194 protein-coding genes, 2 tRNA genes, 1 pseudogene and 2 riboswitches are annotated in these 213608 nt (G+C 57.4%); of the genes and pseudogenes, 77 read left to right on the forward strand and 120 right to left on the reverse strand.

Annotation, left to right across the window (positions count from 1 at the left end):
* Positions 1-249 precede the first annotated feature (249 nt).
* The 8 genes from QMG40_RS09825 to QMG40_RS09860 all read right to left on the reverse strand — a co-directional run bounded on the left by QMG40_RS09825 (position 250) and on the right by QMG40_RS09860 (position 7602).
* Positions 250-326 (reverse strand) — tRNA-Met (locus QMG40_RS09825).
* Positions 327-412: 86 nt separating this feature from the next.
* Positions 413-1189: an enoyl-CoA hydratase gene (locus QMG40_RS09830; RefSeq protein WP_283530879.1), complete on the reverse strand. Its 777-nt coding sequence runs from the start codon at positions 1187-1189 to the stop codon at positions 413-415.
* A 90-nt stretch (positions 1190-1279) separates the two neighbouring features.
* Positions 1280-2239: a 3-hydroxyisobutyrate dehydrogenase gene (mmsB, locus tag QMG40_RS09835; protein WP_283530880.1), complete on the reverse strand. Its 960-nt coding sequence runs from the start codon at positions 2237-2239 to the stop codon at positions 1280-1282.
* A gap of 168 nt (positions 2240-2407) precedes the next feature.
* Positions 2408-3487 carry an enoyl-CoA hydratase/isomerase family protein gene (locus QMG40_RS09840; RefSeq protein ID WP_283530881.1) on the reverse strand — a complete coding sequence of 360 codons (1080 nt, stop codon included), beginning with the start codon at positions 3485-3487 and terminating at the stop codon, positions 2408-2410.
* 18 nt (positions 3488-3505) lie between these two features.
* The gene (locus QMG40_RS09845) at positions 3506-4642 is read right to left on the reverse strand and encodes an acyl-CoA dehydrogenase family protein (RefSeq protein ID WP_283530882.1); all 1137 of its coding nucleotides are present in this window, start codon (positions 4640-4642) and stop codon (positions 3506-3508) included.
* 112 nt (positions 4643-4754) lie between these two features.
* A complete protein-coding gene (locus QMG40_RS09850; RefSeq protein ID WP_283531186.1) occupies positions 4755-5654 on the reverse strand; it encodes a cytochrome b/b6 domain-containing protein in 900 nt (299 codons plus the stop codon).
* Between the two features lie 187 nt (positions 5655-5841).
* Entirely contained in the window at positions 5842-6822 is a 981-nt protein-coding gene (locus QMG40_RS09855; RefSeq protein ID WP_283530883.1) for an electron transfer flavoprotein subunit alpha/FixB family protein, read from the reverse strand.
* Positions 6823-6834: 12 nt separating this feature from the next.
* On the reverse strand, positions 6835-7602 hold the full coding sequence (locus tag QMG40_RS09860; RefSeq protein ID WP_283530884.1) for an electron transfer flavoprotein subunit beta/FixA family protein: 768 nt from the start codon (positions 7600-7602) through the stop codon (positions 6835-6837).
* A gap of 169 nt (positions 7603-7771) precedes the next feature.
* On the opposite strand from QMG40_RS09860, the gene QMG40_RS09865 reads away from it, so the two are divergent.
* A complete protein-coding gene (locus QMG40_RS09865) occupies positions 7772-8308 on the forward strand; it encodes a MarR family winged helix-turn-helix transcriptional regulator (protein WP_283530885.1) in 537 nt (178 codons plus the stop codon).
* A 68-nt stretch (positions 8309-8376) separates the two neighbouring features.
* On the opposite strand, the gene QMG40_RS09870 is transcribed toward QMG40_RS09865, so the two are convergent.
* From QMG40_RS09870 to QMG40_RS09890, 5 genes are all read right to left on the reverse strand, one after another.
* On the reverse strand, positions 8377-9429 hold the full coding sequence (locus QMG40_RS09870) for an MBL fold metallo-hydrolase (protein ID WP_283530886.1): 1053 nt from the start codon (positions 9427-9429) through the stop codon (positions 8377-8379).
* Between the two features lie 91 nt (positions 9430-9520).
* Complete coding sequence (locus QMG40_RS09875) at positions 9521-11053, reverse strand: acyl-CoA synthetase (protein WP_283530887.1); 1533 nt, start codon at positions 11051-11053, stop codon at positions 9521-9523.
* 77 nt (positions 11054-11130) lie between these two features.
* Positions 11131-12027 carry a crotonase/enoyl-CoA hydratase family protein gene (locus tag QMG40_RS09880; RefSeq protein ID WP_283530888.1) on the reverse strand — a complete coding sequence of 299 codons (897 nt, stop codon included), beginning with the start codon at positions 12025-12027 and terminating at the stop codon, positions 11131-11133.
* On the reverse strand, positions 12027-14219 hold the full coding sequence (locus QMG40_RS09885) for a 3-hydroxyacyl-CoA dehydrogenase NAD-binding domain-containing protein (protein ID WP_283530889.1): 2193 nt from the start codon (positions 14217-14219) through the stop codon (positions 12027-12029). The genes QMG40_RS09880 and QMG40_RS09885 overlap by 1 nt, the downstream gene beginning before the upstream one ends.
* Before the next feature lie 22 nt (positions 14220-14241).
* Positions 14242-15465 carry an acetyl-CoA C-acetyltransferase gene (locus QMG40_RS09890; RefSeq protein WP_283530890.1) on the reverse strand — a complete coding sequence of 408 codons (1224 nt, stop codon included), beginning with the start codon at positions 15463-15465 and terminating at the stop codon, positions 14242-14244.
* A gap of 285 nt (positions 15466-15750) precedes the next feature.
* On the opposite strand from QMG40_RS09890, the gene QMG40_RS09895 reads away from it, so the two are divergent.
* Both QMG40_RS09895 and QMG40_RS09900 read left to right on the forward strand, forming a co-directional pair.
* Positions 15751-16605 carry an enoyl-CoA hydratase-related protein gene (locus QMG40_RS09895; RefSeq protein ID WP_283530891.1) on the forward strand — a complete coding sequence of 285 codons (855 nt, stop codon included), beginning with the start codon at positions 15751-15753 and terminating at the stop codon, positions 16603-16605.
* Between the two features lie 4 nt (positions 16606-16609).
* Positions 16610-17230: a TetR/AcrR family transcriptional regulator gene (locus QMG40_RS09900; RefSeq protein ID WP_283530892.1), complete on the forward strand. Its 621-nt coding sequence runs from the start codon at positions 16610-16612 to the stop codon at positions 17228-17230.
* Between the two features lie 21 nt (positions 17231-17251).
* On the opposite strand, the gene QMG40_RS09905 is transcribed toward QMG40_RS09900, so the two are convergent.
* From QMG40_RS09905 to QMG40_RS09940, 8 genes are all read right to left on the reverse strand, one after another.
* On the reverse strand, positions 17252-18100 hold the full coding sequence (locus QMG40_RS09905) for an SDR family oxidoreductase (RefSeq protein ID WP_283530893.1): 849 nt from the start codon (positions 18098-18100) through the stop codon (positions 17252-17254).
* Positions 18084-19661 (reverse strand): AMP-binding protein, encoded by a 1578-nt coding sequence (locus QMG40_RS09910; RefSeq protein ID WP_283530894.1) that lies wholly within the window; start codon positions 19659-19661, stop codon positions 18084-18086. The genes QMG40_RS09905 and QMG40_RS09910 overlap by 17 nt, the downstream gene beginning before the upstream one ends.
* Before the next feature lie 142 nt (positions 19662-19803).
* Positions 19804-20616 (reverse strand): enoyl-CoA hydratase family protein, encoded by an 813-nt coding sequence (locus tag QMG40_RS09915; RefSeq protein WP_283530895.1) that lies wholly within the window; start codon positions 20614-20616, stop codon positions 19804-19806.
* Between the two features lie 3 nt (positions 20617-20619).
* Entirely contained in the window at positions 20620-21777 is a 1158-nt protein-coding gene (locus tag QMG40_RS09920; protein WP_283530896.1) for an acyl-CoA dehydrogenase family protein, read from the reverse strand.
* 53 nt (positions 21778-21830) lie between these two features.
* Complete coding sequence (locus QMG40_RS09925) at positions 21831-23840, reverse strand: acetyl/propionyl/methylcrotonyl-CoA carboxylase subunit alpha (protein WP_283530897.1); 2010 nt, start codon at positions 23838-23840, stop codon at positions 21831-21833.
* Between the two features lie 16 nt (positions 23841-23856).
* Positions 23857-25452 (reverse strand): acyl-CoA carboxylase subunit beta, encoded by a 1596-nt coding sequence (locus QMG40_RS09930; protein WP_283530898.1) that lies wholly within the window; start codon positions 25450-25452, stop codon positions 23857-23859.
* Positions 25449-27155 (reverse strand): acyclic terpene utilization AtuA family protein, encoded by a 1707-nt coding sequence (locus QMG40_RS09935; RefSeq protein ID WP_283530899.1) that lies wholly within the window; start codon positions 27153-27155, stop codon positions 25449-25451. Before QMG40_RS09935 ends, QMG40_RS09930 begins: the two co-directional genes overlap by 4 nt.
* Complete coding sequence (locus QMG40_RS09940; RefSeq protein ID WP_283530900.1) at positions 27152-27973, reverse strand: TIGR03084 family metal-binding protein; 822 nt, start codon at positions 27971-27973, stop codon at positions 27152-27154. The genes QMG40_RS09935 and QMG40_RS09940 overlap by 4 nt, the downstream gene beginning before the upstream one ends.
* A 211-nt stretch (positions 27974-28184) precedes the next feature.
* Between QMG40_RS09940 and QMG40_RS09945 the strand changes: the two genes are divergently transcribed.
* From QMG40_RS09945 to QMG40_RS09970, 6 genes are all read left to right on the forward strand, one after another.
* Entirely contained in the window at positions 28185-28796 is a 612-nt protein-coding gene (locus QMG40_RS09945; protein WP_283530901.1) for a TetR/AcrR family transcriptional regulator, read from the forward strand.
* A 232-nt stretch (positions 28797-29028) separates the two neighbouring features.
* A complete protein-coding gene (locus QMG40_RS09950) occupies positions 29029-30009 on the forward strand; it encodes a LacI family DNA-binding transcriptional regulator (RefSeq protein ID WP_283530902.1) in 981 nt (326 codons plus the stop codon).
* 151 nt (positions 30010-30160) lie between these two features.
* Positions 30161-31480, forward strand: coding sequence for an ABC transporter substrate-binding protein (locus QMG40_RS09955; RefSeq protein WP_283530903.1), 1320 nt, complete (start codon positions 30161-30163; stop codon positions 31478-31480).
* Positions 31481-31591: 111 nt separating this feature from the next.
* Complete coding sequence (locus QMG40_RS09960) at positions 31592-32638, forward strand: carbohydrate ABC transporter permease (protein ID WP_283530904.1); 1047 nt, start codon at positions 31592-31594, stop codon at positions 32636-32638.
* Positions 32635-33555, forward strand: a complete 921-nt coding sequence (locus QMG40_RS09965; RefSeq protein WP_283530905.1) for a carbohydrate ABC transporter permease — start codon at positions 32635-32637, stop codon at positions 33553-33555. Before QMG40_RS09960 ends, QMG40_RS09965 begins: the two co-directional genes overlap by 4 nt.
* On the forward strand, positions 33552-35213 hold the full coding sequence (locus tag QMG40_RS09970; RefSeq protein ID WP_283530906.1) for an alpha-amylase family glycosyl hydrolase: 1662 nt from the start codon (positions 33552-33554) through the stop codon (positions 35211-35213). Before QMG40_RS09965 ends, QMG40_RS09970 begins: the two co-directional genes overlap by 4 nt.
* A 148-nt stretch (positions 35214-35361) precedes the next feature.
* Here QMG40_RS09970 and cls read toward each other — a convergent pair whose 3' ends face one another.
* The 4 genes from cls to QMG40_RS09990 all read right to left on the reverse strand — a co-directional run bounded on the left by cls (position 35362) and on the right by QMG40_RS09990 (position 41501).
* On the reverse strand, positions 35362-36813 hold the full coding sequence (gene cls / locus QMG40_RS09975; protein WP_459252995.1) for a cardiolipin synthase: 1452 nt from the start codon (positions 36811-36813) through the stop codon (positions 35362-35364).
* A gap of 169 nt (positions 36814-36982) precedes the next feature.
* Positions 36983-37059: transfer RNA gene (locus tag QMG40_RS09980), tRNA-Met, on the reverse strand.
* Between the two features lie 204 nt (positions 37060-37263).
* Positions 37264-40206 (reverse strand): UPF0182 family membrane protein, encoded by a 2943-nt coding sequence (locus QMG40_RS09985; protein ID WP_283531187.1) that lies wholly within the window; start codon positions 40204-40206, stop codon positions 37264-37266.
* Positions 40207-40406: 200 nt separating this feature from the next.
* The gene (locus QMG40_RS09990) at positions 40407-41501 is read right to left on the reverse strand and encodes a YlbL family protein (protein WP_283530908.1); all 1095 of its coding nucleotides are present in this window, start codon (positions 41499-41501) and stop codon (positions 40407-40409) included.
* A 278-nt stretch (positions 41502-41779) separates the two neighbouring features.
* Here QMG40_RS09990 and QMG40_RS09995 point away from each other — a divergent pair, with 278 nt between their 5' ends.
* Positions 41780-43186, forward strand: a complete 1407-nt coding sequence (locus tag QMG40_RS09995) for a zinc-dependent metalloprotease (RefSeq protein WP_283530909.1) — start codon at positions 41780-41782, stop codon at positions 43184-43186.
* Positions 43187-43228: 42 nt separating this feature from the next.
* Here QMG40_RS09995 and QMG40_RS10000 read toward each other — a convergent pair whose 3' ends face one another.
* Positions 43229-43846 carry a M48 metallopeptidase family protein gene (locus QMG40_RS10000; protein WP_283530910.1) on the reverse strand — a complete coding sequence of 206 codons (618 nt, stop codon included), beginning with the start codon at positions 43844-43846 and terminating at the stop codon, positions 43229-43231.
* Between the two features lie 162 nt (positions 43847-44008).
* Here QMG40_RS10000 and QMG40_RS10005 point away from each other — a divergent pair, with 162 nt between their 5' ends.
* Positions 44009-45199, forward strand: a complete 1191-nt coding sequence (locus tag QMG40_RS10005) for a TOMM precursor leader peptide-binding protein (RefSeq protein ID WP_283530911.1) — start codon at positions 44009-44011, stop codon at positions 45197-45199.
* Here QMG40_RS10005 and QMG40_RS10010 read toward each other — a convergent pair.
* Positions 45160-47271 carry an ATP-dependent DNA helicase UvrD2 gene (locus QMG40_RS10010; RefSeq protein WP_283531188.1) on the reverse strand — a complete coding sequence of 704 codons (2112 nt, stop codon included), beginning with the start codon at positions 47269-47271 and terminating at the stop codon, positions 45160-45162. The genes QMG40_RS10005 and QMG40_RS10010 overlap by 40 nt on opposite strands.
* Positions 47272-47303: 32 nt before the next feature.
* Positions 47304-48251, reverse strand: a complete 948-nt coding sequence (gene nudC, locus QMG40_RS10015; protein WP_283530912.1) for an NAD(+) diphosphatase — start codon at positions 48249-48251, stop codon at positions 47304-47306.
* A 186-nt stretch (positions 48252-48437) separates the two neighbouring features.
* On the opposite strand from nudC, the gene QMG40_RS10020 reads away from it, so the two are divergent.
* A complete protein-coding gene (locus QMG40_RS10020; RefSeq protein WP_283530913.1) occupies positions 48438-49790 on the forward strand; it encodes a macrolide 2'-phosphotransferase in 1353 nt (450 codons plus the stop codon).
* A 15-nt stretch (positions 49791-49805) separates the two neighbouring features.
* Here the strand turns inward: QMG40_RS10020 and QMG40_RS10025 are convergent, their stop codons facing one another.
* Genes QMG40_RS10025 through QMG40_RS10035 form a run of 3 tightly spaced genes read right to left on the reverse strand, consistent with a single transcriptional unit; the run spans position 49806 to position 57489 of the window.
* Entirely contained in the window at positions 49806-53324 is a 3519-nt protein-coding gene (locus QMG40_RS10025; protein WP_283530914.1) for an ATP-dependent helicase, read from the reverse strand.
* Positions 53321-56938 (reverse strand): ATP-dependent helicase, encoded by a 3618-nt coding sequence (locus QMG40_RS10030; RefSeq protein ID WP_283530915.1) that lies wholly within the window; start codon positions 56936-56938, stop codon positions 53321-53323. Before QMG40_RS10030 ends, QMG40_RS10025 begins: the two co-directional genes overlap by 4 nt.
* The gene (locus QMG40_RS10035; protein ID WP_349361617.1) at positions 56935-57489 is read right to left on the reverse strand and encodes an MGMT family protein; all 555 of its coding nucleotides are present in this window, start codon (positions 57487-57489) and stop codon (positions 56935-56937) included. The genes QMG40_RS10030 and QMG40_RS10035 overlap by 4 nt, the downstream gene beginning before the upstream one ends.
* A gap of 68 nt (positions 57490-57557) precedes the next feature.
* Here QMG40_RS10035 and QMG40_RS10040 point away from each other — a divergent pair, with 68 nt between their 5' ends.
* The 4 genes from QMG40_RS10040 to QMG40_RS10055 all read left to right on the forward strand — a co-directional run bounded on the left by QMG40_RS10040 (position 57558) and on the right by QMG40_RS10055 (position 61037).
* Entirely contained in the window at positions 57558-58244 is a 687-nt protein-coding gene (locus QMG40_RS10040; RefSeq protein ID WP_283530916.1) for a 3'-5' exonuclease, read from the forward strand.
* Positions 58245-58598: 354 nt separating this feature from the next.
* Entirely contained in the window at positions 58599-59534 is a 936-nt protein-coding gene (locus QMG40_RS10045; protein ID WP_283530917.1) for an ABC transporter substrate-binding protein, read from the forward strand.
* 3 nt (positions 59535-59537) lie between these two features.
* Positions 59538-60296 carry an amino acid ABC transporter permease gene (locus QMG40_RS10050; protein ID WP_283530918.1) on the forward strand — a complete coding sequence of 253 codons (759 nt, stop codon included), beginning with the start codon at positions 59538-59540 and terminating at the stop codon, positions 60294-60296.
* Positions 60297-60299: 3 nt separating this feature from the next.
* Entirely contained in the window at positions 60300-61037 is a 738-nt protein-coding gene (locus tag QMG40_RS10055; RefSeq protein ID WP_283530919.1) for an amino acid ABC transporter ATP-binding protein, read from the forward strand.
* A gap of 57 nt (positions 61038-61094) precedes the next feature.
* Here the strand turns inward: QMG40_RS10055 and hemL are convergent, their stop codons facing one another.
* The 8 genes from hemL to hemE form a co-directional block, all read right to left on the reverse strand.
* Positions 61095-62402 carry a glutamate-1-semialdehyde 2,1-aminomutase gene (hemL, locus tag QMG40_RS10060; protein WP_283530920.1) on the reverse strand — a complete coding sequence of 436 codons (1308 nt, stop codon included), beginning with the start codon at positions 62400-62402 and terminating at the stop codon, positions 61095-61097.
* A gap of 43 nt (positions 62403-62445) precedes the next feature.
* A complete protein-coding gene (gene hemB / locus QMG40_RS10065; protein ID WP_283530921.1) occupies positions 62446-63426 on the reverse strand; it encodes a porphobilinogen synthase in 981 nt (326 codons plus the stop codon).
* 14 nt (positions 63427-63440) lie between these two features.
* Positions 63441-64328: a uroporphyrinogen-III synthase gene (locus QMG40_RS10070; protein ID WP_283530922.1), complete on the reverse strand. Its 888-nt coding sequence runs from the start codon at positions 64326-64328 to the stop codon at positions 63441-63443.
* Positions 64325-65320, reverse strand: a complete 996-nt coding sequence (gene hemC / locus QMG40_RS10075; protein ID WP_459252987.1) for a hydroxymethylbilane synthase — start codon at positions 65318-65320, stop codon at positions 64325-64327. Before hemC ends, QMG40_RS10070 begins: the two co-directional genes overlap by 4 nt.
* Before the next feature lie 5 nt (positions 65321-65325).
* Positions 65326-66501, reverse strand: coding sequence for a ferrochelatase (locus tag QMG40_RS10080; RefSeq protein WP_283530923.1), 1176 nt, complete (start codon positions 66499-66501; stop codon positions 65326-65328).
* Entirely contained in the window at positions 66498-67193 is a 696-nt protein-coding gene (gene hemQ / locus QMG40_RS10085; protein ID WP_283530924.1) for a hydrogen peroxide-dependent heme synthase, read from the reverse strand. The genes QMG40_RS10080 and hemQ overlap by 4 nt, the downstream gene beginning before the upstream one ends.
* 73 nt (positions 67194-67266) lie before the next feature.
* Complete coding sequence (locus QMG40_RS10090) at positions 67267-68844, reverse strand: protoporphyrinogen/coproporphyrinogen oxidase (protein ID WP_283530925.1); 1578 nt, start codon at positions 68842-68844, stop codon at positions 67267-67269.
* A 45-nt stretch (positions 68845-68889) separates the two neighbouring features.
* Positions 68890-69945, reverse strand: a complete 1056-nt coding sequence (hemE, locus tag QMG40_RS10095; RefSeq protein ID WP_283530926.1) for a uroporphyrinogen decarboxylase — start codon at positions 69943-69945, stop codon at positions 68890-68892.
* A gap of 162 nt (positions 69946-70107) precedes the next feature.
* Here hemE and QMG40_RS10100 point away from each other — a divergent pair, with 162 nt between their 5' ends.
* Positions 70108-71469: a glutamyl-tRNA reductase gene (locus QMG40_RS10100; protein ID WP_283530927.1), complete on the forward strand. Its 1362-nt coding sequence runs from the start codon at positions 70108-70110 to the stop codon at positions 71467-71469.
* A gap of 206 nt (positions 71470-71675) precedes the next feature.
* Here QMG40_RS10100 and moeB read toward each other — a convergent pair whose 3' ends face one another.
* Complete coding sequence (moeB, locus tag QMG40_RS10105) at positions 71676-72860, reverse strand: molybdopterin-synthase adenylyltransferase MoeB (RefSeq protein ID WP_283530928.1); 1185 nt, start codon at positions 72858-72860, stop codon at positions 71676-71678.
* Positions 72861-72969: 109 nt separating this feature from the next.
* Here moeB and QMG40_RS10110 point away from each other — a divergent pair, with 109 nt between their 5' ends.
* From QMG40_RS10110 to QMG40_RS10120, 3 genes are all read left to right on the forward strand, one after another.
* Positions 72970-73608, forward strand: a complete 639-nt coding sequence (locus QMG40_RS10110; RefSeq protein ID WP_283530929.1) for a TetR/AcrR family transcriptional regulator — start codon at positions 72970-72972, stop codon at positions 73606-73608.
* A 62-nt stretch (positions 73609-73670) separates the two neighbouring features.
* Positions 73671-73895 carry a DUF3107 domain-containing protein gene (locus tag QMG40_RS10115; RefSeq protein ID WP_283530930.1) on the forward strand — a complete coding sequence of 75 codons (225 nt, stop codon included), beginning with the start codon at positions 73671-73673 and terminating at the stop codon, positions 73893-73895.
* Between the two features lie 45 nt (positions 73896-73940).
* Complete coding sequence (locus QMG40_RS10120) at positions 73941-74246, forward strand: hypothetical protein (protein WP_283530931.1); 306 nt, start codon at positions 73941-73943, stop codon at positions 74244-74246.
* Positions 74247-74317: 71 nt separating this feature from the next.
* On the opposite strand, the gene QMG40_RS10125 is transcribed toward QMG40_RS10120, so the two are convergent.
* The 4 genes from QMG40_RS10125 to thiO are packed head-to-tail and all read right to left on the reverse strand — an operon-like array spanning position 74318 to position 77341.
* The gene (locus tag QMG40_RS10125; protein WP_283530932.1) at positions 74318-74974 is read right to left on the reverse strand and encodes a 4a-hydroxytetrahydrobiopterin dehydratase; all 657 of its coding nucleotides are present in this window, start codon (positions 74972-74974) and stop codon (positions 74318-74320) included.
* Between the two features lie 23 nt (positions 74975-74997).
* Positions 74998-75798 carry a thiazole synthase gene (locus QMG40_RS10130; RefSeq protein WP_283530933.1) on the reverse strand — a complete coding sequence of 267 codons (801 nt, stop codon included), beginning with the start codon at positions 75796-75798 and terminating at the stop codon, positions 74998-75000.
* Between the two features lie 56 nt (positions 75799-75854).
* A complete protein-coding gene (gene thiS / locus QMG40_RS10135; protein ID WP_283530934.1) occupies positions 75855-76094 on the reverse strand; it encodes a sulfur carrier protein ThiS in 240 nt (79 codons plus the stop codon).
* Positions 76091-77341, reverse strand: a complete 1251-nt coding sequence (gene thiO, locus QMG40_RS10140; RefSeq protein WP_283530935.1) for a glycine oxidase ThiO — start codon at positions 77339-77341, stop codon at positions 76091-76093. Before thiO ends, thiS begins: the two co-directional genes overlap by 4 nt.
* Positions 77342-77476: 135 nt before the next feature.
* Here thiO and thiE point away from each other — a divergent pair, with 135 nt between their 5' ends.
* Positions 77477-78157, forward strand: coding sequence for a thiamine phosphate synthase (gene thiE / locus QMG40_RS10145; protein WP_283530936.1), 681 nt, complete (start codon positions 77477-77479; stop codon positions 78155-78157).
* Positions 78158-78262: 105 nt separating this feature from the next.
* Here the strand turns inward: thiE and QMG40_RS10150 are convergent, their stop codons facing one another.
* Together QMG40_RS10150 and QMG40_RS10155 are read right to left on the reverse strand one after the other, a co-directional pair.
* Complete coding sequence (locus tag QMG40_RS10150; RefSeq protein WP_283530937.1) at positions 78263-78844, reverse strand: DinB family protein; 582 nt, start codon at positions 78842-78844, stop codon at positions 78263-78265.
* A 98-nt stretch (positions 78845-78942) separates the two neighbouring features.
* Positions 78943-79635: a TetR/AcrR family transcriptional regulator gene (locus QMG40_RS10155; protein ID WP_283530938.1), complete on the reverse strand. Its 693-nt coding sequence runs from the start codon at positions 79633-79635 to the stop codon at positions 78943-78945.
* A gap of 141 nt (positions 79636-79776) precedes the next feature.
* On the opposite strand from QMG40_RS10155, the gene QMG40_RS10160 reads away from it, so the two are divergent.
* Positions 79777-80706 carry an NAD-dependent epimerase/dehydratase family protein gene (locus QMG40_RS10160; RefSeq protein WP_283530939.1) on the forward strand — a complete coding sequence of 310 codons (930 nt, stop codon included), beginning with the start codon at positions 79777-79779 and terminating at the stop codon, positions 80704-80706.
* Here the strand turns inward: QMG40_RS10160 and QMG40_RS10165 are convergent.
* The gene (locus tag QMG40_RS10165; RefSeq protein WP_283530940.1) at positions 80703-81209 is read right to left on the reverse strand and encodes a MarR family winged helix-turn-helix transcriptional regulator; all 507 of its coding nucleotides are present in this window, start codon (positions 81207-81209) and stop codon (positions 80703-80705) included. The two genes, QMG40_RS10160 and QMG40_RS10165, sit on opposite strands and share 4 nt — an antisense overlap.
* Positions 81210-81282: 73 nt before the next feature.
* On the opposite strand from QMG40_RS10165, the gene QMG40_RS10170 reads away from it, so the two are divergent.
* Positions 81283-82791, forward strand: coding sequence for an FUSC family protein (locus tag QMG40_RS10170; RefSeq protein WP_283530941.1), 1509 nt, complete (start codon positions 81283-81285; stop codon positions 82789-82791).
* Between the two features lie 36 nt (positions 82792-82827).
* On the opposite strand, the gene QMG40_RS10175 is transcribed toward QMG40_RS10170, so the two are convergent.
* The 13 genes from QMG40_RS10175 to gcvP form a co-directional block, all read right to left on the reverse strand.
* Positions 82828-83817, reverse strand: coding sequence for an LLM class flavin-dependent oxidoreductase (locus tag QMG40_RS10175; RefSeq protein ID WP_283530942.1), 990 nt, complete (start codon positions 83815-83817; stop codon positions 82828-82830).
* Positions 83818-84005: 188 nt separating this feature from the next.
* Positions 84006-85145 (reverse strand): FAD-dependent oxidoreductase, encoded by a 1140-nt coding sequence (locus QMG40_RS10180; RefSeq protein ID WP_283530943.1) that lies wholly within the window; start codon positions 85143-85145, stop codon positions 84006-84008.
* A 40-nt stretch (positions 85146-85185) separates the two neighbouring features.
* Positions 85186-85602 (reverse strand): ribosomal maturation YjgA family protein, encoded by a 417-nt coding sequence (locus QMG40_RS10185; protein WP_283530944.1) that lies wholly within the window; start codon positions 85600-85602, stop codon positions 85186-85188.
* A 32-nt stretch (positions 85603-85634) separates the two neighbouring features.
* Positions 85635-86912 (reverse strand): Y-family DNA polymerase, encoded by a 1278-nt coding sequence (locus QMG40_RS10190; RefSeq protein WP_283530945.1) that lies wholly within the window; start codon positions 86910-86912, stop codon positions 85635-85637.
* Positions 86909-87379 (reverse strand): NUDIX domain-containing protein, encoded by a 471-nt coding sequence (locus QMG40_RS10195; protein WP_283530946.1) that lies wholly within the window; start codon positions 87377-87379, stop codon positions 86909-86911. The genes QMG40_RS10190 and QMG40_RS10195 overlap by 4 nt, the downstream gene beginning before the upstream one ends.
* Before the next feature lie 156 nt (positions 87380-87535).
* On the reverse strand, positions 87536-87937 hold the full coding sequence (locus QMG40_RS10200; protein ID WP_283531190.1) for a LexA family protein: 402 nt from the start codon (positions 87935-87937) through the stop codon (positions 87536-87538).
* An 82-nt stretch (positions 87938-88019) separates the two neighbouring features.
* Complete coding sequence (locus QMG40_RS10205; protein ID WP_283530947.1) at positions 88020-88808, reverse strand: methylenetetrahydrofolate reductase; 789 nt, start codon at positions 88806-88808, stop codon at positions 88020-88022.
* A gap of 2 nt (positions 88809-88810) precedes the next feature.
* Positions 88811-89827 carry a lipoyl synthase gene (lipA, locus tag QMG40_RS10210; protein ID WP_283530948.1) on the reverse strand — a complete coding sequence of 339 codons (1017 nt, stop codon included), beginning with the start codon at positions 89825-89827 and terminating at the stop codon, positions 88811-88813.
* A 55-nt stretch (positions 89828-89882) separates the two neighbouring features.
* Positions 89883-91280 (reverse strand): L-serine ammonia-lyase, encoded by a 1398-nt coding sequence (locus tag QMG40_RS10215; RefSeq protein WP_283530949.1) that lies wholly within the window; start codon positions 91278-91280, stop codon positions 89883-89885.
* Between the two features lie 141 nt (positions 91281-91421).
* Positions 91422-92744 carry a serine hydroxymethyltransferase gene (gene glyA / locus QMG40_RS10220; protein ID WP_283530950.1) on the reverse strand — a complete coding sequence of 441 codons (1323 nt, stop codon included), beginning with the start codon at positions 92742-92744 and terminating at the stop codon, positions 91422-91424.
* Positions 92741-93124, reverse strand: a complete 384-nt coding sequence (gene gcvH, locus QMG40_RS10225) for a glycine cleavage system protein GcvH (protein WP_283530951.1) — start codon at positions 93122-93124, stop codon at positions 92741-92743. Before gcvH ends, glyA begins: the two co-directional genes overlap by 4 nt.
* A 39-nt stretch (positions 93125-93163) precedes the next feature.
* The gene (gene gcvT, locus QMG40_RS10230) at positions 93164-94285 is read right to left on the reverse strand and encodes a glycine cleavage system aminomethyltransferase GcvT (RefSeq protein WP_283530952.1); all 1122 of its coding nucleotides are present in this window, start codon (positions 94283-94285) and stop codon (positions 93164-93166) included.
* A gap of 53 nt (positions 94286-94338) precedes the next feature.
* On the reverse strand, positions 94339-97248 hold the full coding sequence (gcvP, locus tag QMG40_RS10235) for an aminomethyl-transferring glycine dehydrogenase (RefSeq protein WP_459252988.1): 2910 nt from the start codon (positions 97246-97248) through the stop codon (positions 94339-94341).
* A 10-nt stretch (positions 97249-97258) separates the two neighbouring features.
* Positions 97259-97354, reverse strand: a riboswitch (glycine riboswitch).
* A riboswitch (glycine riboswitch) is annotated at positions 97355-97450 on the reverse strand.
* 206 nt (positions 97451-97656) lie between these two features.
* Here gcvP and QMG40_RS10240 point away from each other — a divergent pair.
* The gene (locus QMG40_RS10240; RefSeq protein WP_283531192.1) at positions 97657-98871 is read left to right on the forward strand and encodes an MFS transporter; all 1215 of its coding nucleotides are present in this window, start codon (positions 97657-97659) and stop codon (positions 98869-98871) included.
* Between the two features lie 174 nt (positions 98872-99045).
* Here the strand turns inward: QMG40_RS10240 and QMG40_RS10245 are convergent, their stop codons facing one another.
* From QMG40_RS10245 to QMG40_RS10260, 4 genes are all read right to left on the reverse strand, one after another.
* Positions 99046-99525, reverse strand: a complete 480-nt coding sequence (locus QMG40_RS10245) for a hypothetical protein (RefSeq protein ID WP_283530953.1) — start codon at positions 99523-99525, stop codon at positions 99046-99048.
* 44 nt (positions 99526-99569) lie between these two features.
* Positions 99570-99815: an MFS transporter gene (locus tag QMG40_RS10250; RefSeq protein WP_283530954.1), complete on the reverse strand. Its 246-nt coding sequence runs from the start codon at positions 99813-99815 to the stop codon at positions 99570-99572.
* A 167-nt stretch (positions 99816-99982) separates the two neighbouring features.
* Complete coding sequence (locus QMG40_RS10255; RefSeq protein WP_283530955.1) at positions 99983-100138, reverse strand: hypothetical protein; 156 nt, start codon at positions 100136-100138, stop codon at positions 99983-99985.
* A 30-nt stretch (positions 100139-100168) separates the two neighbouring features.
* Complete coding sequence (locus QMG40_RS10260; protein ID WP_283530956.1) at positions 100169-100873, reverse strand: ferritin-like fold-containing protein; 705 nt, start codon at positions 100871-100873, stop codon at positions 100169-100171.
* Positions 100874-100938: 65 nt separating this feature from the next.
* Between QMG40_RS10260 and QMG40_RS10265 the strand changes: the two genes are divergently transcribed.
* Both QMG40_RS10265 and QMG40_RS10270 read left to right on the forward strand, forming a co-directional pair.
* Positions 100939-102411 (forward strand): RNB domain-containing ribonuclease, encoded by a 1473-nt coding sequence (locus tag QMG40_RS10265; protein WP_283530957.1) that lies wholly within the window; start codon positions 100939-100941, stop codon positions 102409-102411.
* Positions 102412-102673: 262 nt separating this feature from the next.
* Positions 102674-104431: a DEAD/DEAH box helicase gene (locus QMG40_RS10270; protein ID WP_283530958.1), complete on the forward strand. Its 1758-nt coding sequence runs from the start codon at positions 102674-102676 to the stop codon at positions 104429-104431.
* A gap of 161 nt (positions 104432-104592) precedes the next feature.
* Here QMG40_RS10270 and QMG40_RS10275 read toward each other — a convergent pair whose 3' ends face one another.
* The 3 genes from QMG40_RS10275 to QMG40_RS10285 form a co-directional block, all read right to left on the reverse strand.
* Entirely contained in the window at positions 104593-104724 is a 132-nt protein-coding gene (locus tag QMG40_RS10275) for a putative transporter small subunit (RefSeq protein WP_283530959.1), read from the reverse strand.
* A 9-nt stretch (positions 104725-104733) separates the two neighbouring features.
* Complete coding sequence (locus QMG40_RS10280) at positions 104734-106425, reverse strand: sodium:solute symporter family protein (protein WP_283531193.1); 1692 nt, start codon at positions 106423-106425, stop codon at positions 104734-104736.
* A 534-nt stretch (positions 106426-106959) separates the two neighbouring features.
* Complete coding sequence (locus QMG40_RS10285) at positions 106960-107808, reverse strand: PHP domain-containing protein (RefSeq protein WP_283530960.1); 849 nt, start codon at positions 107806-107808, stop codon at positions 106960-106962.
* Between the two features lie 139 nt (positions 107809-107947).
* Between QMG40_RS10285 and QMG40_RS10290 the strand changes: the two genes are divergently transcribed.
* The 4 genes from QMG40_RS10290 (at position 107948) to QMG40_RS10305 (ending at position 111754) form a co-directional block, all read left to right on the forward strand.
* Positions 107948-109522: an aminopeptidase P family protein gene (locus QMG40_RS10290; RefSeq protein WP_283530961.1), complete on the forward strand. Its 1575-nt coding sequence runs from the start codon at positions 107948-107950 to the stop codon at positions 109520-109522.
* A 1075-nt stretch (positions 109523-110597) separates the two neighbouring features.
* Positions 110598-110783: a hypothetical protein gene (locus QMG40_RS10295; protein ID WP_283530962.1), complete on the forward strand. Its 186-nt coding sequence runs from the start codon at positions 110598-110600 to the stop codon at positions 110781-110783.
* A gap of 8 nt (positions 110784-110791) precedes the next feature.
* Complete coding sequence (locus QMG40_RS10300) at positions 110792-111136, forward strand: N-acetyltransferase (protein WP_283531194.1); 345 nt, start codon at positions 110792-110794, stop codon at positions 111134-111136.
* Positions 111137-111241: 105 nt separating this feature from the next.
* Positions 111242-111754 (forward strand): GNAT family N-acetyltransferase, encoded by a 513-nt coding sequence (locus QMG40_RS10305; RefSeq protein WP_283530963.1) that lies wholly within the window; start codon positions 111242-111244, stop codon positions 111752-111754.
* A gap of 366 nt (positions 111755-112120) precedes the next feature.
* Here the strand turns inward: QMG40_RS10305 and QMG40_RS10310 are convergent, their stop codons facing one another.
* On the reverse strand, positions 112121-112639 hold the full coding sequence (locus QMG40_RS10310) for a GNAT family N-acetyltransferase (protein WP_283530964.1): 519 nt from the start codon (positions 112637-112639) through the stop codon (positions 112121-112123).
* Between the two features lie 253 nt (positions 112640-112892).
* On the opposite strand from QMG40_RS10310, the gene QMG40_RS10315 reads away from it, so the two are divergent.
* Positions 112893-113384, forward strand: coding sequence for a GNAT family N-acetyltransferase (locus QMG40_RS10315; protein ID WP_283530965.1), 492 nt, complete (start codon positions 112893-112895; stop codon positions 113382-113384).
* A 711-nt stretch (positions 113385-114095) separates the two neighbouring features.
* Here QMG40_RS10315 and QMG40_RS10320 read toward each other — a convergent pair.
* Complete coding sequence (locus tag QMG40_RS10320) at positions 114096-114989, reverse strand: general stress protein (protein ID WP_283530966.1); 894 nt, start codon at positions 114987-114989, stop codon at positions 114096-114098.
* Between the two features lie 134 nt (positions 114990-115123).
* On the opposite strand from QMG40_RS10320, the gene QMG40_RS10325 reads away from it, so the two are divergent.
* Genes QMG40_RS10325 through QMG40_RS10335 form a run of 3 tightly spaced genes read left to right on the forward strand, consistent with a single transcriptional unit; the run spans position 115124 to position 118208 of the window.
* Complete coding sequence (locus QMG40_RS10325) at positions 115124-116407, forward strand: magnesium transporter MgtE N-terminal domain-containing protein (protein ID WP_283530967.1); 1284 nt, start codon at positions 115124-115126, stop codon at positions 116405-116407.
* Positions 116408-116444: 37 nt separating this feature from the next.
* The gene (locus tag QMG40_RS10330) at positions 116445-117068 is read left to right on the forward strand and encodes a DUF1003 domain-containing protein (protein ID WP_459252996.1); all 624 of its coding nucleotides are present in this window, start codon (positions 116445-116447) and stop codon (positions 117066-117068) included.
* A gap of 12 nt (positions 117069-117080) precedes the next feature.
* Positions 117081-118208: an Mrp/NBP35 family ATP-binding protein gene (locus tag QMG40_RS10335; RefSeq protein ID WP_283530969.1), complete on the forward strand. Its 1128-nt coding sequence runs from the start codon at positions 117081-117083 to the stop codon at positions 118206-118208.
* Between the two features lie 29 nt (positions 118209-118237).
* On the opposite strand, the gene QMG40_RS10340 is transcribed toward QMG40_RS10335, so the two are convergent.
* Complete coding sequence (locus tag QMG40_RS10340; RefSeq protein ID WP_283530970.1) at positions 118238-118669, reverse strand: twin-arginine translocase TatA/TatE family subunit; 432 nt, start codon at positions 118667-118669, stop codon at positions 118238-118240.
* Positions 118670-118777: 108 nt separating this feature from the next.
* On the reverse strand, positions 118778-119425 hold the full coding sequence (sigE, locus tag QMG40_RS10345) for an RNA polymerase sigma factor SigE (protein WP_283530971.1): 648 nt from the start codon (positions 119423-119425) through the stop codon (positions 118778-118780).
* 189 nt (positions 119426-119614) lie between these two features.
* Between sigE and QMG40_RS10350 the strand changes: the two genes are divergently transcribed.
* A complete protein-coding gene (locus tag QMG40_RS10350) occupies positions 119615-120247 on the forward strand; it encodes an O-methyltransferase (RefSeq protein ID WP_283530972.1) in 633 nt (210 codons plus the stop codon).
* Positions 120248-120389: 142 nt separating this feature from the next.
* Here the strand turns inward: QMG40_RS10350 and QMG40_RS10355 are convergent, their stop codons facing one another.
* The 5 genes from QMG40_RS10355 to QMG40_RS10375 all read right to left on the reverse strand — a co-directional run bounded on the left by QMG40_RS10355 (position 120390) and on the right by QMG40_RS10375 (position 123758).
* Positions 120390-120557: a DUF3117 domain-containing protein gene (locus QMG40_RS10355; RefSeq protein ID WP_283531195.1), complete on the reverse strand. Its 168-nt coding sequence runs from the start codon at positions 120555-120557 to the stop codon at positions 120390-120392.
* A 151-nt stretch (positions 120558-120708) separates the two neighbouring features.
* Complete coding sequence (locus QMG40_RS10360; protein WP_283530973.1) at positions 120709-121980, reverse strand: hypothetical protein; 1272 nt, start codon at positions 121978-121980, stop codon at positions 120709-120711.
* 7 nt (positions 121981-121987) lie between these two features.
* Complete coding sequence (locus tag QMG40_RS10365) at positions 121988-122569, reverse strand: DNA-3-methyladenine glycosylase I (RefSeq protein WP_283530974.1); 582 nt, start codon at positions 122567-122569, stop codon at positions 121988-121990.
* On the reverse strand, positions 122559-122921 hold the full coding sequence (locus QMG40_RS10370) for a DivIVA domain-containing protein (protein ID WP_283530975.1): 363 nt from the start codon (positions 122919-122921) through the stop codon (positions 122559-122561). The genes QMG40_RS10365 and QMG40_RS10370 overlap by 11 nt, the downstream gene beginning before the upstream one ends.
* Positions 122922-122981: 60 nt before the next feature.
* A complete protein-coding gene (locus QMG40_RS10375; protein ID WP_283530976.1) occupies positions 122982-123758 on the reverse strand; it encodes an LOG family protein in 777 nt (258 codons plus the stop codon).
* Positions 123759-123879: 121 nt separating this feature from the next.
* Here QMG40_RS10375 and QMG40_RS10380 point away from each other — a divergent pair, with 121 nt between their 5' ends.
* The 4 genes from QMG40_RS10380 (at position 123880) to QMG40_RS10395 (ending at position 127210) form a co-directional block, all read left to right on the forward strand.
* Complete coding sequence (locus tag QMG40_RS10380) at positions 123880-124638, forward strand: amino acid ABC transporter ATP-binding protein (protein ID WP_283530977.1); 759 nt, start codon at positions 123880-123882, stop codon at positions 124636-124638.
* Positions 124639-124785: 147 nt separating this feature from the next.
* Positions 124786-125634 carry a glutamate ABC transporter substrate-binding protein gene (locus QMG40_RS10385; protein ID WP_283531196.1) on the forward strand — a complete coding sequence of 283 codons (849 nt, stop codon included), beginning with the start codon at positions 124786-124788 and terminating at the stop codon, positions 125632-125634.
* A gap of 86 nt (positions 125635-125720) precedes the next feature.
* Positions 125721-126371, forward strand: a complete 651-nt coding sequence (locus tag QMG40_RS10390; RefSeq protein WP_283530978.1) for an amino acid ABC transporter permease — start codon at positions 125721-125723, stop codon at positions 126369-126371.
* On the forward strand, positions 126368-127210 hold the full coding sequence (locus QMG40_RS10395) for an amino acid ABC transporter permease (protein ID WP_283530979.1): 843 nt from the start codon (positions 126368-126370) through the stop codon (positions 127208-127210). Before QMG40_RS10390 ends, QMG40_RS10395 begins: the two co-directional genes overlap by 4 nt.
* Before the next feature lie 86 nt (positions 127211-127296).
* Here the strand turns inward: QMG40_RS10395 and dapE are convergent, their stop codons facing one another.
* Positions 127297-128442 carry a succinyl-diaminopimelate desuccinylase gene (dapE, locus tag QMG40_RS10400; protein ID WP_283530980.1) on the reverse strand — a complete coding sequence of 382 codons (1146 nt, stop codon included), beginning with the start codon at positions 128440-128442 and terminating at the stop codon, positions 127297-127299.
* A gap of 171 nt (positions 128443-128613) precedes the next feature.
* Here dapE and QMG40_RS10405 point away from each other — a divergent pair, with 171 nt between their 5' ends.
* From QMG40_RS10405 to QMG40_RS10430, 6 genes are all read left to right on the forward strand, one after another.
* Positions 128614-129294, forward strand: coding sequence for a fasciclin domain-containing protein (locus QMG40_RS10405; RefSeq protein WP_283530981.1), 681 nt, complete (start codon positions 128614-128616; stop codon positions 129292-129294).
* 74 nt (positions 129295-129368) lie between these two features.
* Entirely contained in the window at positions 129369-129950 is a 582-nt protein-coding gene (gene sigK, locus QMG40_RS10410) for an ECF RNA polymerase sigma factor SigK (RefSeq protein WP_283531197.1), read from the forward strand.
* Positions 129950-130786 carry an anti-sigma factor gene (locus tag QMG40_RS10415; protein ID WP_283530982.1) on the forward strand — a complete coding sequence of 279 codons (837 nt, stop codon included), beginning with the start codon at positions 129950-129952 and terminating at the stop codon, positions 130784-130786. The genes sigK and QMG40_RS10415 overlap by 1 nt, the downstream gene beginning before the upstream one ends.
* Positions 130787-130928: 142 nt before the next feature.
* Positions 130929-132500, forward strand: a complete 1572-nt coding sequence (locus QMG40_RS10420; protein WP_283530983.1) for a molybdopterin-dependent oxidoreductase — start codon at positions 130929-130931, stop codon at positions 132498-132500.
* Between the two features lie 30 nt (positions 132501-132530).
* Entirely contained in the window at positions 132531-133517 is a 987-nt protein-coding gene (dapD, locus tag QMG40_RS10425) for a 2,3,4,5-tetrahydropyridine-2,6-dicarboxylate N-succinyltransferase (RefSeq protein ID WP_283530984.1), read from the forward strand.
* Between the two features lie 66 nt (positions 133518-133583).
* Positions 133584-134501, forward strand: a complete 918-nt coding sequence (locus QMG40_RS10430) for a hypothetical protein (RefSeq protein WP_283530985.1) — start codon at positions 133584-133586, stop codon at positions 134499-134501.
* 22 nt (positions 134502-134523) lie between these two features.
* On the opposite strand, the gene QMG40_RS10435 is transcribed toward QMG40_RS10430, so the two are convergent.
* The 6 genes from QMG40_RS10435 to fdxA form a co-directional block, all read right to left on the reverse strand.
* Positions 134524-135081 (reverse strand): hypothetical protein, encoded by a 558-nt coding sequence (locus QMG40_RS10435; RefSeq protein WP_343318206.1) that lies wholly within the window; start codon positions 135079-135081, stop codon positions 134524-134526.
* Positions 135082-135329: 248 nt separating this feature from the next.
* Positions 135330-135950, reverse strand: a complete 621-nt coding sequence (locus QMG40_RS10440; RefSeq protein WP_283530987.1) for a TetR/AcrR family transcriptional regulator — start codon at positions 135948-135950, stop codon at positions 135330-135332.
* A gap of 55 nt (positions 135951-136005) precedes the next feature.
* Positions 136006-136191, reverse strand: coding sequence for a hypothetical protein (locus QMG40_RS10445; protein WP_283530988.1), 186 nt, complete (start codon positions 136189-136191; stop codon positions 136006-136008).
* A 108-nt stretch (positions 136192-136299) separates the two neighbouring features.
* Complete coding sequence (locus QMG40_RS10450; RefSeq protein WP_283530989.1) at positions 136300-137583, reverse strand: citrate synthase; 1284 nt, start codon at positions 137581-137583, stop codon at positions 136300-136302.
* Positions 137584-137804: 221 nt separating this feature from the next.
* On the reverse strand, positions 137805-139004 hold the full coding sequence (gene dapC / locus QMG40_RS10455; RefSeq protein WP_283530990.1) for a succinyldiaminopimelate transaminase: 1200 nt from the start codon (positions 139002-139004) through the stop codon (positions 137805-137807).
* 10 nt (positions 139005-139014) lie between these two features.
* Positions 139015-139338 carry a ferredoxin gene (gene fdxA, locus QMG40_RS10460; RefSeq protein WP_283530991.1) on the reverse strand — a complete coding sequence of 108 codons (324 nt, stop codon included), beginning with the start codon at positions 139336-139338 and terminating at the stop codon, positions 139015-139017.
* Positions 139339-139445: 107 nt separating this feature from the next.
* On the opposite strand from fdxA, the gene QMG40_RS10465 reads away from it, so the two are divergent.
* On the forward strand, positions 139446-139673 hold the full coding sequence (locus QMG40_RS10465) for a hypothetical protein (protein WP_283530992.1): 228 nt from the start codon (positions 139446-139448) through the stop codon (positions 139671-139673).
* A gap of 115 nt (positions 139674-139788) precedes the next feature.
* On the opposite strand, the gene QMG40_RS10470 is transcribed toward QMG40_RS10465, so the two are convergent.
* The 10 genes from QMG40_RS10470 to QMG40_RS10515 all read right to left on the reverse strand — a co-directional run bounded on the left by QMG40_RS10470 (position 139789) and on the right by QMG40_RS10515 (position 152953).
* The gene (locus QMG40_RS10470; RefSeq protein WP_283530993.1) at positions 139789-140265 is read right to left on the reverse strand and encodes a hypothetical protein; all 477 of its coding nucleotides are present in this window, start codon (positions 140263-140265) and stop codon (positions 139789-139791) included.
* Positions 140262-141203, reverse strand: coding sequence for a PIG-L family deacetylase (locus QMG40_RS10475; RefSeq protein WP_283530994.1), 942 nt, complete (start codon positions 141201-141203; stop codon positions 140262-140264). Before QMG40_RS10475 ends, QMG40_RS10470 begins: the two co-directional genes overlap by 4 nt.
* Before the next feature lie 182 nt (positions 141204-141385).
* Entirely contained in the window at positions 141386-143146 is a 1761-nt protein-coding gene (locus tag QMG40_RS10480; protein ID WP_283530995.1) for a dipeptide ABC transporter ATP-binding protein, read from the reverse strand.
* Between the two features lie 4 nt (positions 143147-143150).
* Positions 143151-144164: an ABC transporter permease gene (locus tag QMG40_RS10485; RefSeq protein WP_283530996.1), complete on the reverse strand. Its 1014-nt coding sequence runs from the start codon at positions 144162-144164 to the stop codon at positions 143151-143153.
* Positions 144157-145083 (reverse strand): ABC transporter permease, encoded by a 927-nt coding sequence (locus QMG40_RS10490; protein ID WP_283530997.1) that lies wholly within the window; start codon positions 145081-145083, stop codon positions 144157-144159. Before QMG40_RS10490 ends, QMG40_RS10485 begins: the two co-directional genes overlap by 8 nt.
* 206 nt (positions 145084-145289) lie before the next feature.
* Positions 145290-146927, reverse strand: coding sequence for a peptide ABC transporter substrate-binding protein (locus QMG40_RS10495; protein WP_283530998.1), 1638 nt, complete (start codon positions 146925-146927; stop codon positions 145290-145292).
* Between the two features lie 253 nt (positions 146928-147180).
* Complete coding sequence (gene typA, locus QMG40_RS10500) at positions 147181-149097, reverse strand: translational GTPase TypA (protein WP_283530999.1); 1917 nt, start codon at positions 149095-149097, stop codon at positions 147181-147183.
* A 318-nt stretch (positions 149098-149415) separates the two neighbouring features.
* Positions 149416-150066, reverse strand: a complete 651-nt coding sequence (locus QMG40_RS10505) for a hypothetical protein (RefSeq protein ID WP_283531000.1) — start codon at positions 150064-150066, stop codon at positions 149416-149418.
* A gap of 65 nt (positions 150067-150131) precedes the next feature.
* On the reverse strand, positions 150132-151001 hold the full coding sequence (locus QMG40_RS10510) for a WXG100 family type VII secretion target (protein ID WP_283531001.1): 870 nt from the start codon (positions 150999-151001) through the stop codon (positions 150132-150134).
* Positions 151002-151132: 131 nt separating this feature from the next.
* Entirely contained in the window at positions 151133-152953 is a 1821-nt protein-coding gene (locus tag QMG40_RS10515; protein WP_283531002.1) for an ABC transporter substrate-binding protein, read from the reverse strand.
* A 223-nt stretch (positions 152954-153176) separates the two neighbouring features.
* Between QMG40_RS10515 and QMG40_RS10520 the strand changes: the two genes are divergently transcribed.
* A complete protein-coding gene (locus tag QMG40_RS10520) occupies positions 153177-153572 on the forward strand; it encodes a VOC family protein (RefSeq protein ID WP_283531003.1) in 396 nt (131 codons plus the stop codon).
* Here QMG40_RS10520 and QMG40_RS10525 read toward each other — a convergent pair.
* Genes QMG40_RS10525 through QMG40_RS10535 form a run of 3 tightly spaced genes read right to left on the reverse strand, consistent with a single transcriptional unit; the run spans position 153569 to position 155857 of the window.
* On the reverse strand, positions 153569-154177 hold the full coding sequence (locus QMG40_RS10525) for a hypothetical protein (RefSeq protein WP_283531004.1): 609 nt from the start codon (positions 154175-154177) through the stop codon (positions 153569-153571). The genes QMG40_RS10520 and QMG40_RS10525 overlap by 4 nt on opposite strands.
* On the reverse strand, positions 154174-155058 hold the full coding sequence (locus QMG40_RS10530; RefSeq protein WP_283531005.1) for an endonuclease/exonuclease/phosphatase family protein: 885 nt from the start codon (positions 155056-155058) through the stop codon (positions 154174-154176). The genes QMG40_RS10525 and QMG40_RS10530 overlap by 4 nt, the downstream gene beginning before the upstream one ends.
* Positions 155048-155857, reverse strand: coding sequence for a glycosyltransferase family 2 protein (locus QMG40_RS10535; RefSeq protein WP_283531006.1), 810 nt, complete (start codon positions 155855-155857; stop codon positions 155048-155050). The genes QMG40_RS10530 and QMG40_RS10535 overlap by 11 nt, the downstream gene beginning before the upstream one ends.
* A 314-nt stretch (positions 155858-156171) precedes the next feature.
* Between QMG40_RS10535 and QMG40_RS10540 the strand changes: the two genes are divergently transcribed.
* Positions 156172-156873, forward strand: a complete 702-nt coding sequence (locus QMG40_RS10540; RefSeq protein ID WP_283531007.1) for a YqjF family protein — start codon at positions 156172-156174, stop codon at positions 156871-156873.
* 17 nt (positions 156874-156890) lie between these two features.
* On the opposite strand, the gene QMG40_RS10545 is transcribed toward QMG40_RS10540, so the two are convergent.
* Positions 156891-158147, reverse strand: coding sequence for a flavin monoamine oxidase family protein (locus tag QMG40_RS10545; RefSeq protein WP_283531008.1), 1257 nt, complete (start codon positions 158145-158147; stop codon positions 156891-156893).
* 407 nt (positions 158148-158554) lie between these two features.
* Between QMG40_RS10545 and QMG40_RS10550 the strand changes: the two genes are divergently transcribed.
* Positions 158555-159178, forward strand: a complete 624-nt coding sequence (locus QMG40_RS10550; protein WP_283531009.1) for a hypothetical protein — start codon at positions 158555-158557, stop codon at positions 159176-159178.
* A 77-nt stretch (positions 159179-159255) separates the two neighbouring features.
* Here the strand turns inward: QMG40_RS10550 and QMG40_RS10555 are convergent, their stop codons facing one another.
* Positions 159256-159645, reverse strand: coding sequence for a RidA family protein (locus QMG40_RS10555; RefSeq protein WP_283531010.1), 390 nt, complete (start codon positions 159643-159645; stop codon positions 159256-159258).
* Between the two features lie 169 nt (positions 159646-159814).
* Here QMG40_RS10555 and QMG40_RS10560 point away from each other — a divergent pair, with 169 nt between their 5' ends.
* The 5 genes from QMG40_RS10560 to QMG40_RS10580 all read left to right on the forward strand — a co-directional run bounded on the left by QMG40_RS10560 (position 159815) and on the right by QMG40_RS10580 (position 162979).
* Entirely contained in the window at positions 159815-160507 is a 693-nt protein-coding gene (locus QMG40_RS10560) for a histidine phosphatase family protein (protein WP_283531011.1), read from the forward strand.
* Positions 160508-160531: 24 nt separating this feature from the next.
* Positions 160532-161086: a DUF3090 domain-containing protein gene (locus QMG40_RS10565; RefSeq protein ID WP_283531012.1), complete on the forward strand. Its 555-nt coding sequence runs from the start codon at positions 160532-160534 to the stop codon at positions 161084-161086.
* Positions 161086-161853, forward strand: coding sequence for an SCO1664 family protein (locus tag QMG40_RS10570; RefSeq protein WP_283531013.1), 768 nt, complete (start codon positions 161086-161088; stop codon positions 161851-161853). The genes QMG40_RS10565 and QMG40_RS10570 overlap by 1 nt, the downstream gene beginning before the upstream one ends.
* Before the next feature lie 556 nt (positions 161854-162409).
* Positions 162410-162664: a hypothetical protein gene (locus QMG40_RS10575; protein ID WP_283531014.1), complete on the forward strand. Its 255-nt coding sequence runs from the start codon at positions 162410-162412 to the stop codon at positions 162662-162664.
* Positions 162665-162742: 78 nt separating this feature from the next.
* Complete coding sequence (locus tag QMG40_RS10580; RefSeq protein ID WP_283531015.1) at positions 162743-162979, forward strand: hypothetical protein; 237 nt, start codon at positions 162743-162745, stop codon at positions 162977-162979.
* 387 nt (positions 162980-163366) lie between these two features.
* Here QMG40_RS10580 and QMG40_RS10585 read toward each other — a convergent pair whose 3' ends face one another.
* Positions 163367-164029, reverse strand: a complete 663-nt coding sequence (locus QMG40_RS10585; RefSeq protein ID WP_283531016.1) for a DUF3841 domain-containing protein — start codon at positions 164027-164029, stop codon at positions 163367-163369.
* Between the two features lie 67 nt (positions 164030-164096).
* On the opposite strand from QMG40_RS10585, the gene QMG40_RS10590 reads away from it, so the two are divergent.
* The gene (locus QMG40_RS10590) at positions 164097-164315 is read left to right on the forward strand and encodes a hypothetical protein (RefSeq protein ID WP_283531017.1); all 219 of its coding nucleotides are present in this window, start codon (positions 164097-164099) and stop codon (positions 164313-164315) included.
* 191 nt (positions 164316-164506) lie between these two features.
* Here the strand turns inward: QMG40_RS10590 and QMG40_RS10595 are convergent, their stop codons facing one another.
* From QMG40_RS10595 to QMG40_RS10605, 3 genes are all read right to left on the reverse strand, one after another.
* Entirely contained in the window at positions 164507-164749 is a 243-nt protein-coding gene (locus QMG40_RS10595; protein ID WP_283531018.1) for a hypothetical protein, read from the reverse strand.
* Between the two features lie 162 nt (positions 164750-164911).
* The gene (locus QMG40_RS10600; RefSeq protein WP_283531019.1) at positions 164912-165091 is read right to left on the reverse strand and encodes a hypothetical protein; all 180 of its coding nucleotides are present in this window, start codon (positions 165089-165091) and stop codon (positions 164912-164914) included.
* Positions 165092-165111: 20 nt separating this feature from the next.
* Positions 165112-165630 (reverse strand): type IV toxin-antitoxin system AbiEi family antitoxin domain-containing protein, encoded by a 519-nt coding sequence (locus QMG40_RS10605; RefSeq protein ID WP_283531020.1) that lies wholly within the window; start codon positions 165628-165630, stop codon positions 165112-165114.
* A 49-nt stretch (positions 165631-165679) separates the two neighbouring features.
* Between QMG40_RS10605 and QMG40_RS10610 the strand changes: the two genes are divergently transcribed.
* Together QMG40_RS10610 and QMG40_RS10615 are read left to right on the forward strand one after the other, a co-directional pair.
* Positions 165680-165811 carry a hypothetical protein gene (locus tag QMG40_RS10610; protein ID WP_283531021.1) on the forward strand — a complete coding sequence of 44 codons (132 nt, stop codon included), beginning with the start codon at positions 165680-165682 and terminating at the stop codon, positions 165809-165811.
* Between the two features lie 680 nt (positions 165812-166491).
* A complete protein-coding gene (locus tag QMG40_RS10615; RefSeq protein WP_283531022.1) occupies positions 166492-167124 on the forward strand; it encodes a hypothetical protein in 633 nt (210 codons plus the stop codon).
* A 192-nt stretch (positions 167125-167316) separates the two neighbouring features.
* On the opposite strand, the gene QMG40_RS10620 is transcribed toward QMG40_RS10615, so the two are convergent.
* On the reverse strand, positions 167317-168987 hold the full coding sequence (locus QMG40_RS10620) for a DUF5677 domain-containing protein (RefSeq protein ID WP_283531023.1): 1671 nt from the start codon (positions 168985-168987) through the stop codon (positions 167317-167319).
* A gap of 495 nt (positions 168988-169482) precedes the next feature.
* Here QMG40_RS10620 and QMG40_RS10625 point away from each other — a divergent pair, with 495 nt between their 5' ends.
* From QMG40_RS10625 to QMG40_RS10635, 3 genes are all read left to right on the forward strand, one after another.
* Positions 169483-171447 (forward strand): hypothetical protein, encoded by a 1965-nt coding sequence (locus QMG40_RS10625; protein WP_283531024.1) that lies wholly within the window; start codon positions 169483-169485, stop codon positions 171445-171447.
* 556 nt (positions 171448-172003) lie between these two features.
* Complete coding sequence (locus QMG40_RS10630; protein WP_283531025.1) at positions 172004-173137, forward strand: helix-turn-helix domain-containing protein; 1134 nt, start codon at positions 172004-172006, stop codon at positions 173135-173137.
* Positions 173134-173595 carry a DUF4411 family protein gene (locus QMG40_RS10635; protein WP_283531026.1) on the forward strand — a complete coding sequence of 154 codons (462 nt, stop codon included), beginning with the start codon at positions 173134-173136 and terminating at the stop codon, positions 173593-173595. Before QMG40_RS10630 ends, QMG40_RS10635 begins: the two co-directional genes overlap by 4 nt.
* A gap of 217 nt (positions 173596-173812) precedes the next feature.
* Here the strand turns inward: QMG40_RS10635 and QMG40_RS10640 are convergent, their stop codons facing one another.
* Both QMG40_RS10640 and ychF read right to left on the reverse strand, forming a co-directional pair.
* Positions 173813-174361 (reverse strand): mismatch-specific DNA-glycosylase, encoded by a 549-nt coding sequence (locus QMG40_RS10640; protein ID WP_283531027.1) that lies wholly within the window; start codon positions 174359-174361, stop codon positions 173813-173815.
* Between the two features lie 191 nt (positions 174362-174552).
* Positions 174553-175638 carry a redox-regulated ATPase YchF gene (gene ychF / locus QMG40_RS10645; protein WP_283531028.1) on the reverse strand — a complete coding sequence of 362 codons (1086 nt, stop codon included), beginning with the start codon at positions 175636-175638 and terminating at the stop codon, positions 174553-174555.
* A 203-nt stretch (positions 175639-175841) separates the two neighbouring features.
* Here ychF and QMG40_RS10650 point away from each other — a divergent pair, with 203 nt between their 5' ends.
* Positions 175842-177038 (forward strand): DNA recombination protein RmuC, encoded by a 1197-nt coding sequence (locus tag QMG40_RS10650; RefSeq protein WP_283531029.1) that lies wholly within the window; start codon positions 175842-175844, stop codon positions 177036-177038.
* Positions 177039-177058: 20 nt separating this feature from the next.
* Here the strand turns inward: QMG40_RS10650 and QMG40_RS10655 are convergent, their stop codons facing one another.
* Both QMG40_RS10655 and QMG40_RS10660 read right to left on the reverse strand, forming a co-directional pair.
* A complete protein-coding gene (locus QMG40_RS10655) occupies positions 177059-178138 on the reverse strand; it encodes a 4-hydroxy-3-methylbut-2-enyl diphosphate reductase (protein ID WP_283531030.1) in 1080 nt (359 codons plus the stop codon).
* A gap of 22 nt (positions 178139-178160) precedes the next feature.
* Positions 178161-179027 (reverse strand): hypothetical protein, encoded by an 867-nt coding sequence (locus QMG40_RS10660; RefSeq protein ID WP_283531031.1) that lies wholly within the window; start codon positions 179025-179027, stop codon positions 178161-178163.
* Between the two features lie 168 nt (positions 179028-179195).
* Here QMG40_RS10660 and xseA point away from each other — a divergent pair, with 168 nt between their 5' ends.
* From xseA to QMG40_RS10675, 3 genes are read left to right on the forward strand one after another with little or no spacing between them, the layout of a single operon-like run.
* Positions 179196-180512, forward strand: a complete 1317-nt coding sequence (gene xseA, locus QMG40_RS10665) for an exodeoxyribonuclease VII large subunit (protein ID WP_283531032.1) — start codon at positions 179196-179198, stop codon at positions 180510-180512.
* Complete coding sequence (locus tag QMG40_RS10670; protein ID WP_283531033.1) at positions 180509-180754, forward strand: exodeoxyribonuclease VII small subunit; 246 nt, start codon at positions 180509-180511, stop codon at positions 180752-180754. The genes xseA and QMG40_RS10670 overlap by 4 nt, the downstream gene beginning before the upstream one ends.
* A 22-nt stretch (positions 180755-180776) precedes the next feature.
* A complete protein-coding gene (locus QMG40_RS10675) occupies positions 180777-181619 on the forward strand; it encodes a CE1 family esterase (RefSeq protein ID WP_283531034.1) in 843 nt (280 codons plus the stop codon).
* An 87-nt stretch (positions 181620-181706) separates the two neighbouring features.
* Here QMG40_RS10675 and QMG40_RS10680 read toward each other — a convergent pair whose 3' ends face one another.
* From QMG40_RS10680 to QMG40_RS10695, 4 genes are all read right to left on the reverse strand, one after another.
* Positions 181707-182561, reverse strand: a complete 855-nt coding sequence (locus QMG40_RS10680; RefSeq protein ID WP_283531035.1) for a PPK2 family polyphosphate kinase — start codon at positions 182559-182561, stop codon at positions 181707-181709.
* 13 nt (positions 182562-182574) lie between these two features.
* Positions 182575-183792 carry a pyridoxal phosphate-dependent aminotransferase gene (locus tag QMG40_RS10685; RefSeq protein ID WP_283531036.1) on the reverse strand — a complete coding sequence of 406 codons (1218 nt, stop codon included), beginning with the start codon at positions 183790-183792 and terminating at the stop codon, positions 182575-182577.
* 66 nt (positions 183793-183858) lie between these two features.
* Entirely contained in the window at positions 183859-184821 is a 963-nt protein-coding gene (locus tag QMG40_RS10690; RefSeq protein WP_283531037.1) for an ABC transporter substrate-binding protein, read from the reverse strand.
* A 25-nt stretch (positions 184822-184846) separates the two neighbouring features.
* Positions 184847-186793 carry a glycoside hydrolase family 35 protein gene (locus tag QMG40_RS10695; protein WP_283531038.1) on the reverse strand — a complete coding sequence of 649 codons (1947 nt, stop codon included), beginning with the start codon at positions 186791-186793 and terminating at the stop codon, positions 184847-184849.
* 204 nt (positions 186794-186997) lie between these two features.
* Here QMG40_RS10695 and QMG40_RS10700 point away from each other — a divergent pair, with 204 nt between their 5' ends.
* Positions 186998-188020: a LacI family DNA-binding transcriptional regulator gene (locus QMG40_RS10700; RefSeq protein ID WP_283531039.1), complete on the forward strand. Its 1023-nt coding sequence runs from the start codon at positions 186998-187000 to the stop codon at positions 188018-188020.
* Between the two features lie 4 nt (positions 188021-188024).
* Here QMG40_RS10700 and QMG40_RS10705 read toward each other — a convergent pair whose 3' ends face one another.
* On the reverse strand, positions 188025-188996 hold the full coding sequence (locus QMG40_RS10705) for an N-acetylglucosamine kinase (RefSeq protein ID WP_283531040.1): 972 nt from the start codon (positions 188994-188996) through the stop codon (positions 188025-188027).
* A gap of 17 nt (positions 188997-189013) precedes the next feature.
* Between QMG40_RS10705 and QMG40_RS10710 the strand changes: the two genes are divergently transcribed.
* The 3 genes from QMG40_RS10710 to corA all read left to right on the forward strand — a co-directional run bounded on the left by QMG40_RS10710 (position 189014) and on the right by corA (position 191808).
* Positions 189014-190105: a nitronate monooxygenase gene (locus tag QMG40_RS10710; RefSeq protein WP_283531041.1), complete on the forward strand. Its 1092-nt coding sequence runs from the start codon at positions 189014-189016 to the stop codon at positions 190103-190105.
* A gap of 148 nt (positions 190106-190253) precedes the next feature.
* Positions 190254-190769 carry an Lrp/AsnC family transcriptional regulator gene (locus tag QMG40_RS10715; protein WP_283531042.1) on the forward strand — a complete coding sequence of 172 codons (516 nt, stop codon included), beginning with the start codon at positions 190254-190256 and terminating at the stop codon, positions 190767-190769.
* A 43-nt stretch (positions 190770-190812) separates the two neighbouring features.
* Entirely contained in the window at positions 190813-191808 is a 996-nt protein-coding gene (corA, locus tag QMG40_RS10720; protein WP_283531043.1) for a magnesium/cobalt transporter CorA, read from the forward strand.
* A 152-nt stretch (positions 191809-191960) separates the two neighbouring features.
* Here corA and QMG40_RS10725 read toward each other — a convergent pair whose 3' ends face one another.
* Complete coding sequence (locus QMG40_RS10725; protein WP_283531044.1) at positions 191961-193247, reverse strand: ATP-binding protein; 1287 nt, start codon at positions 193245-193247, stop codon at positions 191961-191963.
* A 223-nt stretch (positions 193248-193470) separates the two neighbouring features.
* Here QMG40_RS10725 and QMG40_RS10730 point away from each other — a divergent pair, with 223 nt between their 5' ends.
* From QMG40_RS10730 to QMG40_RS10750, 5 genes are all read left to right on the forward strand, one after another.
* Complete coding sequence (locus QMG40_RS10730) at positions 193471-194100, forward strand: malonic semialdehyde reductase (protein WP_283531045.1); 630 nt, start codon at positions 193471-193473, stop codon at positions 194098-194100.
* 310 nt (positions 194101-194410) lie between these two features.
* Positions 194411-194941 carry a hypothetical protein gene (locus QMG40_RS10735; RefSeq protein ID WP_283531046.1) on the forward strand — a complete coding sequence of 177 codons (531 nt, stop codon included), beginning with the start codon at positions 194411-194413 and terminating at the stop codon, positions 194939-194941.
* A gap of 165 nt (positions 194942-195106) precedes the next feature.
* Positions 195107-196102, forward strand: coding sequence for a malate dehydrogenase (locus QMG40_RS10740; RefSeq protein WP_283531047.1), 996 nt, complete (start codon positions 195107-195109; stop codon positions 196100-196102).
* A gap of 20 nt (positions 196103-196122) precedes the next feature.
* Complete coding sequence (locus tag QMG40_RS10745) at positions 196123-196923, forward strand: LamB/YcsF family protein (RefSeq protein WP_283531048.1); 801 nt, start codon at positions 196123-196125, stop codon at positions 196921-196923.
* Positions 196924-198648: a 5-oxoprolinase subunit B/C family protein gene (locus QMG40_RS10750; protein ID WP_283531049.1), complete on the forward strand. Its 1725-nt coding sequence runs from the start codon at positions 196924-196926 to the stop codon at positions 198646-198648.
* A gap of 46 nt (positions 198649-198694) precedes the next feature.
* Here QMG40_RS10750 and QMG40_RS10755 read toward each other — a convergent pair whose 3' ends face one another.
* Positions 198695-199435, reverse strand: a complete 741-nt coding sequence (locus tag QMG40_RS10755; protein ID WP_283531050.1) for an NUDIX hydrolase — start codon at positions 199433-199435, stop codon at positions 198695-198697.
* A gap of 109 nt (positions 199436-199544) precedes the next feature.
* Between QMG40_RS10755 and QMG40_RS10760 the strand changes: the two genes are divergently transcribed.
* A complete protein-coding gene (locus QMG40_RS10760; protein WP_283531051.1) occupies positions 199545-200042 on the forward strand; it encodes a hemerythrin domain-containing protein in 498 nt (165 codons plus the stop codon).
* 24 nt (positions 200043-200066) lie between these two features.
* Here the strand turns inward: QMG40_RS10760 and QMG40_RS10765 are convergent, their stop codons facing one another.
* Together QMG40_RS10765 and QMG40_RS10770 are read right to left on the reverse strand one after the other, a co-directional pair.
* The gene (locus tag QMG40_RS10765) at positions 200067-202058 is read right to left on the reverse strand and encodes a penicillin-binding transpeptidase domain-containing protein (protein ID WP_283531052.1); all 1992 of its coding nucleotides are present in this window, start codon (positions 202056-202058) and stop codon (positions 200067-200069) included.
* A 138-nt stretch (positions 202059-202196) separates the two neighbouring features.
* Positions 202197-202742 (reverse strand): MarR family winged helix-turn-helix transcriptional regulator, encoded by a 546-nt coding sequence (locus QMG40_RS10770; RefSeq protein WP_283531053.1) that lies wholly within the window; start codon positions 202740-202742, stop codon positions 202197-202199.
* Between the two features lie 87 nt (positions 202743-202829).
* Here QMG40_RS10770 and QMG40_RS10775 point away from each other — a divergent pair, with 87 nt between their 5' ends.
* Complete coding sequence (locus QMG40_RS10775) at positions 202830-205085, forward strand: MMPL family transporter (protein ID WP_283531054.1); 2256 nt, start codon at positions 202830-202832, stop codon at positions 205083-205085.
* A 245-nt stretch (positions 205086-205330) separates the two neighbouring features.
* On the opposite strand, the pseudogene QMG40_RS10780 reads toward QMG40_RS10775, so the two are convergent.
* From QMG40_RS10780 to rfbA, 3 genes and pseudogenes are all read right to left on the reverse strand, one after another.
* Positions 205331-206439, reverse strand: a pseudogene (locus QMG40_RS10780) (IS256 family transposase); the annotation flags it as partial.
* Positions 206440-206579: 140 nt separating this feature from the next.
* Positions 206580-208841, reverse strand: a complete 2262-nt coding sequence (locus tag QMG40_RS10785; RefSeq protein WP_283531055.1) for an HNH endonuclease signature motif containing protein — start codon at positions 208839-208841, stop codon at positions 206580-206582.
* 485 nt (positions 208842-209326) lie between these two features.
* Positions 209327-210196, reverse strand: coding sequence for a glucose-1-phosphate thymidylyltransferase RfbA (rfbA, locus tag QMG40_RS10790; protein WP_283531056.1), 870 nt, complete (start codon positions 210194-210196; stop codon positions 209327-209329).
* A 53-nt stretch (positions 210197-210249) separates the two neighbouring features.
* Here rfbA and rfbB point away from each other — a divergent pair, with 53 nt between their 5' ends.
* Entirely contained in the window at positions 210250-211248 is a 999-nt protein-coding gene (rfbB, locus tag QMG40_RS10795) for a dTDP-glucose 4,6-dehydratase (RefSeq protein ID WP_283531057.1), read from the forward strand.
* 2 nt (positions 211249-211250) lie between these two features.
* Positions 211251-212660 carry a bifunctional dTDP-4-dehydrorhamnose 3,5-epimerase family protein/NAD(P)-dependent oxidoreductase gene (locus QMG40_RS10800; protein WP_283531058.1) on the forward strand — a complete coding sequence of 470 codons (1410 nt, stop codon included), beginning with the start codon at positions 211251-211253 and terminating at the stop codon, positions 212658-212660.
* Positions 212661-212820: 160 nt separating this feature from the next.
* On the opposite strand, the gene QMG40_RS10805 is transcribed toward QMG40_RS10800, so the two are convergent.
* The gene (locus tag QMG40_RS10805; protein WP_283531059.1) at positions 212821-213555 is read right to left on the reverse strand and encodes a maleylpyruvate isomerase family mycothiol-dependent enzyme; all 735 of its coding nucleotides are present in this window, start codon (positions 213553-213555) and stop codon (positions 212821-212823) included.
* Positions 213556-213608 lie beyond the last annotated feature (53 nt).

Consider the following 213608-nt stretch of genomic DNA (forward strand, 5'->3'; position numbering starts at 1 on the left):
GAGCCCATCGGCCCTGCCCTCTACGACACAGCCTTCAGCCCAGAAGACGGCAACGGAATTCAACAAGGATGGGGCGGAAGAAGCCACTGACACGCCCGGGCTGTACACACATTTTGGCCGCTAACCCGCATTTCTGTGCTCCTGGCCAGTTTTTCCGGCGTATTTTCCGCGAGGTTCATCTCGGCGCAAGTATAAATGGGCCGGGATACGAAAAATCCCCGGCCTACATGGCCGAGGATTTTCCTCATCTGGTTGCGGGGACAGGATTTGAACCTGTGACCTCCGGGTTATGAGCCCGGCGAGCTACCGAACTGCTCCACCCCGCGTTGCGTCCTCAACAGTACATGCGATTTCTCCAATCACCAACTCGAGGAGGTACCCGCACCAGAAACGGGACACTTTCTCCCTGACGCTAGCGGTGCTTGAACTCCGCCGGACGCTTTTCAGTGAAAGCTTTCATGCCTTCACTTTGATCTTCCGTAGCAAAGCAGGCGAAAATTGAACGGCGTTCCATGCGAACGCCTTCAGCCAAGGTGGTCTCAAACGCAGCATTAACCGCCTCCTTGGCGATCATGGCCACAGGCTTTGACATCCCCGCAATCGTCGCGGCGGTGGCCAGCGCATCCTCCATCAGTGAATCCACGGGAACAACGCGGGCAACAAGGCCCGCCTGTTCGGCTTCGTGTGCTCCCATGACCCGTCCGGTCAAGACCATTTCCATGGCTTTGGCCTTACCGATAGCACGAGTCAACCGTTGCGAACCGCCCATACCGGGGATAACGCCAAGCTTAATTTCGGGCTGACCGAATTTGGCGTTATCAGCGGCGATGATGAAGTCCGCGATCATTGCCAGTTCGCAGCCACCACCTAGTGCATGGCCTGCCACTGCAGCGATGATCGGCGTGCGAACCCGTGCCAACTCATCCCACGCTGAGAACCAGTTGGCTTGGTACATCTCCACCGCGGACTTGTTCACCATCTCCTTGATGTCAGCCCCCGCGGCAAAAGCCTTGGAGGACCCGGTGATAATAATGGCCCCGATACCAATATCGGTATCATACTGCTGCGCTGCCGTAAGGATCTCACGGCCCATGGCATCGCTGAGTGCGTTCAATGCCTCGGGACGGTTCAGCGTAATAATGCCTACACGGCCACGTTGTTCGGTCAGGATCAGGGAGTTTTCAGTCATGGAGAAGTTCCGTTCGTTTGATCGTGCGCAGGTTAATCGCGAAGAAAATAATTGGTTGAAGCTCTATCGGCTCTGATTCAAACGCGGGGCTCAGTCCGCCTCGGTTTTGCTAGAGGCCGCTCTGATGCTGTTGATGATGGAGGAAAAGTCAGTGCTGGCTCCGCCGTCCAAGGAGAATTCGCGGTAGATTTCTTCAGCAGTACGGCCCATGACGGCATCCACCCCGGTGGCATTGAGCGCCTCAACGGCCAGTCCCAGGTCCTTGGCCATCAGTGAGCCGGCAAATCCAGGCTGGTAATCGCGGTTTGCGGGGCTTGTTGGCACTGGTCCGGGAACGGGACAATTGGTTGTCAGGGACCAGCATTGCCCTGAGGCATTGGCGGCAACATCAAAGAGTGCCTGGTGCGTGAGCCCAAGCTTTTCGCCCAGCACAAACGCCTCACTGACGGCGATCATGGACACGCCAAGAATCATGTTGTTACACACTTTGGCGGCTTGTCCCGCGCCGGGCCCGCCGCACAACACAATGCGTTTGCCCATCACCTCAAATAGGTTCTTCGCCGCCGCAAAGTCCTCTTCGGATCCACCCACCATGAACGTCAGCGTTCCGGCCTGGGCACCCATGACACCGCCAGACACTGGCGCATCAAGTGCCCTGTGGCCACGCCCACTGACCAATTTATGGGTAGCGCGGGCATCTTCCACAGAAATGGTTGAGCATTCAAGGAACAGCGCCTCTGGTTTGGCCGCGGCCAGAAGCCCACCGCCTGGCCCTTCGCCTTCCAAGGCAGCAAAGACGTGCTTTCCCGCCGGCAGCATGGTGATGATGACATCGGCGTCCATGGCCGCTTGCGCTGATGAGTCACAAACCACCACCCCGGCCTCCGCGGCAGCAGCCAGCGCAGCGGGCACTACATCGAAGCCGTGCACCTGATACCCGGCAGCCACCAGGTTCGCCGCCATAGGTCCGCCCATATGGCCGAGCCCAATGAAAGCAACTTTCTTACTGGCGCCTTCAGTGTCATGTGCTGTGATTGATTCTTCGCTCATGGTCCCGCTCCTTCACCGTTCGCTGACCTACCGTTTACGCAACTGCTCCCTGCCACATTTCCGTGGGCCACATTTCCGTGGACCACATTTTCTTGGCCCGCACTTCTTTGGCCCGCACTCCCGTGCGCCGCATGCCCCTGCTTCAAACTCGCTCCCCTGAAGAGGGGATTACTGCATGTCAGTGTCCTGATCAGGTGCAGTTAAATTCAGCTCGCGGTCACCCAAATCAGCAAATGCCCCCTCCACTACGTCGTGGGGAACTTCTGCAGCAGAGGCAGGGGACCACTGCGGATTTCTGTCCTTGTCCACAAGCTGCGCACGGATTCCTTCGGCAAAGTCGGGCCAGCGCAGGGCACGCAGCGACACGCGCAGTTCTTGGTTCAATGCCGCCTCCAAAGAAGGCTGTAGCCGTGCCCGCCGCAGTGCGGCCAACGTGACAGCTACCGCAGTTGGTGACTTCGCCGCTATCTTTTCCGCTGCCGCGGTGGCGGCAGGGTCGCCAACACGGGCCAGGCGCTCAAGGATGGTTTCAACGCAGTCCGGAGCGTACGCCTCATCAATCCACCACCGCTGCTTGCCAAGGGCAGACTCGGGTGGGAGCTGGCCATACCGTGCAACTACGGTGCTTGCGTTGCGTTCGGCCAGCTCAGCAACCAGCGTGGGCAGCAGCCCGGAATCCACATAGTGGCTGGCCATCCCCATGGCGATGGCATCGGCCCCGCTGACCATGGATCCGGTAAGGCCCGCGTGCGTCCCCATCTCACCTGGGGCTCGAGAAAGCAGGTAGGTGCCGCCCACATCCGGGACAAAGCCGATCCCGGTTTCCGGCATGCCAATTCGGGAGCGCTCGGTGACAATGCGGTGGGAGGCGTGCGCTGAAATTCCCACCCCACCACCTAAGACAACCCCATCCATCAGTGTCACAATGGGTTTGGGATAGCGTTCGATACGTGCGTTCAGGTGGTATTCATCGCGCCAGAACTGCTCGCTGGAGTTCCCTCCGGTGCGTGCGTCGTGGTAGATCGAGACAATGTCTCCGCCAGCACACAAGCCGCGCTCACCGGCGCCGGAGATGAGCACTGTTGCAACGCCGTCGTCCGTTTCCCACTCATCCAACGCCTGTGCCACAGCCTTGACCATGGCGTGGTTAAGTGCATTCATGGCCTGAGGCCGGTTGAGCACCAAGTGCCCCAGCTGGCCGCTGCGCTCTATAAGTACGTCGTTGTGCTCCACGTTTCCATCCTCCACGTTTCCATCCTCCACGGTTCAGCGCTCCACGGCCAGACGGCCCACGATTAAACGCATAATTTCATTGCTGCCTTCAAGAATTTGATGCACCCGCAGGTCCCTGACAAGCTTTTCCAGCCCATACTCGCTGAGGTACCCATAGCCGCCGTGCAGTTGCAGTGCCTGGTTGGCCACCTGAAACCCTGCATCCGTGGCAACAAGTTTGGCCATGGCGCATAGTTTCACGGCGTCACCGGCACCAGTATCCAGGGCGTTGGCGGCACGCATCAGCATGGTCCTGGAGACCTCAAGATCGGTGTCCATCTGGGCAATCTCGAAGAGCAGGTGTTGCTTTTCAATGAGCGGGCCACCAAACGCCTGCCGTTCTTTGAGGTAAGCGATGGACTTTTCCAGCGCAGCCCTGCCCCCGCCCAACGAACAAGCGCCAATGTTCACACGCCCACCGTTCAGGCCCTTCATGGCAATACCGAACCCATCGCCTTCTTCACCCAGCCTGTTGGTTACGGGGATGCGAACATTGTCAAAGACCACCTGGCGGGTGGGCTGAGCTCGCCAACCCATCTTCTTTTCATTGGCACCAAAGCTCAGCCCGGGGGCGTCATGGGGAACTACGACGGCGGTGATTCCGCGCCCGCCCAGATCGGCTGTCCTGACCATCACCAAATACCAGGCGGAGGAACCCGCGCCGGAAATAAATTGTTTGGTTCCGTTAATCAGGTAATCATCGCCATCAAGCACCGCTTTGGTGGTGATAGCGGCGGCGTCAGAGCCAACACCGGGTTCGGAGAGACAGTAGCTTGTCAGCTCGCTCATGGCGGTAATGCCAGGGAGCCATTGCTGGCGCTGAGTATCATTGCCGAAGGCGTCGATCATCCACGCAACCATGTTGTGGATGGAAATATAGGCGGCGATGGTGGGGTCAACGGCAGCGAGCTCTTCAAAGATCAGAACAGCGTCGGTGCGGCTTAGTCCGGAGCCGCCATGCTCCTCACCCACATAAATACCACCCATGCCAAGGGCCCCGGCCTGGGCCAGCACATCCACCGGGAAGTGCTTATCCTCATCCCATTGCGCCGTGTGCGGGGCTAGTTCGGTGGCGGCAAAGTCGCGCACCATTTCTACCATTGCTTCTTGGTCGGGTGTGAGCTCGTTCATGGCGCCTCCTAGTACCGCATCGTTGCGGCGTCAGTTGTTGGGCTCCCTGTTGGTCACCCGGATTGTGGGCGGACTATTTTGGCCGCCCAGATCATGGGCGGCCAAAAAATATTTACTTGGTGACCTTGCCCATCAGGGATGCAACGGGTCGAAGGAACAATGGTTGGGCCAGGAACCAGGCAGCAGCAATAACAACCAGGGATGCCGCAAAGATGCCAAAGCCCCACCAGTTCACAGCGTCACTTGAGGCATACATGTGGTTGAGGTTGCGCAGGGCGCCGGTGGCCAGGACCAGGGTCACGTGCACCACGATGAATCCTACGAAGTACAGCATCACCGGAAAGTGCAGGGCCCGGGCGGCTTGGATGGGGTAGATCTTATTCAACGTGGTGGCGTTCTTTGGCCAGGCACCTGACATCCGCAGGCCTGTGGCGATGGCTAGCGGAGCGGCAATGAAGACGGTGATGAAGTAGGTCAGCAGCTGTAAGCCGTTGTAATTCACCCAGCCGTTATCAGTTGGCCAGTCAAGGGAGAGATACTGCAGTCCAGCCGAAAGGGCGTTCGGGAAAACGTCCCAGCTCGTGGGCACAATACGCATCCACTGGCCTGTGAAGAACAGCGCCACAATGAAGATGGCGCCATTGAGCACCCACAGGGCATCCAGGGTGAGGTGAAACCACAAATCGAGGCTGATCTTGGTTGGCGAATTCTTTGTTTTGATCAGCCCTTTGTTGTTGCGCACCCAGTGGGCGGACGGGCGCTTGGTGGTGCGCACCTGCCAGCCCGAGCGGATGATCAAAAGGATCAAGAACGTGTTCACGAAGTGCTGCCAGCCAAGCCAGGCGGGCAACCCAACCGGAGCTCCGGGCGGTAACTCAGAGGCTCCCGGATAGGTCTGCATGAAAGAGGCAACCGGCGCCAAACCGGTAAGCCAGCGAGCCACAAGAACGGCTATTAGCAACATAAGCACCAAAATTGCAGCAGAGACAGTAATTTTGGTCCACAGGCCCATGGCCTGCCACCTAGCCTGGATGCCGGCGGCCTGCTTATTTGTGGGGGTCGACATGGTCTAAAAAACCTCTTTCAAGAACTTCTAAGGAAGTCACAGCCTCCAGGGCCGTTGCATAATTTCGCTGCGCGATCAGTCTCTATTTGTTAGAGCCTGTAAATGAGGAACAAGTGATGATCTGCACTACATACTAGGACGGGCGGGCTGCCAGTGCCTCAAGGAATTGCGGCACCACAGTGAACACATCCCCCACAATACCCAGATCTGCCACATCAAAGATGGGCGAGTCTGCGTCCTTGTTGATAGCCACAATTGTTTTTGCCGTCTGCATACCAGCCCGGTGCTGGATGGCCCCGGAAATTCCCAAGGCGATGTACAGCTGAGGGGAGACGCTCACACCGGTCTGTCCAACCTGCGCATGCTCATCAACAAAACCAGCGTCAACAGCGGCCCGGGAAGCTCCAACGGCTGCCCCCAACGCATCCGCAAGCTGTTCCACCAAAACAAAGTTCTCTTTGGAGCCCAGTCCACGGCCACCTGAGACAACCGTCTTGGCAACTCGCAGTTCTGGCCTGCTGCTGGTGGCAGGGGCGTCTTTGCGCGAATCGATCTGTGCACCTATACCGGCACCGGTCAGTGCCACTGTTGTTGTTTCAACAGCGCCGGCGGTGTTGGCGTTCTCCGTCAGACCGTCGATGGCGCCTTGGCGCACTGTGATGATGGGCAAACCACCCTCCACGCCAGACTCAACGTCGTATGCCCCACCAAAGATGGAGTGTCCGGCAACAATGCGATCTCCGTCAAGGCGCAATGAAACGGCGTCCACCAACAGTGCCCCGCCAACGCGGACAGCTAGACGGGCAGCAATTTCTCGGCCGTCTACTGAGTTTGCTGTGAGGATCGCGGAGGGCGAAAAAGCGGCAACGGCGCCTTCCAAGGCTTCTACGCCAGGGGCTGTCAGCACGGATCCGGCCAGGGGACCCACTGCTTGATAGATGGCAGCCGCGCCGGATTGGCCCAGCTGCTCCACCACGTCGGCAGCTAGCTCGTTTTCTACGGCAAGCACGGCAACGGGTGTGCCCAGCGAGCTTGCAGCTCCAAGGAGTCCACGGGCGGATGAAGCAATACCGCCCTGATCGGTGAGTTCAATAAGTGTTAGTACATGAGTCATGGGATGCCCTTCCTAAACCAAGCGATTTTCAATGAGGTATGCAGCGAGCTGTGAACCGGCCGTGCCATCGTCAACAATTTTGCGTCCTGCCTCACGTGGTGGCCGCTCGCTGTGTGAAAGTACAACAGCATGTGCCGGCGTTGCCGTTACATCCAGATCCGCCAACGAAAGTGTTGTCACAGGCTTGCGTTTGGCTGTCAGGATGCCCTTAAAGTTGGGGAACCGTGCCTCGGCGGACCACTCAGTGACAGTGACAACGGCAGGCAGAGGTGCGCTGATGATGAGCGAACCGGTTTCACCCTGTCGCTCCCCGGATACTGTGCCAGAGCTCAAGTCAACTGTGGAGAGCCCACCAACCAGGGGCAGGCCCAAGTGTTCGGCAACCATCGCGGGAACAACCCCGCCACGACCATCGGTTGATTCTTTGCCTGCAAGGATCACATCTGCGGAAACGGCGCGCAAGGCCGCGGCCAAAACGGCTGCGGTGCGTGCGGCATCCGCGCCGGCCAACGTATCATCCAGTACGTGAACTCCGGAGTCAGCACCCATTGACAGGGCTTTACGAATCGCCTTGGTGGCTTCATCCGGGCCCATAGCCAAGGCAATAATCTCGGTGGATTTATCCGCGTCCTTGACGCGTAGAGCCACTTCCAGCGCACGCTCATTGACCTCGTCAACGAGGTTATCCGCCGCGTCACGATCCAGCCAACCGGTTTCCGGGACGAGCGTACGCTCATCCGCAGTGTCGGGAACTTGTTTGATAAGTACAACGATCTTCATTGACAGCTCCTTATGAAGTATTTGCATGATGCCTAGCTCTCATTTAGAGAATACTAGGTACCACTAGTATTTACTAGGGATTCCAAGTAAATTGTTGTGACGAAGTAATTTTTGTTTCTTTCACAGCTGCGCCGGCCAGGTGCTCACCCACGTAGGAAAGGTGCTTGCAATGGTTCCCGCGTCTCCACTGCCCATAGACCCCATTGCCGAGGCCAAACGCCAGTGGATTGCTCACGGCTGGACCGACGCCGCCGACGCCATGGCCGCGTATTCCTCCGTCATGCGCGCCCATCAGTTGATGTACAGCAGGGTTGACGCTGCACTTAAACCATTGGGTCTGTCCTACGCTCGCCTTGAACTGCTGCGACTTTTGTCCTTCACCCGCGACGGCGCCCTGCCGATGACAAGCGCCAGCGCCCGCCTTCAGGTCCATCCCACCTCGGTGACAAGCGTTGTGCACCGACTGGAAAAGGATGCCTTGGTGCGCCGGGAGGCCCACCCCACGGATGGCCGTGCCACCTTGGTGATTGTGACCGGTGCCGGGCGGCTCCTTGCCGAAGAGGCGACGGCGGCGCTGAACTCCGGCGTCTTTGCCGACCCTGGCATTCCGGCGGCAGATCTGCAGGTCCTGACGCAGATCCTTGCCCGCTTCCGCCGCGCTTCCGGTGACTTCATAGACCCCGTTCAGTACCCGGATCCGCTCTAAACCCCTTGGGGCACCGTATTTTAAGGTGTCGTATTTTGGACTATTAGAGGTACATGGGCGCAGCACCATCAGCGTGGGACCGGGGTGCCGCGTGAAAGATCAATCTCGACAGCCACGCCCTGTCCCTTTACATAGACAAGGTGGCTAGCAGTTTCCGCCAGCGCCAGGCGCAGTGTGAACCCTCGCAAGGACGGGAATCCGCGCGACCACGTCAGCTCCCGGGCAACATCCCACACGGTTTTTGCAGAGCCCGCATCCAGCACTGTCATGACTTCGCGGGACCGTTCTAGAGTATGCTCCTTCAGTTCTCCCACACGGTCAATCAGGCCGCGGAAACGGTATTCATGTGCCGGCAGCACCTCCATCTGCGCACCTGCACCCATAATCTCCAAGGAACGCAAATAATCGGCCAGTGGGTCCAAGTGGTTTTGTGCTTCGAGGGAGACATGCGGTGTGATCCGGGGCAGCACGTGGTCACCGGTAAGAATGAGTTCATTCGCCTCATCAACGAGGCAGATATGCCCGGGAGTGTGCCCGGGAGTGGCCATAACACGAACTTTCAACCCTGCGATGGGCACCAGCTCGCCATCAGCCAAACGATGTTCCGGCTCTTCAACGTTTGTCATTTGCATCCACATGTGAGCGTCAAAAGTCACCTCATCCAAATATTCGGCGGGCACACCCCACTGGGTAAATTGAATTTTGTCTTCAGCCACAAACCGATCCGAGTCACTACGCCACTGCGAAGGTAGCGGCTCGTTCTCCCCCAATGCCACCCATGCCCCGGAGGCGGCCCGCAACCGAGCCGCCATGCCGAGATGGTCGGGGTGGAAATGGGTAACAATGATCCCTGTGATGTCAGCTGGCTCCAACCCCGCAACTCTTAGTCCGGACTTGAGAACGTCCCAACCCTCCTCAGAGTCCCAGCCCGGATCCACCAACGCCACCTCCCGCACGCCGTTAGATTCCTGGCCCACAAGCACGTAACACAGCGTGTAACGCATGGGGTTGTTAATAAAAGGAACAGGGATCGACCAGACACCGGCACGCACCTCTTCCACGGCAGGGATCACCTTGTCCTGCCACGCTTGGAATTGTTCGGTGCCGGTGATGGTGATCATGATGCCCTCCAGGAGCTAAAAATGCTGACAAAAATTTGGTACTGGTGTGAGCCCTTGCCGCTCAGCTACTGCCAACTCGGGCCCACACTCGTTACGCCTGCGATGCGGTGTAGTTATCCCGCAGCTCGCGTTTGAGAATTTTGCCGGCACCGGACATGGGCAGGGCTTCTGGAAATTCAAAACTCCGCGGCACCTTATATCCTGCGATGTGCTCCCGGCAATGCAGTTGAAGATCCTCGGCTGTGACACCCTGTCCCTGCGCCAGAACCACAACAGCATGCACGCGCTCCCCGTATTTTTCATCAGGGACACCAATGATCGCTGAAGACGCCACAGCCGGGTGCTTGCTCAGCGCATTTTCCACCTCTGCCGAATACACATTTTCACCGCCGGTGACGATCATGTCTTTGAGGCGGTCCACAACGTAAACAAAACCTTCATCATCTAAGTAGCCAAGGTCTCCTGTGTGCAGCCAGCCGCCGCGCAAGGCTTGTGCAGTTTGTTCCGGGTTATTCCAGTAGCCCCGCATGACGTGGGCACCTTTGGCACAGATCTCGCCAACCTCGCCAACGGTGACTTCTTTTCCATCCAGGTCAAGAATGGCGACCTGGCAGTGCGGCGCCGCCCGGCCACCCGAGCGCATCGGCACCCCCTCGTGATCATCTGGCAACAGCAAAGTGATAACAGGGGCGGCTTCTGTCTGGCCGTAGGCCTGAGTCAGACGGATACCTGGGAAACGCTGTTTGGTACGCTCCAGCACTCCCTCGGATATAGAAGATCCACCGTAGAGCATTCTTTGCATGGAGGACAGATCATAGTTTCCACTATCAGGGTGGTCCACCAGGATTTGGATCATGGTGGGCACCAGCAGTACATCGGTAGGTTTGTGCTCTTCCATCGCTTTAAACACGCTGGTTGGCTCAAAGTAAGGCACCATGACGTGGGTTCCGCCAAGAATTGTTAGTCCGCACCAAGCAGCAAGATCGGCAAGGTGGAACATGGGTGCTGCATGCAGTAGCACCGAACCCGCGCGCAATAACTCGCCCGAGGCTGTTGTGCCCAGCCCGGACGTGACAAAGTTGGTGTGGCTGAGCATCACGCCCTTGGGGAATCCGGTGGTGCCACCGGTGTAATAAACACCGGCCAAATCATCACCGCTGCGGTAGGCATCCTCTACCGGCTCACTACCGACCACCAGTTCTTCGTATGAGAGCATGCCTTCCGGTGTGGGCCCGTCACCACAGTGGATGAGCGTTGTCAGCACGGGCGCCTTCTCACGCAGCAGCGCAGCCATGGGCACAAATGCGTCGTCAATTAATAAGATCCGCGTGTCCGAGTCATTCAAAGAGTACGAAATTTCCGCCGGGCTCCACCTGATGTTGACAGGGTTCACCGCCGCGCCTGCCCACGGTACGGCCAGCAGGTACTCAGCATATCTGTCACTATTCATGGATAGGATCGCCACCCTGTCCCCTGCTTGCACACCCAAGTTCTGGAGTGCTCCAGCAAAGCGAGCTATCCGATCAGCGTGTTGGGCATAAGTGCGAACCCGGTCCTTGAAGATGGTGGCCACGCCCTGCGGGTCGCACTGCAGGGAACGGTGTAAACCTTGGGTGAGATACATGAAAAGCTCCTCGTGATAGAAATCGACATTGACTTGTAATAAGGAAATTTCAAACTGATCCTGCGTACTTCCGAGCACTATTTACCGTGAAAAACTCCCTGTCTTCGCTCACCCATGGCGGCCACTGCCTCAAGCAGATCCTCACTATGTAAAAAGGATGAGTTCCATAGGGCCACGTGGCGCAGCCCCCGGGCAATGGTTTCTTCGCGGCCCTCATTCAGCACGGCCTTGGTCCCGGCCACCGCCAACGGGGAGTTGGCGGCAATCTCCGCAGCCATCGCCAATGCGGCACTCATGAGTGATTCCGGGTCGGCATAGCTCTGGTTGACCAAACCGATACGCTCGGCCCGCTCGGCGGCAATGTCCTTGGCGGTGAAAGCCAGCTCGCGCAAATGGCCCTCACCAACAATTCCGCGGAGCCTTTGCAGACTGCCCACATCGGCAACGATGGCAAGCCGCGCTTCTCTGATGCTGAACTTTGCTTCCGCGGAGGCGAGCCGAATATCTGCGGCGCTGATCAGATCCACGCCCCCACCGATGCACCAGCCGGAGATTGCTGCAATGACCGGTTTACGGCAACTGGCAACGGCCGTAACACCGTCCTGAAGCGTCCGAATCATCCCGAGCAGCTCGGTGCGCTGCGTTGCCTGGGCGGTGGCACCGGCACTGAGCCTTCCCAGCCAACCGCCTAACACCTCTTGCACGTCCAGGCCGGTGCTGAAGTGCGCTCCGGAGCCCGTCATGATCACTGCTCGCACGCTTTCATCAGCGTCCAAGGCCGCGAAAACCTGAGGTAGCTCCACCCAGAAGGCCAACCCCATCATGTTTCCGCGGCCCGGTCCAAGCAGACGGACGACGGCGACTGCCGGGGCGGGTGCCGTCGTCACTTCAAAGGCGGTCCAGGCACGGGTAAAAACGGACCCAGCGGTGCCAAAGTCCGCAGCGGCACCCACCGCTGGAGCACCTGTTTCCATCAGTACTGCTCGCCCTTTTCAGCCTTGGCAACAAGTGATGCTGGCGGCAGGAAGTGCTCGCCATACTTGGCCGCGAGCTCACGGGACCTAGCCACAAAACCAGCTAGGCCGCCGTCGTACCCGTTCATGTACTGCAGCACCCCGCCGGTCCAGGCCGGGAACCCAATGCCAAGGATGGAGCCAATATTGGCATCAGCTGCACTGCGCAGGACTCCCTCGTCAAGGCACCTGACGGTCTCCAATGACTCGGCAAAGAGCATGCGCTCTTTCATGTCCTCGAACGGAATCTCCGATGTACCGCCAAAGTTCTCCTTCAGGCCTCCCCAGAGGCCGTCACGGTGGCCATCAGCGTAATTGTAGAAGCCCGAACCACCCAGTTTGCCCTTACGGCCAAACTCTTCGATCATCCGATCAAGAATCCCATAAGCTGCGTGGTCCTGATACTTCTGCACACCGGATTCGGCCTCCAGACCGGCCTTGGTCTCCTTCTGGATTTTGGACATGAGCGTCAGATTCAACTCATCAGCCAGCTGCAAGGGCGCGGCAGGATATCCCGCCTGCAAACCGGCCTGCTCGATGGACGGGGCAGCAATACCTTCACCCAACATGGCGATGGCCTCATTCATGAACGTGCCAATCACCCGGCTGGTGAAGAAACCACGGGAATCATTGACCACAATGGGGGTCTTGCGGATTTGCATGGCGATGTCGAAGGCCTTAGCCAGCGTGGCATCGGAGGTGTTTTTACCGGCAATGATCTCCAATAGAGGCATCTTATCCACGGGGGAGAAGAAGTGCAGGCCAATGAAATTTTCTGCCTTGTTTACACCTTCTGCAAGCGTAGTGATCGGCAGGGTTGAGGTGTTGGAGCCCAAAACCGCATCGGGACCAACAATGTTCTGGATGTCCGCGAAGGCTTTTTGCTTGACTTCCACATTTTCAAAAACGGCCTCAATGACAAGATCACATCCAGCCAAGTCTGCAGCCTCGGTGGTGGGCGTGATCTTTGCCAGCAGGGCATCAGCCTGCTCCTGCGTTGACTGGCCCCTTTTGACTGCCTTGTCGGTGAGCACCTTGGAGTAGTTCTTGCCCCGCTGCGCTGACTCGAGGGAGACGTCCTTGAGCACCACGTCCATGCCGCCACGGGCACACACATAGGCGATACCTGCGCCCATCATGCCGGCACCAAGCACCGCCACTTTTTTGGCCGTGTACTTCTCGAAACCCGCCGGGCGGCTGCCACCGGAGGTGATATGAGCCATGTCAAAGAAGAACGCCTTGATCATGTTCGTTGAGACCTGTCCCGTCACCAGCTCAACGAAGTAGCGTGATTCAATCTCCAGCGCCGTATCAAAGTCCACTTGGGTACTTTCAACCGCGGCGGCCAGAATGGCGCGCGGCGCCGGGTAGTTTGCACCTTTGAGTTGCTTGCGCAGATTGGCTGGGAACGCCGGCAGGTTAGCGGCAAATGCTGGAGTGCTCGGTGTGCCTCCGGGGATCTTGTACTTGGGCACGTCCCAGGGCTGTACCGCCTCTGGATTGGCCTGGATCCAGGCCTTTGCGGCGGGGATGAGTTCTTCCACCGTGTCTACTACGTCATGGACCAGACCAATCTCTTGGGCCTTGCGTGGCTTGTACTTTTGACCTTGAAGCAACACCTTCATGGTGGCATCAGCAATGCCCATCAAGCGCACAGTGCGGACAATGCCACCGCCGCCGGGAAGCAGACCCAGTGAAACCTCGGGCAGTCCAATGACCGAGCCCCGGGTGTCCGCTGCAATGCGGTGGTGAGCGGCCAAGGCAATTTCAAGCCCACCGCCCAGTGCCGCACCGTTGATGGCTGCCACAACAGGCTTACCCAGGGTCTCCAAAGTGCGTAGCTGCGTCTTGATGCTCTTGCCGAGCGAGTAGATTCTCTCTGCATCGGCAGCAGTAGCACCCACCAAGTCCTTCAAGTCGCCACCGGCAAAGAATGTCTTCTTAGCTGAGGTTAAAATGATGCCTGTAATGCTGGCCTGGTCGGCTGCAATTTCCGCACTGAGCCGATCTATGACTTTCTGCATGGACGCAATGTAATTCGCGTTCATGGTGTTAGCTGACTGAGCCGGATCATCCATGGTCAGGATGATGACGCCATCAGCGTCCTTCTCCCAGCGAATGGTGTTTGCCTTCTGCACTGTTGCCTGATTCATCTGCCCTGTCTCACTCATCGCCCTAGACCCTCTCAATCAATGTAGCCACGCCCATGCCGCCGCCAATGCACAAGGTGATAACCGCCCTGCGCTTTTCCGTGCGTTCAAGTTCATCCAGCACGGTGCCCAGAATCATGGCCCCGGTGGCACCGAGCGGGTGCCCCATGGCGATGGCCCCGCCGTTGACGTTGAGCTTCTCATCCGGGATGCCCAGGTCCTTCTGGTACTTCAACACCACGGAGGCGAAGGCCTCGTTAATTTCAAACAGGTCAATATCTGCAACACCCAGGCCGGCCGTTTTCAGCAGCTTCCTGGTGGCAGGGGTGGGGCCTGTGAGCATGATGGTTGGGTCAGCACCAGAGGTTGCTGTAGCCACAATCCGTGCCCGTGGTTTTAGCCCAAGTTGCTCTCCCACCTCAGCGCTGCCCACAAGGACCAAGGCGGCGCCATCGACAATCCCTGATGAGTTCGCAGCAGTGTGCACGTGATCAATTTTCTCTACAGCATGGAACTTCTGCAGTGCCACGGCGTCAAAGCCGCCTGCTTCACCCATGGCAGCAAAAGCGGGGCGCAGCCCGGCCTGGGATTCGGCAGTGGACTCGGGGCGCATGTGTTCATCATGGTCGAGAATGACAAGGCCATTTTGATCCTTGACGGGGATGACGGAGTTGGCGAAGCGCCCCTCTTTCCATGCCTTAGCTGCCAGCTCCTGCGAGCGCACAGCATAAGCATCCACGTCTACCCGGCTGAAGCCTTCCGTGGTGGCGATGAGGTCCGCACCAACACCCTGGGGCACAAAGTAGCTGTCATAGTTAGTGGCCGGGTCCATGGCCCAGGCACCACCATCGGAACCGATCGGCACCCGTGACATGGACTCCACGCCTCCGGCAATGATGAGCTGATCCCAACCGGAGCGCACCTTTGCAGCTGCCATATTCACCGCTTCCAGCCCTGAGGCACAGAAGCGGTTGACTTGAACGCCACCCACGGTGTCCGGCAACCCTGCAGCGAGGACCGAGGTGCGGGCAATGACAGCGCCTTGATCACCAACAGGTGAGACCACCCCGAGGATGAGATCGTCAATCAGGGACTCATCGAGTTCAGGATGACGTTCACGCAGTGCCTGGATCAAGCCCACCACTAGGTCGATGGGCTTGGTGCCATGCAAGGCACCCTTTTTTCCTTTGCCGCGAGGAGTGCGAATGGCGTCGTAGACAAATGCTTCCGGTACAGCGTGTTGGCTCACGTGAGCTTTCCTTCCATTGTCATCCCAGCCGCACGGGTGCAGGGCGGGACGGTGGGTAGAACTGTTGGTGGTTACGGTTTTGACGTATGTTGCCGTGACAAATGAGGGCAGACTTACAGCCAGCCGGTGAAGAATTCTCCGTGCAACAAGGATTCATCGGGTAGATCCGCATCGATCCCGACGAAGGAAAACCAACTTGTTGACATAACGCCAATAGTGCAGGACTATTGACACCGTGTCAATAGTTGATGCAAGTGATTACTTTCCGCACTGAAAGCGATGACCATGCCAGCGCAGCCTTACACCCCCTACTCGGCCATCACCTATGTCGTCACCGACCGTATTGCGACGGTTGCGCTGAACCGTCCGGAGGCTCGCAATGGGTACACACTTACCATGGCGGATGAGCTGGAGCACGCCTTCACGGGCGCAGATGCTGACCCGGATGTACAGGTTGTGGTCTTCACAAGCGTGGGCAAGAACTTCTCCGTTGGTGCCGAGCTCAGTGGCGGGCGCTTTGTCATGTCAGACTTCTCCGATGCAGAGCAATGGCAGGAGCCTGCCGGACGCTGTTCAAAAACCATCTATGCCATGAACAAGCCTGTCATTGCGGCCATGCGCGGAGTAGCGGTGGGTGGCGGGCTAACCATCACGCTCTCCTGTGACTTCCGGCTGGCCGCACACGACTCCCGTTTCTCCTTCCCTTTCAGCCGTCGCGGAATCTTCCCCGAGGGCGGCTCGGTCTGGTATCTACCTCGTCTTGTGGGCGTTTCAAAAGCAACAGACTGGATGCTCACGGGCAGGCTCTTTGGGGCCGCTGAAGCGCTCGACGCCGGACTACTCACCTCATTGCACGAACCCGAGGACGTCCTTGAAGCCGCATACACCCTGGCCCGGGACCTCATAGAGAACACCTCCGAGGTCTCTACTGCCGTCATCAAACAAATGCTCAATAGACTCAGCGGCCTTGACTCCCCTCTTCCCGCCCATGCTATTGATTCGCAACTGATCTCCGGGGTGGGAGAGCATAAAGACGCTGCTGAGGGCGTGGAATCGTTCCTTGAAAAGCGTCCTCCTCACTTTCCGTTGAGCGTGCCAAACGACCTGCCACAATGGTTGCCGTGGATAAAGACAGATTGACACCATGAAACCTTTTGAGAGTGAAATAGTTGAACCGCGCCGGCAACGCCTCAACCCTGACGAGCGACGACAGCAGATCTTTTTATGCGCCCAAAAACTCTTCAACGCTCGCCCGTATGAGGAAGTTTCGGTCACAGACATTGCCGCGGCTGCCGGTGTTGCCCGCGGATTGATCAACCACTACTTTTCCAACAAGCGCGGGCTGTATCTAGAAGTCATCAAGGTCAGCTCAACTGTCTCCGAGGTGGCCGTGACACTGCTGCCCGAAGGATCCATCCACGAGCGCATAAATCTTGCTGTGGTGTGGTTCTTGGATTCATTGGAGCAATCCGGAGCTACCTGGCTGGCTTTAGGCTCGAGCGGTATGGGCCGCGATCCAGATCTTGAGAGAATCCTCATCGAGGCCGAGAACGATTCCATCGAGTTACTGATCGAGGCGTGCGGGCTGGGCGGGCGCACACAGGACCAAGAGCAAATCAAGGCCATGTTCAGGGTTTACACCCAACTTGCTCGCAGTGGCGCCCGTGAATGGTTACTGCGCAAGTCACTGACCCGCCCGCAGGTGCACGCCCTGTTGGCAAGCACGCTGCGGGCGATCGTCAAGGAAGCAATCCCGGCCATCTGATTCCACATCACCTCTGGGCGGTTAGGGGTCCACATAGAGATCGATCATCAGCTCCGCTGACGGGTCAACGGCGTAGCTCGCGAAATCGCTCACGCCGCGAGCACGCAAGAATTCCTCGTCAATGAGGCTTTGGCCAGTCAGCTCCTTGCTGGGCGTAGTGAGGATTGCATGCGCGGCGTCCGCCATGATGGCAGGGTGCCGTGAACGCTGGATCATCCCCTGCCCGCCCAGCAGGTTTGCCACAGCTGCTGTGGCGATGGTGGTGCGCGGCCACAGGGCATTGGATGCCACACCCTGGCCGACAAATTCTGCTGCGAACCCCAGAGCCGCCAGCGTCATGCCGTACTTGGCCAGCGTGTAGGCCGGGTGCCCGCCCAGCCACTTCGGGTCTAAATTCAGCGGCGGGCTCAGCGTGAGGATGTGCGGATTAGCTGCCTGCAACAGGTGGGGCAGGGCTGCTTTGCTGAGCATGAACGTGCCGCGCACGTTGACATCCTGCATGAGGTCATAGCGTTTGGCCGCCACTTTCAACGTTCCATCCAGGGAAATCACGCTGGCATTGTTAACCACGATGTCGATCCCGCCAAAAGTATCCACAGCGTTCTGCACGGCCGAGGCGATGGTCTCGTCGTCGCGGACGTCGCCCACCACCGCGAGCACCTTCCCACCTGCCGCTTCAATCTCAGCCGCCGCAGTGTGGATGGTTCCTTCCAATCGCGGATCCGGGCTGTCCGTTTTCGCAATTAGCACCACATTCGCGCCGTCGCGGGCGGCCCGGATGGCAATGGCCAAGCCGATGCCGCGCGAACCTCCTGACATGAGGATTGTCTTTCCCTTCAGTGTTGAAATTTCACTAGATGTTTCGCTCATGACCACTCCAATACGGTGCACGCAGATCGCGCTTCAGAATTTTTCCTGTCGCATTACGCGGCAGTTCGTCAATAAAATCAACTGAGGTGGGGCACTGGTAATGCGCCAAACGTTCACGGCAAAACGCGATGATGTCAGCTTCGCTCACTGTACTGCCCGGAGCGCGGACAACAACAGCTTTGACAGTCTCTACCCATTTGGGATCTGGGACACCCATGACGATTCCCTCCGCGACTTCGGGGTGGGACATGAGCGCATTCTCCACTTCGGGACAGTAGATGTTTTCGCCACCGGAGATGATCATGTCCTTGAGCCTGTCAACCATGTACAGGTAGCCGTCTTGGTCCATGTGCCCGATGTCCCCGGAACAAAGGAAGCCATCCGCGGTGATGGAGTTGGCTGTTGCCTCCGGCTTATTTAGGTACCCCTTCATATTTTGCCCGCCGCGGATCTGGATCTCGCCATTGACGCCGGTCGGGAGTACCTCGTGTGTAATGGGGTCCGCGATTCTCATCTCCACACCTGGCAGGACCCTGCCTACTGACTGCAAAACTTCCGGACGTGGAGGGTTTCGGTGATCCGAATCTTGGAGCATTGTGCCGATTCCGGACATTTCAGTCATCCCAAAGACATGCGCCAGCTCAGTATTGGGCCACGCTGCGAGTGTTCTGGTCAGCAGTGGTAACGGCATGGGTGAGGCACCGTAGGCAATCTTTTTCATCGGAGCAAAAGCCGCCGCTGCCTGAGGACCGCCGGCCAGAACAGCATGGATAACAGCCGGGACTATGAAGGAGTGAGTGGCACCGTCGGCAATAGCTTTCATCATGGCCGGACCTGAGGCATCTCGAAGAAAAATGGTCTTGGCACCGGCATAAACACCCACCTGGAAATAGCATGAGCCACCCACATGGAACATGGGCATCCCCACCATACTGACATGCTCCGGTGCCATCCCCAATCCGTAGTTGGAGACAACACTGTGCATGTTCACGCTCTTGTGAGTCAGCTCCACACCCTTGGGGGTTCCCGTTGTTCCGGAGGTGTAAACGACAAGAACTGTGTCATCGGGGTTAACGTCCTGGTCTACTTCTGCCTCAGCTGCGGTCGCTGCACCGCTAGAGAGGAATGCCTCAAACTCGTCATTGTCTCCACCAATGACAACTGTGCGCGGTAGGGGCGTTTCGGCGTTTGCTGCCTCCACAACGCTATGTAACTCCGCTCCATAAAAAACAATCTTCGGCGCGGAGTCCCTCAGAACGTACGCCAGTTGGCTTGGTGCCAGACGGTAGTTGCCCACCACAGTGCCTGCACCTAGTGCCGAAGCCGCGTACGTTAGCTCAATAATGGCGAGGTGGTTTAAATCGAAGGTGAGAATGCGCTCGCCACGCTTGATCCCTGCGGCACGCAAGGCTTCGGTGAGCTGCAGGATCCTTGGACGCCATTGCGCCCATGTGTAGCTGACGTCACCAAAGGTGATTGCTGGAGCATCGGGGCGGTGCTGCGCCCAATGATCAAGTCGGTCCTGGAGGAATACTGGGGGCGCAAGGGCGTCAAGGGTCATGGCAAGCCTTTCTTTGGCGCCGGCATCATTGCCGGCTTCTGGTCTGCGAGGTTCTATCTTGTGTGGATCGAGTGTTGCGCCAAACCACGGCGTGTTGTGAAGGAGCGTTGGTGCAAAGTGAACGTTGCCTGAAGGAGCGTCACTAGGAAGTGGGGAGTTGCCAGGACGGTTGACGGCGTTCCAAGAATGCCGCCATGCCTTCCTTAACCTGATCAGTGGTGAAGAGTCTGGTAGAGAGTGCCGTCATTTCTGCAACCCCCGCATCCAACTGGGCCAGCATGGGTGCCGCCGCCACCTTCTTGCTTTCGGCCAGCCCCTGCGGGGCACCCAGGCGGAGATTTTCCAAAATAGGTTCAAGGACGCCATCCACATCCTCCGCAGCGCAGGTGATGAGTCCGCACTCCTGCGCAGCAACAGCATCAAAGCTCTCCCCCGTGAGGTAATAGCGTGACACCGAACGGCTGCTCATGCGCCCCATGGTGGTCAGGGAGATGATGGCCGGGCCCAGCCCAATCCGCACTTCAGAGAAGGCAAAGGTGGCAGCCGTATGGGCCACAACTATGTCTGCGGCACCCAAGATGCCCAGCCCCCCTGCCCGGGCCACGCCGTCGACCCGGGCAACCACCGGCACCGGGGCGCTCAGGATGCTGCGCATAATCTTCGCCAGATTCTGCGCGCCCTCCGCAACTCCTTGCGCACCAGCTTCTTTCAGGTCCGCTCCAGCGCAAAAGACCTTGCCTGTATGGGCCAGCACAATAACGCGCACACTGCCATCGGCCGCCTCGGCACAGGCCTGTTCCAACCTGGCCAGTAACTGCGCCACTAGCTGTTGTGAGAGCGCATTGCGGTTGGCCGGTGAGTCCAGGGTGATAGTGGCAATTCCGGCTGCAAGGCCATAATGCACCAGCTCAGCGTCAGCTGACCCACTGCGCCCCGGCTGGGATTCAGTAGCCATGGATCAGTAGCTCTTGGGCAGACCGAGGGAATGCTGGGCCACAAAGTTCAGCACCATTTCCCTGCTCACCGGGGCCACCCTGCCGATCCTGGCCAGTCCCAGCATCTGTGCCAGCCCATATTCCTTGCTCAGACCATTCCCGCCCATGGCCTGGATAGCCGTATCCAAGGCATTAATGCTGGCTTCGGCTGCAGAATATTTGGCCATATTCGCGGCTTCCCCGGCAGCCATATCTTCACCCGCATCGTACAAAGCTGCGGCGCGCAGCATCATGAGCCGGCTCAGTTCAAGCTCAATATGACTCTTGGCAAGGGGGTGGGCAACACCTTGGTGCGCTCCAATGGGCTGACCCCATACCTCCCGTTCCTTGGCGTACGCAACCGCCTTGTTGATGGCGTAGCGGCCCGTGCCGACAGCTATGGCCGAAGCCATAATGCGCTCCGGGTTCAGACCGGCAAATAATGCTTCTAAGGGTGCATCCGTCCCTCCCACCAGAGCCTCGGCTGGCAGGCGAACATCGTCCAGGAAAAGCAGGTACTGTTTCTCGGACTCAATGATGTCCATCTCCACTTCCCTGTATTCAAAACCCGGTGTTTCCCGAGGCAGCACAAACATGGCTGGACGGAGGCGCCCACTGCGCTCATCCACCGTGCGGGCAACTATCAGAACGTAGTCGGCACTATTGACGCCTGTCACGTAGACCTTGCGGCCGTTCAGGACCCAATCGTCACCATCGCGGTGGGCCACGGTGGAAATATTGTGCGAGTTAGATCCAGCCTCGGGTTCGGTAATGCCGAAGGACATGACGATGGAACCGTCGGCAAACCCTGGCAGCCAGCGCTGCTTCTGTTCATCGGTGCCGTATTTGGCGATGATGGTTCCGCAGATAGCGGGGGAAACCACCATCATCAGCATGGACGCACCCAGTATGGAGGTTTCCTCCAATACGGCCGTCAACTCATAGATTCCTTGCCCACCTCCACCATATTCTTCCGGAATTGAGACGCCCAGGAAACCGGACTCACCAAGTTCCTGCCATAGCTCAGTCATGGTTTCGCCTGCACGCGCGTGCTTGTTGGCGTAGTCAGGACCGTATTTATTGACGATCTCACGCACCGCTGCGCGCAAGGCCTGCTGTTCGTCTGTTTCAACAATGCTCATTTATTGCTCCTCATTGAGTTGGAAAATTTTTTTGGGAAGTGTTCCGGCGGGGCTCATTCAGGCTGCACTTCCACGACGGCCAGGACCATGCCCACGTCCACATTTTGTCCCACAGTGACATGCAGTTCGGAAACGATCCCGTCCGCTGGCGCCCCGATGGTGTGCAGCATCTTCATGGCTTCCAACACCAGAAGCGGCTGCCCCGCCGTCACCTGATCCCCCGCGGCAACATGCACGTTCACCACAGCGCCCGGCATGGGTGCTGTCAATGAACCTTCTGCCACAGCAAGGCTGGGGTCCGGGAAACGCTCCACCTCCGTAAAGGTGATGGAGCCGCCGTCACCATCAACCTCAAGAACAGTCCCAGCAGCGGTGGTGTAGTGTGCTACCGACCAGGAGCGCACCAGTCCCTCCAGCTCAAGGCTCACGTTCTCGGCACTGAGATGGACAATGGCGGCACCGCCGAACCCCTCTGCCATTAGCCCGTCTCGTGTCATCTCATATGAGACGTTGTGTTCCCCGGCCGGGCCCACCAGCGTGGATTGCTGTGGCATGGAGCGCAAGTTCCGCCAACCGCTGGGTAGTAGCCCCAACGTGGGGGCTTGTGTGCGGCGTAGCGCCGCTGCCGCAAGGGCTGCTGCGAGCGCCGCAACTTTTTCCTCGTCCGCTCCGGCCACCGGGGCCGCTAATACCTCGAGCCCATGGGTGGGAAGGAATGCTGTATCTGTTTCACCGGCCAGAAAGGCCTCGTGCCGCAGGATGTTCACCAGCAAGTCCCGGTTGGTGCGGACACCGTGGATCCGCGCACGGGACAATGCCCGGGCCAGTGAGCGGGCCGCCTCCACCCGGGTGGGCGCCCAGGCAATAAGCTTGGCCAGCATGGGATCGTAATGGATGGAGACAGTGGAACCAGCTTCAACAGCCGAGTCCAAACGCACCCCCCGCTCACGGGTGGGCAGCGCGAAGTTCGCCGCCAGCCCATCAAAGTCAAAGCGCTGCACCGTACCGGTCTGCGGGGCCCAGCCAGCGGCTGGATCCTCAGCATAGAGGCGCACCTCAATGGATGAGCCGTGTGGTGCCGGCGGTTGTTCGGCCAAGGCAGCACCTGCTGCCACATCAAGTTGCAGCGCCACCAGGTCCAACCCTGTGGTGCACTCGGTGACAGGGTGTTCCACCTGCAGGCGTGTGTTGGTCTCCAAGAAGTAAAAGCGTCCAGAGGCATCGGCTAAGAATTCCACCGTTCCGGCGCCCACGTAGTTGACGGCCTTGGCCGCTGCAACGGCCGCCGCAAACAACTTCGCACGCATGCCGGGTGTTCGCTCCACTAAGGGTGAAGGAGCCTCTTCCACAACTTTTTGGTGCCGCCGCTGGATGGAGCATTCACGCTCCCCTACCGCCCAGACGGTGCCGTGGGTGTCAGCCATGACTTGCACTTCAACGTGGTGGCCCGTTTCCAGATACGGCTCACAAAAAACAGTTCCGTCACCGAAAGCGCTCGCCGCTTCTGTTCGGGCAGTCTCAAGCTCGGCCGGCAAATCTGCCAATGCGCGCACTATGCGCATTCCGCGGCCGCCACCACCGGCGGATGCTTTGATGAGCACGGGCAGCTGCGCCTCGGTGATAGCGGCCGGGTCCAACTCGCTCAGGACCGGCACTCCGCCTGCTTCCACCAGGAGCTTGGCTGAAATCTTGTCCCCCATGGCATCAATGGCTTCCGGGGAGGGTCCAATCCAGATCAGCCCGGCAGCCTGAACACTCCTGGCAAAGTCGCCGTTCTCAGACAAGAACCCGTAACCCGGATGGATGGCGTTAGCACCGGCGCGCAGAGCGGCGGCAATGATGAGCTCACCGCGCAGGTAGGTTTCGGCGGCGCTTGTCCCAGGCAGGTGCACCGCGGTGTCGGCCTCGGCTACGAAGGGGGCTCCGGCGTCGGCCGTGGAATAAACCGCAACAGTGCCGATGCCGCGTTCGCGGCAGCTGTGGAACACGCGGCGGGCAATTTCGCCACGGTTGGCCACGAGCACACGGGTGATGGGTTCAGCGTTGGTGGAGGGTTGGCTCATGAGTGTCATCCTTGACTCACATCCGGAAGACGCCAAAGCCCTCGGCGCCCTTGATGTCGGTGGTGGCGATGGCAGAAAGTGCCAGACCTATTACGTTGCGGGTGTCGCGGGGGTCGATGATGCCATCGTCGTACAGCTTCCCGGAGAGGAAAGTGGGCAGCGATTCCGCCTCGATCTGAGCTTCAACGGCTGAGCGCATGGCGGCGTCGGCGTCCTCATCAAAGTCACGTCCGCTGGATGCCGCCGCGGCTCTGCCCACAATGGACATGACTCCCGCCAGTTGCGCGGCCCCCATGACGGAGGACCGGGCGCTGGGCCAGGAGAACAGGAATCGCGGATCAAAGGCTCGCCCGCACATGCCGTAATGTCCTGCCCCGAAGGATGCACCCATCAGAACTGACAGGTGCGGGACGGTGGAGTTGGAGACGGCGTTGATCATCATGGAACCGTGCTTGATGATCCCGGCCTGCTCGTACTCTTTGCCCACCATGTAGCCGGTGGTGTTGTGCAGGAACAGCAGCGGGGTGTTGGCGGAGTTGGCAAGCTGGATGAATTGGGCGGCTTTTTGCGCCTCGGCTGAGAACAGCACGCCGCGGGCGTTGGCCAAAATACCCACCGGGTGTCCGTGGATTCTTGCCCAGCCCGTCACCAAGGACGTGCCGTACAGGGCCTTGAACTCATCAAAGTCACTGCCATCCACAACCCGGGCAATGACTTCACGGGGATCGAAGGGAACTTTGAGATCTGCGGGGATGATCCCCAACAGCTCTTCCTCAGCTAGGCGGGGTTCCTTGGAGGCGGCAGGAGTTGCACCCTTTTTAACCCAGTTGAGCCGTGCCACAATCCGACGGCCAATCCGCAGCGCATCCATCTCATCCAGTGCGTAGTAATCGGCAAGCCCGGAGATCCGGGCGTGCATGTCAGCACCACCAAGGGATTCATCATCTGATTCCTCCCCCGTGGCCATCTTCACCAGAGGTGGGCCAGCCAAAAAAACCTTGGACCGTTCCTTGATCATGACAATGTGATCACTCATGCCCGGAACGTATGCTCCTCCGGCTGTGGAGTTGCCAAACACCAGTGCAATGGTGGGGATTCCTGCGGCCGAAAGCCGGGTGAGGTCCCGGAATAGTTTGCCGCCAGGGATGAAGATTTCGCTCTGGGTGGGCAGATCCGCTCCACCGGATTCAACCAGTGAGATCACCGGCAGCCGATTCTCCCTGGCGATGTCCAAGGCCCGGAAGATCTTCTTGGTGGTGTACGGGTTGGAGGTGCCGCCCTTGACGGTGGGCTCGTGCGCCACGATTAAGCACTCCACACCTTCCACCACGCCAATGCCCGTCACAACGCTGGCACCCACATGGAACTTAGTGCCCCACGCTGCCAAAGGAGAGAGCTCAAGGAACGGAGAATCCCTGTCAATGAGCATCTCAGCCCGCTCCCGGGCCAGCAGCTTCCCGCGTTTGCGGTGCCTTGTGACAGCTTTTTCACCACCACTTTGGCGAACCTTGGCATATTCACCGTCGAGCTCAGTTAACTTCTGAACCATAGCCGCCCTATTGGAGGTGAAGTCAGCACTGAGTGGGTCTATAGTTGTGCGCAAAACGCTCACAGTAGTTCCTCCGGAATCGATAGGTGGCGGGCTCGAAGCCATTCGCCCAAAGCCTTGGCCTGCGCGTCAAAGCGAGCATTGGAGGCCACGCCTTCACCGAGCAGTCCACGAATAACAAAGTTCACGGCGTGCAGATTTGGCAGCACATGGCGTTGAATTTCCAACGACTGAGTCTCCGGTAACAGCTCCTGGAGCTTTTCCACGCTTAGAGTGTTGACCAGCCAGGGCCACGCCTGTTCGTTCTCCACCCATACACCCACGTTGGCGTCCCCGCCCTTATCACCGCTGCGGGCCGCTGCCACGCGTCCTAGTGGGGCACGCGTTGATGTACTTGATTGCTCCAATGGCGGTAGTTCCGGTTCGGGTACTGGTGCCAGTGCGACGGCGGAAGTGACGGTTTCGCTGGCGGGTGGGAGCAGGATTTCGGTGCCGTCGGGCAGCGCAACCTTGTGTGGGACCTCGCTCGCGGCAACCCAGCCGGGCCGGTAGATACCGTAGGGTGCGGCATTGCCGGGGGGTGAGGTGAGGTGGAAACCTGGGTAGCTGGCCAGGCCAATCTGCACGGCGGCGTTGGAGAACGCCCGGCCCACAATCGCAGGGTCGGTTCCGCGAGCTACACAATGGAGCATGGCGCTGGCTTCTTCACAATTGTCCGCGTCCGGGTGGTCGGTGCGGGCAAGGCTCCAGCGTGTTCCTTCGGGCACTGCATCTGCGAGCTGGCTTTTGATCAGTGCCGCTTTTTTGTCGATATCCAGGCCAGTCAGCACGAACGTGACCTCGTTGCGGTAGCCACCTAATTCGTTGATGGAGACCTTCAGCGTGTCCGGCGGGGCCTCCCCCCGCACGCCAGCCAGACGCACCCGGTCCGGGCCGTCGTCGTCAATGGCAATGGAGTCAAGACGCAGCACCGCGTCAGGTCCGGCATATCGGGCACCGGTGATCTCGTAGACAAGCTGGGCGGTGACGGTTCCTTTTGTAACTGCCCCAGAGGTACCTGGATGCTTGGTGATCACGGAAGATCCATCCGCGGAGATCTCGGCAATGGGGAAACCGGGGCGGTGCATATCCTTGATGGTGTCAAAGAAGGAGTAGTTCCCACCAGTTGCCTGGGTGCCGCACTCAATCACATGCCCGGCGGCCATGGCCCCGGCAATTTTGTCATAGTCGGTGGGTTGCCAACCGAAATGGTGTGCGGCGGCGCCCACCACCAGCGAGGCATCGGTGACGCGGCCGGTGACCACAATCTCAGCCCCTGCCCCCAAGGCTGCGGCGATCCCCCAACCACCCAGGTAGGCATTGGCGGAGAGTGGTTTTCCAGCTGCCGTGCTGAACCCCAACTCTGTGGCACGGTCAATGAGATCATCGCCGTACACGTGGGCAATTTTGGCGTCCACACCCAGCGTGACTGTCAGTTCTTGGAGCTTGGCAGCCAATCCTGCGGGGTTGAGGCCGCCGGCATTGACAACAATCTTCACGCCCTTTTCCATCGCCAGTGCCAGGCTGTCGCGCATCTGTGCCAAGAAAGTCTTCGCGTAACCGGTACTTGGGTCCTTGGCCCGGTCCCTGGCTAGGATGAGCATTGTCAGCTCGGCAAGGTAGTCCCCGGTAATTACATCTACCGGGCCACCCTCCAGCATCTCTGTGAAGGCCCCAGCCCTGTCCCCGTAGAATCCGGATGCGTTGGCAACGCGCAGTGCACTCATGCTTTTTCCTCCTGAGTTTCTGCAGTCGCGGCTGGTTCTCGCCCTCTACCGGGAGGGCCGGCGAATGCCTGCGCTATGTCAAGCCATTTATCGGCATCTGCGCCCTGGGCTACCAAAGCCAGATCGTCACGGTGCCGGCGCTTAGCGGCCAGCAAACAAAAGTCAAGAGCTGGGCCACTGACTCGCTGCGCAGCATCTATCGGTCCCCACGTCCACAGTTCTCCTGTGGGACTGTCGAGTTCAACCCGGAACTCGTGCTCTGGAGGCGTCAATTCATGCACCGTGAAGGCGAAGTTGCGTGTCCGGACTGCCAGGTGGGCAATGTGTTGGAGCCGATCCGTAGGCTCGCGTATGAGCGCCAACGCATCGGCAACGTCCTGGCCGTGGGCCCACGTTTCCATGATGCGTGCTGTTGCCATGGACAGGGCGCTCATGGATGGACCAAACCAAGGCAGCTTAACACCCGGTGCCACGTTCTCCAGCGCCTGGGCCATCTGCTTCCGGCCCTCACGCCATCTCTGCAATAACTGAGCCGGTGGCATGGCAGCCCATTCTGCGGCGGCGCTGTCAATCGAGATCTGCCCCGCGCGCAAAGCGGCACCCATGGCAGTAAATGCTGCTGGCTGACCGTTGGCCGCCGCTGCAGCATCAGTTGCCACTTCATCTGTCCAGGCCAAGTGTCCTATTTGGTGCGCCACACTCCACTCAGGGGCCGGCGTTGCCATGGTCCAACCCGCAGCAGGCATGGCCGTGAGCATCTCGTCCAAGACCATCGATTCAGCTTCCAAATCGTTCAGTACGCCTGCCAAATCCACCATGTTCCAACTCCGTTCGTTGAGGTTCGCAGAACTACTTACCCGCTGCCATCTATAGAGGTAAGTCACGCATGTTCCGCAGTGTCAGGACTACTGCCATCATCAAGGTGCGCGGTGCTGATCCGGTCATCGCACTTGTTATGCAAGTATGTGACGTAGATCAATAAAAAGCAAGCAAGCTTGCTTGTTTTCTTTTCATGCTAACGTCCCTTGTATGAGCAGAATGGCCATCGAACCCCGGCAGGACCGTAGTCGCATTACGCGTGAGCGTCTTCTGGAAAGCGCCGTGGCTTTGCTTTCTGAGACGGGATGGACCAATACCACCGTCACTACCGTTGCCACTCACGCAGGGGTTTCCCGTGGCGCAACACAGCACCACTTCCCCACTAGAGACGATCTCTTCACAGCAGCAATCGAACACATGACGGTAGCGCGAGTCCTTGAAGTCCGAGCCGCCCTGGCAGTCCATTCAGAGGGCTCAGCCCCCGTGCGAGAAGTTCTCGATTCCCTCGTGGGCCTGTACACAGGTCCACTCTTCAAAGCCGCGCTGCAGGTTTGGACGGCAGCCGCCGTGGATCCAGTGGTGCGCGCGCACATCATCCCCTTGGAACAAACTGTGGCTCGAGAAGCATTCAGGCTGGCGGCAACGCTACTGAACATCGACAGGGAAAACCCTCGACTTCGTGCCATCGTCGCAGCCACTCTTGACCTGGGGCGCGGACTTGGTCTTGCCAATATCCTCACCGACGACGCCAATCGGCGGACCTGGGTGCTTGACGCCTGGTGCGCCGAACTAGAGCAGATCATCGCCCAAGAGGCCCACTAAAAAGGCTGAGCGCTCTCGCAGGGCCGCACTTGCCTGCCCTCCTAGCTAAAAAATGAGTGCAAGTATCCCTCTCGACGCACGTATTAGCGTCGTTTACGAAACATATTGCGATAGTTCAAGCAGGCGCTACTGTTGGTTTTATCGCTTACGAAACCGTTTACGTAAACCGTTTGCGTGATCTCTCCCACAGACGTGAGGGTGATCAGGACGAAGAAACTATGGAGGAGGAACTGTGGTCACTATCCGCGATGTTGCCAAACATGCGGGCGTTTCTCCTGCCACTGTTTCCAGGGTTGTCAATGGGCTGGTGGGTTACTCAGATGAGACCCGATGCCGTGTAGAAAACGCAGTGAAAACGCTGAACTATGAAACGGACTCTCTCGCCCGAGGCCTCAAGACGCGGCAAACCTCCGTGATCGGACTACTGGCCCCCATGGTTTCGGATGCTTTAGCCTCGCAGGTCATGTTGGGAGTTGAAGATGAAGCAAGGGAACGAGGCTACGCTGTGATGCTTGGCCGCACAGGTGCCAAGTCAACATATATAGCAAGTTATCTAAGGACGCTGCGCACTTACCGAGCGGCGGGTGTCATCCTCATTTCCGCTGTGATCACCTCTGAGACGCGGCAGTTGTTGGGGACTAAGGTACCCTTAATCTCAGTCGCCATCAGCGACAAATCCGGCTCCCCCAGCGTGGCAATTGACGATGAACTGGCAGCCTATGAGTCCACCCGTCATTTACTCCGACTCGGCCACCGCCAAATCGGTCTACTAGAGGGGGATCCGGCATCAATATACGTCGCATTGCCTCGCAAACGCGGTTACCTCCGCGCCATGGCCGAAGCCGGCTGTAGTCCTATTACCGCTGCTGGCAACTTCTTCTACGAAAGTGGTGCAGCAGGGGTTGAAAAACTACTGCAGCAAGATCCTTCTCTGACCGCCATCTTCGCGTTGAGCGATGAAATGGGCGCAGCAGCCGTCAATGAACTTCAACGCCGTGGGCTGCGGGTTCCAGAAGATATCTCGGTTCTGGGCTTCGACAATACCGCAACAGCCCTGCATGTGAACCCCCCATTGAGCACCATGTCACAGCCGCTTGAAGAAATGGGACGAATGGCAGTGAAAAAACTGCTTCGCTCCCGTGACCTCGGACCAAAGATCATGCCACACAGGTTGATTGAGAGAGGCTCCACGGCAGTCCTTAGCACCATATGACGCCATCGAAGCCCGCTGCTGAAGATACCAATTCGTTTACCCCACAGTCCCCACTCCGGTGGTAGCTGCCGTGCTCTGTGCCGCCAGCACTCCAGAAATATTTCCCAACACAACAAACAATCTGCTTTACAAAGAAAATAAGGAGCATCACATGAGGCAACGCCGCCGCACTTGGCAGACTCTTCTGGCCACCAGCGCATCCCTAACCGTCGTCGCCGTCGCCCTTACCGGTTGCGGTGGCACGGCCTCAGAAACACAAGACACTTCCAAAGACACTGCCGTGTCTTTCGAAGGTAAGGGCCCTATCAACTACGTCTCAAATCGCGACGCTTCCGGTGCTGCAAACAGGAGCATCGACGAGTGGAATACAGCCCACCCGGATGAGAAGGTTACTTTCATTGAACTACCAGACTCTGCGGACCAGCAACGTCAGCAGCTGATCCAGAACGCCCAGATCAAATCAGATACTTTCAGCGTATTGAATCTTGATGTTGTCTGGACCTCAGAGTTCGCCGCTAACAAGTGGATTATGCCGCTGCCCCAGGACGCCGTTCCCACGGCGGATATGATTCCAGCCACCGTCAATGCGGCGAGCTACCGCGACACTTTGGTTGGTGCTCCCTACTACACCGACGGCGCCCTTTTCTACTTCCGCTCAGATCTCCTCAAAGCCGCTGGAATTGCCAACCCACCCAAAACTTGGGATGAGATGAAGAGCGCCTGCGCGTCGATCTTGGCGCTGCCCGAAGCTGCGGGTATGTCCTGTTACACCGGCCAATTCGATAAAAACGAGGCCCTCACGGTCAACTTCTCCGAGGCCGTAGCCTCCGCAGGTGGCACCGTGGTGGACGCCGACGGCAAACCTACTGTTAATACTGCTGAGGCAAAAGCCGGACTGAACCTGCTAGTGGATGGTTTCAAGGAGGGAATGTTCCCTTCTGACGCCATCACCTACCTTGAAGAGCAGGGACGGCGCGCCTTCCAAGATGGAGAACTCGTCTTTATGCGTAACTGGCCCTTCCTGCATGCCTCGCTAAGCGCCACAGACGGCTCAAGTAAGGTGGCCGGAAAGTTTGATATCTCCGCCATTCCAGGTACGGACGGTCCGGGCGTCTCCACCCTTGGAGGCCGCAGCCTCGCCATCTCTCCTTTCACCGAAAATAAGGCAACAGCCCTGGAATTCTTGAAGTTCTTCACTAGTGAGGAGCAGTCCAAAAAGCGTCTTGCGCTGTCCTCGCGAGCCCCGGTCTACGCTTCACTGTTCGCCGATCCCGACGTCATTGCCAAGCGACCGTTCTTCCCGATCCTTCTGACCTCACTAAATAATGCGCAGCCCCGCCCCAAGGTGGTCCAGTACGGCGCCACCACCAAGGCCATTCAAGAAGAGGCTTATGCGGCTATCACTGGCAAGAAGGACACTGACACGGCTCTGAAAGACATGCAAAGCAAACTCGCCGAGTTGGTCAAGTAATTCAGGCATAGCTTTTTATCCCCGAGAAGCCCAGAGACTACCGATTGGCTGGCCGGACACATCCGGCCAGCCAATTCGCTAGGCTATTGCAACTCCAGTGAGGTACCAACCATGACCACGACTGCCCACCCCGCCGGTGCACACAACGGCAACTCCCGCCCTGCCAGATTCCGCAAACGCAACAAACGTTCACAGGGTGAAGGACGCATGGCCGCGATGCTGCTCTCCCCCACCATTTTGGTACTAGCACTTGTGATTGTGTACCCGCTGCTCTCAGCAATACACCAGTCCATGTTCCGTGCAGAGTCCGGGCTGGATGCAGATGGTTTCGTCTCCGACACCGAATCCTTCGTGGGTCTTGCCAACTATGTAGATGTATTCGTTGGTGAATCCGGCCGGAGATTTCTCAACGCGTTCGCCAACACCACGTTCTTCACGCTCACCACGGTGATCTTAGAAACCGTTCTGGGTCTGACCTTGGCTCTTGCCATGAACCGCGCCTTCCGCGGCCGTTCATTCCTGCGTGCCAGCATCCTCGTGCCATGGGCAGTTCCCACCGCTGTCTCAGGTTTGCTGTGGCGCTGGATTTTCCAGTCTGACGGCATTGCCAACAACCTGCTGGGTAGCGAAATTCTATGGACGGCTGAAGGAAATTCTTCGAAAATTGCCATCATAGTCGCCGAAGTCTGGAAGACCGCCCCCTTCATTGGTCTCCTTGTTCTTGCTGGAATGCAGGTTATCCCCGGCGAAATATATGAGGCCGCCAAGATAGACGGGGCCGGCTGGTGGAGGCAGCTTGGAGCCATCACGTTGCCATTGGTGAAGCCCACACTGTTGGTCGCAGTACTCTTCCGCATGCTGGACGCTCTGCGCATGTTTGACCTACCCTTTGTGTTGATCGGCCCGGGTAAAGAGTCGGTAGAAACTCTCTCCATGCTGGCTTGGGATGAATCGAATCAGCTACGTTACGGATCTGCCTCCGCGTTCGCCGTCATCCTCTTCCTCTATGTGGCTGTCGTCGCGATCGTCTTTGTAAAGGTGCTCGGCGCGGATGTTACCGGGGCAAAGGAACTGAAATTACTCTCCAAAAAGAGCCGCAAAAATGCGATTGCAGCACAGCGGAACTCCGATCCGACGAAGACTGAGGCCACTCTATGACCATCTCCGAGCTCCGCAGCGCAGCCGCGTCCTCCGGCACCGGCACCACTGCCTCAAAGCGTAAAAGTAACAGCGGGCTTGAGGCGAAGCCTCCCCGCACATGGCGGTCCTATGGCATCTATATCGGTTTGGCGCTGATCTTTGCCTACTGCCTTGCCCCGTTTTATTGGATGTTGGTCTCTAGTCTGCGCCGTACCTCAGACATTTTCGATAACACACTGCTGCCAGCACCCTTTTCGCTTGAGAACTATTTTAAGGTTTTTGATGGTTCCACTCTTTTTGGCCAAGCCCTGCTGAACTCCTTGATCGTGGCCACAACCACAACAGTATTGGCACTGATCCTAGGTATTTTTGCCGCCTACGCCATTTCTCGACTGAATTTTCCGTTCAAATCTCTGATCCTTGGCGTGATTATTGCTACCTCAATGTTTCCGGGCATCTCTGTCGTTGTACCGCTTTTGCGTCTGTTCACGGACATCGGCTGGATCAATACTTACCAAGCAATGATTGTCCCGAACCTTTCCTTTGCAATCCCCCTTGCGGTATGGAACCTCACCACTTTCATGAAATCCCTGCCTTTCGACCTCGAAGAGGCCGCCATGATCGATGGCTGCACAAAATGGCAAGCATTTCGTCGGGTTTTGCTCCCCTTGGCTGCTCCTGGAGTCTTCACCACAGCGATCCTGACATTCATTCACAGTTGGAATGAATTCATCATTGCACTATCTATGATCAACGATCCAAAAGTTCAGACCGCTACGGTCGCAATTTCCAAGTTCACCGGCGCCACTGAATTCCAGGCACCCTTCGGCGAGCAAATGGCCGCCGGCGTAATCGTGACAATACCGTTGGTGATTATGGTGCTGATATTCCAACGCCGCATCGTTGAAGGACTCACCGCAGGTGCCAACAAGTGAGCTCACATCCGCTGGCTGTGGGTCAAGAAACCCGCAGCATTCCCACCACTGAGTGGTGGGAATCTGCAGTTATTTACCAGGTCTACCCGCGTTCGTTCGCGGATGGCGACGGTGACGGTGTGGGAGATCTTTCAGGGCTCATGGCCAAGCTGCCCTACATTGCGGAACTGGGCGTGGAGGGTATCTGGATCACCCCATTCCAGCCCTCCCCACAAATAGACCAGGGTTACGACGTCAGCGACTACTGCGGGGTGGACCCCCTGTTTGGCACCATGGAAGAATTCGATGAACTCCTGGACCTAGCCCATTCGTTGAAACTTCACATTCTGCTAGATGTTGTACCCAACCATTGCTCATCCGAACACCCACTGTTCCAGCAGGCGCTCAGGGCTGCGCCGGGGTCTCCAGAGCGGGACATGTTTCACTTTGTCACCCCGTCGGAAGACGCTGACAACCAGGATTCAGAGACCAGCGCACCACCAAACAACTGGCAGAGCGTCTTTGGCGGTCCGGCATGGAGCCGGGCCAACCCAGAATCTACAACAGATAGAGACTGGTATCTGCATCTTTTTTCGGCCGAGCAGCCGGACTGGAACTGGCGCAACCTAGCTGTGGGTGACTACTTCGAAGCTGTCCTTCGTTTCTGGTTTGACAAAGGCGTCGATGGTCTACGTATCGACGTCGCGCATGCACTCTTCAAAGCCAAAGGGTTACCTGACTCGGTCTCCGGAAGTGGGGTTGTGGACGGTTTGCGATCTAACGCACAGGTTTCGGATCAAGAAGAGGTCCATGAGGTCTACAGGCGCTGGCGCCTGCTTGCGGAGCAATATCAGCCTCATCGTTTACTGGTCGGAGAGGTCAACTTAGAACCAGAACGTGCAGCTCGTTATACCAGAGCGGATGAGATGCAGCAGGCTTTCGCCTTTGCGTTCGTTAAACTTGGCTGGGATCCAAACACCTGGGCAGCAGTGGGAAATGAGCTAGAGGCAGCCCGCCAACTTCATGGTGCCACGCCAACATGGGCACTTGAGAATCACGATATTGTCCGCACCGTCACCCGCTTTGGTGGCGGAGAGCTGGGTAGTCTCAGGTCCCGTGCAGCCATAGTGGCGCTGCTTGGTTTACCCGGGCCCGCATACCTATATCAGGGCCAAGAACTTGGCTTGTCTGAGGTGGATGTCCCGATTCGGGCCCGCGTCGATCCGATGTGGGCTCGCGGCGGTGTTTGTCGTGATGGTGCACGAATCCCACTGCCATGGACCCAAAGTCCGGCCCAAAACCACGGTTTCACTTTGAAAGAACAAACAACGGCACAGCCCGCAGAGCCATGGCTGCCAGTCCCGCCGCACTGGGGTGTGCATGCGGTTGAGCTGCAGCAACAAGATCCCGGATCCACGCTTAACCTCACAAAGAGATGCCTCTCAATACGTCGAAAGCTTTGGGCTCATGGAGTTTTTACCACAAACGACGGCGGTCATTGGCGGGTAGACCCGGGAAATCTGCTGATCTGCGAACGCAACGATCAGTTCTTGGTGGCTATTGCGATGGGCACCGAAGCTGCAAGCCTCCCACCCGGCACTGTCTTATTCAGTGCCGTGCCACTGCTGGATGCCGGTTGGCTGCAACCAAACAATGCAGCGTGGATACTGCGGGAATAAGAAGTTTCCAGGGATAGTGATCCAGACGTTCGTCGACTGCACCACCGCCCAGCGCTCGCTCACTTTACGCTGCCTTTTTCGGAACGCTCGCCCACCTTGGTGCGCGAGCGTTCCGAAAAAGTGGACGTAAAGTGAGCGAGCGTTGGGGTTACTGGAGGTTGGAGGTTAACCTTGCCGCGCTGTCCCAAAATTTCTCCATGCCAGGCCGCTTGATCCAATCCTGAAGTTCTAACTCCCGGCTGTTGGCGCGGTACCCGTCCTCAATGACACGCAACCCCTGGACAAAGGATTCACTGTGGATCAACACGGAGATTTCCATGTTCAAGGAGAACGACCGCACATCCATATTGGAGGAGCCAATGACGGCAACGTCGGAGTCAATGCTGAAGTGCTTGGAGTGCAGAACTTCCGGCGCCCTGTACAGATAAATTTTAACCCCTGCTCGCAGCAGTGCCTCGTAATAGGAGCGCTGTGCGTGGTAGACCATGGCTTGATCTCCAATCTCAGACACAAACAATTCAACCGAGAGCCCGCGCCCGGCGGCTGTAATGATCGCCAGCAGAACTGAATCCTCCGGCACAAAATAGGGACTGGTAATGCTTACCCGCTCGGTGGCCTGTTGGATCATGGCAACAAAGAGTTTCAGACTATTATCATTTTCAAAGCTGGGACCGCTGGGCACAACCTGCATATCCACCCTGTGAACGGCAGGATCCAGCACCACAGGTGAGGTGTCAAGGACCAATAAATCATCTGTCTCGCTAAACCAATCGGTGACGAAAACGGCGTCGAGCTCCCTAACCGCGGGACCGTGAACCCGCATCATCAACTCATGCCATCGCAGCCCGCGGGCAATGTTCTTCTTCTTGTTATAGCTCTGGTGCACAAGGTTTTGAGAACCGGCGAAACCAACTATGCCGTCAACTACGAGCAGTTTGCGGTGATTACGCAGGTCAATGCGCTGCCAATGACCCTTCCACGGGCGCAGGGGCAGCATGGCCTGATATTGCGCCCCCATAGCGGACAACCGTGCAAGAGTTTCCCTGCGTCGAGGATTCATCAGCGAGGCCAGATGATCCGAGAGCACCCGCACCGTAACCCCACGGCCAATAGCCCGCTCCAACGCTTCAAAGAACGATTCTGTGGCCGAATCAAAAACCAAAATATAGAACTCCACATGAACATAGCTCTCGGCCTGATCAATCGCCTGCGCCATGGCAGCAATGGAGCCGTGATAATCGGGCAGCAGTTCCACGTCGTTGCCACCAACCATAGGCAACGCGCCAAGGGTGCTGTTGAGGGTAACGAGCCCCGCCAAACCTTGGGGCCAGTCCTCCCTGTGGCTGAGCTGGTCTAGACCCTCGGTGCGCTCCAAAATGAGCTCGTTGACAAACTTTTGTTTGTCCCGACGAGACTTGGGCAGGCGCGAAAAGCCCACCAGCATGAACGCCACGATCCCTAGATACGGCACAAAAATGATCATGAGCATCCAGGCGATGGCTGTGGCCGGGCGGCGTCGAGCGGAAATATACGCCACAGCGATCGCACCAAGGATGACGTGCCCTGCCAGCAGCAGCCAGGGAAGGGCCTCCGGATTTATTGACACTGTCCTGGTACCGCTTTCTATCCAAGCGCGACGGGCGAAGAGGATGGCGCAGGCAACATGTTATCCGTCGCCGTTCCCGCCGAGTTTACCGCCCAGACTCAGAAGTGGCAGCTATCAGGGAAACGAAAAACCCCCGACCGTATGGTCGGGGGTTATTCTCATCTGGTTGCGGGGACAGGATTTGAACCTGTGACCTCCGGGTTATGAGCCCGGCGAGCTACCGAACTGCTCCACCCCGCGTTGTATTTACTACTTTACTCGGGTCCATCCTGCACACCAAACTCGCAGTACGTGACCTTCGTCTCGACGGCGAATTTCCCTCTGCTCACCAGTTCCGCCCCCGTGAGATTGGAGATAATGACGCCACAATTGTTTCGTGGACGTCATTATCTCCAACCTCAACTGGAGCGGTAAGGCCTCAACGCGAGAGGTACGACGGCGGAACTAAGGTGTTGCTTTCGTTGTCGCCTCAGGCGTTGCCTTGGGGGCAGCAGGCGTGGCTGCTGCGCCTTCGGCAGCGACGGCAGCAGCGATGGCAGCCTCGAGCTCCTTCTGCGCCGCGCCGTAAGCGGCAAAGTCACCCTTTGCCAGAGCCGCCTGGCCAGTCTTCAACGCCGTATTGGCGTCGGTGAGGGCCTTGGCCAAAGCAGCATTATTACTTGCCGACGGAGGCAGATTCGGATCTGCGGAGCCACCTGTGGTACCCGGGCTCTTATCTACGCCGGCGTCCCCGGCAGCTGCACCAGAGTCACCGCCAAAGAGCTGGTCAAGAGCTTCATCAAGTGTGGCCGCGTAGCCAATCTTGTTACCGAACGCCACAAGCACACGCTGCAAGGTGGGGTAAGAGGTAGAACCGGTTGACTGCAGGTAAACAGGCTGCACGTAGAGCAGACCGCCACCAACAGGCAAGGTCAGAAGGTTACCGTTCTTGACCTCAGATTGTCCCAAGGTCAGGATGTTCAACTGTTCAGAGACAGTGGGATCCGTCTGGAACGTGTTTTGCACCTGGCCCGGTCCTGGTACCTGCGTATCTACCGGAAGCTCCAATAGTTGCAGCTTGCCGTAGTCGGGGCTCTTGACACCCTTGACATTGCCAGCGTCACCGTTGGCAGCCATGAAGCCGTAGAGCACGTTACGTGAGTCGGTGCCAGCAACCTCTTGGGGAATGAACGAGGTTGTTAGTGAAAAGGCCGTCTTTTCCTCCCCTGGCATTTTCAAGGACAGGTAATACGGAGGCTGCTTATCCGTACCCGCAGTTGTGGGGTCATCAGGGATGCTCCACGCTTCGGTGTTTTTGAAGAATTTATCGGGATCTGTCACGTGGTACTGACCGAGCAGTTCTCGCTGGACCTTGAAGATGTCTTCCGGGTAGCGCACGTGAGACATGACGTCTGCGGTCATCTCTGTCAGTGGTTTGACGCTGGTGGGGAAGACTTTCTGCCACGCCTGCAGGATCGGGTCCTGTGTGTCCCACGCAAACAAATCAACCGAACCGTCATAGGCATCCACTGTGGCTTTGACCGAGTTGCGGATGTAATTTATTGACGCGTTGGGCAGTGCTGCCGGCCCGTTGTTGGCCGTCAGCGAATCCGTGGTGGCTTCCTGTAATTGCTGTTGCTGCGAGTACGGGTAGTAAGAGCTGGTGGTGTATCCATCAACAATCCACTTGACTTTGCCATCCACGATGGCCGGGTACGGGTTGCTGTCTATTGTCAGGTACGGAGCAACCTTGGCAACGCGCTCCTCCGGGGTGCGATCGTAAAGGATCTGTGACTTATTGTTGACACCGTTTGTCAGCAATAGATCGGTTGACTGGAACTTCAAGGCATACATGATGCGGTTGAATAGGTTCCCCACACTGGGGCCACCGTCTCCGGTAAACGTTGTCAGTGATTCGGCGCCAACACTGTCATCTTTTTTCGACTCTGTGGTGCCTTGGGGGCGATCCAGCTCAATAGGGTCCGCGCCTTCAGGAGCGCCCACAAGGGAATAATCGGTGGTGGACTGGCCAAAGTAAACACGGGGTTGGTAGCTGGTGTCGGTGCCCAACTTACCTTCCGAAGGCACGCCTGACTGCATAAATACAGGCTTTCCATCGGCTGTTACCGTGTTGCCATACGCGGCAACCATTCCGTACCCGTGCGTGTATACCAGGTGCTGGTTGTACCAGTTCTGCTGTGCGGGGTTAAGACCCTTGGGGTTCAACTCGCGCAAAGCGATCACCGCATCTTGGACTTTCCCATCAATCGTGTACCTGTCAACGTTCAGTGTCTTGGGGAACTCGTAGTACGGGCGGTACTGCTGCAACTCCCGGAACGTTGCCGAGAGCAGGTTCGGGTCAAGCAGTCGAATGTTGGCGGCTGTGTCGGCATCCTGACGCAGGGCGCCAGCTTCCGCCGTCGTCGTTGCGTTATAGGGGGTAACCTGTATATCCGCCAGACCATAGGCCTGACGCGTCATCTCAATGTTGCGATCAATAAATTGGGCCTCAAGGTTTCCCTGTGACGGCTTCACCTGCCATTCCTGAACAGCCCATGGGTAAAGACCACCAGCAACAATGGCCGTGACCACCAACATGCCTGTGCCGATCAACGGCAGTTTCCACTTGCCCATGAATGCGGCAATGATGAACAAAATCGCCACAATCACGGCCGCAGCCGCGAGGATGGCCTTCGTTGGAATCACTGCATTGACGTCCGTGAACAATGCCCCGGAACGGTACCCGCTGTTGTCCTGCAGGGTTCCGTAGCGCCCCAGCCAGAAGTTCGCAGCAAGCAGGAGAAGGAACACGCCGGCCAAAATAGCGATGTGAATCTGGGCCGCACGTGAGGTGAAGATCCCACGTTCGGTCAGCCGGATAGCGCCGTACAGGTAGTGAGTGAGCAACCCGGCAATAAAAGAAATCACCGTGACACTGATCAGCATGCCTGCAAGGAAGCCAAGGAACGGCAGAGTGTTGGTGTAGAAACTGATGTCCAAACCAAATTCCGGGTCTTGTGAACCAAAGGGAACCCGGTATACGAACAGCATCACCTTTTCCCACTGGGCCATGGCTGCAGTACCGGCAAACAAACCAAAGACAATCGGCACACCCACCATGACAACGCGGCGGATGGGCTCAAGCTGTGCCTGGTACCGCCCCAGGTTGTCCTCACGTGCATTATCCGGGGCGTAAACAGGTCGCGCCTTGTAGGCGGCACGGATGGAGAAGAAAACTCCAACGGCCATGATCAGGAACCCTGCAATGAAAATCAGCAGTTTTGCGATGCGCTCTGTCCAGAACACTTCGGAAAAGCCGATCTGATTAAACCACAGCAGGTCTGTATATATCCCGGAGAAAATCAGCACGGCAACGATCAATACGGCCACCACAATAATGGTGGGCATCAATGCGCTGCGACGTTTGGGCCTGACGGGCCTACTCGACGACGGGGATGGTCGGGATGTCACTCTCTACCTCTTACTCAACTGGTGTAAATGAATTAATGCCGTTTGTTTCTATGCTTCTGCCACGAATGGTCCGTGACCATAGTTCCGTGTGATGCTCAATCGTTACGTGCAGAAGTCTCTGAATATCAGTACTTGAATTATTTGCACGTTGGCAGAGCGGATCCATCCTGACCGGAGCCAATCACAGAAACAGCATCATAAGCTTCTTTGAGTGTACTGACTTTGATGACCTGAAGCCCTTTTGGGATGTGCCCTACTACGTCTTCACAGTTTGCGCTGGGCGCCAAGAAGTAATCAGCACCGCTAGTGCGTGCCCCAACCATCTTTTGGGCGATCCCACCAATGGCACCGACGTCACCCTTTGAGTCGATGGTCCCGGTGCCAGCAAATTGTTTACCGCCCGTGAGTTCACCTGGCGTCAAGTTGTCCATAATGCCAAGAGCAAAAATCATGCCAGCGCTAGGGCCACCAATGTTCTCAAGTGAGATCTTTACATCGAAAGGGAACGTGAACTTATTTTGCAGGGCAATCCCCAGAAGATACTTGCCTGCATCTCCTAGTTTTGGCGTCACTGAAAGCGGCGTCTCAGTCTCACCACGACGGATCACAACCTCCACCGGTGCACCTTTGCCCTGCGCCAGAACATCTTGGATGACCTTTAGATCCGTCACTTTTTTATCGTTGATCGTCAGGAGAACGTCGTCGGGCTTCAAAATCCCTGCCGCGGCACCGTCGCCGGGAACGGAGTTAACTGCCAAGCTCGACTCGAAGCCGATGTCCAACGCGTTCAGCGCTGCGGCGGTGGCGTTTTCTTGAGAGCCTGCCATGGCTGCGGAGTTCTCGTTATTTACTGCTTCTTGACTGATGCCGGGTGCATAAAGCAGTTCAGCTGGATAGAGGGTGTGCGCCGGGGTCAGCCACGCCTGCATAGCATCAAAGAAGTTGATTTGGCTGTCAGGTAGTCCACCGCTCACGCGCACAGTGGTGAGATCCAGGCTGCCGCTGCTTGCCGGGAAGCTCTCATGACCTGTGACAGTAATAATCGGCTTCCCGTTCATCTCACCAATGGTGTTGATGGCTGGTCCGGGAGACTCAATCACATAAGGGACAGGAATCGTCATGGCCGCTACACCAAGGACTACCGAGAGGACACCTGAAACTACCATCACAGAGAATCGGCGGTCGCGGACAGGGTTTGGCGGCGTCGCCGTTTTTGAATTTTCCTGGCTCAAAGCTATGACCTTTCCAAGCTTTCCTGGGTCGCACCGGTAGACCCACAAAACGAGCACCGACCACCCACCCTACTGTGTTCAGTTGTGCTGTGCTTGTGAGCACCCTGAAAATTGACACCCAATGACAGCGCTTCTTCCGAACATGATGTGCAAGAAGCCCCAACCCTTTACCTAGAGCCCCTTTGCCTAGAGCGAACAGTGGGCTGTTATGGGGCGACAACGCAGGACGACGGCGGTAACGTGAAGTATTCAGCGTCCACGCCAACGAACGGGCCATCATGTCTTCCACACCAGCCAATAACGACGACGAAACCCCGAAGGATCCCCTTCAGGAAATGCTCGCCAAGCTTTTAGGCGGCGAAGGCATGGAGGGTTTTGATCCTGCAGAGCTGGCCAAGGCTGCGGGTTTACCCTCAGATCCGAACATGCTGGCCCAAATGTTCTCTCAAGTTCAGAACATGATGAGCGGGTCCTCGGATGCTGCCGTGAACTGGGATCTTGCCCACGATGCGGCCAGGAAGGCAGCCGCGGGCGACGATCCTTCTGTGACAGAAGCCCAGCAACGCGAAGTGGATTCTGCGCTACGCCTTGCCGAGATGTGGCTTGATCCGTTCACCGAGCTTGCCGCCACTGGCATTATTGGGCGTGCATGGTCACGTGCAGAATGGGTTGAAGAAACGCTGGGCACCTGGCAACGGTTGACCGAACCGGTGGCGAACAGCATCGCTTTTGCCATCTCTAAAGCCATGAATGAGCAGCTTCCCGAAGAAATGAAGTCGATGATGGGCGATGCTTCCTCCATGATGCAAAACATGGGCGGTGCGCTGTTTGGTTTGCAGCTTGGTCAGGCCGTTGGCGCCCTGGCTAAGGAAGTGGTGGGCTCCACCGACATCGGTATCCCGCTGGCAGACTTGCAGATGGCGCTGCTGCCTGCCAACGTCAAGGCTTTTGGTGAAGGACTTGAAGTACCCGAAGAGGAAATTCGTCTATTCCTTGCCCTACGGGAGGCAGCACATGCTCGATTGTTCGTTCAGGTTCCGTGGCTGCGGGGACACTTATTAGGCGCTATTGAATCGTATGCCCGCGGTATCCATATTGATATGTCACGGATCGAAGATCTAGCTCAGAATCTCGATCCCGCCAACCCGGAAGCCATGCAGGCTGCCCTCTCCGAAGGGGTATTTATGCCTGCGCGCACACCGGAGCAGGATACGGCGTTGGCAAAATTGGAAACAGCACTTGCCCTTGTTGAAGGGTGGGTTGACGAGCTGACATTTGATGCGGCGGCCAATTTGCCTTCCGCTGCCGCAATCCGTGAAACCATCCGCCGCCGCAGGGCAACCGGCGGGCCGGCCGAACACGCCTTTGGCTCACTTGTTGGCTTGGAACTTCGCCCACGGCGACTCCGGGAAGCAGCTGCCCTGTGGTCCTCGCTGAAGGAACAGCGTGGCATCGCCGGCCGTGACGCCATCTGGGCCCACCCCGATTTGCTCCCGACTTCCGCTGATCTGGATGACGCAGCGGGTTTTAGTGCCAGACGCGAAGCCGCAGACGCCTCCGAATCTGACGTGGATGCCGCTTTGGCCAAGCTTCTGGACGGCGGATTTGAGAGCATCGGAACCGACTCCGACGCTCCTGATCCCAAGGACGGCACGGACCCAGAGGATACAGAAACGGACCAGTAGCCTGTGGTTCGTGGCACAACACAAGCACTACTGCTCCAGCCCTCAACCCGCGTCTGCCTCACGCTGGTCCTCGGGGCTGGGGTCCTCGGGGCTGGGGTCCATGCTTCTGATGTTTCTTGCCGCTGAAAAGGACGCACCATCGAGGAATGCTCTGGCCCTCTCAAGTTGGGGGTAGCTGGCCAACTCAGCCCAGAATTCTGCACTGTGATTGGCATGAATCAAATGGGCCAGTTCGTGCAGCAGCACGTAATCCAGCACCCATTCAGGCATGCCCTGCACATGGTGGGAAATTCTAATTGATTTGCGGGCAGGCGTTGCCGAACCCCACCGGTCATTTTGATTGAGCACCCACCGCACGGATTCCGGAACTGCAGCCGAACCCAGATATTTCCCTGACAACATCAGGCTGCGTTCCATGAGGGCATCATCGTTTGCGGGTGCTCTGCGCTGTCCTGCCTGCAACTGTGCACCACGTTCAAGTTTCGCAACCATATGCGGCACCCAATAATGCTCATCTTCCAGAGTTAATCTCGCAGGTACGGCAATCACCGCCTGGCCAGCCTCCCAGAAAGCAGCCAAGCCGTTCTTGCGTCTCGCTGTTCGTCTCACAAGAACAGGCTCCCCGTTACTGAGCTTGTAAAGCGAAAATGAGTCACCCATTGGGCCCGGTGTTCCTTTGCCGAGGGACTGGGGTCGATTCGCGCCGCCAGACTTCCTGCTAGCAAGTGGACGTGGTGTTGATGGTGCTGCCATGCCTCGAGAGTACAGCCAAATTGTTGTGGATTTGAAAATGACGTCGTGGATTGTGGATAACTTTCAGCTGTGGAAAACCCCTCCCAGCAGCTGTCTAAAAATGCGATGATCGTAGCCCAAGACCACACCCTAGTGCTCTCCAGAAAAATGTTACGTGAGGCAGCCATGACACAGCTTAACCCGGGCCTGCGTATGGTCCGTCGCGGACACCACAGCGTTCAGATAGGCCTTAGTGCCGGTGGGTTGATACTTGAAGGGCTGCAGGACTCTGAACTGGACTTTATTCAGGAACTGCGTCAAGGAATCCCCGATGGCAAAGTCTGGGAGCGGGCACTCTCCTTGGGCGTAGATACTCTGCGAGCGCAGGAAATTTGCTTGAAACTCGCTGACCTGCTTTTCACCGATGCGCAACTGCACACGCAGGGTTACCGGGCCGAGCGGTTGTCACCTGAGCATTCGGCGCTGCTGGGCCTATACCAGTCCCCGTGCCGCGACTTCATGGCAAGGCGCGAACACGGAGTCGTCCATCTTATTGGTTTGGGGCGCACCGGGGCCTCATTAGCCGCCATTCTGGTCAGCGCCGGCGTGGGCACACTCCTTCTTGAGGACGACAGCCCCGTAGCTGCAACTGACGTCAGTCCAGGCTCATTCAGACTCAGCGATATTGGCCTGTCACGATCCCTTGCCGTGCGTCGACACCTGCTAAGCATCGACCCAAGTTGCCATGCTCACATAGTGCACGACGGCGGTGCCGGAGGTCCCAGCCTGCGATGCCTTGATCTTGCCGTTGTGGTGGGCCACGATGCCGTTCCAGCGCAAACAGCTGCGCGCTTTCTTGCCGCTGACCGGCCACACCTCTTTGTCCTCTTGCGCGAGCAGGACGGTACGGTGGGTCCTTTTGTTCTGCCCGGAGAAACGGCATGCGCTGAATGCGTTGAAAGGCACCGAAACCTCCATGATCCGCAATGGCTGGATGTTTGCAACCAACTTGCCACAGTTTCGGCACAGTCGGCGGATCGGCGGCCCCGGGCAGAACTGTTAGAGAGTACAGCCCTTGCTGCAACATTGGCTGGCACTGCAGCCACGCACGTTTTACTGTTTCTCGACGCAGTTAACCGCCCAAGCTCGTGGTCAGCAGTCTTGACGTTTCACCCGGATAACGGCAGATGGACGCACCAGGAGTTCTCTACCCATCCTGACTGCGGCTGCCAATGGCAAAGTCAGTCCTTGGCCACAATCTCCAACACTGCTTCTCCGTAACGCTCCAGTTTTGCAGGTCCCACCCCGGGCAACCCCGCAAGCGTGTCAAGGTTTTGCGGGGCCGCTTCGGCAATCGCCATCAACGTTGCATCCGTAAAGACCACGAACGCCGGCACCGCATTGGTGGTGGACTCAGCTAGCCGCCATTGACGCAGCTGATCAAAAATAGCCTCATCGTAATTTGGCGGACAGTCCGGGCAGCGTTGCACTTTTCGTTCGGCACCTGTGTTGAGGATCTTCCCACACACCCTGCACACAGAAGGGCCAACAGCAGTCCGTGACTTTCGTACCGTGGGCTGGCGCGGTCCCGTGGGGGCTCCACCCACTGAGTTGGGCCGCAGCCCGTCAAGGAATCTGGAGGGTTTGCGGTTGGCACGGCCCCCTGGAGTGCGCGCCGTGGACCAGGAGAAGTTCAGGAACTCGCGGGCACGGGTGATTCCCACATATAACAACCTGCGCTCTTCATCCACGGTTTCCGGTGTGTCAGCAAAGGAAATTGGCATCAACCCTTCGCTCAGGCCAACAAGGAAGACCGCATCCCATTCAAGACCTTTAGCTGAGTGCAACGAGGCCAGTGTGACACCCTGGACAGTGGGTGCGTGCTGAGCCGAGGCCCTATCTTGAAGTTCCGCCACAAAATCAATCAGCGTAAAGGTGTGCTCGGGGGTGCTTCGGGAGACTGCCAGTTCGTCAGCGAGGGCAACTATTGCTGACAGCGACTCCCAGCGTTCACGCACTGCCCCTCCAGTTTTAGGCGCTTCGGGCTGGTAACCAAGGTTGTTGAGCACATCACGGACTAGCTGCCCCAATTGCTCATCCTCGGCCGCACGTGAGGCTGCTCGCAATTGCAGCATGGCATCACGAACCTCTTTGCGGGCAAAGAAACGTTCACCTCCGCGCAGCTGGTAGCCAACACCGGCAGATGTGAGCGCTTGCTCATAAGCCTCGGACTGCCCATTGGTCCTGAACAGGACGGCGATCTCGCTTGCTTGAGTGCCGTTGGCGATCAGCGTCTTGATTTTGGCCGCAACGGCAGCCGCTTCAGCCTCGTCGTCGCTGCACTCAAGGAATTCAGGTGCTGGCCCGCCTGGGCGTTGGGCCACCAGTTCCAACGGTTTGGACCATAGGGCGTCGGCGCTGAGCCCACCGCTGCGTCGGCTACTTAGTAGAGTGTTGGCCAACCCCACTACTTGGGGTGTGGACCTGTAATCGCGCACGAGTTTTACCATGCTGGCTGCTGGAAAACGCTTAGGGAAATCCAAGAGGTGCCGCGGAGTGGCACCCGTGAACGAGTAGATTGTCTGGCTCGCATCACCAACAACGCATAGCTCGTCACGACCGCCGAGCCACAGATCAAGCATTCTCTGCTGGAGCGGGGACACATCCTGGTATTCGTCAACAACAAAATGCCTGTACTGGTCGCGTACGGTGGCAGCCACACGCGGGTCCTCTTGTAAAATGCCTACAGTGATCAGCAGAACATCCTCAAAGTCAATGAGGTTCCTGTCAGCTTTCACATCCTCGTATGCCTGAAAAAGACGCCCCACAGCAACTTTGTCCAAGCCGCCAGGCTCCCCACGGTCTTCTGCTTTGATCAGGTAGGTTTCCGGCGTCAGCATCGACACCTTTGCCCACTCAATTTCGGCAGCCAAATCCCTGATGGCTGCCCTGTCTGTGGGCAGGCGCAAACGCCGTGCCGCCTCAGCGATGATCTGGGCTTTGTGGTCAAGTAAACCAGGCAGCTGGCCTCCAACGGCGTGCGGCCAGAAGTACTGTAGCTGCCGCAACGCGGCAGCGTGAAAGGTCCGGGCCTGGACCGTGCCAACACCCAAATCACGAAGCCTGGTACGCATTTCCGCTGCTGCTCTGGCGGTGAAAGTCACTGCTAGTAGCCTGTTCGGGTTGTACACACCCGTGTGCACACCGTAGGCAATGCGGTGTGTGATGGCCCGTGTTTTCCCTGTTCCGGCACCTGCCAAAACACACAAGGGCCCGCTTAGAGTGGTGGCTACTGTGCGTTGCTCATCATCCAAACCTGCCAAAATTCGTTCTTCAGCCGTGCTTTCATCCATCACCGGCAGCCCCGATTGCTGCGGGTCAAAACTCACTCGCTTTCACCCGGCTCCAAAATACGGCCGCCGTACCAGTGCTCAATCAAGGACCGGGCAATGGAGAGCCTGTGTGAGACCACAGCTTCACCATTGGATACGGCGCTCTGCAGTTCTTCCCTGGAGAACCACCTCGCTTCCCTGACCTCAACATTGTCAGGTGTTGCAACAGTGTCATCGGTATAACCAATAAATCCAAGCATCAGTGACCGCGGAAACGGCCATGCTTGTGAAGAAATGTAGTCCAAGGAGTGCAAGTGCACGCCCACTTCTTCAGCAATCTCACGTACTGCTGCCTGTTCGGCGCTCTCGCCAGCCTCAACGAAACCAGCCACGGTCGAGTACCTGTGTTTTGCCCACTGGAAGTTACTTGCCAATAAAATCCTGTCATCGCTCCCCACAATGGCCACTATGGCAGCCGGGTCAGTACGCGGAAAGTGTACGGATCCATCCTGGGTGCACAAACGCATCCACCCTGCAGACTTGATCTCGGTGGGGCTGCCACAGCGCGGGCACCGTGTATGGCTTCCATGCCAATTGGCAACCGCTTGAGCCTGCACAAAGACTTCCGCATCAAAGGTGTTTAAACCGTAGGCCACATCCCGGTATCCCGCGAAGCTGGTTCCCTGCGGCACCCAACTGAAGTCTCCGTCGTCGTTCGCAAGAGCGTGGAGAACAATGTCGGTGCCAACCGGCAGCTGGTGACTTTGGCCAGCCAGCATTTTGCCCAAGTAAACGGTGTTGGTTCCTGCTGGCGGCGTTGCGGGAAGTTTGGCAGGATCAAAATATCCTAGTCCGGACCCATCCATCAGAGCCTTACCTTGGTGGAAAAATACCACCCGATAGGTGCCCTCACCAAGCACCGCCGCTAGGTAGCCTGGTTCGCTGCGCTGCTCGCATTGCCGATCAAGGCCAGTTTCAGGAAACGAATTGGATGTCATCATGTTTCTACCGTACGCATCCGGTGCCCAAATTTGTATTTGGCCTCTCCTGAATGTGGATAACCAGGGACCGCGATCCAACGCATAAAAACAAGCAAGAACATGGCTACAGCAAGGAGTTCTCGCGACTCGCCGCCGCAACGGCGCTGCTATAGTGCCTTCGCGTTCTACGGTAGAGAGGTGAGAAGAATGACTGCAATCGAATTGGCCGCCATAGCCAGCGCCGCCGTGCCCGGACTCAACGTCACTGCCTTCGGCCAGGAGCCTGACGATACCGCCGATTTTTGTTCGGCACTACTGGTTGATTCGGAAGAAAGACGCTGGCGAGTTCGCTCCCCCCGCCATGCCGACGCCAGCACGCGGCTGGAGACCGAGCGCCAGGTTTTGCGCGCCTTCTCCCCAGGCATCCGCGCGGAATTGCCCTTCCTGCTTCCCACCGTAGCCGGTACCGTACGCCAAGGTGAGCTCATCACCTTCGTGTACTCGCACATCCCTGGCAAGGCCGAATCTGTTGAGCATCTTGCTTCCGCGAGCGCCGCACTGGCACTGGAAATCGGTACCGCAATGGCCGCTATCCACGATCTGCCCCAAGAACTTGTCACCACCTATGACTTGCCCAGCTACACAGCGAACGAGTTTCGTCAGCGCAAATTAAACGAACTTGATCAATCAGCCACCACAGGAAAAATTCCTCCCTCGCTCCTGCGTCGCTGGGAGCACGCCATGGAAGACGTGGCGTTGTGGCGTTTCAATGCGTGTGTTGTCCACGGCGACCTGCACGAGGACAATATTCTTCTTGCCGGCAACCAAGTCACGGCAGTGATCGGCTGGACCGATTTGAGGATCGGTGACCCTGCTGATGATTTCGCGTGGCTGGTGGCCGTGAATGACCCCGAATTCGTTGACACTGTCATGCAGGCGTACTCGGCTGCCCGGAACGAAACACCGGACCCGCACCTGCTGCGCCGTGCAGCCCTGAGCGCTGAATTTGCGCTGGCCCAATGGCTTGTCAAGGGCTATGCCGCTGACAGTGCGCGCATGGTTGAGGACGCCGAGCAGATGCTCAAGACCCTGGAAACTGACATTGCCACACACGGTGGACAGCCCATCAGTGTGGAGCCGCCTGCCATCATCGCTGCGGCGCCGGTCAAGGCCCCAGCTGTCCCTGTTAGCCCGGAACACGTTTCCACTCCGGAACCCGCGTCAAAAACTGTTGTAGATACACCGCTGCCGCAGAAACTGCCGGCAACAAGCACTGCTTCAGAAAAGAACGACGACGATTCCGACGCCGCTATTGCCCGAGTAGGGGTCACCCCAATTACCCATCCGGATGAACTCCCAAAGCTGGGATCGGACTCCACAAAGGCGAGCGAACCCTCCGAATCCGACCTTTCTGCTGATGCTGCTGATTCTGCTGATGCTGTTGATTCTGTTACCCAACCCGCACAGAAGCCAGAGGCTAGTTCTGCCGCGGATTCCGTGCAGCCACTAGCGGAAGACGTGGACACCACAGCCATGAAAGTTATCCCACTAAAAAAGTAGCGCCCTTCCTCCGTCTCAGGCTGAGTAGGCGTTGCGAACGATCGCTTCCAGTTCTTCCTGCCCGGCGAGATCCACGGGACGAATGAGCTTGTCCTGACCCACGTAATAAAAGGCTGCTCTGACCTGTTCAAGCGGAACGTCCTGCAGTCGCGACCATGCCAGCCTGTACACAGCCAGCTGTACACCACGCACCGCCAGCTGCGGAGCCGAAGGTACTTTCCCTGTTTTCCAGTCGATCAGGTCCCATCCTCCATCTGCATCGCGGAAGACAGCGTCGATGCGGCCACGGACAACCACGTCTGCCACCCGGGTTTCGATGGGTACCTCAAGCTCCGCGGGGGTTCTGGCAGCCCATTGGGAACTCTTGAACGTTTCCTGCATGTCAGCCAAGCCGTAGGCTTCATCCACATAGGCGTCCGCCCCGATCTCTTCACCCAAGTCGAGTTGGCCGGTCGTTGCAAAAAATTCTTCAATCCAGGTGTGGAACGCCGTTCCTTTGCGGGCAGCCATGCCGGGCTTGGAGGGCACTGGGCGGCGCATGGCACGGGTAACTTTTTCGGGGTCCTCCCCCAGCGCCACCAGGCGGGAAGCAGAAATATGTGGGGGTAGTTCCACTCTCAGCTGGTCTGTTTCCACTTGTTCTTGGGCCAGCAAAACACTCATTTCCTTGCCCCAGCGAGGATTGGCGGCTAAGAATTCTTCACTTCCGTACTTAACAGAGGCGTCATTATCTCCAACCTCGGCGAAGGCGGCGGCGGCGAGGGCGGCGGAGACTGCGGCGGCGGATCGTTCCACACCAGTTCGGCGGCCTACCCGCACAGCCACCCCTGCCCTGCCGACGATCTCGGGCCCGTTGAGCGGATCATAGGGCCATTGGGCGCTTTCCGCGCCCGCACTGACAGGGTTGAGCGCACCTTCTTCAGGGTCTGGCGCCCACGCTCCGAGACCAGCACTCTGTGTTGCCCCTTCAGTCAGTGGCAACAACTCCATCAGAAAGGGTGAGGGTGCCAGCGGCTTCTTTCCACTGCCCCACACCGTGGCGGAACACATCAAAAAATCCCGGGCGCGGGTAAAGGCCACGTACGCTAAACGACGTTCCTCTTCCTTTGCGTGGAGGAGAACATCGTCGGCAAAAAGTTTCTCATTCTCCATCAAGGTCTTCAGGTCCGGCACATTGGTGTCCCATTCGGGCAGATCACCAACGTCCCCACGCAAAGGCCACGGCAACGATTTAGCTCCGGTGCTCCAGCGATCAGCGCGTGCGCTGGGGAAGGCGCCTGCATTCATGCCCGGCACAAACACCACGTCCCATTCCAGTCCTTTGGAGGCGTGGACAGTCAGTAGCGCCACGGCGTCAGGGTTGCTTTCAACCGGCGTCATTTCCAGCCCGCCCTCTTCCGATTCTGCCGTTTCAAGCCAAGCGAGGAAGGCATCCAAGTCAACACGTTGTGCGGCCTGCATGAACTGTGCCGCCGCCTCAGCAAAAGCGTCCAGGTGGCGCCGTGCGTGGTGGATGCTGGAGCCGGGTTTAGCAGCCAGTTCTATGTCCAGCAGCATGGTTTTCTCCACGACACCGAGCAGATCGCCCAGGTCCTCACCCACAAAAGTGCGCAGCATCCGCAGCTCATCCCGCAGCACTAAAAGTCGGGCTCTTGCTGCTTCGCTCAGCGGCCGTGCCCCCTTGGGCCAGTAATCCTGGCTCAAATAATCCAGCGCTTCCACCAGCGAGGAAGCATCCACCAAATCAGCACTAACCACTGTTGCATCGGCAGGTTTAGATGATTCAACTGCTACCGGCTGTGCACCTCCGGCCCGCAAGGTTGACGCGTCAAAATCCACCCTGTTGTGGGCCGCCCATTCCCGTTGTCGTGCCAGATACCGGGCCCAATCAGAGAAAGCCATCAGGTCCGCAGGACCAATCCGCCACCGCGCCCCCGTCAACAATCGCATGAGTGCATCCGAGCGCCCGGGATCGGCAATCACCCTCAAGGTGGCAACAAGGTCCACTATTTCTGGCATGCCCAGCAGCCCGCTCAACCCCACAATTTCGTACGGGATGCCACGTGCTTCGAACACAGATTGGAGCTTTGAAAATTGCGCACGACGCCGGCATAACACGGCCACTGTCATGGCACCCTGGCTGCCACCACGGTGGGTGAAATCACCTTTGCTCTCCAAAATCTGCGCAGCAACTGCTTGGGCCTCATCTAGTTCTGTTTCGTAGCGTGCAAGAAGCACCTCCCCCATGGGTGCATTGGGTTTTTCACGTAAGGGCGAGACTACTACTCGCGGCCCGGCCGCTGCCCTTTGCGCCTCGCTCAGTCCGGCAGCCAGTTTGGTGTTGGCCTTCCGGGTTTGTGCAAGTGTCAGTTCAGCCGACATCACATTTGCGCTCGCCAAAATGTGCGCTGAGTTACGCCAAGCGATGGTGAGCTCAGCCGTTGCAGCGTAGCTGCCATCGCTTTTGAGAAATATTTCCGGGAAGCGGAAGAGCTGCCCGGCCGAGGCGCCCCGAAACCCGTAAATTGATTGATGTGGATCCCCCACAGCCGTGACAGGGTGAGCGTCACCGTACAGCTCAGCGAAGAGCTGCAGCTGTGCATGGGAAGTATCTTGAAATTCATCCAGCAGCACTACTTTGTGGCGTTGGCGTTCCATGTCTCCTGCATGCGGAACTTCCTGGGCAATCCGGGCGGCCAGAGCTACCAGATCACCGTAGTCAAGGACGTTGCGACGGCGCTTGGCCTGAGCATATTTTTGCACCAGCGCGGCCACAGAAGCCCGGGTCCGCAGAACATCCAACTGCTTGTTCACTATTGCAGTACGGGGTTTGTTGGTTTCGGCAATATAGGGCAAAGAATCGAAGGCTACCAGGTAGTCGTTGATAGTTGCCAGAACTTGCTCGGGATCCTGGAGATGCTCGGCGCATTCACCGGCAAGGTCCATCACTGATTGGATCAATGTGGATTTTGCCGCTGTGAAGTGTTCGTGGGCTCCGTCGTGCGCTTCAACTACTTCACTGGCCAGCTGCCACGCTTCAGCCGCGCCCAGCACCACGGCATCGCGCTCAATGCCTAATCGCAGACCATAGTCGGTGACAATACCGCTGGCATAAGAGTGGTAGGTGGAGACGTTAGGCTCCAGTGCATCTCTGGCAGAAGCGGCAGGAGCGAGTTCAATCTCACCCGAGCGAGCCAGCGTGCCCAATCTATCCAGCTGCCCGCGAATCCGCGATGCCAGTTCCCCGGCAGCCTTGCGGGTAAAAGTGACTCCGAGGATTTCCTCTGGCAGGACCAACCCGTTGGCAACCAACCACACCACCCTGTCCGCCATTGTTGTTGTCTTCCCGGAGCCTGCCCCGGCAATCACAAGCAGCGGTTCAAGAGGTGATGAGATAATGGCGGCCTGCTCCGCCGTAGGAGGACGCTGCTCCAACAACTCCGCCAATTCATAGGGACTCAACAGGGGACGCGCAGGTTGGGACGCCGGGCCCGCCAGCGTCCGGGCTACCAAATTATTCGTTCCGTGGCTCATTCGGTGATCTGTTTCCCTTCAGGACACAGCGGACAAATGGTGGGCAGGGGGCAGCCGTTGCGTTCGGACCAGTCTGCGCCATGGCGGGCGGGGAAGACAGCCTGTGCCATGAGCAGGGCCGCCTCCATAACCTTCCGGGTTGGATCGTTTTCACTGCCTGCCACCATGGCGGGCTGATCCTGCGTTTTCACGTTCTTTGTGCCATCACCTAGTGGTAGCAACGCTGCCCCGCCCGAGCTGGCGCCAAAGAGCCCGGCAGCCTCGGCTTGTGCGGAGAACGCACCAGCCGAGGCTGCCACTTGATAGGCGCCGAGTTGAGGATGTTCAAGAACCTGGTCCTTGGTGGGTTTAGTGCGGCCGGTCTTGATATCAACAATTATCAAGTTCCCGTTTGCGTCCGCTTCAAGCCTGTCTACCTGCCCACGCAAGCGCACCACGCGGGCGGGTGGCGGCTCCGCAAGACCACTTGTGTCAGTGTCTTCTGCTTCAGGTGCGCCACCATCAGCGGAACTCAGTGAGGCGTCCTTTGTATCAGGCACTGCTGTATCAGGCACTGCGCTGCTTGGAACCCCGGTGCTGGACGAGAAAGTGCCGGGCAAGAAAGTGCTGGGCAAGATGCCGTCAGGTAGTTCGCCTACGTCAACGCTGAAATTTTCTTCAACACCCAAGAGCGTTCGCCCCTGTTGCCTGGCCTCAATGACATATTGGGCCAGTTTGCCCAGCATTTCTTGGGCGCGTTTGTAATCAAGATCGCTTTCCCACGACTCGGGAAGCCCCAGAGACGGCCAACGTTTATCCAACTCCGCCAGATATTCGTGGCCGGCACCATTGGGGATGTCCTGCGCAATGCTGTGGATGAGCGTCCCAAGGCTGCGAGCGAAGTCTGTTGTGGCGTCTCCGCCGGCGGCGCGGATGAACCAATTTAGCGGGGATTTAAGCACCTCCTCGACTTTTGATGGCGAGACGTTCACCGGTTCTCCGGGTGCCACAATGGGCCCATCGGAGCTCAAGGGCAACAAACCCCACCACTGATGAGGATCCGCCCCGGGCACGTCTTCGCCTGCCAACACCGCCAGCATCCTGGCAGCCTCAGGGTTGGTGCGCATTTCCGATTCTTGCCGCAGCTCCGCCACCAGCGAGCGCAAGGTCATGGGACGCGGCACTTGTTCTACTGGACGCACGGGGTATTGGGACTCACCACCAGAATCAGTGACAGGAACGTAGGGCGCTGCAAGGTCGATGAACTGGGAAGGCTGAAGATCATGACCTGCCGCGGCTGTGAGGATAAGGATATGGCTGGCTCGTGAAATGGCCGCCGCAAAGCTGCGCAACTCGTCGTAACGGATATCCCTGAGTCTGGCGGCAGGTTCAATTTGGTGGGCTGCCTGCGCCCCTTTTTCAAGCACGTCCACAAGTAATTGACTGCCGAGCAGTTCCCCGCGCAAGCGGGTATTGGGCCAAACTCCCTCCTGCAGCCCGGCGACAATGACGATGGGCCATTCCCGCCCAGCAGCACTTGCCGGGGTCACAATCTCAACGGCATCGGTACGTTGGGCCCGCGCTGCCAACGTGTCCATCGGCAGTTCTTGACTCATCAGGTAATCCAGGAACTGTTGCGGACTGGATCCTGGCAGCTGGTCAACGTAACGTTCAGCCGTTTGGAATAATGCCATCACCGCATCCAAGTCCCTGTCGGCCCGGATGCCTGTGGGACCGCCGCGTAGAGCCTGCGCTTCCCATGTTCCGGAGCTGTCACAGGCCTCCCACAGCGCCCATAGGACTGTTTCAGCGTTGGCTCCCGGCTGAGCCACTGCTTCGCGCCCAGCCGCGATCATGGCGGCGATTCTGGCAGCATTGGCAGCCTCCCAACCAAGCGGAGCCAGCTTTTGCGAGTTCAGCAGCGCTTCAACCAACAGCTCATCGCTAGCTCGGCCACCTCCGGCATGGCGCTCTTGCTGCCGCAGCGCCTGCCGAAGTCTCCTCAAATGCAATGCCGTTGAACGCCCTAACCGCGAGGTGAGCAGCGCAACGCAAGCCTCGGCGTCTAGGGTTTCCGGCGCCAAGGCAATGCCAAACGCCTCAAGCAAAGGACGAACTGCAGGCTCGTCACGCACAGGATTTTCCGCCACAGGCACCTTGACGGCGATACCTTGGGCACTTAGATAACGCTGTAAGGCAGCCAGTGCCGACCCGGTACGGACAATAACCGCGATCTCGCTCAGGCTGTGACCACCTAAGTGCTGTAAGTGCAGAATCCGTTCGGCAACCAGGCGGAGTTCGTGAACTTCCGAAGCAACAAAATGCGCACTGACATACGAGACTTTGTCCGGGTCTTTACGCAGCTCTTGGCGCGGCACCGGTCCGGGTTCCCCGCCGGCCGGTTCAGTCGCGTTGATCGCCTCAGCATGGGGTGCCGCTGCGTGGCCACCATGCCGGCCAGCCAACGCCTCAGGCCAAGCCAGTTCGCGTGCCTTGTGGCCGCCACGGATCTGAAAAATACGGTCAGCGACCCCGGACCAGGCAGCTGCCAGGGGTTTGCTCATGCGATGCGATGTGGACAACGCAAACTGCTGCAAAGGATGCTCTGGTGTTGACAGGGAATGGGTCAGCGATGCAACAAGATCCGGCCGGGCGCCGCGGAACCCCTGAACAACAGTGTCTGGCGAGGCTGCCACAAGCACGTCTTTTCCCTGGCCAACCAAGTGCAGAAGTTCGTGCACGGCTTTGTTGGCTTCCTGAATGTCATCAACAACAATCAACGCCAACCGCTTGCGCTCCTGGTCCAGGAAATCTGAGTCAAGGCGCAGAAGAGTTGTCGCGGCAGTGATGATCCCCGCAGGGTCAAAGGAACCTGACTTGCCCCAATCCACAACGTCACGGTATTCCTTATACAACGACGCCGCCGCAACCCAGTCAGGGCGCCGATTGGCTGCACCCAATTCGGCAAGCTCCTCAGGGACCAACCCGTATTCAATAACCCTGTCAAAAAGCTGGCGGATCTCTTGCCGGAATCCGCGGGTTTCAAGAGCCTGAGTAAGTTCCTTTGGCCACGCCGGCACCGTACCCAGACCCATGGCGTGCCCCGCCAATAGGTCCCGAATGATCAGATCCTGCTCGGGTCCGCTCATGAGCCGTGGCGCACTCTCAAGGTGTGGCATACGCCCTTCAACTTTAGCCCTGCGCAACAGATCAAAGGCATAAGATGACCAGGTCCTGGCCGGAGAAGTACTTAAACTCTTGGTGAGCCGGGCACTAAAACCATCACGAAGCCTCGCTGCAGCCAGCCGAGACGGTGCCAGCAGAAGAGCACCTGCCGGATCAACGCCGTCGTGCTCCATCCGCTTGAGAGCAGCTTCAATAAGCACAGTGGATTTACCAGTTCCGGGAGCACCCCACAACAAAACAGGACCCGACCCAGGACCCAGATCAATAACAGCCTGCTGATCCAAACTGAACTGTGGAACACTCTTGGCACTGTTGACAGGAGCAACAAGGGTCAACTCGGGCAGTTCAAACCGGCCAGGGCGCTCCGGCTGTGCCTTTGTAGACCTACCCTCTTTGGGCGCGTTGGACGCCGTGTGCCTCTCCTGCGAATGCTGTGCCTCTGTGCTCATACTTCTAGTCCATCACGGGGCACTGACATTTTGTCCCCGGCTGAATCCGCCTCGCGCAAGCGCACTGAATCCGCCTCGCGCAAGCGCACTGAATCCGCCTCGCGCAAGCGCACTGAATCCGCCTCGCGCAAGCGCACTGAATCCGCCTCGCGCAAGCGCACTGAATCCGCCTCGCGCAAGCGCTCCGCAATGACGTCGATGAAGTCCATTTCGGACGCGGACGGGTTCCATCTGGCAGCCGCCATATCAACCCGCCACGACGGGGTTCGGCTTGCAGCCGCCAGCGCTTCATCGGAAGTATCCCCGCGAAGAGCAGTGTCTTCGGCACGGTAGTGCACTAACGCCCGGCCACCGTGACACACCGGGGCACAACCGCTGGCCCGGATCACCCGCCACCAGGACACCGCGCTGCCGTGAGCGGACATAACAGCCCCCACCTGGCGCGGCCCACCGCTCTCCAAAAGTGCCGCAATATCCCCATAGGAGAGGACTTGGGCAGGTGGAATCAGCTCCGCCACGGCTAAGACCGCTTCAACATACTCGCCACGCATGACTCAAGACTAGTTCCTCCCGTGCTCCCCAATGCTTCAATGTCCATGCCAACAGGTAGCGTTGTGCCATGACTAGCTGGAGCATGCACCCCCGTGCCGCATTTGACCTGGAAACCACGGGCAAGGATCCCCGTACTGCCCGGATCGTGACGGCATCCATTGTGATAGTCGATGAATCCGGCGCTGTGGCGGAAACCCATGAGTGGCTGTGCAATCCCGGCGTGGAAATTCCCGAAGAGGCGGCCGCCATCCATGGCATCAGTACAGCCCACGCGCAAGCGCACGGGCGCCCCTCGGACGTTGTCACAGCTGAGGTGGGAGCGGTACTTGCCACACTTTTTGCCAACAACATTCCTGTTATCGCCTTCAACGCCAGCTACGATTTCACTGTCCTGGCTAGCGAGGCCCGCCGGCACAGTCTAGGGCAGATTACTGCCGCGCCGGTGATTGATCCCTTTATTTGTAATAAGAATGTGGACAAGTTCCGCAAAGGCAGCCGCACGCTTGTGGCCCTGTGCGAGGAATACGGCATTAAGCTCGACGACGCACACACCTCGGCCGCCGACGCTGAGGCCACGCTGCGGTTGGCTGATGCGTTGGCTGCCAAGTACAGCGCCCTGCGAGTCGATGTCATGGAATTACATAACGCACAAATCGGGTGGGCCCGTGAGCAGGCTGCTGACTTTCAGGGCTATTTGCGCCGCGTCAAGGATCCCGCCGCAGTCGTTGAGGGTGACTGGCCCGCCCTGCCATAAACCCCGTCAGGGCAGGAAGTCCCTGCTACAGAACAGTCATCAGTGACACAACTCACAGCCGGGGCGTTCACCAAGAAGGGTGCAGGGCCCCGTCAGTCGTGCGGGACTTTACGCTGCGTGTCCGCTGAAGCATGTCCGACTTAAAGAATATTCGAATATTATTTCATTTCTCGTGCCTAATATTCGCAGAAGTTCATATCAGCCACATTTTTGCTCCGGGTGACATAATTTAGTTTCGTTGGTTGAGTTCAGCTAGGAAAATCCTGTCATTTTCTGCCTACTCCCCACGTCACACTTACGCCCCTTCCCGAGCAGCATTCCGGTCTGGGTCCCTGCAATGAAAGTGAATGTCTGATGAAGAAATCTGCCCTGAAGTGGCTCACGACTGTTCCAGTCGCTGTGGCCCTGGCCTTCTCCCTCGCAGCTTGTGGCGGCAGTACCGGGGCCACAAGCTCCGATAAACCCACAGATGCCCTTGCCGGCAGCGACCAGGCCTCGCTGGATAAATACACCACAGAGGACGTCACTGCCCTGGATTCCATTGATAAGGCTGCTCTTGGCCTCGCTACCCCGGGTCTCATCAGTGTGGGTACGCTCTCGGATGCCCCGCCGAACATTTTCTTGAAAGATGGAGTGTTCACCGGTTACGACAACGAGCTGCTCCGCGCCATGGGCGAAAAGCTGGGCCTAAAGGTCGAGTTCAAGTCAACCGATTTCTCTGCCCTCTTGGCTCAGGTTGAGAACAAACAGTTCGACGTCGGTTCCTCCTCAATCTCCACCACGGATGCCCGCCGCAAAAACGTTGGATTCACCAACGGCTACGACTTCGGCTACATGGCAGTAGTGGCAAAAACAGATTCACCCATCAAGGGTTTCGCTGATCTCAAGGCAGACACTCGCATTGCTGTTGTCACCGGCACGGTTCAGGATGACTATGTCTCCAACACGTTGAAGGTTGAGCCAGTGCGCTTCGCCGATTACAACACGGCCTACGCGAACTTGAAAAACGGTCAGGTTGATGCTTGGGTTGCCCCCTCTCAGCAGGCCAGTGGCCAGGTCAAGGACGGCGACGGAACAGTGATCGCCGAAGAAGTAGTCAATACGCAGAACTTCACCGCATACGCCGTGAACTCATCAAATAAGGCCCTCACTGACGCTTTGAACTCCGCGTTGGATGCAGTTATCGCTGACGGGACCTGGTCCAAGCTGACCAAGGAATGGTACCCAACCCGCCCCATGCCCGAAGACTGGACACCGGGCTCCAAGGCAGTAACGGTTCCGAAGGCTTAATTTATGGATGTTCTCGAGCAGCTGGCAAAAACTTTCCTCGACTGGGATGCTATGGCGGAAGTCATTCCGAACATGCTGAGCGTTGGTTTGCCTAATACTTTGATTTTGTCCGTTTCCTCGGCCATCATCGGGTGCGTCCTGGGTATGATCCTGGCTGTGATGGGTATTTCAAGAAATCCCATCCCCCGCTGGATTGCCAGAATTTATACAGACATTTTCCGTGGTCTTCCAGCAATTTTGACCATTTTGTTGATTGGTCTGGGGCTCGGTCCTGTAATCCGCATCCTTACTGGCAGCACCAATCCTTATCCGTTGGGAATTTTGGCGCTTTCTTTGATGGCTGCGGCGTACATCGGTGAAATCTTCCGCTCAGGTATCCAAAGCGTTGAAAGCGGCCAGCTCGAGGCATCACGCGCCCTGGGGTTCAGCTACGGCTCGGCCATGATTCTTGTGGTTATTCCCCAGGGCATCCGCAGGGTCCTGCCAGCACTGGTTAACCAGCTGATCTCCTTGATTAAGGACTCATCCTTGATCTATATGCTTGGTTTACTTGCCAGCCAACGGGAGATCTTTCGTGTTGGAAACGACCAAGCCGCAACCACGGGAAACCTCTCTCCACTCGTTGCGGCAGGTCTGCTCTACCTTTGCCTAACCATCCCGCTCACCCACTTGGTGAACTTCATGGATAAGCGCATGCGTGAGGGAAAAGCCCAAAAGATTGAACCCGATGAAGCCGCGGCACATGTTGGAAAGGGAGCGTAAAGCATGAGTGATTTTAGTTCAGGATCATTGACCGCCAAAAATATTCATCTCTCCTTCGGCAGCAATCATGTATTGCGGGGCATTGACCTGCATGTTCCCAAAGGCACCACGGCCTCGGTGATTGGCCCCTCTGGTTCAGGCAAGTCAACGTTGTTGCGGGCTATGAACCGGTTGATTGAACCGGATCAAGGCGACATTCTTCTCGACGGAAAGTCGGTGCTCAAGGACAACCCGGATGAGCTCCGCCGCCGCATTGGGATGGTCTTCCAACAATTTAATTTATTCCCGCACAAAACGGTGCTGGAAAATGTGTCGCTGGCCTTGATTAAGATTCGCAAAATGCCCAAGGATCAGGCACGCGCCAAAGCCCTTGAGCAGCTCGAACTTGTGGGATTGAAACATAAAGCTGACGCTCGGCCAGGAAACCTCTCCGGTGGTCAGCAGCAGCGCGTCGCTATTGCCCGCGCATTGGCCATGGAACCGGAAGTGATGTTCTTTGACGAGGCAACCTCCGCCCTGGACCCGGAGCTTGTCAAGGGTGTTCTGGCCTTGATGACCGACCTGTCCAAGGGCGGAATGACCATGGTGGTGGTCACCCACGAGATGGGTTTCTCGCGCAACGTTTCAGACACTGTGACATTCATGGACGCCGGCGTGGTGGTGGAGACAGGTTCTCCTGAAGAACTCTTCACAGCACCAAGGACAGACCGTTTGAGAGGTTTCCTCTCCGACGTGCTGTAACCGTGCAGCCACGAAGGCCGCGGGAAAGGGGCAGCTTTTTATCCCGAGGTGAGGACCTTACACCGTCGCAGCTGCCGCCGCTTTGGCAGCTGCCGGCAGTGCCGCAAAGATACGGTTCATGGCTGAGTCGTCGTGTGCAGCTGAAAGGAACCACGCTTCAAACACGCTCGGCGGCAGGTACACACCGGAATCCAGCATGGAGTGGAAGAACGGTGCGTAGCGGAACACTTCCTGAGCCTGTGCGTCGGCGTAGTTGTGCACCCCCGAAGCGGAGGTGCCAAAGGCTACAGAGAACAAGTTACCTGCGCGCTGAATCGAGTGGTCTACGCCTTGGGCAGCTAACTCCCCGGTCAAGGCCGCCTGCAGTTCAAGAGAGCGGGCATCAACACTCTTGTACACCGAAGCCGTGGCTGCGGTCAGTGTCGCCACACCGGCGGCCATTGCCACCGGGTTTCCGGATAATGTTCCTGCCTGATATACCGGGCCCAGCGGTGCCAGGTAGTCCATGACCTCGCCGCGGCCGCCCAGGGCTGCTGTTGGAAGTCCCCCACCAATGACCTTGCCAAAGGTGAATAAATCCGGTGTCCAGCCCTCCAGCGCACCAGTGAGCCCCCAGTATCCGGCCGGGCCCGTGCGGAATCCTGTCAGGACTTCATCCAGGATTAGTAGGGCTCCGTGGGCTGAGGTGATCCGGGAAAGGCCTGCGTTGAAACCAGCACCTGGGGTAACAACACCCATGTTGGCGGGCGCCGCTTCTGTGATCACTGCAGCGATCCTGTCCCCGTGGGTAGCAAAGGCGGCTTCTACGGCGGCAAGGTCGTTATATGGCAACACGAGCGTTTCCGCGGCGGTTGCTGCTGTGACCCCGGCAGATCCCGGCATGGCCAGGGTCGCCAGACCGGAGCCAGCCTCGGCCAGCAAAGAATCGAGGTGCCCGTGGTAACAGCCGGCGAACTTGATGATCAACTCACGTCCGGTAAATCCTCGGGCTAGACGCACGGCTGTCATGGTTGCTTCGGTACCTGTGGAGACCATCCGCATCCGTTCAACCCCGGAAACCCTGCCCGTGACCAGAGCGGCGAGTTCGCTTTCGGCAGGGGTGGAGGCGCCAAAGCTCAAACCGTGATCAACTGCCGTGTGCACGGCAGCGAGAACCTCTGGGTGGGCGTGACCCAATAGCGCCGGCCCCCAAGAGCAAACAAGGTCAACGTAATCGCGCCCATCTGCGTCAGTGAGGTAGGCGCCCTTGGCGTTGACCATGAAGCGTGGCGTCCCTCCCACGGAGCCAAAGGCGCGTACAGGCGAGTTCACCCCGCCAGGCATGAGGGTCTTGGCGCGGTCAAAAAGTTCCTGCGAGCTTGTCATGTAAAATCCTTGCCTCAGTAGGTGAACAACAGAAAAAGAAGTGTTAGTTCTCGCGCAGCCAGCCGGCCAGTTCGGCAGCCCAGTAAGTGAGAATCATGTTTGCCCCGGCACGTTTGATACTCAGCACGGATTCCTCTATGGCTCCGCGACGGTTGATCCAGCCATTGGCTGCGGCGGCCTCAATCATGGCGTATTCCCCCGAGATTTGGTAGGCAGCAACGGGCACCGGGGATATGGCCGCCACATCGGCCAGGATGTCCAAATAGCTCATGGCCGGCTTGACCATGATGATGTCCGCGCCTTCGGCCAGGTCAAGCTCCACCTCGTGAAGGGCCTCCCGGCGGTTACCTGAATCCATTTGGTAGGTGCGTCGATCCCCCTGCAACTGCGAGTCAACAGCTTCGCGGAACGGTCCGTAAAAGGCCGAAGCGTATTTGGCGGCGTAGGCCAAAACGGAAACGTCTTCATACCCTGAGGCGTCCAGCGCCTCGCGAATCACCGCTACCTGCCCGTCCATCATGCCCGAAGGTGCCACAATATGGGCTCCGGCAGCTGCCTGGGCCACAGCCATCTGAGCGTAAATCTTCAAGGTGGCGTCATTGGCAACGTCGCCGTCCTCATCCAAAACCCCGCAGTGCCCATGGTCTGTGAACTCATCCAGGCAAAGATCACTCATAATGACAAGGTCATCTCCCACGGCCGCCCGTACATCCGCAATGGCCTTGTTCAGCACACCTAAGGGGTCCACCCCGGCTGAGCCATTCGCGTCGCGAACGGCAGGGATGCCAAAAATCATGATGCCGCCAAGCCCCAGCGCGACTGCCTGGTGCGCGGCCGCCACCAGCGACGCCGTCGTGTGCTGGAAAACTCCTGGCATGGACGTGATCGCTTTAGGCTCGATCAGGTCTTCGCGGATGAACACCGGCAGAATCAGGTCCGACGGCGTGAGCGAGTATTCGCTGACAAGACGACGCATGGCTGGGGTTGTGCGCAGGCGGCGCGGACGGTGCTGGGGAAAGCTCATGGTGACTCCGTAAATTACTGGGTGTGAAAATTAGTGTGGGCTTGGGCCAGTGCGGCCACGATGCCTTCGGGGGTGGGGTGTTTGGCGGTGGCGGCCACGCGCAGCCCTAACCGATGGGCTTCGAGCTGCGTTGGCTGCCCAATGGCAATAACCAGGCAGTTGTCTGTCAGGGGTGCCATGGTTTCGGCTACCCTGCGGGCGGCACTTCCGGAGGCAAGTACGACGGCGCCAATGGCTCCCGCCGCAATCTCACCTGCCGCTTGAGCTGGGGTGAGCACCGGGTAGCCCGCATTGGTGTGCCCCTGTGAGTTATTTAGTGTTGCCTGCAGGCGCAGTTCCGCCTTGGCCGGGAAGTGCACCGTTTGGTAGGCCGTGACTATTTCGCTGTCCCAGCCCTTCGCGTTCATGCCTGTCACAAGCGTGGCTTCAGCGAGATTCGATTGCGGCAACAGTATCTTGTTGTTGCTGCTTAGTGAGAGTGTGTTTGGCTCAAATTCAGGCCACAAATCTACCAGTCCGGCGGCCGACTGGATATCCACAGGGGCTAGTTCCGCATGGATTCCTTCGGCCGCCAAAACCGCAGCTGACGTTGGCCCAATCGTGGCCACGGATGTCCCGGCCGGAATCAGCTCACTCAAGGAAGTCCCGGCCCCTTCACACCATTGCTTCAATGCCCGCACGGTGGTGATGGAGCTGATCACCAACCACCTGTAATCCCCCGCGGAGAGGCGCCTCAGAGCCGCCCCCAAGGCGTCATTATCTGCAACCTCAAAGTCAATCACGGGAACCAAAACCGGCTCGGCACCGGCCGCGGCCAGGGCATCAGCCAAGGCGCCGGCCCGGTCCGGGCTGCGAGTGATGGCCACGCGCAATCCGTCCAGTGGCCCGCGGAGGATCGTCACTTGGTAGGGCCTGCCAGGTCTGCAAAGTCGCCAGCGCCACCAGCGAGAAGCTCCTCAGCAAGTTCGATCCCCAAAAGCGTGGCCCCAACGGTGGTGAGACCATCGGTGGCCTTTTTCAAGCGCAACGAACGCACACCGTCAAGGGAGACAACCACAGTTTCGAGATAGAGCATAGAACCTTTACGGTGTGCCAACGCACCAACAGGTGCGCTGCAACCAGCTTCCAGACGCGCCAGAAGCGCACGCTCGGCCGTCACAGCTAGGCGGGAGTCGTTATCATCCACAGCTGCCAGCGACTGTCCCAAAACCTCAGAAAGGTCGGTATCGGCAGAACGACATTCAAGGGCCAGTGCCCCTTGACCGGGCGCCGGAAGCATCACCTCCGTGTCCAGGAATTCAGTGACGGTATCCAGACGGTCAATCCGGCTCAACCCTGCCGCCGCTAGTACCACCGCGTCTAGGTCGCCAATTTTGCCGGGGACGGCTGCTACTGCGGGGTTCCCGGGCAGGCCAGGTACTCGGGCCAGGCGAGTGTCAACATTGCCGCGGATATCCACGATCTTTAAGTCTTTCCGGTACGCCAACAATTGCGCTGCACGGCGCGGGGAACCCGTACCTACAGTTGCTCCCTGCGGCAGTTGTCCCAGGCTCAAGCCGTCGCGGGAGCACAGGGCATCGCGGAAGTCGGCACGGAGGGGCACCGCGGCCAGAGTTAAACCAGGCACAGCCGCTGTTGGCAGGTCTTTCAAGGAGTGCACTGCAACGTCAACACGACCGTCCAAAACGGCGGATCGCAGTTCGGCCGCGAACACGCCGGTGCCACCCATTTGGGACAACGGCCCGGTCAGGATGTCACCGTCGGTTTTGATAGGCACCAGTTCGGCAGCAAAACCACCAACCGCGCTGAGCTGATCGGTGATTTGTCCGCTTTGGCTCAGGGCCAGACGGCTACCGCGGGTCCCAATTTTTACATGAGTCATTACTTCAGCCATGGAAGTTAGGAATCTCCCTGAGCGCCGGCACCAACAAGGCCTACACCCACAGTGCTACCCACTTCGGAAATAGCGGGTTTTTCGCCACGGAAGTTGGCACAGCAGCCCGGGTTGCAGATGTCATACCAGGGTCCAAGATCGGTCATGGCGGGCCGGTCGGTGATGTGATTTTCAATGGTTCGTTCGCAGATCAGGTCTACCAGACCCTCAACGAACTTTTGGTGCGTGCTTGGTGTGGGCGCCCGGTCAAAGGCCAGGCCCAGTTCGGCGCACGTCTCCTTGGCTTCTGTATCTAGATCCCAGAGGACTTCCATATGGTCGCTAATAAAGCCCAGCGGAACCACCACTACACCGGCAATCCCGGCAGCCGCTTTTTCAGCCAGGGCGTCATTGATATCTGGTTCCAACCACGGCACATGCGGTGCACCGGAGCGGGACTGGTATACCAGTGACCACTCCTGTTCAGGGTCAACTCTTGCCATGATGGCCTCAGCGTTGGCGAGGTGCTGCGCCACATAGGCGGAGTCCTGCTCAAAGCTGCGTGGCTGAAGTTCCGAGCGGCCAGCCGCTTCAGCATCCCGGGTGGGAATGGAGTGCGTGGCAAACATGACGTGCACGGGTGCCTCAGGTGTGCCGGCGGCGGCCAGTTCCTGGCGAACTTTCGCAAGCGATGCAGCCGTTCCCTCAATGAATGGCTCCACAAATCCGGGGTGGTCAAAATATTGGCGAATTTTATCCACTGCCAGTTTGCCATCCAGCCCTGTTTCGGTCAGCGCAATGCCAATATCTTCGCGGTATTGGCGGCAGCTGGAGTAACAGGAGTAAACACTCGTGGTGAGCATCAGAAGTCGGCGGTGACCGGCGTCGTACGCATCCTTCAGCACTGCGGGGATGTAGGGATCCCAGTTACGGTTGCCCCACAGAACCGGCAAGTCAATATTGCGGGCAGCCAGTTCAGCTTCCAGGGCAGCCTTGAGCGCGCGGTTTTGCGCATTGATGGGGCTGATCCCGCCATTGGCGCGGTAGTGATGGCTCACCGCTTCAAGGCGCTCATCCGGGATGCCTCGGCCGCGGGTGACATTGCGCAGGAAGGGCAGAACGTCATCCTGGCCCTCGGGACCGCCAAAGGAGGCCAGGAGGATCGCGTCGTATTGTTTGGGGGCTACTACTCGGTTACTCACTTCAGGACCTCGGCAATCTCGGAAGCGTCAATGCGACGGCCCGTGTAGAAAGGAATTTCATCACGCACATGCAGGCGGGCATCGGTGCCACGCAGGGTGCGCATCATGTCAACAAGATCGGTTAGCTCATCGGCTTCCAGGCCGAGCAGCCATTCCCAGTCGCCCAAGGCGAAGGCCGACACTGTGTTTGCCAAAACCTGCGGGTAATCGCGCCCCAGCATGCCGTGGTCTCGCAACATGCGGCTGCGGTCTTCGGAAGGCAAGATGTACCAGTCGTAAGAGCGCACAAACGGGTAAACGCAGACCCAGTTCTTTGGTTCTTTGGCGCTCATGTAGGACGGGGCGTGGCTCTTGGCGAACTCGGCCTCGCGGTGAACGCCCATGGCTGACCAGGCAATTTCCGTGCTGGCGAACAAACCCAACCGCCGGATGCTGCGCACAGCTCGCTGCAAGCCCTGCGCATCGGCACCGACAAGCCAAACCATCACGTCCGCGTCGTTGCGCATAGCGGATACATCGTAGCTGCCGCGCAAGGTGATGCTCTCGGCGGCCAGGGATGCTTCAAGTGCCTCAAATTCGGCAACCTCAGCGGCCCCTCCAGCGAAGGATCCCGTGCGCTTGAAAACGGTCCAGAGGGTGAACGGAGTCTCGGCGGGAGTTTTGGTGACAGATTCTACGTTTGTGTGGCTCATGGTTTCTAGCATGCCCCTATTCGGTCTCAAAGTTAAAATTACCTTCTCTACATTGCGTAGAAAGTGAGGAACGTTACATTCTGCTTGAGCTGTCAATGACAGCCCGAATTTGCCGCCGCGTGCCGCTGACCACGGCCGCCAGCCCGTTGCCACTCAACCATCCGCCGGTCAGTGCCAGGCCGGGGACCTCATTGGCCAGCATATGGATCTGGGCCATCTTTGCCTGATGCCCGACGGCGGCAAACGGCAAGGCGCCCTGCCACCGGATAATATCCGCACCCAGAACATCCGACTCGGTCACCGGCACACCCAGAAGGGCGGAGGCGTCCGCCAACGCTGTGGGGATCAAGTCTTCCTCCCTGAGAGTCTTGGGTGTCAGACGCACGGCATCCGAGGCCTTGACTCCGGCCCGGCCGTAAGAAAGCCGAATGACGTGGGTTCCCGGGCCGGTGGAATTGCCCAGCCACTCCCATTTCGCTGTTGCATGAGTCAACGCCTTGGCTTTGATCCCTGCAACACCGGGGGCTACAAGCACGCCCGTGCCTCGGGGAGCAGAATCAAGTTCTGGCACATCAACCACCAGCGTGACAAGGCGAATATCGGGCCCAGCGGCTGGCGCCAGGGGCAGCAGGTGCGGCAACTCCGCACTCAAAAGCTGCACAGCTGTGGGCCCATCCGTAGAGACCACCAGCAACTCCGCCGCCTCAAAACCTTGCTCGGTGCCATGCTCCCACTCCACGATCCAACGGGAGTCTCCACCGCCGTCGTACACCGGGTCCGAGGCTTTCGCGGCAGCCGTAGCGAGCGCAGAACTTTCCCCGCCCGTGGCTTCGGAGGGTCCGGTGTCACCACGGTATACCGCCCTGATCCGGTGACCTGCATGCATGGCTACGCCCGCCTCACGCAGCTGCGCCACCAGCGTGGTAACCAGAGTGTGCATGCCGCCGTCGAGCCCGCCAACAGCGGAACCGGGCTTGCTGCCACCTGCCCGCTGCGCAGCCACGGCTGCGGCCAAAGAACCGTGTTCCCGGATGCCGGCACGCAGGCCCGGCGCCACCATGTCCACATCCAACAGTTCAGGATCGGCCGAGTGCACCCCTGCCACCACGGGGGCCACCAACCGCTCAAGCACCCGCTTGCCCATGCGCGCCCGGACAAGCTCGGCAATGCTTGACACGGCCTCGGTGGTGCCAATGTTCACAGGCATTTTGGCGTCCAACGCCGCCCGAAGTACCCCAGAGGCACCCAGCGCCGTGCGGACTTCGGGCGCGCTGAGGTCAGAAGGGATGCCCAGCACTCCGGTTCGAGGAAGCGGCACGGGACCATCCGGGAGCCACACCCACGCCCCAGCCGGGTTCGGCGTGACTATTTTATCGGCCAACCCAAGCTCTGCAGCCAGCTCAGCCACTGCCGTGTTCCGGGTCGCGAATGAGTCCGCACCCGCATCCAACACCACCCCGGCCACCTCATGTTGGGCCACGCACCCACCCCAGGTGGCAGCGGCGTCGTAAATACTCACTTGGAAACCGGCACCCTGCAGATCCTTCGCGGCAAGCAAACCTGAGATGCCGCCGCCCACAACTACTGCTTGATTCGGCGCCGGGTGGCTCTGCGGCTTATGGGCTTTGGCAGCAATTTTGCGGTTTTCCATGGTGTCCCTTACAGCTGGTTCGGGTATGGCGGGTACAGGTTGGTGCTAGATGGAGTGAACAAGCTCCACCAGGCGGGTCAGCACCGTCGGGTCTGTGTCCGGCGGCACTCCATGACCTAAGTTCAGCACATGTGAGGGCGCTGTGGAGCCCGCAGCAATAACTTCACGAGCGTGCGCCTCAAGCACCTCCCACGGCGCGCTGAGCAGCGCCGGATCGATATTGCCCTGTAGGGGAACGTTGCCACCCAGACGACGGTTGGCCTCATCAAGGGGCAGGCGGTAGTCCACGCCCATAACGTCCACACCAACATTGTGCATAGCGCCCAAGAGTTCGCCGGTCCCTGTACCGAAGTGGATCAGGGGAACACCCAGGTCACGGACATGATCCAAGGCCCTGGCCGACGCCGGGGCAACATGTTCGGTGTAGTCGGCAAGCCCCAGCGACCCGGCCCAGGAATCGAAAAGTTGGCCAGCGCTAGCACCGGCTTCGATCTGCGCGCGCAAGAACTTCCCGGACGCGTCAGCTGCCCAGTTCATCAGTTCAGCCCATAGTTCGGGGCGGGCATGCATCATGGTCCGCGGCCCAAGGTGGTCGCGGGAGGGGCGGCCTTCAACCATGTAGGCGGCCACCGTGAACGGGGCTCCGGCAAAGCCAATCAGTGGGGTACTACCCAGCTCCGCCACTGTTAGGGCCACTGCCTCGCGGATGGGATCCAACGAGGAATCGCTCATCTCAGGCAGGTTCGCAATGTCTTCTGCGGTGCGGATGGGTTTGTCCAAAACCGGGCCCACGCCGGGAACAATGTCCACACCGACGCCAGCAAGCTTAAGCGGAATGACAATGTCGGAAAAGAAAATGGCGGCGTCAACATCGTGGCGGCGTACGGGCTGGAGCGTAATTTCGGCTGCCATGGCCGGCTTCAGGCAGGATTCCAGCATGGTGGTGCCCACGCGCAGTTCACGGTATTCAGGCAGCGATCGTCCGGCTTGGCGCATGAACCAAATAGGGCGGCGGCTAGGTGTGCCACCCCGGTAGGCCGTGATCAGGGGGGAATTGGCGGTGCGGCCATCCATCATGGGGTGGCTTGGGCTCAGTGTCATGGCACCACCATACAGAGCGAATCTGGGGCTATCTTGTGCACAAACTGTCACCGTGGCGCTCATTCGAAAGTTCACCATGTCAGCGGAATCACAGTTTCTTAGTGACATATTAGGGTTGCCTGTCCATAAACCATCAGGTTAAGGGTCTACCATATTGAAATTGTGGTTCTCTTTTCTCTTGTTGCCTCGCACACCGCCATTGACTTGGAAACCGTTGCCCGCCTAAGCGTCGGCGCCGCGGCAGTCAGTGCTGAAATTGTGGAAAAAAACAACCCAGTCGCCGGCATGGTGACATTAGCCACGTGCAACCGCTACGAGCTCTATGTCCACGCCCGCAGCGCTGAGGAAGTCGAGTCTGCTCGCAGTTCACTCATTGAATCCGTTAGCCGGCACTCGGGTTTGGCGGAGGCCCAAGTATCCCTGGCCCTTTCCACACTGCACTCCGACGCAGTCCCCCGGCATCTTTTTGCCGTGAGCACTGGGCTGGAGTCAGCGGTTGTAGGAGAACGCGAGATTGCCGGCCAGGTTAGGCGGGCCCTGAGCATGGCGCAGGATCTGGGCGTCACCACGGCCCCGCTGGTCAGACTTTTTCAAGCCGCAGCCAAGACCGCCAAGGATGTAGGTGCCCAAACGGCACTCGGGCGCAGGGGCATGTCGATTGTCTCCGTTGCCTTGGATCTTGCCGCTGAACTCCAAGACTTAACTCCGAAACTTTCTCCGGCTAGCATCATTGTGGCCGACGTGCTTTCTGAGGCCGGTTCCCTGACAGGGAAATCAGCTGTGCTGTTCGGCACCGGCGCCTATGCGGGTGCCGCGATGGCGCAGCTGAGGCAGCGCGGATGTTCAGATATTTCCGTCTACTCAGCTTCTGGCCGCGCTGAGACGTTCGTGGCTTCACGCGGCGGCACTGCTCTGGATAATGACTCCTTAGGCGAGGCCGTTGCACAGGCTTCGCTCCTGGTTGGCTGCAGCGGATCAGATCACCAGCTCTCGCGAGCTGATCTGGCGGCCATGCGCCGTGACAGCTCCCACCAACTCACAGCCATCGATCTTGCGCTGACGCACGACTTTGCCCCTGACATTGCAGACCTTTCCGGCGTTGACTTGCTGACACTTGAAACTGTGCGTCAAGCAGCTCCCGCCGAACAAGCGGCAACATTGGCGGACGCCTCCGCCATGGTTGCCGATGCCACCTTGAACTTTGAGCAGTCTCAAAACGCCCGTTCACTGGACCACGCCATCGTGGCACTGCGCCGTCACACCATGTCAGTTCTTGACGATGAACTTGCCAAAGTTCGCAAACAGCACGGTTGTTCGGCCGCAACCCAAGAAGTTGAATTTGCTATGCGCCGGATGGTCAAGCAGCTCCTGCATGTGCCAACTGTTCGCGCCAAGGAACTGGCAGCCACCGGAGACTCCGAGAGCTACCTAGCGGCTCTGGATGCCCTGTATGGATTGAAGATCTCTCCTGAGGTCATTGGCCTAGCCGTGACCGATCGAATCGGCGACGAAGCCGCAGGCTAACCTCTCCCACCCTGTTGAGGTTGGAGATAACCACACCCCCACCCCGCCGAGGTTGGAGATCATGACGTCTGCGCCCCGCCGAGATTGGAGATCACCACACCCCCACCCCGCCGAGATTGGAGATCATGACGTCTGATTTCATACACCCTCCCACCGCTGACCAGCAGTTCGCGCCGAGGTGTCATTATCTCCAATGTCAACGTCGGTTACTTTGCCCAGGCGTCAATCCCACCGTCCAAATGGACGACGTCGGCATAACCTGCCGCTTGCAGGCTCGCTAACGCTTGGGCCGAGCGGGTGCCGGCCTTGCAATGCAGAATGAGCGGTACCCCGTGCGGAACCTGATCCAGCGCAGAGCCATCCCTAATACCCGCCAGTGGAATCAGCACCGATCCCGGGATGCGAGCTATCTGAAATTCCACCGGTTCGCGAACGTCAATGAGCACAAAGTCATCCTCACCTTGGTCCCGGCGAGATAACCGCTCGGTAAGATCATCGGCGGAGATCAGTTCGTTGCCGTTCTTCATGGCAGGAACCAGCCCGCAGAAAATCTCATAGTCAACAAGTTCCGTGATGGGCTCAGCCGCCGGATCCTTGGCGATCCGGATTTCCCGCCACCGTGATGTCAATGCATCAAAAATGAGCAGGCGGCCAAGCAAAGTCTGGCCGATCCCTGTGATGAGTTTCACCGCCTCTGTAACCATCATGGCGCCGATCGAGGCGCACAACATGCCAAAAACACCACCCTCGGCACAGGATGGCACGGTGCCTGGAGCTGGCGGCTCGGGGTACAAATCCCGGTAGTTGGGTCCGAATTTTTCCCAAAAAACACTAACTTGACCGTCGAAGCGCAGAATCGATCCCCACACATAAGGTTTGCCCAACAGTGCGGCGGCGTCGTTGACAAGGTATCGGGTGGCGAAGTTATCTGCACCATCAAGGATCAGATCGTAATCAGCAAAAATCTCCAGCGCGTTAGTGGAATCGAGCCGCACGGGATGCAGAATCACGTTGACGCCAGGGTTCAGGTTCAGAATAGATTCTCTGGCGGAATCTATTTTGGTGCGGCCAATGTCGCTGACACCATGGATCACTTGGCGTTGCAGGTTGCTCAGTTCAACGCTGTCATCGTCAATGATGCCTAAAGTGCCTACACCGGCGGCCGCCAAGTAAAGCAGTGCCGGTGATCCCAAGCCACCCGCCCCAATGACCAAGACGCGCGCATTGCGCAAGCGCTGCTGACCTTCCAAACCAATCTCCGGAATTAAAGCGTGACGTGAGTACCGTTCCAACTCCTCCGGCCCCAAGGGCGGCCCCGGTTCAACCAACGGCGGAAGTGCCACCTCAGAGTGCGGCTTGGTGGCGGTCAAAGGCTGAATCAAGGAAACCATACTCAATAATCTAGTCCCACCTGCACGGCTTGGAGCATTACCGATGGGTAGAATGACATAAACCAACCATGTGCCTTCTATTGGGTCAACGGAGAGAAAGGCTGTCGCAATGAGTTTAGATTCCTCAGCCAAGGGACGCCCCGCCGCACGCACACAACCGACCCGCCTCCCACGCGATGAACGCCGGGCGCAACTGCTCGCCTCCGCACTGGAAGTTTTTGTAAACCACGGATATCACGGTGCCGCGATGGATGAGATCGCAGAAACCGCGAAGGTTAGCAAACCTGTGCTTTACCAGCACTTCCCCAGCAAGCGTGAACTGTACTTGGCGCTTTTGGACAGTCATTTGGAAGCGTTAACCACAATGCTTGTGGCGGCTCTTAATTCCACTAGCGACAACAATTTGCGTGTTCAAGCCACCATGAAGGCTTACTTTCATTTCATGGCCAATGATGACCAGGCCCACAGACTCGTGTTTGAATCGGATTTGGTAAACGACGCCGAAGTTGCGGCACGCTTGGAAACGTTCAATGCGAACTACGCAGACGCCATCGGCAAAGTCATTGCGGAGGACACCAAGCTTCCTCCCGTAGAGGCAACTCTTCTAGGCAGGGCGTTAGCCGGGATGGCACAGGTCAGCGCCCGCTACTGGCTTGAAGAAAAAGGCGATCTTGACATCGAGGTCGCCAGCGATCTTGTCTATCGTTTAGCTTGGCGCGGAATTAGCCGCTTCCCCAAGGAATCCTGACCACCTAGCCCTAGAGTGGTTTGTACATACATTTATTGGCAGTCTGCACCGAGGAGACATCTGTGGAAATCAAGATCGGCATCCAAAACATTGGCCGAGAAATCGTCCTTGAATCCGAGCAAACCGCCGACGACGTCGCCGCCTTGGTTTCTGCGGCGCTGGCCGAAGGTTCTGAGCTGCGTCTCAAGGATGAAAAGGGACGGATCGTCATTGTTCCGGGGAGTGCATTGGGATACGTTGAACTCGGTGGCGAAAAAGCCCGCGGTGTTGGCTTTGGTGCTCTCTAACACCCCAAAGTTACTGCTTTAGTAAAAAGATACGGATCAGATTCCATGGTTGCATTGGTCATTATTGCCCTGACTTCCGGCGCACTCGGTGCTATTGCTTGGGCGGTTGACAAGTACCGGCACACCTTCGGTGCCGTTTTGCCTGCAGGGGCAGCCGTGTCCGCTTCACTGCTGATGTGGGTTATCACCATGGCTGCTGGTCTTGGCAACGACACGGCCACGGCATGGATCCCATGGATCCTTTCGATGGTGGTTGGCGGCGGCGTTGCTTGGGCTGTAGCGGGCTTTGTGGGCCGTACCCGGCATAATCGCCAAGTGGAAAAGACCAACACAATTTTATCGATGCACTGACTCTAGTGTTTAGTACAAATATGCGCAGGACTCACTTTGAGTCTTGCGCATATTTTTTGCGCCAACGGTGGCTACAAATCACGGCCTTCCTCGGTACAAATGCACAGCCGGTTCCCTTGGACATCGGTGGCGATCACAAACGCCGGAGCGTTTGAGCGGTCCAAGGTGGCACCAACCTTCTCCAGGGCAGTCAGTACTTGCGCCGCCTCACTGGCTGGGACTTGGATATCAAAGTGAAAACGGTTCGCGTTGGGGCTCTGAGTTTGCTGAAACCACAGCGTGGGCAGCCGCCCCGAAGGATCCCTCAAATCATCGTTCCCGCCGGCATCAAAACCAAGGGCGGCAGACCACAGTGCAGCAACTGCCGATGGATCCTCTGTGTCCATGGCAATTTCAACACTGCGCAGACGTTCGGGCTGCGCTACGGCTCCGCAAGTTTGTGCGGCTGCGGAAATCCTGGCAGCTAGGGCCACATCGCGCGCGGTGACCTTGGAGCCGGCGTCGTGCGAGGTGAGAACCACAAACAATGTATCATAGCGCCAGTCCACGTCCGGGTGGTGACTCGCGGCTTGGGCCTCCTGGCCAATGATCGCAAAAAGTTCCAAAGCAATGGCCGACGTCGGAGACTTCAGTACCGTTGCCAGCCCACCTAGGCGATACCGCCACTGCGGAAGCTCCCTCAGTTCAGCATCGATTTGAGCACGGGTCAGTGAATCGTTCGCGGCCATGGGGGCCTCCCTTGCAGAGGTGGTTACAGGTCAGGGCGGCCATCCATCGCTGACGACGCCAAGGCGTGGGCACGCTTGGGAATGCGGCCGCCCTGTGCTGCCAGTCTGCCACCGATCACGGCGTGTTTAAAGGCCTGGGCCATAATGACAGGATTTTGTGCCCGGGTGACCGCGGTGGCCAACAAGACGGCATCGCAACCCAACTCCATAGCCAACGCGGCATCCGAAGCTGTGCCAATTCCGGCGTCGAGCACCACAGGCACGTTAGCGCGGGAGACTATCAATTCAATATTGTGCGGGTTCAAGATGCCAAGTCCCGTGCCTATCGGTGCACCCAGGGGCATGACAGCGGCGGCGCCAAGCTGCTCCAGCCGGAGCGCTAGGACAGGATCGTCATTGGTATAAGCAAAGACTTTAAACCCGCGGTTGACCAGCTGCTCAGTAGCCTCCACCAATTCCAGGGCATCGGGCAGAAGCGTGTGTTCATCAGCAATGACCTCCAGCTTCACCCAGTCCGTTTCCAAGGCCTCCCGCGCCAGTTCTGCCGTCATAACAGCCTCCCGCGCGGTGAAGCAACCGGCGGTGTTGGGCAACACACGGATACTGTTCTCCACCAGTAGCTGGAACAGGTTTGTCCCTGATTCGCCATGGGGATCCACCGAATACCTGCGCATGGCCACAGTTGTCAGCTGCGTGCCGGAAGCAATCAGTGCAGCGCCAAGTCCTGCCAGACTTGGCGCCCCGCCAGTGCCCATAATGAGCCGGGAGCCAAGTGCCACACCATCAATTATCAGAGCGTCTTGGTGGGTAAGGGGTTCAGTCATGAGCTTTCACTTTCAAAAATGGGGTTGATTGACATGATATTTATTCCAACCTGTGGTTAGCCGCCCTGCACAGCTGCAACAATTTCAAACTCGTCGTTGACTTCAACTGCTGTGGCAGCCCACTGACTGCGTGGCACAATTCCGGCGTTCCGGGCTACAGCAACACCCAGCCGTCCGCCGTCGGCCGCTTGCCCAGAGGGCAGCAATACTTTCCCTGTTATAACTGACACAAGATCCGCCACAGTGGTTCCAACCGTGTAAGGCTGCGCAGTGCCGTTGATATTAATGGTGGTCATGGTGACTCCTTAGAAGGTGTGCCCGCAGGACGGGAGTGCTGCAGTGCAGGTGAATAACGGTCTGGGCGGAACTGTTCCCACGCCAGATCTGTGATGTTGCCCAGCAATTGTCGGGTGATGTGGGCCGCTATGGGCGTCAGCAGGACTCCGTGCCGGAAGAAGCCTGTGGCGATGATGAGCCCGGGAATGTCCCTGCCATTGCCGTCACCAACTCGTCCCAACAGCGGCGCATTGTCCGGGGTGCCGGGGCGGGCGCGGGCACTCATTTCAAGTAATTCCAGTTCGGCCACGGCAGGTAAGAGCACTTGGGCGTCACGGAGGAGCTGGTGAACTCCGCCCGCACTGACACCGGCGGATCCGTCTTCACGGCTACTGGCGCCAATGACAACGCTCCCATCGGCCCGCGGCACTATATAGACGGGCAGCCCACGAACCAGTCCGCGGATAGTTGCGGTGGTCAGCGGATGAAGATGTTTGGGAACCCGAAGGCGCAGGATGTCTCCGTATACGGGACGGACAGGCAGCTTGAGGCCCTCCGGCAGCTCGTGAAGTTCCGGAGCGCCCAACCCATTGGCCACAATGACCTCGTTGGCATGAACAACACGGCCGTCCGCCAGTTTTACCCCTGTCACGGGCGAGTGCGAGTTACTGGGATCTTTGTGTAGCAAAGCCGTAGCGGACTGGTCAATGAATGTCTGCTCTGCACTGTTCCGGCCGGCCGCGACGGCGGCTTTTACCAGTTGCACTCGTAGTGTTGCAGCCAAGGCTCGCGGATCCACCTGATGATCGGCTTCTACTTTGTAGGCGCAAGAAATATGTGGCCCCACCATTGGTTCAAGAACGCGAGCTTCACGGATGCTCAGCTGAGATACCTCCAAACCATGACGGGTTTGGACCTCGCGGAGGTCGGCCAGCGCCTTGCGGTCAGCTGGGTCTGCGCCCAGTACCAGTGTTGGAGACGTGTTGAAGCCTGTATGGCCAGATTCGGGAATGGCGGCCATAAATGCTGGCCAGCGTGCAGCCGAGGCTAGTGTGAGTTCCAGCAGGTCATCTTCTTGATAGTGCAGTTCGCTCACGGGAGCCAACATTCCGGCGGCCGCAAAAGTGGCTCCGGTGGCGGGTGCCGGGTCAATAATGCTCACAGAATGCCCGGCTTTCTGGGCTTCCCACGCAATGCCCAGTCCAATAATGCCGCCACCAATGACAGCCACGTCGGTGCTCAGAATCTGGGCTTCAAAAGTTGCCACTACGCTCTCCTTCCCTACGCCGGCATGATCCGGATCAGGTTCCACGCCCGCACGGGACGTATTTCGGTCGGCACATTTCGGCGCCCTCTCAACCAGCTTCACTGGCTCCCGCGGTACTGCACTAGTCTATGAGACATGAGCAGATTATCGGTCATCCATGACAGCACAGCGAAAACCCCCGCCACTTCCTTCAAGGACGCCAGACTCTATTTGTGCACCGATGCACGGGAAAAACAGGGCGACTTTGCCGATTTCCTGAAGGCTGCCTTCGCCGGCGGAGTGGACATCATTCAGTTGCGCGATAAGTCCATCGAGGCCGCTCAGGAACTGGAGTTGCTAACAGTTTTGCGTTCTGTGGCGCAGGAGTGCGGCAAACTGTGGGCCGTGAACGATCGTGCCGATATTGCCATGCTCAGCGGTGCCCCCGTTTTCCATGTGGGCCAGCAGGATCTGCCGTTGCCAGCCGCGCGTTCACTCGTGGGATCAGGTGTTTCCCTGGGGCTTTCCAGCCATGACACCAAGCAAGTGTCCGCAGCTGCTGCCGACCCGAACGCCGATTACTTTTGCGTGGGACCGCTATGGGCCACCCCCACCAAACCGGGCCGTGCCGCCGTGGGACTTTCCTTGCTTGAGCACGCCGCATCCCTGCACACCACCAAGCCTTGGTTTGCCATAGGCGGGGTGGATCTAAGCAACGTTGATCAGGTGGTGGACGCTGGCGCGTCTCGCATTGTTGTGGTCCGGGCCATTACTGACGCCCAAGATCCGACGGCGGCTGCCGCAGAACTGCTCTCCCGGCTACCCGCACTGGGGTAACTTTCACAACGCCGCGCAGCCACGCTCGTTGCTGATGGACCTCCTGCGAAGAGACCTCATGCCAAGAGTGATCCTGCCAAGAGTGATCCTGCCAAGGGGCCCGGTCTAGTTGAGCCGGTGGCGGCTGGCAACAGCCTCCAATTCCGCTCGATAAGCAGACCATTCTTCCGCCGTACGAGTTGAGGTGTTTCGATCCAGCGGCCCATTACCCGTTGCCCCGTCAATGAGCTCGCGCAGGATATCCGCGTGGCCGGCGTGCCGGGCGGTTTCAACGCACACGTGGACCATGATCCGGCTCAGTGTCACCTGCCGACTCGCAGGATCCCACCAGGGCACCTCACCCACGGTGTCCAGCGTCAGCAATTCGATGGTCCTGTCGCTGTGCAACGCGGAGAATTCATGCAGTTCAAGAATGTCCGCGCGGCTCTCGTCGGGTCCGGCCCACAGATCGCTGTCCTGGGGTGCACCGGCTGCTAGCCATGGCATTTCTCTGTTGCTGGGACGGTCAAAAACCACGCCTAAATATCCCAACTGGACACTGGCCACGTGTTTGAGAAGGCCTAAGAGATTTGTTCCTGTGGGCGTCATCGGCCGGCGGACGTCATAGTCGCTGAGTCCCTCAAGCTTTGCCAGCAGGTTTGCCCGCTGACTTCGCAGGTACTTCAGGAGATCATCTTTTTCATTCATGGTGCCCACTTTTTGCTCATCATCGCTCCGGAGTATCGCTGCATGGTGGCATGACCGCAGCGCTGGCCAGCCAGGTGGCACTGTCGGTGGCTAGGACGCTACCGCAAGCCAACCAATTCTTCCAGCAACTTCATATGCGACTCGAAAAGAGCTATTGGATCGCTAAACGTCGATGTTCCATACTGGCCAAACACTTCAAAGTTCACAGCTCCAAAAACGGATACCCACACCAATGCACCCGAAGCAAAAACATGGTCTGGGACGCTCATTTCCATGTCCGCCCTGATTAGCTCGAAATCAGCAGCCAGCGGTGGACTTCCTTCCTTGACAGGAGCCGTCAGAGCCTTGGATTCGTAGGCACGTTGCAGAATCTGTATGAGCAAAACCACAACCCGCGTGCCTGGTTGGGTCGTTTGTTCCGCCGGGGCGTCGTAACCTGGCACAGGTGAACCAAAAAGTAGTCCATAGCGCGCCGGCTCAGCCAAAGCCCATTGCCGAATAGCTCCACCCCACGCTCGGAATTGCTCTGAGAAATCATTTTGGGGTACCGCGCCAACTGCTGCATCCACGGCGTCACCCAGTGCGTTGTAGCCATCCACCACCAAGAGAGTCAGCAGCTCATCCCGGCTCTTTACATACCGGTAAACAGCAGAAGAAACTACACCTAGGTCACGCGCCACGGCCCGGAGTGAGAGCCCAGCGGCGCCGTGCAATTCAAGATGATGGCGCCCAATGGTGAGGATTTCCGCCATGGTTTGCGTTCGCGCCCGTTCCCGCGGTGTTTGGCTCATAGCTCTATTCTCAGACTATTCGAGACCACCGTCAACTTAAGTGAGCACTGCTCTTGACAATTTCAACCCGTAGGCTTGATAGTTAAAGCGAGAGCACCGCTCTTTACTGAAAAGATGAAAGATTACCTGAATTGAGACCTCATGGAAAACGTTAAAATTGTCACTGGGGCAGGACCCGTTGGCGCCACCGTGGCCCTGCAACTTGCCAGTGCCGGCCATAGCGTGCGGTTACTGACCCGTTCAGGCTCGGGCCCGGAACACCCCTTGATAGAGCGTCGCCGGGTTGACGTTAGCGAACCCGCACAATTGCACACCGCGATGGGGGATGCTGACACCGTCTTCCATTGCATTCATGGCTCAAAGTACAGGGCAGATACCTGGCGCAAGGAGTTGCCGGGCGCGGAACGCACGGTCCTTGCCGTGGCGGGAGAGTCGGGTGCGCTCGTGGTTTTCCCGGAAAGCCTCTACGCCTATGACACCCCGGAAAAAGTTATGACCGAGACCAGCTCGCGCACGGCAAGCGGAGGCAAGCGCGGGGTCCGCACAGAGCTGCTGGCCGCTCGAGCCGCCTCGAAAACTCCCACAGTGAGCGTGGTGGCCTCCGATTTTTTTGGTCCGCTGGTACGCGGGGCCCATGCTGGCGAGCGTATGGTTCATCGCATCCTGACAGGCAAGCCCCTACAGCTCCTAGGCAGCAGCACCATCCCGCACTCATTCACGTATGTCCCGGATCTGGCCGCAGCAATGGTTCGCGCGGCTTCACTGCCGGCAACGTGGAACACAGTGCTGCATGCACCTAGCAACAAGGCCATCTCTCAGCGTGAGCTTGCCTCGGCTTTTGCCGCTGCCGCCGGAGTCGAGCTCCCTAAAGTGAGATCCCTCCCGGGGTGGGCGGTTTCCATGGCAGGCATTTTCTCCTTGGACACAAGGGAGCTCACTGAGATGATGTATCAGTTTCAGGCCCCGTTTATAATGGACTCCCTGGCCACTGAGAAGCTCTTGAACCTCTCCCCCACGCCTCTCCATGCGGCTGCCGCGCAGACTGTGCAGTGGTGGCAAAGACGCCGCTAGGTTATCGCCTCAACGCTCAGGGCAACCTTGCGAAGCAGGACGGCCAGGAGTTCGCGCTCCTTGCCGGTGAGCCCTGCGAGCATTTCTTGATCACTGCGCAGCAGGCGTGGCAGCTCGCTATCTACCAGTTCCCGTCCTTGTGGAGTTAAGCGCATGAGTACAACACGGCCGTCGCGTTCCCAAGGGAGCCGCTCAATGAGTCCCCGCTTAACCAAACGGTCGGTATTTTTGGATGTTGAGGCACCACTAAGCATGGTCGAAGCAGTAATTTCACTTGCCCGCAGGGGTGATTCGGCGCGGGCTAAGGTACAGAGAACGTCAAATTCGGCCCGCGTCACTTCCGCTGGCAACAATCCATGACCCGCCCTTTGGGAGGACAGTGCGCCAATTCTGCCGATGCGCCCCATAATTTCAATGCTGCCAACATCCAGATCCGGCCGGGACCGCTCCCAACCTTCCCTGGCACGGTCTACAAAGTCCTTGGGCGCTGCCTGCTCGTTCATGATTCCAGTCTAGAGACAACTCTCACAGCTCATACTTTTTAATTTACTAGTAAATTACTTGTAGAATAAAAAGATGCCCCTTTCCTCCCGCTTTCACCACATTGGCAACGCCTTGGCTCATTCAGTGGCGCCCACAACCTGGCGCAAATCCTTCGTGTTGCGGCCCACCGATGCCGTTTTTGTTCCGGCCATCAAGGTTGGCATTGCGGGAAGTCTTGTTTTAGTAGCTGGTGGACTGCTAGGCCACGAACAGCTGGCAGGGATCGCCGCCCTGGGCGCACTGACAAGCGCTTTTGGCCGCTATCAGCCTTATCGGCGACTTTCGCTGATGCTTATCATTGTGGCGTCAGCACTGCTGATCTCGACAGGGATCGGTGCACTACTAGGCGCTTTGGGCGCGCCTTTTAGTGTGCAGATCCTGGTACTTTCAGCTATCGCGGCGCTGGCTTCCCACACCTTCTCGGCTTTTCACATCACGGGTCCGGGGGCTGTCATTATGGTCTTCGCGGCTGCCGCAGGTTCGGGTTATGCGGATAGTTTTTCTGCGGTTCCGCGCGCAGTTGCGGCTTTGGGAATTGGCGCTGCGGTTGGTTGGCTTGTTGCCATGGCCCCGGTTTTGGCCTTTCCCATGGGTCCTGCCCGGCTGGCCGTGGCCCGCGCTATTGCCGCCGTGGTGAGCCTGGGTAATGCAAGTCATTCTGGGATGAACAGCGGCGGTACCTCCCGAGCCGTGGCCCGCACCGCTGCCCTCGCAGCCTTACATACTGCCCGGGAGTCAGTAGCGGTCAGCTCCGAACATCTGCACAGCCGCACGGTCCGTTCGATGAGTTTTTCCCACCACGGGGAGCAGCTGAATCTCTTGCTGGATGAGGCCTACGCCGCACTGGACCTAGTGGAAGCACCTGCCACTACCGCCGCTCTTACCCTTTTATCCCATCATGAAGCTGAACTGCGAAAGATACGTGGCACATTCGGCACTACTGCCCTCCACAGCTCATTGCCTTCCCTGAGCCTATTGCCTTCTCTGAGCCCACCAGCCGATGGCAGAACAACAGCACCAAGTTTGCTGGTGGTTGCCCGGGCAGGGCTCGGTTCCCGGGCAAGCGTCCACCAAGCATTACGCATCGCTGCCGCCTCGGCTCTCTCGGGATGGGCCGCGGCCGGACTGGGTCTTGAACATCCGTTGTGGGCCTCCATGGGAGCTGTGGCAGCTTTGCAGGGACTGAACTACAGCTTCACACTCCAGCGAGGCATCCAGCGCATGGTAGGCAATGTGGTTGGAGCTGCTTTAGCCGTTGCCCTCCTTGGACTTTCCTTGGGCTTTTGGCCCTCAGTTGCCATGGTGGTACTTTTTCAGGTCCTCGCCGAACTATTGGTCATGAAAAATTACACACTGACCACCATTGCCGTCACACCCATGGCGCTGATCATGACGAGTATGGGATCTCAGCTAGGGCCCGAAGCTGCTTTAAGCCGGGTGGCAGACACCCTGGTGGGTGTAGTTATTGGCGTCCTCGTGGCGGCGATCAGTATTTCACTGGCCGATCAACACCACATAGCGACTCGGCAGCCGCCACACTGACTCGGCAGCCGCCACACTGACTCGGCAGCCTACACACTAGGCCAGCGGCGCCAGGCCCATCGCACCCGCCAGTAGTTCATAGCTCCGGATCCATGCTTCACGCTCAGTGACCTGTGTGGCCACAATGAGCTCATCGGCGTCGGCCTTGAGGGCAAATTCATCCAAGTACGCGCGAGCCACCGATGGTGTTCCCACAGCGGCGTAGCGGAACATGTTGGCTACCTGCTGGCCTGCTGGGGAATCGAGTAGCAAGTCCATTTCGGCTGCGGTAAATTCTTGTCCACGGCCCACTAGGGAAACCACCCTACGCCGCCTAGCCTCCAGTGCCAGGCGGTCCGCCTCTTCCTGGGTGTCGGCCACAATGGCGTTGACGCCAGCAATCACATACGGCTTAGCCAGTGCGGCGGACGGTTTGAACTCACGGCGGTAGATGCGCACAGCGTCTTCAAGTGCCTGTGGCGCAAAGTGAGAGGCGAAGGAATAAGGCAGGCCCAGCGCTGCGGCCAACCGTGCACCAAACAGCGAGGATCCCAGAATGTACAGCGGTACGTTCATGTTCTTCCCCGGGTAGGCATTAACGCCTGAAATGCGCGTCTGGCCCTCAAAGTATGCCTGCAGTTCCTGCACATCGGAGGGGAAAGTATCAGCAGCGGAAGGATCCCGGCGCAGCGCACGCATGGTGTTTTGATCGCTACCCGGGGCACGGCCTAGTCCAAGGTCGATCCGGCCCGGGTGCAGTGTCTCCAAGGTTCCGAACTGTTCGGCGATCTGCAGGGGTGAATGGTTGGGCAGCATGATGCCGCCAGCACCAAGGCGGATCGACTTCGTTTGGGCGGCCACGTGGGCAATCAAAACACTCGTCGCTGAAGAGGCGATAGAGGGCATATTGTGGTGTTCAGCAAACCAAATCCGTGTGTAACCCCACCCTTCCGCCTTTTGCGCCAGTTCCACGGATGAGGTGAAACTCTCAGCAATGCCGCCCTCGCCCACGTGGGCGAGGTCAAGGATGGAAACAGGAAGTGACATGGTTGCTACCTTTCGAATGGGGTTTCCTTAGCGCCAACCTCCGGCCACGTCAGGATATTTCCATTCGTGGCGCCCCTCACTCCCCCACCCCGACGCTCGCTCACTCCGCGTCGTGTTATTGCCCACCCTCGCTCACTCCACGTTCATTTTTGGCCGACCCTCGCTCACATCAGAATCCTTTAGTTGTATCAGCTGGAATGATCGCTCCTCTCTGGGGCGGCCGCATCGAGACTGAGCCACTCAAGTGCTGCCAGCGCTGCGGCCCTCCCTGCCCGGTTAGCGCCCAGCGTGGAGGCCGATGCCCCATCGCCCACCAGCAATAGCCGCGGTTCTCTGCTCACTTTTACCCCGTCCATCACTATGCCTCCGCCTGGTTCACGCAGTTTCAGGGGCGCCAAATGGTCCATAGCGGCACGGAATCCGGTGGCCCACAAAATGGCATCAGGGGCAAACGTGCTCCCGTCAGAAAATATTGCACCCTCATCGGAGACCCGCTGCAAGGGACCCCGTGACACCAGAATTCCGGCAACAATTCCGTTATGGTACTGCTGTGTTAAAGGCAGGCCGGTGACGCTCACAACACTCGATGGCGGCAGCCCAGCAGAGGTACGTGCGTTAACGCGGGCTTCAACATCACGGCCCCACGCAGGATCGAACGGGCGTGCCGTGAATTCAGGCGTGCGCCGCGTTGACCACGCCGTTTGAACTCCTGCCTGGGCTAATTGCAACAAAAACTGCACTGCAGAGGTTCCGCCGCCAACCACCAACACCCGCTGCCCGGCAAAATCTTCAACGGATCTAAAGTCATGGGTATGGCGCTGCGGCCCAGTAAATTCATCCACGCCCGGATAATAAGGCCAATGCGGCTTGTCCCAGGTGCCGGTGGCATTGACCACCAAGGACGTAATAAAGTCTCCGGAGTCAGTTTCCACCACCAACGGCTCGCTGACAGTGTGGGCAGGTAAGTCGCCGTCGTTCTCGGAAAGGCCGGTGCCAAGTCCAGGAGCAAGCGAGCGCACGGACGTTACCTTAATGGGCCTGTGCACGGGCAGGCCAAAGGTTCGTTCATAGTTGGCGTAGTAGCGTGCCACCACCTCTGAGGCAGGCTCGGTGGCCTTGGCTGGCGGAAGTCTCATGCCGGGCAGGTCGTGAACGGCGTGCGCTGCCCCTAACGTGAGGGAATCCCAGCGGTGCAGCCATGCCCCACCTGGCGCGGGGTTTGCATCGAGCACAACGAAGTCGGTCTCGGGCCGAAGCCCGTGTCGGGCCAGATAATATGCCGCCGACAGTCCGGCTTGACCGGCCCCAATAATCACCACGTCCAACATGTTTTCCTCCTACCGTGAGGGAACCTGCCGCGACGGTGCGCTATTCCGGCTGTGCTGCGCGCCACTGGACTGCGCGCTGTGAGAGTAGTTTATCCGCGTAGTAGACAGCCACGGCGCCCACGGCGTACGCGATGAGGTCCAGTACGGAGAATGTGGTGCCAAAAATTAGGCGCGACGGCGGGAAGCTCACCGCAAGTTGTTCGGGCACACCGCTTAGCTGGGCACACTCGATGAGGGTGCTGATGGCAAAAGCCGCCAGTGCCAGCCAATGCCGGGCCACCTTGGGCAAGATTAGCGCCAGCACCAAGTACAGAAGCACCGTGTAAAGACCGTCGGTGATCAGGCTTGCCATCTCGCCTGGGACAAAGAAGTGGATCGCCAATCCCAGAACGGCAATATCCGTCGCCGCGATGAACAGTGCAATGCGCCGGGTCTTTAGGGTTTTGGAAAAAGCCATGGGGCTGAGTCTAATAGGATACCGGGGTATTCTTACGCCCGGACCACGGGCAGCTCTTTCCATTCCGTGGTGTACCGAGGAGACGAGAGTTCGCGCTTCATGGACCAACTCGGTGCATCTGAAAGACCCCCCACGCCGATGCCGATGGCGGTGCTGCCAAATTTATTCCGCACCTCACCCAATAAGTCCCCCACGTTGGGTTGTTCCGGCCCCACCCCAAATACGTCAAGGACTTCGGGGCCCATCACCGGCTCAAGGCCGTGGAACATGACCCCGGCACGCAGGTAGGACGCTCCCGGAATGGCACTTTCTCGCATGGCAGCTACGGCGGCGCGGATCAGCACAATGGGGTCTTGGGTGGGTGTGGCAAAGCGAATTGTTACGGCCGGAAAGCTTCCCTCGCCACCGGCGAAGCGACTGGTTCCGGCCGTAACTGTCATGCTTGCAGCCCGCATACCCTCCTCGTTCAGCTTCACCGCTCCTCGTTGTGCGTAAACAGCCATGACCTCTTCCATCTCCTGAATGGTGGTCACGGGAGTGGAAAAACTGCGAGAAAACATGATCTGCTGTTTGTCTGCCCGTTCCTGCGTATGGGCAATGCACTCGGTGCCATTGAGCTCCATGACGGTACGCTGGAGCACCACAGAGAATTTCTTGCGGATGAGTGACGGGTCCGCGGCCTTGAGATCTGCGATGCTCTCGATGCCCATCAGCTTCAACCGCGCCGAGATTTTCCCGCCAACACCCCACAGCCCGGACGCGGGCACACGTGCCTGGATGGCGGCCACCTGCGCCTGCGGCATTGTGTCAAGAGCACAGACACCTCCGAACCCAGGATTTTGCTTGGCAATCCGATTGGCAAATTTAGCAAGTGTCTTCGTGGTGGCCACGCCGACACAAACGGGCACTCCCACATTGCGCATGACGGCAGCGCGGATGTCATCCCCGGCAGATTGCAGCTGCGCGCCATCCCCAACTAACCCAACGAACGATTCATCAATCGAGTACACCTCCTGCCAGGTTCCGTAACGGCCCACCACCTCCATCACCCGCGCACTCAAATCCCCGTACAACTCGTAGTTGCTCGAACGCGCCACCAGCCCCCATGCTCTGGCTTGAGATTGGATCTGAAACCATGGCGTTCCCGTTGCGATCCCAAGGGCCTTGGCTTCGCCAGACCGCGCCACCACACAGCCATCATTATTGGAAAGCACGACGACGGGGCGGTCTTCCAGCTTTGGGTCAAAGACCCGCTCGCAAGAGACATAGAAGTTGTTGACATCTACCAGCGCAATCCGTGCGTTACTCACGGGTTTCCGTTCGTTCCAAAGCCAAAGCTGATAATCGGCGGAACTCCGGCGGTCAGATGTTCAAGCACGTAGCGTTCGTGCGGGATCATCTCTGCTGGCAGATCGGAGAGATGGAACCATTGTAGATCCGCTGCTTTGGCGGGTTCCATGATGCGAGGCTCGCCACTCCACGCCTCACAGCTGAAGAAGAAATCTACTCGTTGGGCAAGGGTAGGACCATGGGGATGGGAGCGGTGCATGGTTGTCAATGGCAGCAAGTGTTCGGCACTCACGCTCACGCCGAGTTCTTCATGCGCTTCGCGCACTGCGGCAGCCTCAGCGGATTCGCCGGCCTCAACATGCCCGGCCGCAGCCGTAGCCCAACGCCCGTCCTGGTAGCCGGTTCCTTGGCGTAGCTGCAGCAGCACCGAAGCAGCATGGCGAAAAATCACATAACTGACCGGAATCAGGGCCAATGGTTCAGCCATGTGGCTACTCCTTCACAGACTAGGCGCGCGGACAACATTTTACTGAGGAACTCACCCAGCCTTGGACAAGTTCCCAGTCTTCACTGACGTGGAGCAACCGCTCTCAGTTCTTCCACAACGGCATAAAGACGGTTGCCCCTATCCCACCGGTACCACCTACACGTGATGTAGACACCGGGTGACAACACCCCAAATATTTATCTCGTCAGTGGAGTCGGCAGCGATCGGGGGCAGAGGAGGGGCAGGTTCAGTGGCCAAGGAGGTGGCGCCGTCGTGCATGAGAAGACGACGGATCAGGAGCTCACCAGCAACGATCGCAACCACCACAGACGCATCACGCGGAGTCAGGGCCCTGTCCACAATAATTTCATCGCCATCTGCGATCCCTGCTCCTGCCATGGAGTCTCCAGCCACGCGCATAATGAAGGTGCTGGTGCGGTCTCTGATCAGGTGACGGTTGAGATCGATCCCGCCCTCAAAATAATCTTGTGCAGGGGAAGGAAAACCGGTCGGTTCATGGCTGCGGGGCTTCCGTGCGGCAGGATCCACACCAAACACATCACCACCGCCTAGAACAAAGATTCGAAAGAATTCTATCTTATCACCGTACTCCAGTGGCGTCTGCCGCCAGTTCACCGGTTCAGAGTGGACCCTCAGCGATGCCGGCGAAGTTATTGAAGCTGTACAGGTGGATGCCTGCCAGCGGCGTTTCCACTGCCGCCAACTGCTCCATGAGTGGCTCGGGGCTGTACTTGCTGCCCCCCAGCAGCCTGCGCCCAAGCGATCCTTGGCCGCTAAGAAAGCGCAGCGAACTGCCCACACCGATCTTCGTCGCGAGCCCTACCAGCTTGGTTCGTGGAATCGCGCCGGCAACGCCAGCCCAGACAGGAAGCTCAATTCCCACTTGCCGAAGTCCTGCGATGTAGCTTTCTATGGTTCCAGCCGAGAAACACATTTGAGTGACAAGGTAATCAGCCAGCTGATGCTTGGCCATCAGCGAGTCCGCCAACTGTTGGGTGCCCATGGCGGGATGGCCTTCCGGATATCCGCCCACACCCATCCGCAGGCTGTGTCCACTAATATCTTCTATCTCCTGCATCAGCGCACCACTTGAGGCGTAGGGACCGTCGGGGCGGCCTTTATCCCCGCCAATGGTGAAAACCTCGGTGATTCCGGCTGCGCTGCACTGCTTAAGAATTCCAACGAGTTGCTGGCGGGAAGAAATGGAGCGGGCTGCAAGATGCGGGACCGCGTTGTAGCCGCGATCCGCCAGTGCTGACGCTGTTTCCATGGTGCGCTCAACCCCGTGGTGGGGAAGGCACGTCACGGTGAGCGTTGTCCCGGACCGAAGCTGACTCGCCACTGCCTCTACAATTCCGTGCGTGGGGATGATTTCCACGCGTAGTGCCGGTGGTGAATTCCCCGTCATGGCTAGTGGGCGGCGATCAGCGAGGCGGCTTCTTGGCGGGTGTGTCCGGAGTCTTCGATGCCATCAGCGATGTGGGCTAAATGCTCGGGGATATCACGGCCCTTTTTACGCATCGCAGTAGCCCAGAGCCGTCCGGCACGGTAGGAAGAACGCACCAATGGCCCACTCATCACACCAAGGAAACCGATTTCTTCTGCTTCCTGATTTAGATCCATGAACTCCTGTGGCTTGACCCAACGATCCACCGGCAAATGCCGCTCGGAGGGGCGTAGATACTGGGTGATAGTGATCAAGTCAGTGCCGGCATCGTGCAGATCCTGAAGCGCCTGGCTAATCTCCGCCCGCGTTTCACCCATGCCCAGAATCAGGTTGGATTTAGTGACCATGCCCTGATCCCGGCCCTGAGTAATAACATCCAAGGAACGCTCATACCGGAACGCCGGACGGATACGCTTGAATATCCGTGGCACCGTTTCCACATTGTGGGCAAACACCTCAGGGGCAGAGTCACAGATCGCGCTAATGTGCTCAGGCTTGCCGGAGAAATCAGGAATCAATAATTCAACCCCGGTGTTCGGGTTCATTTCATGGATCTTACGAACCGTTTCGGCATAAAGCCACACACCCTCATCGGCCAGGTCATCACGAGCCACCCCTGTAACAGTGGCGTAGCGCAGGTTCATTTTCACCACTGAACGAGCCACCTTCGTGGGTTCAAACATATCAATCGGGGAAGGCTTACCCGTATCAATCTGGCAGAAATCACACCGCCTTGTGCACTCGGAGCCACCAATCAAGAACGTGGCCTCACGGTCTTCCCAGCACTCAAAAATATTTGGGCAGCCAGCCTCTTCACACACCGTGTGCAGACCCTCGCTCTTGACAAGGTTCTTCATCGCGATGAACTCCGGGCCCATCTCAACCTTGGCCTTCATCCACTCAGGCTTACGCTCAACCGGAACAGCAGCGTTGCGCTGCTCAATACGCAATAATTTGCGTCCTTCAGGTGCCAACGTCACGAAAATGCTCCTTCTGACCGGCCCGCTTCCACGGAGCCGGCGGATGATATTTGATCTAGCATTCCACCACGTTGACGGCCAGGCCGCCCATGGCTGTTTCCTTGTATTTGGAGGACATGTCGCGTCCGGTTTCACGCATAGTGACGATGACTTCGTCAAGAGAAACCCGGTGCTGTCCATCACCCCACAACGCCATTTTAGCCGCGTTGATGGCTTTGGCTGCGGCGATCGCGTTGCGTTCAATACAAGGAATCTGGACCAGCCCTCCTATGGGATCGCAGGTCAATCCAAGGTTGTGTTCCATGGCGATCTCGGCAGCATTTTCCACCTGTTCAGGTGTTCCTCCCATGACTTCAGCCAACCCGGCCGCTGCCATGGACGACGCCGAGCCCACCTCTCCCTGGCAGCCCACCTCAGCACCGGAGATCGAGGCTTGTTCCTTGTAGAGGACCCCCACCGCGCCGGCAGCCAGCAGGAATTTGAGAACAACGTCATCGATCTTTTCCTGCGGAGCGTTGTGCATCCCGTCAATGTAATGGGTTGCGTAAAACATGACGGCGGGAATAATACCTGCGGCTCCGTTGGTAGGTGCAGTGACCACGCGCCCACCAGAAGCGTTTTCCTCGTTGACGGCCAGCGCTACCAGGTTAACCCATTCCTGCCAGAATTTTGGGTCTCTGTCCGGGTCTTCGGCACGAAGTCGCTGGTGCCAGGCAGGAGCTCTGCGCCGAACTTTCAATCCACCAGGAAGCAATCCCTCGCGGTTGAGGGAAGCGTTCTTGCATTCCTCCATGACGTCCCGGATGTGCAGTAATCCACTGCGGACTTGATCTTCACTGCGCTCCACCAACTCATTGGCGAGCATGACGTCGCTAAAGTTTCCACCCTCCGTGGCACAGTGTGCCAGCAGTTCCACTGCCGTGCGGAAAGGATACGGCAGCAGGGCCTTAGAAGATTCCAATTCTGCTTCGGCTTCATCAACAGCGCCCTCCCGGATGATGAATCCGCCACCCACAGAAAAGTAGGTGGCCTCAAGCAACACATTGCCTGCGGCGTCTTTAACACAGAATTTCATCCCGTTGGTGTGCCTGGGCAGGATGGTCAGCGGATGCAAGATGATGTCCTCGGCTCCGTAGACCAACGGAACACTCCCGCCCACAAGGAGCGGCTCACCAGCAGCAAAAGCGGCCAGCCTGGATTCCACTTCGGCGGGGAGGATCAAATCCGGTTCCCGGCCTTCTAATCCAAGGAGAACCGCTGTCATGGTTCCGTGGCCACGGCCAGTGGCGGCCAGTGAACCGTAGAGATCTACCCGGACCGAAGCAACCTGTTCCAAGGCATGCTGCTGGGCCAGTTCCTTGGCAAAGGCCGCGGCGGCCCGCATGGGACCTACCGTGTGGGAACTGGATGGGCCAATTCCCACTGAAAACAAGTCAAAGACGCCAACAGACATGTGAGTACCTCACTCAAGAGCAAATACTACTCCGGTGCGAATTTCACCGAAGGGCCGGGCGCACCGTGACGGTGCATGCCCGGCCGGACATCCTGCGGGCGCCACCGTCCAAGGCTTCTCCCACAGGATCTAACGCTACCTTTAGGACAAATTGGCCACTGATGGGTAGAGGGGGTGTGCCACTGCTAGCTCACTCACGCGCGTGCGCAGCCCAGTAAGGTCAGCCCCGGCGTCGGCGATGAGAGCCTCGGCGATGATGTCCGCCACCTCGGCAAACGCTTTCTCACCGAACCCACGGGTTGCCAAGGCCGGTGTACCAATCCGAAGGCCCGAGGTCACCATTGGCGGACGCGGGTCAAACGGAACTGCGTTGCGGTTGACAGTGATGTCAATACTTGCCAGACGATCTTCCGCTTCCTGACCGTTGAGCTCACAGCTACGCAAATCCACCAGTACCAGGTGCACATCCGTGCCGCCGGAAATTACTGAGATCCCCTTGGCGCTAACATCGGCTTCCATGAGGCGCTCGGCCAAGATGCGCGCACCGGTGAGCACCCGCTCTTGCCGCTCCCTGAACTCCGGTGTTGCTGCGATTTTGAAAGCCACGGCTTTGCCGGCAATGACGTGCTCCAGCGGACCACCCTGTTGACCGGGGAAGACAGCCGAGTTGATCTTCTTGGCAATCTGAGGTTCGTTGCTCAAAATGATGCCCCCGCGCGGACCGGCCAGGGTTTTGTGCGTGGTGGATGTGGTGACATGGGCGTGAGGTACTGGCGAAGGGTGCAATCCGGCGGCGACAAGACCGGCGAAGTGGGCCATATCCACCATCAGGAATGCCCCTACCAGGTCTGCGATTCGCCGGAATTCGGCGAAGTCCAGTTGGCGGGCGTAGGCGGACCAGCCGGCAACTATGAGCGCAGGCTTGTGCTCAAGCGCCAAACGTTCCACCTCTGCCATGTCCACTTGGTGTGTATCTTCGCGAACTTGGTACGGGACCACGTTGTACAGGCGCCCGGAAAAGTTAATCTTCATCCCATGTGTCAGGTGCCCGCCGTGAGCTAAGTTCAGCCCCATAATGGTGTCTCCGGGCTTGATCAACGCATGCATCACTGAAGCGTTGGCCTGTGCCCCGGAGTGCGGCTGAACGTTGGCAAAGCCTGCGCCAAAAAGATCCTTGACCCGATCGATTGCCAATTGCTCAATAACATCCACATGCTCGCAACCACCGTAGTAGCGCCGTCCCGGGTAACCTTCGGCGTACTTGTTTGTCAGTACTGAGCCCTGTGCTGCCATAACGGCAGCAGCTGTGTGGTTTTCGGAGGCGATCATTTCCAGACCATCACGTTGGCGAGCCAGCTCGGCATCAATCTGAGCGGCAATTTCCGGATCAAGTGAGGCCAGGCTGGCATCCAGGCTTGGTGAGGTGACCTGGACGTAGTCCGCAGTGGTCTCGGCGCGGCTCACAGCTCGCCACCATTGGCAGCTGCGTACTCGGCTGCTGTCAGCAGCGGTCCTTCTGACTCAACATTTACCTTAAACAGCCAGCCCTCTCCGTAGGGATCCGTGTTGATCACGGCCGGATCGTCAACGGCGGCTGTGTTCACTTCGCTGACCACACCGCTCACCGGGGAGAACAGGTCAGAGACGGACTTGGTCGACTCAATCTCTCCGCATTCTTTACCTGCTGTAACCTGCTCCCCTACTTCGGGAAGGTCTACATACACAATGTCACCGAGCGAGTCGGTGGCCACAGCCGAGACACCTATGGTGGCCGTACCCGCAGCGTCGCGGGCAATCCACTCATGCTCAGCGGAATACATTAGTTCAACTTTTATCTTGCTCACGGTGATCCTTCTCCTTGGGAGATTATCTAAAGGGGGAGATTATTTTTGACGCTTATAAAACGGCAATGCCACAACTTCGAACGGCTCGGACTTCCCGCGCAGGTCAACCTCCAACTGGGTTCCCGCTTCGGCGTGGGCAACATCAACATAGGCCAACGCCACGGGATACCCCAACGTGGGGCTGGGCTGACCGGAAGTCACCTCACCAATGACTGCACCGTCGCTTAGAACCGGGTAGTGTCCGCGAGCCGCACGGCGTCCCAAACCCTTCAGGCCCACTAATTTGCGTCCGCTTGTGACGCCGTCGCCGGCTTCCTTGATGGCCGCCAAAGCTTGTTTGCCGATGAAGTCACTCTCTTTGGCCAGTGAAACCACAGGTCCAAGACCAGCGGAGTAGGCGTGGCCGTCGGTGGAGAGTTCATTGCCGTACAGCGGCATCCCAGCTTCCAAGCGCAGTGAGTCGCGAGAGGCCAACCCGGCCGGGATGAGTCCCTGATCCTTACCGTTTTCCAGCAGCGCTTCCCACAGGCCAGCGGCTTCGGCGTTGGGCACGTAGATCTCAAACCCGTCTTCACCCGTATAGCCGGTACGTGCAAGCAGCAGTTCCTGGCCGTTGATGGCCACCTCCGCCGCAGCGTAGTACTTCATGCCTGTCACAAGGGCATGCTGTTCTGGCGGCACTAGTGTGAGCAAAATAGTTTCAGCATGCGGACCCTGCACGGCAATCAGGGAGATTTCATGGGTCACATCCTCAACTGTGACCTCAAAACCTGCTGCACGTTCAGCCAGCAGCGCTGCCACGGTGGCCGCATTGCCTGCGTTGGGGACCACCAAGTATTTCTCATCCCCCAAGCGGTAGGAAATCAAATCATCGATGATTCCGCCGTCTGCGTTGCAGATCAGCGAGTACTTGGCCTTGCCCACAACCACGCTGGAGAGTTTGCCAGCCAGGGCGTAGTCCAAGAATGCGGCAGCCTCGGGGCCGCTCACCCAAATCTCACCCATGTGGGAGAGATCAAACAAGCCCGCTGCTTTACGGACAGCGTGGTGTTCGGCCAGTTCCGAGGAGTATTTCAGGGGCATCTGCCAGCCGCCAAAGTCGGTAAAGGATGCGCCGGCTTTCACGTGCTCTTCATAAAGAGATGTGTGGTTCTGTGTCATGATAATTCCTTTGCCGTGGTGGTTTGCTAAAACAACAGTCCGGGTAAGTGAACTTAGTTATCTTCGAAGTCTTCGATGGGAGGACAGGAGCAAACCAGGTTGCGATCTCCTGCCGCACCGTCAATGCGGCCCACAGGCGGGAAGTACTTGTCTTGGCGAAGGCTCTCCACGGGGAACACGGCTTGTTCGCGCGGGTAGCCGCGGTTCCATCCGGAGTCCACTACGGCGGCAGCCGTGTGGGGTGCGTTGCGCAGCGGGCTATCAAGCAAAGTGAACGCTCCTTGGGCTACCTGGTCGATTTCAGCACGGATGCTGACCATGGCGGAGATGAAGCGGTTGATCTCGCCCAGGTCCTCTGATTCTGTGGGTTCCACCATGAGGGTGCCGGCCACGGGGAAGGACAATGTTGGTGCATGGAAGCCGTAGTCAATTAGGCGCTTGGCTACATCTTCAGCAGTGACACCAGTTTCTGCTGTCAGTGCCCGTAGGTCAAGGATGCACTCATGGGCTACCAGGTCTCCTGCCCCTGTGTAGAGAACAGGGTAGTGCTCGTTGAGTTGGGCGGCAATGTAGTTTGCCGCCAGCAGAGCTGATTTGGTTGCCTGCGTGAGACCCTTGCCGCCCATGAGCTTTACATAGGCCCAGGAAATAGGCAGGACTCCGGCGGAACCAAAGCGTGATGCGGAGATCGGGACACCGGTTGATCCGGTGGAATCTGTGTTGGCATCCCCGGGCATGAAGGGAGCCAGGTGGGCTTTCGCTGCGACAGGGCCAACCCCGGGGCCACCGCCGCCGTGGGGGATGCAGAATGTTTTATGCAGGTTCAGGTGGCTGACGTCTCCACCAAACTGCCCCGGTTTTGCCAATCCTACAAGTGCATTCAGGTTTGCCCCGTCAACGTAAACCTGACCGCCGGCTGCATGGACGGCGTCGCACACCTCGCGAACATCGGCGTCGAAAACTCCATGGGTGGAGGGGTAGGTGATCATGATGGCTGAGAGCTGGTTCTTGTGAGTTTCGATCTTGGCGTTGAGGTCAGCGTGATCGATTGTGCCATCTGCTGCGGTGGCAACAACCACAACTTTCATCCCGGCCAGCACTGCTGAGGCAGCATTGGTGCCATGGGCGGACTGCGGAATGATGCAGATGGTGCGTTGGTCATCGCCACGGGAGAGGTGGTAGCCGCGGATAGCCAAGAGCCCCGCAAGCTCACCCTGAGAGCCGGCATTGGGCTGAATTGAAACCTGGTCGTAGCCGGTGATCTCGCACAGGTCAGCTTCCAGAGACTCGATCAACTCACGCCAACCCTGCGTCTGCGAATCCGGGGCAAACGGGTGGATCGAGGCGAAACCGGGCCATGACATGGCTTCCATCTCGGCTGTGGCGTTGAGCTTCATGGTGCAGGAGCCCAGCGGGATCATGGTGCGGTCTAGGGCCAGGTCACGGTCGCTCAGGCGGCGGATGTAACGCAGCATCTGTGTTTCGGAACGGTGGGTGTTAAAGACCGGGTGCGTGAGGAAGTCTGAGCTACGCAGGGTTTCAGCGGGCAGCGTAAAGTCTGAGCTGCGAGCCTGATCGGTGCCGTCTCCTGCTGGTGCGGCCCCAAACACGGCGGCAACACGAGCTACTATGTCCGGCGTCGTTGTTTCATCAACGGAGATACCTACGTGATCGGCATCAACGGGGCGTAGGTTGATCCCGGCACGCTCCGCCGCTTGAACAAGCACCCCAGCGCGTCCTGGTACGTGAACGGTGAGGGTGTCAAAGAAAGCGTTGTGCACCAGCTCAACCCCGGAGCCCTGTAATGCCGCAGCCAATGTGCGGGCGTGGCCGTGGATTGTTTCAGCAATCGCTTTCAGTCCGGTGGGTCCGTGATAAACGGCGTACATCGAGGCCACAATGGCCAATAGGGCCTGGGCGGTACAGATGTTGGAGGTGGCCTTCTCGCGGCGAATGTGCTGCTCACGGGTTTGCAGGGCCAGCCGGTAAGCTGGCAGCCCGGTGTTGTCCTTGGAGACACCCACAATGCGCCCCGGCAGCGAGCGTTCCATGCCTTCGCGAACGGCCATGTAGGCAGCGTGCGGTCCACCGAAGAACAGGGGCACACCAAAACGTTGGGCCGTTCCCACGGCAATATCCGCACCCTGTTCTCCGGGAGGGGTAATCAGCGTCAGAGCCAGTAGGTCCGCTGCGACTGTGACGAGCGCGCCTCGCTCCTTGGCCGCGGTGATGATGGGTGCGTGGTTAAAGACACGCCCCGAAACCCCTGGCTGTTGGAGTACGACGCCGTTGATCTCACCTTCTGGCAGGCCCAGCGAAAGATCCGCCACTTGAACATCAAAGCCCAAAGCTTCGGCCCGGCCTCTGACGATGGCGATGGTTTGTGGCAGCAGATCCGCGTCAAGAACAGTTTTGGCGTCTGCGGCCGCTTTTGCCTTATTCGCCCGGCGCATGAGCAACACGGCTTCCGCCACCGCGGTTGCTTCATCCAGCAGCGATGCGTTGGCCACAGGAAGTGCGGTGAGGTCGCTAACCATGGTTTGAAAGTTCAGCAGGGCTTCCAAGCGGCCCTGGGAAATCTCCGGCTGGTAAGGGGTGTAAGCGGTGTACCAAGCGGGAGCTTCAAGAATGTTGCGCTGAATCACCGGCGGTGTCACTGTGCCGTAATAACCCTGACCGATCATTTGCACGGCCATGGTGTTTTTGGCTGCGAGTGCGCGCAGTTCACTGAGAACTTCAACTTCGCTGAGTGCAGCCTGGAGCGCCAGGGGCTTTTCTTGGCGAATGGAATCCGGCACTGCCGTGTCTACCAACGAATCCACGCTGTCATAGCCAATGGCCTTCAGCATGCTCTCAACATGGGAGAGCTGGCGGGCGCCAATGTGGCGGTCTGCGAACACGCTCGGGCTTGATTCAATCGTCAAGAGGAACTCCAAAGTACGGCCGTCCCGAAGGTACGGCATGGGTGGGGTTCCTCCCCGCTCTGTCTTGGACCTGAGAGATTCCGCGAAGGAGATTCGCTTTGCACCGTCGGTGAGTCCGGTTACCCGGACTGCTTTCCAGAGTTGCCTCGCCGAAGCGGTACGTGGGCCTGAGAGATTCCTGGGGAGGATTTGCTCCTACGGCGCCGCCACATTGCTGGGAGGACTCTCCCGCTACGGTTCAAAAGGCATATTAAAGTATAGGTGATTCACAACACAGGCTACACCAGAGATCTGAATGAACAAAACCAATCCTTGATACAACACATTGAGAAATTCGTAAAAAGGAGTCATAAGCTAGTTCATGTGACTGAGTTGAACAGCGATCCGGGGGTTGAACAGCGATCGGGGCACGAAGTGAAGGCGGAGAACCGGCCAGGTAACTCTCACCTGCCAGCAAACCTGCCAGCTGGAGGGTCCTGGGATGGACATCGACAGGGCAGCTGCGGGTATCGGCGAGTTCTAGCGGCCCTGGCGTGTGCCGGCGTGGCAACCTTCGCCCAGTTATATTCCTTGCAGGGCTTGCTTCCGTTGGTGTCTCGGGAACTCAATGTCACTGCGGCGCAGGCATCCTTAACTGTTTCAGCCGCCACGGTAGGGCTGGCTGTTGCTGTTTTACCGTGGTCATTTGTTGCTGACCGGTGGGGACGGGTCCCCACCATGGGTCTGGCTGTAATTCTGGCAACCATCTTTGGTTTGCTGGTCCCCTTGTCCCCAAACTTTGGTTTCTTAGTAGTTCTTCGCGTTTTGGAAGGTGCCGCTCTGGGCGGTATTCCAGCATTGGCCATCGCCTACCTCACCGAAGAAGTCAGCGCACGCAGTGCCGGTGCGGCAGCAGGTGCTTATGTAGCTGGTACCACCCTGGGTGGATTGTTTGGCAGGTTACTAGCAGGCCCGGTGGCCGACGTGGCGGGATGGCGCATCGGCACCTTGGCTGTGTCACTGTGCGCGGCTGTGGCCGCCGTTGCGTTCCTGCTGCTGGCGCCGCGACCACAAGGTTTCTTACCGGCGCGTACGGGAGGTTTTGGGGCAGTGCTGGCCAAGCTACTGCCCCAGCTGCAGCATTCCTCACTGGTGGCCCTATACGCACAAGCTTTTTTGCTGATGGGTGCTTTTGTCAGCGTTTACAACTACTTGGGCTTTCGATTAGAAGCTCCGCCCTATCTGTTTCCGGCTTCAGCGGTGGCTCTGCTTTTTCTGGCGTACCTGGCCGGCACGGTATCCTCGCGAGTCGTGGCCATTTTGGCGAACCGTTGGGGCAGACGCTCGGTACTGCTGGGCTCCACCACCGTAATGGCTATTGGGTTGGGCATCACTGTGGCCAGTGAAGTTCCCATCATTCTCATAGGGCTGGTGCTGTTCACTGCCGGCTTCTTTGGTGCTCACAGCATTGCTTCGGGCTGGACAGGCGCCCTAGCCAGCACCGGCCGGGCCCAAGCTTCTTCGCTTTACAACCTCAGCTATTACGCCGGTTCCAGCGTGGTTGGGTGGAGTTCGGGCCTAATTTTTCAACATTTTGGCTGGACAACCATGGCGGGGGCACTGGCACTTCTGGCCGCGTTGGCCGCCATCCTCGCAGTGCTTCTGCTCCCACGGCATCAATAAGGCAAGAAGGCCACCCTTTGAACTGTGACCTGCCCAAACCTGAACCTTTCTCAGTAACAAATCAGTAGCAAGGCCCTTAAAGAGCACCTACCGTTGCGCACTCCTAGCGGGTGCGCAGGCAGTCCCCGGCCGTATGGTGCATGCGCAGCGCTTCAACTACCGGAAACAGCATGATCACGCCCAGTACGGCAAACGTCCACTGGTAGCCCGCCTCGGGCGACGCGGCGGGTGTTCACGCCACAAGGGTTTGCGCGGCATGCAGCACCAACGCACAAACGGCCACACCCAGCCCGGTAGCAATCTGGGCGATTGTGGAAGAAAGAGTGTTGGCACCTGCCATGCCGGCCTTGGGAACGTCAACAAATTGCCGGCAAACACAACCATTGTCATCAGCCCGGCTTCAAAGGCACTCCAACCAAATCCAAGAATGAACATCAGTGGCAGCAAAAACGGCACAGCACTGATCACCAACCGGTATAGCGCCCCGCCACTATTGGCCACCTGGAACGTGTGGATTCGAAGCGCTCGCAGGTCCAGCAGTGGATGCCGGGTGCGTTTGAACCACCACAATGCCGCTGTTATTGCGAGAATTGCCAACCCAAGCAGGGGTGCCACGCCGAACCACGGTGTGGGTGCCGTCCCCACCAGTTCCATGCCAATGACTAAAACCGCCAAGGCACCCCCGCAGAGTATGAACCCTACCCAGTCAGGCGGGGCACCCTTCTGGTGCGAATATCCGGAACCACTCTGGCGGTTGTGATGATCGCGACAATGCCCTGCGGGACGTTCAGTATGAAGATCCAGTGCCAGCTGGCGTAGGTGACAAGCAGTCCACCCAATACCGGGGCCAGCACGGGGGCAATTAGCGCCGGCCAGGTCAGGTAGGCGATTGCTTCCAGGAACTCTTTTTCGTCCGCATCCCGCAGCACAACCAACCGACCCACAGGCCCACAGACCCACAGACCCACAGACCAACCAACCCACAGGCCCACAGGCCCACAGGGACCCTCATGGCCCCACCCAGGCCTTGGAGCATCTTGGCTCCGCGAAGAAAAATGAGATATGGGCTGAGCGCACACAGCAGTGAAGCGATGGTAAAAATGGCAATGGCTTACGCAAATACGCGTCGGGCGCCAAACCGTTCTGCCAGCCAGCCGCTGATGGGGATCCCCACGGCCAAGGTGATGAGGTAGGTGCCGGCAACCAAAAGCGCCAGAGGACGGCTCAAGGAACTGCTGCTGGCCGTCGTCGCACTTTTCAATCCCACCGCCCAAGCACAGCCAAAATCAAGCACAGGTTAGGCGGTCAGCCCCAGCTGGCTCATGCGTTTTGAATGGTTGCGGGTGAGCATGCTCAGAATAGCTGAGACCTCGCCGGCGGCCTGTTCCTGCGTGGCGTCCGGGCGAAGCCCAACCAAGAAGCTGTGCCTGGCCCCGATCCGTTGCACCTGGGTCAGCGCCTCCCCGACCATCCGCCGGCCCCACAACGCGAGCCTGGACGAAAGCCTGGGATCCTCGGAGAGCATCTTCTTTAGTAGAGATGTTAGGACGGAAATCTGTTCCTCGCTGGTGCGTACTTGCGCTATTGCCTCGCGAGTGGGCGCGTCCAAACGTTCGGCAATGGCCGCATAAAATTCTTCAGTAATGGTCTCAACCACATAAGCCTTCATCAATGACTCATGCCAGTCAGCCGGGCGGGTGCGTTCGTGGAAGGCGTCAACCATGCGCTGGTAGGGCGCCATGGCCAACTCCGGGTCCATGCCCATGGCATTGAGCCGGGCACACATCATCTCATAATGGCCAAACTCGCTCACAGCCATCTTACCCAGCACGGCCCTGTCACTAAGCGATGGCGAGTGCCGCGCATCGGTGGCCAGACGTTCAAAAGCGGAGAGCTCCCCGTACGCGATACTGCCCAGTAGATCCACAATAAAGGTGTCATAGCGGGCGCTGAGTTCTCCTGCGGAAACGGAATCATCGGCGTCGGAAGCTGAAATACTCATACCTAACAGCGTAGTGTGTGCCGCGCCGCTATTGCTCCTCGGCTGGAATCGTTTACGCTGAAACAGTGCCGTACTCTCACATTGGCGTCAAAAGTAGCGCCGCGCAAGCGTCCCTTACCCAAGCCTTGGCTGCCTTAAACGTTGAGTTTAAACTGCCGGAGAATTTTGATCCGGAGGTGCTGGCGGAGGTTGAGGCTGTCATCGCCGCCCATCAGTTGCCCAGCACGGACCTCACCGCGCTTCCCTTGATCACCATTGATCCTTTCGACTCCCAGGATTTGGATCAGGCCATGTATCTTCAGCGCAGCGGGGAGGGTTACACGGTCCATTACGCCATAGCTGATGTGCCATCCTTTGTGCCAGTTGGTGGCCCCCTCGATGCCGAAACACGCCTCCGGGGCCAAACGATTTACACCCCGGGTCAGCGCATTCCTTTGCATCCTGCGCGGCTCAGTGAGGGTGCCGCCAGTCTCCTTGCCAACGATCCGCGCTCGGCATACGTTTGGGAAATCAGTTTAGCCGCCGATGGTTCTCAGACCGCCTGCCAGGTGCGCCGTGCCACGGTGCAAAGTATTGCCAAGCTCGGTTATGAGCAAGCTCAGCAGATGTACGACGACGGGAGCGCCCCGGACGCTTATGCCGGCACTTTGGCGTTGCTTGCCGAGATTGGGACAAAACGTATTGAGCTGGAGCGTGCTCGGGGAGGCGCGAGTTTGAATGTGCCGGCCCAGGAAGTGGACTTCGTGGACGGCCGTTATGTTCTGGAGTTCCGGCCAGGTCTGCCCATTGAGGACTGGAATGCCCAAATTTCGTTGCTGACGGGGATGGCCGCCGCCGGGATCATGATCGAAGGAAAAGTGGGTATTCTGCGCACCATGCCTGCCCCTGAAGAGGATGCTGTGACTGCGTACAGGATGCAAACCATTGCCCTCGGCAAGCCATGGAGCACGGCCCTGTCTTATGGGGAGTATCTTCGCACCCTTGACACAACTGACCCCAAACAATTGGCGTTGATGCATGCGGCCGCCACATTGTTCAGGGGCGCCGGTTACACCCCCTTCAATGGCACTGTGCCCGAGCAAGTGATTCAGGCCGCAGTGGCCGCACCCTATGCACACACCACGGCCCCCTTGCGCAGACTAGTTGACAGGTTTGTACTGGCGATTTGTGCGGCTCTGTGTGCCAAGACGGAAGTACCGGACTGGGTTATTGAGGCGCTGGATCAGCTCCCTGAGATTATGTCCGCCTCCAATCAGCTGGCTAATAGGGTGGACAGGGCAGCCATTGACACCGTTGAGGCAGCCCTCCTCAGCCACCGGGTGGGCGAGGAATTTGACGCCATTGTGATTGCTGGGCCTAAAGGAAACGGGCACACCTCCAAACCCTCCGCAGCCCGCAGCTCGATTCAAATAAGCGTCCCGGCAATCACCGCTTATTGTGAAGGTGACCTTGAAGTTGGCACTGTGGTGCGGGTGACGCTGACGGCTGCAGACATCCTCAAGCGTAAGGTGACTTTCGTGCCGTCAGCGAAAAGTTAGGGTGTACGGCTAGACTAATAGGGTAGACATGGATGCCCGGTCGTTGATTGATAGTTTTGAATTCAACAAACCGCCCCTGCGCGCGTCTTATCAGTTCCTTCCGCACACGTCATTGCAACGGCGGAAGGGCACGTTTTTGTTAGCCCGCGATCGGCTTCCCTAAAATTGTGCCGCCGTCCTGCGGTTCCGTGAGCCTTCTTAACAGTGCCCACGTTGAGCCCGGCAGACGGCACCTTGTATAGACGAATTGAACGGTAAGCATTTGAGCATTGAAACAGAGAACCTGCTGCAGGCAGAAGACAGCAACGAAAAAGTTGAAATTGACGGGTCATTGAGCAGCGTTGAGCCGCCCCGTCAAGAAGAGAAGGAAACGTTCGCCAGCTTTGGCGTGCACCACGAGATTGTTTCCTCCCTGTCAGAAGCCGGCATTTTGCATCCTTTCCCCATCCAAGCCATGACCCTGCCCATCGCGTTGACAGGTCACGACATCATTGGCCAGGCTAAGACGGGAACGGGTAAGACCCTCGGCTTCGGCATTCCGGCACTGAACCGCATTGTGGCCCCCAAGGATGAGGGCTTTGACAAGCTTGCGGCCCCGGGTGCACCACAAGCCATGATCATTGTCCCTACACGCGAACTTGCCGTGCAGGTGGCCGGTGACCTTGTCACGGCCTCCAAACACCGCGGCATCCGCATCGCCACTATTTACGGCGGCCGTGCTTACGAGCCTCAGATTGAAGCCCTGCAGAAGGGCGTTGAACTCATTGTCGGTACCCCAGGGCGTCTGATCGATCTGCTTAAGCAGCGTCACCTGAACGTCAAGCACGTGCGCATCGTGATCTTGGACGAGGCTGATGAGATGCTGGATCTGGGCTTCCTGCCCGACGTTGAGACGCTTATTTCCGGCACTCCGGCAGTACGTCAGACCATGTTGTTCTCAGCCACCATGCCCGGCCCTGTTGTTGCAATGGCTCGGCGCTACATGACTCAGCCTACGCATATCCGCGCCGCTGACCCCGATGACGAGGGTTTGACCAAGCGTGATATCCGCCAGCTCATCTACCGTGCCCACAACTTGGACAAGATTGAAGTTGTGGCAAGGATTCTCCAAGCCAACGGTCGTGGCCGCTCCATCATTTTCACCAAGACCAAGCGCACGGCAGCCAAGGTTGCTGAGGAGCTGGTGGACCGTGGTTTCGCCGCCGCCGCAATCCACGGGGATCTGGGCCAGGGTGCACGCGAACAAGCCTTGCGTGCCTTCCGCAACAATAAAGTTGATGTTCTTGTTGCCACCGATGTTGCCGCTCGAGGCATTGACGTTGATGACGTCACACACGTTGTGAACTACCAGTGTGTGGAAGATGAAAAAATCTATCTTCACCGTGTTGGCCGCACCGGTCGCGCAGGTAACAAGGGCACGGCAGTCACGTTCGTTGATTGGGACGATATGCCACGCTGGGGCTTGATCAACAAGGCACTGGGGCTCAGCGTTCCCGAGCCGGTTGAGACGTACTCTTCCTCCCCGCACCTGTACACAGATCTGGACATTCCTGCAGGTACCAAGGGCCGCCTGCCGCGCAACAAGCGCACTCACGAGGGTATTAATGCCGAGACGCTGGAAGACCTGGGCGAGACCGGTAAGCGCAACTCCCCAAAGACCGGTGGGCGCGACTCTTCCCGCGAGGGAGAGCGTAGCGGAAACCAGGGCGGCAACCGCTCAGGTGCCAGCAGGGGTGGCAACCGCGGCGGCAACCGCTCAGGTGCCCATCACGGCGAAAAACGCCGTGATGATACCCAGAGTGCAAGCCGCACTGAGAACCAGACCGGTGAGAACACCACAGGTGAGCAGGCCCAAGGTAAGCCAGCCCAGGGTGGACGGAGCCGTCGTCGGCCATCTGGCGACAGCACAGCAAGCACAACACAGGTTGATGGCGGGGCGGCTGAGACAAAGGCTCCACGGCGCAGCCGCACACGTCGGCGCAACGGTGAAGTCATAGCCAAGGCCGCAAACGGCGAGTAGCCAACTGGTCCTCCCGCATAGTCGCCCGCCTCCCCGCAGGGCGGCTATGCTCCCGCCTCCCGGGGCGAACTGCAATTAGGAATGACCCGTAGTTGACGAGGAAGTACACGGAAATTCCGTGTACTTCCTCGTCAACTACGGGTCATTCTGGTTGTAACCGGCTAGACCAGCGGTCTGCCTTCACGCCTGGCTGCCAGAAGTTCTTGGATGAAAGCCTTGCCAAGCACATACAGCACTCCGGCTACAACCACAGGCCAAGCCAACACATAAATAGTCAACATCACTACAGTCATGGGATTTCCCTACGCTTTCTTATCTAGGACTGGTTCATAGGTACTGTGGTGCGCTTCCTCGCGGTTGTCAAAGTCACCAATACGTTCCTTGATGGTGTTGAAGTCAAAGGTTGCGTTGTTGCGGAAGCACATGAAGTAGCACACAAGCGTGCTGACGGCGTAGGCAACCAGCGAGCCGGAGAGCACGTCATAGTTGTGCAGGAAACCGATACAGAACGGGGCAGCCGCCACCATGGCAACGCCCGCAACGATCTTTGCTGTCTTCAAACCAAAGAAACCAAAAGCCATGAGGCCAAGGACCACGCCTATGCCCACCACGGAGATCACATCTACAACGATTCCTGTGACTCCATCCATCGGTAGCCAACCAAACCGTACAGGGATGAAGACGGCCAACGCTGCGAGAACAGACACTGTGAACGCCTTGTTGGTGACTTTTTGCCAATAGAAGCTTGCGATCACCGGGAAAACCAAGGCACCCCACAACGCGCCAACAAAGACCAGCAGGTCAAGAATGTTCAGCTGCCCACTGGCAAAGTACAAGCCCGCGCCCGTAGCCACGATCATGGTGATGCGGCCAACGAAGAGCATGGTTTTGGGGTTCGCTTCACCCCTCTTGGCAATGTTCTGGCCATAGATATCCGCCATCATGATCGAGGACATGGCTGACAAATCAGAATCTGCGGTTGAGGACAAAGCCCCAACAATCATGATTAAGAAAATTCCGAGAAGCACGGGGCTCAAGTAGCTTGCCGCCATCTGGGGAATCAGGTTATTAGTGTCCATATCCAGTGGAACAACCCCGGCGTACAGGGCAATGACGCCCAACATGCCAATACCAATGATGGTGGCGCCATAACCCACCGTTGCTGTAATAAAGGTTTTCTTGATCAGATCTTCACGCACAGCAAACAGGCGCTGTGCAATGGTCTGGTTACCGATGGCGTAGGCGAGCACGGCTGCAATGTAGGGTGCTCCCTGATTCAGGAACGCCTCAGAAGAGAAGAAATTGGACTGCTGCGGGGTCAGGTTCGCAGCGCCCGAGACGAACATATCCGAACCACCGGCGGCAAAGAATACGACGGGAATGATGATCACCACAGCTCCCAGCATGGCGAACACCTGGACAGCATCAGTGAGAACTGATGCCCGGAACCCGGACCACAGTGAGTACAGCAGGATTCCGCCGCCAATGAACAAGATCCCCTGCGTGAAGCTGAAGGGGGAAAGGAGGGATATCAATGCACCACCAGCAATAAAGTTGGAGGTAATACTAACCATGGAGCCAACAATGTTGGAGCCCGCCAGCATCAGCTGACTGGACTTTCCATGCCGGGCATACATGACTTCTGCCAAGGTATGCGCTTTAGGCGCAACAGCGCGGATCCTCTTGCCGAAGGGGTAGATGAACAAAATCATCAAAGCACCCCACAGTCCATAGTGGATGGGTCCGGAAATGCCGTAGGTATAGCCAGACGTCGCTGAAGCGTACATTGACGATGCCCAAATCCATGTGGCGGTCATGCTTCCCGCGGAAATGCCAAATCCCACTTTGTTGCCTGCGGTCATGTAGCCGTCGGCATTTTCCTTCTTACGGCCAATAAAGAACGTCATGAGCAGTGTGCTGCCATAAAACAGCACTAGGAGGCCAATTACTGTCCAACCTCCCAGTTGGTGAAGTCCTGCGCCATCTGGCACCATGCGTGTCCTCTCACTTGGACGGAATTCACCTACATTCCGCCACATTAGGCGTGCGCCTTCTACGAAGCTGCCTCAGCGAAGAGGTGCTTGGAACAATCCGGTGAGGGACGTTGCAGGCGCACTTTCCCGCCCGGGGCCGCACCCATATCAAGCAGAACTTTCTGCGCAGGGGGCCAAAGTGGATCGCAAACAAGGCGATCAGTCACTGCCGGAAATTCAACGGCTGACGTTCAGCCGGCAACGGGAATACTGCGGTTCGGGGGCACTTTTAGTTGCCGTCTCGAACCAATCATCTACCCCACAGTAACAGCCGTCACGTGCGCTTTAGTGGATGTTACGGGCCAGTAAGGGTAACGATGACGCATCACTGACGTTCTTAGGGGCACGCCTCACCGCGCTAAAGCCGTGCCCTCGTCACCACTGGACTACCAGTGAAGCACCACTGTGCCATCAGTGAAGCACCACTGTGCCACTCCCCAACCGGCCTGGAAACCCTGCGCGGAGGAGCCTGCCCAGAGACTCCCAGCCCTGAGGCTAAGGAAGGTATGCGAGCGCCCCGGTGGCCCGTTCTAAAATCATCTCCAGCGCTGAGGGTTCCGTGAGATTTTCACCCAGGAGGTTGGGTTTTCCTGTGCCGTGGTAGTCGGAGGACCCTGTGACGAACAGTCCTTGTTCCTGCGCCAGCTTCCGCAACCAGCGGCGTCCTTCAGGAGGATTATCGCGGTGCTCCACCTCCAGACCCAGCAGCCCGGCGTCGATCATGTCATGGAAAATTTCGGGAGCAACTACCCGCCCTCGCGCGGAAGCTAACGGATGTGCAAAAACCGGGACGCCACCGGCTGCGCGCACCAATTCCACCGCACGCACAGGATCCGGCGCGTAGTGGGATAAAAAATAAGGAGACTGGGAGGTAAGAATTTTAGCGAACGCCTCATTGCGGTCTCTGACAATACCGGCCGCAACCAAAGCATCGGCTATGTGTGGGCGGCCAACAGTGGCCCCTGGGGCAACATGAGCACTGACGTCTTCCCAGTTCACTGGATAGTCCTGGGATAGGCGTTCAACCATGCGTTCTGCACGGGTCAGCCGGGAGTCTTTGGCTTTGGTGATCTCCGTCAACAGGCCTTCATGGTTCCGATCGTGGAGGTAGCAAAGAAGGTGGACACTGATGCCTTGGGAAGTTTTGCAGGAAACTTCCATGCCGGGAACCAAACCGATCCCATAGTCGCTGGCGGCAGTCAACGCCTGCGCCCAACCGTCCGTGGAATCGTGATCAGTTAGCGCCATCACATCCAGTTGTGCCTGCGCCGCGGCGGCAACAAGCACCGCAGGGCTCTGTGTGCCGTCGGAAACATTGGAATGCGCGTGCATATCGATCCTCACATACCAAGCCTACGTCGGTTCCCGGCCAACAGACGCTGCGCCGCACACAGCTCAACGGCACTGTTCGATCACACTGCTCAATAACCCACAAAGATTCTTTCCCTTTGTCCCTTTGCGCAAGCGGTGGGAGACTTGAAGGGTGAACCAGACTGAGCAAAACACCGTGCACACCGACCCATCAAGCGAGCAGCCCCTCGAGGAGCGCGTGAACAACCGTTCTCAACGCCCTGATTCTTCTGCTTTCCGGACATTCATGGCCGCCAGTTGGGCGCCGTCATCCGCCGAACTTCCGGCCCGGGCCGAGGTGGCAGACCATGCCGCCCGCCGCCGTCGCGCAGTTTCCGAACAGTTCAAGACTGAACGCCTTGTCATCCCGGCAGGACCGTTGAAGGTCCGCTCCAACGACTGCGACTACCGCTTCCGCCCGCATTCCGCTTTCGCGCACCTAACCGGCCTGGGCGTTGACCATGAGCCCGACGCGGTTCTAGTGCTCGATCCGGTTGCCGAAGGTGAGGGCGACGATGGCGGTCACCACAACGCCACTTTGTACTTCCGCCCCATGGCTGGCCGGGACACCAAAGCTTTCTACGCCGATTCCCGCAGCGGCGAATTCTGGATTGGCCGACGCCCCACACTGCCGGAGTTCCAAGCCCAGCTTGGTTTGCCCACAGCAGATGTCACAGAGTTGGAAGTCGCCATCACCAAGAACGCTGGTGAGACAAGCGTGGGCGGGGTTTCCATCCGCCTGGTACGCAAGGTTGACGAGAACATCGACGCCCTTGTAGACACTGCCCGTTATAACACCTCCAAGAATCCCGACACCATGGATTTTGCCATCCTGGATGAACTTGATGGCAAATTGGCTGAAGCGCTTTCTGAGCTGCGCCTGATCAAGGACAGCTGGGAAATCGAGCAGATGAAGATTTCCGTTGCTGCAACCATCAACGGTTTTGAAGACATTGTGCGGGCACTGCCACGGGCCGTGACTCACAAACGCGGAGAACGCGTGGTTGAGGGTGCGTTCTTTGCTCGCGCCCGTGAAGAAGGCAATGAGCTTGGCTATGACACCATTGCCGCCTGTGGTAACAACGCCACAGTGCTGCACTGGAACCGCAATAGCGGAACCGTCAATGAAGGAGAACTGCTGTTGGTGGATGCCGGCGTTGAAGCAGATACCCTTTACACGGCGGACATCACCCGGACCTTGCCCATCAACGGTAAGTACTCCGATGTTCAGCGCAAGATCTACCAGGCCGTTCTGGATGCAGCTGATGCCGCCTTCGCCGTGTCCGTACCTGGACGCAAATTCCGCGACGTACACACGGCAGCCATGGAAGTGCTGGTAGATCGCCTGAATAGCTGGGGTCTGCTGCCGGTAACAGCTGAGGTTGCCCTCTCCCCCGAGGGTCAGCAGCACCGCCGGTGGATGCCACACGGCACAAGCCACCATTTGGGTTTGGACGTCCATGATTGCGCGCAGGCTCGCGCCGAGTTGTACTTGGACGGGATCATCACCGAAGGCATGGTTTTCACCATTGAGCCCGGCCTGTACTTCAAGGACGAGGACCTGGCCATCCCGGCCGAATACCGAGGCAATGGCGTCCGCATTGAAGATGACATCCTCATCACGGCTAACGGTCCCGTGAACCTTAGCGCGGCATTGCCTCGCGAAGCTGACGAGGTAGAAAAGTGGATGGCTAAGCTGAGCAGCTAACTTCGCCCTCCCGGACGACGGCGGGTGCCCACCTTTGAGCGAAAGGTGGGCACCCGCCGTCGTCCGCCCTCCCTCGTTGAAGTTGGAGATAATGACACCTCCACCTCCACGCCCCATCGTTGAAGTTGGAGATAATGACACCTCCACTCGATCCTTGATGCTCGATGCTTGATGCTTGATGCTTGATGCCTACTATGTGTCCAAGCAGAATGGGCTCCTAAAAGTGACTCTTCCATGCCCGTCAAGCCGCGTTCCCAGTAGTTTGTGCTTGAATCTGAACCAGGCATAGCCCGGAACATCCGGCGGGCCAAATATCGATTGAGGCAGCGGTGGATCTTCGTGGGGATCGCCATTATGCGGAAGGCGCTGTTCGGGGCTTTGCCGCCGCACCTGTTCAGTCGATGGGGCGCCGTGTTCGTTGCTGCGCACCAGTGCGTTCAGTGCCGGATAGGTCCTTGGCCCCACAAACGGTGACTAGTGTCCTCAGCCCCAGCCTGATTCCTGCCTAGGAGGCAGGGAAGTAATTAACACGTGGGACCCTAATCTCGCCGTGTGACCGCTGATCGATGTGGAAAACCGCACCCTTTCCAACCGTATTCTCCCTTGAAAATCAGGCCAGGAGTCCATCATCGTGTTCCCTGTGCCCGGCACTTGACCCAACGTGTCACCCGCCAGCCCCTGGCTGTATCAGCCTGTTCCAGAAGCGATCCCGAGAGCTAGGTTATGCCAACACTCACACCTGGCCAGGATGGACTAGGGAGAGCATGAAATGGCTCCGCGGTTACCGCTGCTCCAACGGGGATGGGCTCAACAGGGGCATTGGCGAATGGAAATGGGCCGTTGTTGCATCCGGCGTTGCCTGTGGTTCCGCACGGCTGAAAGAAACTTATAAAAGGGCATTCTCGAGGCTGGTATCTGACCAACTGAAAACGCGCGCCGGCGCGTATGAATCCGTGGATGGGTCTACGGCCCTTGAAAACGAGAAGGTGACGACGTGCCCAGTGCCCTTTTGGTTGACCGCACTGAGCATTCGGCAATACTGGGAGTCAAGCTGAACAGCAGGAAGAGGTGACAGATGACAGGCAGCGAATTTGCTGAGTACAAACCCCAACGCCCAAAGGGCACAGTGGTGGCTGGTCCCGTAGACCTCAGAATATGCATGTTTGGTGACATCGATGCGATACGCGGTATTGATATCAAAGCTGGTCGTACGCCGATGGACAGGCACCCGACGGGCACTACTTGGGCAGTGTTAGCGTAATCCCGGAGTTGAGGCGCCACGGGATAGCTCGGGCGTTGACTCAAGCGCGACTGGACTGGAGCTGGGAACGTGCAAATTCTGCCTGGTACATCGTCAACCTATCCAACCGAGCATCGATCGAACTTCATCGTCAGTGGGGCTTCGCCGAAGTTGCCAGGGCTGAGAAATTTCACACGACCAGCTTCACCGGTGGCGTTGGTTGCTGTTGCAAGCGAAACAGCCAACGGAAGATTGATGAACGGGTTCCCACCGGCTTCACAATATTTTTGTACCGGAGAGCGTTAGCAATCGTAGCCTCCGGTACAGCTCAGCAATATTTAGTCCTAGTAGACGTTCGGTTTACGGGCCCTTAGATGCCGACTAGAGGTAGCGTCCTGTCGGAACTCCCCCCGGCAAGAAACGAATTTCATTGGGTGTCTTGCGATTACTCTGCCCCGCGCTGTTGCGATACTTGCTACATGATTGTTCGATATCAAGATGAAACCATTACATCGGAGCTTTTGCGCTTGGAGCCGCTTTCGGTGGAGCATGCATCCGCAATGGTTGAGGTCTTGGCGGACGCTTCACTCTATGTATACACCGGAGGCGAGGCTCCCTCTCTTGAGCAGCTTCAGCGTCGATATGAGATTCAAGCCGTTGGCCACTCTGGCGACAGTTTGCAGGAGTGGTTCAACTGGATCGTGAAGTTGCAGGATAGCGATGCGCCCATTGGCTTTGTTCAGGCAACGGTAGAGTCAAGCGGCTCTGAACTCGTGGCCTGCATCGCCTGGGTGATTTCCCCAAACTTCCAAGGCCAAGGAATGGCGTCTGAAGCCACGAACGCGATGTGCGATTGGTTGCGATCACGTGGAGTGGACAACTTCGTGGCGTATATCCATCCGGAGCATCTCGCCTCTATGGGTGTTGCCCTCAAACAGGGTCTGCATCCCACAGCTGTAGAGGAAGATGGAGAAGTTCGCTGGGAATCATAGATAACTTATCCACTCGATAGCCCTTCGGCTACGGCCAGTGATCTACTCTGACTTCCGGGAATGCTCGCAGTGGAGGATGCCCTGGAAGGTTATCTAGGCGGTACTAAACGCGGCTTCGAGAGGGTGAACTAGTACAGAGTGAACTAGCGGCAAAATTCTCGGAGATACAGAAGATCCCCGCCTTCGGTCGGAGAGCATCTTTGACGGAGCATCTGATCTTCCCAGGCCATCACCGGCTGCACGTGCGTGGGCAAGGAATGTCCTCCACGAAGCGGGCATAAATACAGCAGATTCTCAAACGTCGGCAGTGCAGTGCCTTCGTGCGGCCACCTTCTGAAAGTTTCGACGGGCCAAGACCGCATGAATCTAGTGCGTGTTGATCCAGTAGCGGCGTTTACCATTGCGGCTGTCTTCGTAGATGCCGCCATTCTTTTCAATAGTGGCCCGGGAACCGGTATTGTCCTCATCGCAGGTGAGTAGAACCCGGGAAATACCCAGCTCGCGGGCGATCGGCAAGGCGTCATTCAACGCCTTGGAGGCGTGACCGCGTTGGCGCGCGGATGGCCGCACACTGTATCCAATGTGCCCGCCAACATTCAGCCCAAAATTATTGAGCTCGTGTCTGATGGCCAAGGAACCAAGGACCACATCCCCTTCAACGATCCACAGATAGGTGCACGTCACATAACCGGGCTTCCGTGGGCTTTCCGGTAGGGCGGCAGCAACAAGTTCTTCTACAAATTGGCCAAATTCCAGCGGACCCCGGAGGTCTGCCAAGGACCAATCCTCACCTCCGCCACCATCCCGGTGGGCTCCACCAAATTCAACAGCAGATTCTAGCCAAGAGGATTGGAAAATTACATTGGGAGTCATGAGGGTAGCCATCAAAAGATCCTAGCCTGCTGCCTTGCGCTTTTGGACACCGCTCAGAAGCTTCCCATTCGATAGATCGAAGGCCTACGCGTTCCAGATGCAGTACCTATCGCTCGCCCAGCGGTGAACCCGCCCGTAAGATCAGCCCATGGATGATTCTTTGGTGCATCACGTATCGCGCGGAATGCTTATCCGCGCGGGGCGGGTGCTGCTGACCCGCCGGTCCTGATCAATAGCCAGAATGACGTAAAGCTATTGTTTGAGGATGATGACATCAACGCGTGTAAGGGTACCGCAGGTGCAGGAGGCCAACGCTTTGGCCTTCGTCCACAATGAGGCATGGCGCGAAACATACGCAAGCCTGTTTCCCGAAGGCAGGTTCGGAAGTGTTGCACTGGCGCAGCGAGAACGTATGTGGTCTCAGATTCTCTCTAGCAACCGCCCGAACCGCGTTATTCGAGTGGCCGAGACAGAGGGTGACATTGTTGGTTTCGCGTTAGCGGGACCCGCTAAAGGCTCTGACGCTCCACGCGAGTTGGAGCTTTACATGATCTACTTACGGATCCACGCTCAAGGAACTGGCGCGGGACAAATGCTCATTGATGAAGTCCTCGGCGATTCCAAGGCCATTCTATGGGTCGCCGAAAAGAACCCGCGGGATCATGCCTTCTATAGACGCAATAACTTCCGCCCGGACGGCTCCACGAAGACTGACCCAGACTCGCCTGAGGTCGTCGAAGTACGGTTTGTCCGATAAGGCTGGCAGCGGAACCGCACCTTAAGAATGAACGGCTCCACGATTCCAGGCACCCCTCAGGAGATTCCCGCTGCGACACCTCCAGGACCACCCGCAAGACCGATGCGGGGGCCTCCTGCCATTCCCCAGAGACGGTTATTCAAAGCACACTGTTGATTTATCCTGCTGGCAAAGATCAGCATTCATCTTTGCGCCACTCGCTGTGCCGTCAGGCTGCATCGCTGGATAAAATGAGCTGGACAACAGCACGCCCACCCTTCTTCCCTGTCTTAACCGCGTAGGTAGTGGGGTTTTACTGGATGACCGGGATACTCGCTGCCTCTCCAGAAGGAGTTACCGCACTTGCCGGAGCCATTCCGGCGACAAGCATGGCACCGGTTGTCAATGCGACATCGCCAACACCGGTCGTGTCCCTAAGTGAACCACGGTCGCCAAGCCAAATAGGCCACCGAGAATTGTTTCCTTGATCGACATGCTGATGCGCTTTTCTTCCTAGGAATCGACGGCTCGGTGCACACCCAATAGGCATACGGTGACCTTTGACCGCCCTTACCGACAGAGCGGGCGCACGTCACTGACTAGTAGGGCCCGGACTAAGGCAAAAGCAAACGCACGAGGGCCATTCTGCGCTCTGGAGACGTCGGGTGAGGCTTCTAAGCCTCGCCGCAGTATCTGACCAAGTGCTTCCATGACAGCCAGTGAGTGAACCTCTTAGTCTGATTTGTCCTGGTCAGTATGGTGTTGCGTAGACGTCTCTGAATCAGAGGGCCCAGAAGTCACGGGAGGTGTATCTGGGACGGAACGCTCCGGGGCTTGGACTCGGATGCCGTACTGTGGACGGCCGTCCGGCAAGTCGGGGAACTCGCCACGACGAGGTCCGTTCAGCGGTGCTTGGCCTGGACGGTCATGGTTTTCTCCACGTTCACCGGATGTCTGTGCATCGTTAACAGGCTCAGCCGGAGCATAGGGATCGTGCCAACCTTCGGGGCGCGAAGGCGTCGGAGCTGCACCACTTGGCGGCTGGGCCGGCGGATGATATCCCTGACCCTGCCCCTGGTATCCGGAGCCCTGAGCGTGCTGCTGGAGCGGCCGAGGCGCGTTCGCGTTCATTGGCAGCTGTGCCAGCAGGCGCCGCGCCTCTCCGGCCACATCTGCTGTAACAATAACGTCGTAACTGGTGGCCAGAACCTGGTTGGTTGAGGTGAAGTCGCGCTTACCACGCTGCGCTGCGTAGCCAATAATCGCAAACAGCATCCACAACGCAGCGCCCAGAAGCACTGCCGTGAAAACATTTAGATATGGCGCACCGGCGTTGCTGGCGGAGTCAAAGAAGGAGAGCATTACGCCAATGAACAAGCCGAACCAGGCGCCCGTCATGGCACCCGTTAGGGCTACGCGCGGGTAACTGAGTTTACCTGTCACACGTTCCACGATCTTTAGATCGTTGCCCACAATAGAAACGTGCCTGACGGGAAATTTTTCATCCGCCAGATAATCTACCGCCTTCTGCGCATCCAAATAGGAAGTGTATGAACCGATTGTTTCCCCCGTAGGGACAATACGAGCCTCGTCCACGGGTCTGGTGCGTCCAAAGAGGTTTGCCATAGCTCTATTGTTCACCATGTTCCTGCACGTTTGCTGGAGTATCGCTGGTGGTGAAACGAAAAGTTCATGAAAGTCCTGCCACCAAGTACCAGAATGTTCCGTTCATTGTCCGGGCAGGGAAGTAACCTGTATCTGTGAGTACACAACCAACCCGTATTTTTGTCGCCCGACTCCTGGGTCTTGACGTTTTTGATCCCATCGGGGACAGACTCGGAAAATTGCGGGATGTAGTGGTTCTGGGACGCGGCCAGGGTAGCGCACCACACGCCGTTGGCATCGTCGTGGAGGTGCCGGGCAAGAAGCGCGTCTTTGTTCCCATGACCCGGCTGACCTCCATGGACCAGTCACAGATCATCTGCACAGGCCTAGTGAATTTGCGACGTTTTGAACAGCGTGGCGCGGAGCAGCTGGTGGTCGGCGGCATTTTTGACCGCAAAGTGACGCTCGTTGATGGCAGCGGATTCGCAGTTATTGAAGACATAGCTATGGATCAGCAACGCAACGGTGACTGGCTTGTGACTAAGTTCTTTGTACGCAGGGGCTCTTCGACATCGCGCCTGCGGGGCCTACGCCGTGGGCACACAATGCTCATCGATTGGGCAGAAGCCCGCCCCGATGACGCTGCGGCACCTCAAAGTGCCACCTATTTTGTGGCCACCCATGAGGATCTCAAGCCCGCTGACTTTGCTGACGCCCTTCAAGAGATGAGTGACAAACGCCGCGTTGAAGTTGCCGGCGAGTTGCAGGATGAACGGCTGGCAGACATCATGTCCGAGCTGCCAGAAGATGACCAGGTCACGCTACTCTCGGCCTTGGACAATGAACGCGCCGCCGATGTTCTTGAGGAGATGGACCCCGACGACGCCGCTGACCTTCTGGCGGATCTTCCCAAGGCCAAGGCAGAAGAGCTGCTGTTGCTCATGGAACCCGATGAAGCCAAGGATGTGCGGCGTCTTCTCCAGTACGAAGAAGGCACAGCAGGTGCCCTGATGACACCCGTGCCAGTGATTTTGCCCCCTGAAGCCACGGTGGCTGAGGCGCTGGCCCACGTCCGCAGTGAAGACATCTCCCCCGCCCTGGCCTCAGCAATATTTATTTGCCGCCCCCCGCTGGAGACGCCCACAGGTCGATTCCTTGGCCTGGTCCACATCCAGCAGTTGCTGCGCAGCGCGCCCCCGGAACAGCTGGGCACCCTAGTGGATAAAAACCTGGAGCCCGTTTCAGACCAAGATGACATCAGCACTGTCAGCCACATCATGGCCTCGTACAACCTCAATTCCCTCCCGGTGGTCAGTAAAGAAGGCCGCTTGGTGGGTGCTGTCACGGTGGATGACTTGTTGGATCATCTGTTGCCTGAGGACTGGCGCAATCACGAAGACGGCGCACCGTTTAGAAAACTAGGAGGACGCATTGGCTGAGCGGCACCACACAAAGGGCGGCGGTCTTGATACGCCCATGGAGCTTAAGTCCCGGCTGTTGCCTAGCCTGACGAGCGATCCTGACTTTTTTGGTCGCTTTGCCGAACGGTTCGCCCGGTACATGGGTACGGCTAACTTCCTGCTCTACATGACCGTTTTTGTCATCGTCTGGATCGCTATCAACGTCATTGGTTTGTTCAGTCTGCGCTGGGATCCTTATCCGTTCATCTTGCTGAACCTCTTCTTTTCCACTCAGGCTTCCTACGCGGCACCCCTGATCCTCTTAGCTCAGAACCGCCAGGATGACCGGGACAGGGTACAAATTGAGCAGGACCGTTCCCGCAATGAACGGAACTTGGCCGACACCGAATACCTCACCCGGGAGGTGGCGGCACTGCGGATTTCCATCCGTGAGGTGGCAACGCGCGACTTCGTACGCTCTGAGCTGCGTAACCTTCTGGAGGAGCTCACAGCACTCCAAGACGCCGCCGCAAGAATGGGGCACCCCGGTGCTGAATCCTCCGATGGCGAGCTCCCAGACGCGGGAGATACGCTGAAGGAACGCCGCACCCGCAACCCAGCCACCAACAGCATCAAGGTCACTGCCCCAAAAACAAGCTCGTCCAAGTCGGCCAACCCCAACCGCTCACCCAAAACTTAAGGCCTGCACCCCATGAACGCCCCGTCTGAACCTGTCCTGCTCGCCGCGCTAGCCACTGTTATAGATCCCGAGCTGCGCCGCCCCATCACGGAAATGGGAATGGTTGAATCGGTTGAGGCTTTCGACGACGGGAGAGTTCATGCAGTCATCAGGCTGACAATCTCCGGTTGCCCTCTACGCGAGACCATCACACGGGACGTCACCAACGCCTTGATGAGGGTTGACGGCGTCACAGAGGTGAACGTGGAGCTGACAGTGATGACCCCTGAACAGCGCGCAGAGCTCAAAAGCCAGCTCAAGGGCGACTCCGTTGAGCGCGGAATTGTGTTCAACGATGAGGATTCACTCACCCGTGTTTATGCCGTAGCCAGCGGTAAGGGCGGGGTGGGCAAATCAAGCGTCACGGTCAACCTTGCCTGCGCCCTGGCTGCGAAAGGGTTGCGTGTTGGGATTGTGGACGCTGATATTTACGGTTTTTCAATTCCGGGACTAATGGGGATTACGCAGGCCCCAACCAAAGTTGATGAGATGATCCTGCCGCCCGTTGCCCATGACGTTAAGGTCATTTCCATTGGCATGTTTGTGGCCGGGAATCAGCCTGTTGCCTGGCGCGGCCCCATGCTGCATAGGGCGTTGGAGCAGTTTCTTAGCGATGTGTATTTTGGCGACTTGGATATTTTGCTTCTGGACTTGCCCCCGGGGACAGGAGACGTGGCAATTTCGGTTGCGCAATTGCTGCCCAAGGCAGAAATTATTGTCATCACAACCCCTCAGGCAGCCGCTGCGGACGTAGCAGAGCGGGCAGGTGCCATTGCCGTGCAGACAGGGCAGAAGGTGGCAGGGGTCATTGAAAACATGTCGTTTCTGACCCTGCCGGATGGTAGCACCATGGAGTTGTTTGGATCAGGCGGCGGGGAGATTCTCTCCAAGCGACTGAGCCAAACTGTTAACGCTCCTGTGGAGCTGTTGGGCCAGATACCGATCGACGTTGCGTTGCGTGAAGGCGGCGACATCGGGCTGCCTATTGTTCTTTCACACCCTGACTCCCCAGCTGCGGCGGGCCTCTTGGCCATTGCAGAAAAACTTGCTGTTCGCCCACGCGGGCTGGCCGGGCTAAAACTCGGCGTCACACCCCGCTAAGCAACGCTGGGAGTGGGCAGCTGGAAAACTTAGGTGGCTTCGACGTCGTACGGAGCCAGTTGACCTTCGGACAAGCGCTCAATCTGGGTGTCAGCGGGGCCCCCGCCGGAGACCGGCTTATCCTGCGCATTTTTACTATCCTGACCCATCATGGAGGCGATGGCCGCGCCGGGCGCCAGCTTCAGGGAGTTAATTTTGTCCATGTCCTCGTCATCGAGCAAAGCCTCACGAATGATGCGACGAGGATCGTACTGGCGAGGATCAAGTTTCTTCCAGTCAATATCATCGATATCAACCCCGGCTTCTTCCTTGATGGTTTCACGCGCGCCGGAGGCCATCTTGCGCACCTCGCGAATGAGGTTCTTCAGCTTTTCCACATATCCGGGAAGCCGCGAAGGGCCAATCACCAGGACTGCCACTATGACAATCAGGATCAGCTCAGGAGTATTGATACCAAACACGTTAGGAAGATTACCCTCTCAATACTCAAAGCAACGATTCCGGGCGGTAACGCGGCGAATATATTCAGTGTGTCAGATACACCCCGCCCACCATGTCAGGCACAGAGTCTAGCGCACCCCGGCAATACGCGGCAGCGACAGCAGGGATTTGCGCGAAGGGCGCGCATCCCGGCGGCGGTCCGGTGCCCTGTCCACCAACGATTCCCGCAGCATGGCCCGGCCCCTGTGAATGCGTGAGCGAACAGTGCCCAGTTTGACGTTCAAGGCATGAGCCACCTCGTCATAGGAGAGGCCTTCCATATCGCAAAGTACGACGGCGGCACGAAAGTCAGGCGGTAGCGCCGCCAACGCGGCAGCCACGTCAGTGTCCAGGTTGTTGAATTCAAAGGTGCGCTCCGGGCCCGGGTCATTTCCGGGCAAGCGTGCTGCTGCGTCTTCGGAAAGCACATCAAATCTAATCCGTTGCTTGCGCCGTGCCTGATCCAGAAACAAGTTGGTGGTGATGCGGTGCAGCCAGCCGTCAAGCGTGCCGGGCTTGAAATTTGCCAAAGATTTGAATACGCGTACAAAGACCTCCTGAGTGAGGTCCTCGGCGTCGAACTTGTTCCCGGTCAGGCGGTACGCCAGCCGAAAGACTTTCGCTGAATGGTTTGTGACCACTTCTTCCCACGATGGCCTCACCCACTCAGGAGAAACTGTGGCTGGTTCTTGGACTGCTTCGCCACGACGAATCACGGGGGTACCGGCTGAGCTCATCGCTGCACCTCGCTTCAGTGACTTCTACTTCTGATCCGAACATGGAATTTCCGGAACGGGACGTTTCCCTTTAGTGAACTTAGTGTGTCAAACGAAGCTGACATTTTGCTGAACGGCAGCGGCCAATGCGTCGGGTGTGCAGGCAGTAGGCTAGAGCTAGTCACCGCAACAGTTTAGGAAAAACGATCCATGAGCGCCGATAAATCCACCAGCTGGTCCTACACAGAGGGCCTCCCCGTGGAAGACGTTGTCCTGCGACGGGCCCGCGAGCGCTCACACGAGCTGGGTTTGTTCGCCGTGAGCCCCGGCGTAGCAGCGGCATTGACCGTATTAGCTGCGACCTCGAAGGCGCAAACCGCAGTAGAAGTCGGCACCGGTGCGGGTGTCTCTGGTGTGGCATTGCTGCGAGGCTTGGGCCCACGTGCGGTCCTGACAACCATTGACCCGGACGTGGACCATTTGAAGGCAGCGCGCGAAGCCTTCACCGAGTCCGGCTCCGCGGCAAACCGAACACGCACCATTTCCGGTCGCGGTCAGGACGTTCTGCCGCGCCTGACTGATGCAGCTTACGATCTGGTGTTCATTGACGCCGATAAACCAAGTTTTCCGGATTACGTTGACCAGGCCATCAGGCTGTTGAAAACTGGTGGGCTCCTGATCATCAACGATGCACTGGATAAGGACCGGGTCTCAGATCCTGCCATCCGCGAGAGCAGCACCGTGGTGTTGCGCAGAGTTGGCAAGCTCATCCGAGAACACGATTCCCTCATCAGCGCCATGCTACCTACCGGTGACGGGCTGTTACTGGCTGTCAAGCGCTAACTAGTAGATACTAAAAAAGAATCGGTATTGATAAAAGAATCGGCGGGCAGCTTAAGCTGCACCGCCGATTCTTTTATTAAATTTTTTTGATATGAAGCCTCTGCTTTGAGGCTTCGATGACGCACGAGCCTGAAGCTTAGAGTTATTCGGTTGCCCCTACCAGGCACTCCTTGAGGCTGAGCGCTTCATCGGCGTTCATCTCAACTACAAGCCGTCCGCCGCCTTCCAAGGGTAACCGCAGAATCAAGCTTCGACCTTCTTTAGTCACTTCCATTGGACCGTCACCGGTTCTAGGTTTCATGGCCGCCATCAGGAGTTCCCCTTTTCGTAGTGCATACCCGCCCCACCCGGGTTTTACCCAGTAAGGCGTTTCTGTTGTATTGCTCACAAGCCATTATTCCGTACTTCCACTCCCGGGTGCTAATCGTGGCCTTCGCAAGGCAAAACTTGGTGGTGATGTGTCAGGGCGGCCATCCTACTCCGGTGCTGATAGCGGAGAACTGCCACAACCAAATGACCCACACGATCTGCAACACTGTGAACATCACTAAGACGCTCCAGCGGTATGCCCTAGAAGTTGAAATGAATCCGGCAGCCAGAGCCAACGGGAACAATGGGAGCAGCAACCTGAAGGTGCTTGACTGCGGATGCAGCACTCCTAGCAAGTACAGCAGGTACATCACGGACCAGGTCCGCAGTTCAAAGCCGATCCTCCGCACAGCCTTGGAGTTGAGGTAGAGGGCAGCCAGAGCCACAAAAAGGATCGGCAAAATAGGTCCCCAAAATCCGCCAACCAGCTCCACACCCGTGTTGAACCACGGCTTGAACAAAACAAGTTTTGTGCCGCGCCACGCAGTTTCGGTATCGGTATAGGCACTGCGTTCCCCCGTCACCCACCACGCAATCAGCATCCAAGCGAACGCCGACACCAAGCTGACAACCAACAGGACAGCACCCGCGGCCATCTCACGCGCAGGAAAGGGTTCCCTTTTTCTGTGCCACCAGCGCCATAGAAGGTGAAAAAGAACGACGGCGGCAAATGGCGCCCCTGCCGGTCGTGAAAGGCACAGCAGCAGCACCGTGGGCGCGGCCGCCCAATAGTTGTTCTTGATGAGCAAGTGCATCGCTAAAGCCAGGAAGAAGAGCCCCAACGATTCCGCATACGGGACTTGAAGGATGGGCGAGACGGGAAAAGAGGCAACAAAGGCCACACCCCACAGCGCCGTCCCGGGAGCCGCGAAGTTCCGGAAAAGTTTGTAGATCATCAAGGCTGCTCCGAGACCGGCGACGGTGGCCACAGTGGCACCTGCTAGCGGCCAGCTAAGTCCTGAAACGGCATTGAGACCACGAGCCAGCAGAGGAAACAGCGGATAAAAGGCCCATTGGTTGGGGCTTGCTGTGCCATCGGCACTGCGCGGAATACTGGTTGGGTAACCGCCGTTGAAAATCCTCTCGTACCAACCCGCATCCCACCTGTTGATAAACGTCAAGTAATCCGGCTGCCGCCCACCCCACGGCGACTGCTCTGCATGCCATGCCGCGCCAACAAGGATCGCGTAGCTCACAATCCGGGCAGCAATATAGATCAGCGAGACTTTCACCCACCACGGAGCGCTCCGTAACGGTGAAAATATTATGTACAACCAGCCGTAGATAGCATCATTGACAGAAGGCAACGCTGGCTGGTGCTGCGTTGCCGCGGCCTTCTCGTTCTCGCTAGGTGCCGCAGTCATAGCTGGCTTATCCAAGCCCCAACGTCTGAGTTTTTCCAGCCAGCCAGCAACCGGCCTGGTGGTCGTTGACCACACCAATCGCCTGCATGGTGGCGTATGCGGTGGTGGGACCCACAAAGGAAAAACCATATCCTTTCAATGCCTTCGCCAGCTGTTTGGACTCAGCTGTTTGCCCAGGAACAGCTTCCTCGGGCCCACGGGCCACCACCGGTGCATGCTCGGCAATAATTGTTGCCAACGTGATTCCGGCAGGTAGTCTAAGCAGCGCCCTTGCATTGCCTATGGTGGCGTTGATCTTCAGGCGGTTACGCACAATGGCAGCGTCTAGCATCAGCCGTTCAACGTCCTCATGACCAAACTGCGCCACAATAATCGGGTCAAAGTTGCAGAACGCTCGTCTGAAAGCCTCACGTTTCCGCAGAATAGTGATCCAACTCAGCCCGGACTGGAAAGCCTCGAGACTCAGCCGCTCGTACAGCTCGTTTTCTCCTTCAACGGCTCTGCCCCACTCGGCATCATGATATCGCTGATATTGCTCATCATTTTCGATCCCCGTCCAGGCGCAGCGCCTTGTCCCGTCACCGCTCACGGCTGGCCGCGCCCGTATCAGGAGCCTCCGTATCAGGAGCCTCCGCTTCAGGAGCGCCCGCTTCAAGTTCGGCAATGCGCAGGTCCTTGGCCGCCAGCTCGTCGCGCAGGTGATCCAGGACCTCGTCTACTTGGTCCATACGGTACCCGCGCAACCCCAAGGAGAATCGCAGTCTGTCTACATCAGCCGACACAGGGGCTTTGGGCAGCAGCACGGGTGGCAGATTCGCTACAGGTTGTGCCATGGCGTCCTGATAGATGTCCGCCGTGGCGCCAGGTTTGTTTAGCCCCACCACATAAAAGGCGGCTGCAGCTATCACTACTACAGCAAGAAAGATCAGGAAATAGCTCACGAGACCATCGTGCCAGATTGGTAGAAGAAAAAAACCGTATTGCATCCAGCCACAGGTGCATTAGCCTTCACGGGCGGCAACTCTTGCCCCGGCTTTTCCTGCCATCACCAATTCCACGGCTTCCTCGGCGGTATCCACAAGAGAGATGATGTCCAGATCTTTGGCCGAGACAAGGCCCTGCTCCACCATGACGTTCTTGATCCAATCCAGCAGCGGCCCCCAGAAGACGCTATCAACTAAAATAATGGGGAACTGGCTGACTTTACTTGTCTGCACAAGAACCATGGCTTCAAACAGCTCATCCAGTGTGCCAAGACCGCCAGGGAGAACCACAAAGCCTTGGGCGTATTTCACAAACATGGTTTTGCGGGCAAAGAAGTAGCGGAAATCCACTCCCAGGCCCACCCATTCGTTCATGCCTTCTTCAAAGGGGAGTTCAATGCCTAACCCGATCGAGAGTCCACCAGCTTCGCAGGCACCACGGTTGGCAGCTTCCATGGAGCCGGGTCCGCCACCTGTAATGACGGCTACGCCGGCTTCCACCAACAGCCGGCCAACCTCAACCCCCGCCGCGTAATAGGGGGAATCGCGCTTGGTCCGCGCTGAACCAAACACACTGATCGCGGGACCTATGTCAGCCAGCGCGTCAAAACCCTGCACAAATTCGCTTTGAATGCGCATTACCCGCCACGGGTCCGTGTGGGTGAAATCGCTGCTGGGAGGGGTTTCCAGGAGTCGGGCGTCAGCGGTTTCATGGCTGGCGCCGTTTTTGCGCCAGAAACCGAACCGCCGAAGTTCGGGACGGATGGGCCTGTTGGGTCCTGTAGCTGCGCTCATGCCACCAAGGGTACGTGAAAAGCTGCGGTGTCCTGACTCACATTGTCTCGTTACCGTTACGATCCGTAACAACATGGGCAAATCGTTTACCGGAGCTCAAGAAACTCGGTAGATTCAGTGCATGACAAATTCCGCACATGCTCCTGCGCTCGTGGAGCTTAAAGCTGTCAATAAGCATTACAGCGCCCTCCATGTGCTCAAAGATATTAATTTGCACGTTGCCAAGGGTGAAGTCCTGGTTGTCATTGGTCCATCCGGATCCGGCAAATCAACATTGTGCCGTGCCATCAATCGGCTGGAAACCATTGACTCCGGTTCCATCACCATTGAAGGCAAGGAACTCCCCAAGGAAGGCAAACAGCTTGCCAACCTGCGTGCCGACGTTGGCATGGTGTTCCAGTCCTTTAATTTATTTGCGCACAAAACAATTTTGGAAAACGTCACCCTTGGTCCGATCAAGGTCAAGGGCATGTCCAAGGCCGACGCCGAAAAGCTCGCCTTGTCACTGTTGGAGCGGGTAGGCGTGGGTCACCAGGCCGCAAAGTTGCCCGCTCAACTTTCAGGTGGGCAGCAACAGCGCGTGGCAATTGCCCGTGCGTTGGCGATGAAGCCAAAGGTCATGCTTTTTGATGAGCCCACCAGCGCCCTCGACCCCGAAATGATCAATGAGGTCCTGGATGTCATGGTCGAGTTGGCCAAGGAAGGGATGACAATGGTGGTTGTCACCCACGAGATGGGTTTTGCACGCAAAGCCGCTGACCGTGTCATCTTCATGGCTGATGGACAGATCGTTGAAGAAGCCACACCGAATGAATTCTTCACCAACCCGCAAACGGCAAGGGCCAAGGACTTCCTGTCCAAAATCCTCACCAACGGATAACTTGCAGCTTTTTGAAATTTTCCGGCTGTTTCAGCCGTTCACTACACCGGCCAATGGTGGCCGATTATGAAAGGAACCCCCTTGAAGAACTTTTTTAGTAGCAAAAGCCTCGGTTTCGCGGCTGTGCTGACAGCCGCAGCTCTGGCCATGACTGGCTGTGGCGGCGCGGACACCGCAGGCGGCGGAGACTCTGCCGGAGGAGGCGCCGGCGACGCGCCCGCCTTCGAAGTAGCCAAAGATGTGGCGCTGACTGGCAGCCCCACCTTCGACAAAATCAAGGCAGATGGAACCATTCGTATCGGCGTTAAGCCCGATCAGCCAGGATTGGGCTTCCTCGACGCAGCCACGGGCAAGTACAGCGGCTTTGACATCGAAATCGCCACATGGATGGCTGCCTCGCTAGGTGTCGCGGCGGATAAAATTGAGTTTAAGTCAATCCCTTCCGCAACCCGTGAAACAGCGTTGGCCAAAGGTGACGTAGACCTTTATGTTGGCACCTACTCCATCACTGACAAGCGCAAGAAGCTCGTTGACTTTGCGGGACCGTATTTCATCACGGGTCAGGGCCTGCTGGTCGCCAAGAAGAACGAAGACATCAAGAGTGAGAAGGACTTGGCCGGGAAGAAGGTTTGCTCCGCTACCGGTTCAACCCCCATTCAGAACATCCGGGAGAACTTCCCGGAGGCCACCCCGGTGGAATTTGATTTGTACTCCAAGTGTGTTGAGGCGCTGAAGAACGGCGACGTGGACGCAGTCACCACCGACCAGGCCATCTTGCTCGGCTTTGCATCGCAGGAGCCTGAACTCCTGAAGGTTGTTGGCGAACCGTTCACCACGGAGAACTACGGCGTTGGTTTGCCTTTGGGTGACACAACTTTGCGCACACACTTAAACACCACCCTCACTGACGGCAACGCGACGTGGACAAAGATCTTTGATTCCACGCTTGGCAAGTCCGGCACCAAGGTTCAGCAGCCCAAGGTTGACCAGTACTAAATAGTCCCCTAATCGGTGGTGCTGTGGCCATGGCCACGGCACCACCGATTTTCCGCTAGCCAATTCACTGAAAGCGACGCTGCACTGTGAATGTACTCATTGATAACAGTGACTTGTTTCTCACTGGTTTCAAGAACACGGGGATTCTGTTTGTCATCTCTGCGTTCTTTGCCTTGATTTTGGGCACCATTGTGGCCGGTATGCGAGTCTCCCCGGCACCGGCTATGCGTGCCGCCGGGACGCTTTACGTCAACGCTGTCCGCAACACGCCACTTACACTGATCCTGGCGTTCTTCGCCCTCGGCTACCCTAAATTAGGACTGCCCTCCATCGATTTCATGACGGCCGCCATCGTTGGGCTCTCGCTCTACACCGCAACCTATGTTTGCGAAGCGATCCGGTCCGGCATCAACACCGTATCCGTAGGTCAGTCCGAGGCCGCTCGCGCCATTGGCCTACCGTTCATGCAAACGTTGACGTTGATAGTGCTCCCGCAGGCTTTCCGCTCAGTGGTTCCGCCGCTCTTTAGTGTTTTTATCGCCCTGTTGAAAAACACAACGGTTGCGGCCGGTTTCTCCGTCTTCGAGTCCGGCGCTATTCGCGCGTACCTTAGTGAACGTGGAGAGCCCCTGCTGCCTGGTCTGCTATGGGTTGCTTTGATCTTTGTGGTGATGGTCCTTGGCGTCTTGACTCCGCTGCAAAGCTACCTCGAAAAGAAGTGGAGGGTTGCGCGATGAGTTCAGTTCTTTTTGACGTTCCCGGCCCCAAAGCCCGCACACGTTACGCCTTCATGAACGTCTTCACATTAATCGTGGTGGTGGGCATTGTCGCGTTCATACTCTTCCGCTTTTATGAAAGCGGGCAGTTCACGGCCAAGAAGTGGGAAATCTTTACGTTCCCGCTCGTTCAGGAGAATTTCCTTAAGGCCATCGGCGCAACGCTGAGTGCTTTCGGTGTTGCCGCCGTCGGCAGCCTCATCTTGGGAATCGTGCTCGCCTTTGGCCGACTGGCTGACTCTAAATGGGTCAGTCGGCCCTGCTACTGGTTCACGGAGCTTTTCCGTGCTGTTCCGCTACTGATTCTCATGATGATCATGTACTACGGCCTGTCCTCTGCCGGAATCAAGGGCATTACACCGTTCATGGGTGTTGTGGTCGGTTTGATCCTGTACAACGGTTCTGTCTTGGCCGAAGTGTTCCGTGCAGGCATTGAATCGCTGCCCAAGGGCCAGCAAGAGGCCGGTTATGCCATTGGTTTGTCCAAGGGCCAGGTGATGCGCACTATCTTGCTGCCGCAGGCCGTCCGGGCCATGCTGCCTGTGATCATTTCCCAGCTGGTGGTCATCATGAAGGACACCGCCTTGGGATTCCTCATCCTGTACGAGGAGATCTTGTTCTACGCGAATTCCCTAGGATCCCAGATTCAGTATGGATCCCCCGTGGTTCCAGGTCTCATGGTCGCCGCTGTCACGTACGTGGGTATCTGTCTGATCCTCTCAGGTGTGGCCAAGCTGGTGGAATCCAAGATGTCTTCACGCGTGAAGGTTATCAAGGCCAAGGTTGGCGTAGCAGGCTAAAGCTGCCCAACTAAAGTGCCGGCGTCGTTCTTCAAAGAACGACGCCGGCACTTTACTTTCTGCTCTTACCTCACCCTTCGCTGGGGCTAAGCCAGCCAGCGCATCAGCGCGGCAAGGCACTCCCGGATGTCCGCGGCGTGCACGTGCTCATCATCGCTGTGGGCCAGCAAGGGATCCCCCGGGCCAAAGTTCACGGCTGGAATCCCCATCTCACTGAGCCGGGCAACGTCTGTCCAACCATATTTAGGCTTGGGAGTTTTACCCACGGCCGACACAAAGGTGGCGGCAGCTGGGGCATTCAGCCCTGGTCTGGCCCCTGCTGAAGAGTCTGTGCAGAGCAGGTCGAAGCCCTCCATCAGCTGGCGAATGTGCGCCTCGGCTTGCGCCGGGGTCTTATCAGGGGCAAAACGGTAGTTTATTTCCACAACGCATTCATCCGGGATCACATTGCCGGCCGTTCCTCCGCGGATCTTCACGGCGTTGAGGGACTCCCGGTAATCAAGAGAATCCACCGTGACCGTGGCAGGACTGTAGCTCGCCAGCCGTTCCAGAATGGGTGCTGCACCATGAATGGCGTTCTCCCCCATCCAAGCCCGGGCCGAGTGTGCCGCCAGCCCCCGGGTAACGGCCTCGAACCGGATAGTGCCGTTACAGCCACCTTCAACGGTGCCGTTTGTCGGTTCAAGTAGGATGCCAAAATCGGCATCGAGCAGCTCACGGTTTTCACGTACCAAGCGGCCCAAGCCACTTTTGCTGGCAGCAACTTCTTCGTGATCGTAAAAGATAAACGTCAGGTCCTTGCTCGGCTCAAGCAGTGCTGCTGCCAGAGCCAGCTGCACCGCCACACCACCTTTCATATCGGTTGCTCCCCGGCCGTACAGCACCTCACCTTCCCAGGAACTGGGAACTGTGCCACGCGCTCCGGCTACGCTCGGCAACGGCACAGTATCTAGGTGGCCGGCCAGAATGACTCTCTCACTACGGCCCAGTGAGGTCCTAGCCACCACCGCATCTCCATTGCGAGTTACTGACAGATGCCCCAATGGCACCAATGCCGCCTCGACTGCGTCCGCGAGCGTGCGCTCATTGCCGGACACACTCTGGATATCCATCAAAGCGGCTGCCAGGGCGGCGACGTCCCCGCCTAAATCCAGTCCGGCGTCGCGCTCCACAGCGCCGTGTTCATCAGCCACAGCATTACTATTTCCTGCTCGGTTTCCAGAGTTGCTCATGGGTTGAGTTTAGCGGGGTGGACCCGGCCAAAAAAGTTTTTTACTTTCATTCCAATCCGTTCCAACCTTTGCTCCGAAGTACCTTTTGTAAGCCCACCGAAGCAGAGCATCGCGGCAACGGAATTGGGAAACAAACCGGAATCCTTCCGCTTCACACTATGGAGAATCATCATGAACACCACCTTTAAGCTTGGAAATCGTAAGAGCATGAGCCTTGGCCTTGGCCTCCTGGCCATCACCGCACTGGGCATCACCTCTTGCAGCGGCGGAACAACAACTGCCAGCCCCAGCGAATCAATGGATGCTCCGGCAGCAACCAGCGAAGCACCCATGTCAACCATGGATGCAATGGACACCGAACTGGTTGGCGCAGGTTGCGCAGCATACGCTGCGGCAGTTCCCGAGGGTGCAGGTTCAGTTGCCGGCATGGCCGCCGATCCTGTAACAACAGCAGCTTCCAACAACCCCTTGCTGAAGACGCTGACAGCAGCTGTTTCAGGAGAACTCAATAAGGACGTCAACTTGGTTGACACCCTGAACTCCGGCGAATTCACAGTCTTCGCCCCCGTTGATGACGCCTTCGCAAAGATCCCGGCAGAGACCATCGACGGCTTGAAGACAGATTCAGCCGCGCTGACCTCCATCCTTACTTACCACGTAGTCCCCGGCCAGATCGCCCCGAGTGATATTGACGGAGAGCACGAAACAGCTGAGGGCAGCACTCTGAAGGTCACCGGCAGTGGCGACAACATCATGGTCAACGACTCCAAGGTCATCTGCGGTGGCGTAAAGACAGCCAACGCCACGGTTTACCTGATCGACACCGTCCTGATGCCGCCGGCCAAGAAGTAGCAGTATCGGAACAAATCGCAACACGCTTTGAAGGAACCGGGTTCGTGGACACAGACCGTGACAAAGTAGACACCATGCGTTTACCTTGGTTACGGTCTGTGGATACCTTGGCACCGCCAAGCCACGAAGACCTGATCCGCCTCGTCGCCCTTGGCGACGAGGCGGCTTTCGAAACACTCTACGATGCTGTTTCACCCCGTGTTTTTGGTCTTGTTCGTAAAGTCCTACGAGACCAGGCACAGAGTCAGGAAGTTACCCAAGAAGTTTTTTTGGATATTTGGACTCAGGCAGCAAGGTTTGATGCCGACAAAGGCAAAGCGATGTCATGGATTCTCGTCATCGCTCACCGAAAGGCCGTTGACAAAGTCAGGGCTAGTCAAGCCAGTAGCGATAGGGACCTTCGCGAAGGCATCAAGGAATACCAGGAAAGTTACGACGATGTCGCTGACACAGTCGAAACGAAAATGGAAGCCGCCCGTGTGCAGAAAGCACTAGCAACCCTGACAAAAGCGCAGCAGGAATCTATCAGCTTGGCGTACTACGGTGGGTATACCCACCAAGAAGTGGCTAAGCTGCTGGATGTGCCAGTTGGCACAGTTAAAACCAGAATTCGTGACGGAATGATAAAACTCAGGGACACGTTAGGAGTGCCGTGATGGAAAATCAATTACATTTGCTCACCAGCTCCTACGCCCTTAATGCCTTGGAACCGGAAGAGCGCAAAGAGTTTGAACGCTACGCCCTCAGCAACCCAGAAACATCTGCAGAGGTTAGGAGTCTGAGCGAGACTGCGGCTTTGCTTGCTTTCAACACAGCCGAAGAAGCACCGCCTGCTGCTTTGAAGATAAACCTGATGGCCGCTATTCGAAACACCCCTCAAGTACCCGCCACATCCGTTGTTCGTGATATTTCCTCGGCCACTGGCGTTGGCTCACGTAACAGAGCCGCGGGCCATCGCCCTACTGGCGAGCAAAACAGGGCACAAAACAAGCGGTGGGTTCCAGCACTCAGCGCGGCAGCAGCGCTTGCCGTATTTGCCGGTGTTGGTGTTGGCGGATGGGCTGTAGGCCAAAATTCCAACCAACAAGAATTAGCCCAGGAACTCCTTACTCTCCAGCAACAGCAAGCGGCTTCCGCTGCTCAACAAGAAGCCATGCTGAGTATTGTTAGCTCCCCGGATGCGAAAATCGCCAGGACTGCCCTCGGAGATAGCGGGTCCGTGACAGTGGCCTCGTCCAGTAAAGCTGACAAAGCAGCCGTGATGGTTCAGGGGGTACCTGCATTGCCAGCAGATAAAACCTATGAACTATGGTTCATTTCAGCTGCTGGTGCAGTACCTGCAGGACTGATGACTAGCGATGATCCGGCGGTGCCTGGCATGCAGGTCTTGAACGGATCTCTGGCCGGAGCCACCCACGTGGGCATCACTGTAGAACCTGCTGGTGGATCTCCGGCTCCCACTACCACCCCAATTTTGGTCCAAGCCATCTAGGCCGGGTAGCTGCGTTCACCACTGTTTTAGGAAAAGAAAAGCCCATTGGAGCAATCCAATGGGCTTTTCGTTCCGAAGTACCCATAAGTACTTCTACCGGCTAAACCGGCGGTAGACAATCAAGCGTTCTAAGGAGCCCGACATGGGCAAAAGAAGCATGTCGTTGAATCAATCTTCCGCACAGTCACTTCTCCACGGAGGACTTGCGGGTGTTATTTCCGCAGGTATTTTGTTCGGTGTGGCTCAGCTGTTGGCGGCGTTTTTCTCGCCAGTCTCGGCACCCCTGACATCTTTGGGTTCCACCTTTATTGATTTCACCCCAGGTTGGCTGAAAGATTTTGCTATTGCCACTTTTGGCACTAATGATAAATTGGTGTTGCTAATCTCAATGGGCATTGTTGCAGCGCTGCTAGCTGCCGCTGCCGGTGTGGTGGCCCGGAAGAACCTGCGGGTTGGCTACATCATGGTTCTGGTGTTCGCCGTTGTTTTGGGCCTGAGCGTCATCACGCGTTCCGGCGCCGGCGTCCTTGACCTCTTCCCCCTCTTGGTCGGAACCACGGCCGGTATACTTTCGCTCCGTTTTCTAACACCCACAGCTACCACCACAGCCCAGGTCGAAGTGGATAAACCGACGGTCCACACCCCAAGTCGCCGATCATTTTTTCTAAAGTCTGGTGCGCTTGCGGCAGTAGCCCTCGTGGCGGGCTTTGGCGGCACAGTTCTTGGTAATGCCCGTAATAAGGCCAGAACGATCCGGGAAGCGCTTAAACTCCCGGCTCCCAAGACCAAAGCGGCAGCATTGCCTGACGGTGTTCAGGCCCCCGTGGAGGGTATCAGCTCGTTTGTGACGCCAAACGCTGATTTCTACCGGATCGATACAGCCTTGGTGGTGCCAGAACTTGACCCCTCAACGTGGGCACTTCGAGTCCATGGGATGGTCGAGGAGGAATTCACCATTGGGTTTGATGAACTGTTGGCCTCTGAGCTTGTTGAAAGCTGGACCACGTTGACGTGCGTTTCCAATGTGGTGGGTGGCAATCTTGTCGGAAATGCTAAATGGCTGGGCTACCCGTTGCGTGAAGTTCTGGCACGGGCCAAGCCAAAGGCTGGTGCTGACATGGTGCTCTCTACCAGCAGTGACGGCTTCAGCGCCTCTACTCCCCTGCCAGTGCTGCAGGACGACCGTAACGCCATACTTGCTGTGGGCATGAATGATGAACCGCTTCCCTTGGAGCATGGTTTCCCCGTTCGTATGGTTGTCCCTGGCCTTTACGGCTATGTTTCAGCCACGAAATGGGTGGTTGACCTTGAAGTGACAACGTTCGCGGAAAAGGAAGGTTACTGGACCTCACGCGGCTGGACCTCGCACGGACCCATCAAAACTTCATCGCGTGTAGAAGTGCCACGCGCACTAAGCAGGGTCGAGGCTGGCAAGGTTGTCATTGGTGGTAGCGCTTGGGCCCAAACCAAGGGCATCTCCAAAGTTGAGGTCCAACTCGACGGTGGAGATTGGCAGCTAGCGGAATTGGCTAGCGAAGCATCTGTAGATACCTGGCGCCAATGGTCATTTATTTGGGATGGGGCACAATCAGGTACCCACAAGGTCACCGTGCGCGCCTACGACACCGACAATGTCCTCCAAATTGAAGACAAGGCTCCGCCTGCACCGAACGGTTCCAGTGGCTGGCATTCAATGACTTTCACGGTTATCTAGCCCTGGGTCTACTGGCTGTAAACTACAACCATGACTGACACAACTGCGAATAACCGCACCGCTAATGGCTTTGGGATCGCCACCATTGCCAACTCAGGCGATGTTTTGGATGTTTGGTTTCCCGCGCCCAAACTAGGTGTCGGCGCAGACTCCTTGGGCAACGTCCCCGAAGCTAGCCCGGAGCTGACTGCATTGGCTGCGTCAGGGACGGACACCGACCGCGACGTGCACCAAAATGTTCTCTTTGCCCAAATTAATCTCGACGCCGAACCGGCAGATGCAGTTGACGCCTATCTTCGACTGCATCTGCTCTCCCACAGACTGGTGGCGCCGAACAGCATTAACCTTGAAGGAATCTTCGGCAAACTCAGCAATGTTGTCTGGACCAATTTTGGTCCAGCCCCGGTGCCCAACTTTGAGCTCACCCGCGCCAAGCTTCGCCTGCGGGGAGCGGTGACGGTTTATTCCGTGGACAAGTTCCCTCGAATGCTTGATTACGTGATCCCCACGGGTGTCCGGGTTGGCGATGCAGATAGGGTCCGCCTTGGAGCTCATCTGGCGGAGGGCACAACAGTTATGCATGAAGGTTTTGTAAACTTCAATGCCGGCACACTAGGTATCTCTATGGTTGAAGGCCGCATTTCTGCCGGGGTGGTTGTTGGCAACGGTACCGATGTTGGCGGCGGCGCCTCAATCATGGGCACCCTGTCCGGCGGCGGCAGGCAGCGAATTGTCCTTGGTGAGCGGGTCCTGCTTGGCGCCAACTCCGGTGTAGGCATCAGCATTGGCGATGATTGCGTGGTGGAGGCTGGCCTCTACGTCACAGCCGGCACCCGGGTTCGTCTCGCCGGAGCCAAGAACGCAGATGGCGAAGACACAACTGTGATTGTTAAAGCCAGTGAGCTTTCAGGTGTGCCCAACCTGCTCTTCCGGCGCAACTCCACCTCGGGTGGTGTCGAGGTGCTACCGCGCAACGGTTCCGCTATTGAACTCAACGACAGTCTGCATGCCAACTAATCCACTAAACACCCCTCACATGCCCCTGGCTCCACTCTGTGGCGGCAGAATTTTTGGCGGTAAAGAATGAGGAGTCGGGCCGCTTTTGGTTGGCTCACCGTTTTGGGCCTCACTTCCGGTCTGCTCATTGGCAGTGGAATTTGGCTAGCCAACACGTTCAGCGGTGCCTTAGCCCCCGGCCTGTCGCTGGGATGCCAGGCCACAGTCGGTGAAAACAGCTACAGCCTGGCGCTGGACCAAACCGAAAATGCGGCCTTGATCTCCAACCTGGCGGTGCAAAGGGGCATGCCTGCGCGTGCAGCATCCATTGCTTTGGCCACCACCATGCAGGAGTCAAAACTGCGCAATATTCCCTACGGTGATCTGGACTCAGTGGGATTGTTCCAACAACGTCCATCTCAGGATTGGGGCAGCGTGGAGCAAATCATGGATCCTGTTTATTCCGCCAATGCTTTTTACGATGTCCTGGCACAAGTACCCAACTACGTGGATCTGCCTATCAACGATGCAGCTCAAATTGTGCAGCGCTCTGGTTTCCCTCACGCATACGCCCAGCATGAATCCCTTTCACGCGCTTTCGCCTCCGCATTGACAGGGCAAATGCCGCAGGGGCTTAACTGCACGTTGCCGCCGGCCACCTCCGGCAGTGCGCCGGAAACCGTGGGTGCGGCTGCGCAAGCGGCGTTGGGCCCGTTGGCCACTATTACTTACACCACAGGAACCTCAGAGACAGTGCCCGCCAAGCCGGGAACAACGGCACAAGGTTCACAGCTGGAGTTTAGTGTCCCCGATGCCTATGGCTGGATGATGGCTCATTGGGCACTGGCCAACGCCAACCAGCTGGGTATTATCGAAGTCAGTTATGCAGATCACACATGGAATCGTGATGCCAACGCCGAGGGCCGCAACATGGGCTGGCAAGCCGGAAAGTCAACTGTTCAAGGACAGCTGAGAATCATCTTGGCCGCTGTTCCAAGCGCATGATGCAGCTTGTTGCCAAGCGCCTTCACACAAGCATCTCCACCACCGGCTGAACGTAACTGACAAACACTTCTTGGTCATCAAGTAAATTAGAGCTCATGATCAAACGGTTGGGCTCAATGAACCAGGCGCGCGGTTCAGAAAGCGGAATTTCAACAATAGCTAAGGTGAAATCCCTGGCACTTCGGCCCAGTTCCATTTCACGGTTGTGAACCAAATCGGCAAGAATCTTGTGCCCGCCGTGTGTTTCACGCGCAGTTGCCATCAATGAATATTGTTTTGACTGCTCGCGGGACCAGTTCAATGCGGCCCCGTAGTGTGCATGAGCCACTCGTTGGAGGGCGGGCATTCCAGCCAGTTCAGGAAAATCCGGAGGGGAGAAATTCTCTTGTTTCTCGGCGAAATTGTGCAAGATTGTTCTCCACCAAAATTCCCACTGGTCACGTAATGCCTCTGAGCCGCCCACATCCGCTGTGAGCATGCTGTGGTCCGCGGCTTTCACAGGAGGCACCACGTGGGACAAAGCAGGAGTTCCTGCACCTACCAGTCCGGCCGCATCGCGCAGGTAAAGTGCCATCAGCATTGGCGGGCATGTATCCATGGTAATCCGCCAGCCTGGACCTCCGGTGTGGTGCATAGTTCCCGCCTCCAGCCAGCCGCAGAACAGGCGCGGCGATCCTACGCACCAGCTTACTCTGAACACGTCGACTCGGCATCGCCCACCTAGACGCTCGCTCACTTTATGCTCACTTTTGGCCAACGCTCGCTCACCTAGGTGAGCGAGCGTTGGCCAAAAGTGAGCATAAAGTGAGCGAGCGTCGGTTTGGTGGGTTACGCCAGCAAAGTGTGTAAGTGGCGTCGCAAAGTTGCCCTGCCTTGTTCCGGGGCTGTCCAGGCCGGCTGCAGAACCATGCGCAGGCTCAAACCATCCAAGAGACCAATCAATCGCTCCGCCTCATTGACAGGCACCAGGGATTGGGCGGCTAGTGGGCTTTGAAACAACGCCAGCAGCACGCGGCCCACCACAGCGCCGGTTGCTCTGTAGTCGTCCCGTGCGGCATCAGCGAGGTTCGTATTGGTACGGGCGTCGAGCATGAACTCCATACGCACAACAGCGTCAGCGCGCCGTGACTCATCGAGGGGCAAAAGTTCTTCCAAAACCACTGCACACTTTTCAATCACACCGTCAGCGCTTGTGGGTAGCGGGTCTTGTTCCAGGGCTTCCAATTTTTCCAAGGCGCGTAAATGGATTCGCTCCGAATTCACGCTAAAAGCAAACACCATTAATTCGGCTTGGCTCTGAAAATAATGCCGCACTGATCCCAGTGCCAATTTTGCGCTCTGCGCCACGTTACGCAACGAGGCCTGTGTCAGCCCACGCTCAGCAATAACGTCAAATACGGCATCTGCAACAAGCTCACGGCGATCATCGGCATCCACAATTTTAGGCACACATCTTTTTTAGCACAGATGTTTCATGATTGCTCAATATCTGAGCGTAACATTCCTAATGCCCTGCTATACGGTCCTTCTTTTTATCCAAGTACAGCAGCACTAACAAAACTAACATGATGACAAGGGAGCCAATAAAGAACGGCAAGAACACGCTCTTGCCAACCAGCAATAACACTCCCAGCACCACAACAACAATGGGAAAAGCCATGGAAAAGGTGTGCAGCAGCAACTTCAACATTTTTTACTTCTCTAACTTTTTACAGGAATATGGGGCAGGACTTTTCATGAGAAAAGCGGCGGGAGACTTTCCAAGGGAAAGCCGCCCGCCGCCGCTGTACTTAACTCTTTAGCGCGAAGGGTACATGCGCTCCGGCTCACCCGTGTACAACTGGCGCGGGCGGCCGATTTTTGTTTGGGGATCCTTCATCATTTCGCGCCACTGGGCAATCCAGCCCGGCAGCCTGCCAATGGCGAATAAGACAGTGAACATCTTCTCAGGGAAGCCCATGGCCTTGTAGATCAGTCCCGTGTAGAAGTCCACGTTCGGGTAGAGCTTGCGGGAGATGAAGTACTCATCCGTCAGCGCAACCTCTTCCAAGCGCATGGCAATGTCCAGGAGTTCGTCGTTACCGCCGAGCTTCTCCAGAATTTCATGGGCCGTTGCCTTGACGATCTTGGCGCGGGGATCATAATTCTTGTAGACGCGGTGGCCGAAGCCCATAAGCTTGACCCCCTCTTCTTTGTTCTTGACCCGCTCAACAAATTTCTCAACAGGTTCTCCGCTTTCCTGAATCTGACGGAGCATGTTAAGCACGGCTTCATTGGCGCCACCATGCAGCGGGCCGAAGAGGGCGTTGATGCCTGCAGATACGGAGGCGAACATGTTGGTGTTCGCGCTGCCCACCAAGCGGACGGTGGAGGTGGAACAGTTCTGTTCATGATCCGCATGCAGGATCAACAGCAGGTCAAGAGCCTTGACCACTACCGGGTCCATCTCATACTGCTCCGTGGGAACACCGAAGCTCAAGCGCAGGTAGTTTTCCACCAGGTTCATGGAGTTGTCCGGGTACAGCATGGGCTGGCCGATGGACTTCTTGTGCGCGTAGGCGGCAATGACGGGCATCTTGGCCATGAGGCGGATGGTTGCCATCTCAACCTGCTCGTCATCAAAGGGGTCCAGTGAGTCCTGGTAGAACGTGGACAGCGCCGAGACAGCAGATGACAGAACCGGCATGGGGTGCGCGTCACGCGGGAAGCCGTTGAAGAAGCCTTTGAGGTCTTCATTGAGCATGGTGTGCCGACGGATGCGCTGATCGAAGGCGTCCAGCTCTGCTGCCGTGGGCAGGTTCCCGTAGATCAGCAGGAAGGAGACTTCCAGGAAGCTTGAGTGCTCTGCCAGTTCTTCGATGGGGTAGCCGCGGTAGCGCAGGATGCCCTTGTCACCGTCAATGAAAGTAATGGCGGAGGAGGTTGCTGCCGTGTTAACAAAGCCGGGGTCATAGGCAACAGAGCCGGTGGTTGCCAAAAGCTTGGAAACGTCAAAGCCGTTGTTGCCTTCTACTGCTTCGAGTCGCGGAAGTTCTAGTTCTCCGCCGTCGTAGCGCAGTGATGCGCTCGTGGAATCAGTCATGGAGTCCCCTTCATGAGGTAGCCTGCGAAAGGCCTTCGTTAGTTCAATGCTAATGTCCGTCCGCAGGCACCTGCTCACGTTGAGTCAATCCCCAAGAAAACCATGAAACTCAGTATATTAAGAGTCGGGTGGCGTAGACGGCTACCTACGAAACTACCGCTTAGTAGCCCTTCAACACTAATCCTGTGGCCGATTGTGCCGTACGGGCCATCAAAATGGGTCTATTTTGCGCTGAGACGGCTTGCGGCCGCCGCAATGCGTTCGTCAGTACCTGTCAGTGCCACCCGGATAAATCCGTTTCCTGCTTCACCGTAGAAGGTGCCCGGACCTGCCAGAATTCCTCGTTCAGCGAGCCGGCCAATGGTTCTCCAGGTGTCCTCGCCCGCTGTGCACCATAGATAAAGGCCAGCCTCTGAGTGGTGGATTGTGAGCCCAAACGTTTCCAAAGCCGAAACAAGCTGTTCACGACGCTTGCGATAAAGCGCTTTCTGGATCCTGACGTGGCTGTCATTGGCCAGCGCCACAGTCATAGCGTCCTGAACCGGACGCGGAACTATCATTCCTGCATGTTTGCGGCTGTTGACGAGATTGGCCACCAGTGCGCTATCCCCGGCAACAAATGCTGCCCGGTAACCGGCCATATTGGATTGTTTACTCAATGAGTAAATAGCAAGCAGGCCCTCATGTGAGCCGCCACTAACCCGCGGATCCAGCACGCAAGGCACTGCTTCGCCACCATTTTCAGGATCCCACGGTCCCCAGCCAAGCTCGCCATAGCATTCATCGGAAGCCACAACAGCTCCGATGGACCGGGCCTGCTCAACGAGCGTGCGAAGTTCTTGCACACCGCGGACAATTCCTGTGGGGTTGCCCGGAGAATTCACCCACACCAACCGCACCTTTGCGCGGGTCTCCGCGTCCAGCTCATCAAGGGAATCGGCGGCCACAGAGGTGGCACCGGCAAATACCGCCCCCATGTCATAGGTGGGGTAGGCAACTGTTGGCCGCATAATAACGTCATCCTCGCCCAGACCCAGCAGCAGCGGCAGCCACGCTACCAGCTCCTTGGAACCCACAGTTGGCATGACATTCACCGGATCAAGATCTGGGACGTTACGGCGCCGCGCAAACCAGTCAACAACAGCCTGACGCAAAGCCAGCGTGCCATGCGTTGTTGGATAACCCGGCGCATCCGCAGCAGCCCGCAGCGCATCCTGAATCAGATCTGGGGTGGGGTCCACGGGAGTGCCGATTGACAGGTTCACCACCCCGTCAGGATGCTTCGCCGCAGTAGCCAGATAGGGTGCCAACGCATCCCAGGGATAATCTGGCAGCTGCAGGCCCAACGGCCGCACAGGCTCATTGGGCTGGCTGGGCTCATTTGAGGGTGCGTTGGAGGTGCTCTGCGGGACCTTCGTCATCGGGTGCGGCTCAGTCCTGGTTCTGTGGCGGAAGTGCTGCAATCAGCGGGTGATCGGTGTGCGTATTTCCTACCTTCGCAGCACCGCCCGGGGAGCCCAGCACGTCAAAGAACTCGACATTTGCCTTGTAGTACTCGGCCCACTCGTCAGGGGTGTCATCCTCGTAGTAGATCGCTTCCACGGGACATACCGGTTCACAGGCACCACAGTCAACGCACTCGTCGGGGTGGATATAGAGCGAGCGTTCACCTTCGTAGATACAGTCAACGGGGCACTCCTCGACACATGCCTTGTCCTTGACATCCACGCACGGTTGCGCAATTACGTACGTCACGTACCCAACCTTCCTTACAAGTTTTCAACCGGCACAGATCGGACCGGTCTGTTCATTATCCATCACCACCGCCGTCGCTGCACATCCACGAGACTTAGGATGAAGTGGTGAACAGTGCAAATGAGAGACTCGCGCAGCTTCCCCTGGGCACCCGAATGGTTGTCCGCTACCGGATTGACGGCTCGCTCACCGACGCATTAGGCGATCTCAGCGACCGCGATGACCACGGCGTTACCATCACCACTCGTTCCGGGCCACTGAGAATAATGTTCGACGACGTCCAGCTCGCCAAGTCTGTGCCACCGCCACCGCCTCGGCGAGACAGGCGTGCATAAGCCAGACAGGCGTGCATAAGCCAGACAGGCGTGCATGGCTAAACCCTGCTGAACGGATGGCTGCAGGCCCGCTTCACGCCCTTTATGCACCACCCTTTTTGCACGGCCGCGCACTTTACCGCCTGGTTGTGCCGCCCCGTATCAGTATCCAGGTGAGCCAGGCGACCAGCGGTGTAACCACCGCTATGCCGTACAGCCAAACCGAGCCCTGGGTGTTGTTAAAGATCATGCCAAACGAACCCAACTGCAAAGACAGAAGTCCTGCTGTGGCGTAGGCAGCGCCTCCGCAACAGATGACTATCCACGAGCTTTTGCTCCATAGCCCCACGAACAGGCTCACTGCCGCGAGCAGAAGCAAAGCAAGGACGGCGCCGTAAGGAATGGCGCTGTGTGGCCCATCCGGGAACCAGGCGTGTCCGTGCAGTGAAGTCCCCAGTAACCCGGCACCCACTCCGGCACCAACCGCGGCTGAAATCACTGCCAGGCGTCGCGGCGCGGGGAATGAGAAACGTGAGGTGCCCTGCTGGGGGTTTTCCACCGGAGGGCCCTGCACGGGGTTCTGCTTGCCCGGAAAATTCACCGGCACGTTCATGCTTTTTCCTGCCCATAAATCAGCGCGGGATCCACAGCGACAAATTCTTCCACGGCGGCGATGTCTTTCCACACATTATCTGAGAGTGCATAGCGCTGCCGGTCCACGGTGATTTGGGTCCGGTGGGCCTTCATGGCCGCAGTTTTGGCGCAAAGATTGCCCGCAACTGCCAACCGCACAACACCATCCTCGTGCGGGCGCTCCGGCCGATCACTGACAATGGCATAGACATGAGGCACCACCCATCCCAAAGTACCGGCAGCTGTCCCGGCTGCGGCAGAAGCGCCAGCACCAACTGCGGGGCTGGGCACCGGAACGGCAGCAATCCGCAGTGCTGCCATGGTGAGCTGGTGTGCCCGGACATGGTCGGGATGACCGTAACCTCCGTCAGCGGCATAACTAATGACGCTCTGGGGCCGCAGAGCCCGGATGGCCGCTGCCAAGAGTTCCGCGGTCTCCTCAAAGGGTGCGCGGGAGAGGGACCCTGGCAAGACTGTGGTGGCCGCAGTGGCTCGGCCATCTTGGCCCCACGCCATGCCAGAGTCGCGGAAGGTCACCTCGCCTCCGGCTGGTGCCGTGAGTCCTTGCCCCAACCAGATATGCTCGCTAACACCCAACGCGGCCAGAGCAGCCGCCAACTCCTGCTCTCTTACGCTAGCCAACCCCGCACCTGGCAGGGGGGCATCCCTAAGGGGGTGTCCGGCGTCGTACATATCCTCGCTGAGGAACGCCGGCTTAACTTCCAGATGAGCCAACTCAGCCGGAATAACCTCCCCCAGCTCTCCTCGCGTGCACGTCACCAACACAACATTGACACCTTGGGCTGCCGCTGCGGCCATAGTTCCACCGGTGACAATGGTCTCGTCATCCGGGTGTGCATGGACAAAAAGTGCTGTGGTGTTTGGGGTCATACCGGGCAACAATGCGGGTGTTTCCATGGCACCAATCTACCCGCCGCGCGAGGGTCAGCTGCAACTGGCCTCCCGCAGGTACTCCCGTTACTGGGTAACGGAACTGGCCCCCGCAGCTGGGCAATAGTTTATTCAACAGCTAAGGCCGGCACCCCCGGAACTAATTCCATGAGTGTGCCGGCCTTGGCCATGCAAATTTCCTGTCAGCTTTACACTAGGAGCGAAGCGCCCGGAATAGCGTTGAGCAGGTCCTGCGTGTAGCGCTGCTTGGGGTTGTTGAAGACCTCGTCAGTGGAAGAAGCCTCCACCACACGGCCCGTCTGCATCACTGTGACATGGTCCGCGATCTGGCGCACTACCGCCAAGTCGTGGGTAATAAACAAGTAGGTCAGGCCCAGCTCTTCCTGCAGTTCGTTCAGCAGGTTAAGCACCTGAGCCTGGACCAGAACATCCAACGCCGAGACGGCCTCGTCGCAGATGATCACATCCGGATTCAGCGCCAGAGCCCGCGCAATGGCAATGCGCTGACGCTGTCCACCAGAGAGCTCGTTCGGGTATCGATTCATAGCCGAGGTCGGCATCGACACCTGTTCCAACAGCTCGCGAACTTTCTTCTCCCGCGACTTGGCATTACCAACTTTGTGGATCTTTAGCGGCTCTTCAATGGTCCGATAGATGTTGAACATCGGGTCCAATGAGCCATAAGGGTCCTGGAAGATGGGCTGCACACGCCGACGGAAGTTAAACAGGTCCTTGCCCTTGAGGCTATTGACCTCTACGCCTTCGAACAAGATCTTGCCCTCGGTGGGTGCCAGCAGGCTCAAAGCCATCTGCGCCACCGTTGACTTTCCCGAGCCCGACTCCCCCACGATCGCCATGGTGGTGCCGCGCTTAACGCTCAATGAAACGTTGTCGACGGCCTTGAAGTCAGTTGACTTACCCAGGGCCCCACGGAGCTTAAAGACCTTTGTGAGGTTTTTAATCTCCAGGAACGAATCTCCTGACGTGTCAGCCTGGATCGGCTCCGCCTTTTTCAAGGACGACGTCACGTGCCCGGCGGGTTCAACCGGGGTGCCGAGATCCTCTGCGGCCGCTGCCAGTGCGTCCTTTGCCTTCTGCGACTGCAGTCGCCGTGACGCCAATGACGGCGCGGAGTTAACCAGACGCTGCGTGTACGGGTGCTGCGGGTTGCGAAGGATTTCCAATGCGGGACCCGATTCAACCACCTGCCCCTTGTACATGACCACAAGCTTTTCTGCACGCTCCGCGGCAAGACCGAGATCGTGTGTAATAAGTAGCACGGCCGTGCCCAACTCACTTGTCATCCGGTCCAGGTGGTCCAGAATCTGCCGCTGCACCGTAACATCCAAGGCGGATGTAGGCTCATCGGCAATGAGCAGTCGCGGACGGCACGCCAGGCCAATGGCGATCAAGGCCCGCTGACGCATACCGCCGGAAAACTCGTGCGGGTACTGCTTTGCTCGAGCTTCGGCGTCAGGCAATCCGGCCTCGGTGAGCACCTCTGCTACCCGTGCCTTGGAATCGGCCCCAGCCAAACCATTGGCTTGCAGTGTTTCCTTAACCTGAAAACCAATTTTCCACACTGGGTTCAGGTTGGACATGGGATCCTGAGGCACCATACCAATGGAGCTTCCGCGGAGTTCAACGATCCGCTTCGAGCTGGCTTTGGTGATGTCCTCACCATCAAAGATGATTTGACCGCCACTCACCCGGCCATTGCTGGGCAGCAAACCAATCGCTGCCAGCGCCGTAGTCGATTTACCGGAGCCTGACTCGCCCACAATGGCCACAGTCTCACCGGGCATGATCGTCAGATCTGCCTTGCGTACCGCATGTACGGGACCATTGGCAGTTTCAAAAGTGATGGCCAGATCCTTGATTTCAAGCAAGGGGACATCGGTTTCTTTGGCGGAACGTTTCACGTTCATGCCCTCGTCATTGGCTGACATATGCTCACCGCTTCCTTGCTTTAGGATCAAGTGCATCACGCAAGGCATCGCCGAGCATGATGAAGCTCAAAACCGTGATCGAGAGTGCAACAGCTGGCCAGAGCAGTACTCCGGGGTTGTTGCGCACCTGGGGCTGCGCCGAAGCAATATCATTGCCCCACGACATGGTGGATGGCGGCAGACCCAAACTAAGGAACGACAGTGTTGCCTCGGCCACGATGAACGTGCCCAAGGAAATACTGGCAACCACAATAATTGGTGCCAGCGAGTTTGGAAGTACGTGACGCATCAACGCCTTGAAACGGGACAGACCCAATGCCCTGGCTGCCGTGACGAAGTCCGCATTGCGGTTCTCCAACACAGCCCCACGGGTAATACGAGCAATTTGGGGCCACCCAAAGAGCACCAGAGCCACAACTACTGTCCACACACTCCGGTTATCACGGAAGGATGGCAACTGGTTGATAACAATGGCACCCAAGATCAATGGCAGTGCGAAGAAGATATCACCAAGTCGCGCCAGGATCATGTCCAACCAGCCACCATAGAAGCCAGCCAAAGCGCCCATGATTCCACCGATGATCAGCACACCAATGGTGGTGAAAACACCAACCATCAAGGATGCTCGGGTGCCGTAGATCATGCGTGAGTAAACATCACAACCCTGCAGGGTAAACCCAAGGGGATGCCCTGATCTGGCTGGCTCTGACGAATTAGCCAAGGTGCAGTCGGTAGGTGAAACTTGAACAAAAAGTTGTGGGAAGAACGCCACAACAAGTACCAACAGGATCAAAATGGAGGAAATAAGAAATAGCGGCTGCTTACGCAAATTCCGCCAGGCGTCCGCCCAGAGGCTTAACGGAGCAGCAGTTTCATCGACATTGTCAATGGCTGCTAATGGAGTTTCCTCCAACGGGGCAACATAATGTTCAATGACACGGTGGGAGATTTTACCCTGGCGTGGGGCGTCAACGGCCCGCTTCGTGGGGTCTTTATCGGGAGTCAGGTTCTCAGACATAACGAATCCTTGGGTCGAGCAGCGCATACAGAAGGTCCACAACGAGGTTGGCCACGACGAACACGATGACTAGGACGCCAACGACGGCAACCACCGTTGCACTTTCGCCCTTCAAGATGGCTTGATAGAGAAGGTTACCAACACCGGGGACGTTGAAGATTCCCTCGGTGACAATGGCGCCACCCATGAGCCCACCCAAGTCGGCACCTAGGAAGGTGACCACCGGGATCAGCGAGTTGCGCAAAATATGAACCACAACCACACGACGTCGGCTAAGACCTTTTGCAGTGGCCGTACGGACGTAGTCAGCATTCATGTTTTCACTGACGGATGCCCGGGTTAGGCGGATGACGTAGGCCAATGAAACTAGGCCTAGGACCAAGGCCGGCAAGACCAGTTCGTTCCACGGCGCGGTACCTGTCACGGTGGGACGGGCCCAACCGAGTTGGACACCAATTACCAGCTGCAGGACGAAGCCCAAAACAAAGGTGGGCACCGCAATAACAACCAAGGAAGCTACAAGGACGGTGCTGTCAAACAGCTTGCCCTTGCGAAGACCGGCAATGACACCAAAAAATACGCCAAAGATTGCTTCGAATGCCAGAGCCATGATGGCCAGACGTGCCGTGACGGGATAGGCACGGCCAATAACTGCCGCAACCTCCTGACCGGAGAAAGTTTGACCAAGGTTAAGTGTTACAAGATTTTTCAAATAAAGGCCATATTGCACCCAAAATGGTTGGTCAAGGTTGTACTGGGCACGCAAGGCAGCTTCCACGGCCGGGGCCATGGGCTTGCCACCTGAGAGCGCCGCAATAGGGTCCCCAGGTGTTGCGAAAACAAGAAAATACACCAACAAAGTGGCGCCAAAAAAGACTGGAATCAGCTGCAGGAAGCGGCGGAAAGTGAACATCAGCATTGAAGTGTCACCTCTCGCCAGCATTCAGTTAGCAAAACGTTCATTATATTACCTGTTCGGATAGTGGTCGGTACAGGGTACCGAGCGGGATCCACCGCAATGATCTGCACGGATGGAACATACTTCCTTCTTTCTCGCGCAAACACAATGGGGCCCCGGCCCAAAGGCCGGGTCCCCATTGTTACGCCGCGGCAGTAATTACTAAATTACTTGGCGGTCACATTGTAGTACAGGGGAACGCCGTTCCAGCCGAACTCTACATTGTTGACGTTGTTGCTCCATACGCCCTGAACAGCCTGGTACCACAGGGGTACAACCGGCAGGTCCTTGAGCAGGATTTCCTGGGCTTCGTTGAAGATCTTGTTACCGTCTTCAACGCTTGTTGCGGCCAGGCCTTCAGCCAACTTGTCATCAAATGCCTTGTTGGAGTAGTTACCATCGTTTGAACCAGCTCCGGTGGCGTACAGCGGGCCAAGGAAGTTGAACAGTGACGGGTAATCTGCCTGCCAGCCGGCACGTGATGCACCGGTCAGCTTCTTGGAGTTCACCAGGGCACGCATCTCCTTGAAGGAGGTGACGGGGTTGAGCTCAGCCTTGATGCCCAAGTTCGTGGCAATCTGGTTGGCCATAGCCGTGATGTATTCCTTGTTACCGGCACCGTCCACGTTGGAGGTAACGGTGAAGACCTTATCTGCGGGCCAGGGAGTAATGGCGTCAGCCTTCTGCCACAGTTCCTTGGCCTTGGCAGCATCAAACTTCAGGACATCGCTGCCCTTCAGAGCGGCTTCATAACCATCCAAAACGGGTGAGGTGAACTCCGTGGCAACCTTCTTGTTACCGTAGAAGATCTTGTCGATGATCTGCTGGCGATCAATGGCCATGGAGATTGCCTGACGGCGCAGAATGCCGGCTTCACCTTCAAATTCAGGAAGGTAGCTCGGGATGACCATTGTTGCGTTACCAGCGTAAGGCTGGTTAACGAAGCGGCCTTCAAAGTCCTGCTTGAAGTTCGGCAGGCTGCTCGGCGGAACCTGGTCCAGGACATCCAACGTGTCAGACTGAACGCTGGTGTACGCAGCATCAAAGTTAGTGAAGATTGAGAACGTCACGCCACCATTTTTAGCCTTGCGCGGTCCGTCATAGTTCTCGTTAGGCACCAATGCGATGCTGACGTCATGCTTCCAGCCGCCTTCAGCCAACTTGTAGGGGCCGGTTCCAACAGGGTTCTCGCCGAAGGCCGCGGTATCTGCATAAGCAGACTCGGGCAGCGGGTAGAACGCCGTGTAGCCAAGACGCAAGGGGAAGTCAGATTCAGGCTGGTTCAGCTCGACTGTGAAGGTGCTGTCATCAACAACCTTCAAGCCTTCCATGGTTTCTTCGGTAGCGCCTTCTGCGCTGACCTTGTCGTAGCCCTTGATGGACTCGAAGAAGTAGCTGTTCAACTGAGCGTTCTTAGCAGCCGCACCGAAGTTCCAAGCGTCAACAAAGTTCTTGGCCGTTACCGGGGTACCGTCGCTGAACTTCTTATCAGTCTTGATTTTGATGGTGTAGTTCTGAGAATCTTTAGTCTCGATGGAGTCTGCGATCTCATTAACGATCTGACCCTTAACGTCATAGCTGACCAAGCCAGAGAAAAGCAGGTCCATAACTCGTCCGCCACCAACTTCGTTGGTGTTGGCGGGGAGCAGCCCGTTGCCAGGCTCGGTGCTGTTAGCTGTAATAACCTTGCTGGTATCGCCGCCGGCATTGCTGCCACCGTCACCTGCGCCGCCGCCACATGCCGTGAGGGACATAGCCAAAACGGCTACGATTCCCAGTGCCTTGGAAGTGCGTGTGAAACGCATTCCGCCTCCTTGATTTTCTAATGGTTTCGAGTGGAATCATGAAAACCGCATACATTTCAGGTTCGCCATCGAACCCCGCAGTGTTCCAACTCATACCCCACAATCTTAGTCATGAAATATTACTTGCAAGTAAGCCAGGGCACATTTTGGGAAGATCTTTACCGAGATGAGACTTTAGACACAAGAGTCCGCCCCGGTTTCTACCGGGACGGACTCTTATAGGGGAGCAATAAAACCGTTTACACGGGTGAGGCTATGACTTGGCGCGGGCGCGGAACGCCTTGGCGCGGTCACCGGCGTCCAAGATGAGTTTCCGGATGCGGATTGCTTCCGGGGTAACCTCAACGCACTCGTCTTCGCGAGCGAATTCGAGGGATTCTTCAAGGGTCAGGTTGCGCGGCGGGGTCATGTTCTCGAAGGTGTCCGAGGAGGCTGCACGCATGTTGGTGAGCTGCTTCTCCTTGGTGATGTTCACGTCCATGTCATCGGAACGGGAGTTCTCGCCAACGATCATGCCTTCGTAAACCTCCGACGTGGGCTGCACGAAGAAGTTCATGCGTTCCTGGAGTTTGATCATCGCGAACGGGGTGACAACCCCTGAGCGGTCAGCCACGATGGAACCGTTATTGCGGTATTCGATGGAGCCGTGCCACTGCTCGTAGCCCTCGGCCAGCGAGGAAGCGATACCGGCACCGCGGGTATCTGTCATGAAGCGGGTGCGGAACCCGATCAGGCCACGGGCCGGAACGATGAATTCCATACGGCACCAGCCGGTGCCGTGGTTGGCCATGTTAACCATGCGGCCCTTGCGAGCTGCCATGAGCTGAGTGACGCCGCCCAAGTACTCTTCGGGTACGTCGATGGTCATGTGGTCCATCGGCTCGTGGGTCTTGCCGTCAACCTGAATGGTCACAACCTGCGGCTTGCCCACGGTCAACTCGAAGCCTTCGCGACGCATCTGCTCAACGAGGATGGACAGAGCCAATTCGCCACGGCCCTGAACTTCCCAAGCATCTGGACGCGCGGTCGGGAAAACCTTCAAGGAAACGTTGCCGATCAGTTCCTTGTCAAGGCGATCCTTGACCTGGCGGGCAGTGACTTTGGCGCCCTTTACCCGTCCGGCCAGCGGTGAAGTGTTGATACCGATGGTCATGGAGATAGCCGGCGGGTCAACCGTGATTAGCGGCAGCGGCTGCGGGTTTTCCAGATCGGTCAGGGTCTCACCAATGGTGATGTCTTCAATACCGGCAACGGCCACGATCTCGCCGGGGCCAGCAGACTCCGCAGGCACACGGGTCAGCGCCTGGGTTGCCAGTAGTTCGGTGATCTTGACGGGCTTGATGGTGCCATCGGCACGCGCCCAGGCAACGGTCTGGCCCTTGCGCAGGGTGCCGTTGAAGATACGCAGAAGAGCCAAGCGGCCCAGGAAGGGGGAAGCGTCAAGGTTGGTGACGTGCGCCTGCAGGACACCTTCCGGGTTGTAGGTGGGTGCGGGGATGTGCTCGATGATGGTCTTGAACAGCGGCTCAAGATTGTCACAGTCAGGGGCGGCACCGTTTTCGGGCTGATTCAAGGAGGCGCGGCCCAGTTTGCCGGATGCGTAAACAACCGGAACATTCAGAACGGCGTCGAGGTCAAGGTCTGGAACTTCATCAACCATGTCAGAGGCGAGGCCCAGCAGCAGGTCCATGGACTCCGCAACAACTTCATCGATGCGAGCATCGGGGCGGTCTGTCTTGTTGACCAACAAAATTACGGGAAGCTTCGCGGCCAGTGCCTTACGCAGCACAAAGCGGGTCTGCGGCAGCGGTCCCTCAGAGGCATCCACGAGCAGAACAACACCGTCAACCATGGACAGTCCACGCTCAACTTCGCCACCGAAGTCGGCGTGGCCGGGCGTGTCAATGACGTTGATGGTCATGATTTCACCGTTGGCTGACGGGCCGTTGTAGGCAACCGTGGTGTTCTTGGCCAAGATGGTGATGCCCTTTTCGCGCTCCAAGTCACCGGAGTCCATGACGCGCTCAGCAACATTGCCGTGTTCGGCGAATGAGTGCGTTTGCTTGAGCATGGCGTCGACCAGTGTGGTCTTGCCATGGTCAACGTGCGCCACAATGGCGACGTTGCGCAGGTCATTGCGCGAGGCTGTGTTGAGAGAAAGATCGCTCATGGATGAAGACTCGTTTCAGTTGGGCCCGGCTGCAGGCCCGGAAGGGCTAAAGCAGAAAGTCACATTGATAATTGGCCGTGGAGAATCGGCAGATAACACCATTCTAGTCGTACTGACAAATACGGCCTCCCCACTTTATCCCATAATTGGCCTAATTTTTGCCATCTGGGCACTTCTTCCTTCCTCCAATGTCCGCCTGGCCCCGGTTTTTAGCACTTATAGAACGACGGCGGTGGGTAAGTTTCGTGATGAAACTCACCCACCGCCGTCTTACTTCATGGACTTCGGTGAGAGAAGAAGAGCTTTGAAGTTCATCCGTTATGGAAGCCGGGCAAACTTTCCGCGCACCACTTCGCCGGGTCGCTGATCTGCGGGTATCTCCGAGACGGTGAGCTGGCCGTCATCGGTGAGCGGCAACGCGGCGAGTTGATGAGTGCCGTCAGTATTCACTTTAATATTGGCAACAACAGGCTCGGCCCCAAGCTTCCAGCACTGGGCAACAATTACCCCTTCACCGGCCGTGGCTGCATCCGCAACGGCACCATCAACAACTTGTTCAACAAACTCCAGAAGGTCAGCGTCTTCAAGCAAGGGTAGGCAGACGTATTCACTCATGGGCTGCAGAAAAATTGCCGCCCGCGCCCCTACCGCCTCCACGACGTAGGTGGGAAGTGCCGACTGGGGACCGACCCGAATCACCTGGTACCAGGTATGTGCACTGGCGAGGATCCTGGCGATGACTTCGGCATCACCTTGCAAAATGATCTCTTCGCCATCTCGCTGGAGGGAATCCCTGATGTTCAGAGTTCCCATTCCTGCGCGGATCAGGTCACTGTCCTCGGGAATTTCAGCCAAGTTCAGAACCTTGCGACTCTGATCGATTTCTGCTCCCGCGTTGAAAGACATCAAAGCAAGAATTTCGTGGCTGGTGATGCGGTAGGCGCTCTCGGGAAGATCTGAGATGTTCATGGGTTCCTTTTCATTGGCTTCTTTAGCTTCTAGCTACTGGGGCTTCGAGCTACTGGGGCTTCGAGCTACGCAGACATCCAGCGCGGATTGGGTGTTCCGAAGCTGGGCCTCTCACTGTGTTGGTCTATAAAATCTCCAAGGAAGGGAGAAACGGTGTTGGCGACCCACTCCATCTGGCCGGCATAATAATCCCACACGCGTTTAGTGACTGGTTTATCGCCTGAAATCAAGGATGCAAGTCCCCATACGTTTCCTATGGCGCTCACGATGGGAGCCCCAACGGTTCCATATCCTGATGCTGCCAGCACAATGGTCGTATAAGCCAAGGCCATGGCAATATAGCCGTCTGCTACGCGGAACGGATCCTGATTTTCAATTCCAGAGGCTATGTCCAGTATGCCTATGATTCCACCAACTACTGTGCCTGTCATGCCAAAAATTTTGAAGATCTTCAGCACAGTCAGGTTGTCTGCGACCCAGAGGAAGTTGTCCCCGAGGAGTTTTATTACAGCTGCTTGCAAAGCAATATTGGAGCCGTCTGCAGCAAAGATCTTTTCAAGAAGATACTCAATCCCGCCGGGAGCAGGGCGGTAGTTCGGATCATTGAATACATAGTCCAACGTCCGTTGCTCACCACCAGTCCCGCCCCGCAAACGACCGCCGTCAACCGCACTGGCTTTTTCTTGCTCCGTTGCCTGAACCAACAAGAGTTTGGAAGCATCCTCAAGTCCCGCACAGGCGGTGCGAAGGGTAGGTCGCAGACGCGAGATCCATTGTTGGCGAAAGCGTTCACTATCCGGACCGTGCCAGCGTGATTGAGTAACAGCGGATTGCAAAGAGACTGCCACCTTCTCCAACGCCTGCCCCGAGAGACTCATGGATTTTGCCAGCTCTCTCATCTGGGCTGGATTTGCACCGATCATTCCTTCAGTCACAGCAAGTTCCCTTCAATGCGGCGCACAGCTGACAAAGGCGGGAAGGCCCATTGCGGTGCATCATCTTTGATAGAGACTAGCTTCGATACAACGCCACCGCGATGGGTACATGTCCCCGCGCCGGCAGGTGCCTACTTGACATATGACCACTTGGAAACACTGGCCCATGGACCAATCTCCAAGGGCGAGTATTCCACCCCTGCAACATGCTTACCGCTGGCGCTCAGAGTTGTGCGCTGGAACAGCGGCAACCCATAGCCCGCTTCAATGACAAGCTTGTCAATCTGCATTTTCAACGCGTTTTGTTTGGCTTCATCCGGCTCCGCTGCTAGTTGCGCGGTGAGCTGGTCAACCACAGTATCTGAGAAGTGATTGAGGTTGGAGGCTGCTCCCGTCCGGAAAATTTGAGGCACTTGAACTGAGCCCGTGGAATTCCTGATCCAGCCGTAGAGCGCCACATCAAAGGCACCGTCCTTCAGCGCCGCCAGCCACTCCCCGGCGTTCCTGCCGGCGTCCGTAACTGTAAAGCCTGCCTCTGCGGCTGCGGCCGCAATGAGTGAATATTCCTGGAGCCGGGTGGGGTCATCTTTGTTGTACAGTATCCGCACCGTGGGCCGGGCGCCGTCGAGCAGTTCCTTAGCCTTTTCCATCCCAGGATTGACGGCTCCGGGAGTCTCCGGCGTGGCCTGTGCAAAGGCATTGATGCCACTACTAGCCACAGATTCCTTGTAAGGAACATGCCCCGGATGGAACAAAAACGAGTTCAATAGTTGTGCATCTGCATTCAGCGGCTTAGCCACCAGTTCCAGGATCTCTTGTCGGGGAACTGTATGCAGGAAGGCCGTCCTAAAATCTGGAGGAGAGAGGACTCCTTGGAAGTTAAGCACCACTTGGTCAAAGCCCAGTCCCTGGCCCTGTTGGATCTTGACGCCGGCAGATTTTAATCCGGCCAAAGTGTCCAGCCGTTCGCTCGTCACCGCTGGTGAAATAATGTCGGCTGTCTGCGCCTCGAGTGCCCCCAGTTGATTCGCCGGATCACTTTCATAGTGCACAGTCAAGGTATCAAGTTTGGGCTCTTCTCCCCACGTGTAATCTGCGTTGGGAGTAAGAACTAATTCCTTCTGCGCGGTGATTGCCTTCACCAGGTAGGGGCCATTGGAGAGAGCCAACGAAGGGTCGGGCATACTTTTGGTGTCGAAGCCTGTGTTCCAAAAATCGGCAACCTTACGCAGAGTTGGGTTGGCAGGCCCGGGGTTGGCTGCATCGCCTTTAGATAAAAGTTGCATCAGAGCGCTCAGTGCCGGAGCATCCGCAAGCCCCGAACGGATGGCCACAACATGGGCCGGAACACTCACAGTTGTCCCCAGTGCGGTTTCCCAATCAGAAAAAGGAGTGGTGTATGTCAGTGTCAAGGACATCCCATCGTCACCGATAACGGGGACTTCGGTCTGAGCAAGGCCCGTGTTATCTCCGGCTGTGTGGAAATATGCTGTGCCTGTTGTGACGGCGAAATTCTCATCCAAGGTTGCATCATTGAAATAGCCCGATTCCGCAGCCCACTCCAAGAACAAGTCATCTGCGGTGACGGGCGCCCCATCAGACCACTGAACGCCACTGTTGATGGTGTATTTAATCGTCAGTGGCTGGTCCTTGATCTTCTCGTATTTACCAAACTTTTCATTCTTCACAATTTTCAGGTCAGTGCCCACATGATTGAATCCTGAGTGAGTGGCTGCTTCGATCCGAGTGTTGGTTGAAGTGCTGCCTGTGACGCTGCTGGCGTTAAATGAGGTGAATGGCGCACTCTCGAGAACAGTGACGTTTCCGCCGGGGGTAGCGGTTGGCGACGTTGTGGATTCGTTGGGTGGTGGCGGCGTGCTTGTGCATGCCGCCAGGGTGAGAGCCAGCGCCGCGGCCATGGCCAGTACTTTGGAAATGCGTCCGGGCCGCATTCCACCTCCAAATTCTTCGTTTCAATGTTCATCCGAGATTCATTCGGCGATAACTTTCACGCCATGCCCACCCGGGAATAGTCCTGCAAGATACAGTACCGCAGCCACCCGTTCGGCTCCTGGTAATGTTTCTTCTCCGATTGCACTATCCGCGATTCATGTTCATCAACCGTGCCCGTGAGGACTCTGTTCAGGACAGCCATAGAGGTGGCACAATGGCGCCATGGCAATTCGAATCGAGACCTACTCCATTGACTCCATCTCACCGTCTGAGATCGCACGGTTCTGGGCTGAAGCGTTGGGTTGGCGGATTACCGAGGACGACGGCGATGAAGTCGCCTTGCAGCCCCCTGCCGACAGTCCCGAGGCTGGAGTTATTCCAGACCTCTTATTCCTCCGGGTACCAGAGCGAAAGTCTATAAAGAATCGCTTCCATCTTGATCTACGCTCGGATGATCAGCCTGCCGAAGTAGCGCGCCTGGAAGCGCTGGGTGCCACCAGGGTTGAGGTGGGTCAGGGAAGTGAGGTGTCGTGGGTAGTGTTGGCAGATCCGGAAGGCAACGAATTTTGCGTGCTCAGCACTCACGCTTCTTCTGCTCACACCCCCAGCAACACCTAGGGCGCCTTAGCTACCTTGCCGTTTCCTGGCTGATCTGTGCGCAATAATGGCAAAAAAGCGATGGCAAATCCGGCGGTGAGAGAACCCAACCCACCGAGTGCCATATCGGCGATTGTGTCCCCGTAAGCGGTGTAGATTTCATCGCTAATGTAGGCACGGCCCAGCCATTCCACCATCTCCCAGACGGCACTCAAAGCGAGTCCTATGGTTAATGTGAGGATGACCCCCGACGTTCTCGAGTTTCTTCCTCCCCGCAGTAGAGGAACCATCTGCAGGTTTGCCAGCACAAGATAAGCCCCCGCTGCAACAACGCCGGTACACACGAAATGCACTGCCAGGTCCCACCAGCTAATTTTTGTGTAGAGATCAAAAACGTTGCTCCACGCAGCAATAAGTACCGTTCCCGCAAATAGCAGGTCCGCCCACGCCCGCATCCCGACAAATCGTGGAAAATAAAGTCCCGGCAACGCAAACGCAACTATGGCTGCATCGGTGAGGTCAAAGAATATTGCGGCTAAGACTACGCTCACTGTTCCCACTGCCCGCAGAACGTCTGCGCCGAGCTCCACTGGGCCACATGCCGCGCGGAGAAAGTTCTCTATCACGGGCTGTTATTGTGCTCGGGGAGCGCAAGCACCGTTTGAACAGGTAGGTGATCTGATGCCCACGCTCCTTTATATTGCTGTGGGTTGATTGCCACACGCTCTACACGGAAAACTGGTGAGGCAAAAATCCAGTCGATGCGTTTGCCGCCGCTGCGGGGAGCTTTGTAGTTGGCAAAAGTACCCCATTCCTCAGTTTCACGACTATGCGCGTTCACCCATGTTTCCACCACCAGATCATCGTGAAACAGGTCACACAACACACTGCTACCAGCTGGTGCGTTCATGTCCCCTGTCAGTACCGCGGGCAACTCGCTGTCGGCAATGATCCGACGAATGGCTTGAACGGACCGCAAACGTGAATGACCGGACAGGTGATCAAGATGAGTATTAAAGACCATGAAGCGTCGGGCGCTCGCACGATCCACGAACGCAGCCGACACCAGGATTCGTGGGATGACGTTACCCCACGATACTGAACCGGGTCGTGTTGGCCGATCAGAAAGCGCGGTCTGTTTCCAGTCGATTAAATCGAGTCTTTGCGTGTCAAAATATATTGGACATCCCTCACCCCTACCGTCAGCATTTCTCCCCCGACCAACCCATGCATAGTTGGCCCCCAAAGAATCGCCAACGAACTGCGCTTGATCCGCAAGCGCCTCCTGCACACCCAAGAGCGTAGGGCGTTCAGCACTCAGTAATGCTTTCAGTGCAGGCGCTCGGCGGTCCCATCGATCCGCGGGCCGAGGAATCAGGTGACGGATCCGTCGTCGAACATTCCAACTCATAACGTGCAGCGACGGCGCCTCCACGTATCCAACGAGGTTGCTCCTGCGTGAGGGTGGCAGCTCCGGGGGACCGACCTGGGAATTCTCAGTGTTCATGGGTTAGCCCCAGTGAGGCCAGCAGGCTCCGGCACTGAAGCGTAACTATCCTGAACCAACGATGGGGCGGAAAGTCCCTGGGCCAATGGACCGTTACGGTGCGAAAGCCACGGTAGGTACGTCGGCGGAACGAGCTCATACTCCTGAACGGACGCATGGACATACCCATCGCCTCAGACTTAAGGTACTGAACGTGGTGACGCTCACCGATGTGGAACGAAAGATCAAGGTCGTCGTGTAATTCGGGGTCGTCACGATGCACGGATGTTCGAACCGACTGCCAAACCTCACGACGCATTGCGAAATTGGATCCAAACAGGGGCCGGTGTCCTAAAGCTGGGGCCGTCATTAGGGTGTAGATAGAAAGATAAATCGCAGACAGCGGCGCTCTCATAGCGGCCGGACCGTCGATGAATCTGGCGGGACCGGTGAGGGCCGAGACATCAGTGTGATGTGCGAAGTAATTCACACTGCTGGCGATCCATGATTCGGGTGGCACACAATCCGCGTCCAGCCGGAAGATCAGGTCACCGGTTGCAAAGTCGTAGCCCCGTGAACTTGCCGCAGGTATGCCGGGCTCAGGACAGTAAATCACGGTCGCCCCGGCAACCTCAGCCGTACGGACCGAGTCATCTGATGAGCCATTGTCCACCACGATTATCTCATCAGCAGGCCTGGTTTGCGCCCCTAGTGCTCGCAAGCATCTGCCTAGAACAGCGCTGTCATTCTTAACAGGGATGACCACTGAAACCACGGCTCGCAGCGGACTTGCGGGCATGCTTTGATTCTCAGTGTGCATGTTGGCTCCTGTCCGGCGCTCTGCTCATCCTAGATTAGCTGCTCGCCCACGGTATGGCACAGCGAACTGCGGTTCATCAATAGATGGCTCACCAATAAATCGGGAGGAATGGCAAGCTTTCTGTGCTTAAACTGAGCTGGAATAAGGGCAGGCCACCGTTATCCTAGTACTGACAGTGATACAGCGGCGCATCGCCCTGAGCACTAAGCTCCAAAACGGAGTTAGTACAACTACTTGGCAGCTGGAGGCCTAAATTGGAGTCCTATCCATATGCAATTGACCGGTGTCCCCCTCCTCTAGGTAGCACCGCCATTTTGCGACAGCGGTGGAGTGATGTCAGCTTTTTGCATTGGAAAGTTGATCCAAAACTGGTCCAAGATTATATGCCCGCAGGATGCACTCCTGATGTGATCGATGGAAGTACGTGGGTGGGGCTTATCGGGTTCCAAATGTCAAAGAGTTCATTCTTTGGCAGTCCGAGTATTCCGTGGCTTGGGAACTTTCCTGAAGTGAACGTTCGTTTGTACTCGATCGACGAGCTCGGCCATCGAGGGGTTGTTTTTCTCAGCCTTGAAGCATCACACGTGATCCCGGTGCTCATAGCTCGAATGGCGTTCGGTCTGAAGTATCAGTGGGCGGCAATGAAATTGGAACAACGCGATGGCATGGTTGCCTACTTGACACGACGCCATGGCCAACCCGACGCCTCATCACACATGATCGTGCAGCCAAGTCACGATGTAGCAGCAAATGCTGCAATCGCCCTTGACCCGGTATCAATCTTTTTGACGTCGCGGTGGGGGTTCCATGAGAGGCACTTGGGCCATACCATCTACTGCCGGAACCATCACCAGCCCTGGCCACTCCAGCACGCCAAGCTTGTGCACCTTGACGATGGACTCCTGGCCGCAGCAGGTTTCAAAGGGCTAGCTGATCGGGCCCCCGATTCCGTGCTTTATGCCACGGAAGTGACAACTGTGTTCGCTTCTCCGCAGCAACGCAATAGAGTCCGTTAGTCCGTTAGTCCTGGCGATCAACGGCGCAAGTAGTCCGTTACGGTTTGTCCGGCACAGTCTCCGGAAGTCAGTGCACCTTGAATGGATCCTGCGCTGCGGTGGTCCCCTGTCACAAGAGTCCTCTCCCCCGCCCAGATTGGACTGTTGTTTTGAAATGGTGGCGGATGCCGTGGAAGTGCGTGTGGCACCACATCGTGGCGCAGGATCTCCCAATCCTTGGTGGAGGTCTGGTAAAGGCGTTCAAGGTCACGCCGGACGTCGGCTTCGGAGGCGAGGCCGTCAGGACGATCCAGCAAAGTTGTTGCCTCGATGAGATGCTCACCGGCGGGCGCGTAAGAGGGTGCAGCATCGGAGACCACGGCGGTGTGCCAGATCGGTCCAGCAGGACCGCCACCTGGGCGGCTCGCATCCAACATCAAGAACGGGCTTTTTCGCGGTCGATCCGGCGCTCGGAACCACCAAGTGGTTAGCCCACGGGTGAGAGTCGCAGACAAATTTGTGAACTTAGGGACATCCTGAGGGCCAACTGCCAGAACGGCAACTCGTGCACGGATTATCCCGTTGTCTGTCCTGACTTGAATGCCGTCTGGTATCTCCTGCAGTTCCCTGGCTGCGCAGTTCAATAGAACGGAATTCTGGAGCGAAGAAGCCATCTGTTCTGGTAGGGCCTTCATCCCTTGACGCGGAAGACCGGGAGTACCAAGGGCAAAGAAGCGCATCAGCACTCGTGAGTAGTTCGCGGAGGTCTCTCCTGAGCTATCAGCAAGCACTCCAGCGAGAAAAGTATCAAGTACATCACGCCTTAGTGGTCCGGTAACGCCCGCGCCGTCTAGTGAGGCACTAAGTGTTTGATCGCGCCAGGAGCGGTAGGCAATTGAGGGACGCAACAGGGTCGGCACAAACCATCGAGTGAGGTTAACTAGTTCAGATATTGAGGTGAGCTCGCTGCGCAGTGTGGCAAGAGCGTGTGTGGGATGGTAGATCGGATGAGCAAGGGTGGTGGTCTTTTCACCGACTCGAACCACAACGCCAACACCAAATTTCTGGAGTTTCAGTGCTGGCACATTGATCCATTGGCGTACCGCAGGGTATGCCGGATTTAGCAGCTGAAACCCCCTATCACACAGAAATCCATCGATCTGATCAGTCTGAACCCGGCCACCAACGGCACTTCCAGCCTCAAGAACTATGACCTTGTGACCGTTGCGTTGTGCCCTACGTGCGCATTGCAGACCAGCTAGTCCTGCTCCAATGACGATGACATCGGCTTCCATGGGGCTCCGTCCAGTTTCGCTTCAGTCTAGCGTTGGCCGGGGTTTCGGTAGGTAGTTCCCCGAAATACTTGTTCCATCTGCACGCGAATGGTGCTGGCATTCTCGAATCACTAGTCGCTAGAAGTATCTTTAGCGTATGCCTCTGTTGTTTTACATTGCCGCGATTCCATTGTTGCTTTCGGCAATCGTGATGTTCTACGTTGGGTACCTATACCGCGGGTTCGAAAAGTTGCTCCGACCTTCGCCTTCGCGTATCAGCACATGGATCTGGATGACACTCGCCGTGGTGCTCGCTCTTATGGGAATCACTCTCACGCAACTCTCAAAAATAGCGCGCACCAAAACCGTCCCATCGGCTTAGTTCCTAGATTTGCGCTGTGTGCAGGCTCCCGGCTAGCTTGAGCAGGGTGACACTAGACGCGATTTTTGCTATCTCCCTGCCTTTCCTCCTCATTGGGGGTATCACGACCGTGACATGGCTGTTCGTCAGACGCCGGCACCAGCGTGAACGTGAGCAGGGAACCTACCGTCCGCCGTTGCTACTTAGAATCACTGGTGTCTTCACTGTCTTTGTTGGCGCAATTTTGCTCCCAATCGGTATTACACAGATCATGGTTGCGTTATCAGCCGGTTCCCCGATTACGGATGACTTCGTGGCCCAGGCTGTCATCGGTGTTGTGTTTCTGCTTGTGGGACTCTTCCTGTGGCTTAAAAATTCCACCCGCCTGACCCTGGGCTCTGAAGGGCTGAGCTACTGCAAATACCTTGTCGTCAAGGGGACAATGAACTATGGAGATATTGAATCGGTTGTGACTAGCAAACTGACTCAAGTAACTACCATCACATTGCGTGACATCCAGGGCAAAAAACTGGATATGCCTGCGGGATCCGTGGATTGGAGCCGGCTGATCGAATGGGCCCTGACGAACTCCCGCTCCGACATCTACGAAATCTTCTCGGTAAGCCCCCACATGGAAGTTACGAAAAGTTCAAGCGAGAACTCCAAGTACAGCCCTGAGTGGAAGCAGTGAGACGCTCAATGTGAACCAGTGCGTGTGGCACGCACCTGCTCCTGAGTGCTCCCAACTAGGGTAGTTTTACTCGGATATCACGGCCGGGAATCCCTGGCCACAAGTTCGATCTCCACAGCCGCCCCAAGCGGCAGACCTGCCGCCGCGATCGTTGTTCTTGCCGGATACGGTTCGGAGAAAACTTCACCGTAGATCGCGTTCATAGCGCTGAAGTCATCGAGGGTGGTCAGGTACACGTTGACCTTCAGCACCGCGTCGAAGTTCAAGTCCGCAGCTGCTAGCACTGTCCCCAGATTGGCAAACACCTGCCGAGTCTGTACTTCGATCCCACCGGTCACAATCTCTCCCGTTTGCGGGTCAATCGGAGTTTGGCCGGAGAGGAACAGCAGGCCTCCGTGGCGAACTGCATGGGAGTACGGTCCCACAGCGGCTGGCGCTCCGGGAGCATGAATAGAATTACGCTTCATTTGCATAATCTAGAACCTACCTTTTTACCTAAAACAAACCCACCCAAATGTTGTTTAAAGTTGAGATATACGCGTTAACAGCTAATGAATGGGATCAACTGCTCATATTACGCCAGCGCGAATTGTGCCAGCACGAACCGCGCGACGCCCTTGTGGCTAGGCTGGTTAGATGACAACAGTAATTCTTGTGCGGCACGGCCGCACCACAGCCAATGCCACCGGACTGCTGGCTGGCCGGACGGAGGGCGTCGATCTGGACCAGGTCGGGCGCGACCAAGCGGCTTTGACAGGAGAACGGCTCGCGGCCGTGCCCCTAGTCGGGGTTGTTTCAAGCCCTCTTGAGCGTTGCCAGCAGACAACTCAGCTCATCCTCGATCGCCAAGCTGGCAAGCCGAATACGCTGATCGATCCGGCTCTCATCGAGTGCGACTACGGCCAATGGCAGGGCCGCACATTGCGTGATCTCGCGACCGAGGATCTGTGGCCGGTGGTGCAGTCGCAACCGTCCGCCGTCGTCTTTCCCGGGGGTGAATCGATGGCCGGGATGCAGGCTCGGTCTGTGGCAGCAATTCGACGCCATGATGCAGCCTTCGAAGCCGAGTACGGGCCGGAGGCCGTATGGGTTGTTGTCAGTCATGGTGACATCATCAAGTCAATCCTCGCCGATGCGTTCGGCATGCACCTTGACCTGTTCCAGCGGATTAACGTTGGCCCTGCCTCTGTATCGATCGTGCATTACGGCGTTGATCGGCCGAGCGTCTACGCAACGAACACCACAGCAGGCGATCTATCGTGGCTTTCAAACAAAATTCTGGGTGGTGATGCGCCGGTGGGTGGCGGTGCAGGTCAAAAGGCGCCGTGAAGCAAATGTGCCTAGACTACACATATGTCTACACATATCCACGAGTTTGACTGGCCGGATCGGGTCGTCGTTGGCACCATTGGCGTTCCGGGAACACGTACCTTTTATCTGCAGGTGCGCGCAGGGAAGCAGATTCTCAGTATTGCCCTCGAGAAGCAGCAGGCCGCTCTGCTCGCAGAGAAGATCGAGGAAATTCTTGATCAGCTCATCACTTTGGAGGGTAACCCCTTCAGTGTTCCCACGAGCACTCCCATTGAACTTGTTGACAATGACCAACTCGAAGCCGTCGATGAGCAGTTTCGCACCGGGGCCATGAGCTTAGGGTGGGACCCCACCACAGCCCAGGTTGTCATTGAAGCCCACCCCATCACCACTGTCGATGCTGATGACAACGACGAATGGCTTGTAGAAGACGCCGCCAACGAGCCAGAAATGCTGCTGGTGCGCATGCCGGTCGGTACCGCCCGCGCCTTCGCTATGCGCACCCATGAGATAGTGGGCGCAGGGCGTCCCACGTGCCCACTCTGCGGGTACCCAATGGACGCCGACGGGCACCTCTGTCCCCCTCCCGAGGCCTGATGGCAGCGCCAAACCTAGCGACCTCTGAGCTGACTCTCACCGGACGGATCACAACGGCTTCAAACGCTACATTCCTGGGCAGCATCGGCGATGTGGTGGTGGTCTACAAGCCGATAGCTGGGGAAAATCCGCTGTGGGATTTTCCGCACGGAAGTCTGGCTCATCGGGAGGTGGCCGCATATCTAGTCTCGCAGGTCTTCGGCGGCGACGTGGTGCCGCATACTTGGCTGCGCGATGGTCCACTGGGCGAAGGCATGGTGCAACTCTGGCAGGAGCAAGACCCCGCCCAAAACGCCGTCGACCTTATCGCAACGGACCTTGTGCCGGAGACAGGCTGGAAATACGTTCTCGAGGGACGCGGCGAGAACGGGCAGATGGTTGCGCTCGTTCACGAAGACTCACCAGCGCTGCGACGTATGGCGGTGCTGGACATCATCATCAACAACGCCGACCGCAAAGGCGATCACATACTTTCGATGGCTGACGGACTCCGGCACGGTGTGGACCACGGCCTCACCTTTCACCGTGACCACAAGCTGCGCACGGTTCTGTGGGGATGGGTGGGAGAGGATCTAAGCGCTAAGGAACTCGACGGCATAGATCGTGTCAGCCAAGGACTTCACGGTGAGCTGGGGCGAAATTTGACGGACTTACTCAGCGCCGAAGAAATCGCGTCACTAGCCGCGCGTTGCGCCCGGTTGCGCTTGGCAGGGCAGTTTCCGGCTCCAAGCGGTGAGATGTCAGCGGTTCCTTGGCCGCTTTTCTAAGGGAATGACGGTCCTGGCTTCCCAGACTGCGCCCCGTTGAGTCACCCTCTCTACCGGTCAGCCCGTGGCAATAGGTGTCTGACCGCTAAGAACACGTGTTCTTAGCGGTCAGCGGTACAAGTTTCAGGCAGTCCAGCGGCTCAGACGTTGAAGCGGAACTCCACCACGTTCCGTAATCGAATAATCTTTGGGCCGCCGGTTCACTCTCAGCAACCTTCTATCCTCCGGCCTCCAACTCATCTGATTTCTGTTCTCCGCACGACGTCGGCTCAAAACGCTCAGCCACGCCGCATCCTACAACTCCATTTTCCGAAAATCGCACCAATAACACTTTTTACCGCTAGTCCGCTGTGAACACCCGATGTTCATCCCGACCCGGTAAGCGTCCGACTCCGGAACGGCCTAAGCACAGTTCCTGCCGCTCGTCCCACGTAGACTCCGCCGCAACGACTCCTCCAACTGATCCGCCAGTACCAGCAATCCAGTTTCAGATTGATTTGGCAACCTGTGCCATTACGTCGCGCGCGGTTCCGTTCGACGTTCCCGGCCACCTAAAGTGAGCTTTGGATTCCAGCAGCTCAAGCCCGTACCTGAACCAGAACCATCCATGTCCTTTCTACTGTCCATGGTGATTGCCGTTGTGACCTTGATCATCGCCTGGATGACATTCAAGGTGTCGAAGGAGAGCAGAATTGTGGCCGAGCAAGGCCACAGGACGTCACAGGAGTCCCTACAAGTGGCCAGCAACGGCTGGAAGCAGGTGGGCCGTGAAGAGCCGTGGTCCCTTACCAAGCTAGATAAGAACAACTGACCCCTGGAACACCTGCACTATAGCCCTGCTGCCATTGTTGCTGCGGCTGAAGCGTCGCCACTTTTCAGAGGCTCTCCTGTGAACTTCCAAAACCCTGCCGGGGCACCGGTGTCAATCTCCCGCAGCGGAGCAAAAGTTGTCCTGGAAATTCCGTCAACGAACCCGGGCGCCTCCCTCACCCTGTATTACCGTGAGTTCGCTGAGACCGAAGCTGTTCCGACATGGAATCAGCTGTACTTTGCCGGCAACGACTGGACGACGGCCCAGTACTGCGCAGCTTGGGGCTTCTGCCACCGCCCCACCACGTCGCCTTAGCCGCCTAGCCTCAGACTAAGGTTTCACCCTGCCAATTTGTCACGGAGCCACTGTCTGTTCGAATCGCGATACCGAAAGCCCCGAGATTAGCTCGGGTGGCGAAGCACCGACACCAAAGCTTGTGTCAAGCCCCGGGATTGGTGGAGGGTTTATTAGACCCGTTCCAGCGTTTTGAGGGCAGGTAGATTTGAGTTGTAGTTGGCTTCTTCTTCGACTGGCGGGATCTATCCGATTTCTCCGTGGAGTCGTCGGTGGTTGTACAAATCGATGTACTCGTCGACGCCTAAGCATAGGCATCTGCCGAGCGTACCGCACGAGCCGGCAGCCACGGCTGTGGCATCAACGGCCCAGACGAGAAATGAGCGATCCGCCCAATTTATGCTCTAGCTAATCGATGATCCTGACGGCGTCGATTACGTCCGCGGCGTGCAGTCGGTGCACCGTGGCCTGCCAGTAGTCTCTTGTGCCAAAATTCGTACTGTCGAAGATGCACCCCCAGGACTGCTCGGCCTCCTCAACCAAGGCTGCGGGCCACTGACTGATCGGAGTGTTGACCACGCCGGCGGCCTTGAGACGCGCATGGAAGCCGTCGTAAATCTGATCCCAACGCTTATCGAACTCGTCTTCTGGCTCTCCTGGCCACTTCGGGATCGCCAGAGTCGAGTTGAGCACGGAATGCCATTCATCGAAGTGCGACAGAAGGACCCTTTCCCGAGGAATCCTGCAGGTCAGCAGGACCTGGCTCCGAGCACGACGACAGTCTGCGACCAGATCGACCCGTCGAATCTTTGCCCACAACCACAGCGCAGCATCACCAGACGTGGGCAACTGCGCTGCCATCATCCGGCCCATCCAACCATACGCCTCTGACAAGAACGGATCCGCCAGAGCCGAGTCCGGCCACAACACCTCTGTTGTCAACAGTTCCTCGAACGCGGCACGCGTCTGGATCGTGTGCAGGAGTAAAACGTCAGCGTGCAGGTCATGGGCGAGCCTGCCCGGAGGTACAGCCGTCTCTGGCGCAGCGGATCGAATCGGAAACGGTGGCATGAGCACTATTCTGCCGTACCGCACCGACAACCCTTGCTTGTCGGTGCTTCCGACTAGAGTTACCGTCATGAGCAAAGATAATTTGGACATCGTAAAAATAGAAGAAGCGATCCTCCAGAAAGAAGAGGACATGAAAGCCTGGTGCCCGTCCAGTGGTGAGAACGTGGGCCGCATGATCGAGTCCTCCGCCACCGACAACTGGTACATCGCGTGCCCCACCTGCGGGGTGCGGTGGGCCGGTGGAAGTACAGTGCTTTCCGACCACACAAGGCCGGGCTACCGGTGATCAACATCGAATAAGCCGAGGCTGGGATCATCCAACGGCGGTGAGACACTGCACCGACGGGAGCAAAGTCGAGCCGGAAATTCCCCTATCGTCCGTGGCCGTGAGTTCGCTGGGTGGGAACCTGCTCAGCCGCTGTCGAATAAAGGCAAACGAAAGGCGGAGCGAATCGAACACGCGCGGAACACGTCTGACTACGAGACCCGCTTGTTCGACTGGATCGAAAACTCTGGGGACTCACTTGCCGGGTACGAATCGTACGTCTTGTCTATGATCTCGCCCTTTAGCGGGATCAGCATCCCAGCGACGGCGAGAAGTTCCTCCTTGTCATCGAGCTCGGGTTCGTTAGCGTCGCCGATCTCGGTATGACCAAGCTCGAACCTTACTGTGCACCACTGTCTGCCTCGATAGTCGAGCTTCGCGTCGAAGGGTTGCATGACGTACACCGTGGGAACGGCTGGCGGTCGAGGTGCGGCTTTCTCTACCAATCGCCCGGTGAACCCAGCCTAACCTTCCTCCAAGGCAGCCTAGAAATCGCTGTGGAATTGAGCCAGTGTCTGGTTCCGTGCGGCGTCGAGGTCCTTGGTAAACCGCGTCCCCTACCCATCACGCAGCGCCATAGCGCTACCATCCTTGATTACTCCCCCGGGGAGCGGCTGGCCAACGACGACCAAGGCCATGCAGATCCTACGCCGTTGGGCCAACCCGTCGTCACCTTCGATGGTGCGGATTCGTCGCTCTAAGGAGTGCATATTCGTCCGCGTGTCCGTGTACGTCACTTCTTGAGTCCTTTTTTCACTCACTGCCATTCGGTGGTAGTTAACAACCCTTCCGCCCGCGCCTCTTTAGTGGCATTCACTAGGCGTTCAGTCTCGACACGCCCAGGACACTCAAGGAGAGCATCGGCAACGCGTTGCGCGGCAAGTCCCTCATAGACAGTCCTAGGTGCGCCCCCTCTCACCTGTGTCAGTTCAACGAATGAGGGCAGCTTCGGCCGCGCGCGTCGCGGAACGGCCACTTTGATCCGGCGAGGGTTGACATCGGCGAGCCCGAAGAAGGCCAGCACCGATTCCCCATGGAGGTATGCACCCTCACCTACACGCAGGAGAGCCTCAGCAAACTGGTCATAACGGGTGGGTGGGACGTCCGGCACGCGGTACAGTCCGTAAGCGACATTCTCCAAACCGCCCCTAGCGGCCAGTTTGGGGAGCTCAACCGCGGGAACGCCTGCCTCGATAGCTTCTTTTGTGCTGACATACCCGTAATGATCGAGCGCTAGCTCACGCACGATGTCTCGGTACTTCGCGCCTGCAACCATGTTACAACTAAACCGAAATCGGTAGTGTTGTGACGAGCCAGCGCTTTTCATGACGATCTATAAAACTAAGGAATACAAGCTTGGAGAGGACAGCGCCGTCAAGTATAAGTGCCACAACCAGAAGTTCTTTGACGGTGCTGAAAACACTTGGGACGAAGCCGAGGAAGTCGTGGAATCGTGAGGTGCTGACTATCCGATCACGTTTGATTGGCTTAAGCAATACCTATGAGCCCAGCGTCAGCAGGATGCACCATTTCAAGGCCACACGGTGTCAGATAAACCAATGATTTGCCACCCATCTTAGGCCACACTAGCGGACTAAGACGCCCTGGATGCTCGAAGCATCCAGGGCGTCTCACAAAGCAGTCCAGCGGCTCAGACGTTGAAGCGGAACTCCACCACGTTCAATAATCGAATAACCTTTGGGCCGCCGATTCGCCCTCAGCAACCTTCCCTCCTCCGGCCGCCAACTCATCTGATTTCTGTTTTTTTCACACCTTGTTGGCTCAAAACGCTCAGCAACGCCGCGCCCTACCGCGCCGTTTTCCGAAAATCGCACCAACAACACCTTTTTACCACTAGTCGGTTGCGAACGCCTGATGTTCATCCCGACCCGGTAAGTGTCCGACTCCGGAATGGCCTAAGCACAGTTCCTGCTGCGGTTGCTTGTCCCATGTAGACTCCGCCGGAGTCCGCCGCAACGCCTCCTCCGACTGATCCTGCACTACCAGCAATCCAGTTTCCTATTGATTTGGCAACCTGTGCCATCACGTCGCGCGCGGTTCTGTTCGACGTCCCCGACCACCTAAAATGAGGTTTGGATTCCAGCAGCTCAAACCCCTACCTGAACCAGGACTATCCATGCATTTTCTACTGCCCATGTCGCTCGCCCACCTCTTGGTGACACAGGAGACCAAAAATGCTGTGATCGCATTCTTGGACACGTCCGTGCATTTCATCTCGGGCGCACTGCCCACGGTGATTGCCGTTGTGACCTTGCTCATCGCCTGGATGACATTCAAGGTGTCGAGGGAGAGCAAGCTCGTCGCAGAGCAGAGCAGAATTGTGGCCGAGCAAAGCCACAGGACTTCACAGGAGTCCCTACAAGTGGCCATCAACGACTGGAAGCAGGTAGGCCGTGAAGAGCCGTGGTCCCTTACCAAGCTGGATAAGAACTACTGGCTGCTGGAACGCCTGCACTATAATCCTGCTGCCATTGTTGCTGCTGAAGCGTCGCCACATTGCGGAGGCTCTGCTGTGAACTTCCAAAACCCTGCCGGGGCACCGGTGTCGATCTCCCGCCGCGGAGCAAAAGTTGTCTTGGAAATTCCGTCAACGAACCCGGGCGCCTCCCTCACCCTGTATTACCGTGAGTTCGCTGAGTCCGAAGCTGTTCCGACTCGGAATCAGCTGTATTTTGCCGGCAACGCCTGGTCCGACGAAGGCGTTGCTGCCAGGGATGGCTCCAACGACTGGACAACGGCCCTGTACTGAGTAGCTTGGGGCTAGCCACCGCCCCCACCACGTCGCCTTAGCCACCTAGCCTCAGGCTACGGTTTCACTGTGCCGAGTTGTCACGAGGCCACTGTCCGTTCGAATCGCGATGCCGAAAGCCACGAGATTAGCCCGGGCGGCGAAGCACCGACGCCAAAGCTCGCACTTCCCGCATAGCCACATATAGAAACGTCACGAGTCCAGACCCTCATCGCCAGATGCCACTGATGGCTCGTCGGCGTTGTCCATCCAGGCGAAGGCTTCACTTACTGCGTCCTTGTCAGTCCCCAGGATGCCCAGTCCCGCGCGCACGAGCGAGTAGAACTGCTCAACCCAAGAAGCAGCTAGCTCAACGTTGCCACCCGGGTTCAGGGCGATGCTAGGAATGAGGTGCATTCCGTGGAGAACATTCAAACAAGGCTCCATTGCGTGCGTTTCGACTGACCACCATTCCGAGTGCACTACCCCACTAGACAGGGAGTATGCCTGTCGGTAGAAGTCCAACATGCCGGCGTCCTCCGCCATCGCACGAATCGACTTGCCCTCTGCAAAGGTGTCGCGAGTATCAACTGTCCGGTAATCGAGCACGTCGTGATTGCGGCTGAGGCGCTGAAGCTCGTCGATGCTCTCTCGAAAGCCCTCGGTTCGCGCATCGTCAGGCAACTCATCCGAGATGCGTGCGTAGAGCTTCGCCTTCCCTGCTCCATATTCTTGGAACTGTCTATAGATGGCCGGATCCTGCCGTGCCATCCAGTGGAGATAGATCTTTGTCTCCACCAACATGCGCCCGATATGCGCACCATGTTCCATGCACCACAAATCGGGAGCCCCCAGCACCGCCATGACATCACGCCCTGCGCGGGACACAAGCCCGGAAATGACTTCCTGCCGTTCGTTGTCATACAGGTGGGCCGGGGCGGTCTCCAGCGCCTCAACGAAGCTGCTCATAACATCCATCGTGAACCCGCGCAGATTCTCGCCGCCCGCGGGCACGGAAGTCGGCTCAGTTTGATCGGAGCTGACGGCTGATGCAGCTTGCCCGTCAAGTTCGCCGTCGGTCGACTCCGTAGGGCCGTCGTCGGGACTGTCGACATCCCCCTTCCGAATACACCCGGATGTCATAGAGTTTGCTCCCCAAAACACACGTGCCCACTTGATCGCTTCATCGAAGTAGTTCGGATCATCGACTTGCAGTATCGCTTTGTGGGCACCCCAGGAAGCACGCACCAGGGAATCTGATGCCGCTCGGTTGGCCAAATTGCCCGGATAATCTTTTAGAAGCTCGATCGTTCGAGTGTCAGCACTGAAAGTTCCTGCTTGAACCGCACTCCATGTTCGCAAGCACTTCAGGAGCGCCTCGCGGTGACCATCGCGCAAGACTGATAGCAGCGCATCTCTAATCAGTTCGAGGGCCGGCCGCTCCGGTGGTACGACCTCGGTGTCGTCGACAAGCCACGGAGCCGGCAAACATGGGTACGAGGCCAGCGCGCTGCGAACGACTTCAGAGAGTAGGCAATGTCGATGGGCTTCGTCAACGATGATCTCGGATGCGTCAGGAAACTTCACGGCCAGTGCAGCCAAGTGCGTGAGGCGTCCGTCTAGCGCTTCCGCGACCGATACTTCATCTCCATGGTGCGCAAGTCGTTCCTGTACAGCTTTCTGCCACTTCACGAAATACCGGAAACTGGCATCACCCTGCTCAGCCAGGACAAGTGCGGGCCAGAGGAGATCTGGGAAGTCGTCCTTGATCCAGTTCCCCATAGCCAACATCCCGGTCGCTGCGAGCGGGGTTTTGAACACGCGGCCCTTTCGCACATGGCCGTCCATAGGCCCTGAGTGTTGGTTTGCCTTAGGAATGCTCATATCAGGAATCTACCTGACTTGATCCGACATAGCTGTTGGTGACCACCGGCATCGATTTTGCGACAGCCTCCCGCGGATTGCCACGAACGTGAAGAGCATCTAAGTCCGCTGGGTTCATTCGAGCTAAGAGACCCGCAGTCGAATGCGTTAGTGCCCAGAGGCCAAAACGCGAGTCTAAACTCCACCACGTCGCCGCACATAACAACCACTGAAGTGCAACGAGTCAGAGAGCCCGGACTTTGTGAGCTACCGCATGCGCACGCTAGCTCCGGCAGACAGAAGTATCTGGCGACCACGCGTCACTTGGACGCGCTTATAGGTCGCTCAATGGGTGGCAGCTCGACGCTGGTGAACGCGAAAGTACGTAGTGCTGCGAAAAACGGGCACAGTTCAAAACGCGTTCAATGCGAGGCTCCCTTCGCAGGCAACATACTGTCGTACCAGTACGTCACAATAAGGTTGTTTGAGTTGCGAAAACTGGAGTGAGGTCCGTAATTGAGTGAAGAGGAGATGGCCCCGCGGCGGGTTAAATTTTATGGCATACATGATATGGCAACAGGTTGGCAGATCCCACGCGTAGCTGAACTTGCTGAGCGGTTCGACCCCGAGAACGTCCCGATGAACGTCGATGACATCCTTGAGCTTCACAATGTGCAGCAGTACCTCGAACAGGGGTTATTTTCGACCGCCTACGACGAAGTGGAACATAACCGGGCCAAGTCACGGATTCCCCAGATGCGTAGCACAGTAGCGCGGTTCTTTTCGGCGGTCAACAACACGAACTTTGCAGCCGTAGTAGTTGGTGTCGGCCACGAGTATCGCGCAGACCTTCTGGATCTCCTCGGTCGGAACAATGTTTTCGAGCGCTGCGACAGCGTGGTGGTTCTTCCCGCGCTCGCCGCTACTGGTGTACGTCTAGCTTCGATGCTCGCAAGTAAGAAGCTCGTACAAGCCTACGACACCGCGTTGCGAGACGAGCTCAGTGCATCACCTCGTGGTGCAGAGAATCTGATTCGAAAGTATCTGCAGGAGGATGTGCGAGAAGAAATACATCTTCCAAGAAGTTTCACGTCAGTCGATGCTCGCGAATTGCTTGAGAGCTACGTCGACAGCGAGGACGCGAACCCGAACTACATCGGGCTTATTGCGATCGCTAACGAGAACACTAAGGCAGGAATCGACGCCAAGCTCAAGTTGCGAGCGAAGCGTCGCAAAGCTGAGATGAACGTGAAATACTTCAGCGAGAACGAAGGATTCAAAACTGGATACGAGGTGGGTATCTCCGACTCCCAAGATGAACCGGTCGAGTTCAAAATGGACACTTCAGATGGAATGGTCTCCCGGTACACGTTCAGCAGACAGTGGTTGGAGGAGACCATCGACAACCCCAGTATTCTCAACAACTTTCAGCACCTGTTCGAATTTGTGGACCGTCAAGTGCTGCTGACTCTTCCGGCCTACCCGGCGAATCTGGGCGTCATGGAACGAATCATGGGTACCACTGGAAAGACCGAGTACAAGGTCGGCGCTGCGTTTCAATCCGTCGACATGGTTACCCGACTCCAGACCCGTCTGTACCTTCATTTCCTCGAGTCAAAGGACATCGACTTTGAGCATGTCATCTCCTGGTTCTTCGAGGAGTACCTCGTTGAGGAGTTCGGAGTCTCGAACTTCTCATTCAGCCCCTCAGACAGGGGAACCTCATACCTCCAGAAGGTTAGGCACGTATTCGCTGAGATAGAAAGCGTTGCAAACCAATTCACACTTTTCGTAAGGGACGGCGACCTCGACCGTGACTTGCTGGCCATGGAATCCCTTCAGGTCCGATACAAAGAGGTACCGAGCCTCCTCAAGGGAAAGTACGTCTATCCATCCGAAGGTGAGGAGATTGTTGGCATCCTTCATCTCTTGTTCTCCGACCAGTCGTCGCTGAGTTACATCAACACGAACCTGAATGCGGACAACGCATCCATGCTTCTACTGGAAAACCGGGTGTCGTATGACGACTTTGAAGAGTATCAAAAGCCAGGCGTCGACTACCTGATTAAACATGGAGTTCTTGAGGACAACGGAGCTCAGGTTCAGTTCGTGAGCGTAGAGCAATTCCTCATCTTCAAGGCACTGTTCGACACTCAAGCAGCCAGCTACTACCACCTATCTGACGCCGGACGAGCAGAAGCGGAGACCATGGTGGCGAAGGGCTGGGTGACGCGCGGTTCCTCATTGTTGACCGAGGCCGAAGGTAAATACTTCAACTACTTTCTCAATGGGGTGGACTTCAGTAACGGGCCCCAGTTGCGCAATAAGTACCTTCATGGTTCGCAAGCCAACTCCGACGGTGAGGATGCGCACTTCACCACCTACATCACGGTACTGCGACTGATCGTGGCTTTGGTTATCAAGATGAACGACGATTTTTGTCTCTCCTCGCTTGAGTCGAACCCGGAGGGAATCAGCTAAATGGAACCTGCATCGTTCGTACTGTTTCTGTGTATGCCCTCGTGGCGCGCAGAAGGACCTGCATAGAAACGAGGTTCCTTTTAGCAACGACGGCTGACGCAGACAGTCGCCGGACTGTGCGTCCCTTGTTCTAACCATCTGGCCAACTGAAGCCAGCAGGTCCCCACGACTTCTTGCCGCCGGAAATGGAAATGCCTGGAATGTAAAAGCATTCCTGGCATTTTTTACGGTCTAGACCGAAGCGGTTCTATACATTAGATCTAAACTCCACCGCGTTCCGTTACAGACCAACCTCTGGGATCTACAAATCTCCCGAGCCTCCGGAAAGGAGTAGATCAGTCACTTGACCCGCGGTATCGCGCACTACGCTAGCCTCGAAGCACCTCGCCACCTGGCATGGGCACCCGCATCGGAGCGGCATCAAACCGGGGGCGGGGCACACGGCGGGAGAATCGGCCTGGTGGCGCTTGAGCGTCAGTGCCTTACCCTATGATTGGGATAAGGCCACCCTCACCCCGGCCGCCGCCGCTTACTGCTACCCACGGAGGTGACCGCAATGGCACGCGCACCCATCAACGGGGCCACGCTGACATGGGCACGCTCCGTCATGCACCTGAACGCCCAGGACGTAGCCAGCGCGGCTGGCACGACCCTCGAACGGACACTTGCATTTGAGTCCGGCGACGAGATGCCGACCCTCAAGCAGCTAGAGAAAATTGCTAAGAAGTTGGACCGGACCATGGCCTTCTTCTTCGCTCCTCCACCGGTGTCCACGGACGTCCCACAGACCGCTGACTTTCGTGGACGTGAAGCGGGACCCCTTCCGCCACTTCTGGCCCGCGAGATGCGCCGCGCGGAACAGCACCGTGACACCGTGCTAGACCTCCAGGGAGCCCCGGATCAGACAGCCCGAGTGAGTTCCATCGCTTGGGACTCTCACCGCAAGCGTGCCAGCGAGCTCCGTACCCAGCTCGGTCTCCGTGAGGAGTTTGTACCCCCCGAGAACGGTCAGAACCAGGTGCTGAACTTCTGGAGGGGGTTACTGGAGCACCATGGCTACCTCGTGTTCCAGACGACTAAGGTGCCCCTCAGCACCTTCCGAGGTCTGTCCATCCAGCACGAGTCCCTGCCAATCATCATCCTCAACGGGTCCGATTCCAACAACGGCAAGGTGTTCACCCTTTTCCATGAGGTGGCACATCTCGCCAACAGAACCAGTGGCCTGTGCGACCTAGATGAGGATGTGAACGAAGAAGCCATAGCTAACGCGTTCGCAGCGAACTTCCTCATGCCCCACAAGCAGGTCACGGCAATGGTGCAGATGTTGGATGGGGAGCCGGCCGACTTGGCGTTCAAGGTGGCGGCGCGCTTCAAGGTCAGTTTCCTGGCCGCAGGCATCCGCCTCCGAACCCTGGATGTCATTGATGACGATGAATTGGAAGCCATCTGGCAGAAGAGTGACGATGTCTGGGCAAAGAGTCGAGAGGACCAGAAAGCAAGACCCGGCGGGCCCGCCCCCTGGCGCGTGCGTTACCGAGACCTGGGTAGCACCTACATCGGCACCGTGGCACGCGCCGTGGAGGACTCCCGAGTTGACTGGATGGATGCCAGCTACCTCCTGAACGCACGCATTCCCATGGTCAGACAGATGTTTGAGGAGTATTACCGGAATGAGGGGAGTAGCCAGTGAGCTACACCCTCGATTCCAACATTCTCATTAACATGGAACGGCTCTACCCTCGTGACATCTTCCCGTCACTTTGGGCTTCCATCGAAAGCCTGGTTGGCCAGGGCGAGGCCTGCATCTGTGAAGCAGTCCTCCGCGAGTTGGAGCGAGGTGATGACGACCTCCACACCTGGGCAAAGAACCTCCACGGGTTCCTATGCACAACGCATCAAAGCGAGGTGCTGACAGTGGCGGCAATCACCCAGGCCCACCCCGGATGGGTGAGCGGGACCCAGAACGATGCCGACCCCTGGGTCATTGCCCATGGACTACAGGAGCAGCGGACAGTCGTTACCGAGGAAAACCTGAAAGGCCCCAACACCCCAGACCGAAATCAGAAGATTCCCAACGTTGCCCTAGAACACGGGGTAGCCACCATGAAGTTCTTCGGATTTGTCAAGGCGAAGGGCTGGACCTTCTAGCCGCTATGCACACCGCGGAAAGAACGCGGGGGCTGGATCTTGGTTTTTCTTGATGGCCCCGTCTTCGACCATTTCACGATACTTCGCAGTCACGCTGGTGTCTGGACGGCAGCGCCACGGAACCGCGTAGATGACGAAGCCTTCCCGAGATAGCAGGCTCCCAACCTGACCAGCTATGCGTCAACAGCATGAATCACTCGGAGATCGATCTGCGTTGTTAGCGGTCCAGAAAGGCCGCCAACCCATGCCAGTAGTCGACAGGTGGCCTCTCGAGCCCATTCACTCCCTTGAGCGGCCTCGTAGCGGGGTTGGCTGAGGAAGTTGACGGCAGGACAAACACGAGGCTTTCGCCCACCGCCCAATCCTGGGGGCCGAAGTGAACGTCTCCGAAATACCCGATGAATGAACCAAAGGATGCTTCCACACCGAGCTTCCCGGCGAAAGCTACGACTTTGGGCCGGAGGGTTGTGAGGCGGTCAATCAGGCCCTTACAATCAAAGCTGTCGCTTTGCTCCTCGCTGCCATCCATGCCAGCATAGGTCTTGCTGAGGTCGGTCAGACCGATCCCAAAGACAGGCAGTAGGTGGTCGTCGGTCGGCTTCAGCAGATTTGGGGTGAACCCAGTCTCGTGTAGCCAGCGGTAAAACCGGTTGCCGCCGTTGCTGTAGTAGTGCCCGGCTTCGGCGCTCCTCTTACCGGCGGATGCGCCAACAAAGACGACGCCAAGATCGGGGCCCATGATGTCCGGAAGCTTCTCCCCCGCCACACTGCCTCCTTCAGGTTGCACCGTTTCCCTCGCGAGCAAGTAGGCACGTTCTGGACCTATTATCACATGTCCAGACCATCCACCGATTCCGCATAGAGGGCGGGGCTGCAGCCGCAATTAGCCACCTCAGTCAGCACAGTGAGACCGAGCCCAACACGGACGACTCTTGCACCGCAATCGTCACCAGCGGCTCAGACGTTGAAGCGGAACTCCACCACGTCGCCGTCGTGCATAACGTATTCCTTGCCCTCAATACGGACCTTGCCCTTGGCCTTGGCCTCGTGCATCGATCCAGCTTCTATCAAGTCATCAAAGTGGACAACTTCAGCCTTGATGAATCCACGCTGGAAATCTGTGTGGATAACTCCGGCTGCCTGCGGAGCTGTGTCACCCTGACGGATGGTCCACGCGCGCGTTTCTTTCGGACCTGCCGTGAGGTACGTCTGCAAACCAAGGGTGTGGAAGCCAACGCGGGCCAGCTGATTCAGGCCTGATTCCTCTTGGCCACTCATCTCGAGCATCTCCCTAGCCTCCTCCTCATCTAGCTCAACGAGGTCGGATTCCAGCTTGGCGTCAAGGAAAATCGCGTCTGCGGGAGCCACAAGTTCACGCAGCTCGGCTTGGCGCTCCGGGTTGGCCAGAACTGCGTCATCAACATTGAAAACATAGATGAAAGGTTTGGCCGTGAGCAGGCTGAGCTCGGCCAAGTGCTCCATCTCCAGCTTGTCGCTCTTGATGGAAGCAAAGATGGTGTCCCCGCGTTCAAGGACAGTCTGGGCGGCCAAAATTGCCTTCAACTCGGCTGCATCGCGCTGCTTGAGCTTGACAGCCTTTTCCAAGCGCGGAATCGCCTTTTCAATGGTCTGCATATCAGCCAGAATCAGCTCTGTATTGATGGTTTCCATATCGGAACGGGGGTCAACCTTACCGTCCACATGAATAACATCGGGATCGTCGAAGACCCGGATGACCTGAGCGATCGCTTCAGCCTCGCGAATATTGGCCAGGAATTTATTGCCCAGCCCTTCCCCTTCCGAAGCGCCTTTGACAATTCCTGCGATGTCAACAAAAGACACCACTGCAGGCAGCAAGCGCTGCGAGCCGAAGATCTCAGCGAGCTTCGCCAAACGGGGATCGGGCAGGCTGACGACGCCAACATTGGGCTCGATGGTGGCGAACGGATAGTTCGCTGCGAGCACGTTGTTGCGAGTCAGTGCGTTGAAAAGAGTTGATTTGCCGACGTTGGGCAGTCCGACGATGCCAATTGTAAGAGCCACGGGTCAAGCTTACCGGCAGGGCGCCCATTTTGTTCAGCCGCGCGAATTCAGCACTCCGCTCCCTGAACACGGACTCGGGGGTAGTTATTACTTTCCGCCCGCCGTACACCGGGTGCTAAACGTAATATCTACCCCCTGGCGCCGTGCCGAGGCTGCAGCGAGAAGAAACGCTCAATGTCAGTGCTTCATGCGAAGGTAGTTTCATGAATGGAATTGGGTGGCTTGTAGCCGTATTGATGTTGGTAGTTGGGCTGGTGCTCGGCGCTGCCGCAGTAGCGTGGGTGCTGCTGGGCAGACTGCGCGGTGCAAACGAGGAGGCAGATGCGGCCCATGAGCGGGTGGCCGCGCTCAATACGAGTTTTGCTGGTGCGGATGCAGAACGCAGGCTTCTTGCCTCGCAGAATCACGCCCTCACAGCTCAGCAAGGCTCTGATTCGAACGTCCTGCAGGCATTGGGGCCTGTCTCCGAGAAGCTCAGCGCCGTGCAGCGCCAAGTCGCTTTGCTCGAGCGTGATCGTGTAGAACAGTACGGTCAGCTCGCCGAACAGCTACGAGCCGCTAAGGACGCAGACGCCAAATTATTGGCCACGACCTCATCGCTGGCCTCAGCCCTTCGCTCCAATAGTGCCCGTGGCAAATGGGGCGAAGTCCAGCTGCGCCGTGTGGTGGAGTCCGCTGGCATGCTTGCCCACGTCGACTTTGAGGAACAGGTCCACACCGCCACGGACGACGGCGTTCACCGCCCCGACATGATTGTCCGGCTTCCCGGTGGTAAGGAGTTGGTCCTGGATGCCAAGGTTCCATTATCTTCCTTTCTCAACGCGCACGACGCCGGCACAACCGACAGCGCCGAATCACAGCAACATTTGGCTCGCCATGCCAAAGCCGTTAAGGCTCACATTGATGCGCTGGCTGGTAAGCAGTACTGGGCCTCAGCGACAAACTCTCCGGAACTGGTGATTTGTTTTGTGCCGGTGGAGTCAATCCTCTCAGCGGCACTGATGTCCGACCCCGGTCTCTTGGATTATGCAATGTCCAAAAACGTGGTGCTCGCCTCGCCCATCTCACTTATGGCCATTTTGAAGTCCGTGGCCTTTAGTTGGCGCCAAGACGTCCTGACCGAAAGCGCCAAGGAACTCTTTGAGCTCTCAGCCCAGCTGTACACGCGTCTGGGCACCATGGGCGAGGCCGTTTCAGCAGTAGGCGTCTCACTTAAGACAAGTGTTGACCGCTACAACAAATTAGTGGGAACTCTCGAAGCAAGGGTTCTGCCCACCGCCCGCAAGCTCAATGCTCTTGACCCGAAATCGCTTGAATCTCCTGCCCAAGTGGAGAGCACCCCGCGAATACTCACAGCTCCTGAATTTGAGGAAACACCAAGGATAAATCAAGCTATTTAGTGTTTTATGGTCCAGGCTAATTACAGCAGGTTGGCGCTGCGAACTCCCTTGTAATCGGGGTCGCCGGCTGCCTTCAATGTTGCGCGTAGTTCTTTGGGCAGGGAGAACAAGATGTCTTCTTTTGCCGTGACTACTTCTTCCACTGACTCGTAACCGTAAGTGGCAAGCAGGTGCAGCACATCCTGGACAAGCACTTCAGGTACTGAAGCCCCACTGCTAACGCCTACACTGGCCACGCCTTCAAACCAGGTTTCATCAATTTCGTGGGCAAAGTCCACTCGGTAGGATGCTTTGGCACCGTACTCGAGAGCAACTTCCACCAAACGGACCGAGTTGGAGGAGTTGGCTGAACCAACAATTATCACCAGATCGGCTTGAGGGGCTATCTCCTTGATGGCAGTCTGGCGGTTCGTGGTGGCATAACAAATATCGTCGCTGGGAGGATTCTGCAACTTCGGGAACCGCTCACGCAAGATTTCAACAATCTCCATAGTCTCATCCACTGACAGAGTGGTCTGAGAAAGCCAGATCAGGCGGTCGGGGTCTGCAACATGAACGGTCCGAGCCTCATCCGGGTTGTTCACAATCGTGATGCTCTCGGGTGCCTCGCCATAGGTTCCTTCCACTTCCTCGTGGCCTTCGTGGCCGATCAGGAGAATGTGGTTTTCTTCCTTGGCGAATCTGACAGCTTCCTTGTGAACCTTGGTTACCAGCGGGCATGTGGCGTCGATGGTCCGCAGCCCGCGCTCCGCAGCGGACGCAACCACGGCCGGGGAAACACCGTGGGCGGAGAAGACCACTAGTTCACCTTCTGGAACTTCCTCGTTCTCTTCCACGAAGATTGCCCCGCGTGCTTCAAGGGAAGAGACAACATGAACGTTGTGCACAATTTGTTTGCGTACGTAAACGGGTGCTCCGTGATGTTCAATCGCCTTCTCCACGGCAATGACGGCGCGGTCTACTCCAGCGCAATAGCCACGCGGGGCGGCAAGCAGGACGCGCTTTTCTCCGCTCACAGGGGCGGCGGCGGCCACCTCTTCGGGCGACCTGCGACGGCGCGGAACGGCGGGCATAGGAAAAGAAATTGCAGTGGTGCTCATACCCACCATCCTACGTGCCATCCTACGTGGTGCGTCTGCCCTTAACTATGAGAGCTCCAACACCAGCCACGGCCACCACTGCCGCCGTCACGAATGTGAGGGTAATCCCACCCTGCCAGCTTTGCCGCGCAAGGACACTGAGCTCCTGGCCAAACTGCTGCGCAACCTCCGGCCCAACAACAAGTTCCGCCAGGATCGTCTCCACAAAACCTGAGCCCGCCACCCACAACAACGCCACCACTGCCAGTCCCAAGCCAGCCAGCACAACTGTCACAGCGCGCCGTCGGGCAACCACTATCCCCAAAATAAGAAGATCCACGGCGATAAAAGCCAACCAGCCACTCCAACCGGCCACCATGGTCAGTTTGGGTAGCAACTGGGCCACCTTAGGCTGATCAAGGCTCACGACTACGTCTTTAGGGGTGGGCACAGTGATGCCGATATCCTTGCCGACACTAGCGGAAATCAAGCCAACTAGCGGAGCAATATCCACCAGGACATCCCCCTGAATATCTTTGTTTCCGGCGGCGTCAAAAGTCAGTTTGTGGCTACGCTTCAGGGTATCTTTCCACGCTTGGGCATAGCCAGGGTCGGTGTAAATGCTACGGGCCGCAGAGTTAATGACAGCAGCCGCGATATTGTTCAGCTGCGGTGGCAGGTCAAGTGAGGCTGTTGCCTGGCTGGTGGCCATGGCTGACAGTCCCTCTTGGAACGCCTCATTACTGCCAAGGGGGCCGGCAAGCTCAACAAACCCGGCCTGGGCAACAACGTTATGTTGCATCCATATGGCTGGCCCGGCTACGGCTGCTAACAGCAACGCCAGGACGACGAGAAATACTGAGGTAAGCGTGCGCATGAACCATCCCAAAACACGAGAATTTTCTGACATTGGACTCCAACATTAGTGCATGGCTGTGGATGACGGTGTGCCAGTGTCAGTGCGTGAAGCTAGAGTTATTTCAAGACTGTATGGTGGCGTCCCACTAGTCACCCAGGCTGAAGACCCCAGGCTGAACACTCAGATTGAGCACTCAGAGCAAAGGACGGCGACACTGTTATGGCGGACACCCCGGAGCGTCAGGTTATTGCGCCAACGGCGGCCGAGACCTCACCTGAAAACCCGTGGCCTTTGCAACTACTGAGCCAAAAGCTCAAGTCCCACATTGAGAAAGCCCCGCCAGCTTGGGTTGAGGCCCAAGTGATCGAGCTGAACAAGCGTGCCAACGTCAGCTATCTGACCTTGCGTGACATAGACGCTGAGGTCTCCTTGAGTGTTACGGTGTGGGGCTCTGTTCTGAGCCGTTTGGAAGCACCTTTGGAGCAAGGTTCCCGTGTTGTAGCCCAGCTCAAACCAGATTTTTGGCTCAAGACAGGCCGCCTGTCCATGCAAGGACAGGACATTCGGCCTGTGGGCTTGGGGGATCTGCTGGCACGGATCGAACAATTGCGCCAGGCCTTGGCGGCTGAAGGACTCTTTGACCCGCGCCGTAAAAAGCCGCTGCCGTTACTCCCCCACCGGATTGGCCTGATCACGGGCAGAAATTCAGATGCTATGAAGGACGTGATTCGCAATGCCTCGTTGCGGTGGCCTGCAGTGGAATTTGAAGTGCGCGAAGTTGCCGTCCAGGGCGTCAATGCAGTCACGGCTGTTATCGGGGCGCTGAGGGAACTCGATGCCGATCCCCGGATCGATGTCATTGTCATTGCCCGTGGTGGCGGTTCCCTCGAGGACCTGCTCGCTTTCAGCCACGAATCATTGGTCCGTGCCGTGGCTGCCGCGCATACCCCCATTGTCAGCGCTATTGGTCACGAAGCGGACAGGCCGCTCCTGGACGAGGTTGCCGATCTGCGTGCTTCAACGCCAACCGCTGCCGCCAAACGTATTGTCCCGGACGTTGGCGAGGAGCTGCGCCGCGTAGATCAGGCACGATCGCAGCTCAACCGCAGAATACAAGGCCTCCTGGACCGCGAAACTGAGCGCCTGCTTTATCTTCGGTCCCGGCCAGTGCTGGCAAACCCTATGCTCATGTTCACAACAAAGTATGACGAAGTTACCTCCTCACGCGGGCGGATGCGCACCGCCGTCCGCACCCAGGTAGGGCGTCATTTCGACCAGCTCAGACACCTCCGCGCCCAAGTTCGTGCCCTGTCTCCGCAAAAAACTCTCGACCGAGGGTATGCGGTGGTTCAACTCGAAGACGGGGCCATCGTCAGGGACCCCGAGCAGGCCCCCGCCCGGACACTCTTGAGAGTTCGAGTTGCAGGCGGAGATATCACCGCCGTAAGCACCGAAGGTACAGCAGCACCTCGTACCGATGACTCATCTGCCAAACCGCTCGTCTCAAACACCACATCAGCAAAGGACTCAGTATGAACCCCGCCGAAACACCCGCTACCCCCACTAATATTGACGCACTCAGCTACGAGCAGGCCCGTGAACAACTGATGAACGTGGTCAACCAGCTCGAGGCCGGCAGTTCAAACCTTGAGGACTCTTTGGCCCTCTGGGAACGAGGCGAGTCACTGGCTAAGCGTTGCGAAGAATGGTTGGAAGGCGCCAAAGCCCGCCTCGAAGCCGCGCGTTCCATTGACAATCAAGTACCCTCGGAGCAGTAATTTAAAGTGTGAAGGAAATGCAGTGAGAGCCGAGATCGAAGTTGCTGGCCGTAAACGGTCTTACCAGCTGATTACAAGAACGTCAGCTGATACTCAAAGTCAGCAAGAAACCTCCGCCGTGCTCATTTTTTTACACGGTTCCAAGCAAACCGGGCAGTCGGTACGCGAGTTCGCTGGGAACAGCATTGATCAGCTGGCAGACAACGGGCATGTGGCAGTTGTTTACCCGGATGGACTGCAAAAACGCTGGAATCATAATAAAAACAGCTCCGGCAGTACCAATGATGTTGCTTTCATAGAATCCCTGGCAGACCATTTTCATGGCAAATACGGTCCCATTCCGGTGATTATTGCTGGTTTTTCCAACGGCGGACAGTTGGTCATCCGGCTGATTCATGAAAACCAGGAGAAATTCCATGGAGCCGCTATCATCGGTGCCACACTGCCACGACCGGGGGGTTTGGACTTCGCCGATCAGCTAAGACCATTACCGGTGCTGCTGATCCACGGGACAAGTGACCTTGTGGTTCCATACGGAGGTGAAGGCTGGTTTGCCACGTTCTTCGGTGGCCGGCGCGGACCCTCAGCCCTGAAAACGGCCCAGTACTTCGCTGCGCGCAACTCGATCTCTAACCCGCCTTTGCATGAGGTATTGCCGCATCGCAAGGAGAGCGGTAGGACCACTGTTGGCCTCACCCGCTTTGAGCAGGATGCGCTCCCAAGCGTTTGGCTTTATACAGTCAGAGGCGGCGGTCACGTGGTGCCGAACCGCCATCGAAAAGCCATCTTTCTCGCAGGCAGAACAACCCAGGACATCACAACAGCACAGGCACTGGCAGACTTTTTTCCCGTACTGCGCAAATGATGCCCAGACGCTTTCTCCTACTGCGCTTCTTTCGCATGCTGCGCTATCTAGGAGTACCGTGCTTCTCAATGCATGCGGCTGTCCGCATCAAGCGTCTTTAAGCCGGGCACGCTCAGCGGCAAGGTCGTAGTCACCTGCCGGCCATTGCAGATTCAGACTTCCCAGTGTCTTAATAAGAATTTCTTGGACTGCCATACGGGCGTACCACTTCTTGTCCGCTGGGACCACATACCAGGGCGCATTCTCGGTGCTGGTCTGCTCAAAGACACGCTGGTAGGCGTCCATGTACTCCGGCCAAAACTCACGTTCGTCCAGGTCTGTAGGACTGTATTTCCAGTACTTCGTGGGGTCATGTAAACGCGCGGTGAGCCGTTCTAGCTGTTCCTTAGGACTGACGTTCAACATGATTTTTACAATAGAAGTACCAGATTCAACCATCTCTGCCTCAAACTCGTTGATGGCTTCATAGCGCCGCTGAAGTTCGTCGGCATCTGCCCAAGCATGAACACGGTGGATCAGCACATCTTCGTAGTGGGACCTATCAAAGACGCCAAACATCCCAGGTACTGGGGCCGCGGGGCGTACACGCCAGAGAAAATGGTGAGCCTTCTCCTCATCAGTTGGTGCCTTGAACGTGGTCAGCTGCACACCTTGCGGATCTACCGAACCAACCACATGCCCAACAATCCCGCCCTTGCCTGCGGTGTCCATCGCCTGCAAAATCAACAAAATCGATTTTCTGGAGCCAAAACGACTTTCGGCGAAAAGCTGCTCTTGAAGCTGGGCAAGCACAGGTGCCCTCGCTGCCAAGGTTTCGGCGCCGTCGGACTTCTTGCCTGAAAAACCTGGAGAGACATTGGTTGCTTGCTCCGCAAGAGAAAAGCCGGAATCTACTTTCAGCAAATCGCTTGGGTGTTTAGTGAATCCAATTGGCAATGACATGGTGGGCCTTTCCCTAGGGTTTGTAAGTACTGAGGAATTCTGCGATGCGTCCAATGGCTTCTTCCAGGACCAACACATTAGGCAACGTCACAAGGCGAAAATGATCGGGACGAATCCAATTAAACGCTGTGCCATGTGAAATCAGGATTTTTTGGGATTCCAGGAGATCCAAGGCAAATTTCTCGTCACTTTTGATCGGGTAAGCCTCCGGGTCAAGTTTGGGAAATAAGTAGAGCGCACCCTTGGCCTGATTGGTAGTAACCCCGGGGATGTCGTTGAGTACCTTATAGGCGATGTCCCGCTGTTCCTTGAGCCGACCGCCAGGCAGGATCAGATCCTTAATGCTCTGGTATCCCCCCAAAGCTGTCTGAATGGCGTGCTGTCCAGGGACATTGGCACACATGCGCATATTCGCCAGTAGGTTGATCCCCTCAAGATAATCCGCTGCCCGAGCCTTGGGCCCGGAAATAGCAAGCCAGCCAGAGCGATACCCACAGATCCGGTAGGCCTTAGACAACCCGCTGAAGGTCATGCACAGAACGTCATCACCGGTGATGGTTGCTGTGTTGATGTGTTCGGCATCGTCGTAGAGAATCTTCTCGTAAATCTCATCCGAGAACACCACCAACCCGTACTTGTAGGCAAGGTCAACCATGGCTTTCACGATGTGTCTTGGGTAGACCGCGCCGGTGGGATTGTTGGGGTTAATGATCACTAGGCCCTTGGTTTTGGCGGTGATCTTCGATTCAAGATCCTCAAGATCCGGCCACCATTCCTGGTTCTCGTCACAGAGGTAGTGCACCGGACGCCCGCCCGCCAGACTCACAGATGCGGTCCACAAGGGGTAATCAGGAGTGGGAACAAGCACTTCATCGCCGGTATTCAGCAGCGCCATCAGGGACAGCGTGATCAATTCGCTGACACCGTTTCCCAGGTAGACATCATCAACGTGGATGTTTTGGATACCTCGCGTTTGGTAATACTGCACGACGGCGGTCCTCGCCGAAAAGATCCCCCGAGAGTCGCTGTAGCCCTGAGCGTGTGGCAGGTGAGCCATCATGTCCACCAAAATGGCATCTGGTGCCTCAAATCCGAAAGGTGCCGGATTACCAATGTTCAGCTTCAGGATTCGGTGCCCTTCGGCTTCCAACTTTTGGGCCCGTTCCAGCACAGGTCCACGGATATCGTAGAGAACATTGTGAAGCTTGGTGGACTGCTTGAAATCTGCCATTTACCCAATATGGCACAGCTGCTCCGTGTTTGCTTCCGCAACGTGCCCACCTTCGCAGGCCAATGGCTAAGAACTGGCCTTGACAAGTCCCTGCTGTACCAGCCAGATGGTTGCAACCTCGGATAAGTCGCCATAGTGACGGTCCTGGGACAGGCGGTTAAGGTTGGCTAGCTCTTCTGTGTTTAGAGCGGCGCTGACCCGGTTCAGAACCGCCTGCACTTCTGCCGGAACCCTGTTCTTGGCCACCAAAGGGACAACGTTTTGGCTGAGAAAAAGTCCTTTGGGATCACTGAGTATCACTAAGGAGTTATCCGCTATCGCAGGAGAAGAATTGGGCAGCTGGGCAATTTGGATTTCATCCCGCAAGAGGGACCAGAGAATGCTCACGTCGTTGAAGTCCAGGGTGGGCATCAGCGCCTTGTAACTTTTTGGCGTGCAGTTATAGTCGTTGCCCAAGCCGGGTAAGCCCCGCTCCTTGACCTTAAACTCCGCCGAGCCACCCATGCCCAGTTTCTCGCACACCTTCCCCAAATCGGAGAGGCTCTTGAGCTGGTATTTCTCCGCCGTGAGTGCTGTGACCACAGTGACGTTGCTATTCTCGGTTTTGGCTGTATCCAGCAGGCCGATACCGGTTGGCAACGAGGTTTTTAGCGCATCAATAACATCGCCTGCACCCACATCAGTATCGGCAGGGGCAATGGCGGACAGTGCCAAACGAGAATAAACGGGAACAATGTCCACGCTCCCTGCCTCCACGCCCGAAACTACGGCCCCTTGGTTGAGCGGGGGCTTAATAATCTCGGCCTTGACGCCTGCAGCATTCAACGCCGCGGCGTACACGTGGGCCAGCAGGGCACCTTCTTGGGGGTTCACGCCGTCGGGCACTTCCGGGGTTGCCACCTTGAGGGGAACCTGCGCTACTTCTTCAGAGGCGGTATGAATAGTGGTAATTGGTTCAGGAGTGCAAGCAACTGTTGTCCCCATGAGCAACAGGAAGATTCCCAGTGCGACAACTAATTTTCGATGCACTGCACTTCTCCCTAAAACTTTTTTATTACCCCAAATCCTCAACATACGTTACCCCGACAAGACCCAAATTGGGCTCTTCAAGAAGTTCTCCATGCGTTCCGCCGCGTTCGAGTTCCAACACAGTTATCTCATTGCTGCCGGTTCTTAGCAGCGGAGCGGGAACGTACAGGGTGATTTGGGGGCCCACTTCCCAAAATCGTCCCAGCAGAAAACCATTGATCCACACCACGCCTTTTCCGAAACCTGGCAGTGCCAAGTACGTGTCGGCAGGCTCTTGGACGTTGATCTCACCGTGAAAGTACCCCGGCCCAAGGGTATCAGCGGCGGCACTTTCATCAGCTGGTCCAGACAGCGTCCCCGGGCTTCGAGCAGGGACACCGATCTCCAACAGTTCGGTCAACGGCCTCTCCAGATTGATGGGGCGCTGCTCCCAATGGAAGACGTAACGTTGGTTGATCAGTACCCCGTCGAGGATACCTTTGCCCTGACCAAAGAATGGTCCGTAGTTCACACGGCCCTGGTTCTCCACCAAAATTTCCAGTTTTGCCAGCCCGCCGCCAGTTTCAACGTTCAAACCCTGCGCACCAGTCGCGTCATTGAGGACACCCGCGTAGACGTTGTCCACCCAGATGTAGGCTCTGTCATGCAAATCCCTAATCTTGATGGTTGCCTCACCGACCGGCAGGATCGCTTTTGCGCCGTAGTGGACCATGCCTCGGTCAAGACCCAGTTTTTCAAAAGCTAGTGGCTTAACGCTCGCCACAGGTTCGATGTCCCTAACAAAATCAAGCAGTCCCGTACCCCGGGTCAGATCAAAATGGCGGGCCGGCAGCACGGGTATAGGACGGGACAATTTCTCAGGGACAGGCGTCAGTTCCCGCCCGGATGCTGCAAAGAAAATCTCACGCATTGCATGGAACTTCTCTGTCAGGTGCCCATCCTCAGCAATCGGGGCATCCGAGTCGTAGCTGGTGACTGTCGGTTGAAGGGCGCCGTCGTGGTTTGCCCCAGATGCCAGACCAAAGTTGGTCCCGCCATGAGCCATGTACAGACAGATCGAGCCATCAAGGTCAAGAATCTTTTTTACTTCGGCTCCCGCATCAATTCCGCCGCGGGTGTGGTGATCTTCACCCCAGTGGTCAAACCAGCCATTCCAGAATTCAACGGTGAAGAACGGCTCACCGGGGCGCCTTCGTTCCCACACTGCATCCGCCTCTGGCCCGCGGGAGCCAAGAGTCGCCGTCGCCCACGTCTCTGGCAGGGAACCGCCGTCAAGGAAGTAGTCCGTACCGCCGTCGGCCGTAAACAAAATCTCAGTGATACCGCGATCCAGCAGCGCTTTGTTGTTCCAACGCAGATATTCCACATCGTCACCGTAACTGCCGTACTCATTCTCGACTTGCACGGCAATCACCGGACCTCCATGGCACGCCTGTAATGGCTCAATGATCGGCAGCAGGACATCAAACCACTCTTCAACGGCGTTGGTAAACAACGGATCTGATGAACGCAGCACCATGTCAGGGTTGGAGATGGCCCATGAGGGGAAACCTGCGTTGTCCCACTCGGCACAGATGTAAGGACCGGGGCGGACAATGACATCCAGCCCCGCATTTCCGGCCAGAGTAATGAAGGCGGCCAAGTCTTTCCAACCACTGAAATCCGGGGCGAGGTCCTTATAGGGCTGGTGAAAATTCCATGCAACGTATGTGTCTAGTGTGTTCACCCCCATCGCCACAAGCCGGTCAATCCGGTCCTGCCAAAGCTGGGGATGGATCCGAAAATAGTGCACGGCACCGGCAATGATGCGGTGCGGTTCACCGTACCTAAAAAGTTTCCGGTTTGCGTAGGACAACGCCGGAGGGGTCGTGGCACCCCCGGAAGTTGCCGGCGTTTGAGGCTGAACGGGCTTTTCCGGTTTTAGGCGGGCGTTATCAGCCGGTTCCTCTGGTGAGATCGTGGACTTGGACAACTAAACTCCCGGCACTAATTTTTAGGCTGATACAAAGACTTTGATATGCATAACAATTCTAAGCCTGGCAGTCTGGGAAAAACGCCATGCCGCACCGTCGCACCCAGAATTAGCGGTATGTTACAAGTAAACAATCTTGGCTCTTTGGGGACCCGCTCCCCGTGCCGCAGCCCACCCGAAACACGTCACACTTAGAGGATCTCAATGAGCACGGAACAGTTCACTCGCGGGCCGGCAATGCGAGACGTCGCAGCAGCAGCACGCGTCTCCGCGCAGACGGTTTCTCGAGTGCTCAATGAGCACCCTAATGTCCACGACAGCACAAGGCGGCGTGTTCTGGCAGCCATTGAAGACCTTGGTTACCGACGGAATAATACGGCACGCGCACTCGTCACTGGACGCTCTAAAACGATTGGCGCACTGACACTAGCAACTAACAATTACTCTCGATCCTCGTTGGCGTTGGGTGTTGAACTTGGCGCACGCGAAGCTGGCTACACAGTGACATCCGCGACCTCCAGCTTCAATGTCCAAGCCTTAACCGATGCCGTGAGCCGATTGGTTCACCAAGGAGTCGATGGCATCATTATCTCCGCACCCTTGCACGACGCAGCTGCGCAGATCAGCAAAATTACCTCGAGAATCCCAACTGTCAACACTGATGGGTCTTCCAACATGGGCCAGAACATGGTCGGTGTTGATCAGGATACTGCCGCTGTTTTAGCAACCAAACATTTGCTGGAGCTAGGACACGAAACCGTATGGCACATAGCCGGTCCGCGCGAATGGTCGGATGCTGCAAGCCGCCTTAACAGCTGGCGGCGAACCCTACGGGAAGCAGGCGCTACGGTCCCGCCCGAGCTTTACGGCGATTGGAGTCCCGAATCCGGTTACCGCAATGGACTCATCTTGGGCCGCATGCCAGAAGTCACAGCAATCTTGGTGGCTAGCGATGAAATGGCATTTGGCGTAGTCCGCGCGTTGACTGAGTTGGGGCGGCGTGTCCCTGAAGATGTTTCAGTGGTCGGCATTGATGACATTGATTTGGCAGCCTTTTCCAACCCTCCCCTGACAACAATTCGCCAATCGTTTGAAGAGACCGGCCGCCGCGCTGTGCAACATTTGGTTGCCCAGATCAATCACCCCGAGATGGCAAGCACCCCGGAGCTGGTTGCGCCGAGTCTGATGATTCGCTCAAGTACTGCGGCGCCCCCTGCACGGGGCTAAACGGCTAGCCCTGCGTTGCGTGGGCCTGCGTCGCTACTAGCAGGGGGATCCCAAAGATGGGGTCCTGCTTGAGAATCTGCACATCGCTATAACCAAGCCCTGCCAGGTGTGAGATAAAGGCCTCTTGAAGTGCCGGGACGTTACTGCCCATGCCACTGCCCAATACGATGGGTCCTGAAATATTCAGCTGACTCGCCACTTTCGCAGCCATGGCAGCGAGGTCCTTAGCCGCCTGATCGACCAATGCCGATGCGTGTGCATGGCCATTTTCGGCAGCGCCAAAGATTACCGGGGACGCCGCTGCCCAGTAACGACGAGTGGTGCCCTGATGGAAGTGAGCAATCAGTTCCCCTGGCTCCTGGAGCTGGCAGTACTTCAGAAGTGCAGCCGTCAGCTCGTCTACTGGCTTCCCGGAATCCATCCGTTCCAGACTGTAGCGAACTGCTTCACGGCCAAGCCAATACCCGCTGCCTTCATCCCCAAGCAAATAGCCCCAACCTCCGGCACGCGCTTCCTGGCACACTTGGTTCATGCCCCAGGCGGCCGAGCCGGTCCCAGCAATGACGGCAACCCCTGTTGTAGTCCCGCCCGCGGCGAGAAGAAGGCGAGTGTCATGCACCACGCTCACGTGCGCACCAGGAACAAAAGGTGAGATGAGGCTGCGAAGTGCTGCTGCGTCGTCGTCCGTGTCAACACCGCCGGCACCGGCATACACCAGGCTGGCCTCACTCACGTCCAATCGGGCAAACAGCGTGGCCATATTCTCCGCGGCAGTCTCCGGGGTCACATTTTGGACGTTTGTACTGCCAACGCTGAAGTCGGAGGTGATGACACCCTCACTCCACACGATGCCGCGGGTTTTGGAGCCACCAATATCAAGGCCCACAAAACGGGCAGGCAGCGCAGCAGGGTTCAGCGCAGGAAGGTTCAGCGCAGCAGGGTTCAGCGCAGCGGGGTTCAAAGGCGTATTGTCCACGCCTCTAGACTAATGGCATGTTCACCACACCTTTGATAGCCGCCCCCATGGCTGGCGGAACAACCACCACTGAACTTGCCTTGGCGGCCCAAGACGCCGGCGCATTTGCGTTTGCTGCGGGTGGATACAAGACCGCCGATCAGCTGGCCGCTCACATAGCACCACTGCGCTCCGCAGGCATCGATTTTGGCGTGAACCTGTTTGTCCCGCGAACCGCACCACTGACATCCGTTCAACTCATCGAACTGAGCGAATACCGCACCAAATTACGGACGACGGCGGGACTCTACGGTGCCGCTGTGCCCGAGGAGTTACTAGCCGAGGACGATCCTAGGGTTCAGGACTACTGGGCCCAGAAGATTGCATTACTGCTGGCCGATCCAGTAGCGCTTGTCAGCTTTACCTTTGGGCTTGCTCCTGCCGATGTCGTGGAACAGTTGCACAAAGTGGGGACACAGGTACTTGCTTCTGTTACGAGCGTTGCAGAAGCCGTGGCCGCCGCCAAATCCGGAGCAGATGCATTGGTGGTCCAACACGCCAATGCCGGTGGCCATAGCGCCGCCTTTATTACGGCGACGGGGACGCCTCCGGTGGCGGGTGCGGTGGAAGCCAGTCGCAGTGGGTCCAGTGGGAATGGGTCCAGCATGAAGCCCGCCACGCTACCACAGCTGATCAGCGAAGTTCGCTCCGAGGTAGTGCTTCCACTGGTGGGTGCCGGCGGTATTTCCACCCCGGAAGACGTCAAAGCCGTATTAGCAGCCGGTGCTGAATCGGCAGCCATCGGCACAGCCTTGATCCGCACTAATGAAAGCGGTGCTCGGTTGCTACATAAGAACGCTCTAGGCGATCCGAGCTACACAGACACTGCTATTACTCGAGCTTTCACCGGCAAGCCTGCTCGGGCACTGATCAACGATTTCGTGCGAGATTATACGGACGCTGCACCGCACGCCTACCCTGATGTGCATTTCGCAACGGCACCATTGCGCGCAGCAGCGGCAGCTCAGAACAATCCACGGGCACTAAATCTATGGGCCGGCTCCGGCTGGAAATCCGCCAGGACGGGACCTGCGGCAGCCGTCATTGCAGGCTTTCTCCAGTTCCTTTAGCCGCGGCGCTGCTGCTTCTCTAGCGAACCCAAGGCCCATAACCGTTGAAGTGCTGTACTCAATTATTCGGCAATTTGCTATTATGGCGAACTAACGGCTGCCCTCCGAGACGGGTTGGGCGTGAGAATCGTGAACTTTGGAGGATCTTTTGGCAACTGCAGCGAAGAACGTTCGGCGAGATCCAGCGCAGGGACAGCTGTCACCTGAGCCTCTTGACGCGGTCGACCGTCAGATCATTGACACTCTGGTCTCAGATGCTCGGATCACCAATAGGGATCTTGCTGACGCTGTGGGCATCGCCCCATCCACGGCGTTGATGCGCACCCGCGCTCTTACGGAGCGCGGGGCCATTGAGGGCTTCGAGGCAAAACTGAATCTGGCCTCGATTGGCCGCGCTGTTCAGGCCCTCATAGCCGTTCGGCTGCGCGCTCATGACAGAGACCAGATCGACACGTTTACGGCGCGCGTACCCCTGCTGCCCGAGGTTCTTTCCACTTTCCACACTTCCGGTTCGGTGGATTATTTGCTGCACATCGCTGTCCGTGACACCGACGCCCTGCGGGACTGGGTACTGGATAATTTAACCACTGATCCAGTGGTTGGGCACACCGAAACCACGCTTGTATTCAAGCATATTCCGGGGCATACAGGTCCGTTGGACTAACCAGCGTGCATGATTTTCGTTTAGATTCGCCCATAATGGGCAAGTGACCATCATCGACAATGCCGTATACGTGGACGGCAAGCGCTTCGCTACCCCAGAGAACCTCGAGCAGACCTATGAGGTTATGGACTCCTGCAATGGGATGGCCTGGATCGGCATGTTCCGCCCTGATGCCGAGGAAATGAAGTCTCTGGCCGCCGAGTTTTCGCTGCACGAACTTGCGGTTGAGGATGCCATCAAGGCCCATCAACGACCCAAACTGGAGCGCTACGACGACGTCGTTTTTACTGTGCTGCGCCCAGCTCGCTATATTGACGATACTGAGACTGTTGAATTTGGTGAGCTCCATGTTTTCACTGGTCCTGACTTTGTACTCACCATCCGTCATGCCGAGACCCCTGGCCTATCCTCAACCCGAAGCCGTCTGGAAGGCGACCCGGAGCTACTGGCGCTTGGGCCGGAAGCGGTGCTTTACGCCATCATGGACCAAGTGGTTGACGACTACCAGCCAGTGATCAGCGGCCTGGAAAATGATATTGACGAAATAGAAGACCAGCTTTTTGCGGGGGAACCCAACGTCTCACTGCGTATTTACCAGCTCTCCCGCGAGGTCATCCAGTTCCAGCGCGCCATCCACCCCTTGCAGGACATTGTGCAACGACTCCAAGCCGGTTATGAAAAGTACAGTGTCAACGTTGAACTGGAACGTTATTTGCGCGACGTTCAGGACCATATTGAAATTGTCACGGCCAAAGCGGATTCCTTTCGTCAGCTGCTGCAAAACGCGCTGACGGTTGACGGCACGCTGACCACCAACCGCCAAAATGAAGCCGCTGCCGCCGAAAATGAGCAGGTTAAGAAGATCTCTTCTTGGGCAGCTATCCTCTTTGCGCCGTCCTTTGTGGGCTCCATCTACGGCATGAACTTTGACATCATGCCCGAACTCCACTGGGCATTCGGCTACCCCTTCGCCTTAACTCTGATGTTCCTGGTGGGACTTTCCATGTACCTGATCTTCAAGAAAAAGACCTGGCTCTAGCCCTCTCCGATTTCATCTCTCCTCGCCCCTTACTCCTCGTCGTGCCCCTCGCCCCTTACCCCTCGTCGAGATTGGAGATAATGACACCTCTAAGTAGTGTTCGGGTGTCATTATCTCCAATCTCGACGGGAAGGGGTTGCAACGGGAGGGACTTAGGTACGCGCCAAGGCAGAGATGTCTTCCAAGAAGTCCGCGGACACGGCATCGCTGACGGTTGCCTTGGTCTCGGCAATCCGCTCCAGGTAGTCGGCCGTCACCGGGCCACGGCGTTCGGTGGGAACAACGCCATCGAACATGGCCTTTTCCAGCGCCCGCTGTGAGGCACTACGAGCAGCAAATTCAATGTCCGCCGGGGAGAATCCACCGCTGGCCTCAACTAAGGTTTGAACATCAATTTCAGCTACCAGGTGGGCTGGAATAAAGCGGTTCCACATGGCTGTGCGGGCTTGATCATCGGGCAAACCGATGGGGATAACGTAGTCGAACCGCCCGTGGCGCAGGAACGCAGAATCCAATGAACGGATGAAGTTCGTGGCGCACACCAGCAGCCTGCCGGGCTGATCACGGAACGCCGGGATGATCTTGAGCAGCTCATTGGTGACACCCTGCATCGGCGAAGGCGGCTCTCCCGAACGCTGCGAAGCGATCTCCTCAACCTCGTCAATAAAGACCACGGCGTGCTCAAGCTCTGCGATATCCAAGAAAGTCTGGCGCAGCGCACCGGCCAATCCGCCAGGCTCACCGGCCAGACGCGAAGGGAACACTTCCACAAATGGCCATTCAAGGCGGGAGGCAATGGCCTTGGCAAAGGTTGTCTTTCCAGTGCCAGGAGGGCCAAAAAGTACGACGGCGCGGGGCGGCACCACACCGAACTCCTCCGCAAGTGCTGCTTCAGCCAGCGGCATGACCAGCCTTCGCTCAAGGAGCTCTTTCTCTGCGGTCATACCAGCGACGCGGTCCCACAGATCACGTGGCAGGACCCTACCGCCAAGTTCATCCAGCACCCCCAGCTCAGCTCGCTGCACTGGGATGTGACGCTCAAAGTAACGCAGGTTCTTTTTCACCACGAAACCGCGGTTGGTGAATGCTTCCACACGATTTTCCGTTTCCGGCATCAGCGCAGAAAGCTTGTTTAGTCCGTGTGCTGCCATACGGTTTTCCACCGCAGCGAGAAGGAGTGTCCCGATGCCGCGGCCACGGAAAATTGGCAGAGTTGCCAGAAAGACTATCCAGCCTTGATCGTGCGCAGCCCGCCCAACAGCTGCGCCAATGATCGCATCACCTTGAACGGCCACCACCGCATGGTCCTTCTCGCACGAGGCAAGCACTTCGGAGAGGTCGTAAACAGGTTCCACACCGTTGTCGCGCAGCGACTGCCACAACGCCAGAATGCCTTCAACATCTTGCGAATGAAAATCGCGAATAGTCCATGCCGTCATGTCACTGCCGCTCCCTTGCGTTAGCCAATATCTGAATGATGGCACAGGGCTCACGTTCCCCGGAAATTTGGTGGCAGGAAGGTTACTCACCAGTAGTAACCTTTGGCTGAGGTCAACAAGTTTCCCCGTAGTGCCATTTCTCACAACTAGAAGGGAAACAATTTGCTGGAACTCGGCGCTGCATATGGGTGGACCATTCTTCACTCTTTTAGGAAGTTGCCCCATGAGCATTGACATCGCCACTGAAACCGAACTCAACACCGAACTCATTCTTGATGCTGGCACAGCAGCTGCCCTGTTCCTCGAGGCCCGAACCGCAAATAGTTTCACTGATGAGCAGATTTCGGATGAGACCCTGCAGGCCGTCTACGCATTGACAAGGATGGGGCCCACGGCAATGAATATTCAGCCTCTGCGGATTACGTGGGTTCGCTCCACCGAAGCCCGCGAGGCCCTGGTTATTAACATGGCAGCGGGGAACAAGGAAAAGACATTGGCCGCACCTTTGGTGGCACTGTTGAGCTATAACCCTCGTTGGCATGAAAATTTGGCCACCACAACACCACATATGGCCAGCAAGGTGGCCTCGTTTGCCGAGAACTCAGCCCTGCGCCAGACCATGGCATTCGATAACGCCCACCTGCAGGCTGGCTATTTCATTCTGGCTGCACGCTCAGCGGGTCTGGCCGTGGGCCCCATGAGTGGGTTCGACAGTGCTGGTATGGATCAGGAATTCAATGCGGATTCCGGACTGAAGTCATTTCTCGTGGTGAACTTGGGCCGGTCCAATGGCCGCATAGACCGCGCGCGCCTTCCGCGCCTGAATTTCGACGCCGCAAACACAACCGTATAAACACCTCAGCATTTCATTACCTGGGTGAAATTAACCACAAGCGCGATGTCCTTGTTTTTCACAGTTTTTCAAAGTTTTTCACACGGAGAGCGCACTTTTTTGTTTGCCACACTTTGATAAATCTGGAATTTTCGCTGCTATGGCAAGAGACTGTTGATACGGAACGCTCACCAAAGAATCGGCGCTTTAGCCGTCGGCGTGAAAACTCGTCAGCAGAATCATGGCAATTTTTGTGCGACTATCCTGTATTTTCAGCTAATGCGCGTTTTAGTAATTTTGACGGCTGGTTGGGGCTGGCGATACTTGGAGGATGACTACTCCAGGAAACCAATTCAGCCGCCGCCTCAAGCCCCTCATCGCCGTGGCGTCAGTGGCACTTTTGGGCCTATCACTGGCAGCCTGCTCTCCTGCCTCCACTGATGCACCCAGTGAGTCCTCCCCAGTTGCCGTGTCAGAATCTGCAGCACCCGCCACGCCAGCCCCAACAAAGAGCGCCGCTGCCGTGGAAACAACAGCGCCGCCCGCCACCGCTACCGAGCGCAAAGTCACCGTGAAGGTCACCGGCGCCAAGGATAGTGCCCTCGTGAAGTCACTTGTGGTGACAAACGATGACAAGGAAACAGATGGAGAGATGGTTCAGCAGACTCTCCCCTATACCCAAGAGTTCTCCCTTCCTGCCGGGGCTACCTTCACCAAGATTTTGGTCTTGGCGAAATACCCCTCGGGCGGCACGGGCGAAATCTCCTGCACGGTCAGCGTGGATGGCAAGGAAGTTGCAACGAACAGCTCCAGCAACCATGAGCCTGCCAAGTGCCTGTTCGTTGAAAAGGACACTAAGTAGGCGGAGCACACCACGGACTGGATATTTCCAACCTCCAGCGCGTCCCAGCGTCTATGAGTGGTACCGGCGGTTAGCACGCACCTGCTAGCCAGTAGTACCAGGCGTAGACGCTGTTTTGTGTCGGCAGCCCAGGAACACTCAAGTAGACCCGGCTAGACTGGCGCCATGAACGCACATGATCCCGCTCCCGTCACAGTCACTGTCACCGGAGCAGCAGGCCAGATAGGTTACGCCCTCTTGTTCCGGATTGCTTCCGGAGCCATGCTGGGCCCTAACGTTCCCATTAAATTGAATCTTCTGGAGATCCCGCAGGCGGTGCAGGCCGCGGAAGGCACAGTCCTTGAACTCATGGACTGTGCCTTCCCGCTCCTAGCCGGTGTGGACGTTTTTGACGATCCGTACAAGGCGTTCGACGGCGCGAATCTCGCCATGTTGGTTGGTTCCCGTCCTCGCGGGCCGGGTATGGAGCGCGCTGATCTCCTCAGCGCTAATGGCGGTATTTTCTCCGTGCAGGGCAAGGCCCTGAATGCTGGAGCGGCATCAGATTTGAAGGTGGTTGTTGTGGGTAACCCCGCCAATACCAATGCGCTGATCGCCTCCTCCCACGCTCAGGACATTCCGGCCTCCCGTTTCACAGCTATGACACGTCTGGACCATGACCGGGCGCTGGCACAGCTTGCTGCGAAAACCGGCACGGGTGTTGCTGCAATTAAGCGGGTGACCATTTGGGGCAACCATTCGGCCACCCAGTACCCCGACCTCAGCCATGCAACAGTTTCCGGGAAACCAGCCACTAGTTTCCTGGAGCAGTCGTGGATTGTGGATGAATTCATACCCCGTGTAGCAAAGCGGGGCGCGGAGGTCATCGCGGTCCGTGGCGGCTCCTCAGCTGCTTCGGCTGCCAACGCCGCCATAGAGCACATGCGCCTGTGGGTGCAGGGCACACCCGAAGGAGATTGGACGAGTATGGCTGTCCCTTCCGACGGGTCTTATGGCGTGCCAAAGGGTTTGGTGAGTTCTTTCCCCGTCACCACGCACGACGGCGAAATCACCATTGTGCCCAACCTCGCCATCAGTGACTTCTCCCGCACCAGAATTGACGCCTCCATAGCCGAACTTGAATCAGAACGGGACGCTGTTTCCGGTCTGGGGTTGCTCTAACGCCGCGGCCGCTGCGTCTTATGAGCGATACTTCAGCGTCCAGACAAACCACTACTGCGTCTTCGCTACGGTTGGATCTCAACGCAGACATCGGTGAGGCTTTTGGCCCTTGGGGCCTTGGCAATGACGCAGCCATCATGGCCAATGTCTCCAGTGTGAACATCGCCTGTGGTTTTCATGCCGGCGACCCGCGCTCCATGCGCCGCAGTTGCGCATCTGCGGCGGTCGCCGGTGTGTCGATTGGGGCGCACCCGGGTTACCGTGACTTGGCTGGTTTTGGCAGGCGCTTCATGGAGATGGATCCGGATGAGCTAACCCAGGAGCTTGTTTACCAAATCGGGGCGCTGCAAGCCATTGCACGGGCCGAGGGTGCCGCCGTGCGCTACGTCAAGCCTCATGGGGCTCTGTATAACGCCATCGTTCATCACGCGGAGCAGGCCCAGGCGGTGGTTACGGCCGTGCAGGAAACGGACCCAACTCTGGCGTTGTTGGTGGCGCCGAAATCGCACGTGAAGCGGTTGGGTCTGGCCGCCGGCCTGAAAGTTCTCACGGAAGCTTTTGCGGACCGTGCCTACAATCCGGATGGCACGCTGGTATCGCGAACGCATCCGGCGGCAGTCCATCACAGCCTTGATGTTGTGGTGGCCCAAAGCCTAGACCTCGCGTTGCATCAGGAAGTCACCGCGATTGACGGCTCCCGCATCAAAGTGACCGCCCAGAGCTTGTGCCTGCACGGAGATACTCCCGGCGCTGTTGCCATGGCCGCTGCTGTGCATGAGGCACTGGTGGGCGCCGGAGTGAGAATCAGCAGTTTCCTCTAGATGACCCACTCTTTTTTGCTCCGTCCGGCAGGGGACTGCGCTGTTTTGGTGGAATGTGAGGACCTTGCGGAGGTCATGGGTTTGCAGGCTGCGCTACGCTCCCCCACCGCACCCAAGATTGAGGAGGTGATTGCCGCAGCCCAAACCGTGTTCATTAGCTGCGACTCGCCCAGGATGCTCAGCAAGCTGCGGATGTGGCTAAAAAACGTGCAGCTTCCAGAACATGCCCCGGCGTCGGGAACCTTGCATATCCTCAATACCGTGTACGACGGCGCCGACCTCACCGAAGTGGCCCGGCTGGCCAGCATGAGTGTTGAGGCGTTGATCGCTTGGCATAGCGGCCAGAACTGGTTGGCTGCTTTTGGGGGTTTCGCGGCAGGTTTCATGTACCTCACACCGTCGGGCGAAGGGTTATCCGTTGCCAGACGTGCCAGTCCACGCACCTCTGTACCAGCTGGCTCTGTGGCTTTAGGTGGGCAGTTCTGTGCCGTTTATCCCGGCCCATCCCCCGGTGGATGGCAGTTATTGGGCCATAGCGATGTACTCCTGTGGGACGCTTCCCTACCGCAACCGGCACTGCTGATGCCCTCGGATACTGTTCGCTTTAAGACGATGCGGGAGACGGTACGTGGCAGTGCCACCGCACCGGTAACTGGCAGTTCCCTGATGCCTGCCGGTTCCCTGGTGTCTGGCAGTTCCCTGGTGTCTGGCAGTTACCTGATGCCGGCCGGTTCCCCGGTGCTTGCCGGCACTCCCGCCAAGAAGAATGTTGAGGGCGCAACCGGCAAAAATATCTCCTCCGGCGACGTGCCTCCTGCCGAGGGACTGATGGTGCTTGCGTCAGGAATGCTAACAACTGTGCAGGACTTGGGCCGTCCGGGCCTGGCTCACCAAGGTGTTAGTGGATCCGGCGCACTGGACCGGGCGGCTCTCCGCCGGGTTAACAGGATGGTGGGTAATACTGACATGTCCGGTTCCGGCTGCGCTGGCTTGGAAACCGTAATGGCCGGGTTGCGCATCAAAGCTATGGGAAGTCATGTTGTGGCTGTCACCGCTGGTGCCATCGAGTTGCAGATCCACTCTGTAGTTGGTTCCGAACGCGCTGCTCCGCTTGATACGCCGTTTGTGCTCAGAGACGGGGAGACTTTGGAGTTTCGTCCTCGTCTAGGGGCAGCAGGATTTCGTGGCTATCTGGGTGTGCGCGGGGGACTTGCCGTACCGGCCGTTCTGGGAAGTCGGTCCACCGATCTGCTGTCAGGGCTGGGACCGGCTCCTCTTCGTGCCGGAGCGTTTCTCCCCGTGGTCCAGCCTTTTAGAGGTGGCATAGTTGGATTTCCCGAGCCGGGCCCGAAGCCCACGCAGGTTCTTACAGTGTTCCGGTATCTTCCCGGACCACGCAATGGCTGGTTCACGCCTGAATCAAGAACAGAATTTGAGCAGCAGACGTGGCACCTCTCGGCTCAGTCCAATAGGATTGGCCTACGTTTGAGCGGAAGCCCATTAGTGCGCACCATGGCGGCCATGACGGCTGAGCTACCCAGCGAAGGCATGCCGACAGGCGCAATCCAAGTGCCGCCGTCGGGCCTTCCCGTGCTGTTCTTGGCCGACCACCCTGTGACCGGAGGCTACCCGGTGCTGGGCGTGGTCCCGCGCGAACAACTGGATCGGGCCGCGCAGCTGCCGCCCGGGGCGAAAATCCGCTTCGTCAGCAGTGAGTGCACATAGCAGTGAATAGATCAGGAGCAGGTAGGACTCTCAGCCTTGACGGGGGTTAACTTGTGCCATGTGCGTGAGTGAAAACCCAGGGCAGATCAGTCATCGTGAGCCTGTGCCGTGCTCCAGCAGAAGCCTTGGATTCAGGGTATTCCTCATCTCCGTCCCAGAGCACACCGGCAGCAGCTCCTGCACCAAACCCGGCCAAAGTACTGGCTGCTTCAGCGTTTGACGGCGTCAAAAGGTGGGTGTTGTAGATGAAAGGTGTAGCCTTTCGACTTTGCTCCACCGCTTGTTCCGTGGACTCCAGCCCTAGGAGATTGTGCAGTGTCACCCAGGTTGGTGGCACCAGGATCATCTTCCCGGCGGTATGAAGAGCAAGTGCCTCACGTGCAGGTAGCCATGAGCTGCGTTCATGCTCTTCGGGGTTAAGCACTACCTGGTCCGTGGTTGCCGCACCTAACATGAACCAGGTTCGGAACCGGCGCGGAATTCGTTGCATGGGTGTCCATTGCGATAGCCATACAAGTTCTTTTGGGGACAGCTGTTGGCCAGTTTCTTCGGCCAGCTCTCGCAAACCCGCAGCCTGCGCCGCAGCAAATTCATCAAGTTGCTCACCGGCAGGGTTAACCCTATCGCCGGGATCGACCTTGCCGCCAGGAAATACCCATGCGCCGCCAAAGGATCGGCTGTTGCCTGGCCGTTCCAGCATGAGTGTCTCCAGCCCTGCTGCACCGTCACGGAGCAGAACAATTGTGCAGGCATCTTCCAGCGGGGCAAGCTGTTGAGCAGTATCCATGGAACCAGCCTATCCTCACCAGTATTGCCCACAATGAGTTTGCACCGGAGTAGCCTGACAGAAGAGCCGTGATTAAAATACTGCTACGAAGGGCGAAACTGTGGAGTTCATGACATTAGGCCAGGCGCTGGAGAATGAACACCGTGAAATTGACGGTGGGATAGAGTCCTTCGTGGCCGCGATGGACTCCAAGGGACGCACCTCACCGACCTCGCTGCTAACGGCATTTTCGGGTCTACGCAGGCATATCTACTTGGAGGAAACTTTCTTGTTTCCACCTCTAAAGGCCGCCGGCCTCATGGGTCCACTGTTCGTGATGCTCCGCGAGCACGGCCAGCTGTGGAATCAAATGGGGACTATTGAGTCCCTACTGAGCACCGAGACTCAGAAAGGCGGTGAGGTTCAGAAAGCCACGCAGGGCCAGAAAGTCACGCTACGCAGTGCCTGCGCGGCGTTACTCCAGCTGCTCGACGCCCACAATTCCAAGGAAGAGACCATCATTTATGCGCAAGCGGATGAAATTCTTGACTCTGCCGCCGGCAGTGAACTCCTTAGCTTCTTGGAGAAGGGGACCATGCCACAGGGCTGGGTTTGCGGCGTCAGCTAACCAGCCACGAGATCAACCGAGAGTTCAGCCAGCGGCAGCCAACAATATGGACCTCGCCAAGGGCCCCCCTGTAACGGCACCCAAGTCACCGTCTTCAACGAATACGGCCACGGCAATATCGCCTTGGGCAGCAATCACCCATGAGTGTGTACGCGGAGGATTATCCGTGCCATATTCTGCCGTCCCCGTTTTACCAATCGCCTCAGCGCCAGGCAGGTCCCCCAACATGCCTAGGTAGCCCTCAGTAACAACGGCACGCATCATTGTGCGCAGGTCTATGGCTTCCTTCTGCGTCAATGCCGCACCTTCAGCGGCCTTCGATTTGCCGTCATGGCCTTCTATCAGCACGGGAAAAACAGCAGCACCCTTGACCACAGAGGACATCATCGCAGCCATCATCAGAGGTGAGACCTGTACCTTGCCCTGACCAATCATTGAGGCGGCGTGTTCGGTTCCGGCTGAGTCGCGCGGCACATTGCCGGCGAATGCTGGCAGCCCAAGGTCATTCGTCATGCCAACTCCCAAGGCCCCGGCAGCATCCGATAGCTTCTCTTGGGGAAGGTTCTGAAATTGGGAGACAAAAGCTGTGTTGCAGGAATGAGCGACGGCGGTTGTCAAGGACACTTCGCCTAGCGCATCGGGCGCATAACCAGGGGCATTGAGGAACTTCTTCCCATCGGCAATAAACTCAGGTGTGCAGCTTACTTTCGAACTCGGGTCCATCCCCTGTCGAAACAATCCCAATGACGTGGCAATTTTGAAAGTGGACCCTGGCGCATATTGGCCAAGGAACGCCGTGTTGTATCCCTGACTGTCCGGGCCATTCGCTGAGGCCAAAATTGCTCCTGTTGACGGACGCATGACCACGATCGAGCTGGGCGTCTTTACGTTTGCCAGTGACTCCTCGGCCGCGTTCTGCAGCCCCGGAACCAAAGTGGTTTTGACATCTTTACCGTTAGTCGGCGCAACTGTGAAGAGGATTTTCGGTGGTGAGGTGGGATCGGTGGGTGCCGTCCCGGCGTCGTCCACGGCAGCAGCGTCAGTCTCAGTGGAATCTGTGGCAGCAGGATCAGTGGGTGCCGGATCAGTGGGTGCATCGCTGGGAGCTGCTGAGGGAATGGCCGAAACCATTACTCCAGGATTTCCTGCAAGCTGCGCGTCGAAGGCGGCCTGTAATCCGCCGGCCCCGACAAATTCTCCGGCGACAACCTTGCCCTTAGATTTCTTGATATCTTCAGCCGTGGCCTCACGGACAGTGCCAAGGATGGCCGATGCAAAACTGCGTGAGGGCGCAAGCGGCATGGTTGATTCGGTGGCGAGGATACCCTTGATTGCGTTGAATTTTTCCTGGTCCAACGCCTTAAATGCCTCCTCGCGCAAGGTGAGGGCGTCGACAAACGCTATGGGTCCGTAGGCCTTGACCTTGGCGGTGTAGGCGGCCGCGTCAATACCGAGAAGCCCGGCCAGCTGGTTGGCCGATGCTTCAGCTTCAGAATCATCCAACCCCTCTTTGTTGATGCCGACACTTCGCACGGGCCGGTCCTTGACAATCGCCTCACCATCAGCTGAGAGGATCCCCGCACGGATGCCGTAGTTGGTGCTCACTTTAAAGCGATCACCTGCCGCCAATTTAGGTTCAACCATTTCTGGAGACCACGCGATAGTCCAGCCATTACCGTCACGTTTCATGTCGGCACCCGTGGCGTAGGTCCAGGGTTTCTCTACTTTGGGTAATTTCCAGGAGTAATTCAGAGAGACTCGGGCGCTTTCGCCCTGGACCTCTACGGCACTAACGCTGACCGTGGGCCACGACGGATCAATAGATTCAGCGAGCTCGGTCAGCTCCTTTTGAACTTGCGGGCCAGGTTTGTCGAAGCTGAGATCTCCGACCGTATGGTCCGATAGGGCCTTCGCCAGGGCTTCAGCGGTTGAGCTTCCGTCATCAGGGGCGGAACAGGCTGCACCACCCAGAGCAAGGCTGATAGCAAGCAGCAAAACTGTGACGCGACGAATCATTGACTTCCTGACGTTGATTTGTGAGTAACCCTACCCGCAGGCGGGCCTCCCCCTGGAGTCCGCACTAGCCTCATGGACAGACAAGTGTTCAACGATACTTCGGTGCGGGCGGAAGACGCAGGACTACTCCGACGCTCCTTAAGTTTTTAACACTTCTGCGGCCACTGCGGCGGCTGGTGTGCTGGGGGCTCCTGGGATCTGCGAACTCTCTTCCGGTGCTGGCGGAAGGAGGTTCGTTGCAGCTGCTGCAGTTGCCGCTGTCATATCTTCTAAGAAACGTTCAACCACGGCCAGCTCGGCCGGCGAATAGTTGCTCAGCGCCAACCCGAGCTGGGCTGCCAGTGGCATAAACAGCTCTCTACCGACGCTACGTGCGGTGTCAGTCATGGTGAGGTCAACTTGGCGTCTGTCGCTTTCGCTACGGCAGCGGGTGACGTGACCGGAACGCTCAAGTCTGTCAACTAGCGCAGTAGTTGCTGGTGAGCTGAGGTTGAGAGCCTCACCGAGTTTGCCAGGTGTCATCAGTTCTTGCTGGCGGCGGGGCCTGACCAGCAACCCCAATGCGTTAAGATCCGTCCGGTGGAGCCCATGTAAGGATGCCGCCTTGTCGACGTAGCGGTCAGACTCAATCGTGAACTCCCGCATTTTTGCGAGAAGTTGAGCATGCGGCTGTGAAGACTTCATGACCCAATCCTCCCCTATCGCCAACTATCTCGTTAACATAGTATCTAGATTATCTAACCTCTCGGCGATGGAAGTATTGTCTAAAACATGAAGAATCTAGATTGGTCCCCCAAACGCTGGCTTCGCCTAACGCTGCCACCCATCCTTATTATTGTGTGGCTGCTGGTTGCCGGGCTAGGTGGTCCCACCTTTGGAAAAATCTCTGAAGTGTCAACCAACGATCAAGCGAGCTTTCTGCCGGCCAGCGCAGAATCTACCGCGGCTCGCGAATGGCAGCTGAAGTTTGTGGACAGCAATGCCATCCCTGCCGTGGTGTTGCTGACCTCAACAGAAGCACTGACCAGTGAACAGCTCGGCCAGATCGCTACCTTGCCGAAGAAGCTGAGTGCTGTTAGTGGTGTCCAGAAACCGGAAGCACCCGCGACGACTAGCGTTGCAGGGCCTATTCCGTCAGAAGATAAGAAAGCCGTAGAGTTCTTAGTCCCCATTTCAGGTACTGATGAGGTTAAGTCGGTAGTGGATGAGCTTCGCAACGTCTTGCAATCATCTGCGCCTGGTGGTGTCAGCATCTATGTGACAGGTCCTGCCGGGCTGACAGCTGATCTGGTGAATGCTTTCGGCGGTATCGACGGGATTCTGCTGCTGGTGGCACTAATAGCCGTATTCGTTATTTTGTTAGTCGTTTACCGTTCGGTTGTGCTGCCCCTACTAGTCCTCTTCACCTCAGTGGTTGCGCTGTGCGCTTCCATAGTGGTGATTTACTACATGGCAAGCTGGGATTGGATCAAACTTAGCGGCCAAAGCCAAGGTATTCTTTCGATTCTTGTCATTGGTGCGGCAACTGATTACTCCCTGCTATTGGTAGCGCGCTTCCGCGAAGCACTGCACCAAGTGCAGTCGAAATGGGCGGCACTGGGACGTGCAATGCGCGGCGCGTGGGAACCCATAGTCGCTTCCGGTTCCACAGTCATTTTGGCCATGCTGTGTCTCCTGTTCTCGGATTTGAACTCCAACCGCAGTTTGGGACCAATCGCGGCCATTGGAATTCTGTTCTCCCTTGTTGCAGCCCTGACGTGCTTGCCCGCATTGCTGGTTGCCTTTGGCCGAGGAGCCTTCTGGCCCTTCAAACCGAAGATGGACGCTAATCATGCGAATAAGCATGCAGACCACGGGACACACGGCATGAGTGTGGAAAAGACCGATGCAGTGGAGCACGGACTGGCTGGAGTGGGCGGCATCTGGCGGCGCATCGGCTTACTGATTGCCCGGAGGCCGCGAATTACATGGGTTGTAACCTTGGTTCTACTTTTGGCTGCCAGCTCAGGGATTTTGCAATTACAGGCCAACGGCGTATCGCAGACTGAAGTACTTCTGGGACCGAGCAACGCAGTCGATGGACAACGAGCGTTAGCTGAACACTTCGCCGGTGGTAGCGGTAGCCCTGTGCTGATCATCGCCGACCAAAATAGCAAAGATCAGATTTTGGTAGCGGTAAAGGACACGGAAGGGATCACCGAGGCCAGTATCTATACTGGCAACGGCCGACCTGACGTAGCTGCAGAGCCTGTTGTGAAGGAAGGTCGCGTACTGATCAACGCCACGTTGGCAGATCAAGCGGATTCCAGTGCTGCTGAACAGGTTGTTGTGGAACTTCGCAAGCAATTGCCGCCAGTTGATTCGACTGTCTTGGTCGGGGGTGTTTCTGCAATTGCTTTGGATACCAACCTCACGGCACAAAGTGACCTGTTCAAGATTGTGCCATTGGTATTGCTGGTCATTCTCGTGGTCCTGATACTGCTGCTGCGTTCGATTGTTGCACCGCTGCTGCTAATCGGCTCGGTGGTGTTGTCCTACATAGCCACCATGGGCGTGTCTGCCTTGGTGTTCAATCACGTGTTCGACTTTCCGGGCGCGGATGCCACCGTGCCCCTGTTTGGCTTCGTTTTCTTGGTGGCTTTGGGCGTGGATTACAACATCTTCTTGATGACCCGCGTTCGCGAGGAGTCGCTGCTCATGGGTACTCACGCAGGTATATTGCGAGGTTTGGGCAAAACAGGTGGAGTGATCACTTCCGCAGGCGTGGTCCTTGCCGCTACATTTGCAGCGCTGGGCATTATTCCGTTGTTGTTCCTGGCCCAACTGGCATTTATCGTTGCATTTGGCGTATTACTTGACACCGTAATCGTCCGAACACTTCTAGTGCCGGCACTGACCTATGACATTGGCAACCGTGTCTGGTGGCCGTCTAAAAGGACGTTTGGTGGCTTGAATCCATTCGAGAATAGCCCCAGATCCTCAGACAGCCAGCCAGTTGCTCAGCCATCCGGTGAGCCAGAGAGGTAGCCTGCCCATCAGCAGAAAACGGTAGCTCCTAAAGCCAGCAGGTTCCCCGTGGGGCGCACGTTCTTCAGCAGCGGTTCTGCAAGATCCTTTCTGGTGCGGCCCATCGTCAGGGGTCTTTTCTGGTGCGGCCGTTCTTCAGGAGGCTTTCTGGAGACTCTTTTGGAGCGGCCGTACTGCGGGACCTGCTCTGGAGGCATTCGTAAGAGGTAGCGGCGGTCCCGTGCTTCCCATTCGTCATACTGCTAGGCCAGTACGGCCCCGGCGAGTCGGAGCAGGGCTGCCGGGTTGGGGAACACCCCTGCGACGTCGGTGCGCCGTTTGATTTCCTTGCTGAGCCGTTCCATGGGGTTCGTGAACCATATCTGCCGCCAGTGCCTGGCCGGGAAGCCGGCGAACGCGAGCACGTCATCCCGGGCATCGCCGAGCACCCCTGCGACTTCTGGGAGGGACTTGGCCAGCATCCTGGTGACCTCGTCGAACTGGGTGTTCACGTGCCCGGCATCGGGCTGGGAGAAGGCGGTGCGGATAATCGAGCCGACCATGTCTTGGGATTCCTTGGGCACGATCGAGAGCACGTTTCGCATGAAATGCACTCGGCACCGCTGCCAGCCCGCACCTTGGAACACCGCGCCGACGGCCTTCTTCACGCCGCTATGGGCGTCAGAGCTCGCCAGCTTCACCCCGTCCAGCCCGCGGGCCTTGAACGACCGCAGGAACGCGGTCCAGAACCCCTCGTTCTCGGAGTCGCCGACATCGAAGCCGAGCACTTTCCTGCGTCCGTCAGCAGCCATACCGAAAGCGACCACGACCGCTTGGGGCACGACCCGGTGCCCAACCCTGGCCTTGCAGTAGGTGGCATCAAGGAACAGGTAGGGTAGTCCATGGCGGAGAGATCCCGGTCCCTGAAAGCACCGTCCTCATGGTCAAAGTCCGCACAGATCCGGGACACCTCGGACTTGGAAATCCCTGTATCAGCCCCGAGCGCCTTGACCAGATCATAGACCTTGCACGTGGAGACCCCGTGCAGGTAGGCCTCCATCACCAGGACGAAATGCCTGATCCACGCGGCGCTGGCGCTCCAGCAACGCAGGAAGGAACGAGCCGTTGCGCAGCTTGAGGATCTTCAGGTTCAAGTCCCCCGCGCCGGTTGTCAACGTCCTGGGCCGGGACCCGTTGCGCTGGGTGGTAAGGGCCTCCGGGCGTTCGAACGGGGCAGCACCGATGAACGCTGTCGCCTCAGCCTCGATGAGCTGCTGATACAGCATTTTCAGTCGCGGTACGGATCCGTTCGGAGACATCGGGAAGTTTTAAGTTGGCCAAGCAGGTTGAACAAGGCAGACTGGTCTAGAGCCATCGTGTGTTTGTGTCCTTTGTGAGTTCTTTGATCAATACTCACTGACCATCGCACGATGGCTCTTCACATCAGAAATTCGATGCTCAGCAACGGGAAAATACACCACTCCACGGGGCGTAACCCTGCTGTAGCTGGAGCAGCTATGGATTGTGGCGTTTTTTGTGGTGTTTGGTGGTGTTTTCTTTTGGTGGGTTGAGGGTGTGGTTGATGTGTTTTTTGAGCCAGGTGGGGTATTGGGTGCGTTGGGGTTCTTGATGTTGGGGTTTTTGGTAGTTCCCTGATGGGGTGATCCAGCCGATGCGTCCGTCGGGGGTGGGTTGAGGGGTCCAGCCACGAAGACGAATGTTTTGCCGGTGTGGTTCTTGATAGCGGCGGTAGTTACCGTGGCGGTCTTTATCGTCCTTGAAGTGCTTGAGGCGGTGGTGACGTGCGCAGGCAGGGCGAAGATTAGTCATGGCCGTGGTCCCCCCGTGTTCCCACGCGTTCAGGTGATCCGGCTCAGTGTCCATTACTGGATAAGGACAATTAGGGATGTAACAACCCCCAGTCAGGGCTTGCAGCACAGCTTTTTCAGCGTTGCTAAGTGTGTACCGGTCCGGGTTCAACGCTAATGCTTCCCCACTGATCGGATCGGTGAGCACGCGTAGGAACGTGTGTGAGGCTGCCATGAGTTTCCTTGCGATTTCTTCTGGTACGGGACTGGTGCCGATACCCACAAGCTCCGCGGGCTCATCAGTTATCCCTAGCAAGCCTAGGAAAGGAACCTTCAGGAGAATCAATGCCTTTGGTAGCGGCGGATCCGTAATGACTTTCCCCTGCGCCAGTGCGTGAAGCTGGTCTAAGTATTCTTGTTGCTGATCTTCCACGATCCCGTCAATGACCCCATTGACGAAACCTGAACCATCCCCCACTAACTCCCCCACCACCAGAACATCCACCCCAACATCTACACCAGTATCTGCTCCGCTATCGCCAGCATCTACTCCAGTATCGCCAGCGACGTCCTGGGCAAGGGCAGGGTGCGCATCATCCACCGCACTGCCCTCACCACCTAATCCCCTCCCAGCCCCCTTCTCAGCCGCGGGGCGCTCTTGAACAGGGAGGTACCCCTGAATCGGGTTACCTGGATTATGCAGGGAGTCAGCCTCACGTCCAAGGCAGGATTCACGCACGTCACCACCTATGGCACCACCACCTATGGCACCACCGCCTGTGGCATCACGGTCTTTGGGGTCAGGGTCTGTGTGTGTCCAGATAGGCTCCGGATCAACCAACCTCACCCCAAAGCCCGAGCTAAATCCCCCGGAACTACTCTCGCTAGTACAGTGCCCGGAAGTACCAGCACTGCCACCGCGGTGACCCCAGTCAGGAACGTTGCTGCTGGTGCTGGTCGTGCTGGTGCTGGCGTTGTTACTGCCGGTCTTGGTGTAGTTGTTGGCGGGTAGTTCTTGACCCATCAGCAGTAGTGCAGCAACGTCAACACGAAGTTGATCCAGAGTTCTGTATTCCCCACGATCTCCCCCAACCCCATTCCCAAAACCGGGGCCAGGGTTAGGGCGTGGTGTGGGGTGGGTGTTGGTGTGGTTTTTGATGGCTCGTGCTGTGCGGGTGCAGTGCGTCATGATCCCTGCTGCGGCCAGGGTGGGTAGATGCAGGCTTAGCCAGGACATCCCGTCGCGGCCTTCTTCGCAGAACATTTTACGCCGTGTGAAGGCTTCCTTGGTGGCGGTGGTGAGGGTATCTGGGAATGTTGACTCACGGGCCCGGCGGGCTTTGGAGGCAAACACTGATGCGGTAGCCCCGGGTGCTAGCACCAGCAATCGGGTCTGGAAAGCGGCGACTTCAGGGGCACTGATGCCACTGCTCTCTTTGACAGTGGTGATCTCATCAGCGATCGTGCATGCGTGCCGCCAAGATAAAACCCCTGCTTGTAAAGCCTTGAACGTGACTGGGTGTTTTAGAACCTCCACGCAGTGATGCGTGAGTGCGGCAGCTGTTCGTTCAGGGATCCCTAAGACCAAAGCTGCTTCCAACACGGCACTACTTTGCGCTAGTGATGATTGGTTCCGGTCTAGATCAACTAAAACTCGTTCTACTTCTACCGCACCCATTAATCGTCCCAACAGGGCCGCTTTACACGCCGCGGTAGCGTCTTCTAAACGCTTCACTACCGCCAAAGCGGCGATAGCACCATCATGAACACCACGCACCACACCTAACTGAGAGGGCGGCTCCGGCTGTGGCGGGGGAAAGCCAATCAGTGGCGGTAATCCTGCCAACGATGGATTGTCAGTGCCGAAGGGTTCAATAGAAGGAAGAGCGGCTATCGCACCAAGGAGTGCGGCCACATCCTGTGTGGCTTCCTCGCCCCGTTCCCCGGGGGCCATCACCGGAATACTCATACCACAAGTCTACGCCCGTCGTGACCGAAACGCTATAGTTCCTAGAAGAAACATTCTATACAACATCATTTGGCCACCCTTCATAGCTGTCACGAGCCTGAAAAATCGGAGGCCGGCTGGATGCGGACTAGATCCGAATTTTTGCTGCTTGGGAATCCGATGTGTCAGGTTGTTCCTAACACTCAGCGGGGTCCGCAACCACGCCCGTAACCATTGAATCCCGCCCGAAATCAGATACTCAGGTATTTAGGGAGATTTCAAGCTCAACCAGCAAGATAAAATGTCTCACACTAAAGCCTGGCCGTTGCCCATTCCCCTTCCCATTAGTGAAGGGGGGAAATTACACTCCCCTGATGAGACTACGGGCGCACCAAAAGGGCGCTCATGCAGCAAAGGATTTCAGATCTAAAGTGAGGTTCTTTCTGCCAGAGTTTCCCGCGTAACTGACCGTTCAAGATTGGTCAGTGGCCACAATTACTCCAGGTTTAAATCTTTTGGTCAATTAGATTTAGCAAATACTGTCCGTAGCCACTCTTTGACAGAAGCTCGCCCCGCGCACGGAGTTCGTCGTCATTGAGGAATCCCTGCCTCCAAGCAATCTCTTCCGGTGCTCCGATTTTCAGTCCTTGTCGATTCTCAATCGTACGAACAAAATTGGAAGCATCATTTAGATCTGAGAAGGTTCCCGTGTCAAGCCATGCAGTCCCTCGTGGCAGGATTTCGACCTTGAGTTTGCGTTGCTTTAGATAAATACGGTTCACATCAGTGATCTCAAGTTCACCTCGTGCAGAGGGCTTCAGATTCCGGGCAATTTCCACGACGTTATTGTCGTAAAAATAGAGCCCAGGGACAGCGTAGTTACTCTTAGGAGAGTCCGGCTTCTCCTCGAGTGAAATGGCATTCCCGGCAGCATCAAATTCAACCACGCCATAGGACTTGGGATTAACAACCTGGTAACCGAAAATAGTAGCGCCATCCACATTGGCGTGGCGGCTGAGCTGGGTGCCCATGCCCTGACCATAAAAGATGTTATCCCCGAGGACCAACGCGACGGGTCCGTCACCTATGTGTTCGCGTCCCAGAACAAAGGCCTGTGCGAGGCCATCGGGCGATGGTTGCTGCACGTAGGTCAGGGATATGCCGAATTGTGAACCATCACCCAAAAGGCGCTGAAACTGGTCCGCGTCGTGTGGTGTTGTAATAATAAGAATGTCGCGAATACCCGCCAGAATTAGCGTCGACAGTGGGTAATAGATCATCGGTTTGTCGAAAACAGGGACGAGTTGCTTGCTGATCCCTAAAGTGATCGGGTGCAGTCGTGAGCCGGTACCGCCGGCAAGGATTATTCCGCGCATAGTGCCTATGATCCCGTGTCTTGGCTGAGTGTCCAAACCGGTAGAGTGAGCGAATGCAGAAATTACTTATTTCAGGCGGCGCCGGGTTCATTGGCTCTAACTTTGTTCACTACGTCCTTGAGAACACGGACATGCACGTAACGGTGCTTGATAAGCTGACCTACGCAGGAAATTTGGCCTCTTTAGCAGGACTGCCTACGGAGCGCTTCACTTTTGTTAAGGGTGATATCTGTGACGCAGAAATTGTTGACGGACTGGTGTCAGCAACCGACGCAGTTGTTCACTATGCAGCCGAATCACATAATGACAACTCATTACATGATCCCCGGCCGTTCTTGGAAACAAACATTATCGGCACGTATACGTTAATTGAGGCTGCCCGTAAGCACAACAAACGTTTCCACCATATCTCCACGGATGAAGTCTACGGTGACCTTGCTCTGGATGAACCACAGCGGTTCACTGAAGGCACCCCGTATGCACCTTCCAGTCCCTATTCCTCGACGAAGGCCGGATCGGACATGCTGGTGCGTGCTTGGGTAAGGTCCTTCGGACTGCAGGCCACCATTAGCAACTGCTCCAATAACTATGGCCCATACCAGCATGTGGAGAAATTTATCCCACGTCAAATCACTAATGTGATCGACGGAATCCGTCCAAAACTCTATGGCAACGGCGAAAACGTCCGCGACTGGATCCACGCGAACGACCACTCATCGGCTGTGCTGACCATCTTGAAACATGGCCGCATTGGCGAGACGTACCTAATCGGTGCTGACGGAGAGAAGAACAATAAGAACGTCATTGAACTGATTCTTACCCACATGAACCTGCCCGCGGACGCCTATGACCATGTCACTGACCGTCCCGGCCATGACCTGCGCTACGCCATCGATTCTGCGAAGTTACGCAACGAACTCGGCTGGCGCCCATCGTTCGAAAATTTCGACGCTGGTCTAGAAAACACTATCCAGTGGTATCGGGACAATGAGTCATGGTGGCGTCCACAGAAGGCGACCACTGAAACAAAATATCTGGAACAGGGTCAATAGGAATGTCAATTGAGTTCTCCAAATCATTGACCACAACTACAACTCCAATTCCTGGAGTGGTCCTCTATCAGCTGCCCGTCCACGGCGACAACAGAGGATGGTTTAAGGAAAATTGGCAGCGCGAGAAAATGATGGCTCTGGGCCTACCCGATTTTTTTCCAGTGCAGAATAATATTTCCTTCAATGCCAAGGCTGGAACCACTCGCGGTATTCATGCTGAACCGTGGGACAAATTCATTTCCGTGGCTTCGGGCAGAATTTTTGGCGCGTGGGTGGATCTACGTGAAGGCGATTCGTTCGGCGCCGTATTCACCACAGTCATGGATCCCTCCCATGCCATCTTTATACCCCGTGGTGTTGGCAACGCGTTTCAAACTTTGGAGGATTCCACCGCATACACCTACTTGGTAAATGATCACTGGTCAGCAGATGCACAGGACCAATATACTTTCCTAAATCTTGCGGATGAGAAAGCCGCTATTGACTGGCCCATCCCTCTGGATCAGGCTGAATTGTCTCTGAAAGACGAGTCGCATCCACGCTTATCCAAGGTCGAGCCCATGATGCCCAAGAAGATATTAGTTCTGGGCGCAGATGGACAGCTCGGGAAGGCTTTGCGGGAGGCCTACCATGACAACACCAGCGTGGAATTTGCTACCCGTTCGGACTTCGATCTTGGCGCACAGGCGTCGTACACACGTCGGAAGTGGAAGAATTACTCCACCGTTATCAACGCTGCCGCTTATACGGCCGTGGATGCTGCTGAGACTGCTGAAGGTCGCAAAACGGCTTGGGCCATCAATGTGACAGCAGTCGCCCGCTTGGCGGCAGTGTGCGCTAACCATGGCATCACCTTGGTTCACGTCTCCAGCGACTACGTTTTTGATGGAAGTCAGGAATGGCATGCCGAGGATGAAGAGCTCACACCCCTCGGAGTCTACGGACAAACTAAGGCAGCGGGAGAGGCAGTAGTCGCTGTCATTCCCCGGCACTACATTGTGCGCACTAGTTGGGTCATAGGCGAGGGCAAGAACTTTGTGCGCACCATGGCTTCACTGGCCCGCCAAGGAATCGCTCCAACCGTGGTCAACGATCAAATTGGTCGATTGAGTTTTGCCCAAGACATCGCTGCCGGGATTCTGCATCTACTCCAAACCGGGGCAGACTTTGGCGTCTACAACTTGACCAACACCGGAGAGCCACAGTCGTGGGCCGACATTGCCGCTGACATTTACGAACTTTCCGGCGCCAGCCGTGACCACGTGACGGGTGTCAGCACACAGGTCTACTTCGAAGGGAAACCGGCGGCACCTCGTCCAATGAACAGCGTTCTAGACTTATCGCGCATCAAGGCCACGGGGTTCATTCCCGCACACTCCCAGCAACGACTTACGGAATATTTGGCAAAATAGAAAGCAAACAGCAAGGCAATCCAGCGAGAATCCTCTGTGACTTTCCCGGTACCAAGTATTTGCGGGGCCGACCACTACTAAATCCGCACCCATCCCCCACAACGCAAGAACCGTCGTCGTCCCCCAAAAAAGGGGACAACGACGGCGCCGGCCATGGGAGCTATTTAGCGTTGAAAGCCGAAGGCCAAGGCAACAGTGTTGGCAATTGGACCGAATCCGCGGCAGCTTCGGCACGCAGGCTGCCCATAGAGGGTGTGCGGCCCGCCAGCCATGCCGCAATATCGGTGATCATTCCTTGAATCGACACAGTATTCTCGCCGGCTCCGACTGTCATGGGAGGCAGCCCCAGCGGCAGTAACTTCAGCTGAATATCCGCCGGCACCCGAGAGGTCAGGAACTCGATCACATAGAGGGCGAACTCTTTAGACCAGGTTTCCGGGCCGCGCCCCAACTGCAGGTCTGCCAAGTGGATGACCATCTCGCGCCAGTATGCCAGCGCACCATCGCGAACCACACCATTGCGGTAACTGATAGGTAGATTCCATTGCTCGTCGTCAAGGCCGTCCAGAGCCGTCAACACACGAGTAAATCCAGCAGAAATATACTCCTTGTGCTCCTGCGCCGTGTGGCCGGCATTCATCTCAATCGCTTGCGTTCGGCCGCCCTGACCGCCGTCATAGAACTCAATGAGCTCCCCGCGCACAGCATATTCAACCTGGCGGGCAACTGCATTGGAAACATGCGCAATATGTGCCAAAACATGCCCGCGTGTCCAGCCCTCCAGCTCTGTGGGGGCCAAGACATCGGCGTCGCTGAGGCCCCCCAACTTTGCGCTCACATTCTCTGTTGCGGCCTTGAGCCGCTCCATCAGCTGCGCGTTAGAAATATCAGTCATGAACCCCAGCCTAGACGGCCGAGGGGCCCGGCGCGAGCCTGCCAGTGGTGGGA

This window comes from Arthrobacter antibioticus, assembly GCF_030063205.1.
GTDB lineage: Bacteria > Actinomycetota > Actinomycetes > Actinomycetales > Micrococcaceae > Specibacter.

What these genes read in the sequence shown, in the direction of transcription:
- dapC (WP_283530990.1), bottom strand. Translation starts at nt 139,004, where the DNA reads ATGACGAAGGTCCCGCAGAGCACCTCCAACGCACCCTCAAATGAGCCC.
- QMG40_RS10745 (WP_283531048.1), top strand. Translation starts at nt 196,123, where the DNA reads ATGAGCGATACTTCAGCGTCCAGACAAACCACTACTGCGTCTTCGCTA.
- QMG40_RS10730 (WP_283531045.1), top strand. Translation starts at nt 193,471, where the DNA reads ATGAGCATTGACATCGCCACTGAAACCGAACTCAACACCGAACTCATT.
- QMG40_RS10355 (WP_283531195.1), bottom strand. Translation starts at nt 120,557, where the DNA reads ATGGCGGCCATGAAACCTAGAACCGGTGACGGTCCAATGGAAGTGACT.
- QMG40_RS10740 (WP_283531047.1), top strand. Translation starts at nt 195,107, where the DNA reads ATGAACGCACATGATCCCGCTCCCGTCACAGTCACTGTCACCGGAGCA.
- typA (WP_283530999.1), bottom strand. Translation starts at nt 149,097, where the DNA reads ATGAGCGATCTTTCTCTCAACACAGCCTCGCGCAATGACCTGCGCAAC.
- nudC (WP_283530912.1), bottom strand. Translation starts at nt 48,251, where the DNA reads ATGATGACATCCAATTCGTTTCCTGAAACTGGCCTTGATCGGCAATGC.
- QMG40_RS10590 (WP_283531017.1), top strand. Translation starts at nt 164,097, where the DNA reads ATGAGCAAAGATAATTTGGACATCGTAAAAATAGAAGAAGCGATCCTC.
- QMG40_RS10185 (WP_283530944.1), bottom strand. Translation starts at nt 85,602, where the DNA reads ATGGCTTTTTCCAAAACCCTAAAGACCCGGCGCATTGCACTGTTCATC.
- gcvP (WP_459252988.1), bottom strand. Translation starts at nt 97,248, where the DNA reads ATGCCGTACCTTCGGGACGGCCGTACTTTGGAGTTCCTCTTGACGATT.
- QMG40_RS10130 (WP_283530933.1), bottom strand. Translation starts at nt 75,798, where the DNA reads ATGACTGAACCCCTTACCCACCAAGACGCTCTGATAATTGATGGTGTG.
- QMG40_RS10485 (WP_283530996.1), bottom strand. Translation starts at nt 144,164, where the DNA reads ATGTCTGAGAACCTGACTCCCGATAAAGACCCCACGAAGCGGGCCGTT.
- QMG40_RS10125 (WP_283530932.1), bottom strand. Translation starts at nt 74,974, where the DNA reads ATGGCCGCGAACGATTCACTGACCCGTGCTCAAATCGATGCTGAACTG.
- rfbA (WP_283531056.1), bottom strand. Translation starts at nt 210,196, where the DNA reads ATGCGCGGAATAATCCTTGCCGGCGGTACCGGCTCACGACTGCACCCG.
- QMG40_RS09885 (WP_283530889.1), bottom strand. Translation starts at nt 14,219, where the DNA reads ATGAATCAGGCAACAGTGCAGAAGGCAAACACCATTCGCTGGGAGAAG.
- QMG40_RS10110 (WP_283530929.1), top strand. Translation starts at nt 72,970, where the DNA reads ATGAGTTTAGATTCCTCAGCCAAGGGACGCCCCGCCGCACGCACACAA.
- QMG40_RS09965 (WP_283530905.1), top strand. Translation starts at nt 32,635, where the DNA reads ATGACCATCTCCGAGCTCCGCAGCGCAGCCGCGTCCTCCGGCACCGGC.
- QMG40_RS10680 (WP_283531035.1), bottom strand. Translation starts at nt 182,561, where the DNA reads ATGTCATTGCCAATTGGATTCACTAAACACCCAAGCGATTTGCTGAAA.
- QMG40_RS10385 (WP_283531196.1), top strand. Translation starts at nt 124,786, where the DNA reads ATGACTGGCTGTGGCGGCGCGGACACCGCAGGCGGCGGAGACTCTGCC.
- gcvT (WP_283530952.1), bottom strand. Translation starts at nt 94,285, where the DNA reads ATGACACAGAACCACACATCTCTTTATGAAGAGCACGTGAAAGCCGGC.
- QMG40_RS09955 (WP_283530903.1), top strand. Translation starts at nt 30,161, where the DNA reads ATGAGGCAACGCCGCCGCACTTGGCAGACTCTTCTGGCCACCAGCGCA.
- QMG40_RS10010 (WP_283531188.1), bottom strand. Translation starts at nt 47,271, where the DNA reads ATGGATGAAAGCACGGCTGAAGAACGAATTTTGGCAGGTTTGGATGAT.
- mmsB (WP_283530880.1), bottom strand. Translation starts at nt 2,239, where the DNA reads ATGAGCGAAGAATCAATCACAGCACATGACACTGAAGGCGCCAGTAAG.
- QMG40_RS10305 (WP_283530963.1), top strand. Translation starts at nt 111,242, where the DNA reads ATGATTGTTCGATATCAAGATGAAACCATTACATCGGAGCTTTTGCGC.
- hemL (WP_283530920.1), bottom strand. Translation starts at nt 62,402, where the DNA reads ATGACAAGCTCGCAGGAACTTTTTGACCGCGCCAAGACCCTCATGCCT.
- QMG40_RS10545 (WP_283531008.1), bottom strand. Translation starts at nt 158,147, where the DNA reads ATGGAAGCCGATGTCATCGTCATTGGAGCAGGACTAGCTGGTCTGCAA.
- xseA (WP_283531032.1), top strand. Translation starts at nt 179,196, where the DNA reads ATGGCGGACACCCCGGAGCGTCAGGTTATTGCGCCAACGGCGGCCGAG.
- QMG40_RS09905 (WP_283530893.1), bottom strand. Translation starts at nt 18,100, where the DNA reads ATGAGCGAAACATCTAGTGAAATTTCAACACTGAAGGGAAAGACAATC.
- QMG40_RS10330 (WP_459252996.1), top strand. Translation starts at nt 116,445, where the DNA reads ATGGAGCTTAAGTCCCGGCTGTTGCCTAGCCTGACGAGCGATCCTGAC.
- QMG40_RS09995 (WP_283530909.1), top strand. Translation starts at nt 41,780, where the DNA reads ATGTCTTCCACACCAGCCAATAACGACGACGAAACCCCGAAGGATCCC.
- QMG40_RS10615 (WP_283531022.1), top strand. Translation starts at nt 166,492, where the DNA reads ATGCATTTTCTACTGCCCATGTCGCTCGCCCACCTCTTGGTGACACAG.
- QMG40_RS10800 (WP_283531058.1), top strand. Translation starts at nt 211,251, where the DNA reads ATGTCAATTGAGTTCTCCAAATCATTGACCACAACTACAACTCCAATT.
- QMG40_RS10770 (WP_283531053.1), bottom strand. Translation starts at nt 202,742, where the DNA reads ATGAAGTCTTCACAGCCGCATGCTCAACTTCTCGCAAAAATGCGGGAG.
- QMG40_RS10155 (WP_283530938.1), bottom strand. Translation starts at nt 79,635, where the DNA reads ATGAGCCAAACACCGCGGGAACGGGCGCGAACGCAAACCATGGCGGAA.
- QMG40_RS10160 (WP_283530939.1), top strand. Translation starts at nt 79,777, where the DNA reads ATGGAAAACGTTAAAATTGTCACTGGGGCAGGACCCGTTGGCGCCACC.
- QMG40_RS10195 (WP_283530946.1), bottom strand. Translation starts at nt 87,379, where the DNA reads ATGGCTGAACCATTGGCCCTGATTCCGGTCAGTTATGTGATTTTTCGC.
- QMG40_RS10670 (WP_283531033.1), top strand. Translation starts at nt 180,509, where the DNA reads ATGAACCCCGCCGAAACACCCGCTACCCCCACTAATATTGACGCACTC.
- QMG40_RS10245 (WP_283530953.1), bottom strand. Translation starts at nt 99,525, where the DNA reads ATGGAACTGGTGGGGACGGCACCCACACCGTGGTTCGGCGTGGCACCC.
- QMG40_RS10660 (WP_283531031.1), bottom strand. Translation starts at nt 179,027, where the DNA reads ATGTCAGAAAATTCTCGTGTTTTGGGATGGTTCATGCGCACGCTTACC.
- QMG40_RS10025 (WP_283530914.1), bottom strand. Translation starts at nt 53,324, where the DNA reads ATGAGCCACGGAACGAATAATTTGGTAGCCCGGACGCTGGCGGGCCCG.
- QMG40_RS10710 (WP_283531041.1), top strand. Translation starts at nt 189,014, where the DNA reads ATGTTCACCACACCTTTGATAGCCGCCCCCATGGCTGGCGGAACAACC.
- QMG40_RS10415 (WP_283530982.1), top strand. Translation starts at nt 129,950, where the DNA reads ATGGAAAATCAATTACATTTGCTCACCAGCTCCTACGCCCTTAATGCC.
- QMG40_RS09960 (WP_283530904.1), top strand. Translation starts at nt 31,592, where the DNA reads ATGACCACGACTGCCCACCCCGCCGGTGCACACAACGGCAACTCCCGC.
- moeB (WP_283530928.1), bottom strand. Translation starts at nt 72,860, where the DNA reads ATGGTTTCCTTGATTCAGCCTTTGACCGCCACCAAGCCGCACTCTGAG.
- QMG40_RS10420 (WP_283530983.1), top strand. Translation starts at nt 130,929, where the DNA reads ATGGGCAAAAGAAGCATGTCGTTGAATCAATCTTCCGCACAGTCACTT.
- QMG40_RS10470 (WP_283530993.1), bottom strand. Translation starts at nt 140,265, where the DNA reads ATGAACGTGCCGGTGAATTTTCCGGGCAAGCAGAACCCCGTGCAGGGC.
- QMG40_RS10020 (WP_283530913.1), top strand. Translation starts at nt 48,438, where the DNA reads ATGACTGCAATCGAATTGGCCGCCATAGCCAGCGCCGCCGTGCCCGGA.
- QMG40_RS10150 (WP_283530937.1), bottom strand. Translation starts at nt 78,844, where the DNA reads ATGAATGAAAAAGATGATCTCCTGAAGTACCTGCGAAGTCAGCGGGCA.
- QMG40_RS10750 (WP_283531049.1), top strand. Translation starts at nt 196,924, where the DNA reads ATGACCCACTCTTTTTTGCTCCGTCCGGCAGGGGACTGCGCTGTTTTG.
- QMG40_RS10320 (WP_283530966.1), bottom strand. Translation starts at nt 114,989, where the DNA reads ATGGCAAACCTCTTTGGACGCACCAGACCCGTGGACGAGGCTCGTATT.
- QMG40_RS10335 (WP_283530969.1), top strand. Translation starts at nt 117,081, where the DNA reads ATGAACGCCCCGTCTGAACCTGTCCTGCTCGCCGCGCTAGCCACTGTT.
- QMG40_RS09920 (WP_283530896.1), bottom strand. Translation starts at nt 21,777, where the DNA reads ATGAGCATTGTTGAAACAGACGAACAGCAGGCCTTGCGCGCAGCGGTG.
- thiE (WP_283530936.1), top strand. Translation starts at nt 77,477, where the DNA reads ATGAGCAGATTATCGGTCATCCATGACAGCACAGCGAAAACCCCCGCC.
- QMG40_RS10480 (WP_283530995.1), bottom strand. Translation starts at nt 143,146, where the DNA reads ATGTCAGCCAATGACGAGGGCATGAACGTGAAACGTTCCGCCAAAGAA.
- QMG40_RS10490 (WP_283530997.1), bottom strand. Translation starts at nt 145,083, where the DNA reads ATGCTGATGTTCACTTTCCGCCGCTTCCTGCAGCTGATTCCAGTCTTT.
- QMG40_RS10585 (WP_283531016.1), bottom strand. Translation starts at nt 164,029, where the DNA reads ATGCCACCGTTTCCGATTCGATCCGCTGCGCCAGAGACGGCTGTACCT.
- dapE (WP_283530980.1), bottom strand. Translation starts at nt 128,442, where the DNA reads ATGAGCAACTCTGGAAACCGAGCAGGAAATAGTAATGCTGTGGCTGAT.
- QMG40_RS10650 (WP_283531029.1), top strand. Translation starts at nt 175,842, where the DNA reads ATGAATGGAATTGGGTGGCTTGTAGCCGTATTGATGTTGGTAGTTGGG.
- QMG40_RS09870 (WP_283530886.1), bottom strand. Translation starts at nt 9,429, where the DNA reads ATGATCACCATCACCGGCACCGAACAATTCCAAGCGTGGCAGGACAAG.
- QMG40_RS10735 (WP_283531046.1), top strand. Translation starts at nt 194,411, where the DNA reads ATGACTACTCCAGGAAACCAATTCAGCCGCCGCCTCAAGCCCCTCATC.
- QMG40_RS10610 (WP_283531021.1), top strand. Translation starts at nt 165,680, where the DNA reads ATGACGATCTATAAAACTAAGGAATACAAGCTTGGAGAGGACAGCGCC.
- sigE (WP_283530971.1), bottom strand. Translation starts at nt 119,425, where the DNA reads ATGAGCTCAGCCGGTACCCCCGTGATTCGTCGTGGCGAAGCAGTCCAA.
- QMG40_RS09880 (WP_283530888.1), bottom strand. Translation starts at nt 12,027, where the DNA reads ATGGAAACAGGTGCTCCAGCGGTGGGTGCCGCTGCGGACTTTGGCACC.
- QMG40_RS10765 (WP_283531052.1), bottom strand. Translation starts at nt 202,058, where the DNA reads ATGATTCGTCGCGTCACAGTTTTGCTGCTTGCTATCAGCCTTGCTCTG.
- QMG40_RS10165 (WP_283530940.1), bottom strand. Translation starts at nt 81,209, where the DNA reads ATGAACGAGCAGGCAGCGCCCAAGGACTTTGTAGACCGTGCCAGGGAA.
- QMG40_RS09940 (WP_283530900.1), bottom strand. Translation starts at nt 27,973, where the DNA reads ATGGTGGATTTGGCAGGCGTACTGAACGATTTGGAAGCTGAATCGATG.
- QMG40_RS10430 (WP_283530985.1), top strand. Translation starts at nt 133,584, where the DNA reads ATGAGGAGTCGGGCCGCTTTTGGTTGGCTCACCGTTTTGGGCCTCACT.
- QMG40_RS10090 (WP_283530925.1), bottom strand. Translation starts at nt 68,844, where the DNA reads ATGGAAAACCGCAAAATTGCTGCCAAAGCCCATAAGCCGCAGAGCCAC.
- QMG40_RS10175 (WP_283530942.1), bottom strand. Translation starts at nt 83,817, where the DNA reads ATGTCACTTCCTGTTTCCATCCTTGACCTCGCCCACGTGGGCGAGGGC.
- QMG40_RS10445 (WP_283530988.1), bottom strand. Translation starts at nt 136,191, where the DNA reads ATGTTGAAGTTGCTGCTGCACACCTTTTCCATGGCTTTTCCCATTGTT.
- hemC (WP_459252987.1), bottom strand. Translation starts at nt 65,320, where the DNA reads ATGGCTGAAGTAATGACTCATGTAAAAATTGGGACCCGCGGTAGCCGT.
- QMG40_RS10170 (WP_283530941.1), top strand. Translation starts at nt 81,283, where the DNA reads ATGCCCCTTTCCTCCCGCTTTCACCACATTGGCAACGCCTTGGCTCAT.
- QMG40_RS10395 (WP_283530979.1), top strand. Translation starts at nt 126,368, where the DNA reads ATGAGTTCAGTTCTTTTTGACGTTCCCGGCCCCAAAGCCCGCACACGT.
- QMG40_RS10205 (WP_283530947.1), bottom strand. Translation starts at nt 88,808, where the DNA reads ATGACGGGGAATTCACCACCGGCACTACGCGTGGAAATCATCCCCACG.
- QMG40_RS10805 (WP_283531059.1), bottom strand. Translation starts at nt 213,555, where the DNA reads ATGACTGATATTTCTAACGCGCAGCTGATGGAGCGGCTCAAGGCCGCA.
- QMG40_RS10275 (WP_283530959.1), bottom strand. Translation starts at nt 104,724, where the DNA reads ATGACTGTAGTGATGTTGACTATTTATGTGTTGGCTTGGCCTGTGGTT.
- QMG40_RS10595 (WP_283531018.1), bottom strand. Translation starts at nt 164,749, where the DNA reads ATGCAACCCTTCGACGCGAAGCTCGACTATCGAGGCAGACAGTGGTGC.
- QMG40_RS10030 (WP_283530915.1), bottom strand. Translation starts at nt 56,938, where the DNA reads ATGAGCACAGAGGCACAGCATTCGCAGGAGAGGCACACGGCGTCCAAC.
- QMG40_RS09935 (WP_283530899.1), bottom strand. Translation starts at nt 27,155, where the DNA reads ATGAGTGCACTGCGCGTTGCCAACGCATCCGGATTCTACGGGGACAGG.
- QMG40_RS10380 (WP_283530977.1), top strand. Translation starts at nt 123,880, where the DNA reads ATGACAAATTCCGCACATGCTCCTGCGCTCGTGGAGCTTAAAGCTGTC.
- QMG40_RS10605 (WP_283531020.1), bottom strand. Translation starts at nt 165,630, where the DNA reads ATGGTTGCAGGCGCGAAGTACCGAGACATCGTGCGTGAGCTAGCGCTC.
- dapD (WP_283530984.1), top strand. Translation starts at nt 132,531, where the DNA reads ATGACTGACACAACTGCGAATAACCGCACCGCTAATGGCTTTGGGATC.
- QMG40_RS10475 (WP_283530994.1), bottom strand. Translation starts at nt 141,203, where the DNA reads ATGGAAACACCCGCATTGTTGCCCGGTATGACCCCAAACACCACAGCA.
- QMG40_RS09910 (WP_283530894.1), bottom strand. Translation starts at nt 19,661, where the DNA reads ATGACCCTTGACGCCCTTGCGCCCCCAGTATTCCTCCAGGACCGACTT.
- QMG40_RS10215 (WP_283530949.1), bottom strand. Translation starts at nt 91,280, where the DNA reads ATGTCTGTTGGCGTCTTTGACTTGTTTTCAGTGGGAATTGGCCCATCC.
- QMG40_RS10295 (WP_283530962.1), top strand. Translation starts at nt 110,598, where the DNA reads ATGACAGGCAGCGAATTTGCTGAGTACAAACCCCAACGCCCAAAGGGC.
- hemE (WP_283530926.1), bottom strand. Translation starts at nt 69,945, where the DNA reads ATGACACTGAGCCCAAGCCACCCCATGATGGATGGCCGCACCGCCAAT.
- hemB (WP_283530921.1), bottom strand. Translation starts at nt 63,426, where the DNA reads ATGAGCTTTCCCCAGCACCGTCCGCGCCGCCTGCGCACAACCCCAGCC.
- QMG40_RS10620 (WP_283531023.1), bottom strand. Translation starts at nt 168,987, where the DNA reads ATGAGCATTCCTAAGGCAAACCAACACTCAGGGCCTATGGACGGCCAT.
- QMG40_RS10045 (WP_283530917.1), top strand. Translation starts at nt 58,599, where the DNA reads ATGAAGAAATCTGCCCTGAAGTGGCTCACGACTGTTCCAGTCGCTGTG.
- QMG40_RS09830 (WP_283530879.1), bottom strand. Translation starts at nt 1,189, where the DNA reads ATGACTGAAAACTCCCTGATCCTGACCGAACAACGTGGCCGTGTAGGC.
- QMG40_RS09925 (WP_283530897.1), bottom strand. Translation starts at nt 23,840, where the DNA reads ATGAGCCAACCCTCCACCAACGCTGAACCCATCACCCGTGTGCTCGTG.
- QMG40_RS10630 (WP_283531025.1), top strand. Translation starts at nt 172,004, where the DNA reads ATGGCACGCGCACCCATCAACGGGGCCACGCTGACATGGGCACGCTCC.
- QMG40_RS10405 (WP_283530981.1), top strand. Translation starts at nt 128,614, where the DNA reads ATGAACACCACCTTTAAGCTTGGAAATCGTAAGAGCATGAGCCTTGGC.
- QMG40_RS10760 (WP_283531051.1), top strand. Translation starts at nt 199,545, where the DNA reads ATGACATTAGGCCAGGCGCTGGAGAATGAACACCGTGAAATTGACGGT.
- QMG40_RS10450 (WP_283530989.1), bottom strand. Translation starts at nt 137,583, where the DNA reads ATGACTGATTCCACGAGCGCATCACTGCGCTACGACGGCGGAGAACTA.
- QMG40_RS10755 (WP_283531050.1), bottom strand. Translation starts at nt 199,435, where the DNA reads ATGGATACTGCTCAACAGCTTGCCCCGCTGGAAGATGCCTGCACAATT.
- QMG40_RS10315 (WP_283530965.1), top strand. Translation starts at nt 112,893, where the DNA reads ATGATGACATCAACGCGTGTAAGGGTACCGCAGGTGCAGGAGGCCAAC.
- QMG40_RS09860 (WP_283530884.1), bottom strand. Translation starts at nt 7,602, where the DNA reads ATGAAGATCGTTGTACTTATCAAACAAGTTCCCGACACTGCGGATGAG.
- QMG40_RS09845 (WP_283530882.1), bottom strand. Translation starts at nt 4,642, where the DNA reads ATGAACGAGCTCACACCCGACCAAGAAGCAATGGTAGAAATGGTGCGC.
- QMG40_RS10435 (WP_343318206.1), bottom strand. Translation starts at nt 135,081, where the DNA reads ATGCTGATGGCACTTTACCTGCGCGATGCGGCCGGACTGGTAGGTGCA.
- QMG40_RS10120 (WP_283530931.1), top strand. Translation starts at nt 73,941, where the DNA reads ATGGTTGCATTGGTCATTATTGCCCTGACTTCCGGCGCACTCGGTGCT.
- hemQ (WP_283530924.1), bottom strand. Translation starts at nt 67,193, where the DNA reads ATGAGCCACACAAACGTAGAATCTGTCACCAAAACTCCCGCCGAGACT.
- QMG40_RS10280 (WP_283531193.1), bottom strand. Translation starts at nt 106,425, where the DNA reads ATGGTGCCAGATGGCGCAGGACTTCACCAACTGGGAGGTTGGACAGTA.
- QMG40_RS09985 (WP_283531187.1), bottom strand. Translation starts at nt 40,206, where the DNA reads ATGCCCACCATTATTGTGGTGGCCGTATTGATCGTTGCCGTGCTGATT.
- QMG40_RS09915 (WP_283530895.1), bottom strand. Translation starts at nt 20,616, where the DNA reads ATGGCTACTGAATCCCAGCCGGGGCGCAGTGGGTCAGCTGACGCTGAG.
- QMG40_RS10570 (WP_283531013.1), top strand. Translation starts at nt 161,086, where the DNA reads ATGGCAGCGCCAAACCTAGCGACCTCTGAGCTGACTCTCACCGGACGG.
- QMG40_RS10050 (WP_283530918.1), top strand. Translation starts at nt 59,538, where the DNA reads ATGGATGTTCTCGAGCAGCTGGCAAAAACTTTCCTCGACTGGGATGCT.
- QMG40_RS10375 (WP_283530976.1), bottom strand. Translation starts at nt 123,758, where the DNA reads ATGAGCGCAGCTACAGGACCCAACAGGCCCATCCGTCCCGAACTTCGG.
- QMG40_RS10520 (WP_283531003.1), top strand. Translation starts at nt 153,177, where the DNA reads ATGGCAATTCGAATCGAGACCTACTCCATTGACTCCATCTCACCGTCT.
- QMG40_RS10560 (WP_283531011.1), top strand. Translation starts at nt 159,815, where the DNA reads ATGACAACAGTAATTCTTGTGCGGCACGGCCGCACCACAGCCAATGCC.
- QMG40_RS10530 (WP_283531005.1), bottom strand. Translation starts at nt 155,058, where the DNA reads ATGAACACTGAGAATTCCCAGGTCGGTCCCCCGGAGCTGCCACCCTCA.
- QMG40_RS09855 (WP_283530883.1), bottom strand. Translation starts at nt 6,822, where the DNA reads ATGACTCATGTACTAACACTTATTGAACTCACCGATCAGGGCGGTATT.
- QMG40_RS10785 (WP_283531055.1), bottom strand. Translation starts at nt 208,841, where the DNA reads ATGAGTATTCCGGTGATGGCCCCCGGGGAACGGGGCGAGGAAGCCACA.
- QMG40_RS10505 (WP_283531000.1), bottom strand. Translation starts at nt 150,066, where the DNA reads ATGAACATCTCAGATCTTCCCGAGAGCGCCTACCGCATCACCAGCCAC.
- QMG40_RS10700 (WP_283531039.1), top strand. Translation starts at nt 186,998, where the DNA reads ATGAGCACGGAACAGTTCACTCGCGGGCCGGCAATGCGAGACGTCGCA.
- QMG40_RS10260 (WP_283530956.1), bottom strand. Translation starts at nt 100,873, where the DNA reads ATGAGTATTTCAGCTTCCGACGCCGATGATTCCGTTTCCGCAGGAGAA.
- QMG40_RS10535 (WP_283531006.1), bottom strand. Translation starts at nt 155,857, where the DNA reads ATGCACACTGAGAATCAAAGCATGCCCGCAAGTCCGCTGCGAGCCGTG.
- QMG40_RS10555 (WP_283531010.1), bottom strand. Translation starts at nt 159,645, where the DNA reads ATGAAGCGTAATTCTATTCATGCTCCCGGAGCGCCAGCCGCTGTGGGA.
- rfbB (WP_283531057.1), top strand. Translation starts at nt 210,250, where the DNA reads ATGCAGAAATTACTTATTTCAGGCGGCGCCGGGTTCATTGGCTCTAAC.
- QMG40_RS09945 (WP_283530901.1), top strand. Translation starts at nt 28,185, where the DNA reads ATGAGCAGAATGGCCATCGAACCCCGGCAGGACCGTAGTCGCATTACG.
- QMG40_RS09875 (WP_283530887.1), bottom strand. Translation starts at nt 11,053, where the DNA reads ATGTATCTCACCCAAGGTTTACACCGTTCCCTGCAGTGCGACCCGCAG.
- QMG40_RS10495 (WP_283530998.1), bottom strand. Translation starts at nt 146,927, where the DNA reads ATGCGTTTCACACGCACTTCCAAGGCACTGGGAATCGTAGCCGTTTTG.
- sigK (WP_283531197.1), top strand. Translation starts at nt 129,369, where the DNA reads ATGCGTTTACCTTGGTTACGGTCTGTGGATACCTTGGCACCGCCAAGC.
- thiS (WP_283530934.1), bottom strand. Translation starts at nt 76,094, where the DNA reads ATGACCACCATTAATATCAACGGCACTGCGCAGCCTTACACGGTTGGA.
- QMG40_RS10655 (WP_283531030.1), bottom strand. Translation starts at nt 178,138, where the DNA reads ATGAGCACCACTGCAATTTCTTTTCCTATGCCCGCCGTTCCGCGCCGT.
- QMG40_RS10725 (WP_283531044.1), bottom strand. Translation starts at nt 193,247, where the DNA reads ATGACGGCATGGACTATTCGCGATTTTCATTCGCAAGATGTTGAAGGC.
- QMG40_RS10310 (WP_283530964.1), bottom strand. Translation starts at nt 112,639, where the DNA reads ATGGCTACCCTCATGACTCCCAATGTAATTTTCCAATCCTCTTGGCTA.
- QMG40_RS10360 (WP_283530973.1), bottom strand. Translation starts at nt 121,980, where the DNA reads ATGACTGCGGCACCTAGCGAGAACGAGAAGGCCGCGGCAACGCAGCAC.
- QMG40_RS10040 (WP_283530916.1), top strand. Translation starts at nt 57,558, where the DNA reads ATGACTAGCTGGAGCATGCACCCCCGTGCCGCATTTGACCTGGAAACC.
- QMG40_RS09850 (WP_283531186.1), bottom strand. Translation starts at nt 5,654, where the DNA reads ATGGGCCTGTGGACCAAAATTACTGTCTCTGCTGCAATTTTGGTGCTT.
- QMG40_RS10515 (WP_283531002.1), bottom strand. Translation starts at nt 152,953, where the DNA reads ATGCGGCCCGGACGCATTTCCAAAGTACTGGCCATGGCCGCGGCGCTG.
- QMG40_RS10180 (WP_283530943.1), bottom strand. Translation starts at nt 85,145, where the DNA reads ATGTTGGACGTGGTGATTATTGGGGCCGGTCAAGCCGGACTGTCGGCG.
- QMG40_RS10000 (WP_283530910.1), bottom strand. Translation starts at nt 43,846, where the DNA reads ATGGGTGACTCATTTTCGCTTTACAAGCTCAGTAACGGGGAGCCTGTT.
- QMG40_RS10565 (WP_283531012.1), top strand. Translation starts at nt 160,532, where the DNA reads ATGTCTACACATATCCACGAGTTTGACTGGCCGGATCGGGTCGTCGTT.
- QMG40_RS09895 (WP_283530891.1), top strand. Translation starts at nt 15,751, where the DNA reads ATGCCAGCGCAGCCTTACACCCCCTACTCGGCCATCACCTATGTCGTC.
- QMG40_RS10350 (WP_283530972.1), top strand. Translation starts at nt 119,615, where the DNA reads ATGAGCGCCGATAAATCCACCAGCTGGTCCTACACAGAGGGCCTCCCC.
- QMG40_RS10685 (WP_283531036.1), bottom strand. Translation starts at nt 183,792, where the DNA reads ATGGCAGATTTCAAGCAGTCCACCAAGCTTCACAATGTTCTCTACGAT.
- QMG40_RS10775 (WP_283531054.1), top strand. Translation starts at nt 202,830, where the DNA reads ATGAAGAATCTAGATTGGTCCCCCAAACGCTGGCTTCGCCTAACGCTG.
- QMG40_RS09865 (WP_283530885.1), top strand. Translation starts at nt 7,772, where the DNA reads ATGGTTCCCGCGTCTCCACTGCCCATAGACCCCATTGCCGAGGCCAAA.
- QMG40_RS10055 (WP_283530919.1), top strand. Translation starts at nt 60,300, where the DNA reads ATGAGTGATTTTAGTTCAGGATCATTGACCGCCAAAAATATTCATCTC.
- QMG40_RS10035 (WP_349361617.1), bottom strand. Translation starts at nt 57,489, where the DNA reads ATGCGTGGCGAGTATGTTGAAGCGGTCTTAGCCGTGGCGGAGCTGATT.
- QMG40_RS09900 (WP_283530892.1), top strand. Translation starts at nt 16,610, where the DNA reads ATGAAACCTTTTGAGAGTGAAATAGTTGAACCGCGCCGGCAACGCCTC.